Raw genomic sequence first — 230,686 nt, forward strand, 5'->3', positions numbered from 1 at the left:
GGGTGTACATGGTGTTCATTCTCTCATTAATCATCTGATGGTTTATTGAACAGAATGATGTATACCGTGTACACCTGAAATCCCAAAATGTAGGCTGGTATTCATGGGTTAATATATTGTTTTATAAGCAATTTATTGGCTTTATGAACACCATGTATACCTTGAGGGCAAATTCTTTAAAACGCATCCACACTTTTCGCGTTGTGCACCCCTGCAATTTCATTAACATCGTTTCATAAATCGCAATTGATTATTTGATTGTTGCGATTAATGGAACTTTAACGGTCGCTATTACAGGGGGCATCATGAGCAAGGTTAACGTTAAGCCCGTTCTGCTGAACGGGGAACAGATTCAGGCTCTGAAAACCATTCAGGAGAGGGAGCGCCAGAAGTCGGGCATGGGGATCGCGCCGTCAATCCATGCTGTTGCTCGCAAGGTATTTGATGCGGGGCTGTCAAAAATGGAGGCAGGGCAATGAGCTACTCAATCAAAATTGGGAAACACAGCATCGAGCTGGCGGGTTATGCCGGTAAGGTTGTTGCGCCAAATACTCAGATGGCCGCTTTATTCCGTGGTATGGCGGGCGAACTCACCAGCCTGAGGACAACGGCGCAGCAGGCCGAAGCTGAGGCGGATTTGCTGGACGTTATCCGCAACGATCCGGATCTGAACGAACAGGCAAAAAACCGCAGGGCGGGTGAAGCCCGGAACCCGGACACGCTCAAAGACTTTACCCGCGGGGTGGCAGCCGTAAGCGAGCAGGCCGCAAACATTCTAGATTACCTGAAGAACAAGCTCGCGCCGGTTAATCCACTGGCATCTGATGATGTTCAGGGATTCATGCGTGACAGTGAAATGCGCCAGGCATTCGCCCGACTGGATCGCCGCAGCCAGGAAAAAATGCTGCTGTCGATGCACAGTGGAAAGCATCAGGAGCTGGCGGACGCTTTACTAAGGGCGCACGCAGTGTGTTCTGGACTCGATACGAAACAGCTAAAACGTCTCGGCTTCTCCCGTATCGCATCGGAGAATGGGCAGGTGATTAGCGCGGTTGCCGAGCTGGTCGATGCGGTAAGGAAAGACGTCGCACAAATTACAGCTGTCCGAACCTGGTATAACAATCTCGTTTATGGGAAGAACGACGATCCATCAGAAGTTCTGCCCCGTATGACAGGCCTTGATCAGTTAAGCGAACATGTCAGCGCGATGCTCAAAGGCAGCCAGCGCCAGATAAATTCAGAAGAGAAGCAGGCCGCCTGAGGGCGGCTTTTTTCTGCCCGGAGGGAAACATCACGATGCTATTAAGTAAATCAGCCTACGCCAGGCATATGGGCGTCAGCCGGCAAACTGTTTACGGCTGGATAGCCCGCGGTGAAATTGTAATTTCAGGCGATAAAGTGGATGTCGAAGCATCGCAGGCTAAACAAAATTCTGCTGGTGCTGGTGCTGGTGCTGGTGCTGGTGCTGGTGCTGGTGCTGGTGCTGGTGCTGGTGATCATCACAATGCAATGACGTGGGCGCAGGCCGCCGCGTGGGTATGGGGGCATGACGGCGGGAAAGAGCTGCCGGCTGATATTAATGCTGGACAGCGAATAGAGGCAGCAGCCGCTGAGCTGGGTTTTGATGTTCAGCACGAGCCCGATGAACAACTGCTGATTCTCTTCCGGCTGGATGAAGAAACCCACAGCTTCTATGGCAAAGACCGTGCTGCAGGCGCTTTACGGTTTCTTCGTTCTGAGCTGGCTTACGTTGCCACAATGCACCCCGATACGCTGGATGACTGGAACAAAACTGGTTTAATGTCACTCTGCCTGCTGGACGTCGAAAAACTGTAAACCCCCAGCCCCTCAAACTTGACACTTTTTCGCGAGAAACTGGGAAAAGTGTCAACCCAACCTAACGGATCCTGACGCCTACGAACAGCAGCTACAGCAGAAGTGTAAAGGGCTGGCGTTGAGATTTGTTGAGCCTTGGCTGTTAGCTTTTGTTAACCCTGATGCGAAGCAGGGCATGTGTCAGCCTGTTATGGTTTGTTATGCCTTACTAGGGAAAACTAGGGGGAAAGTGTCAACTGCTACCGCTTTAGAAAACTTCAGGTACACGAACTCGGGAAGGGGAGGTGCTAAGCACTCCCCCTTTGCAACCATCCTCGAGCCTCTTTCAGATCGCTGTTCTGGTTTGCCCGGACGCTGGTGTTCAGATTGAGTTGTCAAAAGTTGTCACCCACCGTCAGCGCCAGTGGGGGATTTTTGGCAGAACGCGCTCTAAGTTACAGTTGCTTCAGATAAACAATTACGCCTATCAATGTAGATTTAGAACACCCTTTATTGAATTAAGTTCTGCTGACGTCAAGTACAAAAACATCTATTAAATTTTTTAATTCGTGGGGTAAAAATCCTTCAATTTTGGTTTTCAGCTCTTCAGCTGATTGAAACTGATGCGTTTTTTTTCCTGCAACCGCAACTTCTTTTCCAAACCAAAGTACAAGAAAAATTCCTTGTTGCTCAGCATCAGGATGAATGGAGTAACGTTCATACAGTTGTGCGGATGCAGCATTGTATAATTCTCGATGCCACTGCCCTTTAACCTCTGTAACTAATAAGCAACGTTTGCCATTTAATATTTTTGTGGCTGTAAAATCACTTCTATTATGGTTTTTTAGCTGATGCTCTGGGGTAATTGAAATTCCTTGGGGTTCTAAACGTAAGTTTAAACGTTCGGCAATAATTGCTGTTGAATCATTCTCACTGAGATGCTGTCCATTCTGATAGAATCTATCGGTAGAATTAAACTCGCCACCATATAATGCGCCTTGAAAATCATTTAGTTCTTGAATTATAAGTTGACGTAAAGATTCGACCGTAACAATTTCTCCATTATCTAAATACTTTACAATTTCATTTGGAGTAGGAGGGACGAAATCATGAAGAGCTTGTTTTCGAACTTGCTGTGTATGAATGCTTTGCAGTGCATTTTTCAATAATGTAAATTTTGGATCGGATAATAATCTTTTAGTTACGGTTAATGCATCTAATGAGTCATCTGAATTAATTTTCCAAACTAAATCACTCATGAATCTAGATGCTTTCTCTTCATTTGAACTGTCGTTGATCAAATCGGACGAAGGATTGGTTTGAGGCCAAAAATTATAAAAAGCTTTAAGAATATATTCAATTTTAATTGCTGAAAGTTCTGGCCAAGTAGACTGATTGTCATAGGGAATTCTATCAGAAACACCTTGAAATAAAAGGATGTTTTCCCTGTCGAGCGACAAATAGCGCCACCCAGTTTGATTTACTTCATCATTAAAATAAAAATCCCGAAGATACCAAAATGTTTTTTGTAAACTAACAGGGGAATTTTTTAAAGATTCGACGTCTTCTAATAATAAACACTTGTGAGAAATTAATTTTTTTAAAGAGTCTCTGTTACTGTTTTTAACAGCAATCTCGAAAAGTGTATACAGGGTGTCACTATCTATATCTGGATATTTTTCAAGCCATTCAAGAGCTAGTTTTGAACGCAGATGGTTAAAAACTGTTTCATTTTCAAGTAGCCATACTTCTGGGTGTGCGCATGGTTGTTGAAGCTGGGGTTCAACATATTCTCTTAAGAACTCCTCAGCAAAATTTTTATCATTATCGAAGAGGATTCTATCTATCTCAGCTTTCAATAACTCGGATTCATCGGAGGTTAATGCACTAAACCCCATATTAATTCCAGTGCGTAAAGAAGCTAGCATTGATGAAGGTACACGCTCCAGGCTTTTTTCCGCTCGGAAGATTTCTAAACAGGCTGCATACAATACCATTTCATAATGTGAATATTTGGATTCACACTGTAATTTAGCGAGTTCTCGGAGGTTTGGCACGTGAGCGGAAATAAATCCGATACAATTTTTTAAGGCATTTCTAACTAATGAATTGTCGCCAACTTCTATTGCTATCTGGTCTGGTTTAGAGAGAGTAAGATGCGCAAAATGGAGAAGACAATTCCAGTGCTGCCCACTTTCGATCAGAGTTCTATTTTCATTAATATAAGCTATATTAGTAAATCTTTTTTCTTGTCGTTTTTTTTCATATCTTTTCCTCTTGCGATCAAGTTTACGATGTAAACCAGAATCATTCTTTTCCATATCTTTAAAAACTTTATTTAACCGCATCCATACTTTCATAAACTCAGGTTTGGAACATGCGTGCTGGCGCATTAAATGACGCAATTCATCTTTTCCACGAAGATTATTAACACCAAATCGTCTGTGAGGACTGAAGAAACCAGCCCAAAGCTCATGGTTATCGATTTCAAAAGCATAGGTGATAATAAATTTATAATCTTCGTTACGCATTTGAAGGCCAGAGTGAGCATTTAATGAATTTTGAAATGTATGTATCTTAAGGTCAAATATTTCATCTCGATCTTTCAATGGGCCAAATACAAAAGAAATAATTCCTTGTCTTAATTTATTGTTTGACTGAATTACTTCAACTGATTTGCTATGTTGTTGCTGCATAGGATGAACAAAATTAAGATTATGCAGCCAAGCCCATACTTTTTCTGGTGAGTATGGAGGTGCTACAAATTCAAAGTAACGATCAACAATTAATCCAACTATTTTACTAATACCCAGTCGACAATAACACTCGTAGCTTTCTTTTCCACAAGTACAAGTAATCTCATAAGTTAATGAATTAAGTAACGGTTCGAGATGATATGTAGGTAGTGACCTCACAAACTTCTTAATGAAATATCGAGTGCCAACTACTCTTTCTAAAGGTTGTCTTTCAGCGGGATATAAATGCGTACATAGTTTTAAGTAGTTTGACAAGAATTTTAATGAGAAATTCTCAATACCAATTTTTTCAATTATTTTAGCGGACATATTTAATGACAAATTGGTAGCTTCAAAAAGTAATATCTGAAGTGTTGGAAAAAGGTTATAACCTTTTAAATGCAACAAACAATCAACTGCGGAAGTTCTGATATTATTAGATTCTCCAATGTCTCCTGCAATTTCATAAATATCGTTAGCAAGCGATTCAACTACTTCTGAGCCAGAGATTAATTCAAAAATGAGTCCTCTTAAATGACTGTCATTACTTCCAACTATTAATGATCTAATTTGTTCAGAAACATCTCTTGTAAAAAAACCAGCTACGCTGAATCTACGCCAAAAATCACCTCTCCGGAAATAAGGATCTTTTTCTTGAATTTCTTTCAGTTTTGTTAAAAGTAGTTTTTTTGATGATGGTTCTAATTGTGAGGGATCACCGTTAGCCAATACTGCATAAGCATCAATTTCAATCAATTTCTCTTGTATTGACTTGCTTCCTAATGCTGCCATCCATCCGATCAGGCCTCTCAATTCATCGCGAGCTACATTGTTTGGTGCAATAATCGGAAGGCATTTCCACAGAGTAAGTGGATCACTACTATTATTTATTCTTTTAATTAAGTGATAAGCGGCGCAGTATTCAACTACTATCTTATGTACTGGACGATGTTGATATTCACATTCTCCTAGTCTAAACAACCTTGTTGAAAGGATGTCACTAGATGCTTGATTTTTAGGGAGAAGTGTTTTTAGTAACGGATAAATTATACTTTCATTCGCCTCTGATGTTGTTATACCTTCCGATGCTGATAGAAGTAATTTTGCGAATGCTTCTGAAGCAAGTTCGATCTTTTGTTCTACTGTTAAATGTGATGGCTTCAAGGGAGTTTTAGCATTAGCCTCTTTCGCTAAACGTTCAACTGCTAATGAAAAAATTGAACGTTTATTTATAAAATGTCTATTACTTTCAATATAAGCGTCTGCAAACATTTTTAAAAATTGCGGATTTGGCAAAAGCATCTCTAAGTTAAAACGACAAACTTCTCTTTCGAAACTATTAAAATCTTCGCCAGATGTATGAAATTCAAATATTTCAGATTGTTGTTGTCGATCAAATTCGTTCAATCTAACTATTAGAGGGGGGAACCCTAAAAATTGCTCAAATGCTATAGTTGATGATTGCCCCCATTCACTTGAACGACTTGACATAATTACTAATGAAGGGGTGTTTTTCTTGACTTCGCTCAATAATCTATAAATGCTTGATTGATCGATAGTTGCAACTTCATCTACCGCGTCGATCAATAATGGAGCGTTTTTTTCATTAATTCCTGCGAACAAAAAAACGCTGGCATTAACAGTTTCTGTCTCTAATCTTCGGGCAAGATTATTCATTAGCTCTGTTTTACCGCCACCCGGTTCAGCTAAAATCACAATGTACCTTGAAGCTTGGAGTAATTCAGTTTCAGTGAACGTTCTGTCACCATAAGAAAGGTTTCGTTCAAGATAAATTGATGAAGGCCTAGCCAAAGTATCGTTTTTCATAGTTCCTTTCATGAGTTTTCAATGAGTTCATTATGATGAAAATTTTAACACAGCTCTTACTACTGCCGTATGTTCATGTTGAACATGGTAAATCTATCAGATAAACAACTGGGTTCGCTGCATTGTGATTTCTTAGTATGAAGGGTTCAGTTCTCTCCATCTGTTACTTAGATATCATTTTTTTAACCTAAGTATTCATTTGTGGGGTTTTTTAGGACTGAAGTTGTGGGGGAGGCTGGTTGGGCTTGCTGTAATTTTGCCGCCTTGTCTCAGAGAAGAACTGATGGGGGTACTTCTGGGGGTATCTAACAATGACATTCTTTATTTTTCGATTAATTACAATGAGTTATCATGCATGATTTGTTCCTATTATCGCACCATCTTTTAAAATCGCCTTCGGCGTATCAGCTATTTAATCCCTCCGACAGCTCCGACAAACCATCACACATATCCTGCAGCTCATTAAACATCCTTGCCACATGGAAACCATCGCATACCGAGTGATGCACCTGCACCGCCATAGGTAACAACACTTTTCCATCCTGCTCGTAGTATTTTCCAAACGTGAACATAGGAGAAAAGAAGTTCTTCATGTGCGCAATGTTCATCGTAAAATTAGTAAACGTTACCCAGGGAATAGACGATACAAAAAAGACATTTTCCCGGGACTCTTCCTTAGGCCAGTAAGAAATGTTACTGCCATAGCGGGCAACGTCTTCTGCATACGTATTCTGGAAGTGCTGAATATTGCCGTCGAAGTGGCTCCACAGTGACGAAAAAGTCTCCGTTTCAGGATGGAAAATGGTATAGCTTGGATGGATTTCATTCCATATGACAAGCTCATTGTCCTTCATGGCCATACGGAATTCCGGATGCCGGTTCATGATTTTAGAGAGGAGGAAAATAATCGTCGGGTAAAACTTCCAGCCGACCTCTTTGATATGTTTTCGCAGCGCGGTAATGTCGATCAGAACCGTTTGGTTAATTGTACACTCGGCAAATGACTGGAATACCTCAAAATGCTCTTTCCTTGGCCAACGAGATAAATCAACAGGCGTATAGTCCGGGGCTGTCTTATTCATTTTATAACCTTTGATTATCAATCGGCTAAAGGGGGTTGGGCCAGAAAATCCGCGCAACCATTTCAACCGTATCTAATCTTCCTGTCAATCTCAGCCTGTGGTTTTCCGAACAGGTATCCCTGCACGAGATCGCAGCCAAGCGCCTGAAGACGTTCAAGCTGCGCTTCGGTTTCAACACCTTCCGCAATTACCCTCATATTGAGGCTCTTCGCCATGCCGGTTATCAATTTAACGATATTAAGGGCGTCATCCTGCGTGGATATCGGGTTCACAAAGGACTTGTCGATTTTAATTTTATCAAAATTCAGTTCACTCAGTCGTGAGAGCGACGAATAACCCGTTCCGAAATCATCGATAGAAATTTTTACACCCAGCGTTCTGAGCTTTTTGAGAATAGTTAGGGGCGTATTGCTGTCACTGAAGAGCGAAGACTCCGTAACTTCTAACTCAAGTCGGCTGGCCGGAAGTCCTGTCTCCTTCAGGATGGACTGTACCATCGTCGTAAATGATTTCGTGCCCAGCTGAACGGGTGAGACGTTCACAGAGATCCTTGCCGGAACGGCCCAGGAAACCGCTTCCCGGCAGGCAAGCTCAAGCACATTTTTACCGATCTGATTGATCATCCCCGTTTTTTCAGCGACAGAAATAAAGTAATCAGGTGACAGTATCCCCTTCACCGGGTGTATCCAGCGAATAAGCGCTTCATAGCCGTAAATTTCATTGCTGAATGAATCGACAATAGGCTGGTAATAAACAACGAATTCATGGTTATCGATCGCCAGTGCCATATCATGTTCGAGGGTTCTGCTTTCCTGCAGCTTTTGCAGCATCCACTGACGGAAGACCTTTATCTGCTGTGAACCCTCTTTTTTGGCTTCGTAGAGCGCCAGATCGGCAAATTTATAAAGATAATCAGAGCGCCGCTCATTATCAGATAAAACAATACCCACACAGGTGGCGATTTTTATCAGCTGATTATTAATTGTATAGGGCTGGCTGATATGTTCGCTGATTTCTTTGGCGCGCGAAACGGCTGCTGTTTCGGTGAGGCCACTGGACAGAAGGGCAAACTCGTCTCCGCCCAAACGGTAAAATGTATCCGTGGCGCTGCTCATTGAGGTGAGTCGTCTGGATACCTGATTCAACAGCAAATCGCCGGCATCATGGCCATAGGTATCGTTGACCTCTTTGAAGCGGTCTAAATCAAATAACATCACCGTGACGGGGATGTGGTTTTTATCTGCCTGAAGATTAATTTTGTTGAGATCGTCCCAGAAGAAAAGACGGTTTTTCATGCCGGTGAGGGAGTCATGATAAACATCATACTCCAGCTTCGAGTTTTGAATTTGCAGCGTTTCTTTTGATTTCTGAAGTTCTTCAGCAAGGCTTTTAACCTGCATGTGCGCTTTGAGAATGTTTTTATTCTGGTAGATCATTAAGAAACCAAGAATAAAGCTTAATATCACCAGAAGTAATGAAAGTGCCGAGTAAATATAGTAAAGGATCTGTATTTTATGGTTGGATTCGTTAACCGTGTTAATATCTTTCGTTAATGCCGTTGCAGAAAGCTGGCTAAGCGGCGCATCGAGCACATGCATATTTTTCAGGTATGCCTGTAACTCTGGATGGCTCATATTTTCAAGATGGCTATCCAGATAGTTCAGTATCTGCTCTAAGCGTGAAGCGAGCTCTTGGTGCGCTTTATCGCTGTCAATATAGCGACCTAAATCTCCCCCCTTCATTAAATCGCCCTGACTAAGCATAATTTCGAGGCGCATGCGGACCTGGTCTATCGTAACGTCATCGGTATCGGTTGCGTATAGACCAAGCCATGATTCAAAACGGTAATACTCTGATACCAGTTGTGCCACGGACCAGGACTCAGTGTATTGAGTCAGTTTTTGCAATTCCTGCTGACGATCGTAAACAAGAAATGCAATATATCCTGTCGTGATAAAAAGAGAAAAAATGATACCAACCAGTATCCTGTTCATTATGTTCTCCTGAACTGCTACTCAATCTTCATTTTGCTAACCTGCCATGCTGATCGCGAGTAATAAATCTGATTATTCAACTCAGGAAGACTGTCATAGGGGTATACAATGAATGATGGACCTTTATCGCGGATGCGCATATATTCGCCATTGACCTTTAAGGCAAGTATGGCATTGTATTTTTTGAAGTCACTGAGAGGGATCACGGTAGAGTAATCATTAAGCGCAATAACATTAATGTTAGTACCTTTTGCACCCACATAATCCATCAGTTTGTTCATTGGAACACCCTCAAACTTAGTGCGTCCATTATACCAGGGGGATGTTGTCTCGAAACTCACCATGCCCAGTTTTTCAAGGCTGGCGAGATCAAACACTGCTTTTCCATTTTCATTCGTATTTTCTATATTACCGTAAATCGTTAAAATGGGTTTACCAACTGGTTTTGGCAGATCGCCAGCCCAGGTTACACTTTGTACCAGACAGCATAACAGCAGTAGGGTTAATCGCATTTTGGCCTCCACTTTTTAACAGAAGTATAAGAATTATAATTTAGATATCACACTAGTTTATATATTTTGTTGAGTAGCAAGGCCTTTTAGCGTTTTTATTGATGTAAGTGCAATAAAATCAGTAACTTAAGCCGTGGTGATGGCAGGATGTTTGGCAGTCCAGGGATGCTTAACTTTTTGAGAAAAGCTAAAGCTGCTTGCATAAGCTCTCGTGTGTTTAAAAAACGATCGCTTTTATTGATTGTTATTATCTCATACCACTGATTTTACCGATGATGAAAACGACGAGTGTGCAAACGCTCAGTACCAGCCCTTCGTGGGTTTTGACCCGTTGAAGTGACGCGGCTGGTACTCTCAGGCTGTACAAAATTCGCTCATCCCGAGCGAGGAGGTATCGGGTATGCTGTTCCTGACGGGACGAATACTATTCTGCCGTTTTGCCCAGGCCATCAAACGCGCTAAAAAGGTGACCGCCTGCGGGGTGAGTTTTTTCTTATGCGATGGCAGAAAATGTAAATAATGAACAGAAGGGGTTGTGAGATATTATCGATGAGATCGTCAGTTTACGGTTTCAATCTGTGTCTGAATAATTGCCTGATTTTTGGACGCTTCTTCCACTGGGAAGCGTCCACTTTTTTCTTTCCTTCAACCTGCTATTTTCCGGTATCTCGCTAATTATATCACTCACCTGGTATGTTCAAAGCAGGAAGCCCGTCAGCCATGTTCGGTCAGGATGATTTTCAGGTAATTGTTCAAGGATATGAATTAACGTATTCTGGTTGTCCTGTCCGCTGTTGATAAATCTAAAGAAATTGCTGTCACATTTATTTTTGTGATATTGCATTGTTGAGAACTCTTTTTTCCTTAACAACGTGCGTTCTAACCAGCTGAATTTTTTAATTTCCCTTTCCAGGTATTTTATTTCGGAAATTGATAGGAATATTTTCTTATACAGAATATCCCGGTTGCCCGGCGTGTATGATTTACTGTCCATCAGATTTTCTCTGTTTTTATGATACTCACGTCCTTGTGCTGAATAAATATTAGTGTCCTACAGAAGCGGCATCGACTACGCGCGAAGGTTTCGGTGCTAATGCAATCGCAAATGCAGCGATAAAAAATATCACGCCGATCGACATCATCAGATTATTGGTCGAAAGCATCATGCTCTGGCTATTAACCATCTTGTCAAAAAGCTCGCGCACAAACTGCCCACCTTGCTGAGGTGCTGAACTGATGTAATGCGAAAGATCGCCAGTTGGGTCGACGACGGACGCCAGTTTGTCATGTGCTATATAGCGCTGGTCCTGCCATGACGTCGTCACGAGCGACGTAGCAAACGCACCCGATAACGTTCGAACAAAGTTCATTAGCCCCGCAGCTGAAGCCATTTCCGTTTCATCTACAGAGCCCATGGCAAGCCCCGTAATCGGGACGTAGTACAACGGCATGCCAACGCCCATGAATAACAAAGGGACACAGATGGACCAGTAGTCCATATCGGTCGTCGCATAGGATCGCCAGAAGGTGTCGAGACCCAGCCAGGCGCAGCCAAAGAAGATAAGAATGCGCGGATCGATTTTGTTGGAGAGGTTAGCGGCAACCGGAGAAAATACCACCTGCAGAAGCCCGCCCCAGGCAACCACAATCCCTGCCCATGTTGTTGTATATCCTAAGTTATATTGTAGCCACAACGGCGTGAGGACATTCAGACCAAAAAAACATCCAAACGCGAGTGCGAGAACAAACATGCTGGCCGAAAAACCGCGATGGCGAAAAACTCTGATATCGACAATCGGATGATCGGCGGTCAGCTCCCAGATGCAGAAACTTAAAAAGCCGATACAGGCCACAATCGCCAGAACCCAAATTTCTTCTGAGGCAAACCAGTCAAGGTCTTTCCCTTCATCCAGCATGATCTGCAGTGCACCCACCCAGATAACCAATAAAATAAACCCAACGATATCAATAGAGTTATTAACCAGCGTATCTTCGAAGATTTTCAGTACTGACCACGCGACCAATGCGAAAGCGATGGCCATCGGAACGTTGATGATAAACACCCACGACCAGCTGTAATGATCGCAAATCCATCCGCCCAGTACCGGGCCTATTACGGGCGCGAGCAATGTTGTCATTGCCCATAATCCCGTCGCCTGCATGGATTTTTCTTTCGGGAAAATACGCAGCAGTAACGTTTGTGATAAGGCCATCAGGGGGCCTCCCGCCATGCCCTGAAAAACCCTCATCAGCAGCAGCATTCCCAGCGAGGTGGAAAGGCCGCAAAGCAAAGAAAAAATGCCAAACATGAACACGGAAACGCAGAAAACGCGCACGCCGCCGAAACGCGTGGTTAACCATCCTGATAGCGGTACCGTAATGGCTTCAGCCACGGCATAGGCCGTGATGATCCACGTTCCCTGGCTGGTTCCTGCGCCCAGGGCGCCAGCCATGTTGGGTTGAGTGACGTTTGCAATGGTCATGTTGAGCACAGCTAAAAAGTTAGCCATTGCAAGTACCAGGGCACCAATCCATAACATACCGCCTTTCAGCGAAGGCGGCTCATTATCGATAACTAATGTAGACATGGCCTGGTTTCCGTTATTCACTTTTTAAGTTAACTGTCGCTTTCATGGACAGACCAACCCGCAGCGGATGTGCTGCAAGCTCATCAGCATTGAGTTTGATGCGCACGGGCAAACGCTGAACAACCTTAATCCAGTTACCCGTTGCGTTCTGCGCAGGAATAATTGAAAACGCTGCGCCGGTGCCGCCATCAAAGCCTTCTACCGTTCCATGGAAAGGAACGTTGTCGCCATACAGATCGCTCACCAGTTCCACCTTCTGTCCCACTTTCACATGCTGGAGCTGAACTTCCTTGAAGTTGGCATTGACGTGAATTTGCTGCACCGGCACCACGGACAATAACGGCGTGGAAGGCTGGACACGCTGTCCAAGCTCGACCTGGCGACGAGCAACCACGCCATCAACTGGCGAACGGATCACGGTTCTTTCCAGATCCAGTCTGGCCTGATCGCGCTTCGCTCTGGCGAGAGCAACTTCAGGGTTGGTCTCGGTATTCGCATCCTCAATCATCACGGCATTCGCCTGTCTTGCACCCACCGCCGCCTGTCTCGCTGCATCCGCTTGCGCCACGGCGGCTTTAGCGGCATTCAGGTTTGCCAGTGCGGAAGCATAAACGTTTTGAATACGCGTCAGTTCGTCGCCTGAAATCGCGCCCGTCTGCATTAACGCTTCGCGTCGCTTGAGATCAACCGTCGCGCGCTGGAAGTCAGCGTTTGCGGCATCCACCTGGGCCAGCAGGCGTTTTTGCTCTTTTTCATTCGCCACAACTTCAGCGCCGAGTTTTGTGTCGGTGGCCTTATATCCATTTACCCGCCGAATGGACAGGTTCAGGTTTGCTTCCGCCTGATTAAGGGCTAACTCTGCGTCAGTAGGGTCCAGCTGGATCAGAACATCGCCTTTTTTTACCACCTGAGAATCCGTGACCAGGATGGCGCTTACCGTACCGGTGATCGCGGAAGAGAGCTGAGCAGACTCGACATCGGTATAGGCGTTATCGGTTTCAACATATCGGGAACCCACTAATTCCCAATAGACGAACGAGCCTGCGCCAGCCAGCGCGATGCTTAATGCAAGATAAGAGAATAAACGTTTTCTTTTTTTCTTTTTGATATCGGATGATTCAATATTTTGATTTTCAATAGCTGCAGAATGACTCATTTTATTTCCTTTCTTTCCACTATTTAGTTATTAACCTGGTGTTAAAAAATCACTGTTTGCTCGAGGTATATCCGCCGCCCAATGCACGCGCTAATGCGACGTCAATCGTAAAGGCACGAGAATTTACATCGGCTAATTTTCTGCGGGCCGCGACCAGCTCATCTTCCGAGGACAAGACGTCGAGATAGTCAGCAACCTTTCCTTCATATCTTTGTTTGGTGAGTGAATAAGCCTTTTCTGCCGACGTGACTGCACCCTGAGAATAAAGCATCTCGTCTTTCAGAGAGGCTCTGCTGGTGAGCGCATCGCTCACTTCCCGAAGTGCATTCGTTAACGTGTCGTTATAAACTTGCACCGCAATGTCATATTCACCGCTGGCGTATTTCAAATCACCCTGTAGCTTTTGCGTATTAAATATTGGCAGCGATATGGCCGGGCCAAAACTGCCAATTGCTGAGCCACTCCGGGTAAGGTTGTTAATTCCCAGTGACTGGAATCCGGCAAAGGCAACCAGATTAACGCTGGGGTAAAAACCGGCTTTTTTCTGTTTGATTTGCTCTGCTGCAGCCTCTGCGCGTAAACGTGCCGCGACAATATCAGGACGTCGACCAATCAGATCCAGCGCAATATTGGGAGGAAGTTCCTCATGTGCTAAAAGCGTTGCCTTAGGCGCGGTTATTGCCAGCGATCTGTCAGGCCCATCACCGATCAGTGCAGCGAGCTCATGTTTTTTGATCGCAATAGCTTCATCTATTGCCACCAGATTTGCTTTGGCGTTGAGTTGTCGCGTCTCAACCTGTTGAAGGCTGGATAAATCTTCAAGCCCCGCGTCATGTCGTTGCTGGAACAACGCGAGCGTACTGGTTCGTATCGTGAGGGTATCGTTAAGCGTTTCGCGTACGGTGTATAAATGCGCCAGCTCCGCGTAAACGGTAACAATAGAAGAAGAGAGCACCAGTCTTGTCTGGGCTTCTTCCGCTGCCGCCGCCATTTCGCCTGACGTTGCAGCCGCGAGCGCGGCGCGGTTTTTACCCCAGAAATCAATTTCCCAGCTCATATCAAGCGTGGTACGTCCGTAGCTGTTCCAGTTTTGAGGCGTTGCGCTTTCAGGCGTCACATAGTTGTAACTCATTTTGTCCCGCATAAAGCTGGCGTTTGCGGTGACCTCAGGGAAAAGCGAACCGCTCGCACTTTGCGTCATCGCCTGCGCTTGTCTCACGCGAGCTTCAGCGATGTTAAGCGTGGGGGAATTTTTAAGCGCGTCATCAATCAGCCCGTTAAGCTGCTCGTCACCGTATTTCTTCCACCAGTAATCTTTCGGCCACTGGCCGTTCTGATGTGGGAAACTTTGATCGCTTTTAAGTTGTGAGACCGTCTTCATAGACGGTGGGGTGCCAAGATCGGGGATTATGGCGCATCCGCTCATACTGATGGCGGAAATGACAACACAGCCCATCACTATGCTGGACCGGGTTAAACCGGAAATACGACACCTCGGGAGTGTCTCCTGAAAACCTTTCATCAGTACGCTCGTCATGCTGTTCATAGAGAAGTCCAAATACAGTACCGTACAGTACGGTACACTTTATATCTTGACTTCTGAGCGCCGTCAAATGAAAATGTACTCGTCAGTACGATTACGAACCCTACTACCAGACGTGATTCCGAAATCAGAGAACAAAAAGTGTTGGCCCCGGCCAGACGCCTAAACTAACGAGGAAACATATGGATAAAAGAGCGCTTAAACGGCAACAGATCCTGGAGGTCGCATCCGGGCTGTTTCGACAAAAGGGATTTGATGCCACGTCTATCTCGGAGATTAACGCGATTGTTGGTGGCTCAAAATCGACAATTTACAGTCACTTTTCTTCGAAAGAAGAGCTATTTGTAGAATGCATGTCTTCAGAAACTGAACAGTATATAAAAAGCATGACTATTGAAACTGCAGGGCAGGTGCGCCTTTTCAGAAAATCACCACAGCTGGTTATCGAGCAATTTGCCGTTGCCTTTTTACGTTATATTTGCTCGCCGGATATTGTGGATCTGCAAAGATTAATGATTTCCGAGGCCGGAAGGTCGGGTATCGGAGAATTATATTATGCGCGAATGCAAAAGCTGCGTTCAAATGTTTCAGCGCTTTTTACCGATTTAATGAATCAAAACATCTTAAGAAAAGATGATCCAGTGCTGGCGGCCGAGTATTTTCGCTCTCTTCTCCAGGCCGACATACTGGAACCTTTGCTTTTAAAAGCAAGAAAGGATCAGCCTGAAGAAAGTGAAATCGTTATGAAAGCGCAGGCCTCCGTTAATGCGTTTATGAAACTGTATGGTCCTGAAAAAAGTGAGGATGTTGCAAAGACATCTTTCTAAAATACAATAAGCGTTCCTTCACCCTATTATTAGGGTGATTTTTCTTTTGGGAAATATTTATTTCAATTGTCATTGGATGACTTTGCCAGCGGCCTTCTTGTAAATAAAATTTCGTGGATACTTATGTGTATAAAGTTTACTCTTTTAAAAGATCGTGAAGCTGTAATTAAGTCCCTTACTCACTGGATTGACTCGAATTTATATCGGCCCATTACCGTTTTAGATGTGGCACGGAAATCCGGTTATTCATTGGCTTACATTCAGCGGAACTTTCGCCAGGAGTGTGGCATAAGTATAGGTCTCTATATTCGAAGCCGGAAGCTTGAAAAAGCCGCGCATATGCTCAGACATACGCAGCTCTCTGTTTCAGATATATTCACGATGTTAGGCTACGAGGAGCCGTCAACGTTCAGCAGAGCGTTCTCGAATCAATATGGACTCTCCCCAACCAAATACCGTGAGCAGGCTAAAAAAAGTCACTACATGAATGGATTGTCGATATTGATTACTGAGGTGACGCGCGAGTAAAGCGATAATCCGCTAACCCGCCTCCAGCATCCCAAAACTCACAATCCGCGCGCGGCCCAGCTCTTTCGCCCGGTACAAGGCCACATCCGCGGCGCGCAGCAGGTTGTCAGTCTGGGCATGTTGCGGGTAGCTGGCAATGCCAATCGACACGTCCACCGGCCCAATCTCGGTCAGCCCGTAGCGAAGCGACAGCTCATGCACGCCGTTGTAAATCTTCTGCGCGCAGGCGTACGCGCCTGCTTCATCGGCACCGGAAAGCAGCACCAGAAACTCCTCGCCCCCGTAGCGGAATGCCAGCCCGTTGTCATGGGCGGCCCGCTGAACAATTGACGCCACGCTTTTAATCACCAGATCGCCCGCTTCATGACCAAACCGGTCGTTGATGCTCTTGAAGTGGTCAATATCGATCATCATGCAGCTTAACGGCACGCCGGTGCGCATCGCCTGTGCCGTTTGGGTTTGCAGGGTATCTTCCAGATGATGACGATTACGCAGGCCGGTGAGCGGGTCGAACAAGGCTTTTTCCAGCAGCGCGTCGCGCAGGCGTTGGTTAGCCAGCGCCAGCCCGAGCGCTTCGGCCATCAGTTCCAGATACGCGCGGGAAGGGGCGTTGTCCGCCGTGATATTCTGGAAGGAGAGCAGGCCAATGGCCTCGCCCTGGGCGATAAGCGGTACGCACAGGGAACTTTCCGCCTGGGAGGCCGGAAGATGGTAGCAGGCGATATCCGGCTCACCGTTTACCGGCGGGTGACTCTGCCCGCGACGCACGGCCCAGCACTCGTCCGGATGGAACGTCGTCTCTTCACCGATGGGTGAAAGCCATTGCGCGACGCTGCGCATCTGCCACGGATCGCGGTCAAGAATGTAGAGCCGGCCCGCGATCCCCGGCGCGATATTGGGGGCAAACAGCTCCGCCACGTTAATCACGTCGTTAAAGTTCTCACATCCCTGCAGGCGCTGGGTCATGCGCGCCAGCAGCTCGCGGATGGCCCAGTCGGCATCGCGCTCTCTTTCCAGACGCTGTCGCGCAAGGCCGTTTTCACGGAAGATGCGGATGGCCTGCGCCATATCGCCAATCTCATCAATCTGGTTGAAATTGGGCGTTTCAACCGCGTAATCCTGGGACGCCAGGCGGTGCACCACGTCGCTCAGGCGCACCACGGGACGCAGCACGCGGCGCTTTAATATAAAACCGAGAACAAACAGGAACAGCAGGGCGGTCAGACCGACCATCAGCTCAGAGGCCGTTCGCAGCGCTTTCGATTTTTTTGTCGCCTCCTGAACGGAGGCGATGACGCGTTTGTCGAGTATCTGGCGGAAGTGATCGATCTGGTTCTGCGCGCGCTCCAGTTCTTGCTCATAGGGCGCACCGTAGAGCAGGGCAACGGCCTGCGCATCTTCTCCTCGTTCAAGGCTGGAGAGTGCGGTTTGCTGTTCGTCCTGCAGTTCATCAATGATTTTTATGCCTTCGCGCAGCAGGGATAGCTCATCATCCGACGCGCCGTTGTCCCGCAGTTTTTCAAGCCGGAGTTCAACGCTCTTCAGGTTATTCTCGGACTGGCTGTATTCCTTTAACGTTTGCGGATCTTTTTTGATGACGTAGAGGCGCGCTAAATCGGACTGTGCCCAGGCATCGGTTTCGATATCTTCAGTAAGCGCATCAAAACGCTGGCGTTGTTCAACGGCCTGACGTTCAGCAGTGTCAGCACTGGACGCCATCAGCATGATGATGCCGGAGGCGATGGTCAGGCAGACCGTGGCACCATAGGCCCAGTTTGTTATCGTCGCGATTCGCACCTGATGATCCTTTTACGACATGAAGAGGACAGCGTTCTTCAAATTATAGAAAACGTTTGATTTAAGGCGAAAAAAAAGGCGGCACAGCGCCGCCTGGTGTGGTCTATATCGTCACATCCTCACAATTCTGGAGGATTTTTTCCTTCTTCGATGAAGTCGGGGTCCAGCTCTTCGGCGTTACCTTCGTGATCGCGCCCTGAGAAGAGGTTCCAGCAGGCGATAAACAGCGCGGCAATGAGCGGCCCAATCACAAAGCCGTTAATGCCGTACAGCTCCATGCCGCCGAGGGTGGAGATCAGGATCAGGTAGTCCGGCATTTTGGTGTCTTTCCCCACCAGCAGCGGGCGCAGAATATTGTCCACCAGCCCGACGATAATCACGAAGAAGCCGACAATAAACAGCCCTTGCCACAGCTGGTGGGTGGCGAACAGGAAGATGGCGGCGGGCACCCAGACAATCGCCGAGCCGATGGCGGGCACCAGCGAGAGGAAGGCCATCAGCGCCCCCCAGAGCACGCTGCCGTCAATACCCGCAATCGCAAACGCAATCCCGCCGAGTATGCCCTGAACCACCGCCACCGCCGCCGTACCTTTTACCGTGGCGCGCGACACGCCGACGAATTTGGCGAACAGGTGCTGCTTGGCGAAATCAGACAATGGCAGGGAGTCGAGGATTTGGCGTACCAGATACGGGCCGTCTTTCAGCAGGAAGAACAGCAGATAAAGCATGATGCCGAAGCTAATCGCAAAGCCAAACGTTCCTTTGCCAATCAGAAACGCGCTGCCGGCGAGATATTGCCCGCCCTGCAGGGCCACATCAGAGAGTTTTTTCTGGATCTGCGCCGCGTTGGTCAGGTTGTGATCCGCCAGGAAGCCGCTGGCCCAGTCAGGCAGATGGTTGAAGATGCTCGCCACCACTTCCGGGAACTGGGTGTTGTTCTCCTGGAGCTTCGTGTACACCATGTTCAGCTCAATGGCGAGCGAGGAGAGGATCACCATCAACGGGATAAAGACGATCAGGCAGATAATGCCAATGGTCAACAGCGAGGCAAGCCCGTTGCGATCCCCCAGCGCGGCGCGCAGCCTGTTTTTTACCGGGTTGAAGATGACGGTTAGAATTGCGGCCCACAGTATCGCGGAGAAGTAGGGCGACAGCACGTCGAAGAAGGCCCAGGTCACAAGGGCGAGAATAAAGATAAAGAAACCTTTGGTCAGTCCGTTAAAGCGCATCAGTCAGTCCTGGTTACTAAGAAACTGTGTCGACTATAGAACCGATTGTGAGAATTACCAACCCTTGCGCCGGGTGGCGGCTGCGCCTTACCCGTCCTGTGGACGGTGTTGCGGTATGAATCCGCTCTTCACGGATACCACTTTCGACTGACCGAAGATCGCCTCTTCCCGCACCATGCTGTAAGTATCTGCTTGCGGAGGTGCTTATGGCCTGGCGTCCGATTCTCTATGTGATCCTCACAACCCACCCCAGACTCAGCGCGCGGCGCGCCCGTCTGCGTCTGGTCATCTAGCTTTTTATTAACAATCGCGGTATAACACACCTTCTTTGGATGTTTAGATGTCCATACGTATAGAAGGTAATATGCAAACACAACAAGAAAATGGGCAGCTTAAGCGCACCATGAAAACACGCCACCTGATTATGCTCTCGCTGGGTGGCGTGATTGGGACAGGGTTATTCTTCAATACCGGCTACATCATTTCCACGACCGGGGCGGCGGGCACGCTGCTGGCGTACCTGATAGGCGCGCTGGTGGTCTGGCTGGTGATGCAGTGTCTGGGCGAGCTTTCCGTGGCGATGCCGGAAACCGGCGCGTTCCACGTCTATGCCGCCCGCTATCTTGGCCCGGCGACGGGCTACACCGTGGCGTGGCTCTACTGGCTCACCTGGACGGTGGCGCTCGGCTCGAGCTTCACCGCCGCGGGCTTTTGTATGCAGTACTGGTTCCCGCAGGTGCCCGTCTGGGCCTGGTGCGTGGTCTTCTGCGCGGTGATTTTTGGCCTGAACGTTATCTCGACGCGCTTCTTTGCTGAAGGCGAGTTCTGGTTCTCCCTGGTGAAAGTCATCACCATTATTGCCTTTATTATCCTTGGCGGCGCGGCGGTCTTTGGCTTTATCCCGATGCAGGACGGTTCACCCGCGCCGGGCTTAAGCAATATCACCGCCGAAGGCTGGTTCCCGCACGGCGGCCTGCCGATCCTGATGACCATGGTGGCGGTGAACTTTGCCTTCTCCGGTACCGAGCTTATCGGCATCGCGGCGGGGGAAACCGAAAATCCGCACAAGGTGATTCCGGTCGCTATCCGCACCACCATCGCGCGCCTCATTATCTTCTTTATTGGTACCGTATTTGTGCTGGCGGCGCTTATCCCGATGCAGCAGGCGGGCGTGGAAAAGAGCCCGTTCGTGCTGGTGTTTGAAAAGGTCGGTATTCCTTACGCGGCAGATATCGTTAACTTCGTGATCCTGACGGCGATCCTCTCGGCGGCGAACTCGGGTCTGTATGCCTCCGGGCGCATGCTGTGGTCGCTTTCGAATGAGAAAACGCTGCCGCGATGCTTTGCCCGCGTGAACAAAAACGGCGTGCCGCTGACGGCGCTTTCGGTCTCTATGCTCGGCGGCGTGCTGGCGCTGTTCTCAAGCGTCGTGGCGCCGGACACGGTATTTGTCGCGCTCTCGGCGATTTCCGGGTTTGCGGTGGTGGCGGTCTGGATCAGCATCTGCGCGTCGCACTTCGTTTTCCGTCGTCGCCATCTACAGTCCGGGCAGCCGCTCTCTGCGCTGCAGTACCGTGCGCCCTGGTATCCGCTGGTACCGGTGCTCGGTTTTATCCTCTGCGTGGTGGCCTGTGTCGGCCTGTGGTTTGACCCAAGCCAGCGCATTGCCCTTTATTGCGGGCTTCCGTTTGTCGCCCTGTGTTATGGTGCGTACTACCTGACCCGAAATATGACATCGCAGGAGCCCGAACATGTCGCAGAATAATCCGCTTACCGCCCTCCTTGAAAAGCAGCCGTTTGTGGTGCTGGATGGCGCGATGGCGACGGAGCTGGAAGCGCGCGGCTGTAACCTGGCAGACAGCCTCTGGTCTGCCAAAGTACTGATGGAAAACCCGGAACTTATTCGCGAAGTGCATCTCGATTACTATCGCGCGGGCGCGCAGGTGGCGATCACCGCCAGCTATCAGGCCACGCCCGCGGGGTTTGCGGCGCGCGGTCTGGACGAAGCGCAGTCCCGCGCGCTGATCGGTAAAAGCGTGGAGCTGGCGCGTAAGGCGCGCGAAGCGTATCTGGCTGAAAATCCGCATGCGGGCACGCTGCTGGTGGCGGGATCCGTTGGGCCGTACGGCGCGTATCTGGCGGATGGGTCCGAGTATCGCGGTGACTACGTACGCGGTGCGGAAGAATTCACTACCTTCCACCGCCCGCGCGTGGAAGCGCTGCTGGATGCGGGCGCTGACCTGCTGGCCTGCGAAACGCTGCCTTCGTTTGCCGAGATTAAGGCGCTGGCGGCGCTGCTGTCTGAATATCCCCGCGCCCGGGCGTGGTTCTCGTTTACCCTACGCGACAGCGAGCACCTGAGCGACGGTACGCCGCTGCGTGAGGTGGTCAGCGTGCTGGCAAACTCTCCGCACGTTGTCGCGCTGGGCATTAACTGTATCGCCCTGGAAAACACCACGGCGGCGCTGAAGCATCTGCAAAGCCTGACGTCGCTGCCGCTGGTGGTTTACCCGAACTCGGGCGAGCATTATGACGCGGTAACCAAAACCTGGCATCACCACGGTGAAGCGTGCGAGACGCTGGCAGGTTATCTGCCGCAGTGGCTGGAAGCCGGAGCGAAGCTGATTGGCGGATGCTGTCGGACCACGCCGAAAGACATTGCTGAGCTGAACGCGCAGCGCTGAGTGCTTTGCCGGGTGGCGGCTACGCCTTACCCGGCCTATGGATCGCTGACCCTCTCCCACGGGGAGAGGGAAAAAATGAACCGCACAAAATCAACTATCCTTTCCCGCTTTTTATCTAAAAACGAATCGTTATGAGCGATTCATTTTTATTCCTTTATCAAAATTCCCGCGCCGGAAATACTGCCCTCATAACAACAAGGGGAGCAGGCACTATGGCAATTTCATCGCGAATCACACTACTCGGCGCACTCGCGCTGTGGGCTTTTCAGGCGCAGGCGGTGGACGTCACCGTCGCGTATCAAACCTCTGCGGAACCGGCGAAAGTCGCGCAGGCGGACAACACATTTGCCAAAGAGAGCGGCGCGAAAGTCGACTGGCGCAAGTTCGACAGCGGGGCGTCCGTCGTGCGGGCGTTAGCCTCCGGCGACGTGCAGATCGGCAATATCGGATCCAGTCCGCTGGCGGTTGCGGCCAGCCAGCAGGTGCCGATCGAGGTTTTCCTGCTCGCCTCGCAGCTCGGTAACTCAGAAGCGCTGGTGGTGAAGAAAAACATCACCAAACCGGAAGATCTGATCGGCAAACGCATCGCCGTACCGTTTATCTCCACCACCCACTACAGCCTGCTGGCGGCGCTGAAGCACTGGGGCATCAAGCCGGGTCAGGTACAAATTATCAACCTGCAGCCGCCGGCGATTATCGCCGCCTGGCAGCGTGGCGATATTGACGGGGCCTATGTGTGGGCACCGGCAGTGAACGAGCTGGAAAAAGACGGCACCGTGCTGACCGACTCTGAAAAAGTGGGCCAGTGGGGCGCGCCAACCCTCGACGTGTGGGTAGTGCGCAAAGACTTTGCCGAGAAACATCCTGAGGTGGTGAAAGCCTTCGCGAAAAGCGCGATTGACGCCCAGCAGCCGTACATCTCTAACCCGGATGAATGGCTGAAGCAGCCCGCCAACCTGGAAAAACTCTCCCGCCTGAGCGGCGTGCCGGAAGCGGACGTGCCGGGGCTGGTGAAAGGCAATACCTATCTGACGCCCGCGCAGCAGGTGCAGCAGCTGACCGGCCCGGTGAACAAAGCGATTGTGGATACCGCCACCTTCCTGAAAGAGCAGGGCAAAGTACCTGCGGTGGCAGCGGATTACAGCCAGTACGTGACCGATCGTTTTGTGAAATAAGGAGTCCGCCATGCTGAATATTACGAACCTGTACGCCGATTACGGTGGTAAGCCCGCGCTGGAGGACATCAACCTGACGCTGGACAGCGGTGAACTGCTGGTGGTGCTGGGCCCGTCCGGGTGCGGAAAAACCACGCTGCTGAATCTGATCGCCGGGTTTGTCCCTTATCAGCATGGCACCATTCAACTGGAAGGCAAAAAGGTGGAAGGCCCGGGCGCCGAGCGCGGCGTGGTCTTCCAGAACGAAGGATTGCTCCCCTGGCGCAACGTGCAGGAAAACGTGGCGTTTGGACTGCAGCTTGCGGGCATCAATCGCGAAAAACGGCTGGAAACGGCACGAACGATGCTGAAAAAAGTGGGGCTGGAAGGGGCGGAAAAACGCTTTATCTGGCAGCTCTCCGGCGGCCAGCGGCAGCGCGTAGGTATTGCCCGCGCGCTGGCAGCGAATCCGCAGCTGTTGCTGCTGGACGAGCCGTTCGGGGCGCTGGATGCCTTCACCCGCGAGCAGATGCAAACCCTGCTGCTGCGCCTGTGGCATGAGACGGGCAAGCAGGTGCTGTTGATTACCCACGATATCGAAGAGGCGGTGTTCATGGCGACGGAGCTGGTACTGCTCTCGCCGGGGCCGGGACGCGTGCTGGAGCGTTTACCGCTGGATTTCGCCCGCCGCTACGTCGCGGGAGAACCCGTGCGCAGCATTAAATCCGATCCGCTGTTTATCGAACAGCGTGAATACGTCTTAAGCCGCGTGTTTGAACAACGGGAGGCTTTCTCATGAGCATCGTCTTCAGTGAAAAAACGCGCCGCGCGCGTCTGGCGCTGCGCTGGCCTTTCTCGCGCCAAATCACCTTGAGCGTCGGCACGCTGCTGGTGCTGCTGGCGGTGTGGTGGGCGGTTGCCGCCCAGCAGTGGGTCAGCCCGCTGTTTCTGCCGCCGCCGGGACAGGTGCTGGCCAAACTCATTACCATCGCCGGGCCGCAGGGCTTTATGGATGCCACGCTCTGGCAGCATCTTGGGGCAAGTCTGGCGCGTATTCTGGTGGCGCTTCTGGCTGCCGTCATCATCGGCATTCCCGTGGGCATCGCGATGGGGCTGAGCCCGACGGTGCGCGGCATCCTCGACCCGCTGATTGAGCTTTACCGCCCGGTGCCGCCGCTGGCCTATCTGCCGCTGATGGTGATCTGGTTCGGCATCGGCGAAACGTCAAAAATCCTGCTGATTTATCTGGCGATTTTCGCCCCGGTTGCCATGTCGGCGCTGGCGGGCGTGAAGAGCGCCCAGCAGGTGCGGATCCGCGCGGCGCAGTCGCTGGGAGCCAGCCGCACGCAGGTGCTGCTGTTCGTGATTTTACCGGGTGCACTGCCGGAAATTTTAACCGGGCTGCGCATCGGCCTCGGCGTAGGCTGGTCCACGCTGGTGGCGGCAGAGCTGATTGCAGCCACGCGCGGCCTTGGATTTATGGTGCAGTCGGCGGGAGAGTTCCTGGCGACTGACGTGGTGCTGGCAGGGATCGCGGTCATTGCCGCGATCGCCTTTGGATTAGAACTGGGGCTGCGCGCGTTACAGCGCCGCCTGACGCCCTGGCATGGAGAAATACAATGAGTGAACGTCTGACCATTACCCCGCTGGGGCCGTACATTGGCGCGCAGGTGTCGGGCCTGGATGTGACCCGCCCGCTGAGCGATAACCAGTTCGAGCAGCTGTACCACGCGGTGCTGCGCCATCAGGTCGTTTTCCTGCGCGAACAGGCGATCACCCCGCAGCAGCAGCGCGCGCTGGCCCTGCGCTTTGGCGATCTGCATATCCACCCCGTCTATCCGCATGCGGAGGGGGTGGAGGAGATTATCGTTCTGGACACCCACAACGATAACCCGCCGGATAACGACAACTGGCACACCGACGTGACCTTTATCGAGACGCCGCCCGCCGGGGCGATTCTGGCGGCGAAGCTGCTGCCGGAAACAGGCGGCGATACGCTGTGGACCAGCGGGATTGCGGCGTATGAGGCGCTCTCCGCGCCGTTCCGGACGCTGCTGAGCGGGCTGCGGGCGGAGCACGACTTCAAAAAATCGTTCCAGGAATACAAGTACCGCAAGAGTGAAGAGGAACATCAGCGCTGGCAGGAAGCTGTGGCGAAACATCCTCCGCTGCTGCACCCGGTGGTGCGGACCCATCCGGTCACGGGCAAGCAGGCGCTGTTTGTGAACGAAGGGTTCACGACCCGTATAGTGGACGTGTCCGAGAAAGAGAGTGAGGCGCTGCTGGGATTCCTGTTCGCGCATATCACTAAGCCAGAGTTTCAGGTGCGCTGGCGCTGGCAGGAGAACGACCTGGCGATTTGGGATAACCGCGTAACGCAGCACTATGCCAATGCGGACTATCTGCCGCAGCGCCGGATTATGCAGCGGGCGACGATTTTGGGAGATAAACCGTTTTACCGTGCGCCTTGATTGCCGGGTGGCGGCGTTGCCTTACCCGGCCTACGTTCCATTGTAGGCCCGGTAAGCGTAGCGCCACCGGACAACGGGGTTAAAGGTGCGCCTCAATATACCGCTGATAGCGGTTCGCCTTCAGGTAACACAAATCCACCAGCACCAGCCCGTCGACGCAGTCGTTAAACGCAGGGTCGCTGCCAAAATCAATAAACTGCACGCCGCCGGGTTCACAAAGCTCGGAATACTGCTTGTAGAGCGGCGGAATGCCGCAGCCCAGATTGCCGAGCAGGGATTTCAGCTTTGTCAGATCGTCCACGTAATCCACGCCGCCAAACTGCGCGAGCACGTCCGGCAGCGATGCGGGATACGGCTGACGTGACGCGGCTAGCGGATGCGTCGCCGGGAACCACAGGCGGTAAAAGGCCACCAGCAGATCCCGCGCGGCAGGCGGTAAGCCGCCGGAGATCGAGACCGGGCCAAACAGGTAGCGGTAGTGCGGATAGCGGGCGAGATACGCACCAATCCCAGACCATAAATAATCCAGGCCGCGACGTCCCCAGTAGCGCGGCTGAATAAAGCTGCGCCCCAGTTCAATACCGTGTTCCAGCACGTCCTGCATTTTGTCGTCGTAGTGGAACAGGCTATAGCTGTACAGCCCTTCCAGACCGCGACGTTCAATCTGTTTTGCTGTCGGCATAAAGCGATACGCGCCGACGATCTCCAGATCCTCATCATCCCACAGGATCAGGTGCAGATAATCATCATCGTAGCAGTCGGTGTCCCGGCGCTTGCCGCTCCCTTCCTCCACCGCACGGAAGGCAATCTCGCGCAGGCGGCCCAGCTCGCGCAGCAGCGGAGCGTCTTCCTGACCGTTGCGCTGCCAAAGATAGATGGATTTACCGTCGCTGGTATTGCCCAGACATTCGGCCTGCGCCAGCGCGCGTTTCAGGGTGGCCCGGTCTTCCGGGCGGGCAATGGCGCACTGGGTTTTAAAGACGCCAGGCACACCCTTGCCAAGACGCATCACGTGCTGACGACACTGCTCGGCCATCTCACGCGACGAAAGGGTGGCGCTATGCCAGTGATGCCACGCAATCTGCTGGCCGATTTTAATCGGCAGCTGGCTATGGCGGCGGCGGAACATCTGCTGCATGAGCAACAGCATCGACAGCGTCGGGGAGACCAGCGTGCTGGCATAGAAGAGCAGGCTGTTATGCGCCTGAATATGTACCGGCAGCAGCGGAGCGCGCAGCTTGCTGGCGAGTTTGATAAAGCCAGAGTGCCACTTTTTGTCGCGAATGCCTTTGCGCGTGGGGCGGGAAACTTCTCCGGCCGGGAAGAAGATCAGCACGCCCGCGTTTTGCAGATGCTGTTCCATCTGCACCAGCGACGATTTCGCCGTCCTGCCGCCCATATTGTCTACCGGAATAAACAGCGAGCTGAGCGGTTCCAGATGCGTCAGCATCCGGTTGGTCACAACTTTAACGTCTCGTCGCACGCGGGAGACGGCGTACATCAGCGCCAGCCCGTCCAGCGTACCTGTCGGGTGGTTGGCAATAATGACCAGCGGGCCATGTTCGGGGATTTGTTCGAGATCGCGGGCGGAAACGGTGCAGAGAATATCAAGGTGTTCCAGAACTTGCTCCACCATATCCAGTCCTTTCAGGTGGCGGTGCGCTGCGGCAAATTGCTGAAATTCGTCTTCGTAAAACAGTCTTTTTAACAGACTTTTTTGCCAGGGTGCAGGCCTCGCCTGAGGCCAAAGATCGTCGAGAACGCTATCGAGGCTAAACATGGTTACTCCTCCTGCCGTCTTGCGAAGACAGTAGAAGGAGCAGATGTCGGTTGTATTGCAGTTTGGTGAAGATTAGCGCAGAGAGTAGGCCGGGTAAGGCGAAGCCGCCACCCGGCGCAAAAGCGGATTAACGCAGAATTTTCTTCTCGGCCAGATCCAGCGCGAAGTAGCTGAAGATCAGATCCGCGCCTGCGCGTTTGATGGCGCCGAGGCTTTCGAGGACCACTTTCTCTTCGTCAATCGCGCCGGCCAGCGCGGCAAATTTGATCATCGCGTACTCGCCGCTGACCTGGTAAGCGCCCAGCGGCAGCTCGGTGCGCTCGCGGATGTCGCGCAGGATATCGAGATACGCGCCCGCCGGTTTCACCATCAGGCAGTCTGCGCCCTGGGCTTCATCAAGCAGGGATTCACGAATCGCTTCCCGACGGTTCAGCGGGTTCATCTGATAGGTTTTACGATCGCCTTTCAGCGCCGTGCCCGCCGCTTCACGGAACGGGCCGTAGAAGGAGGAGGCGAATTTGGTGGAGTAAGACATGATGGCGGTGTCGGTAAAGCCCGCCGCGTCCAGCGCCTGACGAATCGCCTGAACCTGTCCGTCCATCGCGGCAGAAGGCGCGATGAAGTCCGCACCCGCAGCGGCAGCGACCACAGCCTGCTTGCCAAGGTTCAGCAGGGTGGCATCGTTATCCACGCCGTGATCGCACAGCACGCCGCAGTGGCCGTGTGAGGTGTATTCGCAGAAGCAGGTATCGGACATGACGATCATTTCCGGCACGGTCTCTTTGCAGATGCGGGACATGCGGGCGACGAGGCCATCTTCTTTCCATGCGTCGCTGCCGGTGGCGTCGGTATGGTGAGAGATGCCGAAGGTCATCACCGAGCGGATCCCCGCGTTGGCGATGCGTTCGATCTCACGCGCCAGATACTTCTCCGGAATGCGCATGACGCCCGGCATGGCTTCGATGGCTTTGTAGTCATCGATCTCTTCTTCGACAAAAATCGGCAACACCAGATCGTTTAAGGTCAGGGTTGTCTCTTCAAACATAGCGCGCAGTGCAGGTGACTTGCGCAGGCGGCGGGGACGTGCAATTAAATCGGTCATGGTATGCCTGATGTTTGTGGAACAAAGAGGACTAGTGTACATGAAAGTGAAGAGGGGTGTTTTACGAAATTGGGCATTTTGATTTTGCGAATTACGCCAAAACAAGCCGCATAAAATGTCTATATTATAGAATTAATGGTGGCTTTTTAGGTCGTGTGAAATATTGGCGGCGGTTTTGAATTGAATGGAATCTATCATTATAAATGATCTATTATTTTTAATTATATTTCGAAGGGTAGTGAAAATAATATTGCAATGTGCTGATTTTATAATATTAGTTCTCAGTGAATGCTATTGTTTCGTTTTTTGAACGCGAGTTGTCTGGATTCGGACTTAATAGAGTCATTCATTGAACCTTTTCGAAATGAAACTGCATAATTCCCTCCGCAATTAAACATTGCAAAATGATTTGATGGACAAACTTGCTTACGTCCCTGAGGAGGGATGACCCAATGCAAACATGGAAAAAGAAACTGGTTGTATCTCAACTTGCATTAGCCTGCACCCTGGCTATCGCTTCTCAGGCTAATGCGAAGGATATTTCCGGCACGACGTATAATACGTTTGGATATGATAATACCGCCTCTACCCCCTGGTATTATGGTTATGCAGACTGGGATTACTCGGATGCCACCCATGATGGTGATATTTATCCGGTGATTAACAAATCCACGGTAAACGGTGTTATTTCAACATACTATCTGGATGATGGCGTTAATGGTCGGGCGAATGCGTTGAGTATTTCCAACAGCACCATCAACGGCATGATCACGTCTAAGTGTATGGCCACGACGTGTGCAGATGGCACGGAGACGGATGGTACTGCACATACGCAGTATGACCGTTTCAGCCTGACGGTAGATAACAGCACCATCAATGACACCTACGAGCATTATGCTTATGACGTTGTGAATGGTGACACTACCGAAACCCATTATCAGGATACCTACGCTCTGGGTAACGCCATTACGCTGGATGTCGAGTCTGATATCGTGATTCAGAATAACGCCCACGTTGCCGGTATCACGCTGACGCAGGGTTACCAGGAGCGGGATAATACCCCGTATGACGGTGTTGAAGGCGTTGCCAATAACAGCAACATCTTTACCGATACTCTGGTGGTGAAAGACTCCGTGCTGACCTCCGGCGCATACAGCGATCTGGGCACCAGCGGTTTCTATGGTCAAACAGCCAGGCCGAGCGACTACGGTGAAACCAACGCCACGGCTGCGGATGACGCGGCGCTGATCGTGGCTGCCAGCGCGTCTGATAACGCCATGCAGACCACCGCCACCTTCGATCACTCCACCGTAACGGGTGACATTCTTTTCTCCAGCACTTTTGATAACAACTTCTACGAGAATGGCGACCCGGCAACGGACACCACAGAAGACGGTGTCTATAACCCGACCACCAACGGCTGGGATGGCACTGATAAACTGGATGTCACACTGACCAACGGAAGTAAGTGGGTCGGTGCAGCGCAGTCCAGCGTTGAAGCTATCAGCACTGCGCAGATGTATGGCCAGGGCTACAGCAACGTAGACTGGCGCTCATTGTCCCCGAATAGCATCTGGCCTGATTCTACCTTCGACACCAACGGTCACGTTGCGGGCGAAGAGGTTTATCAGAGCGGTCTGTTCAACGTGGCGCTGGATAACGGTTCCGAGTGGGATACCCGTAAAGTCTCCAACATCGACGCGCTGACGGTGAATAATCAGTCGCAGGTCAATGTTGAAAACTCTGGCCTGCTGGCGGATACCATCACCCTGACCAATGCCTCATCATTGAATATCGGTGACAGCGGTGGTGTGGCGACCGACCATCTGTATCTGGACAGCTATAGCCGTGCGGCACTGACGGAAGAAACGGCCGGACTGTATGCCAACACTATTACCGTAGACAACGGTGCCGAGCTGGCGCTGGGGCTGGGTCAGGTTGATACGCACAACATGGTGCTGACCGACGGCGGCGTGCTGAACGTGGCAAGCCGTGATTACGTGCTGAACAGCGATCTGAACAACGCACGCTATATCACCAACGATAAGTACAATACCGATTACGACTACGGCGTTGTGGCGATTAATTCTGATGGCCATCTGTCAGTGAACGGTGACGTTGCAGGTAACTACAAGGTGCGCATCGATGATGCGACCGGTGCCGGTTCCGTCGCCGATTACAAAAACAAAGAGATCGTCCGCATCTATGACAATAACGCGGATACCACAGCCAGCTTTACTGCCGCAAACAAAGCCGACTTAGGTGCTTACACCTACCAGGCGCAGCAGCAGGGTGACGCCGTAGTCCTCCAGCAGAAAACGCTGACCGACTACGCCAATATGGCGCTGAGCATCCCATCTGCCAACACCAACATCTGGAATCTGCAGCAGGATACCGTAGGTACGCGTCTGACCAACAGCCGTCACGGCCTGGCGGATAACGGCGGAGCGTGGGTGAGCTACTTCGGCGGTAACTTCGACGGCGACAATGGCGTTATTAGCTACGATCAGGACGTGAGCGGCATTATGGTTGGTCTGGATACGCAGATTGACGGTAATAATGCGAAGTGGCTCGTCGGTGGTGCAGCAGGTTTCGCGAAGGGTGATATCAGCGATCGTACCGGTCAGGTCGATCAGGACAGCCAGACGGCGATGATCTACGCGTCGGCGAAGTTCATGAACGATCTGTTCCTCGACAGCTCCCTGAGCTACACCCGCTTCAACAGCGATCTCTCTGCTAACATGAGCAACGGTCAGTATGTTGACGGCAACACCACCAATGACGCAGTTGGTTTTGGGCTGAAGCTGGGCTATGACTGGAAACCAAACCTGTCCGGCTATGTCACACCATACGCAGCCGTGTCTGGCCTGTTCCAGTCTGGCGATGATTATCGTCTCAGCAATGACATGCGCATGGATGGGCAATCTTACGATAGCCTGCGTTATGAACTCGGTGTTGATGCGGGTTACACCTTCAACTACGGCGGCGATCAGGCTCTGACGCCTTACTTCAAACTGGCCTACGTTTATGACGATGCCGATAACAATGCCGACATTAACGGTGACAGCATTGATAACGGTGTGAAAGGCTCCGCTGTGCGGGTAGGGCTGGGCACCCAGTTCAGCTTCACGAAGAACTTCAGTGCGTATACTGATGCCACTTATCTGGGCGGCGGCGACGTTGACCAGAACTGGGGCGCAAACCTGGGTGTGAAATATACCTGGTAATGAATAAAGCGGGGGGTATATCCCCCGCTTTTTATATACGTAAGTAAAAATAATATTGAACCGACAAATACGGATGCCTTGAGGTCTGCATGAACGTTAATGCGAAACCGCTTTCTGAATTAAGCCGGCTCGAACAGTGTTTGAAATCAGCCAGTACCCCTTTTAAATCTGCTCCACAACAATTAATTACATCAGGTGAGTGTCATGATCCCCGCACGACCGTATTACAAACCGGTATAATCGAAATCTATCGTTGTTCAGATGAACTGCTTGTGGGCATCGCAACAGCGCCTTTTATTTTGGGGCTGTCCACCGTGATGATTAATCATAGTCAGGAATATAGGGTGGTAGCTAAAACATCCTGTACGGGCTTTTATTTGTCCACTGAAACCACCCGTCAACTTATACAGCAGAACGCGCTATGGAAAGAGGCCTTCGGTTGGTTATCCTGGATAAACTACATCCTTGAGAAACGCGATATGCAGCTGGTGGGGAATAATTCCTATCACCAGATCCGCGCCATGCTGCTGAATATGGCGGAGTGGGATGAAACGCTGCGCTCAAAAATTGGTGTGATGAATCATATTCAACAAAGCACGCGTATTTCGCGTTCAGTGGTTGCTGAGGTTCTCGCTGCCCTGCGGCAAGGTAACTACATCAATATGAGCCGGGGCAAGCTGGTCAGCATCAACCGCTTGCCCACGGAATATTAAGATCAGTTAGACGCGGTGAGCACCTGGGCTTTATTGGCGCTCAGTTCTGCCACCAGGTTATTAATCCCGTCACTCATATTGACGAAACGCGTATGCGGGGAGCGGGTGACCACCACAAACGCGCCCACGTTTGACTGCGGGATCATGGCCATATAGGTGATGAATCCACCGCCGCCGCCGGTTTTCTGAATAATACCCGGACGGCCATTTTTCGGCGCCATATAGACCCACCCCATGCCGAGCGCATCGGCTTTACCCGGCACGTCCATGCCGATGACGCGGTGCAGCTGAGTACGCTGATAAATCAGAGTCTGCATGCGATCGGCCTGGCTGGTGCGAGCGTAGAAATCTGAGGAAAGGAACTGCTGCATCCAGCGCATCATGTCGCCAGGCGTGGAATAGACCCCGCCGCTGCCCACGGCCGCGAGCGTGTTATTACAGGGGCTAGCGCCTTTCTCCGCCACCATCAGGCGACGGCACTGATCCGGGGACGGGGTAAAAGTGGTGTCTTTCATACCCAGCGGACGGGTTATCTGCTCTTCAAACAGCTGCGTGTAGGGTTTACCAGACGCCGTTGAAAGGGCGTCCGCCAGCAGGTCAAAGGCCAGGTTTGAATAAGAGGCCTGCGAACCCGGAGCCGCCTTCAGCGTGGCGGTGCTCAGATAGCTCCAGCGCTGGTCCCGCGTTGGCCAGACAAATACGTCACGATGCGCCGCCCCGCCTGGCTGCTCGCGCGGCAGGGCGCTGGTGTGGGTGGCAAGGTTCACAAGCCGGATCGGCGTTCCCTGGTAGGTCGGAACCCGGGCGCCCGGCGGCGCATATTTGCTGAGCGGGTCGTCGAGTTTTACCACGCCCTGGTCAAGCAGTTTCACCAGCATTTCGCTGGTCATTAGCTTGGTTAAGGATGCAATGCGGATAACGGAATCCAGCTGCGGATGAACGTTACTTCCCGGGCGCGTTTCGCCAAAGCTGCGGAACACACGCTGGTTGCCGTCGATGACGACCATCGCCATCCCGGTCGCGCCGCTGCCGTAATAGATAAGGTTCGCGTAGCGATCGGCAATATCTGAAGCTAAAACGGGCGCCGTCAGCGGTTGGGCTGCCTGGGCGGTAGAAAAGCTCACCGCACACAGCGCGGTAAAAGAGAGCAGACAACGTTTCAACGAAAAGCATCCATGAAGTGAATGAGGAAAGTAATGGGTATTTATACTACTAATCGGTACCGCGCAATGCTCCGATTGCATAACGATAGCGAGAAAAACGTAACCATGGGTAAATATAAACAATTTACTTACGAGCCATCTCCCATTTTGTGACATCGGGCTTATGATAGGCACCAGTGTCACTCAATCTTACGGAGAACGGTATGTCTGAGAAGCGTGTGGTTATGGTTGTCGATATGCAGAACGGGGTATTTGAAACCCCTCGTCATCAGCGCGAAAAGTGTGTCTCTCTGATCAACCAGCTTACGCAGGCAGCCGACAAGGTGATTTTTATTCAGCATACCGAGGCCGGGGGCCTGGAAGAGGGAAGTGAAGGGTTTGCGCTACTGCCTGAACTCCATCAGCCTGCTGGCGCGCTTTACGTGACCAAAACCGCCTGCGATGCCTTCTATAACACCGCGCTTGAGGCGCTGCTGCGTGAGCAGGGCATTCGCGAGTTTGTTATCTGCGGCTGCGCCACCGATTACTGCGTTGACGCGACGGTTAAGAACGGCGTCAGCCGGGGGTATCACATCACCGTGGCGGAAGATGCCCATACTACCGCCAATCGCCCGGCGGCAGATGCGCAGATCGTGATTAACCACCATAACGACGTCTGGCGTAACTTCATCGCGCCGGCGAATCCTCTCGCAGTGAAACGCACCGAAACAATTCTCGAAAACTGGAAAGCGAACTAATAATCAACCCTCGGGTCTGACCTTTTTGCCCGAGCCGGGAGGCTGGCTCGGGCAGGTTTTTCGTGTGGTAACGTGTTGTGCACAGCAACAGCCATAACAACAAGAAGGAAGCATTATGTTTAAGTCTTTTTTCCCAAAGCCGGGGCCTTTTTTCCTGTCGGCATTTATTTGGGCACTCATTGCTGTCATTTTCTGGCAGGCGGGCGGCGGCGCATGGCTGACGCGCATCATGGGGGCAACGGGCGATGTACCGATTAGCGCCGCGCGCTTCTGGTCGCTGAGCTATCTGCTGTTTTATGCCTACTACATGGTATGCGTGGGGCTGTTTGCGCTGTTCTGGTTTGTTTATTCTCCGCACCGCTGGCAGTACTGGTCTATCCTCGGCACATCGCTGATTATCTTTGTGACCTGGTTCCTCGTGGAAGTGGGCGTGGCGGTTAACGCCTGGTATGCGCCGTTCTACGATCTGATCCAGACCGCGCTGAGCTCGCCGCATAAGGTCACCATCAACCAGTTCTACCATGAAGTCGGGATCTTCCTCGGTATCGCCCTGATTGCGGTGATTATCGGCGTGATGAACAACTTCTTCGTCAGCCACTACGTTTTCCGCTGGCGTACCGCAATGAACGAACATTACATGGCGCACTGGCAGCACCTGCGCCATATCGAAGGCGCCGCGCAGCGTGTGCAGGAAGACACCATGCGTTTTGCCTCCACCCTTGAAGACATGGGCGTAAGCTTTATCAACGCCATCATGACGCTGATCGCCTTCTTGCCCGTGCTGGTGACGCTCTCTGCGCACGTGCCGGATCTGCCGATTGTCGGCCATCTCCCGTATGGTCTGGTGATTGCCGCGATCGTCTGGTCGCTGATGGGGACGGGCCTGCTGGCGGTGGTGGGGATCAAGCTGCCGGGTCTGGAGTTTAAAAATCAACGCGTGGAAGCCGCTTACCGTAAAGAGCTGGTTTACGGTGAAGATGACGCCAATCGCGCCTCGCCGCCGACCGTTCGCGAGCTGTTTGGCGCCGTGCGTCGTAACTACTTCCGACTCTACTTCCACTATATGTATTTCAACATTGCCCGTATTTTGTATCTGCAGGTGGATAATGTTTTCGGTTTGTTCCTGCTGTTCCCGTCGATTGTTGCGGGTACGATTACGCTTGGTCTGATGACGCAGATCACCAACGTTTTCGGTCAGGTCCGTGGGTCGTTCCAGTACCTGATCAGCTCCTGGACCACCCTGGTAGAACTGATGTCTATCTATAAACGTTTACGCAGTTTTGAACGTGAGCTGGACGATCGTGACCTGCAGGAAGTCACCAACACATTTAGCTAATACAGGAAGTTGCTATGTCTTTTGCCGTACCGCGCGCGTTACCGTTGTCCTTGCTGGCCGCTCTCGTGCTGGCAGGCTGTGCCGAAAAAGGGGCCGCTCCGCTCAAAAAGGGGGAGAAGCCCGTCGATGTGGCAAGCGTTGTGCGGCAGAAAATGCCCGCCAGCGTGAAGGATCGCAACGCGTGGGCAGATGCGCTGGCAAAAACCTTTGAAAGCCAAAAGATCGCGCCGACCGAGGAGAACATCTGCTCGGTGCTGGCGGTGGCGCAGCAGGAGTCGATGTACCAGTCAGACCCGGTGGTGCCGGGTCTGAACAAAATTGCCTGGAAAGAGATCGACCGCCGCGCGGAATCCATGCATATCCCGGTGTTCCTCGTGCATACCGCGCTTAAAATCACCTCGCCGAACGGCAAAAGCTACAGCGAACGGCTGGATGCGGTAAAAACCGAAAAACAGCTTAGCGCCATCTTTGATGATTTCATCAGTATGGTCCCGATGGGGCAGAAGCTGTTTGGCTCACTGAACCCGGTACACACCGGCGGCCCGATGCAGGTGAGCATTGCGTTCGCGGAGAAGCATACCGACGGCTACCCGTGGAAAATCGACGGTACGGTGCGCCAGGAGGTCTTCTCCCTGCGCGGTGGGCTGTGGTTCGGCACGTATCATCTGCTGAACTATCCGGCGAACTACAGTGAGCCGCTGTACCGCTTTGCCGACTTTAACGCGGGCTGGTATGCCAGCCGTAATGCGGCATTCCAGAGTGCGGTCAGCCGCGCAAGCGGCGTCAAGCTGGCGCTGGACGGCGATCTCATCGCTTACGGCAGCAGCGAGGCGGGAAGCACCGAGCTGGCAGTCCGGAAATTATCGACAACGCTTGGCTTGAGCTACAGCGACATTCGCCGTCAGCTTGAGAAAGGCGACAGCCTGGCATTCGAGAAAACGGATCTGTACAAGAAGGTGTTTGCGCTCGCAGAGCAGAAAAGCGGGAAAACGTTACCGAGGGCCATCCTGCCGGGCATTCAGCTGGAAAGCCCGAAGATCACGCGTAACCTGACCACCGCATGGTTCGCAAAACGCGTGGACGATCGCCGGGCTCGCTGTATGGGGCTTTAACGGCGACGGCGAAAGCGCAGTACTAACGCTACAACGCCCAGAATCATACATCCCGCGAGGAAGGGAATCAGGCCGAACAGGGTGCTGACACCAAAGCCAATCTCAACTCGCGGGCGTCCGTTATCCTGTACCTGCATCAGGTGTTCATAAACGCCTGGCGCATGGACCAGCATATTGAGCAGCTGTGAGCCAGCCCAGAAGCAGAACAGGACAAACAGGGCATAAGCAATATTACCTGCCGTGGAGGTTTTTGGTTTGCCGCCAAAAATCGGTTTCGACAATGTAAAGTCAGCCATGTTGACCTCCCGTGGTATCACTCTGTTTTAATACGCGTCTTACAGGGTGAGTTTGACAGGTCATCGCATTTGTCAATATCAGAATCGTGGTAATTTACGCGCCGGATTCCTCCTGGATTGTCGATTTCTGCAGCACGTCACAATTTGATCGCTTAAGTGAAATTGCGTCGCGTTTCAGAATTTCCGTATCTGCCACAGACCTGGCCGTAAAACTGTGAGAGGATGTCTTTTTTTCCTGCCGGAGTTGTTATGAAGCTCACGTCCAAACTACGCCGTGACTGGCACTACTACGCCTTTGCTATCGGGCTGATCTTTATTCTTAACGGTGTCGTGGGCCTGCTGGGGTTTGAAGCAAAAGGGTGGCAAACGTATGCCGTCGGGCTGGTGACCTGGGTGATAAGCTTCTGGCTGGCGGGGTTGATTATCCGCCGTCGTCCTGAAGAGACGACAGCGGATGAGGCGGAGTCGGCGAAGCGCGCCGATTAACCGTTTACGGAACTTTTAAGCGCGCTGTCGGCGGCGTGGCGCTCCAGCGCCAGTTCGATCAGGCGGGTGATCAATTCCGGGTAGCTCAGGCCGCTCGCCTGCCACAGTTTCGGATACATGCTGATGTTAGTGAACCCCGGCAGCGTGTTGATTTCATTGATCACCACCTCGTTTTCCGGCGTCAGGAACACATCCACGCGCGCCATGCCGCAGCAGCCGAGCGTCTGATAAGCGCGAATGGCGATCGCCCGGATCTTATCGTTAATCGCCGGATCGATATCCGCAGGAACGACAACCTGCGCGCCTTTGTCATCAATGTATTTGGTGTCGTACGAGTAGAAGTCGCTGTTTAACACCACTTCGCCGCAGGTGCTCGCCTGTGGGAAATCGTTGCCCAGCACGGCGCACTCAATTTCACGGCCTTTGATGCCCTGCTCAACCACCACTTTATGGTCAAACTCAAACGCCAGACGGACGGCCTGCGTGAACTCTGCTTCGCTGGTGACCTTGCTGACGCCCACGGAGGAGCCCTGATTTGCAGGCTTCACAAACAGCGGCAGACCGAGCTCTCCGCTAATTTGCGCGAAGCTGTGTGTGTCGCGGTTGGCGCGGGTGAGGGTCACGAATGGCGCAATGTTCAGCCCGGCATCGCGCAGCAGGCGTTTGGTGACGTCTTTGTCCATGCACGCGGCAGAGCCGAGGACGTCCGAGCCGACGAACGGCAGGTTGGCCATGCGCAGCATTCCCTGCAGGGAACCATCTTCCCCCAGAGTGCCGTGAACGATGGGGAAGACAACGTCGATCTGGGCGAGTGCCTGCGCGTTGCCGGCGTCGATAAGCTGCCCCTTCACGACGCCGGGTACGGTGGCGACGCTCACTTCTGAAGGATTTAGGGCGATGTGTGCCGGATCGTGAGCATTCAGCAGATACTGGCTGGCATCGTTAACGTGCCACTGACCCTGTTTATCAATGCCCAGCAGCACCACGTCGAAACGGCTTTTATCGATCGCATCAACGATATTTTTGGCCGATTGCAATGACACTTCGTGTTCCGCTGATTTTCCCCCAAAGACAATACCTACGCGCTGCTTAGCCATCTCACTCTCTTCCAGTCTGACGAAAAGCCAATAACATACCACGATGCCCGGCGGGTTTCGCGGCCTTCTGCCATAATGTTTTGGGGAATGTTGAGGGGGGAGAGTGAAAGGAAAAACGCTGCTGACCGTTTTGATTATTGTGGCCGTTGCAACGGCGGGTTACCGCTGGTTGCCGTCTTACTACAACCCTTTCATGCCGCTTACCCTTGACGACCCGCCGGGCCGAATCACCCAGTATAAGCTTCGGCGCTTAACCCCCGAGGCGTGCGCGAGCCTGCTGTCGCAGGCTAACCAAAGAGATCTCATCCGCACCCAGCCGGTGGCTGACAGCGGCGGCGCGTGTCCGCTTAACAACGTCGTGCGCGTGCGTGACTTCGGCCCGGTCGGCCTCAACAGCAGCTTTCTTGCCAGCTGCCCGCTGGCGCTCGGCTCTGCGCTGTTCATCAGCCAGCAGGCCCGGCCGCTGACAAAACGCTATACGGGCAGCGACCTGGCGCGCATCGATCACCTCGGCAGCTATGCCTGCCGCAATATTTACCACCGCCCAGACGCGCGACGCAGTGAACATGCCACGGCGGAAGCGCTGGATATCGCCGCTTTTCGGCTGGCGAACGGGGAACGCGTCACGGTACTGAACGGCTGGAAGGCGGCAACAACGCAGCCATGGCTGAAGGCAATGCTGGCGGCAAGCTGTGGCTACTACGGGAACGGCCTGGGGCCGGACTATAACGCGGCGCATGCCAACCACTTCCATCTGGGGATGCGCGGTTTTGGGCTCTGCCGCTGAAGCATAATATTCCGCCAGAAAATGGATGAATTGTGACTTATTTCACAAATATGATGACTGGGAAGATAAAACACCAAAGTCAGGCAGTCCGCATCTCTGGTGCGACGTCAAAACGCGTAACTTGCTAATCTGTAGGCGAATTCGCCTAAAAATGAAGACTATTTCTTTATGGAATCCTGGAAAGTTAATCTCATCTCGGTCTGGTTCGGCTGCTTCTTCACCGGGCTGGCCATTAGCCAGATCCTGCCGTTCCTGCCGCTGTACGTCTCGCAGCTGGGGGTGACTTCGCATGAAGCGCTCTCCATGTGGTCCGGTCTGACGTTCAGCGTCACGTTTCTGGTCTCCGCCATTGTGTCACCGATGTGGGGCAGCCTGGCGGATCGAAAAGGCCGAAAACTGATGCTGCTGCGCGCCTCGCTCGGGATGGCAATTGCCATTCTGCTGCAGGCCTTCGCCACCAACGTCTGGCAGCTTTTTTTCCTGCGCGCGGTGATGGGGCTGACGTCCGGGTACATTCCGAACGCCATGGCGCTGGTCGCCTCTCAGGTGCCGCGCGAGCGTAGCGGCTGGGCGCTGAGTACGCTCTCCACGGCGCAGATCAGCGGCGTCATCGGCGGTCCGCTGCTGGGCGGCTTTCTGGCGGACCACGTCGGGCTGCGCGCGGTATTTATCATCACCGCGATCCTGCTGGTGGTCAGCTTTCTGGTGACGCTCTTTCTTATCAAAGAGGGAGGCAGGCCCGTTATCAGTAAATCTGAACGCCTGAGCGGCAGGGCCGTCTTCGCCTCGCTGCCTTATCCGGGACTGATGATCAGCCTGTTTGTGACCACCATGGTGATCCAGCTTTGTAACGGTTCGGTCGGTCCGATTCTGGCGCTGTTTATCAAGTCGATGGAGCCGGAGAGCACAAATATCGCTTTTCTGAGCGGCATGATTGCCGCCGTGCCTGGCGTATCCGCCCTGATTTCCGCGCCGCGTCTGGGAAAACTGGGTGACAGGATCGGCACGGCGCGCATCCTGATGGCGACGCTGATCTTTGCGGTCGTGCTCTTCTTCGCGATGTCGTTTGTCACCTCTCCGCTTCAGCTTGGCGTATTGCGATTTCTGCTCGGGTTTGCTGATGGCGCAATGCTGCCTGCGGTACAGACCCTGCTGGTTAAATATTCCAGCGACCAGGTGACGGGGCGTATTTTTGGATATAACCAGTCATTTATGTATCTGGGGAATGTTGCCGGTCCGCTTATTGGCGCATCCGTTTCCGCGATGGCCGGTTTTCGTTGGGTATTTGCGGCCACGGCGATTGTCGTTTTAATCAATATTATCCAGCTGGCTATTGCGCTGCGCCGCCGCAGACAAATGGCGGAGGCTAAGTCGGCGAGATAATCGTTTCGCTGATGTATTATATATTCTTATAGTAGCCGCATTTTTATATAACAAAATGCGGCGTTTTTTATAGAAAAACGTTTCGCTCACCGCGACGGACCTTTATTTTCATTCCCGCGTCACTTTTGCATACCGTAATAAATTTCTTCTCTTTGCATTATGGATTCAGAATGCTAACTTCAGACAAAACTGAAAAAGGAACTGGCACGATGAAAAATCTCATTGCTGAATTGCTGGTCAAGCTGGCACAAAAGGAAGAAGAGTCAAAAGAGCTGGTTGCACAGGTCGAAGCGCTGGAAATTGTGGTCACCGCGCTGCTGCGACAAATGGCGAAAACCGATCAACAGGCGTTGATTGAGAGCGTGGAAGGCGCGCTGGAGAGCGTCAGGCCTGAATCGCAGGTCCCGGTTGAGGATGCTGAGATGCTCCACCAGTACGTAAAGAAGCTGTTAAGGCATCCGCGCAGCTAAACCGTCACCGGACGTAACGACGTGTCATAGAATTGTCATGCAGGATGCCTATAGTCGCTCTGTTTTTATTTTTATGTATTTGTACATGGAGAAAATAAATTGAAACAGAGCGCACTTTTCATCGCATTACTTCCCCTGTTAATTACCCCCGCCATTTATGCCGACACTGCTCATACCAGCGTGCTGGATAATCGTGCGGCAAAAGGGGATATCACCCAGCCTGGCGGCGCACGCCGTTTATCAGAAGATCAAACCGCCGCTATTCGCGCTTCGCTGAATGATAAGCCAGCGAAAAATATTATTCTGCTTATTGGCGATGGAATGGGCGATTCCGAAATCACGGCGGCGCGAAATTACGCCGAGGGGGCGGGCGGCTTTTTTAAAGGTATCGACGCATTACCGCTGACCGGACAATATACCCATTACGCGCTGGATAAAAAAACCGGCAAACCCGATTACGTGACGGACTCCGCGGCCTCTGCCACGGCGTGGTCCACCGGCGTGAAAACCTATAATGGCGCGCTGGGTGTGGATATTCACGAAAAAGATCATCAAACCCTTCTGGAGATGGCGAAAGCGGCGGGCCTGGCGACCGGCAACGTCTCTACCGCTGAGCTTCAGGACGCAACGCCTGCGGCACTGGTGGCGCACGTGACCTCGCGTAAATGCTACGGCCCGTCAGTGACCAGCGAAAAATGCCCAACGAACGCGCTGGAAAAAGGCGGCAAAGGTTCGATTACGGAACAGCTGCTGAATGCGCGTCCTGACGTGACCCTGGGCGGCGGCGCGAAAACCTTCGCCGAAACCGCGACGGCGGGCGAGTGGCAGGGCAAAACGCTGCGCGAGCAGGCGCAGGCTCGCGGCTATCAGCTGGTGAGTGATGCCAGTTCTCTGGCGGCGATAACCGAGGCGAGCCAGGACAAACCGCTGCTGGGGCTGTTCTCCGACGGCAACATGCCCGTGCGCTGGGAAGGACCAAAAGCCTCATATCACGGCAATATCGATAAACCTGCCGTAACCTGTACGCCTAACCCGAAACGCACTGACAGCGTACCGACGCTGGCGGTGATGACCGATAAAGCGCTCTCTCTGCTGAGCAAGAGCGAAAAAGGGTTCTTCCTGCAGGTGGAAGGCGCATCGATCGATAAGCAGGATCATGCGGCGAATCCGTGCGGTCAGATTGGCGAAACCGTCGATCTGGACGAAGCGGTGCAGAAGGCGCTTGAGTTCGCGAAAAAAGACGGCAACACCCTGGTGATCGTCACCGCGGACCATGCCCACGCCAGCCAGATCATTCCGGCAGATACCAAAGCACCGGGCCTGACGCAGGCGCTGAATACCAAAGATGGCGCCGTTATGGTGTTGAGCTACGGCAACTCTGAAGAAGAGTCTATGGAGCACACCGGCACCCAGCTGCGCATTGCAGCCTACGGTCCGCATGCGGCAAACGTGGTAGGCCTGACCGATCAAACCGATCTGTTCTACACCATGAAGGCGGCGCTGGGTCTTAAATGATAAAACCCCGGCGGAAATCACATCTGCCGGGTGGTTTTTTTCCCGTCACGAACCAGACTTACAGGGAATGTTCACAAAAGGATGGTGCAATGAAAACAACATTACTGGTTACTCTGCTCTCCGGCCTGTTCCTGGTCGCATCGGCGAACGCGGAAGAGAAGACGCTAACGCCGCAACAACAGCGTATGACCACCTGTAATCAACAGGCGACGTCTCAGAGTCTGAAGGGAGATGCCCGCAAGACCTACATGAGCGACTGCCTTAAAAACGGCGCCTCGAAGCCCGCTGAAAAAAGCCTGACGCCGCAGCAGCAAAAAATGCGCGAGTGTAATGCGAAGGCAACCGAGCAGTCCCTGAAAGGGGACGACCGCAGCAAGTTCATGAGTGCCTGCCTGAAGAAAAAAGTGTAGTTCTAACGGGTGAGCGGCTTCGGCGGCTCACCCGAAATTTCATACTTTCCCCGCAGACCCCCTCTCTATAATTTGGGAAATTGTTTCAGAATATTCCCAAAAATGATGAATGATGAAACGTATTACAACAAAAAGCGCATTCGGGAAGAGTGGAATTTAACCCTTTCTCAGGATGACCCTTACCGCGCCGGCATTCAGTTTTCCCGGCGAGTTCGGCTGGCGCGCGCCGTCGGGCTGGCGGCGATGTTTTTTCCGATTGCAGGGATGCTGGTCACCCATTTTTTACCCGGCGGCTGGTGGCTTTTACTGGTGGGGTGGTCGTTCGTCTGGCCCCATTTCGCCTGGCAGCTATCCTGCCGTGCCGCTTCACCTCATCAGCAGGAAATTTTCAATCTTAAAATCGATGCCATTATCGCCGGGCTCTGGATCGGCGTGATGGGGATGAATGCGTTACCCACGGCAGCGCTGTTGATGATGGTGGGGATGAATATGATGGGCTCCGGCGGCTGTCGTCTGTTTATTCCGGGGATCGCGTTGACGCTGCTGTCTGCGCTGGTGACCCTGCCACTCGTCGGGAAGGTGGCTGTCTTCAACCCCGACCCCGTAGAGTGGAGCCTAACGCTGCCCGTGCTCATGCTTTATCCCATGCTGTTTGCCTGGCTTAGCCACCGCACCGCCGTCAGGCTTGCGGAGCACAAGCGGCGGCTGGAAATGATGAGCACCCGCGACGGCATGACCGGGGTCTTTAACCGCCGACACTGGGAAATGCTGCTGCGAAATGAATTTGAGCACTGTCGGCGCGACCACGGCACCGCCACGATACTGCTGATTGATATCGACCACTTTAAAAACATCAACGACACCTGGGGGCACGACGTGGGCGACGAGGCGATCGTTGCCATTACGCGTCAGCTCCAGCGGTCAGTACGGTCAGGCGATGCGATCGGACGGTTTGGCGGGGATGAGTTTGCGGTGATTATGTCGCAGACGGCGGCGGAAAGCGCCATCGCCGTGATGTCGCGGCTGCATGAGCGGCTGGAAAAGCTGACGTTACCGTGCGCGCCAAAAGAAGCGCTGCGCATCAGCGTCGGCGTTGCCCCCTGGGGACCGCAGTTTGGACACTATCGGGAATGGCTGAAGGCGGCTGACGTGGCGCTGTACAAGGCGAAAAATGCCGGGCGCGGCCGCACCGAAGTGGCGGCCTGACGCCCGACGGCGAGGATCAGGATTTACTCAGCTTCTCTGATTTTTCCATGCATTTTGCCATCGCTTCAATGACCGCCGAGCGGAATCCGCGCTCTTCCAGCACCCGCACCGCTTCGATGGTGGTACCGCCTGGGGAGCAGACCATATCTTTCAGTTCACCCGGGTGTTTGCCGGTTTCCAGCACCATTTTGGCGGAGCCCATAACGGCCTGCGCGGCGAACTTATACGCCTGCGCGCGCGGCATTCCGCCAAGCACGGCGGCGTCGGCCATCGCTTCTAAAAACATGAAAACATAGGCAGGGGCTGAGCCGCTCACGCCGACCACCGGATGGATCATCGATTCGGCAATCACTTCAGCTTCACCGAAGCAGCGGAAAATGTTCAGCACATCGGCCACTTCTTCCGTGGTCACCAGCGCGTTAGGCGTGACGGAGGTCATGCCGGCGTTGACCAGCGACGGTGTGTTCGGCATCGCGCGGACGATTTTACGATCGTGACCCAGCGCGCGCGCCAGCTGGTCGAGCGTGACGCCCGCGGCAATCGACACGACCAGCGTCTCTTTATTCAGGCTGGAGGTGATATCGCTCAGCACTTTGATCATGATGTTCGGCTTGACGGCGCCAAAGACGATATCGGCGACCTGGGCCACTTCCTGCGCGCTTTCGGCAGCGTTGATCCCGTATTGATCGCGCAACGCGGCGACCTTGTCCGGTGACGGGGTATAGACCCAGATCTGACCCGGCAGCACCTGCCCGCTGGCGATCAGACCACCCAGGATGGCCTTGCCCATGTTACCGCAGCCGATAAACCCGATTTTCTTGTCCATCACGATTCTCCGTCATTATGCGTTGTTTTCTCTGATTGATAGCTTAACAACGAAATGCAGGCGACAATAGTCGACAGAGTCATTATGGGGAGACAATATGGCGATTTGGGTAGATGCGGACGCGTGTCCGAATGTGATTAAAGAGATTTTATTTCGCGCCGCCGAGCGCGTTCAGATGCCGCTGACGCTGGTGGCGAACCAGAATATTCGCGTGCCGCCTTCACGGTTCATCCGCTCCTTGCGCGTGCCTGCCGGGTTCGACGTGGCGGATAACGAAATTGTTCGCCTGTGTAGCGCGGAGGATCTGGTGATCACGGCGGATATTCCGCTGGCCGCTGAAGTGCTGGAGAAAGGGGCGGCTGCGCTCAATCCGCGCGGGGAGCGTTACTCGCCTTCGACCATTCGCGAGAAGCTCACTATGCGCGATTTTATGGATACGATGCGGGCCAGCGGCGTGCAGACCGGTGGACCGGACAGCCTGTCCCAGCGCGATCGCCAGCAGTTTGCTGCCGAGCTGGATAAATGGCTGCTGGAAGTGAAGCGCCGCACAGCGTAATGATAATTATTGTCAATTTGTGGTACAGTGTGGCCTCCACAGGGTTGTCATCCCGTACCGCTTTGCAGTAAAGTAATCGCAACATCTTCTGCAATTATTTCTTTACACTCTTCAGCCATCCGGCATCAAGGGGAACACCTGGCATGACCCAACCCATCTTTTTAGTTGGCCCCCGCGGCTGTGGGAAAACCACCGTTGGCCTGGAGCTGGCACGCGTGTGTCATCGCCAGTTTGTTGATACCGACCACTGGCTGCAAACCGAGGCCGGAAAAACTATCGCTGAGATCGTTGAGCAAGAGGGATGGGAGAGCTTTCGCGCACGCGAAACCGCCGCGCTGGAGGCGGTCACTACCCCGTCTGCCGTGATCGCGACCGGGGGTGGCATTGTTCTGGCGGAATGTAATCGTCACTTTATGCGCGAAAAGGGGATTGTGATTTACCTCAGCGCGCCGGTGTCGACTCTGGTAGGGCGTCTGGAAGCTTTTCCGGAAGAGGGGCAGCGTCCTGCGCTGACCTCCAGGCCGCTCAACGAAGAGGTGAGTGAAGTGCTGGCCGAACGCGATGCGTTATACCGCGAAGCAGCTCACCACGTGGTGGATGCGTCAGCCTCTCCCGAAGACGTTGTGATTCAGATTATTACCGCCCTGCGTTTGGCTTGTGCCAGCTAACCGGCGTCTATACTTATAGCTCAGACATAAAAAAAGGATGAGCTATGCCAACCAGACCCCCCTATCCGCGTGAAGCGCGCATTGTTACCGTTGAAAAAGGCCATACGGGCCATACCGTGACCTGGTATCAACTGCGTGCCGATCACCCCAAACCGGATTCGCTGATCAGTGAACACGAGACTGAACAGGAAGCGCTGGACGCAAAACGGCGCTACGAAGATCCCGATATAACCTGAATGTTTTCCTAAACGCTCCAATATCGTGCCTGAATCACACTTTTTACTCATCGAGAAAGTTAAGCAGGAGTTAATATTTAGTTATTACAAGTAACTCCGGTATCGGCAGGCGATCTTTACATTTCGATGTCGGGATCACCTGCTACGCTTGGTGCTGTTTTGTTGAAAAAATGAACTGTGCAGCGTAGTGAGCCTGTACCTGTGTACACGATGTTGGAGTAATGGAAGGCGATAAAAATGAAGGCAACGTTGGCGATCCTCACTATTGGTGTGGTCCCTGTAAGCGAAGTGTTACCGCTCTTAACCGAGCATGTATCTGAACAACAGATAACGCATCTCAGCCTGCTGGGGAAGATGAGTCGGGAAGAGGTCATGGAAGACTACGCTGTCGAGGCGGGGGAGGATCCCCTGGCGACGTTATTAAGTGACGGTAAACTGGCGCACGTTTCACGCCAGAAAATCGAGCGCGCGCTGCAGGGCGTGATAGAAGTGCTCGATAATCAAGGTTACGACGTTATTTTGCTGATGAGTACCGCACCCATTAAGGGGCTTACGGCGCGTAATGCGATTTTGCTGGAGCCGATGCGGATCATTCCACCGCTGGTGGCCTCTATCGTTGATGGCCATCAGGTGGGGGTGATTGTTCCCATTGAGGAACTCATGGATAACCAGGAGGCAAAATGGCAGGTGCTGGAAAAAGTGCCCTTGTATGCGCTGGCAAATCCGTTCTGGGACAGTGAGGCCAAGCTCATTGCTGCCGGGAAGGAACTGCTTGAGAGAGGGGCAGATGTCTTGATCCTGGACTGCCTGGGTTTCCATCAGCATCATCGTGACCTGCTGCAAAAAGCGCTGGATGTGCCCGTGCTGTTATCCAACGTTCTGATGGCTCGTCTGGCCTCGGAACTCCTCATGTAATGATTTTGCGTGACAGGTGATGAGCATGGCCCCTATAGTGAATTTTTATCTATAAATATAAGGGCCAGTTCATGCTTCAAAGTAACGAATACTTTTCCGGTAAAGTGAAATCCATTGGTTTTACCAGCAGCAGCACTGGTCGCGCCAGTGTCGGCGTAATGGCGGAAGGGGAATACACCTTTGGCACGGCGGAAGCTGAAGAAATGACGGTCGTCAGCGGGGCGCTGAACGTCTTACTGCCGGGTGAAACGGAATGGAAAGTTTACGCTGCCGGGCAAGTTTTCAATGTCCCTGGCCACAGCGAATTTCATTTGCAGGTGGCTGAACCCACCTCATATCTGTGCCGCTACCTGAAATAAAAAATTAGCCGGGTGGCGCTAACGCTTACCCGGCCTGCGTTTTGCCTGTTATCTCTGCGCTTCGCCGCCGAGACCTTCCACCAGATTCTGAATCAATGCGGCCAGCTCGCCGGTCATCAGGATGAAGTCCGCGTCAAAACGCTGGGCGTAATCTTCCCTGTCGATATCTTCGTTCTGATCGCGCAACTCGTCGCAGAACTTCAGACGCTTCACGGAGCCGTCGTCGCACATCACGAACTGAATACGCTGCTGCCAGTCGAGCGCCAGTTTAGTGACCACTTTACCCGCTTCGATGTGTACGGCGATCTCGTCGCTCACCAGATCCTGCTTCTTCGCGCGGATCACGCCGCCATCTTCCAGCAGGGCTTTCAGCTCGGCTTCATCAAGGATCTGGAAACCCTGCGCCGCTGCGCCGCTGCGTACCCATTCGGTCAGCGTCAGCTCGATCGGCGTTTCAAGCGCCAGCGGAACGACCGGTAAAGAGCCGATGCTTTTGCGCAGCAGGGCCAGCGTATCTTCTGCTTTCTTGGCGCTGGCGCAGTCCACCATGATCAGCCCGTTGACGGTGTCGATCCACATCATGGTCTGGCTGAAGCGGCTGAAGGCGCGCGGCAGCAGGGAGTGCAGCACTTCGTCTTTCAGCGAATCTTTTTCGGTCTTTTTCAGCTTGCGGCCCTGTTCGGCTTCCAGCTTGAAAATTTTCGCTTCGAGCGCCTGCTTAACCACCGGCGTCGGCAGGATTTTCTCTTCTTTACGGGCGCAGACGATGATTTGACCCGTGCTGCTGGCGTGGGTCAGTGCATCGCTTTGTGAACCCATTGGCGGAACCCAGCCGGTTTTCGCCATATCCTGGCTACCGCAAGGGGAAAAGGTATAAGCGGCTAACTGTTTTTCCATCTCTTCTGCACGCAGCGAAACGTCGCGGCTGAGACGGTAAACCATCAAATTTTTGAACCACAGCATGATAATTTCCACGGCCTTGTCGTTAAATCAGCGGGCATGATAACGAATTGTCGCATCGCTTGCATTGCTAATCGGGAAGCGTGCTTCTACTCTGTTGATAATCAAAATAATGAGGAGAGTCTTGTGCGTATTGGGATCGATTTGGGCGGCACCAAAACAGAAGTCATCGCACTGAGCGAGCAGGGGGAGCAGCTGTTTCGTCATCGTCTGCCGACGCCGCGCGATGATTATCACCAGACTATCGAGACGATTGCCAGGCTGGTTGAGATGGCCGAGCAGGCGACAGGGCAAATCGGCAGCGTCGGGATGGGGATCCCGGGGTCGATCTCGCCGTATACCGGGGTGGTTAAAAATGCGAACTCCACCTGGCTCAACGGTCAGCCGTTTGATAAAGATTTGAGCCAGCGTCTGAACCGGGAAGTGCGTCTGGCCAACGACGCCAACTGCCTGGCGGTCTCTGAGGCCATCGACGGCGCGGCGGCCGGTGCCCAGACCGTGTTTGCCGTGATCGTCGGTACCGGCTGCGGCGCGGGCGTGGCGTTCGGCGGGCGCGCCCATATCGGCGGCAACGGCACGGCGGGCGAGTGGGGACACAACCCGCTGCCGTGGATGGATGAAGATGAGCTTAAATACCGCGCTGAGGTGCCGTGCTACTGCGGAAAGCAAGGCTGTATTGAGACGTTTATCTCCGGCACCGGGTTTGCGACCGACTACCACCGTCTGAGCGGCCAGCCGCTCAAAGGCAACGAAATCATGCGTCTGGTCGAAGAACAGGATCCTGTCGCCGAACTGGCGCTTAGCCGCTACGAAATGCGGCTGGCGAAATCCCTGGCGCACGTGGTGAATATTCTCGATCCGGACGTGATTGTGCTCGGCGGCGGCATGAGCAACGTTGACCGGCTGTACGCCACGGTACCAAACCTGGTGAAACAGTGGGTGTTCGGCGGCGAGTGCGAAACCCCGATCCGCAAAGCCGTCCACGGTGACTCCAGCGGCGTGCGCGGTGCAGCGTGGCTGTGGCCAGTAAATTCGTAGGCCCGGTAAGCGAAGCGCCACCGGGCGAATTCAGGCAGCCGCAAAAAAAAGCCGGGTGGCGGCTACGCCTTACCCGGCCTACGGATGGAGTGGACCTTTACTGCACCGCAAATTCTCTGTCCAGCCTGCTATACCCCAGCCCGTTAATCTTCTTCACCTTGATCTGCACCGGAATGCGCTCTTTCATCGCCTCAACGTGGCTGATCACGCCGATGGTTTTCCCGGTGGCGTTCAGCGCGTCGAGCGCATCCAGCGCGGTATCCAGCGTTTCACTGTCGAGCGTGCCGAACCCTTCATCCAGAAACAGGGAATCGATCCGCGTCTTATGACTCACCAGGTCGGAAAGGGCCAGCGCCAGCGCCAGGCTGACGAGGAAGCTCTCGCCGCCCGAGAGCGTGCGGGTATCGCGCACCGCATCCGCCTGCCACGTATCGACCACTTCCAGCTCCAGCGCGTCGCTGGCCTTGCGCTGTAACAAATAGCGCCCGTGTAGGCGGTTAAGCTGCTGGTTTGCAAGCCAGACAAGATTGTCCAGCGTCAGCCCCTGCGCGAACTTACGGAACTTGTCGCCGGTGCTGGAGCCGATCAGCGCGTTCAGATAACCCCAGTCGTCCGCCTGGCGCGCGGCCTCTTCAATTTGCTGCATCAACGCCAGCTGGTGCTGACGGTTATCGCTGTCCTGCTTGAGCTGCTGGCGGATCTCGCCCTGATGCGTCGTGTTCTCGCGAAGCCGTTGCGCCAGCTGCTGCAGCTGGCTTTGCAGCGCAGGAGCATCGGCGTCGAGCCCTTCCGGCCGTAGAGCCTGATGGGCCTGCAGCTGCTGGTTAGCCTGTCCGGAAAGGGCCGCGGCCTGCTGTATCTGGCTTTCCAGCGACTGTTTCAGCTGTTCGAGGTGGCGAATAGCGTCGTCATCCAGCAGCGCGGCAAGGAACGCCTCCCGATCGGCAAAGCAGCTCGCTGTGAGCGCCGCGGTGAACTGCGTCTGCGACTGCTGCAGGCGCTCTTGCTCCAGCGTTTCCTGCTGCTGCTGCGCGGTGAGCTGGCTCTGTAGCGACACGCATTCGTCGTGCACGTCGCGCCAGCCGTCCGGAATGGCCGGTTCGGCCTCTTCGCTGTGCGTTTCCGGAAGCGTGTCGAGCAGCGGCTTGAGAGCGTTTATGCGTTCCAGAAGCACGCCGTGCTGGGTTTGTTTCTCCTGCCACTGCGCGAATTCCGCTTCGCGGGCGTGGAGCCAGGCGGCTTCATTACCGTCTTCAGGTACGTTAAGCGATAGCGAGAGCAGGGTGTGTTCCAGCGCCTGGCGTGCGGCCGTCAGCTGCTGCTGATACTGCCGCTCCTGCACTTCCTGCTCGTTCAGCTGGTTTTGCAGGGTCAGACGCTGGCTGAGCTGATAAAGCTGGCGCTCGTACTGTTCCTGCTCGTTCATCCATGGCGTGATATCTTCCTGAATATTCAACGCGATGTTCAGGGACGCGCAGGCTTCCTGCCACTCTTTAGTGAGTGCTTGCTCTTCCTGAGAGAGAGTCTGCGCTTCGTCTGACTCGCGCTGGATCTGCTGAGTCAGGGCATTAACCTGTCCCAGCACCAGCAGGCCTTCCTCTTTAAGCGCGGCGACCTCTTTTTCCAGGGCATCGCGGCGGCGCTGGTTATCCGTCAGCTCAAGCGACTGGTATTGCTCAACGGCGGGGTGCTCGCTGGAACCGCACAGCGGACAGGGTTTGCCTGCCTCAAGCCGGGAACGATAGCTTTCCAGGTCTTTAATCGTCGCTTCACGTTCGCACAGGGCCTTCAGGTCCAGATAGTGCTGGTGTTTCTCTTTGTACTGCTGGCGGCGGAGCGTCAGCGTTTCATTGAGTTTATGTTGATCGGCCTGGGCCTTCTGCGCGCTTTCACCGCTCTGGCGCAGGCGCTTTTGCAGCGGCTGATAGCGGGCATGCAGCGACGTTAGCCGCTGGCGCAGCGTGCGTGACCGGGACTGCTGCTCCATGGCCGCGCTGACCTCATCCGCCGTCAGGGTCAGCGCATTTTCCGGCATCTCAGCCAGCCTGTTGCGTAATTCACTCATCTTCGCAGCAAGCGAGGCTAACTGCGTTTTATCGCGGTTAAGCTGCGAGAGCTGGGCGCGCCAGCCTGCAATCTCCTGCCCCAGCAGGCGATAGCGCTCGTGATCCGCCAGCCACTGCGCCAGCGCCGTCAGTTCGGTCTGAAGCTGCTCATGATTCCGCTGGGCGGTATGACGGATCCGCGCGCGCAGTGCGGTTTTGGCTTGTAAGCGAGTATTTACTTCGATAATTCGCTGCTGGGTTTGCTTCAGGCGCGCGGTTTGCTCCTGCTGGTGCTCCCAAAGCGGTCGAAGCTGGGCGGCGGGCAGAGCGAGCTGGAGCTTTGCCAGCTCTGGCGCAGCGTTTGTCAGCGCCTGTTGCGCCTGCTGCTGCATCGCGGTGACGCGCTGTTGCTCAAGTACGAGCTCGTCATGGCGCGTAAGCCACTGAAAATCTTTCTGCTGGCTTTGCTGCTGAACCAGCAGGATTTTCTCTTCGTCAGTAAGTGCCTGCAAACTTTGCTGTAACTGCTGCTGTTGCTCTTCGCTCAGCAGCACGACGCCCGCCGCCTGCGCCTCGCATTTTTCAAGCACGCTGCGGGCGGCTTTGTGTTTTTCAAACACCATGGCGGAAATCTGGCCGTAGATCTCGGTGCCGGTCAGCTCTTCCAGCAGCTCGGCGCGATCGCTCGGTTTGGCATTAAGAAAGGCGGCAAACTGCCCCTGTGAGAGCAGCATTGAGCGGGTAAAGCGGCCATAGTCCAGCCCGGTGAGCGCAGCGGTTTGCTCCAGCTTGTCCGTCACTTTGTCGGCGAGGATTTTGCCATCTTCGCAGCGCGCCAGCTCCACGCGCGGCGCCTGCAGGTTTCCATCCGGCTGGTTGCGCGCGCGGTTCTGGCTCCAGAAGGCGCGATAGGCTGTGCCTTTTACCTCGAACTCCACTTCCGCCAGGCACTCGGCGGTGTCGCGCGTCATCAGGTCGTTTTGCGCCTGAGAAACCTTCTGCAGTCGCGGCGTTTCGTGATAAAGCGCCAGACAGATGGCGTCAAGCAGGGTGGTTTTACCTGCCCCGGTCGCGCCGGTGATGGCAAACAGACCGTTGCTGGCAAACGGCTCCGAGGTAAAGTCAATTTTCCACTCGCCCTTGAGGGAGTTGAGATTTTTCAGGCGCAGGCTCAAAATTTTCATGCGTTTTCTTCCTCATCATTGAGCGCATGCAGGGTATGGCTGAACAGTTCGCTGAGCCTTGCGCGCTTCGCGTCGTCAATTTCCTCCTGCGAGAGCCTGCGTTCAAACACCTCTTCAACCCGCAGCTCACTGAGCGTTTCCCGTTGAGCGCTTAACAGAATTTTCTCGCGCTGCTCGCGGCTGCGGCGTACCAGTAAGACTTCGACAGGCAAATCTTCCGTCAGCGCCTGAATTTTACGCTGCATATCGTGCAGGTAGTCATCGGTGGTGATTTCGATATCCAGCCAGACGGGCGGGTTAAGCGCCGCGCCGCGCCACTGCTCAAGCTGGGCGGTAATGGCGTCGAGATCGCCCTTTAGCACCGCCAGCGGCTGGGTGACGGGCACCTCCAGCGTTTCGACGGCGCGGAGTTTTCCCTCGGAGAAGCTCACCAGATGGACGGATTTGGCCTTGCCCGTTTCGTCAAAGCTGAGCGAAACAGGCGAGCCGCAGTAGCGGATGTGCTCGCTGCCGCCGACGATCTGCGCCCGGTGAATGTGTCCGAGCGCAATGTAGTCGGCTGGCGGGAAGTTCTGCGCCGGAAAGGCGTCCAGCGTACCGATATAGATGTCACGTACGGCGTCACTTTTACTGGCCCCGACGGTGGTGAGATGCCCGGTCGCAATCACCGGAATCGGCTGGTCGCCGCGCAGGGCGCAGGCATCGGCATGCTGCTGGTGATAATAGTCGGTGATGGCCTGTAACAGATGCTGTTGCTTTTCGCCGCCGGAAAGTCCCGCCTGGCTTTGCACAATATCGCGCGGACGCAAAAACGGAATGGGACACAGCACCGCCCCCGGCGTGCCGTCGCGTTTTTTCAGGATCTGCGGAGCGTGCCCGGCGCTGGCGACGACGGTGGTATTGAGAAATGCCAGGATGTCGCGGGATTCATTGAGCGTCGCGACGGAATCGTGGTTACCGGCGACAATCACCAGATGACAGCCGGTTTGCTGCAGATTCACCACAAAGCGGTTATACAATTCACGCGCATAGCTGGGGGGCGAGCCGGTATCAAAGATGTCACCCGCCACAATAATCGCGTCCACCTCGTGCGTCCTGGCCGTTTCCAGCAGCCAGTTCAGGAAGGCTTCATGTTCAGCCGCACGGCTTTTGCTGTAAAAATTTTGACCCAGATGCCAGTCCGAGGTGTGAAGTATGCGCATAGCTGATCCGTGGCAAAAAAGAGAAAGCAGGATTATAAACCTTCAGAGACGGGAAAATAACCGCTGTAATAAAACAACGGTTTGCCCGTTATCGTGGTACTGTTTTTCATAAATCTGTCATAAATCTGACGCATAATGGCGCCGAATTACAAACTTGTAACTTAAATAAGATAAGACAGGGCAAAGTATGGCGAGACGTATTCTGGTCGTAGAAGATGAAGCTCCAATTCGTGAAATGGTGTGCTTCGTGCTCGAGCAAAACGGCTTCCAGCCGGTTGAAGCGGAAGATTATGACAGCGCAGTGAACCAGCTGAATGAACCCTGGCCCGATCTGATTCTGCTGGACTGGATGTTGCCCGGCGGCTCCGGACTGCAGTTTATCAAACACCTGAAGCGCGAGGCGCTGACCCGTGACATCCCGGTGGTGATGCTCACGGCGCGCGGAGAAGAAGAGGATCGCGTTCGCGGTCTGGAGACCGGCGCGGACGATTACATTACTAAACCGTTCTCCCCAAAAGAGCTGGTTGCCCGCATTAAAGCCGTGATGCGCCGAATTTCGCCGATGGCGGTGGAAGAGGTGATAGAGATGCAGGGGCTGAGACTTGACCCCACCTCACACCGCGTGATGACCGGTGAAAATCCCCTCGACATGGGGCCTACCGAATTTAAACTCCTGCACTTCTTTATGACCCACCCGGAACGCGTGTACAGCCGCGAGCAGTTGCTGAATAACGTCTGGGGAACTAACGTGTATGTCGAAGACCGGACGGTTGACGTACATATTCGCCGCCTGCGAAAAGCGCTGGAACTGAGCGGCCACGATCGCATGGTGCAGACGGTCCGCGGCACGGGTTATCGTTTTTCTACCCGTTTCTGAACAATGACAGGAGTGTGACGCGTGCTGGAACGTCTGTCATGGAAAAGGCTCGTCTTTGAACTGATCTTATGCTGTATTCCGGCCTTCCTTCTGGGGGCCTTTCTTGGACACCTGCCGTGGTTTCTGCTGGCGTCGGTCACCGGGCTGCTGATCTGGCACTTCTGGAACCTGCTGCGCCTCTCCTGGTGGCTGTGGGTTGACCGAAGCATGACGCCGCCGCCGGGAAGCGGCAGCTGGGAGCCGCTGCTGTACGGTCTGCATCAGATGCAGATGCGTAATAAAAAGCGTCGCCGCGAGCTGGGAAGCCTGATTAAGCGTTTTCGCAGCGGTGCAGAGTCGCTGCCGGATGCCGTTATTCTGACGACCGAAGAAGGGACAATCTTCTGGTGTAACGGCCTTGCACAACAGCTGCTGGGCCTGCGCTGGCCCGACGATAATGGTCAGAATATCCTCAACCTTCTGCGCTATCCCGAGTTCACGCAGTATCTGAAAACGCGTGATTTTACCCGCCCGCATAATCTGAAGCTCAATAATGGTCGCCATCTGGAAATCCGCGTGATGCCCTACAGCGATAAGCAGTGGCTGATGGTGGCGCGCGATGTCACCCAAATGCACCAGCTGGAAGGGGCGCGTCGCAACTTCTTCGCCAACGTCAGTCACGAACTGCGTACCCCGTTGACCGTGCTTCAGGGCTACCTGGAGATGATGCAGGAGCAAACGCTTGAAGGCGCGCCGCGTGAAAAAGCGCTGCACACCATGCGCGAGCAAACGCACAGGATGGAAGGGCTGGTGAAGCAGCTGCTGACGCTATCGAAGATTGAAGCGGCGCCAACGCTTGCGCTAAATGAGACCATTGATGTCCCGATGATGCTGCGGGTCGTTGAGCGTGAAGCGCAGACGTTAAGCCACAAAAAGCATCACCTGACCTTTGAGGTCGACAACACGCTGAAGGTGCTGGGCAGCGAAGATCAACTGCGTAGCGCCATTTCCAACCTGGTGTATAACGCAGTAAATCATACGCCGGAGGGGACGGATATCGTGGTGCGCTGGCACCATACCCCAACGGGGGCGGAGTTTAGCGTGGAAGACAACGGGCCGGGGATCGCGCCTGAGCATATTCCGCGTCTGACCGAGCGTTTTTACCGTGTGGATAAAGCGCGATCCCGGCAGACCGGGGGAAGCGGCCTGGGGCTGGCGATTGTTAAACACGCGGTAAATCACCATGAAAGCCGTCTCGATATCCAGAGTACGCTGGGTAAAGGAACCCGCTTCAGCTTCGTGATCCCGGAACGATTAATTGCCAAAAAGATCGCCTGACGGCAGGTGTGTCATTTTACCTTTCCACGGGTCAGCGTCTGCTGGCCCGTTTGCTTTGCAGTCAAGCGAAACGCGGATGAATTTTATACGGCTGGCTGTTTTTTGTTCGCATGATTAGCCATGGGTTTTTCTTATAAATAGCGTATTGTGCTAGTGCGTATTTTCATGATGGCATATTGTTCTGGTTTTGCGATCCCACCTTGCCTTTAAACGTTATAAGCGTTTAAATTGCCCCCCAGATACTGTCAGACCGACTGTATTTGCGTGGTAAATCGAAAAACTATTCTTCTCCACGCCAGGACGGGAGCATTTCCCGCTGAAATTGAGTAAATTTTCGGCTGTATCGTCCCGTGAGGGATATCGAAAATCTCAATGTTTTCAACACCACATCCACAGGCAGTAAGTTTTTATGACCCATCACTTAAAATCGCGTGACATCATCGCGCTGGGCTTTATGACATTTGCGCTGTTCGTTGGCGCAGGCAACATCATTTTTCCTCCAATGGTTGGCTTACAGGCGGGTGAACACGTCTGGACCGCCGCGTTTGGTTTCCTGATTACTGCCGTGGGTCTACCGGTACTGACCGTCGTCGCGCTGGCGAAAGTCGGCGGCGGCGTAGATAGCCTCAGCACCCCGATTGGCAAAGTGGCGGGCGTTCTGCTGGCAACCGTCTGCTATCTGGCCGTTGGCCCGCTGTTTGCGACCCCGCGTACGGCAACCGTGTCCTTCGAAGTGGGTATTGCTCCCCTGACCGGTGACGGTGCGATGCCGCTGTTTATCTACAGCCTGATCTACTTCGCGATCGTGATTCTGGTTTCCCTCTATCCGGGCAAGCTGCTGGATACCGTGGGTAACTTCCTGGCTCCGCTTAAAATTGTGGCGCTGATTGTTCTGGCGGTAGCGGCCATCGTGTGGCCCGCAGGCCCGATTAGCGACGCGATGGACGCCTATAAAAACGCCGCGTTCTCTAACGGCTTTGTGAACGGCTACCTGACGATGGATACGCTGGGCGCGATGGTGTTTGGTATCGTTATCGTTAACGCCGCGCGTTCCCGCGGTGTGACCGAAGCGCGTCTGCTGACCCGCTATACCATCTGGGCTGGCCTGATGGCCGGCGTGGGTCTGACGCTGCTGTATCTGGCGCTGTTCCGTCTGGGCTCCGACAGCGCCATGCTGGTCGATCAGAACGCTAACGGTGCGGCTATCCTGCACGCCTACGTTCAGCACACCTTCGGCGGTGCGGGCAGTATGCTGCTGGCGGCGCTCATCTTCCTGGCCTGTCTGGTCACCGCGGTTGGCCTGACCTGCGCCTGCGCAGAGTTCTTTGCGCAGTATCTGCCGCTCTCTTACCGCACGCTGGTGTTTATCCTCGGCATCTTCTCTATGGCGGTGTCAAACCTCGGTCTGAGCCACCTGATTCAGGTCTCGATTCCGGTGCTGACGGCGATTTATCCGCCGTGTATCGTGCTGGTGGTGCTGAGCTTTACTCGCCCGTGGTGGAACAACTCTTCACGAATTATTGCGCCAGCCATGTTTATCAGCCTGATTTTTGGTATCCTTGACGGGATTAAAGCATCAGCTTTCGCGCACATACTGCCGGCATGGACACAGCGTCTGCCGCTGTCCGAGCAGGGTCTGGCCTGGTTGATGCCTACCGTTGTTGCACTGGTTTTGGCCATTATCTGGGACCGTGCTGCAGGGCGTCAGGTCACATCGAACGCTCATTAATCAACGGCAACAAACTGTTTAACCACGGGGCTTAAGGCCCCGTGGTTTTTTGTTTTTTCCGTGTTGAATGGCAAGATTTAAATGGAAAGCACTAACAAACTTAAACGTGGATTGAGCACGCGCCACATCCGCTTTATGGCGCTGGGCTCTGCTATCGGCACCGGTCTTTTTTATGGCTCGGCAGATGCCATCAAAATGGCCGGTCCCAGCGTTCTGCTGGCGTACATCATCGGCGGCGTGGCGGCGTATATCATCATGCGCGCCCTCGGCGAAATGTCGGTTCACAACCCGTCCGCCAGCTCGTTTTCCCGCTACGCGCAGGAAAACCTCGGCCCGCTGGCCGGGTTTATCACCGGCTGGACCTACTGCTTTGAAATCCTGATTGTGGCGATTGCCGACGTGACGGCCTTTGGCATCTATATGGGCGTCTGGTTCCCGGCGGTGCCGCACTGGATATGGGTGCTGAGCGTGGTGCTGATCATTTGCGCCGTTAACCTGATGAGCGTGAAGGTGTTTGGCGAGCTGGAGTTCTGGTTCTCCTTCTTCAAGGTCGCCACCATCATCATCATGATCCTCGCCGGTTTCGGCATCATCATCTGGGGTATCGGTAACGGCGGTCAGCCGACCGGCATCCATAACCTCTGGAGCAACGGTGGCTTCTTCAGCAACGGCTGGCTCGGGATGGTCATGTCGCTGCAGATGGTGATGTTCGCCTACGGCGGCATCGAAATTATCGGTATCACCGCCGGGGAAGCGAAAGATCCGGAGAAGTCCATTCCGCGTGCCATCAACTCGGTGCCGATGCGTATTCTGGTGTTCTACGTGGGTACGCTGTTCGTGATTATGTCCATCTACCCGTGGAATCAGGTGGGCACCAACGGTAGCCCGTTTGTGCTGACCTTCCAGCATATGGGCATTGCGTTTGCGGCCAGCATTTTGAACTTTGTGGTGCTCACCGCGTCGCTTTCCGCGATTAACAGTGACGTGTTTGGCGTGGGCCGTATGCTCCACGGCATGGCGGAGCAGGGCAGCGCGCCGAAGGTGTTCGCCAAAACCTCACGCCGCGGCACGCCGTGGGTGACCGTCGTGGTCATGACCGTGGCGCTGCTGTTCTCGGTTTACCTGAACTACATCATGCCGGAAAACGTCTTCCTGGTGATTGCATCGCTGGCGACCTTCGCGACGGTGTGGGTGTGGATTATGATCCTGCTGTCGCAGATTGCCTTCCGCCGCCGTCTGTCGCCGGATGAGGCGAAAGCGCTGAAGTTCAAAGTACCGGGCGGCGTTGCGACAACCGTCGTCGGGCTGATCTTCCTGGTATTTATCATTGGCCTGATTGGCTACCATCCGGATACCCGCATTTCCCTGTACGTGGGCTGCGCGTGGATCGTGCTGCTGCTGGTGGGCTGGGTGTTTAAATGCCGCCGTGACCGTCAGCTGGCGGAAGCACAGTAATCTTTTTTCTCCCTCTCCCTGTGGGAGAGGGTTGGGGTGAGGGCATCAGGCCGCACTGATGCCTCCTCCTCCTTTCTCCTCCCCCAATAATCCCGAACGTGATGAGCTATCCTTAACCACCCTGTGGCAAGGTGACGTCAATTTCATCAAAGGGGATTCGTGATGTTAAATGCCTGGCACCTTCCGGTTGCCCCATTTGTTAAGCAAAACAAAGACAACCTTGTGATTACGCTCTGGCTGGCGGGGGAAAATCAGCCTGAACGCGTGACGCTCCGCGCCGAAGTGGATAACGAAGAAACGTCGCTGAAAATGCACAAGCTGCGCAGCCAGCCGCAGCCGGGGATCACGGTGTGGCGTGCGAATATCGACCTGAATAGCGGACAGCCGCGCCGCCGATATAGCTTCAAACTGCTGTGGAATAACCGCCAGCTGTGGTTTACCCCGCAGGGGTTTAGCCGTTTCCCGCCCGCACGGCTGGAGCAGTTTGCGGTCGATTACCCGGATAACGGCCCGCAGTGGGTTAACGATCAGGTCTTTTACCAGATTTTCCCGGACCGTTTTGCGCGCAGCGAAAAGCGCACCGCTGACCAGGATAAGATCTATCACCACCATGCGGCGGGCCATGACATTATCCTGAAAGCGTGGGACGATCCGTTAACCGCGCAGGCGGGCGGCTCGACCTTTTACGGCGGCGATCTCGACGGCATCAGCGAAAAGCTGCCGTACCTGAAAAATCTCGGCGTGACGGCGCTGTATCTTAACCCGGTGTTTAAAGCCCCGAGCGTGCACAAATACGATACCGAAGATTATCGCCACGTTGACGCGCAGTTTGGCGGTGACGAGGCGCTGCTGCGCCTGCGTAAGAACACCCAAAACGAAGGCATGCGCCTGATTCTGGACGGCGTGTTCAACCACAGCGGAGATTCGCACGCCTGGTTTGACCGCCATAATCAGTCGATGGGCGGGGCATGTCATAACCCGGACTCGCCGCAGCGCGACTGGTACAGCTTTAACGAAGAGGGCCGCGCGCTGGACTGGCTGGGTTACGCCAGCCTGCCGAAGCTGGATTTCCAGTCGCCAACGCTCGTGAATGAAATCTACGGCGGCGAAGACAGCATCGTGCGCCACTGGCTGAAGGCGCCGTGGAATATGGACGGCTGGCGTCTGGACGTGGTGCATATGCTCGGCGAAGCGGGCGGGGCGCGGAATAACCTTCAGCACGTCGCCGGGATCGCTCGCTCGGCAAAAGCGGCCCAGCCGGAGGCGTTCGTCTTTGGCGAACACTTTGGCGACGCGCGCCAGTGGCTGCAGGCCGATGCGGAAGATGCGGCGATGAACTATCGTGGCTTTACCTTCCCGCTGTGGGGGTTCCTCGCTAACACCGATATCTCCTACGATCCGAATCATATCGACGCGGAAACCTGCATGGCGTGGATGGAGAACTATCGCGCCGGTCTGTCTCATCAGCAGCAGCTGCGGATGTTTAACCAGCTCGATAGCCACGATACCGCCCGCTTTAAATCGCTGCTCGGCAAGGATGTGGCGCGTCTGCCGCTGGCGGTGACCTGGCTCTTCACCTGGCCGGGCGTGCCGTGCATCTATTATGGTGACGAAGTGGGGCTGGACGGCAACAACGATCCGTTCTGCCGCAAAACCTTCCCGTGGGAGCCAGCGAAACAGGACAAGGTGCTGTTCAGCCTGTATCAGCGGCTGGCGAAGCTGCGCAAGCAGAGTCTCGCCCTGCGCTACGGCGGCTGTCAGGTGGTGTACGCCCACGATAACGTGGTGGTGTTTGCTCGCGTCTATAACCAGCAGCGCGTGCTGGTGGCGATTAACCGGGGCGAAGCCTGCGAAGTGGTGCTGGATGATTCACCGCTGCTTAAAGTGGCTATGTGGAAGAATAAAGAGGGCAAGGCAACGATACAGGACGGCGTGCTGGCGCTGCCTGCGGTATCCGCGACGATCTGGTCCGGCAGCTAAGACCTGCTAATGTTTCCACCTTTTAAGATGGCGCAAATGCAATTATTTGTGTCAATCTTAACGGATCGTTTACGGTGAAGGTGGAAACATGGACGAGCTTTACATCCTTGGCTGTTTGTTCCTGGTTTTTGCGCTGGTGGTGGCACCCGTGCTTGCGGTTATAGGCTTTAATCGAAGTACGGCGGCGCGACAGGAGATCGCCCGGCTACGCCAGCGCATTGAGGCGCTTGAGCAGCGCGGCGTGGCTGAAAGCGCGCCGGAGCCGGTGCAGGCCACCGCACCGGTGGCTGTGACCGCGCCTGCGGTTGAGGACGCTCCCGCGCCTGTCGACCCCTGGCGCCCCGATACCCCCGCTTCCGTGGCAGAACCCGCCCCGGCCATGGCGCCTGCGGCAAAACAGCCTTCTGCCTTTGGCGGCATTCTGACGTCGCTGGTACGCTGGTTCATGCAGGGTAATCCGCTGGCGAAGCTTGGGATCCTGCTGCTCTTCCTCGGTCTTTCATTCCTGCTGCGTTATACCGTTGAACACTCCCTGTTCCCGCTTGAGCTGCGCCTCGTGGCAACGGCGCTGTTTGCCATCGTTCTGCTGGCGGTCGGGTGGCGGCTGCGGCACAGGCAGCGTGTCTATGCGCTGATCCTCCAGGGCGGGGCGACCGGCGTGCTCTACCTCACGGTATTTGGCGCATTTCGGCTCTGGCAAATGCTGCCGATGACGCTGGCCTTTGCGCTTCTGGTGGTGATATGCGCGGCGAGCGTCGGGCTGGCGGTGCTGCAGAAGGCGCTGAGCCTCGCCATGCTGGCGAGCCTCGGCGGGTATCTTGCGCCGCTGCTGTTGTCCACCGGGGGCGGCAGCTTTGTCGCGCTGTTCTCTTTCTATCTCCTGCTTTCCATCGGCATTCTCGCTATCAGCATCTGGCAGCACTGGCGCGAGCTGAATCTGCTCGGGCTGCTGTTTACGTTCGGCGTGGGCGGCCTGTGGGGGCTGAATGACTACCAGCCTGAAGACTATTGGGTCTGCCAGCTGTTCCTGATTGCCAATACGCTGATATTCGGCGTCCTGAGCGTGGCGCTGTCGCTGCGGGCGCAGGAGAAAGGGAAGCAGATTATCGACGGCGTGCTGCTGTTTGCCCCGCCGCTGATCGGTTTCGGAATGCAGTACGGCATGACCCGGCACTGGGAATATGGCCCGGCCCTGAGCGCGCTGGGATACGGCGCATTTTATCTTACCCTCGCGTTCCTTGCGCTGCGGCGCTATCCCTCCCTCGGACGTCCGCTGGTCCTGGCGGCGCTGGCCATCGGCGGCGGGTTCGCTACGCTCGCCATTCCGCTGGCGCTGTCGGCGCGCTGGACGGCGATGGCCTGGGCGCTGGAGGGGCTGGGTATCCTCTGGCTGGGCGTGCAGCAGCACCAGCGTCGCATGAGCTATAGCGGCACGGCGCTGCTGGTGCTGGCGCTCGGCAGCGCGCTGTGGGCGCAAACGAACGGCGTTACGTCGCTGAGCCTGCTGCTGATCTTCTCCATTCTCAGCCTTTGCTGGCTGGCTGCGGCCTGGCTGTGGCGGACTCTCTTTCTGCCGGTCAGCCGGGCGCTGCTGGCAGGCGGGCTGCTGTTCTGGCTCGTGGCGCTATTGGGCGCATCGCAGCTGGCACTGACGAAGGAATTACCGATTCTGGCGGGCGTGCTGGCGCTGACGGCGGCATCGGTCTGGGGCTGGCGGCAGGTGGCTGCTCGTCTGGCGTGGCGGGAGCTGGATGCCAGCAAATGGCTGCTGTGGCCGGTTATGCTGCTGATGGTGGGTTATCAGCTCTGGCACCAGCAGATCGTTGCCGCCGGGTGGTCAAATCTGGCCTGGTGCGTTGCGCTTCCTGCCGCGCTGATGCTGTTGCGGCGCGACGGTGAAAAACTCCTGCCGCGCATCGCGATGGGGCTGCATTTGTCGCTGTTCTGGATGATTTTGCTGGCGCTGGCCGCTGAGCTTTACTGGTTTGCCCGGTCGTTGCCGTGGGGCATGGCGGCCTGGGGCAGCGGTTTAGCGATGGCAGCAGGCGGCGGGGTAATTATGGCGCTCTCTGCAGCCGTACGGCGTCGCGGGTGGCCGTTCCGGGAGTGGCCTGCGCTCTACGCCTGCCTGGCACCGATCCCCGTAGTCGTGGCGCTGCTGGTATTGCTGGTGGTGACCAATTTCCAGGACGGCGTGGTCTATCGTCAGACCTGGCTGCCGCTGGTAAACCCGCTTGAGGAAGGCGCGGCGTTCGCGCTGCTGGGGCTGGTCGTCTTTTATCGGGCTGTGGATCGCTACTACCCGGCGTGGCTCTCGCAGGCCCGACCGTGGCCTGCCGTCGCGATGATGGCGTTTGGCTTCTGGTGGCTGAACGGTGCGCTGATGCGCGCCCTGGCCTGGTACGGCGACGTGGCCTGGAATGTGGCATCGCTGTGGGATTCGCGGCTTATCCAGACCAGTTTTGCCCTGTTCTGGATGCTGATCGCGCTGGTGGTCATGATCCATGCCACCCGTCGGGCTTCCCGGCAGGAGTGGCTCTGCGGTGCCGCGCTGCTGGGCGTGGTGATGGTTAAACTGATGCTGGTGGACAGCGCGGGCGGAGGCGGTTTGTCCCGCGCGGTGGCGTTTATCGGCGTGGCGATACTGGTTCTGATCGTGGGGTATTTCTCACCGCTACCGCCCAAAACAGGAGATGAAAAATGAAATGGATGAAAGCGGTAGCCTGTACCGCGCTGCTGGCGCTTTCCGGCCCGGCGTTTTGTGACGAGGGACAAACGGAATCGCCCCGGGACTATGCTTTTGGTCTTTCGCTCGATACGTCTGTTCCTTCCCAGTGGTATCGGGTGATGCTGCCGCTCGCCGTCTATGAGCAAAGCACGTCGCCGGATCTGCATGATGTCCGCGTCTTTAACCAGTCGGGCGAGCCGGTTCCCTTCAGCCTGGTCAGCGCGACGCGCCCGCAGGCGCCAGCGCAATCCACCGCGCTGCGCCTCTTCCCGCTGGACGCCTCGCCGCTTGCGGCTTCGCAAGGATCCGGTGATAGCGATAAGATCCTGCTTCGTTCCCGAAACGGCGTTGAGATTGTGCTGGAGGGGCAAAAAGCCGCCGCAGCCGGGCAACATTATCTGCTGACCCTGCCGGAGCAGGCGACGGGGGAGATGGCCATATCCCAGCTGCAGCTGCTCTGGAATTCCCCTCAGACGCCGTGGCAGGGCACGGCGTCGGTCTATTACAGCGAGGATCTTAAGCGCTGGTATACGCTGCGCGAGGATATGCCCTTGCTGGACGTCGTCAGCGGCCAGGATCGTCTTAAGCTCGATCGGATCGATACCGATACGGTTTTATCTCCCGATGCGAATCGCTATCTCATGGTGGTGCTGAACGCGCAGAGCCAGGGGATAACCTTGACCGGCGTAAACGCAATTAGCGCACCTGCCCAGGCGGCCCCGGAAGCGGTCGACCTTGAGGGGGAAGGGGAGCAGCTATCGACAAGCGAAGCGCAGTGGCACTGGGCGCGCCCGCAGCCGCTGAGTGCTGTCAGCATCTCGCTGAATGGCGATGGCGTCCTTCCCGTGGAGATAGCGTGGCGGAGTACGGAAAAAGACGCATGGCACCCCCTGAAAAAAGAGGTCCTTTACCGTCTTGAGGGAAAAACGTCGCCGCCGGTTTCGCTTAACGGGGGCCTGGTGCAGGCGGTGAAAATCACGACGCTGAATGCGCGTCTGCCAGAATACCTGCCGAGCGTGACGGGACATCGCGACCGCTACGATCTGGTGTTCAATGCGCAGGGGAAAGCGCCGTACGTGCTCGCCTGGGGTAACGGCGCCGCAAAGCCTGCCAGCGTGGAGCCCGGCATGCTGATCCCAGCCGACCTGCGTAAAACCTATGATATGGCGACCCTGCCGCAGGCCGACATTCTGGATGATGTCGCATTAGGTGGCGAGGGGCGTCTGACGGCCACCTCTGCGGCCGAGCGGGAGAGTAGGATGAACACGCTGCTGGTGTGGGGCGTGCTGATTGCGGGCGTGGTTCTGCTGGCGGGCATGGCCTGGCGCATCTGGCGAGAGACGCAGCGTAAGGCATAAAAAAAGGCCCGCATAAGCGGGGCCTTTTTCGTAAACCGTGCCGATTACAGGCTGGATACGTTCTCAGACAGGTATTTAGCCACGCCGTCCGGAGACGCGTTCATGCCTTCTTTACCTTTTTCCCACTGAGCCGGGCACACTTCGCCGTGCTCTTCGTGGAACTGCAGCGCGTCAACCATGCGCAGCATTTCGTCGATGTTACGACCCAGCGGCAGATCGTTCACAACCTGGTGACGAACGATGCCGTTTGCGTCGATCAGGAAGGAACCACGCAGCGCAACGCCAGCGTCCGGATGTTCGATACCGTAAGCCTGCTGGATTTCGCGTTTGATGTCCGCAACCATTGCGTATTTCACCGCACCGATGCCGCCTTTGTCGACAGGGGTGTTACGCCATGCGTTGTGTACAAATTCAGAGTCGAAGGAGACGCCAACAACTTCTACGCCACGCTTCTGGAATTCTTCATAACGTTTGTCGAATGCGATCAGCTCAGACGGGCAAACGAAAGTGAAGTCCATTGGCCAGAAGAACAGAACGGTCGCTTTACCGTTGGTGTGCTGTTTGAAGTTGAAGTTTTCAACGATTTCACCGTTGCCCAGAACTGCTGCAGCTGTAAAATCCGGAGCCGGACGAGTTACCAGAACCATATGATTCTCCTGTAGATACTAAGGTTATTTGGAACGCAACGCGAGCCAGTATAGAGAGTGTTCAGGGATAAGACAAAGAGGTGGTGACAATCGTTCCGCCAGCTTTTACCTATCAATGAGAAATCTGTCAGAGCTGTTTACTTTTCGCCTGGGTCATCATGCGCGGGTAAAACTGCCAGAAACGCGTTTCCAGCGCGTCGTAATGTTCATCCAGGTCATACCAGGAATCCCGCAGCGCATCCAGGCGCGGGCGACGGCTCGCCATCCCGTTCAGCACGTTCTGGATGAAGTCCATCTCGCGATAGCGCTCCAGCCAGCGTTCCGACCAAAGGTAGTTATTCAGATTCACAAAGCGCGGCGGCGAGTCGGGCAGAATGATCGACACCTGCTGGCGGGCATAGCGCACAAAATCCGGCAAGGGCATTTCCGGCGACAGCTGTTCCCAGTGGCGCGACAGAAAGTGGTCCCACATCACGTCGAGCGTGATCGGCGCAACGCGGCGCGTTTCAGGGCGAAACCACGCTTTGGCTTCCGTCACTTCCGGCAGCTTATCCGTCAGTACGTCGATGCGGCGGTGCATGAAAATGCCGTCGACAACCTCAGAGGAATAGTCCTCAGCGGGGTTGCCGCGTACGAAATCGGCCAGCAAATTGCCGGACAGGGAGCTGTCAGCGAGGTGAGCGAGATGCAGGTGAGCGAGAAAATTCATGCGTTTTATTTGTCCGGGGGCGGCTAGTTGTTGCAGCAAAAGGGTGTGAGCACTAGACTATGCCGCCTGTTTTTAAGTCACGAGTATACGTCATGCGCGTCGCCGATTTCTCTTTTGAACTACCTGAATCCCTGATTGCTCACTATCCCATGCCTGAGCGCAGCAGCTGTCGCTTACTGTCACTGGATGGGCCAACGGGCGAGCTGACGCACGGTACTTTCACCGATTTGCTCGACAAGCTCAACCCTGGCGATCTGCTGGTCTTTAACAATACCCGCGTGATCCCGGCGCGCCTGTTTGGCCGTAAAGCCAGCGGCGGTAAGATTGAAGTGCTGGTCGAACGTATGCTCGATGATAAACGTATTCTGGCACATATTCGCGCGTCTAAGGCACCGAAGCCGGGCGCTGAACTGCTGCTGGGCGATGATGAGAGCATCAAAGCGACCATGACCGCGCGCCACGACGCGCTGTTCGAGGTGGCGTTCGATGACGAGCGCACGGTGCTCGATATCCTGAACGCCATCGGCCACATGCCGCTGCCGCCGTATATTGAGCGTCCGGACGAAGAGGCCGACCGCGAGCTGTACCAGACCGTCTACAGCCAGAAGCCGGGGGCCGTCGCTGCACCGACCGCGGGCCTGCATTTTGATGAGCCGCTGCTGGAAAAACTGCGTGCGAAGGGCGTGGAGATGGCGTTTGTGACGCTGCACGTCGGCGCGGGGACCTTCCAGCCGGTGCGCGTGGACAGCATTGAAGATCACATCATGCACTCTGAGTATGCCGAAGTGCCTCAGGATGTGGTGGATGCGGTGCTGGCGGCGAAAGCGCGCGGTAGCCGCGTCGTGGCGGTCGGTACGACGTCCGTGCGCTCACTCGAGAGCGCCGCCCAGGCGGCGAAAAACGGTCTTATCGAGCCGTTCTTTGGCGATACGCAGATCTTTATCTATCCGGGCTATCAGTACAAGGTGATTGACGCGCTGGTGACCAACTTCCATCTGCCTGAATCGACGCTGATTATGCTGGTTTCCGCGTTTGCCGGTTATCAGCATACGATGAACGCCTACAAGTCTGCGGTAGAACAAAAATATCGCTTTTTTAGCTACGGGGACGCGATGTTTATCACGTACAATCCGCTGGCTTTGAATGAGCGTGTCGGGGAATAAGTCCGCGGCACCGTTTTACAACGTTGGACTGTTTTTCTGACGTCGGAGAAAAAATGAAATTTGAACTCGATACCACCGATGGCCGCGCGCGTCGCGGTCGCCTGGTGTTTGATCGCGGCGTGGTGGAAACCCCCGCGTTTATGCCTGTGGGCACGTACGGCACCGTAAAAGGGATGACGCCGGAAGAAGTAGAAGCCACTGGCGCACAGATTATCCTCGGCAACACCTTCCACCTGTGGCTGCGCCCGGGTCAGGAGATCATGAAGCTTCACGGCGATCTCCATGATTTCATGCAGTGGAAAGGTCCAATCCTCACCGATTCCGGCGGTTTCCAGGTCTTCAGCCTGGGCGATATCCGCAAGATCACCGAGCAGGGCGTACACTTCCGTAACCCGATCAACGGCGATCCTATTTTCCTCGATCCCGAAAAATCGATGGAAATCCAGTACGACCTCGGCTCCGACATCGTAATGATCTTCGACGAATGTACGCCGTACCCGGCGGACTGGGACTACGCGAAACGCTCCATGGAGATGTCCCTGCGCTGGGCGAAGCGTAGCCGCGACCGTTTTGACTCCCTGCAGAACAAAAATGCGCTGTTCGGCATTATCCAGGGCAGCGTTTACGAAGATTTACGCGATATCTCTGTTAAAGGTCTGGTAGAGATAGGTTTTGATGGCTACGCTGTCGGCGGTTTGGCTGTGGGTGAACCGAAGGAAGACATGCACCGCATTCTGGAGCATGTCTGCCCGCAAATCCCGGCGGATAAACCTCGTTACCTGATGGGCGTGGGTAAACCAGAAGATCTGGTTGAAGGCGTACGCCGCGGCATCGATATGTTCGACTGCGTCATGCCAACCCGCAACGCGCGTAACGGTCATCTGTTTGTTACCGATGGCGTGGTGAAAATCCGTAACGCGAAGCATAAAAGTGACACCAGTCCGCTCGATGCCGAGTGCGATTGCTATACCTGTCGCAATTATTCTCGCGCGTATCTGCATCATCTCGATCGTTGCAACGAGATTTTGGGCGCGCGTCTCAATACCATTCATAATCTTCGTTATTATCAGCGCTTAATGGCTGGTTTACGTAAGGCTATCGAAGAGGGTAAATTAGAGAGCTTCGTGACCGATTTCTACCAACGTCAGGGCCGGGATGTCCCACCTTTGAACGTTGATTAATTTTAATAATGAGGGAATTTGAATGAGCTTTTTTATTTCTGATGCGGTAGCAGCAACTGGCGCGCCTTCTCAGGGCAGCCCGATGTCTCTGATTCTGATGCTGGTTGTGTTCGGTCTGATCTTCTACTTCATGATCCTGCGTCCACAGCAGAAGCGCACCAAAGAGCACAAAAACCTGATGAACTCTATCGCGAAAGGCGATGAAGTGCTGACCAACGGTGGCCTGGTGGGTCGCGTGACCAAAGTAGCGGAAAGCGGCTACATTGCTATCGCCCTGAATGACACCACTGAAGTGGTTATCAAACGTGACTTCGTAGCTGCCGTTCTGCCGAAAGGCACCATGAAGGCGCTGTAATCCCAACTTTTCCCAAAGGGAACTGCCGTGTTAAACCGTTATCCTTTGTGGAAGTACATCATGCTGGTCGTCGTGATTATCGTCGGCCTGCTGTACGCACTTCCCAACCTGTATGGTGAGGATCCGGCCGTTCAAATCACTGGCGCGCGCGGTGTCGCCGCCAGTGAGCAAACGCTGATCCAGGTCCAGAAAACGTTACAAGAAGAAAAAATTACCGCTAAGTCTGTGGCACTGGAAGAGGGCGCTATTCTTGCTCGCTTCGACACCACCGACACGCAGCTCCGCGCTCGCGAAGCGCTGATGGGCGTGCTGGGTGATAAATACGTCGTGGCGCTTAACCTTGCTCCTGCAACTCCGCGTTGGCTGGCTGCGCTGAATGCAGAGCCAATGAAACTGGGTCTTGACCTGCGTGGCGGCGTTCACTTCCTGATGGAAGTGGATATGGATACCGCGCTCGGCAAGCTGCAGGAACAGAATATCGACAGCCTGCGCAGCGATCTGCGTGAGAAAGGCATCGCCTATACCACCGTGCGTAAAGAAGATAACTACGGCTTGAGCATCACGTTCCGCGACAGCGCGGCACGCGACCAGGCTGTAACTTACCTGTCTCAGCGTCACCGCGATCTGGTGATTACCTCTCAGGGCAGCAACCAGCTGCGTGCGGTAATGACCGATGCACGTCTGAGCGAAGCGCGTGAATACGCCGTTCAGCAGAACATCAACATTCTGCGTAACCGTGTAAACCAGCTGGGTGTGGCTGAGCCGCTGGTACAGCGTCAGGGTGCTGACCGTATCGTGGTTGAACTGCCGGGTATCCAGGACACTGCGCGTGCGAAAGAGATTCTGGGTGCGACCGCGACTCTGGAATTCCGTCTGGTCAACTCCAACGTCGATCAGTCCGCTGCTGCCGCCGGCCGTATTCCGGGTGACTCCGAAGTGAAACAGACCCGCGAAGGTCAGCCGGTTGTGCTGTACAAACGCGTGATCCTGACCGGTGACCATATCACCGACTCCACTTCCAGCCAGGACGAATACAACCAGCCGCAGGTTAACATCTCGCTCGATAGCGCGGGTGGTAACATCATGTCCAACTTCACCAAGGACAACATCGGCAAACCGATGGCGACCCTGTTCGTGGAGTACAAAGACAGCGGTAAGAAAGATGCAAACGGTCGTGCGGTACTGGTGAAAGAGGAAGAGGTGATTAACATCGCCAATATCCAGTCTCGTCTGGGTAACAGCTTCCGTATTACCGGTATTAACAACCCGAACGAAGCGCGTCAGCTCTCTCTGCTGCTGCGTGCCGGTGCGCTGATTGCGCCAATTCAGATTGTTGAAGAACGTACCATTGGTCCTACTCTGGGTATGCAAAACATCCAGCAGGGTCTGGAAGCGTGTCTGGCTGGTCTGGTTGTCTCCATCCTCTTCATGATCTTCTTCTATAAGAAGTTTGGTCTGATTGCGACGTCCGCGCTGCTGGCTAACCTGGTGCTGATTATCGGCATCATGTCCCTGCTGCCGGGCGCTACGCTGACCATGCCGGGTATTGCGGGTATCGTTCTGACCCTTGCGGTGGCGGTCGACGCCAACGTACTGATAAACGAACGTATCAAAGAAGAGTTGAGCAACGGTCGTTCTGTGCAACAGGCGATTGAAGAAGGCTACAAAGGGGCGTTCAGCTCCATCTTCGATGCGAACGTAACAACACTGATTAAGGTTCTTATCCTGTATGCAGTGGGTACTGGCGCTATCAAAGGCTTTGCGATTACAACCGGTATCGGTGTTGCAACGTCGATGTTTACCGCTATTGTCGGCACCCGTGCCATCGTGAACCTGCTGTATGGCGGCAAGCGCGTCAAAAAGCTGTCTATCTGAGGAGTGCGTTGTGGCACAGGAATATACTGTTGAACAATTAAACCACGGCCGTAAAGTCTGGGACTTTATGCGCTGGGACTACTGGGCCTTCGGCATTTCAGGTTTTCTGCTGATTCTGTCCATCGCCATTATGGGCGTGAAAGGCTTTAACTGGGGTCTCGATTTTACCGGTGGTACGGTAATTGAAATCTCCCTGGAAAAACCGATCGATATGGACCAGATGCGCGAATCGCTGCAGAAAGCGGGCTTTGAAGAGCCGCTGCTGCAAAACTTCGGCAGCAGCCGCGATATCATGGTACGTATGCCGCCGGTACACGATGCCAACGGCAGCCAGGAGCTGGGTAGCAAGGTTCTGAAGGTCATCAACGAATCGACCAGCCAGAATGCGGCGGTGAAGCGTATTGAGTTCGTCGGCCCGAGTGTGGGCGCGGATCTGGCGCAAACCGGTGCGATGGCGCTGATGGTGGCGCTGATCTCCATCCTGATCTACGTTGGCTTCCGCTTCGAGTGGCGCCTGGCGGCAGGTGTGGTTATCGCTCTTGCGCACGACGTGGTGATCACCATGGGCGTACTGTCGCTGTTCCATATTGAGATTGACCTGACGATTGTGGCATCCCTGATGTCCGTTATCGGTTACTCACTGAACGACAGTATCGTGGTATCTGACCGTATTCGTGAAAACTTCCGTAAGATCCGTCGCGGTACGCCGTACGAAATCTTTAACGTGTCGTTGACCCAGACGCTGCACCGTACCTTGATCACATCCGGAACGACCTTAATGGTTATCCTGATGCTTTATCTCTTCGGTGGCCCGGTACTGGAAGGCTTCTCGCTGACCATGCTGATTGGTGTCACCATCGGTACGGCGTCTTCTATCTACGTTGCGTCCGCACTTGCACTGAAACTCGGCATGAAGCGCGAGCACCTGCTTCAGCAGAAAGTCGAGAAAGAAGGGGCGGATCAGCCGTCCATTCTGCCGTAAGGCGACGTTTAGCGCGTTATCGAAATCCCGGTCGGTTGACCGGGATTTTTTTTATCTGCTCCTGACAAACACTCCTGACAGTATGCTGTCAGGAGCCCTGTCGTAGACTCTTTTCGAACCCAAACAACAGTCAGGAGGATGTATGAAAAGCGTAATCAACTGGTTTGAAATCCCGGTCGCGGATATGGATCGCGCCATCAAATTTTATGAGCCGGTGATGCAGCTCGCGCTGCGTCGCGAGAAAATGGACTGCGCGGAGCTGGCCGTTTTTCCGCATGAGGATCCGGGTACCGGCGGGGCGCTGGCAAAATTTGACGGCGTTACACCGTCTTTGCAGGGCGCTATTATTTACCTGCATACTGACAATCTGGCGGCCACGCTCGATCGCATCGCCTCTGCCGGCGGCGAGTGCGTGTTTGGCCCGCTGGAACTGCCGCATGGCATTGGCACGATCGCATTGTTTACCGACAGCGAGGGTAACCGCGTCGGCCTCCATCAACCTGCCTGAGAGCGGAATAAGATATGACCCGACGCGCTGACCGTTTGTTTCAGATTGTGCAGATCCTGCGGGGCAGGCGTCTGACAACGGCAGCGCATCTGGCGGACCGGCTTGGCGTGTCCGAGCGCACGGTCTACCGCGATATCCGCGACCTGTCGCTTTCCGGCGTGCCGGTGGAAGGTGAGGCGGGGAGCGGATATCGGCTGATGTCGGGTTTTGATCTGCCGCCGCTGATGCTGACAAATAAGGAGTCAGAGGCGCTGATCGTCGCGATTCGCCTGCTCAAAACCTGGGGAGGGGAATCGCTGTCGCGCGAGCTGGAGTCGGCTCAGGAGAAGGTGCTGGCTATCCTGCCCGAGGAGAGTCGTCGCAAGGCGGAGCAGACGCGGATCTACGCCCCGGACTTTTGCATGCAAAGCCACTCTCGCAGCGATTTTGACATGATTCATCAGGCTATTTCCGCCCAGCGCGTGCTGGCGCTGCATTATCGTGATGAAGCCGGGCAGCTTTCTAAACGTGAGGTTCAACCGCTGGGACTGTTCTTCTGGGGGGAGCGTTGGCTGCTGGCGGCCTGGTGTGAACGGCGCGATGATTATCGCTGTTTCCGGCTCGACCGATGCCTCAATATTGTGCAGACGGAGAGGCGGTTTAGTGAGAGTGCGGACAGGTCTCTGGCAGATTTTTTGCGGAAGGTTAAGCAGTAAAAAGCCAGCTCTTGAGCTGGCTTTTTTGCCCGGCGGCGCTGCGCTTGCACGGGCCAACAGGTTTTGTAGGCCGGGTAAGGCGTAGCCGCCACCCGGCATCAACCACAAGGTTAGAAGTTATAACCCACAACCAGGTAACCACCCCAGCCTGTAGAGCGGACGCTGAAGTCGCCGTTGCCGAAGTTCAGGCTCGCGTCGTCGTTCCACTGACCACCGTTGTGCCAGTAACGCGCAACAACAGAGTAGTGCCAGTGATCGTAGTTCAGCGCCAGGATGTGGCTGGAGGCGATAGAGTCGTTGGTGCGCGCTTTCTTACCGTTCAGGTCGCGGAAGTCGTTGTCGCCCAGATCTGAACCCCAGTCAAAGTTGGTGAAGCCGATATAGCTCAGGTTGCCGCCCCACAGCTGGGTAATTGGCACAAAGTATTTCACTTTGAAACGGTAGCCATCCCACTCGTTTTCGTTCGCGGCACCGTAGTTCTGCCACTGGTACTTAGCATACACGTTCAGAGACAGGCTCATTGGCAGGCCGGTATCGATGTCCGTACCCAGACCCATGTACCAGGTGCTCTGGCGACCGGACTTGTTGCGGCCCATGTCGTAGATGTAGTTGTTCGCGAAGTACCACTCTTTGAACGGACCAAACGCCAGGCTGGTACCGGTCAGTTTATCAATAGAGAAGCGTGGTTCAATTTCCATGAACAGTGGGGAACCGTGGTTCCAGATACCTTTCGCGTCGGTGTTACCACCGAAGAATACCGGGGCATCCATATAGCCGTAGAAATCGAACCAGTCTTTCTTGGCGAATGCTTCGTACTCCAGGTAGGTATCGTTGCGGATCTGTGGTCCGAAGCGCGTGTGGTAGCTGCCAACCACGTTAACGCTCTGGTGCCACCAGTCGGAGAGGTATTGTGGTTTATCGTTTTCCGCTGCGTTAACAGTGAAAGAGGAGGAAAGTGCCAGTACAGCACCGGCTGCGAGTAATGTTTTTTTCATAATCATGCCACTGATTGAAATTCCCTTCCGGGAGTGAAAAATGCGCGATTTGCGTATCAAAATATTTCGTGTTTCTGCGGAGCCTATTATAGGAATCCCTGCTCACAAAAATATGTGTTGTTTCACATATCTCTCACATGCGTAATCGATTGCGTTCACGTTTGCGTACTTTAAACGGCCGGGATTGTAGCGGCAATCATTTATGTTGCCAATCCATACGAAATGTAAATGTTAGCGGAGTGACATTGCACTCCGCTAAAAGGGGGTTACTGCGCGGCGGGCTGGATATCGTGAATGCGGATGAAACCTAACTGCTCCGGAGTGAGTCCGTTAAGCTGCAGCGGAATGTCAACATCGCTCGGAGCCAGCACGCTGGCCGGGGCGGTGAACAGCTGACTGTTAACATTCACTTCCTGGTAGCTCTCAGTGGTGCCCTGGATCTGGCCCCATTCGACGGTGCCGCTGAAGGCGGGCAGCGGATCGTTGGACTCGCCCTGAATGCGTAATGTTGCGCGAGTACCATCTGCATTCGCCGCCACATTCACCAGGGACATTTTTAGCGTGCCAATCTGACTATTGAGGCGCGCAGGCGTATTCGCGCCCGGCAGGAGATAAACCCCGCTGCTGGATTTGGCATTTAGCGCGTTTTGCTGGGTAATCTTCACCGTTTCTTTATTCAGTTTGTCCAGCGCCGTATTGAGCGTATTCACGCTCTGCTTCATCTGACGGACTTCGGTTTGCTGTGCACAGGCGCTAAGGGTGAAGAGGCTCCCCACCAGCAAAATTTTCAGGTAACGTCTTGTCATTGCGTTTATTTCCTTGAAATAACGGATCGTCCTAATGGTAGCCATCATCATCGTGTCAGACATAGATCCTTTGTCTCAAAAAGCTCTTCCTTTGTTGTCAGGCCAGATCAGGGTAAAATGAAAATCAGTTAACCGGATAACAGGGATACCGTATGCATTGCCCATTCTGCTCCGCTGTGGATACCAAAGTCATCGACTCTCGTCTTGTGGGCGAAGGGTCATCCGTACGCCGTCGTCGGCAGTGTCTGGTGTGCAACGAGCGTTTCACGACCTTTGAGGTTGCAGAGCTGGTAATGCCGCGCGTGGTAAAAAGTAACGACGTGCGCGAGCCGTTTAACGAAGAGAAACTGCGCAGCGGGATGCTGAAAGCCCTCGAAAAACGTCCCGTCAGCGCGGACGACGTTGAGACGGCGTTAAACCACATTAAATCTTACCTTCGTGGCCTGGGTGAGCGTGAAGTGCCAAGCAAAATGATCGGCAACCTGGTAATGGAGCAGCTGAAAAAGCTCGATAAGGTCGCCTATATCCGCTTCGCCTCGGTCTACCGCAGCTTCGAAGACATCAAAGAGTTTGGCGAAGAGATCGCCCGCTTACAGGATTAAGCTCATGCAGGATGAGATTTACATGGCGAGAGCCATGAAGCTGGCGCAGCGCGGTCGTTTTACTACCCATCCCAACCCGAACGTCGGGTGCGTTATCGTTAAAGATGGCGAGATCGTGGGGGAGGGTTTTCACTATCGCGCCGGCGAGCCGCATGCCGAGGTTCATGCGCTGCGCATGGCCGGTGAGAAGGCGCGCGGTGCCACAGCCTACGTCACGCTGGAGCCCTGCAGCCATCACGGGCGCACGCCGCCGTGCTGCGAAGCGCTGATTGCGGCAGGCGTTTCACGCGTGGTCACATCGATGCAGGACCCGAATCCGCAGGTGGCCGGACGCGGTCTGTACCGCCTGCAGCAGGAAGGCATTGACGTCAGCCACGGGCTGATGATGCAGGACGCGGAAGCGATCAACAAAGGCTTTCTGAAGCGCATGCGCACAGGGTTCCCGTATATTCAGCTCAAGCTGGGCGCCTCGCTGGACGGCCGTACGGCAATGGCAAACGGCGAAAGCCAGTGGATCACGTCTCCACAGGCAAGGCGCGATGTGCAACGTCTGCGCGCGCAAAGCCATGCTATCCTCACCAGCAGTGAAACCGTTCTGGCTGACGATCCGGCCATGACCGTGCGCTGGGACGAGCTGAATGCCGATACCCAGGCGCTTTACCCGCAGGAGAACCTGCGTCAGCCGCTGCGTATTGTCATTGATAGCCAGAACCGGGTGACGCCGGAGCAGCGCATCGTCCAGCAGCCCGGTGAAACCTGGATTGCCCGCACCAAAGAAGATACGCGCGAATGGCCGGAAGGCGTGCGCAGCATTATGGTGCCGGAGCATAACGGTCATCTGGATCTGGTGGTGCTGATGATGCTGCTCGGCAAGCAGCAGGTGAACAGCATCTGGGTCGAAGCGGGGCCAACGCTCGCCGGTGCGCTCTTACAGGCCGGGCTGGTGGATGAACTGATTGTCTACGTTGCGCCTAAACTGTTAGGCCACGACGCGCGCGGCCTGTTTGTGCTGCCCGGCCTTGAAAAACTGGCCGACGCACCGCAACTCAAATTTAGCGAGATTCGTCCGGTAGGTCCGGATGTCTGCCTCCACTTAACGACAGCGTAATTGCTCTTTAAATAGGGAAGCAGTGCGCAAAGTATTATGATAAAATCCGCCCCCCTGCGGGGCCAAATGAACCCGTAAAGGAAGAGTATGAACATTATTGAAGCTGCTGTAGCTACCCCGGACGCTCGCGTCGCCATCACCATTGCGCGTTTCAACAACTTCATCAACGACAGCCTGCTGGAAGGTGCGATTGACGCCCTGAAACGCATCGGCCAGGTTAAAGATGACAACATTACCGTTGTTTGGGTTCCAGGCGCTTACGAACTGCCACTGGCGGCGGGCGCGCTGGCGAAAACCGGTAAATACGACGCGGTGATTGCGCTGGGTACCGTTATTCGTGGCGGCACTGCGCACTTCGAATACGTTGCGGGCGGTGCAAGCAACGGTCTGGCACACGTTGCGCAGGATGCTGAAATTCCTGTCGCGTTCGGCGTGCTGACCACCGAAAGTATTGAACAAGCCATCGAACGTGCTGGCACTAAAGCCGGTAACAAAGGTGCAGAAGCTGCACTGACCGCGCTTGAAATGATCAATGTATTGAAAGCCATTAAGGCCTGATTTTTTTGTAAGGGGAATTCCGTGAAACCTGCTGCTCGTCGCCGCGCCCGTGAATGTGCCGTTCAGGCGCTTTACTCCTGGCAGTTGTCCCAGAACGACATCGCTGATGTTGAATACCAGTTCCTGTCAGAACAGGACGTGAAAGACGTTGACGTTCTGTACTTCCGTGAACTGCTGTCGGGAGTGGCGACTAATAGCGCGTATCTCGATGGTCTGATGAAGCCTTACCTGTCCCGTCTGCTCGAAGAGCTGGGCCAGGTAGAAAAAGCAGTGTTGCGTATCGCGCTGTTTGAGCTGTCTAAACGTGATGATGTGCCGTACAAAGTGGCCATCAACGAAGCGATCGAACTGGCGAAAACCTTCGGCGCTGAAGACAGCCACAAGTTTGTAAACGGCGTACTTGATAAAGCAGCACCTGCGATCCGTCCCCACAAAAAGTGATCCGCAAACCGGAGTTCTGCATTGCCTGACGGGCAGTGCGGCTCCGGTTTTTTCTTTTATTTGCTGAGGCATAACGTATGGCATGCGGCGAATTTTCCCTGATTGCCCGTTATTTCGACCGTGTCAGAACCTCTCGTCTTGATGTTGAAACCGGCATTGGTGATGACTGTGCACTTCTCAATATTCCCGAAAAACAGACGCTGGCAATCAGCACCGACACCCTGGTGTGCGGACGTCATTTCCTGCCCGATATCGATCCTGCCGATCTGGCGTATAAAGCGCTGGCGGTGAACGTCAGCGATCTGGCGGCGATGGGCGCCGATCCTGCCTGGCTGACGCTGGCTTTGACCCTGCCAGAGGTGGATGAAGCCTGGCTGGAAGCCTTTAGCGACGCGCTGTTTGAACAGCTGAATTATTACGATATGCAGCTGATTGGCGGTGATACCACTGCCGGACCGCTGTCGATGACGCTGGCGATCCACGGCTACGTGCCGCTCGGCCGCGCGCTGAAGCGCTCGGGTGCAAAACCGGGTGACTGGATCTACGTGACCGGTACGCCGGGCGACAGCGCGGCAGGGCTGGCAATCCTTCAGAACCGCTTAACGGTTGAAGATGCTGATGATGCGGCGTATTTGGTGAAACGGCATCTGCGGCCAACACCGCGTATTTTGCACGGCCAGGCGCTGCGCGAACGGGCAAGCTCGGCTATCGATCTCTCTGACGGTCTCATCTCCGATCTCGGCCATATCCTGAAGGCCAGCGGCGTCGGCGCGCGCGTTGACCTGGATCTCTTCCCGCTGTCTGGGCAGCTGCTCCGCCATGTGGAAACTGAGCAGGCGCTGCGCTGGGCGCTCTCCGGCGGTGAAGACTACGAGCTGTGCTTCACGGTGCCTGAGCTCAACCGTGGGACGCTGGACGTGGCGTTAGCGCATCTCGGCGCGAAGTTTACCTGCATCGGTCAGATCATGCCGGAAAGCGAAGGGCTGAAGTTTGTGAAAGACGGTGCGCCTGTGACGCTGGACTGGAAGGGGTACGATCACTTCGCCTAAGTGTGTGCGCTCTGTATTGCCGGGTGGCGCTGCGCTTACCCGGCCTACAAATAGGGTGCGATCGTAGGCCGGGTAAGGCGAAGCCGCCACCCGGCAAGTATTTACTTAAACCCCACCACCGGATGCTGCTGATACGGCGTCTCCAGCTCGGCAATCTGCTCCGGCGTCAGCGTGATATCCACCGCATTCAGCAGCTCGTCCAGCTGTTCTTCCCGCGACGTTCCAATAATCGGCGACGCGACCCCACGCTTGCCCAGCAGCCACGCCAGCGCTACCTGGGCGCGGGTTGCACCGGTATCGTCGGCGATCCCGGCTAAGCGTTCAGCAATCAGCGCATCGCTGGCCTCTGTTCCTTCGTACAGATTTTTTCCCACTTCATCCGATACCAGGCGGGCCGTGGTTTCCCCCCATGGACGGGTCAGGCGGCCACGCGCCAGCGGGCTCCACGGGATCACCGCCACGCCCTCCTGATGGCACAGCGGCAGCATCTCGCGCTCTTCTTCACGATAGATCAGATTGTAGTGATCCTGCATGGTGACAAAGCGCGCCCAGCCGTGCTGCGCCTGGAGATCCAGCGCCTGGGCAAACTGCGACGCGTGCATAGACGACGCGCCGATGTAGCGTGCTTTGCCGGCTTTGACCACGTCGTTTAGCGCTTCAAGCGTCTCCTCGACTGGCGTGTTGTAATCCCAGCGGTGAATTTGCAGCAGGTCGACGTAATCCATGTTCAGGCGTTTGAGGCTGTCATCAATGGAGCGCAGGATCTGCGCGCGAGAAAGTCCCTCAGCCAGGTCGCCAACTGGATAGTAGACCTTGGTGGCGACGACAATGTCATCACGACGGGCAAAATCGCGCAGGGCGCGACCGACAATCTCCTCGCTGCTGCCGTCGGAGTAGCTGTTGGCGGTGTCAAAGAAGTTAATGCCACCCTCGATGGCGCGTTTGATGATCGGACGGCTGCTCTCTTCCGGCAGGGTCCAGGCGTGGTTTCCCCGATCGGGCTCGCCAAAGGTCATGCATCCCAGGCAAAGTCGGGAAACCTTAAGGTCCGTTTTTCCTAATGTTGTGTATTGCACGGTTCCGCTCCTGCTGTTTAAACACCAGGTTTAAGCATAGCAGGAGCGGAAAGGGGGGAAGGGTCAGCCCAGCCAGGCGCGGATTTTGGCTTCGATACCGGCGGCGTCCAGGCCAATAGCCGCACGGGCTTCATCCTGGGTACCCTGAGGAATGAAATGATCCGGCAGGCCGAGGTTCAGCACCGGCACGGCTTTACGATTTGCCATCAGCACCTCGTTCACGCCGCTGCCCGCGCCGCCCATGATGGCGTTTTCTTCCAGCGTGACCAGAACGTCATGCGTCTCAGCCATACTCAGGATCAGAGATTCGTCGAGCGGTTTCACAAAGCGCATGTCCACCAGGGTGGCATTCAGCGCTTCAGCCGCTTTCGCCGCCTCTGGCATCAGCGTGCCGAAGTTCAGGATCGCCACATTTTCACCGCGGCGCTTCACCAGACCTTTGCCTATCGGCAGTTTTTCCAGCGGCTGGAGCTTAACGCCTACCGCATTGCCGCGCGGGTAGCGAACGGCGCTTGGGCCATCCTGATAGTGGTAGCCGGTAAACAGCATCTGACGACATTCGTTCTCGTCGCTTGGCGTCATGACAACCATATCCGGAATACAGCGCAGGAACGACAGGTCAAACGCGCCCTGGTGCGTCTGGCCGTCGGCGCCGACGATGCCCGCACGATCGATAGCAAACAGTACCGGCAGCTTCTGAATCGCCACGTCGTGGATCACCTGATCGTAGGCGCGCTGCAGGAAGGTGGAATAGATAGCCACAACCGGCTTGTAGCCGCCAATGGCCAGGCCCGCTGCAAACGTCACCGCATGTTGCTCGGCAATGGCCACGTCAAAATACTGGTCAGGGTATTTTTTAGAGAACTCCACCATGCCGGAGCCTTCGCGCATGGCCGGGGTGACCGCCATCAGCTTGTTGTCTTTCGCTGCGGTTTCACACAGCCAGTCGCCAAAGATTTTTGAATAGCTCGGCATACCGCCGCTGCTTTTTGGCAGACAGCCGCTGGACGGGTCAAATTTCGGTACCGCGTGGAAGGTGATCGGATCTTTTTCCGCCGGTTCGTAGCCACGCCCTTTTTTGGTCATGATGTGCAGGAACTGCGGGCCTTTCAGGTCGCGCATGTTCTTGAGCGTGGTCACCAGACCCAGCACGTCATGGCCGTCAACCGGGCCAATATAGTTAAAGCCCAGCTCTTCAAACAGGGTGCCCGGCACGACCATGCCTTTGATGTGTTCTTCGGTACGCTTGAGCAGCTCTTTGATCGGCGGTACGCCGGAGAAGACTTTCTTGCCGCCTTCACGCAGCGAGGAGTAAAGCTTGCCGGAGAGCAGCTGGGCCAGATGGTTGTTCAGCGCGCCGACGTTCTCGGAGATCGACATTTCGTTATCGTTAAGAATAACCAGCATGTCCGGCTTGATGTCGCCCGCATGGTTCATGGCTTCGAAGGCCATCCCTGCGGTGATGGCACCGTCGCCAATCACGCAGACGGTGCGGCGCTGCTTGTTCTCTTTTTCGGCGGCAACGGCAATACCGATGCCCGCAGAAATGGAGGTGGATGAGTGACCGACGCTCAGCACGTCATACTCGCTCTCACCGCGCCACGGGAACGGGTGCAGGCCGCCTTTCTGGCGAATGGTGCCAATTTTATCGCGACGTCCGGTCAGAATTTTGTGCGGATAGGCCTGGTGGCCCACGTCCCAGATGAGCTGATCGAACGGCGTGTTATAGACATAGTGCAGCGCCACGGTCAGCTCAACCGTGCCAAGCCCGGAGGCGAAATGGCCGCTGGAGCGGCTTACGCTGTCGAGCAGGTAGCGACGCAGCTCGTCGCACAGCTTCGGCAGGCTCTCTTTCGGCAACAGACGTAACTCCTGGGTGGAGTCAACTAACGCCAGTGTCGGGTATTTGGCAATATCAAAACTCATCAAAGGCTCATCGAGATATATAGTTTATTTATCACGCTGGATTATATAGTCCGCTAGCGCTTCCAGTGCCGAGGTATCCAGCGATTGCGCGGCCAGTTGATTTAGCGACTGGCGGGCATCGTCAATCAGATCCCGGGCTTTACGTTGGGCTTGCTCAAGGCCCAGCAGGGCGGGGTAGGTACTTTTGCCAAGCTGCTGGTCCGCACCCTGACGTTTACCCAATGTTGCAGTATCGCCCACCACATCCAGAATGTCATCCTGAACCTGGAACGCCAGACCGATACTTTCTGCGTATCTGTCCAGAATCGGCAGGGCTTTGCGCCCTTGTTCACCGGCGCTCAGCGCGCCCAGGCGAACGGCGGAACGAATCAACGCCCCTGTCTTGCGGCGATGAATACGCTCGAGCTGTTCCAGATTAACCTGACGTCCTTCCGCTTCAAGATCCAGCGCCTGTCCGCCGCACATGCCGGCCACGCCGCTGGCCATTGCCAGCTCGGAGATCATCGCCAGGCGGTCGCGGTCAGCCACTTCCGCCATCGGCGCGTCGCTCAGAATTGAGAACGCCAGCGTTTGCAGGGCATCACCCGCCAGAATGGCATTCGCTTCGCCAAACTTGATATGGCAGGTGGGTTGACCCCGACGCAAATCGTCGTCGTCCATGGCAGGGAGATCGTCGTGGATCAGCGAGTAGGCGTGGATACACTCCACGGCGGCTGCCGGGGCGTCCAGCGTGTTATCGCTGATGCCAAACATATTGCCCGTGGCGTACACCAGGAACGGGCGCAGGCGCTTTCCACCCAAGAGTGCGCCATAGTGCATGGCTTCAACCAGTGGAGTGTTCTGAAAAGGCTGTGGCGCAATAAAACGGCGCAGGGCGTCGTTGGCGCGTACGACACGCGCCTGAAGCTCGTTGGAAAAATCCATTTACTCGGCGTCCGGTGTAAAAGGCGTGGTTTTCGCGTCTTCGCTGTCGGAAAGCAGGATCTGCACGCGCTGCTCGGCCTGTTGCAGTTTGACCTGCCCCTGGCGCGCAAGCTGCACGCCGCGCTCGAATTCGTTGAGCGCCTCTTCCAGCGGGAGATCGCCGCTCTCAAGGCGGGTGACGATTTGCTCCAGTTCACTCAGCGCAGTTTCGAAACTGGCCGGTGCGTCGTTCTTCTTCGGCATAGTGAATTGACTCTTATATTCTTCGCCCCGACATGGTAACGGACTCGGGCGGATAAGCAAATAACGCGCAATGTGCACAGGAGCGGCGCGATGGTGGTATACTTGCGCGCCTGGATGCAGCCACGGGTGTGGGCTGCTGTACTCTTTTCCATTACAAGCCTTAATACGCTTGCCTAAGAAACATTGCCGCCATGAAGTTTATCATTAAATTGTTCCCTGAAATCACCATCAAAAGCCAATCTGTGCGTTTGCGCTTTATTAAAATTCTCACCGGGAACATTCGTAACGTATTAAAGCACTACGACGAGACCCTCGCCGTGGTGCGCCACTGGGACCACGTTGAAGTGCGTGCCAAAGACGAAAACAAACGTCAGGATATTCGCGACGCGCTGACCCGTATTCCGGGCATCCACCATATCCTGGAAGTGGAAGATGTTCCGTTCAGCGATATGCACGACATCTTCGAGAAAGCGCTGGTCCAGTACCGCGACCAGATCGAAGGCAAAACCTTCTGCGTGCGCGTGAAGCGTCGCGGTAAGCACGAGTTTAGCTCCATTGAAGTGGAACGTTACGTCGGCGGCGGTTTGAACCAGCACGTTGAGACGGCGCGCGTGCGTCTGACCAACCCGGACGTGACCGTCAATCTGGAGATCGAAAACGATCGCCTGCTGCTGGTGAAAGGCCGCTATGAAGGTATCGGCGGCTTCCCGATCGGGACTCAGGAAGATGTTCTGTCCCTGATCTCCGGCGGCTTCGACTCCGGCGTCTCCAGCTATATGCTGATGCGTCGCGGCTGCCGCGTGCATTACTGCTTCTTCAACCTGGGCGGCGCGGCGCACGAAATCGGCGTTCGTCAGGTGGCGCATTACCTGTGGAACCGCTTCGGCAGCTCCCACCGCGTGCGTTTTGTGGCGATCAACTTCGAACCTGTGGTCGGCGAAATCCTTGAGAAAGTGGACGACGGCCAGATGGGCGTGGTGCTGAAGCGCATGATGGTGCGCGCGGCGTCCAAAGTGGCTGAGCGCTACGGCGTGCAGGCGCTGGTCACCGGCGAAGCGCTGGGCCAGGTCTCCAGCCAGACGCTGACCAACCTGCGTCTGATCGACAACGTGTCTGATACCCTGATCCTGCGTCCGCTGATCTCCCACGACAAAGAGCACATCATCGACCTGGCGCGCGAAATCGGTACCGAAGATTTTGCCCGCACCATGCCGGAATACTGCGGCGTGATCTCAAAAAGCCCGACCGTCAAAGCGGTGAAGGCGAAGATCGAAGCGGAAGAAGAGAACTTCGATTTTGCCATCCTGGACAAAGTGGTGGAGGAAGCCTCCAACATTGATATCCGCGAGATTGCCCAGCAGACCGAGCAGGAAGTCGTTGAAGTTGAAACCGTCAGCGGTTTTGGTGCCAGCGATGTGATTGTGGATATTCGTTCGATTGATGAACAGGACGCCAGCCCGCTTAACGTCGAAGGCGTTGAGGTGGTTTCTCTGCCGTTCTACAAGCTGAGCACGAAATTTGGCGATCTCGACAAGAGCAAAACGTATCTGCTGTGGTGCGAGCGCGGGGTGATGAGCCGCCTGCAGGCGCTGTATCTGCGCGAGCAGGGCTTTGCGAATGTGAAGGTGTATCGCCCGTAGCGTTTTGTCGGGGAGTGCGGCCTGATGCCCTCACCCCGACTCTCTCCCACGGGGAGAGGGCGCAAACATTAAAAACGGCAACCTGAGGTTGCCGTTTTGCTTTTACCTCGCGCCACCCGGCTTTTTTATGCACTACTCTTCATAGTAATTATAAATCCCCGCCGGCATCACCAGCGATGACGCCACTTCGTACGCCTTCTCGCGCCCTACCAGCAGGTCGATAATCTTTAAGCCAAAATCAATCGCGGTGCCGGGCCCCTGGCTGGTCAGCAGGTTGACGCGCGGGTCCCAGACGACGCGTTTATCCACCCAATGCTCTTCCGGGATCGTATCCTTAAGCCCCGGGAAGCCGGTCATGTTGCCGATGGGGAAGATATCGTGCGGAATCAGAACCGTTCCGGCGGCGGCACAGATTGCCGCGACGATGCGGCCGGATAAATGAAACTGACGCACGGTCTCGACCAGCAGCGGGCTGTCGCGAAAACATTCCGCGCCTTTTAAGCCGCCGGGCAGCACGATGATGTCGTAATCGCCGTCTGCTACCTGAACAAGGGGGGCATCCGCGAGGATTTTCACCCCGCGTGAACAGGTGATTTCCAGATTGCCGTCGCTGGCGACGCTGGCGGTGGTGACCTTAATGCCGCCGCGCACCATCAAATCAATCGTGGTGACCGCTTCCATCTCTTCGCTACCAGGGGCGAGACAGATCAGTGCTGACGCGCTCATATTCACTCTCCTTACGTTTAACCAGGTCATACAGACGGGCGTTTTCCGGCACGGCGATGCCGTGCGCGCGGGCGCGTTTAAGCAGATAGCCCGTGATGTAGTCGATCTCCGTGTGGCGTAATGCCCGCACATCCTGCAGCATCGAGGAGATGTTTTGTGCTGTACTCTCAATGACCTGCTCGACATAGCAGCGCAAATCGTCTGCCGAGGTATGCAGGCCTTCCCGCTCAACGACCGCCGCGACTTCCGCACACAACATCGCAACGTCCTGCGGATGATTTTTCAGCTCCCCGTTCGGGCAGTTCCACAGCGCCGTCAGGGGATTGATCACGCAGTTTACCGCAAGCTTACGCCACAGCTGAGGGCGAATATTGTTGTGCCAGGCCACGTCCGGCAGCACCTTTTGCAGCACATCGGCCAGATAGCTATAGTCTCCATCCTGCGTTCTGGCGGGGCCGATATGCGTTACGCCGCTGGCGACATGCACGATGATGTTGCCATCGCGACGTGCAGCGTGCGTGGTTGTCGCCATCAGCAGGGGCTGCGGGACGCTTTTCAGCTCATCAAGGGTCCCCATGCCGTTATGCAGCAGCAGTATGGGCGAAGTGGGGGGGAGCTGCGCGGCCAGCGTTTTTACCGCGTCTGAGACCTGCCACGCTTTGAGCGTCACCAGTAAAAGGTCGCTTTGCGCCAGGAAATCAGGATCGTTCGCGGTGAGGGATTCGTTAAAGATGCTTCCGTCTTCACCAATCAGGTTTACACTGCAATAGGGCTGGGGCACGCGCAGCCAGCCCTGAACCTCATGTCCGTGCTTGCACAGCGCGGTCAGCCACAGCTGACCAAGCGCTCCGCATCCGAGCACCGTAATTTTCATTGTTCCTCCTCACCTGCAACTGCGCCAGGTGTTACAGCTTAATTATACAGCTAAGCTTCTGTTGAGTTATGCCTCGTAGCGGGTATTATGCAACGCAACAAAAGTGAAGGGAGAAGAAAAGATGCCATCTTTCGATATTGTTTCCGAAGTTGATATCCAGGAAGTTCGCAACGGCGTTGAGAACGCAACCCGCGAAGTTGAGTCACGTTTCGATTTTCGTGGCGTTGAGGCGTCGTTTGAGCTGAACGACGCAAATAAGACCATTAAGGTGCTGAGCGAGTCTGATTTCCAGGTGAATCAGCTGCTCGACATTCTGCGCGCCAAGCTGTTAAAGCGCGGCATCGAAGGGACGTCTCTGGACGTGCCGGAAGAGTTTGTGCACAGCGGTAAGAACTGGTTTGTTGAAGCCAAGCTGAAGCAGGGCATCGAGAGCGCGGTGCAGAAGAAGATCGTTAAGCTCATTAAAGACAGCAAGCTGAAGGTGCAGGCGCAGATCCAGGGCGAAGAGATTCGCGTGACGGGGAAATCCCGTGACGACCTGCAGGGCGTGATGGCGCTGATCCGCGGCGGCGATCTGGGACAACCGTTCCAGTTTAAAAACTTCCGCGATTAATATAAAAAGCCCGGTTTAACCGGGCTTTTTTTCACGCTTTGAGCGCCTGCTCGACTTCGAAGCGGTTGGTCATTTTACTGTCTATTTTGACGTAAGCGCTGCGCTCTTCCGCGACAATGAGCACGTCCGTCACGCCCTCTTTGGCTTCCAGACGCTGTTTCAGCGCATCGCTAATCTCCACATCATCCGGAATTTCTACGCGCAGGCTGCTCACGTAGCGCGGCTCTTTCATGGTGCTGGCGACCAGCAGCCAGACTGTCGCCAATAGCGCACCGGCGAGAAACACGGTTTGTGAATCAAACAGGCCGTCCACCCAGCCGCCGAGCGAGCCGCCGATCGCCACGCCGAGAAACTGGCTGGTGGAGTAGATGCCCATCGCCGTACCTTTATACCCGGCGGGGGACTCTTTGCTGATCAGCGACGGCAACAGCGCTTCCATCAGGTTAAAGGCCAGGAAGAACAGCTGTACGCCGGCAATCAGTTCCCAGAAGTGCGGACCGGCACCCCAGAGCACAATTTCGGCAATCAGCAGTACCGCCACGCAGCCCACGAAGACGCGCTTCATTTTGCGCTTCACTTCGGCGTAGATGATGAACGGCACGACGGAGACAAACGAAATCAGCATCGTGACCAGATAGATTTTCCAGTGCTCGGCCGCCGGGAAACCCGCTGCGGCAAGCTGGCCGGGCAGGGCGACAAAGGTCGACATCAGCAGGATGTGCAGACACATAATGCCAAAATTGAGCTTCAGCAGGCGCGGCTCGACAATCACTTTGCTGAAGCAGCCTTTTACCATCCCCGATTCACGGTTCAGAACGTGGTTCTTGCTGTCCGGCACGACCCACAGGGTTAAGGCAATACCGAGGGTCGCCAGCACGGCAATCATCCAGAACAGGGCGTGCAGACCCAGCGTGTGCGTAATGATGGGGCCCAGCACCATCGCAATCGCAAACGTCACGCCAAAGCTCACGCCGATAAACGCCATCGCTTTGGTGCGGTTCTGCTCGCGGGTTAAGTCTGACAGCAGCGCCATCACCGCGGCGGCAATCGCGCCGGAACCCTGCAGAGCGCGGCCGAGAATAATGCCCCAGATGGAGTGGGAGAGGGCGGCAATGACGCTCCCGAGGACAAAGACCAGCAGCCCGCCGACGATCAGCGGCTTTCGACCCACCCGGTCAGAGAGCAGGCCAAACGGGATCTGGAATACCGCCTGCGCCAGGCCGTAGATGCCGATCGCGAGCCCAATCAGCGCCTCGGTGGCTCCCTGCAGCGCCATACCGTACGTGGTCAGAACAGGCAGGACCATAAACATGCCAAGCATCCGTAGCGAGAAGACAGTCCCTAAGCCCCAGGTCGCGCGTAGCTCGCCTGGCGTCATTTTATAATCGTTCATTACCACCTCAGTTCAAAAGCAGGCACTAGTTTAGGCGGGGTGTTAATTGCGGTAAATAGGTGTTTGTTTAAGAGATATTACCATCGTGCAAAACCGCGTCGGGTGGCGGCGATGCCTTACCCGACCTACCGATCCCGTAGGCCCGTGCAAGCGTAGCGCCGCCGGGCAAAAAAAAAGCCAGGTGATTAACCTGGCTTTTTCAATTCAGCACGCTTACCAGACGTAAGTCAGCAGGTTGTGTGAATCTGGCACCATGAAGTCCACGGACATCATCACGGACAGCGAGGTGATGGCCACAATCGAGAACACAAACAGTTTGCGCGCCCAGACTTTGTCATCTTCCACTTTGTAACCGCGCAGCGCCATACCGAGCCACCAGACGCTCACCGCAGCCGCTACCGCCAGATATTTATACCCGGCGTAACCACCCAGAGAGAGCATCAGCGTTGCTACAGCAAAGGCGATGATGTACAGCGTGATGTGGTTCTTGGCAACCGAAATGCCCTTCACGACCGGCAGAACCGGGATGTTCGCTGCCTGATAATCCTTAAAGCGGAAAATCGCGATGGCATAGGAGTGCGGCATCTGCCACAGGCTAAAGATAGCCAGCAGGATCAGCGCACCGCTGTCGAACTCGTTCGTGACCGCGCAGTAGCCAATCACCGGCGGCGCAGCGCCGGAGAGAGAACCAATCAGCGTGCCGTAGACGGAGTGGCGTTTCATATACAGGCTGTAGACGCCCACATACACCACAAACCCCATCACCCCCAGCCAGCAGGCCAGCGGGTTAGCACCAAACCACAGCAGCATAAAGCCAGCAATACCCAGCAAGGTGGCGTACACCAGCGAGACGGAAGGGGCGATCAGGCCTTTCACCAGCACCCGATTTTTGGTCCTTTCCATCTTCTTGTCGATATCCATGTCGATGTAGTTGTTAAATACACAACCGGACGCAACAACCAGTGACACACCGACCAGCGTGTAGATAAAGAGGGTGTAATCAATGCTGCCCTTCGAGGCCAGCAGGAACCCTCCGATCACGGAGATCAGGTTGCCAAAGATGATGCCTGGTTTCGTTACTTGCAGGTATTGCTTAAACATACTCGCCGCTCTTAGTGAACCATCATGTTGTAGTTGAGGTTCCACATAATCCAGATGGAACCGACTACCAGGATAGCGATGATAATCACGGTAAAGATAAAGGCGGTCATATTCCAGCCTTCATCGGACTTGGTGTTCATGTGCAGGAAGCAAACCAGATGCACCAGAATCTGAATCACCGCGGTTACCAGGATTGCACCCAGAATAACCGGTTTAGACGCAGAACCGCTCATCACCATCCAGAACGGGATCACCGTCAGGATGATCGACAGGATGAAACCTGTCATGTAGGTTTTTACGCTACCGTGGGAAGCGCCATGATCGTTTGAATGACTCATTACATCGCCCCCATCAGATATACAACAGAGAACACACAGATCCATACCACGTCCAGGAAGTGCCAGAACAGGCTCAGGCACATGATACGGGTACGGTTAGTGCTGGTCAGGCCGCGACGGGATACCTGGAACATCAGTACCGCCATCCAGATCAGACCAGAGGTAACGTGCAGACCGTGAGTGCCGACCAGCGCGAAGAACGCGGACAGGAAGCCACTGCGATCCGGACCGAAACCTTCCAGAATCAGGTGATGGAATTCATAGATTTCCATCCCGATAAATCCAGCACCAAACAGCCAGGTCAACGCCAGCCAGGAAACCACCTGGCTCTTGTTGTTTTTGTACATGGCGATAGCCGCCATGCCGTAGGTGATGGAGCTGAATAACAGCAGTGCGGTTTCAACCAGAACGAACGGCAGTTCAAAGATGTCCTTGCCAGCCGGGCCGCCCGCCGTGCCGTTCACCAGAACGGCATAGGTCGCGAACAGACAGCAGAACAGAATGCAGTCGCTCATCAGGTAGATCCAGAAACCGAAGACTTTGGTCGGTCCTGTATCGTGGTGCGCATGTTCATGCGCGTGGGCAGTTGAGTGCGCCAGAGTATCAGTTGCCATTTTTCAGCCCCGCTTTAGAAATCTCGTCGAAATGCTGATTTTCCAGCTTCTCAACTTCACGGACTGGTACGTAGTAGTCCACGTCCTCGTCAAAGCTCTTCACAATCCAGCTGATTACGATGCCGGCGAAGCCAACAATCGCCATCCACCAGATGTGCCAGATCATTGCGAAACCAAATACCGTTGCGAAGGCGGCAATCACAATGCCCGCACCGCTGTTTTTCGGCATGTGGATCTCTTCGTAATGAGCAGGTTGCTTGTACGCTTCACCTTTCTCTTTCATTTCCCAGAATGCGTCGCGTTCATGAACCTGCGGCACGATGGCAAAGTTATAGAAAGGAGGTGGAGAAGAGGTTGCCCACTCCAGCGTACGGCCACCCCATGGGTCACCGGTCAGGTCACGGTTCTGGTCGCGGTCGCGAATAGACACGTAGAACTGAATCAGCTGAGACGCGATACCACAGGCAATCAGCACGGCGCCGCCCGCTGCAACCATCAGCATTGGGTGGAACTGCGGATCGATCTGCTGGCTCAGACGACGGGTCATACCCATGAAGCCCAGCACGTACAGCGGCATAAATGCGACGAAGAAGCCGATGATCCAGAACCAGAACGCGCGTTTACCCCATTTTTCGTTCAGCGTGAAGCCGAACGCTTTTGGCCACCAGTAGGTTACGCCAGCGAAGCAGCCGAAGACCACGCCACCGATGATAACGTTATGGAAGTGCGCAATCAGGAACAGGCTGTTGTGCAGAACGAAGTCAGCACCTGGTACCGCCAGCAGTACGCCGGTCATCCCACCTACGGAGAAGGTAACGATGAAGCCGATGGTCCACAGCATCGCTGAGTGGAACACGATACGGCCCTGATACATGGTGAACAGCCAGTTGAAGATCTTCACCCCGGTAGGGATGGCGATAATCATAGTGGTGATACCGAAGAAGGCGTTTACGTTCGCGCCCGCACCCATGGTGAAGAAGTGGTGCAGCCAAACGATGAACGACAGAACGGTAATACACACGGTTGCCCACACCAGAGAGGTGTAACCAAACAGACGTTTACGCGAGAAGGTTGCCGCGATTTCGGAGAACACACCGAACACAGGCAGAACCAGAATGTACACTTCCGGGTGACCCCAGGCCCAAATCAGGTTGATGTACATCATCATGTTGCCACCCATATCATTCGTGAAGAAATGGGTGCCCAGGTAGCGGTCCAGGGTCAGCAGCGCGACGGTGACGGTCAGAATTGGGAAGGAGGCAATAATCAGGATGTTGGCGCACAGAGATGCCCAGGTAAATACCGGCATCTTGAACATGGTCATGCCAGGGGCACGCATCTTGATAATGGTCACGAAGAAGTTGATACCGGTCAGGGTAGTACCGACACCGGAGAGCTGAAGCGCCCAAATCCAGTAGTCGACGCCAACGCCCGGACTGTACTCAATTCCTGACAGCGGCGGGTAAGCCAGCCAGCCGGTCTGCGCGAATTCGCCCACACCCAGTGACAGGTTAACCAGGATAACGCCGACAACCGTGAACCAGAAGCTCAGGTTGTTCAGGAACGGGAACGCCACGTCGCGCGCGCCGATTTGCAGCGGAACGACAACGTTCATCAGACCGATAACCAGCGGCATCGCCACGAAGAAGATCATGATAACGCCGTGGGCGGTAAAGATCTGATCGTAGTGGTGCGGCGGCAGGAAGCCGGCCTCACCCGCAGAAGCGAGAGCCTGCTGGCTACGCATCATGATTGCATCCGCAAAGCCACGAATTAACATGACGATACCGACGATGCAGTACATGATACCGAGTTTTTTGTGGTCAACCGAAGTCAGCCACTCGTTCCACAGGTAGCTCCACTTACCGAAGTAAGTGATCAGGGCCAGTAAGGCCGCGCCACCAATGATAATTGCAGCCACCGTAATCACGATAATCGGTTCGTGATACGGCACTGCATCCAGTGTCAATTTTCCGAACATTTTCTTCCTCGGCCCCTTAGTGAGCGGTTTCCGCGTGGCTCATGTCCATGCCTTCCATACCTTCATGCGCGCTGTGCTCGCCTTCAGGCTGGGTCATGTCCATGCTCTTACCGTGATCCATAAATTTGCCAACAACCTCTTTGAACAAATCGGGTTTCACGTTAGAGAAGTACTCCACCTTGTTGTATTCGCTAGGTGCAGCCACTTTATCGAACGCCGCCATGTCAGACATGGTGTTTGGAGACTGCTTCGCTTTTTCAACCCATTGGTCGAAAGCGGCACGGTCCGGCGTCGCAATAGCTTTGAACTTCATACCTGAGAAGCCCGGGCCGCTATAGCTGGCGGAGATACCATCATAGGTGCCTGCTTCATTCGCGATCAGGTGCAGGTTAGTCTGCATACCGGCCATCGCGTAAATCTGGCTACCCAGACGTGGGATGAAGAAGGAGTTCATTACGGAGTTGGAGGTCACTTTGAACTGAACCGGAGTGTTCGCCGGGAAGGCGATTTCATTCACGGTAGCAATACCCTGCTCTGGATAGATGAAGAACCATTTCCAGTCCATGGAGACCACTTCAATGGTAATAGGTTTCTCATCGTGAACCAGCGGTTTGCTTGGCTCAAGTGCGTGAGTGGTTTTCCAGGTCAGTACGGCAAGGAACAGGATGATCAGAATAGGTACCGTCCAGACCACAGCTTCCACTTTATTGGAGTGTGACCAGTTAGGGCTATACTTCGCATCTTTATTGCTCGCACGATACTTCCAGGCGAAACCAACAGCCATCAAAATGGCAGGAATAACCACAATCAACATCAGGCCAAAAGCCGTCAATATCAGTGAACGTTGTTCCAGTCCAATCTGTCCTTTGGGGTCTAGTAGTGCAGAATCGCAGCCACTGAGTAATACAGTGCCCGCGAATAATGACAACCATCCCAAACTTTTATTGTATTTCCCGAGTCTCATTTAACGACCTCAATTCCACGGAGTCTGGTGGCGTTTAAAGTGTGCGGGCATTTTACGGGAAGGTTACATTACTGTAAACATCATTAGGCCTGTGTCAGGAAGGTGTTACCGGGTTCTGCCGCACGTGTCACAAGTGTTGCAAATTATGTCGGTTTTTATGAGCGAAGCCGCATGGCGTGGGCTTTATAACGAAAGGACCCCCAAGCATACCCTAAAAGGGACAATTGGTATAACCATTGCTGAAAATAAACAAAAAATTAACAATTAATTATCAATAAAAAGACATCTGAAAAACGAAAAATCAAACTCTCGCCTGCTGAATCGTTTAATGAAAAATAGCGTTTTGGAATGGGAGCCAATAATTTCCAAATCCTATCCCGCACAAAACAACAAATATTTTTTTTAGCGCTTGGTGGCTATTTCGCCGTTATAATTTCGGTTAGTGATTACAACGGGAAATAACCTTTCGCATTTTTCTTCAGGTCATCTGCGTTTTACGCAATGCCATGAAATCGAGCAGACCCCCGGTCAGGATCCCGGCGATAGCCAGCAGGGCACCAGCGTCCAGCAGAAGGGCTTCGAAGGGGAGTGCCAGTGACGTGCTGGCATTAATAATGAGCACCACCAGCCAGAGTGCGAGCGCAGCGCAGCCCACCATTAACAGACGTAACGCAAAACGGTAGGCGCGGTGATATTCGGTGCGCGGCATAAAGTGTTCTGTCCGCTGGGTATATTCCAGCGTCTGACGGCAGACCAGCAGCAATAAAATTCCCGGCACGGCAGCCACGACCGAGAAGAGATAAAATGTTGGCCAGCCGTGGGCTTCCACAAACCAGCCGGCAATCGGGCCAACGTACACCCGGCCAACGGCGGAGAGCGCCGAGAGCAAAGCGAACTGGGTGGCGGAAAACGACTTGTTGCACAGGGTCATCAGCAGGGCGACAAATGCCGCTGTGCCCATGCCGCCGCAGAGGTTTTCGAAGAACACCGCCGCGGCCATGCTGATCGTATGTTTGTCGGTAATCGACAGCAGCCAGTAGCCTGCGTTAGAGGCGCCCTGAAGGATGCCGAAAATCAGCAGCGCGCGAAACAGCGTCAGGCGCTGCATCAGTACGCCGCCATAAAGCGCGCCGACGATGGTCGCAAACAGCCCCAGCGTTTTATTCACCACGCCGACTTCACCGGCGTCGAAACCCACACCCCGGATCAGGAAGGTGGTTGTCAGGCTCATGGCAAAGGCATCGCCCAGCTTATAAAGGACGATAAGCAACAGGATCAGCCAGGCGTTGTTGCGGCCAAAGAAGTCACGAAGCGGTTCGGCGACGGCCTGCTCCAGCGAGCGGGGAACCGGGATAACGTCACTCGGTTCGGGCGCGAACAGCGTCGCGATAATGCAGGGGATCAGCAGGGCGGCCATCAGCCAGTACATGCCCTGCCAGCCGAGGTAACGGTCGGCGAGCCACAGCGCCAGCCCGCCGGAAACCAGCATCCCGAGGCGGTAGCCCAGCACGCTGATTGCCGCTCCGGCACCGCGCTCTTCCGCGGGTAACACGTCCGTCTTCCAGGCGTCGAACACGATATCCTGAGAGGCGGAGCAGAAGGCAATCACCACCGCAAGCGCGGCCATCCAGCGAAGCTGCGTGGTGGGTTCAAGAAAACCCATCGCCGCAATGGCCAGCAGCAGCAGGATCTGCGTCATCACTAACCAGCCGCGCCGACGCCCGAGGAAAGGCGGCGTGTAGCGATCCATGACCGGAGACCACAGGAACTTAAAGACATAGGCCTGGCCCACAAGCGAGAAGAAACCAATCGTTTTAAGATCGATGTTCTCAACCGTCATCCACGCCTGAAGCGTGCCGGAAGTGAGTGCGAGGGGTAAACCCGAGGCGAAGCCGAGGATCAGCAGAATCGCTGATTTCGGTTGCTGGAAAATGCGTAAGTAATGGCTGGACATGTTCTTATAAAACTGACCCGGTGATACACCGGGTCAGCGAGCGGGATTAACGCGCGTTCTGCTTGATGAAGTCGTGAATGCTGGTGTCCTGCGCCATATCGGCGATGGTGTCGGTCAGCACGCTATTAACGGCGTTAGCAATGTTCTGGTTGGAGGCCTGGAATGCACCTTCAACAGAATAGCTGGCGCGGTAGTTTTTGTTCATCTTGTTGCCATTCTTCGCGGTGGCAATGATGGCGATATCCGCTTTGGTCGCGATGTTGTAGCGCACGTTGCCCTGAGACACGTCGGCGTACAGGTTGTTCACGATGATCTGCAGATCAACCGCGCCGCTTGGGCCAATCATGTAGCCGCGAGCGGTCATCTGTTTCTCCAGCACTTCCTGGAGCAGGAAGCGCAGGTCGCGGGACGCGGTGAGGGTAACCTGCTGGTTATCGCGGGTCACTTTTGCCAACGCCTGGTCCTGACGCTGATCGGCACCGTTAATGCTCACGGTGACGCCCATCAGGCTTGGGTCCTGCTGAGGCAGGGTGATTTTTGGTGAGACATCAATAGTGGTTGGCGGGGTAGCACAGCCTGCCAGCATAAAAAGGGCTACCAACGGAAAGAAGAGTTTTTTTAACATTTTCGGGTTCTCAACGAATCGTAAGCATATAAAGAGAAAAATTGTCGCCATCATAACATCGCCAACGGCGAGGGGAAGTGGTCAACGCATGTAAATTCATCGCCTTGTCCGAAAACTGACCAGTTCTCCGTTTTTCCCAATCCGTGTATGACAAAACGTATGAGTCTCACAGTGAACTTCATTCGTTTGAATGAGAAAATCAGACGAAAGCTAAATATTTGTTGTCAAGGTGTAATGGAAACGGTAAAAGCGGCTAACATTTAAAGGGATGGGTGACATCCTGGCGTTGTCGGAGGAGTAATTTCATGATGATACGTGAGCATATAGAAGATAAATTAAGGGCAGCGTTCAACCCTGTGTTCCTCGAAGTCGTCGACGAAAGCTATCGTCATAACGTGCCGGCAGGTTCTGAAAGCCACTTTAAAGTGGTTCTGGTTAGCGATCGCTTCACGGGAGAACGTTTCCTGAATCGACACCGCTTGATCTACAGCACCTTGACGGAAGAACTCTCCACGACCGTGCATGCGCTGGCACTGCATACCTACACCATTAAGGAATGGGAAGGCCTGCAGGATACGGTTTTCGCATCGCCGCCCTGTCGCGGTGCAGGCACTATCGCCTGATAAATCGGATTTGCAACGGCTGGAGCTTTTCCAGTATGTTGCTTACAGATTTCCTCAAAACGGCCTCCGGGCCGTTTTGTTTTGTCTGAGTTTTGAGCGGATGGTGCGATTTTAAGGCTAAAAATAGCCTTAAAGTGTGAAAAAAGCCGCAGCAACATGCCCCAACCGTTCTCGACTCACCTAAGTGATGCCGCTATAATGCCGCGTCTTATTGAATGTCTTCGGGATGATTCTGGCGACAGGGAATGTGAATCTGCACTAAGAGAGCATCCCGGTATAACAGACAGATTCAGAGTTGACCGAGCACTGTGATTTTTTTGAGGTAACAAGATGCAAGTTTCAGTTGAAACCACTCAAGGCCTTGGCCGCCGTGTAACGATTACTATCGCTGCTGACAGCATCGAAACTGCTGTGAAAAGCGAGCTGGTCAACGTAGCAAAAAAAGTACGTATTGACGGCTTCCGCAAGGGCAAAGTACCAATGAATGTTGTTGCTCAGCGTTATGGCGCTTCCGTGCGTCAGGATGTGCTGGGTGAACTGATGAGCCGTAACTTTATTGATGCGATCATCAAAGAAAAAATCAATCCAGCCGGCGCGCCGAACTACGTTCCAGGCGAATACAAACTGGGCGAAGACTTCACCTACTCCGTAGAGTTCGAAGTGTACCCGGAAGTTGAGCTGAAAGGTCTGGAATCTATCGAAGTTGAAAAACCAGTTGTTTCCGTGACTGACGAAGACGTTGACGGCATGCTGGATACCCTGCGCAAGCAGCAGGCGAACTGGAAAGAGAAAGAAGGCGCTGTTGACGCTGAAGACCGTGTCACCATCGACTTCACCGGTTCTGTAGACGGCGAAGAGTTCGAAGGCGGCAAAGCGTCTGACTTCGTACTGGCAATGGGCCAGGGTCGTATGATCCCAGGCTTCGAAGACGGTATCAAAGGCCACAAGGCTGGCGAAGAGTTCACCATCGACGTGACCTTCCCGGAAGAGTACCACGCTGAAAACCTGAAAGGGAAAGCAGCGAAGTTCGCTATCAACCTGAAGAAAGTTGAAGAGCGCGAACTGCCAGAACTGACTGAAGAATTCATCAAGCGTTTCGGCGTGGAAGATGGTTCCGTAGCGGGTCTGCGTACCGAAGTGCGTAAGAACATGGAACGCGAACTGAACGGCGCGGTGCGTAACCGTGTGAAATCTCAGGCGATCGAAGGTCTGGTGAAAGCCAACGAAATCGACGTTCCTGCTGCCCTGATCGACAGCGAAATCGACGTTCTGCGCCGTCAGGCTGCACAGCGTTTCGGTGGCAACCAGCAGCAAGCGATGGAACTGCCACGCGAGCTGTTCGAAGAGCAAGCGAAACGCCGCGTTGTTGTTGGCCTGCTGCTGGGTGAAGTGATTCGTACCCACGAGCTGAAAGCTGACGAAGAGCGTGTGAAAGGCCTGATCGAAGAGATGGCTTCTGCATACGAAGATCCATCAGAAGTTGTTGAGTTCTACGGTAAGAACAAAGAGCTGATGGACAACATGCGCAACGTTGCCCTGGAAGAGCAGGCTGTTGAAGCGGTACTGGCGAAAGCGAAAGTGACCGAAAAAGCGACCTCTTTCAACGAACTGATGAACCAGCAGGCGTAATTTCGCCCCAAAGGTTTAAAGTTTGAACAGAAAACCCGTTGCCTTGCGGCAGCGGGTTTTTTTTATCGCAGCGATAGCCCAGGAAGAGTGCTAAAACGCCCTTTCGGTGTTAGCGTAACAACAAAAGGTTGTTATGCTTGAAATAGGGCACTGTGAACCCCATAAGTACGTAATCATGATGAATGAGACTGGCTGATAATCCGTCCGTAAGGTTACAATCAGTACAGCAGGTGTTTTCAATTTTGATCCAGGAGACGGAAATGTCATACAGTGGCGAACGAGATAACTTTGCACCCCATATGGCTCTGGTGCCAATGGTTATTGAACAGACCTCACGTGGTGAGCGTTCTTTTGATATCTATTCCCGTCTGCTCAAGGAACGCGTTATCTTTCTGACCGGCCAGGTGGAAGACCACATGGCTAACCTGATCGTGGCGCAGATGCTGTTTCTGGAAGCGGAAAACCCGGAAAAAGACATTTACCTGTACATTAACTCCCCGGGTGGCGTGATTACAGCAGGAATGTCCATTTATGACACCATGCAATTCATCAAGCCTGATGTAAGCACTATCTGTATGGGTCAGGCTGCATCAATGGGCGCGTTCCTGTTAACAGCAGGCGCGAAAGGTAAGCGTTTCTGCTTGCCAAATTCCCGCGTGATGATTCACCAGCCGCTGGGCGGTTACCAGGGGCAGGCGACGGATATCGAAATCCACGCCCGCGAAATTCTGAAAGTAAAAGCGCGCATGAATGAACTTATGGCGCAGCATACGGGTCAACCACTCGAGCAGATCGAGCGCGATACCGAGCGCGATCGCTTCCTCTCTGCTCCAGAGGCAGTTGAGTACGGCTTAGTCGACTCCGTGTTGACCCATCGTAATTGATGCCCGCGACGCGAGGGTGCCGCTATACTAAGGTAGGGCGGCACGCTGCTGATTGCAGCTTGCGTCTTAGAATGGCATTTGCGTCGTCATGTGCGGCACAAAGAACTTAAAAAGAGGTTTGGACTCATGACAGATAAACGCAAAGATGGTTCGGGCAAACTGCTGTACTGCTCTTTTTGCGGCAAAAGCCAGCATGAAGTGCGTAAACTGATTGCCGGGCCGTCCGTGTATATCTGCGACGAATGTGTCGATTTATGTAACGACATCATCCGCGAAGAGATTAAAGAAGTCGCACCGCACCGTGAGCGCAGCGCGCTGCCAACGCCGCATGAAATTCGTCATCACCTTGACGACTACGTCATCGGACAGGAGCAGGCCAAGAAAGTGCTGGCGGTAGCGGTCTATAACCACTACAAACGTCTGCGTAACGGCGATACCAGTAATGGCGTAGAACTGGGTAAAAGTAACATTCTGCTGATCGGCCCAACCGGTTCCGGTAAAACGCTGCTGGCTGAAACCCTGGCGCGCCTGCTTGATGTTCCGTTCACGATGGCGGATGCCACCACCCTGACCGAGGCCGGTTATGTGGGTGAGGACGTCGAAAACATCATCCAGAAACTGCTGCAGAAGTGCGATTACGACGTACAGAAAGCCCAGCGCGGGATTGTTTACATCGATGAGATCGACAAGATCTCCCGTAAATCAGACAACCCGTCCATTACCCGTGACGTATCCGGTGAAGGCGTACAGCAGGCACTGCTGAAGCTGATCGAAGGTACGGTTGCCGCCGTTCCGCCACAGGGTGGTCGTAAACATCCGCAGCAGGAGTTCCTGCAGGTTGATACCTCCAAGATCCTGTTCATCTGTGGTGGTGCGTTTGCTGGTCTGGATAAAGTTATCTCCCATCGTGTTGAAACCGGCTCCGGCATTGGTTTTGGCGCAACGGTGAAAGCAACGTCCGAAAAACCGAACGAAGGCGAACTGCTGTCTCAGGTTGAACCGGAAGATCTGATCAAATTCGGTCTGATCCCTGAATTCATCGGCCGTCTGCCGGTTGTGGCAACGCTGAATGAACTGAGCGAAGACGCGCTGATCCAGATTCTGAAAGAGCCGAAAAATGCGCTGACCAAGCAGTATCAGGCGCTGTTCAATCTGGAAGGTGTTGATCTAGAATTCCGCGACGAAGCTCTGGATGCTATCGCCAAGAAAGCGATGATCCGTAAAACCGGTGCCCGTGGTCTGCGTTCCATTGTTGAAGCGGCACTGCTCGACACCATGTACGATCTGCCGTCGATGGAAGACGTTGAGAAAGTGGTGATTGACGAGTCCGTCATTAGCGGCCAAACCAAGCCGCTGCTGATTTACGGCAAACCGGAAGCACAGCAGGCATCTGGCGAATAATTCACCAAATCATACAAGCAGTTAATCAAAAAGGGGGGATTTTATCTCCCCTTTACTTTTTCCGTATTCATAGCGTTGAATGTGTGGCAAACATCCCCATATACTGGATACATGTTAATGGTTATGTGAAGCACAGCGACATGACCAGCTTACCTGGCGGACACTAACTAAGAGAGAGCTCTATGAATCCTGAGCGTTCTGAACGCATTGAAATCCCCGTATTGCCGTTGCGCGATGTGGTGGTTTATCCGCACATGGTCATACCCTTATTTGTAGGGCGGGAAAAATCTATCCGTTGCCTCGAAGCCGCCATGGATCATGATAAAAAAATCATGCTGGTGGCGCAGAAAGAAGCATCAACGGATGAGCCGGGTGTAAACGATCTTTTCACCGTCGGGACCGTGGCCTCTATTTTGCAGATGCTGAAGCTGCCTGACGGCACCGTGAAGGTGCTGGTAGAAGGCCTGCAGCGTGCGCGTATTACCACTCTGTCAGACGACGGCGAGCACTTCTCTGCGAAGGCAGAGTACCTTGATTCGCCTGAGCTTGATGAGCGCGAGCAGGAAGTGCTGGTGCGCACCGCGATTAGCCAGTTTGAAGGCTATATCAAGCTGAACAAGAAAATCCCACCAGAAGTGCTGACGTCGCTGAACAGCATCGACGATCCTGCGCGTCTGGCGGACACCATCGCTGCACATATGCCGCTGAAGCTGGCTGACAAACAGTCCGTGCTGGAAATGTCCGACGTTAACGAACGTCTGGAATACCTGATGGCGATGATGGAGTCTGAAATCGATCTGCTGCAGGTTGAGAAGCGTATTCGCAACCGCGTGAAAAAGCAGATGGAGAAATCTCAGCGTGAGTACTATCTGAATGAGCAAATGAAGGCCATTCAGAAAGAACTGGGCGAGATGGACGATGCGCCGGACGAAAACGAAGCGCTGAAGCGTAAGATCGACGCGGCGAAGATGCCGAAAGAGGCGAAAGAGAAAGCCGAAGCAGAACTGCAGAAGCTGAAAATGATGTCTCCAATGTCGGCTGAAGCGACCGTTGTACGCGGCTACATTGAGTGGATGGTGCAGGTTCCGTGGAACGCCCGCAGCAAGGTCAAAAAAGACCTGCGTCAGGCCCAGGAAATCCTGGATACCGACCACTACGGCCTGGAACGCGTGAAAGACCGCATTCTTGAGTACCTCGCGGTACAAAGCCGTGTAAACAAAATCAAAGGCCCAATTCTGTGCCTGGTAGGACCGCCGGGGGTGGGTAAAACCTCTCTGGGTCAGTCGATCGCCAAAGCGACCGGACGTAAGTATATCCGTATGGCGCTGGGTGGCGTACGCGATGAAGCGGAAATCCGCGGTCACCGCCGTACCTACATCGGTTCTATGCCGGGTAAACTGATCCAGAAGATGGCGAAAGTGGGGGTTAAAAACCCGCTGTTCCTGCTCGATGAGATCGACAAGATGTCGTCGGACATGCGTGGCGACCCTGCGTCTGCACTGCTGGAAGTGCTTGATCCAGAACAGAACGTGGCGTTCAGCGATCACTACCTGGAAGTGGACTACGACCTGAGCGACGTGATGTTCGTGGCGACCTCCAACTCCATGAACATTCCGGCTCCGCTGCTGGACCGTATGGAAGTGATCCGTCTCTCCGGTTATACCGAAGATGAGAAGCTGAACATCGCTAAGCAGCACCTGCTGCCGAAACAGATTGAGCGTAACGCGCTGAAAGCCAACGAGCTGACCGTCGAGGACAGCGCGATTATCGGCATCATTCGTTACTACACCCGTGAAGCGGGCGTGCGTAGCCTTGAGCGTGAAATCTCCAAACTGTGTCGTAAAGCGGTGAAACAGCTGCTGCTGGATAAGAGCCTGAAACACATTGTGATTAACGGCGACAATCTGCATGCGTACCTGGGCGTTCAGCGCTTTGACTACGGTCGTGCGGACAACGAAAACCGCGTTGGTCAGGTGACCGGCCTGGCATGGACGGAAGTGGGCGGCGATCTGCTGACCATCGAAACCGCCTGTGTGCCGGGCAAAGGCAAGCTGACCTACACCGGCTCGCTGGGTGAAGTGATGCAGGAATCCATCCAGGCGGCGCTGACCGTGGTGCGCGCGCGCGCGGAGAAACTGGGTATTAACACTGATTTCTACGAAAAACGCGACATCCACGTGCACGTTCCGGAAGGGGCAACGCCGAAAGATGGCCCAAGTGCGGGTATTGCCATGTGTACCGCTCTGGTTTCCTGCCTGACAGGGAACCCGGTGCGTGCCGATGTGGCAATGACCGGTGAAATTACGCTGCGTGGTCAGGTTCTGCCGATCGGTGGTTTAAAAGAAAAACTGCTGGCGGCACACCGCGGTGGGATCAAAACCGTATTGATCCCTTACGAAAATAAACGCGATCTGGAAGAGATTCCGGACAACGTGATTGCCGATCTGCAGATCCATCCTGTGAAGCGAATTGAGGAAGTTCTCAGTCTCGCATTGCAGAATGAACCCTCCGGAATGCAGGTTGTAACCGCAAAATAGTGACCTCGCGCAAAGAGCGTCAATAAAAACAAGGCTGGTAAGTCATTTCGCACTTGCCAGCCTTTTTTTGTATAGCTAATTTAGATTGCTGATTAGGTCAGCCATCAACAACGGGTGTTGTAAGGTCATGGCAGGCCTGATATAACTGCTGCGCGGTCGCGTTGTGAAGGATTCAGGCGCGATATAAATTATAAAGAGAGGAAGAGAACAGTGAATAAATCTCAACTGATTGACAAAATTGCTGCTGGTGCTGATATTTCTAAAGCTGCAGCTGGACGTGCGTTAGATGCATTAATTGCTTCTGTTACTGAATCTCTGCAGGCTGGGGACGACGTTGCACTGGTAGGCTTCGGTACTTTTGCTGTTAAAGAGCGTGCTGCCCGTACTGGCCGCAACCCTCAGACCGGTAAAGAGATCACCATTGCTGCTGCTAAAGTGCCGGGTTTCCGTGCAGGTAAAGCGCTGAAAGACGCAGTAAACTGATTGCTTTCCCGTTTCAGGGAAGCCGGAAAGTACAAGGGCGCATCATTTGATGTGCCTTTTTTGTTTGTCCAGACCTGATTTGTGCGAGTTTATGCGAGTTGTGGGCTGACAATCGCCCCGTTTTCTTGTCACAATACGGCTTCACGCGCGACGGGCAGGATTTTCCGTCAGCGTCAGGTAACCAGTCACCTACAGCGGAGTGTTGTTACACCATGATGGACAGCTTACGCACGGCTGCTAACAGTCTCGTGCTCAAGATTATTTTCGGTATCATTATCGTGTCGTTCATATTGACCGGCGTGAGCAGTTACCTTATTGGCGGTGGCGCAAACTATGCCGCAAAAGTGAATGGCCAGGAAATCAGCCGTGGTCAGTTCGAGAATGCTTTTGCCGGTGAACGTAACCGTATGCAGCAACAGCTGGGCGACCAATTCTCTGAACTGGCGGCGAACGAAGGGTACATGAAGACCCTGCGCCAACAGACACTGAACCGTCTTATCGACGAAGCGCTGCTGGATCAGTACGCCAAAAAACTGGGCCTTGGCATCAGTGATGAGCAGGTGAAAAAAGCCATCTTCTCCACCCAGGCCTTCCAGTCTAACGGTAAATTCGACAACGCGCGTTACAACAGTATCGTCAACCAGATGGGGATGACGGCCGATCAGTACGCTCAGGCACTGCGTAACCAGCTGACCACCCAGCAGCTCATCAATGCCGTCGTGGGCACCGATTTCATGCTCAAAGGTGAAACGGACGAACTGGCCGCGCTGGTGGCACAGCAGCGCGTTGTACGCGAAGCGACCATTGATGTGAACGCCCTGGCGGCGAAACAGCAGGTGAGCGACGCTGACGTTAACGCCTGGTACGAGCAGAACAAGAATGCCTTTGTTTCTCCAGAGCAGTACCGTGTGAGCTACATCAAGCTGGATGCGGCCGCGCTGCAGGAAACCGCGTCTGATGCGGAAATCCAGTCTTACTACGATCAGCATCAGGATCAGTTCACTCAGCCGCAGCGTAACCGCTACAGCGTAATTCAGACGAAGACCGAGGCTGATGCCAAAGCGGTACTGGATGAGCTGAACAAAGGCGCTGATTTCGCGACCGTTGCGAAAGCCAAATCCACCGATATTATCTCTGCGAAAAACGGCGGTGATATGGGCTGGCTGGAAGACGCGACCACGCCGGACGAGCTGAAAAATGCCGGTCTGAAAGAGAAAGGCCAGCTTTCAGGCGTCATTAAGTCTTCCGTTGGTTTCCTGGTTGTGCGTCTGGACGACATCACCGCGGCGAAAACCAAGCCGCTGGCTGACGTTCGCGAAGATATCGCGGCGAAAGTGAAACAGGAAAAAGCGCTGGATGCCTACTACGCGCTGCAGCAGAAGGTGAGCGATGCTGCCAGCAACGATAACGAATCTCTGGCAGGTGCAGAGCAGGCGGCGGGTGTGAAGGCGGTTGAGACGGGCTGGTTTGGTCGTGACAACCTGCCGGAAGAGCTGAACTTCAAACCGGTTTCTGATGCCATCTTCAACGGTGGTCTGGTGGGCGAGAACGGCACGCCGGGCAGTAACTCTGACATCATTACCGTCGACGGCGATCGTGCGTTTGTGTTGCGCGTCAGCGAGCATAAGCCAGAAGCGGTCAAACCGCTGGCGGAAGTGAAGGATCAGGTTGTCGCTCAGGTTAAGCACAACAAAGCGGAACAGCAGGCGAAACTGGATGCTGAGAAGATTCTGTCTGACCTGAAAGCGGGTAAAGAAGACGCGCTGAAAGCGGCTGGCCTGAGCTTCGGTGAAGCGAAAACGCTGAGCCGTACCGGCCAGGACCCAATCAGCCAGGCCGCGTTTGGTCTGACTCTGCCTGCGAAGGACAAGCCAAGCTTCGGTACCACCACCGATACGCAGGGTAACGTCGTTCTGCTGGCGCTGGATGAAGTGAAAGCCGGCACCCTGCCAGAAGCGCAGAAGAAAGCGATGGTTCAGGGGATTACCCAGAACAATGCTCAGATTGCCTTCGAAGCCATGATGAGCAACCTGCGTAAAGAAGCCAAAATCAAGCTGGGTGATGTGATGACTCAGCAGCAGTAATTACGTGTCTGCTCGCAGATTTTCGTAACGCTCTGCAATAACTAAAGGCCGCTTTCGCGGCCTTTTCCATTTCTGCAATCTGCTGTTTGTGCCAGTTTTATCTGGCGGCTATCGTGACGTGGCTGTCAACAAACAAGGAGATAACAGCATGAAATGTGGAATCAAAGCACTGTTAATTACGCTGGCTATTGCCACCACCGGGATGAGCGCGGGTGTGATGGCGTCGGCCACCGCCGCCAAACCACAGGCTACGCAGAGCAAGTCCGACGCGGCAGCGCCGGTGCAAGGGCAAACCAAAGCGACTGACGCCGGTAAAAATGCGGATGATGACGGCACGCGGGTCAGTATCAATTCCGCCTCTGCGGAAGATCTGGCGCGCGCGATGAATGGTGTCGGGCTGAAAAAAGCGCAGGCCATCGTCAACTACCGCGAAGAGTATGGTCCTTTCAAAACGGTCGACGATCTCAAACAGGTGCCGGGCATGGGCAGCGCGCTGGTTGAGCGCAACCTCTCACACCTGACGTTGTAATTACGCAATTTCTTGCACTGCGGCAAAATTTTGCCAGGATAAAGAGGTCATACCAGTTGTGACCTCACATCCTACAATAACAGTAAAGGCTATTGCGCTATGCAGACAAAAATCAAAGTACGCGGTTTTCATCTCGACGTTTACCAGCACGTGAACAACGCTCGCTATCTTGAATTTCTTGAAGAAGCGCGCTGGGACGGGCTGGAAAATAGCGAAAGCTTTCAGTGGCTGACCGCGCACAACATCGCGTTCGTGGTCGTCAATATCAACATCAACTACCGCCGTCCGGCCGTGTTGGGTGATGTACTGACGGTGACCAGCCAGGTACAACAGATCAATGGCAAAAGCGGGGTGTTAAGCCAGGTGGTGACGCTCGATCCAGAAGGGCAGATGGTTGCTGATGCGCTGATCACCTTTGTCTGTATCGATCTGAAAACGCAGAAAGCGCTGCCGCTGGAAGGGGAGCTGCGGGAAAAGCTGGAGTTGATGATCGCTTAGAAAGTTTGTCTTTTATAAAAGACAAAAAGATTTTTCAGGGATAGAATAATGGACAGGGACTACATTGTTGAACGTTACCGGACCCGTGACGGGAAAGTACCGTTTGAGGAGTGGGTTGCCAGAATGAATCGAAAGGATCCGGATATGGTTTTCCGGATCCTTATGCGGATTAACCGTGCGATAAAACGTAATTTTGGCGATTACAGGTATCTCAGGGAAGGTGTTTGGGAGATGCGAGTCGACAGTGGCCCCGGCTACAGAATCTATTTTTCAGTAGAGAATCGGCAGGTTTTATTGTTACTGATTGGTGGCGACAAAAAGAGCCAAAAAGCAGATATCAAACTGGCAATAGATTACTGGAAAGATCATCAAGCAAAAGGACATTCCAATGAGCGCCGCTGAACGAAAATATTCGAGTTCCGTTAACCACCATGATGCTGTTGTGAAAATGCTGCGAGAGAATCCTTCCTACGCTCAGCGTTATCTGCAAACAGCACTGGAAGAGATCTATGAAGACCAGGGGATCCCTGCCTATCTCATTGCACTCCGTCAGGTCATCGAAGCGCGGGGCGGTATCGGAGAAATTTCTACCAAAGCAGGTCTGTCCCGTCAGCAGCTATACCGAACCTTATCAGACAACGGCAACCCAACGCTGACAACGCTGATGAAAGTCACCCGTGCTGCCGGTGTGAAACTGTTCGACAGCACGGTCAAGTAGCCCTATTTAAGCCCAGTTTTTTTCTGCATCGCGCTCATCACGCCGACTTTATCGGCAAGATAGTGGTTCAGCCCGTTAGCGCGAAGATTACAGGCCGCGCACTGGCCGCAACCGTCGCCTTTGATACCGTTATAGCAGGTGAGCGTTTCGCTGCGAACAAGGTCCAGCTTGCCCCAGTAGTCCGCCAGCGCCCAGGTTTCGGCTTTATCCAGCCACATCAGCGGAGTTTCAAAGCGCGTCTCTTTCGCCATCCCCAGATTGACGGCGTGGTTTAGCGCTTTCACGAACTCATCACGACAGTCCGGGTAGCCGGAGAAGTCGGTCTCGCACACGCCCGTGATCACCGCTTCGGCCTTTACCTGATAGGCGTAGATCGCCGTCAGGGTCAGGAAGAGGATATTACGGCCCGGCACGAAGGTATTCGGAATGCCGCTGGCATCGGGTTCGTAGTCAGGTACCGGGATACTGTCTCGGGTGAGGCTGCTCACGGCCAGTTCATTTAACAGCGTAACGTCCAGCACCTTGTGCGCGCGTGCGCCCAGTTTCAGGGCAAGTTCACGGGCAACGTCGATTTCAGCGCGGTGACGCTGGCCATAATCGAAAGTGACACAGTGAACTTCATCGTACTGATGAAGGGCCTGGACCAGGCAGGTAGTAGAGTCTTGTCCTCCGCTGAACACGACGACGGCACGTTTCATAAATCATCTCGACTGTTACGGTAAAAACGTTATGTTACCGTCTGACCACGACGGCGACCAGCTTCTTCACGATTTCGGGGCGGGCAGCCAGGCTTCGGTAAAATCAAACCAGCCGCGGGTGTTGAGGCGTATGCCGTTGACCCCCGGCGGGGCGCTGATCTGGTATTGATAATTGAACAGGGGCGTTATCACCGCCTTTTCCATGAGCCGGGAGAAAATGGCCCTCAGCCCGGCACGTCTGGCCTGTTCGTCGGCCTGGGTCTGTACCGCATCCAGGGTGGCCTGCAGATGAGCATATTGCGGCGCACTTAGAACGTGTGGCCAGAGGGCATCACAGCGCAGCCACTGTTCAAGCGTATATTCCGGCGCTTCGCCAATCAGCCTGTCGCCCATCATGATGTCCGCGTCCGCCAGTTGCTGGCACCCGTCCCAGGTTTTCGCATCGTAAAAGATCGCCGTAAGCTCGCAGCCGTGTTGTGCAAGGTACTGTTTTAGCTGGCGCGCCATCGTGTGTAACTCAACCGGTAAATGATAAATCAGGGTTAATTTCTTCGGCAGAGGGACATGTGTTAAATCCGGCCACTGAGGGATCGCCCAGCCGGGGAGTAACTCCTCTGTCGGGGTAATCAGCCCTTCATTGAGCGGAAGCGTGTGCAGAAGCGTCGAGAGATGAATGATGTTGATGAGTCGTCGAGCCTGCATTTCGCTCAGGCGCGGGCTTTGCTTCAGGGTGAGATAACAAAAGCCCAGACTGGTGCTGTTTGTCACCAGGCGCAGGCTCTCCAGTTCATCCGGCTCGCCAATGGCGATCTGAACCGGATGGCGACAGCTGGTACCTAGCCCATAGTCAAACAGCGACGGTGTGATCCAGTATTCGATGGCCTTAAGCAGCGGATGGCTGAGATGGTACTGTTCGTGGCTTTCCAGACGAACCAGATCCGCTTCATACACGCTGACTCTGAAGGGGCCGCTGCCCGTCATGGGCTGTTCGGGATGTGCAAGCCGACTACAGTAGGTGGCCAGGCGGTGCGCCAGCCAGTAATCCGGCTGGTGCAGCGTAAAGGTCAGACACTGAGGATGGGTAACGTCAACGCGTAAGACGCTCTGGAACAGTTTACGCAGGGCCGGCAAGGCGAAAAGCGCGTCCAGGCTTTGCTGAAGCTGTCCGGTTTCGATTTTATCGCCGTTATGCCAGTGCAGCGTGGAGCGAATGTAGAAATGCCAGCGCAAACCGTCCTGCGATACCTCCCAGTGATGAGCGAGATCGCCCGTGGGTTCACTGCTGTTGCCGTGAAAACGCGTTAAACCTGAGAATACCTGTCCCGCCAGATGCTGCTCTGCCCGGCCCGGTAAAAAACCCTGCTGAAGCGGATCCAGCGAGCGGTAATAGGGGATGCGCAGCGTCGGCGTGTCGTTTTGCCACTGCCCGCCCAAAAACGGATGCAGCAACGATCGTAATTCTGCGGGGGCAAGCTGGGCCAGTTCCAGCGCGTTATGCTGCTGCCCGCTCTTCAGCGCCTCCTCCATCATCGCATTGCGCAGTGACTCCGGCGCGACATGGAACGTCAGCTCACCCCGCTTACCGCGGCCAGACTGCGCTCGCCAGCTCAGCCAGCCCGCCTCCTGGGCCTGACGCAGCAGCGTTCGCACATGCCGCTCGCTGCAAAAACAGCGGGCGGCCAGTTCGCCGATGGTGACCTGTTGCGTTGCACCCAGGGAAGGCTGCCACAGGCGGTGATATTGGTTGAGTCGATTGAGCTGGCGCATAAGAAACCCGGAACAATAATTATCATCTATTCACTATTACTTCCGTATATCTCACACGATACTGATGCACAAGTTAACCGCATCACATTTCGGGAGTAATCATGGCTCGGCTCGCTGCATTTGATATGGACGGTACGCTGTTAATGCCGGATCACCGTTTAGGGGAAAAAACCCTGAACACGCTGAAGCGCCTGCACGAGCGTAATGTCACCCTGACGTTTGCCACCGGGCGTCATGTGCTGGAAATGCGCCATTTGCTGGGGGCATTTTCCCTCGACGCTTTTCTGATCACCGGCAACGGGACGCGCATTCACTCCGTAGAAGGCGATGTGCTGCACCGGCAGGATCTCAACCCGGAAGTGGCGGACATCGTGCTGCACAGCACCTGGGACACGCAGGCCAGCGTCCACGTCTTTAACGATCGGGGCTGGTTTACCGGAAGCGAGATCCCGGAATTATTGCACGCGCATGTTTACAGCGGCTTTAAATACCAGCTTATCGATCTGCGTCGGATCCCCGCCCATGCGGTAACTAAGATTTGCTTCTGTGGCGATCATGACGATCTGTGCCGCTTAAGGATTCAACTGAATGAGGCGCTGGGCGACCGGGCGCACCTGACCTTCTCGGCAGTGGATTGTCTGGAAGTGCTGCCGGTGGGCTGTAACAAAGGTTCCGCTCTGGCGGTACTGAGCGACCACCTGGGCTTAACGCTACAGGAGTGTATGGCGTTTGGTGACGCCATGAACGACCGCGAAATGCTGGGTAGCGTAGGTCGCGGCCTGATCATGGGGAATGCGATGGCGCAGCTGAAAGCAGAACTTCCCCATCTGCCGGTTATTGGCCACTGCCGCAATGAAGCAGTGTCCCATTTTTTGACGCATTGGCTGGACAACAACAACCTCCCGTATTCCCCCGAATAGTGAGACCCTTCCAGCAAGCCAGACTTCGGTCTGGCTTTTTTTTATTTCACAAGCTGTGCAATCTGCGCTTTCCACGGGGCGATATCGCCGATGTTGGCCTGTACCCACTCCGCGTTGTAGTAGGTCTCAAGATAACGCTCGCCGCTGTCGCACAGCAGCGTGACGATGGAACCGGTGCGGCTCTCTTCGCGCATACGTGCGGCAAGCTGCAGTGCGCCCCACATGTTGGTACCCGTCGATGCGCCCACTTTGCGGCCCAGCTGCGTTTCCAGCCAGTGCGCCGTTGCCACGCTGGCGGCGTCCGGCACGCGCATCATCTCATCCACAACGTCTGGGATGAAAGAGGGCTCCACGCGCGGGCGGCCAATCCCTTCAATTTTGCTGCCCACCGGGCTGCGCAGACCGGCATCGCGGTTTTGCCAGTAGTCGAGGAACACGGAGTTCTGCGGGTCAACCACCATCAGTTGGGTATCGTAGCCCTGACAGCGGATGTAGCGTCCAATCGTGGCTGACGTGCCGCCGGTACCGGCGCTCATGACGATGTAAGACGGAACCGGATGCGGTTCGTGGGTCATCTGGCGGAAAATACTGTCGGCAATGTTGTTATTGCCGCGCCAGTCCGTCGCGCGCTCGGCGAAGGTGAACTGGTCCATATAGTGGCCGTTCAGCTCACGGGCCAGCATTTCGGAGGCGGCGTAGATTTCGCAGGCGCTTTCCACAAAGTGGCAGCGACCACCGTAAAATTCGATCTGCTCGATTTTGCGTTTTGCGGTGCAGGACGGCATCACCGCGATAAACGGCAGGCCCAGCAGGCGCGCAAAATACGCTTCGGACACCGCCGTTGAACCGGATGAAGATTCTATGATGGTGGTGCCTTCTTTGATCCAGCCGTTACACAAACCGTATAAAAACAGCGAGCGTGCCAGGCGATGCTTCAGGCTACCGGTAGGATGGGTGCTTTCGTCTTTCAGATAGAGCTGAATGCCGTCAAATCCCGGCAGGGAAAGGCGAATCAGGTGCGTATCCGCCGAGCGCTGATAGTCGGCATTGATTTCGCTGATCGCATGTTTAACCCAGGTGCTATTCATCGTCGTTATCCGTTTGTCATTTTGTGCCTAGCATAGCGAAAAGCACAGAAAAAATTGTTGCTATCTGACCTTTAAAATAGAATGAAGGGAGAAAAATTTTCTCTGTGAGGTGGGTATGCTAGATAAAATTGACCGCAAGCTCCTTTCATTGCTGCAAAATGACTGTACCCTCTCTTTGCAGGCGCTGGCAGATGCCGTTAATCTGACCACCACCCCGTGCTGGAAGCGCCTTAAGAAGCTGGAAGATGACGGCATTCTTCTGGGGCGCGTCGCGTTGTTAGATCCCGAAAAGCTGGGGCTTGGGCTGACGGCATTTGTGCTGATAAAAACCCAGCATCACAGCAGCGACTGGTATTGCCGCTTCGTCACTCAGGTGTCGGAGATGCCCGAGGTGCTCGGTTTCTGGCGTATGGCCGGAGAGTACGATTACCTGATGCGCGTCCAGGTGGCCGACATGAAGCGCTATGATGATTTCTACAAGCGGCTGGTGAACAGCGTACCGGGTTTGTCGGACGTCACCTCAAGCTTCGCCATGGAACAGATTAAATACACCACAGCATTACCTATTGAATAACTTCGTAAAATACCTTCAGGAACAAACCGCGTGCGATTATTTGCCCAACTAAGCTGGTACTTTCGTCGGGAGTGGCAACGCTACCTCGGCGCAGTATGCCTGCTTATTATCATTGCCATCCTGCAGCTGATCCCGCCGAAAGTGGTGGGGTATGTCGTGGATGGCGTCACCGAACAGCATTACACCACCGCACGGGTGTTGATGTGGGTCGGCACGCTGGTGCTGACGGCCGTCATTGTTTATCTGCTGCGCTACGTCTGGCGCGTGCTGCTGTTTGGTGCGTCCTATCAGCTGGCCGTTGAGCTGCGTGAAGATTTTTACCGCCAGCTGAGCCGACAGCATCCCGAATTTTATCTGCGGCATCGCACCGGAGATCTCATCGCGCGCGCGACCAACGACGTCGATCGCGTGGTCTTTGCCGCCGGGGAAGGGGTGCTGACGCTGGTGGACTCGCTGGTGATGGGCTGTGCGGTGCTGATCGTGATGTCCACGCAGATCAGCTGGCAGTTGACCCTGCTCGCCCTGCTGCCGATGCCGATCATGGCGCTGGCGATCAATCGCTATGGTGAACAGCTGCACGAGCGCTTTAAGCTGGCGCAGGCGGCGTTTTCGTCTCTGAACGATCGCACCCAGGAGAGCATGACCAGCATCCGCATGATCAAAGCGTTTGGCCTGGAAGACCGACAGTCTGCACTGTTTGCGGCCGATGCGGCAGACACGGGGGCGAAGAATATGCGCGTCGCGCGTATCGACGCCCGGTTTGACCCAACGATTTATATCGCGATTGGCATGGCAAACCTGCTGGCGATTGGCGGCGGAAGCTGGATGGTGGTGCAGGGCGCGTTGACCCTGGGGCAATTGACCAGCTTTGCGATGTATCTGGGGCTGATGATCTGGCCGATGCTGGCGCTGGCCTGGATGTTTAACATCGTGGAGCGCGGCAGCGCCGCCTATAGCCGCATTCGCGCCATGCTGTCCGAAGCGCCGGTGGTCATTGACGGTAGCGAAGCCGTACCGGAAGGGCGCGGCGTCATGGCCGTCGACGTCCGGCAGTTTATCTATCCGCATACGGAGCATCCGGTACTGGAGAACGTCAGCTTTACGCTTCAGCCAGGTCAGATGCTCGGCATCTGTGGCCCGACGGGCGCCGGCAAAAGTACCGTGCTCTCTCTGCTCCAGCGCCACTTTGACGTCACCAAAGGCGATATCCGCTTTCACGATATTCCCCTGACCAGACTGCTGCTGGATGAGTGGCGCGGCCGCCTGGCGGTCGTTAGCCAGACGCCGTTCTTATTTTCGGACACGGTGGCGAACAACATTGCCCTGGGACGCCCTGCGGCGACGCAGGAAGAGATTGAACATGTGGCGCGTTTGGCCAGCGTTCATGATGACATTTTGCGTCTGCCGCAGGGCTACGACACGGAAGTTGGGGAACGCGGCGTCATGCTGTCCGGGGGGCAAAAGCAGCGTATCTCTATTGCCCGCGCCCTGCTGCTGAATGCTGAAATCCTGATCCTGGACGATGCGCTTTCCGCCGTGGACGGCCGTACCGAGCATCAAATTCTGCATAACCTGCGCCAGTGGGGCGACGGACGCACGGTGATTATCAGCGCCCACCGTTTGTCAGCGCTCACTGAAGCCAGCGAAATTCTGGTCTTGCAGCACGGGCACATTGCCCAGCGCGGACAGCATGAAACGCTTGCCGAGCAGCCGGGCTGGTATCGCGATATGTACCGCTATCAGCAGCTTGAGGCGGCGCTGGACGATGCGCCTGAGCAGAATGAGGAGGCCGCCAATGCGTAAGCTCGGAACGATGTGGCCGACGCTCAAACGTCTGCTGGCCTACGGCTCGCCGTGGCGTAAACCGCTCTCCGTGGCCGTGCTTTTGCTCTGGATAGCGGCGATTGCTGAGGTGAGCGGTCCGCTGCTTATCAGCTATTTTATCGACAACATGGTCGCCAAAAGCTACCTTCCGCTGGGGCTGGTGGCGGGCTTAGGCGTGGCCTACGTTGGCTTACAGCTGACGGCAGCAGGGTTGCACTATGCTCAGTCGCTGCTGTTTAACCGTGCAGCCGTGGGCGTCGTTCAGCAGCTGCGTACGGATGTGATGGACGCGGCGCTTCGCCAGCCGCTCAGCGAGTTTGATATCCAGCCGGTCGGGCAGGTGATTTCGCGCGTGACCAACGATACCGAGGTGATCCGCGATCTGTACGTCACCGTGGTGGCAACCGTACTGCGCAGCGCAGCGCTGATTGGCGCGATGCTGGTCGCGATGTTCAGCCTCAACTGGCGCATGGCGCTGGTGGCAATAACCATCTTCCCGGCGGTGCTGATTGTCATGGTCATCTATCAGCGCTACAGCACGCCAATCGTGCGTCGGGTGCGTGCTTACCTGGCCGACATCAATGATGGCTTTAACGAAGTGATCAACGGCATGAGCGTCATCCAGCAGTTCCGCCAGCAGGCGCGCTTTGGCGAGCGCATGGGCGAAGCCAGCCGTTCGCACTATATGGCGCGTATGCAGACGCTGCGCCTCGACGGTTTCTTGCTGCGTCCGCTGCTGAGCCTTTTCTCTGCGCTGGTGCTTTGCGGGCTGCTGATGCTCTTTGGCCTGAGCTCAAACGGTACGATTGAAGTGGGCGTGCTGTATGCCTTTATTAGCTACCTGGGACGCCTTAACGAGCCGCTGATCGAACTCACCACCCAGCAATCGATGCTGCAACAGGCGGTTGTCGCCGGTGAGCGCGTGTTTGAGCTGATGGACAGGCCGCGCCAGGCCTACGGCAATGACGAGCGACCGCTGCAAAGCGGGACTATTGCCTTTGATAACGTCTCGTTTGCCTATCGCGAAGACCGGCTGGTGTTGCAGGACATCACGCTCGACGTTCCATCGCGCGGCTTCGTGGCGCTAGTGGGGCATACCGGCAGCGGTAAGAGCACGCTTGCCAGCCTGTTGATGGGCTATTACCCGGTCACGCAAGGTGAAATCCGCCTCGACGGACGCCCGCTCGCGTCTCTCAGCCATACGGTGTTACGCAAAGGCGTTGCGATGGTGCAGCAGGATCCGGTCGTGATGGCCGATACCTTCTACGCCAACGTGACCCTGGGGCGAGACTACACCCAGGAGCAGGTCTGGGACGTGCTGGAAAAAGTGCAGCTGGCAGAGCTGGCGCGCGGGTTTAGCGAGGGGATCAATACCAAACTGGGCGAGCAGGGGAACAATCTCTCCGTCGGGCAAAAGCAGCTCCTGGCGCTGGCGCGGGTGCTGATTGAAACGCCGCAGATACTGATTCTGGATGAAGCGACCGCCAGTATTGACTCCGGCACCGAGCAGGCCATCCAGCAGGCGCTGGACGCGGTACGCGACCATACGACGCTGGTGGTGATTGCCCACCGACTTTCGACCATCGTCGAGGCGGATACCATTCTGGTGCTACATCGCGGGCAGGCCGTTGAACGCGGTACGCACCGCGAGCTGCTGGAAGCAAAAGGGCGCTACTGGCAGATGTACCAGTTGCAGCTGGCGGGCGAAGAGCTGGCGGCCAGCGTGCGCGATGAAGAGTCGCTTAGCGCCTGATGCACTAAAATGAGGCGACGCGCTAACAGTCATTCCTGTTGGTGCAAAACTGAAACGCACCCTGCACCGGCATGGTGCGTTTTTTTTCACCTGCGCGTTTAACAGAACCGCGTAACGCTCATCGCACCGTTGTTCCCCCTCGTTTTCATTTCTGGCACACCCCTTGCAATACCTTCTGCGTAAGCTGCGGCCATTACCGAATTCTGACTGGAGGGGATCTATGAAGCTGGTTACGGTTGTAATCAAACCATTCAAACTCGAAGACGTGCGTGAAGCGTTGTCTTCAATGGGTATTCAGGGACTGACTGTCACCGAAGTGAAAGGCTTTGGTCGTCAGAAGGGTCATGCCGAGCTTTATCGCGGGGCGGAATACAGCGTTAACTTTCTGCCAAAAGTAAAAATTGATGTCGCGATTGCTGACGATCAGCTTGATGAAGTCATTGATGTCATTAGCAAAGCGGCCTATACCGGCAAAATTGGCGACGGCAAAATTTTCGTTGCCGAACTGCAGCGCGTCATTCGCATTCGTACCGGCGAATCTGACGAAGCGGCTCTGTAAGTAACTCCTGGCACACAGTGATAGGGATCGAGAAAATGAAGATAGCAACACTCAAAACGGGTCTGGGTTCGCTGGCACTGCTGCCGGGCCTGGCGCTGGCTGCTACCCCTGCGGTGGTCGACAAAGCCGATAACGCCTTTATGATGATCAGCACCGCGCTGGTGCTGTTCATGTCCATTCCGGGCATTGCGCTGTTCTACGGCGGCCTGATCCGTGGCAAAAACGTTCTCTCCATGCTGACGCAGGTTGCCGTGACGTTCGCACTGGTCTGCGTGCTGTGGGTGGTTTACGGTTACTCGCTGGCGTTCGGCACGGGCAACGCGTTCTTTGGTAACTTCGACTGGGTGATGCTGAAAAATATTGAGCTGACCGCGCTGATGGGCAGTTTCTATCAGTATATCCACGTTGCGTTCCAGGGCTCCTTCGCCTGTATCACCGTCGGGCTGATTGTGGGCGCGCTGGCCGAGCGTATTCGTTTCTCTGCCGTCCTGATCTTCGTGGTGGTCTGGCTGACGCTCTCCTATGTGCCGATTGCGCACATGGTCTGGGGTGGCGGTCTGCTGGCAACGCACGGTGCGCTGGACTTCGCGGGCGGTACCGTTGTACACATCAACGCCGCGGTAGCGGGTCTGGTGGGTGCCTATCTGATTGGCAAACGCGTGGGCTTCGGTAAAGAAGCGTTTAAACCGCACAACCTGCCGATGGTGTTTACCGGTACGGCTATCCTCTACTTTGGCTGGTTTGGCTTCAACGCCGGCTCAGCGAGTGCAGCAAACGAAATCGCCGCGCTGGCCTTCGTGAACACCGTTGTGGCCACGGCGGGTGCAATCCTCTCCTGGGTGTTTGGCGAGTGGGCGGTACGCGGTAAACCTTCTCTGCTGGGTGCCTGTTCGGGTGCCATTGCCGGTCTGGTTGGCATCACCCCGGCGTGTGGTTATGTCGGCGTAGGCGGCGCGCTGCTGGTCGGGCTGGTGTCCGGTCTGGCGGGTCTGTGGGGCGTTACCGCACTGAAACGCGTGCTGCGCGTTGACGACCCATGCGATGTGTTTGGCGTGCACGGCGTATGCGGCATCGTCGGCTGTATCATGACCGGTATCTTCGCGGCGAAATCGCTGGGTGGTGTGGGCTACGCTGAAGGCGTCACCATGGTTCATCAGCTGCTGGTTCAGCTGGAAAGTATTGCTCTCACCGTTGTGTGGTCTGCCGTTGTCGCTTTCATTGGCTACAAACTGGCGGACATGACGGTCGGTCTGCGTGTCCCTGAAGAGCAGGAACGCGAAGGTCTGGACGTCAACAGCCACGGCGAGAATGCGTATAACGCGTAATAAACAGCAAAACGGCAACCTTAGGTTGCCGTTTTTAGTGTGTATTCCCTCTCCCCGTGGGAGAGGGCCAGGGTGAGGGCATCAGGCCGCACACGGTAAAAGCAAAACGGCAACTTCGGTTGCCGTTTTTAGTGTTTGTTCCCTCTCCCCGTGGGAGAGGGCCAGGGTGAGGGCATCAGGCCGCACAACATCAACCTCTGTTACGCATCACCCCTTCCTGCACCGTAGAAGCCACCAGCACGCCGTCCTGGGTATAAAACTCCCCGCGCACAAAACCGCGAGCGCTCGACGCTGACGTACTCTCCACGCTGTAGAGCAGCCACTCATTCATATTGAAGGGGCGGTGGAACCACATGGAGTGATCGATCGTCGCGACCTGCATCCCTTTTTCAAGGAACCCGACGCCGTGCGGCTGCAGCGCCACCGGCAGGAAGTTGAAATCTGACGCATAGCCCAGCAGATACTGATGAACGCGGAAGTCCTCAGGCACGGTGCCGTTAGCCCGGATCCAGACCTGGCGCTTCGGCTCGGCGGGGTGACCTTTCATCGGGTTATGGAACTCAACCGGGCGGATCTCCAGCGGTTTATCGCAGAGAAACTTCTCTTTGACCTGAGGCGGAAGCAGATGCGCCAGCGCACGGGCGATATCGGTCTCTGATTTGAGATCGTCTGGCGCAGGTGCCGACGGCATCACTTTTTGATGCTCGTAGCCGGGTTCTGGCGCCTGGAAAGAGGCGGTCATATAAAAGATCGGCTTACCGTTCTGAATGGCCGCTACGCGGCGTGCGCTGAAGCTGTTGCCGTCTCTCAGGACCTCAACGTCATACACGATCGGTTTCGCGCTATCGCCAGGGCGTAAGAAATAGCTGTGGAACGAATGCACCAGACGGTCTGCCGGGACGGTCTCCTTTGCTGCGTACAGCGCTTGTCCAACGACTTGCCCCCCGAAGACCTGGCGTAAGCCAAGATCTTCGCTCTGTCCGCGAAAGAGTCCTTCCTCAATTTTTTCCAGATTCAGTAATGTCAGCAGATTGTTCAGTGCCTGACTCATAGTTGTCCTCAATAAACGCCGTAGCGAAAGATAGGCAGAGTATAACGCAGAAATGAAAGTGGTCCGATGGGTAGAATAATCTGAATATCGGCACGTTTTCAGGCATAAATCGGTGATCTGTGCCACACTTGAATACGTTATGTGATTGAAACGACATCGGATGGGATCGATCCCGCTGGTGCATTGATAAGGAGACTTCAATGAAACTCGTGCCCATGCTAAGTGGTGTAGCTATTGCGGTTGCGCTGTCCGCCTGTGCCGGTAAGAGCGCCCAGGTGCCGGTACCAGCAGCAGACCCGAACGGGATTAACACCCTTTCGCAGCAATCCATTCAGCAGCCTAACGTTTCCGGTACCATCTGGATTAAACAGAAAGTTGCGTTGCCGCCGGATGCGGTATTAACCGTGACGCTGTCTGATGCTTCTCTGGCCGACGCGCCGTCGAAAGTCGTGGCTCAGCGCGCCGTTCGTACTGAAGGCAAGCAGGCGCCGTTTAGCTTCGTGTTGCCGTATAACCCGTCGGAAGTGCAGCCTAACGCCCGTATCCTGCTGAGCGCAGCGGTAACCATCAACGGTAAGCTGGTCTTTATCACCGATACGGTCCAGGAAGCGATTAACAATGGTGGGACCAAAGTTGATCTGAACCTGGTGCCGGTGCAGCAGACCGAAGTACCGGTCGCACCGCAGACCAATCAGCCGTCCCTGCCAACCCCACCGACGCAGATGTAATGTCTGCATTGCCCCTCTCCTCCGGGAGAGGGGTCAATATACCCAGCGAAACGTCTGCAAATCGATCTGACCCGACCCTGACACCTGCACACCCTCTGAAAGTAATGCCTGACGCTGGCGCTGGAGATCCGGCCCGGTGAGCGAAATGGCGCCATGACGATTTACTACTCGATGCCAGGGCAGCGTACTTCCTTCCGGAAGCCGTTTCAGAACGCCGCCAACCTGTCGCGCCGCGCGCGGGGAACCTGCCAGGCGTGCGACATCACCATAGGTGGTGACGTAGCCTTCCGGGATTGAGGCCACGATTTGCCATACGCGCTGTGGAAAGGAGTCGTGTTCGTCCATACCTTCACCTGTGGGGAGTTTCTGGAAGCTATGGTAAACGAAGATCTTCATGATTGCTGCGCCTGTTTGCGCAAGAAACCAGCATCCGGTTCCTGGTCGCTTGCAATTGGGCGTTAGCACAGGGATAATGCGCCAGCGCGTTGGTTATCAACGCTCTCAATGGGGGCCCTGTTGGTTCTCCCGCAACGCTACTCTGTTCACCAGGTCAGGTCCGGAAGGAAGCAGCCAGGGCAGACGACGTGTGTGCCGGGATGTAGCTGGCAGGGCCCCCACCCATTTGTAGCCTCATAAGATCATTCAGCTTCACCTCTCCCCTTAAACTGTTATCCCACAATAATATTGTGCCTATGTCCTGCAATATATATTTCATTGTACTGAAATATTATTGTCATCAACCTGTAATAATAGACTGTCATTTTATAATTGGACGGTTATTTTCTCCCATATCTCAAAAATATATATATCTGGATAACATTGTTAACTTCGTGTATTAAATAAAGTACTTATTCCGAAGGGAAGTGACAAACATGGCTACAGCGGTATTAAACGTTAAGATTGATGACGCGCTAAAAGAAAGGCTTCGCCACTATGCGGAAGACAATAACGAGAATTTAAGCGTGACGACAGAGAAACTGCTGCTGCTGGCGTTCGAAGCAGTAGAAGAGGCGGGAGTATCGGAAGAGGATATTGATAATCAGCATACGGAAGAAGAGAGTGTTTCTCCTTTTACTCCTAAAGAAATCAAAGCTCTACGCAAACTTCTGAAGAAGAGAAAATGAAACAACAACTGTCAACTGCCAGTGACTACAAAGAGGCCTGCGATCTGTTGCGTTCAGGCTACGTGAAGCACGTACGTCTTGGCTGGAATGTCGGAAGTGATGAGTTCTTTCGTATTGCGTCTGACTGGTGTGATACCGGCGCAAAAATAAAGAAAGACGGTGAAAACTTCGTTATTTCACTGAAAGGTTTTCCTATTCCTGCTCAGCATTAACTTCTGAACGGTGAAAACTGCTGACTGCCTCCGTGACAGTCAGCAGTTTTTATTTTTTATGATCTGCTTCAAATATTTTATTATTAGATCACGCTGCGCTTTAATGATGGCACGTTTTTATTCAGGGCGAGCCATAGCGGTTTGATCCTCAGCAACGCCTGTTCAAGCTCTGTCGATTCGAGCGAGAAGGGCATCCGTAAATAGCGGTCAAACGCGCCAGATAAACCAAACCGCGTACCGGTCCCCAGATTGATCCCCAGAATCTCAGCCCGCGCGGCAAGCTGTGTCGCCAGCATGCCCGGGAGTTCTATCCAGTAAGAGAGCCCGCCTTCCGCTTCATGGAATTTCCAGTCCGGAAAATGTTCGCGCAACAGTTCACCGCATCGATCGCGTCGTTCCGCCAGCATCTTCCGGCGTGCGGGCAGAAACGTCTCGCTATTGTTAATGAGCCACTCCATCGCCAGCTGTTCCAGTAGCGGCGAGCCTAAATCCAGGGTATCCCGCGTCTGGGCAAGCGTGGCGATAGTGCGCGAGGAGGCGCGGATCCAGCCCAGACGCAGCCCTCCCCAGAAGCTTTTTCCGGCAGAGCCTAAGGTGATGACGGTAGCCTGCGGGTTAAAGGCGGCCAGCGGTGGCGGGGGAGGCGCGTCAAACCAGAGATCCACCATCGTTTCATCCACCACCAGCGCCGTTCGGGTTTGGGCCGCGATATCCGTGATGGCCCGACGGGTGGCGACATCCATACAGCGCCCGGTGGGGTTATGAAAATCAGGCATCAGATAGGCCAGGCGCGGCGCCGTCTGGGCAAGCGTTGCCGCGAAGCCGTCCGTATCCCAGCCGGTTTCCGGCAGCGACACCCCCACGGGCCGACACTGCGCTCCCTGAATGGCGGCAATCGCCAGCGGATAGGTGGGATGATCGACCACGACGCGGTCCCCCGGCCCGGTCATCATCCGCAGTACCAGCGCAAGGCCGCTGACGGCGCCATTGACTACCATCACTTCGTCTGCGCGGGTGGGAAGACCCCGCGCGGTATAGCGCGCCGCGATGGCCTCCCGCAGCGTCGGCAGCCCAAGCTGATCGTAGCCCGTCAGCGAGAGATGCTGCGTAATGGCCGTGAGCGCATGGGCATAAGCCTGATGGATCTCCGGCCCGGCATTGAGTGCGGCAGTAGAGAGATCCAGTGCGGCACTTGCCGCTGAAAGGGTAGGAACGGCGCGCGTATCCGGGAGGAGCACGCGTGACCCGCTGCCGTGGCGGCTTTCAAGGTAACCCTCTTCTCGCAGGTGGGCGAGGGCGCTGCTGATGGTGGTCCGGCTCACGTCCAGCGCGGAGGCCAGCTCACGCTCGCCCGGTAGACGCGTATTCAAAGCCAGACGCCCATCAAGGATTAACAGACGCAGCGCGTCGGCCAGCTGTCGCCAGAGCGGGGTGCGGGATGAGGCTTGCTGCCAGTGGCCTAAAAGGCGTACCAGAGACTGGCTTCCGAAGCGACGTGTTGACATATGCAGTCCACTATTTGAAAACTGGACATTAATCATAGTGCCATTTTAGGTCAGGATGAAAGCCTGGTTCACTGGAGAAGATAAAAATGGTACGTCGTCTGCTACAACTCTATGTCGGTTTAGGACTGTATGGCCTTTCCACCGCAATGTTTATTCGTTCCGATTTGGGTGTCGATCCCTGGGATGTTTTTCACCTTGGGGTGGGGATGCAGCTGGGGATGACTATCGGGACGGTAATCATTTTAGTCGGTGCAGCGGTGCTGCTGCTGTGGATCCCGCTGCGCCAGATGCCGGGCCTTGGCACGATCAGTAACGTGATTTGTATCGGTCTGGCGGCGGACGCCAGCATGGCGCTTATCCCGGAACTGGATTCGTTACCCGTTCGAATCGCTTTCCTGGTGTCGGGCATCGTGATGAACGCGATTGCGACCAGCATGTACATCGGCGCCGGCTTCGGGCCTGGCCCGCGCGACGGCCTGATGACAGGCATTCATGCCCGTCTGGGGTGGTCCATTCGCAGCGTGCGCACCTCAATTGAAGTCTCCGTCCTGCTGATTGGGTGCGTGCTTGGCGGGACGTTTGGGGTGGGAACCGTACTGTATGCCCTGACCATTGGCCCGCTTATTCAGCTCTGTCTGCCCTGGTTCCGCCAGAAGCCGCGCATTGAGGAAATAGCCCAGCCGGAACGGGTTGTTTAATTTTGCGAAGCGCTCACATGTTTTAACGGCGTCGCTGTGCCAGAATAGGGGCACGATAAACGCGATGCCAGAATGCATGAAAGCTATCACTCTCTATGATGTCGCCCTCCTTGCGGGGGTTTCTTATCAGACCGTTTCCCGCGTCATTAACAACGCGGAACATGTGTCTGCCCGCACGCGAGAAAAGGTGCAGCAGGCGATGGCGGAGCTGCACTACGTTCCAAACCTTCGGGCGCAGCAGCTGGCGGGTAAACGCACCCGTACGCTGGGTCTCATCACAACCGACCTGGCCCTGCACGCGCCGTCACAAATTGTGTCGGCGGTAAAAACGCGCGCGGCGGAACAGGGGGCGAGCGTCCTCATCTCCATGGTGGAGCAACCCCAGCAGTGTCAGGCCGCGCTTCAGGCGCTGCTGGCACAGCGGGTAGAGGCGCTGCTGGTGAATGTGCCGCTGGACGATCCGCACGCCGAAGAGCTCAGGGCGCTGGCGTCGCCAGTTCCGGTGCTGTTTCTCGATGTATCACCCTCAGCGCAGGTACACAGCCTCGTGTTTAACGCAGAGCAGGGGGCGCATCTGGGCGTTGAGCATCTGCTGTCGCTGGGACATCAGCGCATTGCCCTGCTGAGCGGGCCGGAAAGCTCGGTCTCCGCACGGGCGCGCCTGGCGGGATGGAAAGCCGCTCTGGCATTCGCGGGGCTTGAAGCCGCTGCGGTGGCCTGCGGTGACTGGAGCGCGGCCAGCGGATATGAGAAGGGACATCTGCTGTTGTCTGCGTCGACATTGCCGGACGCGATTCTGGTGGCGAACGATCAAATGGCGCTCGGGGTGATGCGCGCCTGCGCGGAAAAAGGGGTAGCGGTTCCGGGCCAGATATCGGTGGTTGGGTTCGACGATACGGCTGACAGCGCCTGGTTTTCTCCGCCGCTGACGACCATTCGCCAGGCGTTTCGCGAGGCGGGCGAACGCAGCGTGGAGTGGCTGCTGGCCCCCTCCGGGGACGAGGCGTGCTGGCAGCTTCAGCTGCCGGTGACGCTGGTTACCCGTCATTCCAGCGCGCGCCGCGCGCCGCAGCAGGCCGAACGCGAGGATCTGGCGCAGCAGCTCAGAAGCCTGGCACTCCTGGCCGAGCAGCTTGCCCGCAAATAAAACTTTGTGATCGGACTCGCTACCCTGCGATTGAGCGCTTTACCGTCGCAGGGTGCCAGGGCATGTTAACCAAAATTGTGAGCGCTTCGCAAAGAGGTTGATATGTCTAACACCCCCTCGCTGACCCTCAGCGCCCTCCTGGCCCGTCGGGACTGGGAAAACCCCGTAGTGACCCAGTGGAACCGTCTTGCCGCACACGCGCCGTTGCACAGCTGGCGCAATGAGCCTTCGGCCAGAGATGACGCTGGATCCGCCAGCAGGCACGTTCTCAACGGGCTATGGCGGTTTAGCTACTTTACCGCGCCGGAGCAGGTTCCTCCGGCATGGGTAACCGAAGATTGCGCGGATGCCGTTGCGATGCCCGTGCCGTCTAACTGGCAGATGCAGGGGTTCGACACGCCCGTCTATACCAATGTCACCTATCCCATCCCCGTTAACCCACCTTTTGTGCCGCAGGAAAACCCGACCGGCTGTTACTCGCTCACATTTGAGGTGAATGACGCCTGGCTTCAGAGCGGGCAGACCCGCATCATCTTTGACGGCGTGAACTCGGCGTTCCATCTCTGGTGCAACGGGCAGTGGATAGGCTATTCCCAGGACAGCCGGTTGCCCGCCGAATTTGACCTCTCGGCGGCATTACGCCCCGGGCAGAACCGCCTGGCGGTCATGGTATTGCGCTGGTGCGACGGCAGCTATCTGGAAGATCAGGACATGTGGCGCATGAGCGGCATCTTCCGCGATGTGACCTTGCTGCATAAGCCCGAGACGCAGATTGCCGATTATCACGTCGTGACGGATCTGAATGCGGAGCTGGACCGTGCGGTGCTGAAGGTTGATGTCACGCTGGCAGGCGATGGTTTTGCGGACGGCGAGGTGGTCTTTACCCTGTGGCGCAAGGGGGAAAAATGCGCCAGCGTCTCCCGGCAGCCGGGGTCTGCCATTGTTGACGAGCGCGGCAGCTGGGCCGAGCGGCTTACGGCAGCGATCCCCGTCGACCAGCCCGAACTCTGGAGCGCTGAAACGCCAGAACTGTATCGCCTGACGATGGCGCTTCTTAACCCGCAGGGCGAGATTCTGGAGATTGAGGCGTGCGACGTGGGCTTCCGCCGCGTTGAAATCAGCAACGGCCTGCTGAAGCTCAACGGTAAACCGCTGCTGATCCGCGGGGTTAACCGGCACGAGCATCACCCGGAAAACGGCCAGGTGATGGACGAAGCGACCATGCGTCGCGATATCGAAATCATGAAGCAGCACAGCTTCAACGCCGTGCGCTGTTCGCACTACCCGAACCATCCGCTGTGGTACCGGCTTTGCGATCGCTACGGGCTGTACGTCGTTGACGAAGCTAATATCGAAACGCACGGCATGGTGCCGATGAGCCGCCTTGCTGACGATCCGCGCTGGCTGCCCGCCATGAGCGAGCGCGTGACCCGCATGGTGCAGCGCGATCGTAATCACCCCTCAATTATCATCTGGTCCCTGGGCAATGAGTCGGGCCACGGCGCGAATCACGATGCGCTGTACCGCTGGCTGAAAACCACCGATCCGACGCGGCCTGTGCAGTATGAAGGCGGCGGCGCGAACACGGCGGCGACCGATATTGTTTGTCCGATGTACGCCCGGGTCGATCGGGATCAGCCGTTCCCGGCAGTGCCTAAATGGTCAATCAAGAAATGGATCGGCATGCCGGACGAAACGCGTCCGCTGATCCTCTGTGAATACGCTCATGCGATGGGAAATAGCTTCGGCGGGTTTGCAAAATACTGGAAGGCGTTTCGCAGCCATCCTCGCCTGCAGGGTGGGTTTGTCTGGGACTGGGTCGATCAGGCCCTGACGAAACGGGACGACGATGGCAATACGTTCTGGGCGTACGGCGGAGACTTTGGCGATAAGCCGAACGATCGGCAGTTCTGTCTTAACGGGCTGGTGTTCCCGGATCGCACGCCGCACCCGGCGCTGTACGAAGCTCAGCGCGCCCAGCAGTTCTTTACCTTTACGCGGGTCAGCACCTCTCCGCTGGTGATTGAGGTGCAAAGCGGCTACCTGTTCCGCCACACCGATAACGAAGTGCTGAACTGGACGGTTGCCCGGGACGGGGAGGTGCTCGCTGCGGGCGAAGTGACGCTGGCGATGGCGCCTGAAGGCACTCAGCTTCTGGAGATCGCCCTGCCGGAGCTGAACGCCGGGCCGGGTGAGATCTGGCTGAACGTTGAAGTGCGCCAGCCGCGGGCAACGCCGTGGTCACCGGCAGACCATCGCTGCGCGTGGGAGCAGTGGCCGCTTCCGGCTCCGCTCTTTATTGCTCCGCCAGCCCCGGCGGGCGAGCCTCCGGTGTTAACGCAAAACGATCGCATGCTGGAGATTGCCCATCTTCAACAGCGCTGGCAGTTCGATCGCGCATCCGGAAACCTGACCCAATGGTGGCGAAATGGCGTTGAAACGCTGCTTTCACCTCTGACGGATAACGTCAGCCGCGCGCCGCTGGACAACGACATTGGCGTGAGTGAAGCGACGCAGATCGATCCGAATGCCTGGGTTGAACGCTGGAAAGCGGCGGGCATGTACGATCTCACCTCGCGCGTGCTGCACTGTGAGGCTGAGCAGCACGCAGGCGAGGTGGTGGTCACAACCCGGCATGTCCTTGAGTATCGCGGCAAGGCGCTGTTCCTGAGTCGTAAAGTCTGGCGGGTGGACGATCGGGGGGTTCTGCATGGCGATATTCAGGTCGATATCGCGTCTGATATCCCTGAACCTGCGCGGATTGGCCTGAGCGTTCATCTCGCCGAAACGCCGGAAAACGTTCACTGGCTGGGGCTGGGGCCGCATGAGAACTACCCGGACAGAAAGCTGGCGGCGCAGCAGGGGCGCTGGACATTACCTCTCGGGGCCATGCACACGCCGTACATCTTCCCGACGGAAAATGGTTTGCGCTGCGATACCCGCAAACTGGTGCTGGGAACGCATCAGCTGAACGGCCATTTCCATTTCTCGGTAAGCCGCTATAGCCAGCAGCAGCTGCGGGAGACAACCCATCATCACCTGCTGCGGGAAGAGCCGGGATGCTGGCTCAACCTCGATGCATTCCATATGGGCGTGGGCGGCGACGACTCCTGGAGCCCCAGCGTCTCGCCGGAATTCATCCTGCAAAAACGTCAGCTTCGCTATACCTTCAGCTGGCAGCAGAACCCTTAACTGCCCAGGAGATGCGGCCACACGGCGTGGCCGCACGCTTACCCCAGAATGCCGTTCAGGCCATGCAGGCTCATGTAAATCCCCACCACGGTAATCAGCGCTGCGGAGATCCACGGCGCTTTACGGGAAAATTCGCTAAACCCGGGCCAGCGTTTTGTCGCATGTTTGAGGCTTAAGGCGGCAATCGCGCCGGACGCGACCAGCGTTAACGCCAGACCGATGCTGAAGCTGAATACCAGCGTCGCGCCGAGGGCGAAATGCTTTAGCTGCAGGCAGATCAGCAGAACGGTGATGGACGCCGGGCAGGGGATAAGCCCGCCGGTCAGGCCAAACACCACGATCTGCCCGGTGGTGACATTTTGACCGCTGAAGCGGCGGTTAATATCCTGCGCGTGCGCGCGCTGGTGGGCGTCCTGCCACTCTTCTTCAATCAGCGTGTGTTCGTGGTGATGATGATCATGATGGTGGTCATGGTCATGGTCATGGTCATGGTCGTGATGATGATCGTGCGGCTGGCTCTCTTTCCAGGTTCGCCACGCCATCCACAGGGCGATCGCAACGATCAACACCCCGGAGATCAGCTGGAACCAGGGCTCGGACGTATGCGCATCCCAGCCCCGACCAAACCACAGTCCCGCCATCGCAACGAGCCAGACCACTGCCGTATGGGAAAGCGTGGCCGCCAGGCCGAGCAGTACCGCCTGTTTCAGCGTGCCGCGGATGGCCACGATAAAGGCGGCCATCATTGTTTTTGAGTGGCCCGGCTCCAGGCCATGTAGCGCACCGAGCAGGATAGCGCTGGGAACAAACAGCCAGGCATTGCCCTGCTGAAGGAGTGAAGCAAAATCGGTCATGGGAAATTCCGGAGTGGAAAGCGTGCGAAGATACTACTCCCCCCCAGTAGTTTAATACTACCCCCCAGTAGAAAAATACTCAGGGGGAGTAGAGCGTGATATGCTTTGAAAGCCAAAAAATAAGGGATACAGAGATGTCACATACCGTTCGCGACAAGAAAATGTTATTGACTCGCCTGAAGAAAATTCAGGGGCAGAGTAATGCTCTGGAAAAAATGCTCAACAGCGATCACGAATGCGCCGAGGTGTTACAGCAGCTGGCGGCGATCCGCGGGGCGGTCAATGGCATGATGATGCAGGTGATCGAAGGGCATTTAACCGATCATGTGGTGAAAGAGCCTGAAGAAGCGCAGCGTGAAGCCGATCTTGGCGTGGTGTTGCAGGTGATCAAATCCTATCTCAAGTAGCGTGCGTGCCGAGGTTGTTTTCTGCCCAGAGAATAAATTCCGCTTTTGGCAGCGCTTTGCTGTAGTACCACCCCTGCCCGTACTGCACGCCGTGTTGGTGCAGCCAGGCGAGCTGCCCTGCGGTTTCGACTCCCTCCGCCACCATCGCCAGCTTCAACGACTTCGCTATTTCAATGATGTGTGGCGTCACGTTTTTATATTCCAGCGCATCCACGAACGACTTATCGATTTTTAGCGTGTCGACGTCCAGATCCTGCAGATAGCTCAGGCTGGAATAGCCCGTGCCAAAATCATCAATATAGACAGGGTGGCCCGAGCGACGGAATGCGGCGATAGCCGGTGCGCTAATTTTGGGATCGGCAAAGCCGCGCTCGGTGAGCTCAAGGGCGATCTGTCGGGGATGGATTTGCCACTTATTCAGGAGCTGACTCAGCAGAGGCGGCAGGATGCCGGAGGTTAAATCGGCAGGCGCGAGGTTGATGGAGATATGCTGATCCGGATGGCGTTGCAGCCAGTGGCCCATATCTTCAAACACCTTTTCGATGACGAGTTGCGTGAGCTGCGAGATGAGCCCCGTTTGCTCGGCAAGGGGGACAAAAATGTCAGGCGAGAGGCTGCTTCCGTCCGGCTGGGGCCAGCGCGTCAGCGCTTCTGCGCCCACGATTTTTCCGCTACACAGCGCCACGATGGGCTGATAGTGAACCACAAAATCGCGGCTGTTAATGGCGTCCAGCAGGCGATTGCGTGGCGACTGGATACGGCGCAGTATCCGCAGGACAAAGAGCGCGGCGAGCAGGCTTATCAACATGCCGAACGGTAACCAGAACAGAAGCTGCCGGTGCCAGGTTTCAGCCAGCGGTTTGAGCGTTGCCCACGCGACGACGGTAAACCCCAGCTCCGGTACAGACTTCATGACGTACATTGAACCGTTGTACTGCACGGTTTTCACACCCCGCTCCTGAATCATGTCGCGGATGTGAGAATCGAGCTTATTGCTGCTGGCGAATATGCGGTGCGTTGTGCTTCCTACCAGGGCTGCATCAATCGCTATCTCACCGAAAGGGATCACGTCCACCAGCGAGGCAGGATCGACCATCACAAGGTAGTGGCCTTTACCCAGCACCGCCATGTAGCGGTTAAACCCAAGATCGTTCTGGGTGGTCAGCCACGCGCTGTAGCCATCTTCGGTAATGCGCATCGGAGGGGGGAAAGGGGCCGCATGACTGGTTTGCTCCAGGGAGGAGCAGAGCGGTCGAAGATTGTCGATGTAAATCACTTCCTGGACATATCGCCACGAGAAAGCGACGCGTCGCATCTCCCTTAATTGCAAAGGACTACACGGCACGCCCTCAAAGGCCTGCAGATGATCGAGCGCTTCTTTTGCCTGATCCACAACCCGGTCGGTTCGTACCAGCACGCGTGAGGCATAGTTTTCCAGCGCATCGACAAATTTATCTTCCGCCTGGCGATGGGCCAGCCAGATGCTCAGGCAAATGGGGACCAGCACAGAAAAGATAAGTACGCCAGTCACCAGACTGACCAGATGTCGGGTTTTCATGCTGTCGTGTCCTTCCTCGTATACCCGTTCCTGGGCGCTGAGTTCCCTGCCTGAAGAGAAAGATTTTACCGCGAAATGATATAGTTATAGCACGAGGGTGCCACGGTTTACATTTTATCTAAGGTAAACCAGAAAATATCGGCAGAAGAGAGGGGTTGTTTTTTCAACCTGGCCTGGATATTATTTTGTTATGTTATAACAAAACATAAAGGATTTACGATGAAACCCGATATCCACCCAGCCTATCGCACCGTGGTATTCCACGACACCAGCGCCAATGAATATTTTAAAATTGGCTCAACCATAAAAACCGACCGCGAAATTGAACTCGACGGCGAAACGTATCCGTACATCACCCTTGATGTCTCGTCAAAATCGCACCCGTTTTATACCGGTAAGCAGAAAACGTTCTCCACGGACGGCAGCACAGCGCGATTCCGCAAGCGTTTTGGCGGTTTTCTCAATGCGAAGCGGGGCTAACCATGCAGGTACTTAACTCATTACGCAGTGCAAAGCAGCGTCACCCGGATTGCCAGATAGTCAAACGCAAGGGACGCTTATACGTGATTTGCAAATCCAATCCGCGCTTTAAGGCGGTTCAGGGACGTAAAAAAAGACGCTAGACGCGCGTTTCTCGCCAGCTTTCCAGGGATCTTTTCTGTTTGCCATCGGCAGTAAAATTGTCGGTGGCAAGCCAGCTTTCAAAGGCGCCCGCCAGCGCCGGCCACTCTTTGTCGAGTATCGAAAACCAGTCGGTATCCCGGTTGTGGCCTTTTATGACCAGCGCCTGGCGAAAGCGCCCCTCAAACTGAAAACCCAGACGCAGTGCCGCCTTGCGGGAAGGTTCGTTCAGGCTATTGCACTTCCATTCATAACGCCGATAGCCCAGGGTATCGAACACGTAACGCATCAGCAGATACTGCGCTTCTGTCGACATCGGCGTGCGGCTTAAAAGAGGAGAGAAGTGAACGTGCCCCACTTCCACGACCCCGTTTTTAGGATCGATCCGCATCAGGGACAGCGTCCCGACAGGGGACTGAGTCCGGTTATCCATAACGGTAAAGTGGATGGGATCGGATAATTCACTTACGCTCGCCACCCATTCGGCAAACTCCTCTGCGGTGGCATCGGGTTCACGCAGCAGCCACGTCCAGCTGCGGGTATCTTCGGCCAGGGAATACGCAGAGAACAGCGCGTGGGCATGCTCTACGCGCAGCGGCTCAAGTCGACAATAGTGACCCTGAAGGACCACCCGGGACGGGTGCTGACGGGGTTGCCAGTCGGTAAGCGCCTCGCCCACCGGCTGTCCGAACTGATTGAATGTCTTCATCTTAATTTCCGTGACGTTGAAAAGAGCTTCAGACTAGTGAATTGTTGGTTCCTTAAAAAGAACCACTGCGCTATGTTTTGATGGTGCCACGAGGAGGCGAGATGAATATACCGGGTGATGAATTTTATACCTTGCTCCATGCAGCCCTGAAAACACGCGGCGAAGAGACGCTCCAGCGCGCGCTCTACCTTGCTTTGCGGGAGGCCATACTGTGCGGAAGGCTACGATCCGGCAGCCAGCTTTCCGGTTCGAGAACGCTAGCCCGGCAGCTCTCCCTTTCCCGGAATACCGTCAATGCGGCGCTGGACCAGCTCACCCTCGAAGGGTATTTGCAGCGTAATCGCCAGGGAGCGCGAGTGGCGCAGTTAGCTCATCGTTCTGTCTCCCGGACATTGCCGGGCCCAGCCGTCACGCTCGCAAAACGGGTCGGGCTGCTGCCCGCGCCAGTACCCCGGGACACACCGGTTCTGGCGTTTACCCCAGGCACGCCGGCCATCAACTATTTTCCTCTGCCGCTGTGGCGGCGATTGTACGACCGCGTGATGCGGGAGGAGGGAAATGCTCTGCTAGGGTATGGCGACCCGGCCGGCGAGCCGTCGCTGCGGGCGGCGATTGCCCGGCATCTCGCCCTGTCCCGCGGTATTGACTGCGACGCCAGCCAGATTGTTATCACGGAAGGCGCGCTTGAGGGCGTCAACCTCTGCACGATGCTGTTAAGCGAGCCTGGCGATGTCGCCTGGGTGGAAAACCCCGGCTATAGCGGGGCAAAGAGTGCGTTTGTTAAAACCGGCCTGGCAATGACGGGAATACCGGTTGATGACGAGGGAATGTGCTGGGAAGTTCTGGATGCGCCTGCACCCTCACTGATTTTTACCTCACCTTCGCATCAGTTCCCTTACGGGAGCGTGCTCAGCGCGCGGCGGCGGCTGGCGCTGCTTGAGCTGGCCCGGCAGCACAGCGCGTGGATCATTGAAGATGATTACGACAGCGAGTTCCGCTATGCCGGTGAGCCCGTACCGGCGATGCTGGGAATGGTCAACAATGCGCCCGTTGTGTATCTGGGGACGTTCAGTAAAACGCTGTTTCCGTCGCTCAGAATGGGGTTCATGGTGTTACCGCCAGCGCTGGCGAAAGCGGCTCGCCCGGCCATCGGCTCGCTGTTGCGCGGTGGGCATCGTGCGGAGCAGCGTACCCTGGCGCTCTTCATTGAAGAAGGTCATTACGCCCGCCATCTTGCCGCCATGCGCCGGCTCTATCGTAAGCGCTACCGCCAGCTGCGGGAGGTGCTGGACGCAGAGCTTCATACGCCGCACCGTATTCTGGCCGGTGAAGGCGGGATGCATCTGACGCTGGCGATAGACGGTATTGACGACCAGAGGCTGGTGGAGCAGGCGAGGGCGTTTCAACTGGCACCCGCTGCACTGAGCGGGTACTACCTGGAGGCGAAGCAGGGGCAAACCGGTCTGGTTTTAGGTTACGGCAATACCTCTGCTTCTCAGTTTACGCCGGGGATCCGGCGTATGCAGGCGTTAATTACGCAGCAGCAGGGCGGGAAAGGGTAAAGACGTCATAGAAAGAGAGCTGACCTTTGGTGGAGACCATTTTCTGCAGCTTCTCTTTTTGCCCGGCTTCAACCGCCGGAGAGTGCATGATGTTTTCGATCAGCTCCTCTGGCACGTAACGCGTGTTGTACCATTCGCCGTTGTAGCAGACCCGGAAATCGAGCACGTCGATATCTTCGTAACGGTAGCGCGGATTCACGTCGAAAAAGAAAAAGGCGTTGAAGACGACAAACAGTACAACCAGCAGCCAGACGGAGTCCGCCAGCGTTTCGGATGTCAGCATCACAATCAGCGTCGCCAGCCAGGCGGCATACATTGCGACAAACAGTCCAGGATGTTTGCGAATAAAACTAATGCTAAAGCGCGGGCGATTATCGCGCTTTTCGCGGAGATTAAGATCGTCGATGGTGGCGGTAAGCAGGCGCTGTATCTCGGTCATTTTTTGCCTTCATAAGAGTTGACAATACAGGGGGTCTGCCAATTTTAGGGGAGCCATCAGGCTGAAAGAAGTAACAGTCTGGCGCTAAAAGACCATAACAGTTGGCTCCCCGGAGCCTCACAGCGTTTTGATGATTTTTGCCGGGTTGCCGCCAACCACGACGTTAGCCGGGACGTCTTTCGTCACGACGGCGCCGGAGGCCACCACCACATTATCACCAATGGTGACGCCAGGGTTAATGACCGCCCGGCCACCAATCCAGACGTTATTGCCAATCCTGACGGGTTTTCCAAACTCCACGCCGCTATTCCGTTCTTCTGCGTCCAGGGGATGGGTAGCCGTATAAATATGAACGCCCGGCGCGAGCATGCAGTTATCGCCAATATGAACAGGGCAGACATCCAGCATTACGCAGTCGAAGTTAGCGTAAAAGTTTTTGCCCAGATAAATGTTATACCCGTAGTCGCAGCGGAAGCTTGGTTCTATATAAGCGCCTTCACTTTGTCCCAGAAGTTCCGCCAGAATGTTCTGGCGTTCTGTTTTTTCATCAGGCGCGGTGTGGTTATAGCGGTAAACCAGATGGCGGGCGCGCAGTCGGTCGGCCCGTAACGTCTCATCGCCGGGGCGGTAATGTTCACCGGCAATCATTTTCTGTTTTTCTAAGCTCATTGGAAACCTCGCTGGATGTGATTACCGCAGGGTAATCGGAACAGGCCAGAAGGGGAACGTTCCCGAAAAGCCGATGTGACTGGCGTCACAACATTGTTGCTGATAAACACGTTTACACGGAGACCTGGCCTGGGCGCAGGGAGTATAACGGGATAGGTAAAAACAGTTTAAAACGTGGCGTAGAACTCTACAGACACCCTTCAAAGATTAACGGACAAATTTCCACACAGAAGTAGGGATCTTGTCATACAGTTTATTCATTGTTAGCTCAGCAAGACGATGGTCAGCGGCTGAATAAAATACCGCCAGTTCATTATCCGAAAGCTCGTATTTATTCTTTTCAATGACGCGCTCAAGCGTGTCAATTGACTGACAGCGTCGTAAGCGCATCAAATAATCGATCTTTGTGAGTGGTTTATCAGACATAAATTCACCTTAGTAATTGTAATAATTTTAACAGGAAAGACTAACCGGGTTAGCTCTGCTCACGTTGACGAAACAGCGGAATAGCCGGTTTCCCGATTTACGCCATTTTTGCAAATCCTGGGCGTTAATGCCGTAACTGCTGAACAACATAAAGGTGTCGTCCAGGTATTCATCAATTTGCTCAATGAGCTTATTATCTTCATTGTACTTAATTTTATAATTAAGTGCGAAGGTTGCGATATGCTCTATCAGCTCATTCAACTGTAAATTGATGGCAGACGTTGGGTCGTTTACCCAGCCATGGTTGCTTTCATCAAGGTTGGCAAGGCAGTCATGGTACAAGGATTCGCAGAGAAATTTCAACTGCGCGATATCATGCCTTTTTGGCGAGTACTCGTCCATAGCGCATCCCCTTCTGAGTGATTTCTTACTCACCGAACATCATTGTCGGGATGGATACAACTGACTTAGCTACATGAGTGCTGTGTTCCTGATAACCTAACTATAAGCCACTCCTTGCTGGATTTCATCGCGCTATTACGAAAAATTACAAATAAAACCGCAGACTGCGAGCATGTACGCAAAGGGTCATCCTGGACTCAACTTTTTTATCCAAATTAACAAGGGTGTTTTATCGCTTCCTTACGTTTCATTGGCTTAGCAAAAATGATGAGAAAAGTTCAGATTCAGACTTCTCTTTGTAAGAAGTTCTTATTAGGAATATTCCTAATAACTTAAGCGGGGAAATGAAATTAAAAAAATCCTGAATTCACCGATTAAGTTATCAGTTAATTATGATATGTCTATTTAAGATGGCAGAAAATAAATAGAACCACAATAAGCGTAATTTATGATTTTTTCTGAAAATGAAAAAGGCCGCTAATGCGGCCTTTTTATCATGTGAAACCGGTATCAGTGAGGTTCTACCGAATGACTGTGTTCAACATCTTCATTCTTTCGGCTAAAGCGGCGGCGAACCACCACGAAGAACACCGGTACGAAGAAGATAGCCAGTACGGTCGCGGTAACCATACCGCCCATTACACCTGTACCTACTGCGTTCTGCGCGCCGGAGCCTGCACCGGAGCTGATAACCAGCGGCAGTACGCCGAGGATAAACGCCAGTGACGTCATCAGGATTGGGCGCAGACGCATACGAACCGCCTCAAGCGTCGCCTCAATAAGGCCTTTGCCTTCTTTCTCCATTAGATCTTTGGCGAATTCAACGATAAGTATCGCGTTCTTCGCCGACAAGCCAATGGTTGTCAGCAGGCCTACCTGGAAGTAAACGTCGTTGGTCAGTCCACGGAACGTTGCCGCAAGCAGCGCACCGATAACCCCGAGTGGAACCACCAGCATAACGGAGAACGGAATCGACCAGCTCTCGTACAGTGCCGCCAGACACAGGAAGACCACAATCAGTGAAATGGCGTACAGAGCAGGGGCCTGGTTACCGGACAGACGTTCCTGATAGGACATACCGGTCCAGTCATAGCCGATACCCGCAGGCAGTTTGCTTGCCAGCTCTTCCATCAGGTTCATGGCTTCACCGGTGCTTCGGCCCGGCGCTGCCTGACCCAGGATCTCCATAGACGGCAGACCGTTATAGCGTTCCAGACGCGGTGAACCGTATTCCCAGCGCGACGTTGAGAACGCCGAGAACGGAACCATCTGACCATTGCTGCCGCGCACGAACCAGTTGTTGATATCGTTCGGCAACATACGGTACTGCGCCTCTGACATCACGTACACTTTCTTCACGCGACCGCGGTCGATGAAGTCGTTAACGTAGCTACCGCCCCAGGCTGCGCCCAGCGTGGTGTTGATGTCACTGATGGATACGCCCAGCGCCTGAGCTTTCTCCTGGTCGATATCGATCTTGTACTGCGGCGTATCTTCCAGGCCGTTTGGACGCACGCCGACCAGCAGGTCAGGGTGCTTAGCGACTTCACCAAACAGCTGGTTACGCGCCTGCGTCAGTTTCTCGTGGCCCAGGCCGCCCTGGTCAATCAGCTGGAAGTCGAAGCCGGTCGCGGTACCCAGTTCAACAATCGCTGGCAGGTTAAAGGCGAAGACCATCGCATCTTTAATCTGCGAGAAGGTGCCCATTGCACGGCCGGTGATGGCTTCAACCTTGTTCTTTTCGCCCGGACGTTCAGACCAGTCTTTCAGAGAAACGAAGGCAATACCGGTGTTCTGACCACGACCCGCAAAGCCAAAGCCGTTAACCGCAAACACGGATTCAACGTTGTCTTTCTCTTTGGTGAGATAGTAGTCCGTCACTTCATCCAGTACTTTCTGGGTACGCTCTTGCGAGGCACCCGCCGGAAGCTGTGCCATCGTCAGGAACACGCCCTGGTCTTCATCTGGCAGGAACGAGCTTGGCAGACGAACGAACAGGAAAGCCATGCCCACCACGATGATGATATAGAGCAGCAGGTAACGACCGGTGCTGCGCAGGATGTTACCCACGCTGTCGGTGTAGTGGTGCGTGCTCTTATCAAACATGCGGTTAAACCAGCCGAAGAACCCTTTATGCTCGCCGTGACCGCCTTTCTGAATTGGCTTCAGCATGGTGGCACACAGGGCAGGGGTCAGGATCAACGCCACCAGCACCGACAGCGCCATCGCGGAAACGATGGTAATTGAGAACTGACGGTAAATCGCACCGGTAGAGCCCCCGAAGAAGGCCATCGGGATAAATACCGCAGACAGCACCATCGCGATACCGACCAGCGCGCCCTGAATCTGGCCCATTGATTTACGGGTCGCTTCCTTCGGCGGCAGTCCTTCTTCCGCCATGACGCGCTCGACGTTCTCCACGACCACGATGGCGTCATCCACCAGCAGGCCGATGGCGAGCACCATCCCGAACATCGTCAGGGTGTTTATCGAGTAGCCAAATATCGACAGGATCGCAAAGGTCCCGAGCAGAACAACCGGCACGGCAATCGTTGGGATAAGCGTCGCGCGGAAGTTTTGCAGGAACAGGTACATCACCAGGAAGACCAGGATGATCGCCTCAACCAGCGTCTTAACCACTTCGTGAATCGAGATTTTTACGAACGGCGTGGTGTCGTACGGGTAAACGATTTTCAGACCTGACGGGAAGAACGGTTCCATCTTCTTCAGCTCTGCGCGGATCGCCGTAGCGGTGTCCAGGGCGTTAGCGCCTGTCGCCAGTTTGATACCCAGACCGGAAGCCGGCTTGCCGTTGAACTTCGCGATGATGTCGTAGTTCTCACCGCCCAGCTCCACTTTCGCCACGTCGCGCAGGCGAACCTGCGAACCGTCCTGATTCACTTTCAGCAGAATTTTGCTGAACTCATCGGCAGAGGTCAGACGGGTCTGCGCGATGATCGAGGCGTTAAGCTGCTGGCCTTTCACCGGCGGTGTACCGCCTAACTGACCGGCCGCTACCTGGGCGTTCTGCGCTTTAATCGCGCTGATCACGTCAACCGGGGTCAGCTGGAAGTTGTTCAGCTTGTTCGGATCCATCCAGATACGCATCGCGTACTGGGAACCGAACAGCTGCACGTCACCCACACCGGAAGTACGACTGATGGCGTCCTTCATGTTGGCGCCCACGTAGTCGGAAATATCCTCCTGCGTCATGGTGCCGTTGGTGTTGATAACGCCGACAACCATCAGGAAGCTACTGGACGATTTCTCGACGCTCACACCCTGCTGTTGTACTTCCTGCGGCAGCAAAGGCATTGCCAGCTGCAGTTTGTTCTGCACCTGAACCTGCGCAATGTCAGCATCGGTACCTGACTGGAAGGTCAGGGTGATCTGCACTGTACCGGTGGAGTCACTGTTTGAGGACATGTACATCAGGTTATCGATACCGTTCATGTTCTGTTCGATAACCTGGGTGACGGTGTCCTGCACCGTTTTTGCATCAGCCCCCGGGTAGGTTGCGGAAATTGTCACCGCCGGTGGCGCAATCGTTGGATATTGCGCGACAGGCAGCTTCAGGATCGCAAGTCCCCCGGCCAGCATGATGATAATGGCGATCACCCACGCAAATATGGGGCGATCGATAAAGAAATTAGGCATGTCTTAACGGCTCCTGTTTAAGTTAAGACTTGGTTTGTTCTGACTGGCCAGCGGCCGAAGCTTGTTGTTTATCGTCAGATTTCACTTCCTGTGCTTTAACCTGCGCGCCAGGACGAACTTTTTGCAAACCAGTAACAATCACGCGATCGCCATCTTTCAGACCTTCCGTCACCAGCCATTTATCGCCAATCGCCTGGGTGGCGGTGATATTGCGCGTTTCGACTTTGTCATCAGCCCCAACAACCAGCGCGCTCGCATCGCCGCGTGGCGTACGGGTCACACCCTGCTGTGGAACCAGAAGTGCGGTTGGATTCGTTCCTTCTTCCAGACGTGCGCGAACGAACATACCTGGCAGCAGATTTTTGTCAGGGTTCGGGAAAATCGCACGTAAGGTGATGGAACCGGTGGTCTGGTCGACCGTCACGTCAGAGAATTCCAGCGTACCTTCCTGCGGGAACTTGATACCGTCGTTGGTAATCAGCTCCACTTTGGCTTTGCCGTTTTCCTGCTTCAGGGTGCCGTTAGCCAGCTCCTGTTTCAGGCGCAGGAAATCATTGCTGGACTGCGTCACGTCAACGTAGATCGGATCGAGCTGCTGCACGGTCGCCAGCGCAGTGGTCTGACCGTTCTGCACCAGCGCCCCTTCCGTGACGGAAGACTTACCAATACGACCGCTGATAGGGGAGGTCACTTTGGTATAGGCCAGGTTAATGCGCGCGGTTTCGACAGCCGCTTTGGCTGCCACCACGGCTGCGTTAGCCTGCTGTGCATCTGCCAGGGCGGTATCGTAATCCTGTTGGCTGATGTACTTAGTGCCGAGCAGTTTTTGGTAGCGGTTCAGCGTCAGCTGGGCGATTTTGGCGGCGGCTTGCGCTTTTGCCAGGTCGCCTTTCGCGCTTTCATAGGATGCCTGATAGGTTGCTGGATCAATCTGATACAGAGACTCACCGGCTTTCACATCACCACCTTCGGTGAAGTTACGCTTCAGGATAATGCCGCTAACCTGAGGACGCACTTCCGCAATGCGGTAAGCATTTGTACGGCCTGGTAATTCGGTGGTGATTTGTAGAGGTTCAGATTTGAGCGTCACGACGCCTACTTCTGGCGCCTGCTGAGCTCCTTGTTGAGCTGGTTTGTCGTCACATCCTGTAAGCGCTAAGCTGCCTGAGAGCATCAGAACGACCGCCAGAGGCGTTAACCCTCTGTTTTTGTTCATATGTAAACCTCGAGTGTCCGATTTCAAATTGATCAAGGGTCCTGAGTCTAAAACCCATTGCTGCGTTTATATTATCGTCATGCTATGGTACATACATTCACAAATGTATGTAAATCTGACTCCTGTAAATTCACCCACCTATGGCACGAAAAACTAAACAACAAGCGCTGGAAACCCGACAACACATACTGGATGTGGCAATACGTTTGTTCTCTCAGCAGGGTGTTTCATCCACCTCGCTGGCACAAATTGCTCAGGCTGCCGGTGTGACACGGGGAGCGATTTACTGGCATTTTAAAGACAAGTCAGATCTGTTCAGTGAAATCTGGGAGCTTTCAGAGTCCAGCATTAGCGATCTCGAGAGTGAGTATCGGGCAAAATTCCCTGACGATCCACTCTCAGTATTGAGAGAAATATTAGTATATATCCTTGAAGCGACGGTAGTTGAAGAACGTCGCAGATTAATGATGGAAATAATTTATCATAAATGCGAGTTCGTGGGCGAAATGGCGATCGTTCAGCAGGCGCAGCGCAGCCTCAGCCTCGAGAGCTATGACCGTATTGAACAGAACCTGAACCTGTGTATGCAGTCAAAGCTGTTACCGGCCAACCTCTTAACTCGCCGGGCGGCTATCCTGATGCGCGGCTACATTTCAGGTCTGATGGAAAACTGGCTTTTTGCGCCGCAATCCTTTGACCTCAAGGAGGAAGCCCGCAGCTACGTGGCGATTTTACTGGAAATGCTACAGCTCTGCCCCACGCTGCGCGGCGACGCGCCTTCGCTAACGGCCTGATCCCTTCCAGGATTTATCTCAGAGGATAACGTTCGCGCTATTCTGCATCTGACGAGCGTGATATTCTTCACGCCGGACTATTTTCGGTCATCTTCTGACATCATTCACAACTATGCTGCCCATCAATCGCTCGCAACATCCTGTTTTTGCATTGCTCTTTGCGATGCTGTTTTTCTTCGCCACGGCGCCGCTGACCTGGGCCCGCGCCGATAACAGCAACGATATTCCCTCGCGCGGCGATGTTCAGTCGCAGCTCGACACGCTGAACAAACAAAAAGAGCTCTCTCCTCAGGATAAGCTCATCCAGCAGGATCTGACGGAAACGCTGGAAACGCTGGATAAAATTGAACGCGTCAAAGCAGAAACCGCCCAGCTTCGTCAGAAGGTGGCGCAGGCCCCTGAAAATATGCGCAAAGCGACGGAATCGCTGAACGCCCTGAGCGACGTCGATAACGATACCGAAACGCGCAAGACGCTCTCAACGCTCTCTTTACGCCAGCTGGAGTCGCGCGTCGCGCAACTGCTCGACGACCTGCAAACCGCGCAGTCCGACCTCGCCACCTATAACAGCCAGCTTGTCTCCTTGCAGACCCAGCCGGAACGCGTGCAAAACGCGATGTACTCCGCGTCTCAGCAGCTGCAGCAGATCCGCAACCGCCTGAACGGCACGACGGTGGGAGAGGGCACGCTGCGCCCAACGCAGCAAACCCTGCTGCTGGTTCAGCAGACCTTGCTCAACGCGCAGATTGAACAGCAGCGTAAAAGCCTGGAAGGGAATACGGTGCTGCAGGATACGCTTCAGAAACAGCGTGATTACGTCACCGCGAATATTAATCGCCTGGAACACCAGCTTCAGCTGTTGCAGGAGGCGGTAAACAGCAAGCGCCTGACCCTGACGGAAAAAACCGCTCAGGAGGCCGTCTCCCCTGACGAAACCGCCCGTATTCAGGCGAATCCGCTGGTGAAACAGGAGCTCGAGGCCAACCACCAGCTTAGCCAGCGCCTGATACTGGCGACGGAAAACGGTAACTCGCTGGTTCAGCAAAATATCAAAGTGAAGAACTGGCTGGATCGCGCGCTGCAGGCCGAGCGCAACATCAAAGAGCAGATCGCGGTTCTGAAAGGCAGCCTCCTGCTGTCGCGTATTCTTTACCAGCAGCAGCAGACGCTCCCGTCCGCCGATGAGCTGGAGGACATGACCAACCGCATCGCGGATTTACGTCTGGAACAGTTTGACGTCAACCAGCAGCGCGATGCCCTTTTCCAGAGCGATACCTTTGTCGCCAAAATTGAAGAGGGGCATTCCAGCGACGTGAACCCGGAAGTGCACGACGCGCTGCTCCAGGTCGTCGATATGCGTCGCGAGCTGCTGGACCAGCTCAACAAACAGCTGGGTAACCAGCTGATGATGGCCATTAACCTGCAAATCAACCAGCAGCAGCTGGTGAGCGTCTCGAAAAGCCTGCAGGAGATCCTGACCCAGCAGATTTTCTGGGTGAACAGCAACAAGCCGATGGACTGGGACTGGATTAAATCCTTCCCGGAGACGCTGAAAACGCAGATCAAGAGCATGAAGATCACCGTGAACTGGGAGAAAGCCTGGCCTGCGGTGACAATTGCCTTGCTGGCGGGATTACCGCTGCTGCTGATTGCCGGCCTGATCCGCTGGCGTCTGGGCTGGCTGAAAAAATACCAGGCGAAGCTGGCGTCCGAAGTGGGGCAGCTGCGCAACGATAGCCAGCTCCATACGCCAAAAGCGATTCTGATCGATCTCATCCGCGCCCTGCCGGTGTGCCTGATTATTCTGGCCGTGGGCCTGATTCTGCTTACCATGCAGCTCAACGTCAGCGATCTGCTGTGGGCGTTCAGTAAAAAACTGGCGCTGTTCTGGCTGGTGTTTGGCGTGTGCTGGAAGGTGCTGGAAAAAGACGGCGTGGCGGTGCGTCATTTCAACATGCCTGCGCAGCTGACCAGCCACTGGCGTCGTCAGATTGTGCGCATCAGCCTGGCGCTTCTGCCGCTGCACTTCTGGTCGGTTGTCTCTGAGCTTTCCCCGCTGCATCTGATGGATGACGTGCTGGGCCAGCTGGTCATCCTGCTGAACCTGCTGCTGATTGCGATCCTGATGTGGCCGATGTGCCGCGACAGCTGGCGTGATAAAGAGTCCCACAATATTCGCCTGGCCACCGTGACGGTGCTGGCGATCATTCCGCTGGCGCTGATGGTGCTGACGGCAACGGGCTACTTCTATACCACCCTGCGCCTGTCCGGACGCTGGATTGAAACGGTCTATCTGGTGATCGTCTGGAACCTGCTCTATCAGACCGTGCTGCGCGGCCTGAGCGTGGCGGCCCGCCGCATCGCCTATCGTCGTGCCATTGCGCGTCGTCAGCATCAGGTGAAAGAGGGGGCCGAAGGCGCGGAGCCGCAGGAAGAGCCGACCATCGCGCTGGAGCAGGTTAACCAGCAGACGCTGCGTATTACCATGCTGGTAATGATCGCCCTGTTTGCGGTGATGTTCTGGGCGATCTGGTCCGATCTTATTACCGTTTTCGCCTATCTCGACAGTATTACCCTCTGGCAATACAACGGTACCGAAGCGGGCGCTGCGGTCATGAAAAGCGTGACCATGGGCAGCCTGCTGTTTGCGCTGGTGTCGTCGGTGGTGGCCTGGGCGTTGATTCGCAACCTGCCGGGCCTGCTCGAAGTGCTGCTCCTGTCACGTCTGAATCTTCGCCAGGGGGCGTCCTACGCCATTACCACGATCCTCAACTACGTGATCATTATTGTTGGGGCGATGACGGTCTTTGGCTCGCTTGGCGTCTCGTGGGATAAACTGCAGTGGCTGGCGGCCGCCCTCTCGGTCGGTCTTGGTTTTGGCCTGCAGGAGATCTTCGGTAACTTTGTGTCCGGCCTGATCATCCTGTTCGAACGGCCGGTACGAATCGGCGATACGGTTACCATCGGCACCTTCTCCGGTACGGTCAGCAAGATCCGTATTCGTGCCACCACCATCACCGACTTCGATCGCAAAGAGGTGATCATCCCGAACAAAGCGTTCGTGACCGAGCGTCTGATCAACTGGTCGCTTTCCGATACGGTGACGCGCGTGGTAATCCGCCTGGGCGTCGCCTATGGATCGGATCTGGAGAAGGTGAAAGAGGTGCTGCTCAAGGCGGCGTCAGAACATCCGAAAGTGATGCACGATCCGGCTCCGGCGGTCTTCTTCACCACCTTTGGGCCGAGTACGCTGGATCACGAGCTGCGTTTATACGTGCGCGAGCTGCGCGACCGCAGCTACACGGTGGATGAGCTTAACCGCTCTATCGATCGCCTGTGTCGTGAAAACGATATTAATATCGCCTTCAACCAGCTTGAGGTTCACCTGCGTAACGAGAAAGGTGATGAGCATACGGAAGTGAAGCGCGACATTAAGGGTGACGATCCGACTCCTGCATAATCTATTTTCCCTCTGCCCTCAGGGGCGAGGGAACGATTTTCTCCCTCTCCCTCAGGGAGAGGGCCGGGGTGAGGGTAATTTCCCCTCAAAATCCCGCCGCACAATCTCCAGTGCCTTAAGCACCGTTTCGGCGGGGATATCATGATTCTCCAGCAGCATAATCAAATCGACGGCCAGCTTGACCTCATCGGGTGCATTTTCCAGTGACATGGGTGTGGCTCCTGTTAACGGGTCAAACGTTCAATGACGCGCTCAATCTCATCCCGCGCCTGACGGCAGCGAACGATGCGTCCTTCCAGCGCGCTAATCTCGCGCATCAATAGCTGCTGCTCTTCCAGCGTTTCGCTGTTGTTCAGCCGCACTTCGCGTTCGCGCTTCATCTCAAACAGCCGGCGCTCAAACTCCTGGTTCTCCAGCCGCTTGCGCTGCCATTTACCGAGTCCCGGCGAGGCGCTGTCCCAGGCGCGCAGCGGCCAGGCGGTGATTTCGCGATGCAGAGCGGTGATCTGCTCAGTGAGATGCTCCGCAAGCCACGCCACCTGTTCCTGCTGTTCACTCTCAACCGCATGGCGAAGCTCGTCGAGGTTTGTCTGCGCTTCCGCCAGGTAATCCTGAATGACGGTGCTGCGGGTACGAAAAAGCTGTCGGTCAAAGCGCGGCTTCAGCGTGGCGTGCCCCATTAGCGGTGTAGCCTGCTCCCGCAGGGCAATCAGCTGATTTTGCAGCCTCTCAAGAAGCAGTGCTGTTTTCAAGGCGCTCTCCAGTGGTAAAGTAGCCGTTCAGTTTGATAACGATTCGCATTATGAAGCGTACTATTTTAATCATCATTGGCTGGCTCGCGGTAGTGCTTGGCACGCTGGGTGTGTTTTTACCCTTACTGCCGACCACGCCGTTTATCCTGCTGGCGGCCTGGTGCTTCGCCCGCTCGTCGCCGCGTTTTCACCACTGGCTGCTCTACCGCTCATGGTTTGGCGGCTATCTGCGGCACTGGCAAAAACACCGGGCCATGCCGCCCGGCGCGAAGCCGCGCGCGATCGCGGTGATCCTCATCACCTTCGCTATTTCATTATGGCTGGTGAAAATGATGTGGGTACGCATTCTGCTGCTGGCGATCCTGACCTGCCTGCTTTTCTTTATGTGGCGGATCCCCGTGGTTGATGAAAAGCAACAAAAGCACTGAAGCCTCATCATGGCTGTTGCAATTATCACGCGCAGCCAGTAAATTCGACCGTTTTCGAGCACAGGTGCGCCTGGTCAAAGGTTAAACAATTGTTGCCTTGGCCGACTCGTTGCGCGCTGTGAGTAACACTGTTTCATTTAGGCAAAACCGATGACCGCAACTGCACAGCAGCTTGAATATCTGAAAAACAGCATCAAAAGCATCCAGGACTATCCAAAGCCTGGCATTCTTTTCCGTGATGTCACCAGCTTGCTGGAAGACCCGAAAGCGTACGCGCTCAGCATTGAACTGCTGGTCGAGCGTTATAAAAACGCCGGGATCACCAAAGTAGTAGGTACCGAAGCCCGTGGCTTCCTGTTTGGCGCACCGGTTGCGCTGGCAATGGGCGTGGGTTTTGTGCCGGTGCGTAAGCCGCGCAAACTGCCGCGTGAAACCATTGCTGAGAGCTACGAGCTGGAGTACGGCACCGATCAGCTGGAGATCCACGTTGATGCGATCAAGCCTGGCGACAAAGTGCTGGTGGTCGACGACCTGCTGGCAACCGGCGGTACCATTGAAGCGACCGTGAAGCTGATCCGTCGTCTGGGTGGTGAAGTGACCGACGCGGCATTCATCATCAACCTGTTCGATCTCGGCGGTGAACAGCGCCTGGAAAAACAGGGCATCACCAGCTACAGCCTGGTGCCTTTCCCGGGTCATTAATCCCGGTTTTCACAACCTCGCTCAATGGGTGAGGTTGTGATAGCATTCCCCTCCATAAATTCACCTTCCAGCGTTGCAGAGCCTGCCCATGAGTTATCAGGTGTTAGCCCGTAAATGGCGACCACAAACCTTTGCTGACGTTGTCGGTCAGGAACATGTGCTGACGGCCCTGGCGAACGGCTTGTCGCTAGGTCGCATCCATCACGCCTATCTTTTCTCCGGCACCCGCGGCGTCGGTAAGACCTCTATTGCCCGTTTGCTGGCAAAAGGTCTTAACTGCGAAACCGGGATCACCGCCACGCCGTGCGGCGTGTGTGATAACTGCCGGGAGATCGAGCAGGGGCGTTTTGTCGATCTGATCGAGATCGACGCCGCCTCGCGCACCAAAGTGGAAGATACCCGCGATCTGCTCGATAACGTGCAGTACGCCCCGGCGCGCGGCCGCTTCAAGGTCTACCTGATCGATGAAGTGCACATGCTGTCGCGCCACAGCTTTAACGCCCTGCTGAAAACGCTGGAAGAGCCGCCCGCGCACGTGAAGTTTCTGCTGGCGACCACCGATCCGCAAAAGCTGCCGGTCACGATCCTGTCGCGCTGCCTGCAGTTCCATCTGAAGGCGCTGGACGTTGAGCAGATCCGCGCGCAGCTTGAGCACATTCTTGATGAAGAGAAGATCGTTCACGAGCCGCGCGCCCTGCAGCTGCTGGCCCGCGCGGCGGACGGCAGCCTACGTGATGCGCTAAGCCTGACCGACCAGGCGATTGCCAGCGGTGACGGCAAGCTCTCCACCGAGGCGGTCAGCACCATGCTCGGCACGCTGGATGACGATCAGGCGCTGTCGCTTATCGAAGCGATGATTGCCGCCAACGGCGAACGCGTGATGTCGCAGGTGAATGCCGCCGCTGCCCGGGGTATTGAATGGGAAGGGCTGCTGGTTGAGATGCTCAGCCTGCTGCACCGCGTGGCGATGCTGCAGCTTTCTCCGTCTGCCATCGGTGCGGATATGGCCGCTATTGAACAGCGGATGCGTGAACTTGCCCGCACCGTGCCGCCTGCCGACGTGCAGCTGTATTACCAGACGCTGCTGATTGGCCGCAAAGAGTTACCGTTCGCGCCGGACCCCCGGATGGGCGTTGAAATGACGCTGCTGCGCGCGCTGGCGTTCCACCCGCGCATGCCGTTGCCGGAGCCTGAAGTGCCGCGGCAGTCTTTCGCGCCGGTCGCCCCTACGGCGGTGATGTCGCCGCAGCAGGTGCCACCGCAGCCGACACCGCCGCCGCAGCAAAACGTGCCGCTGTCGGATGCCACCAGTTCGGTGCTTGCCGCACGCAGCCAGCTGCAGCGTGCGCAGGGAGTAACCAAACCAAAAAAGAGTGAACCGGCAGCGCCAGGAAGAGCGCGGCCGGTGAACAACGCCGCGCTTGAACGACTGGCCTCGGTAACGGAGCGCGTACAGTCGCGTCCTGCGCCGTCCGCGCTTGAGCAGAAAGCCCCGGTGAAAGAAGAGGCTTACCGCTGGAAGGCAACCACCATCACCGAACAGGTGAAGGAAGAGGTCGCCACGCCGAAAGCGCTGAAAAAGGCGCTGGAGCATGAGAAAACGCCGGAGCTTTCCGCGAAGCTTGCCGAAGAGTCCATTGCGCGCGACGCCTGGGCCGCCGAGGTCAGCAAACTCCAGCTGCCGAAGCTGGTCGAACAGGTCGCGCTGAACGCCTGGAAAGAGCAGGACGGCAATCAGGTGCGTTTACACCTGCGTCCGGGTCAGCGGCACCTCAATTCCCCTGGCGCGCAAAAGGCGCTGGCCGAGGCGCTCGCCGCATTACAGGGCGCGCCGGTTGAATTGACTATCATTGAAGATGATAATCCGGCAGTGAAAACGCCGCTCGAGTGGCGCCAGGCCATTTATGAAGAAAAGCTCGCGCAGGCGCGCGAGGCGATTATTGCGGATAACAACATTCAGACCCTGCGCCGGTTCTTCGACGCCGATCTGGATGAAGAGAGTATTCGCCCCATTTGATCGTGAGTCTGACTTACGGTTGTAATCCTTAAACGTGAAAAAGAGAGAAGCCTATGTTTGGTGGAAAAGGCGGTCTGGGTGGCCTGATGAAGCAGGCTCAGCAGATGCAGGAAAAAATGCAGAAGATGCAGGAAGAGATCGCTCAGCTGGAAGTCACGGGTGAGTCCGGTGCCGGTCTGGTCAAAGTGACCATCAACGGTGCGCACAACTGCCGTCGCGTGGAAATCGACCCGAGCCTGCTCGAAGACGACAAAGAGATGCTGGAAGATCTGGTTGCAGCCGCGTTTAACGATGCCGCTCGCCGTATCGACGAAACTCAGAAAGAGAAAATGGCCTCTGTTTCCAGCGGTATGCAGCTGCCGCCTGGCTTCAAGATGCCATTCTGATGCAAACCAGTCCGCTGCTCACGCAGTTAATGGAAGCACTGCGCTGCCTGCCGGGCGTTGGCCCGAAGTCGGCGCAGCGCATGGCGTTTACGCTATTGCAGCGCGACCGCAGCGGCGGGATGCGCCTGGCGCAGGCTTTAACCCGCGCCATGTCAGAAATAGGTCACTGTGCGGATTGCCGCACCTTTACCGAGCAGGACGTGTGTAACATCTGTACGAACCCGCGTCGTCAGGAAAACGGTCAGATTTGCGTGGTGGAGAGTCCGGCGGACATCTACGCCATTGAGCAAACCGGGCAGTTTTCCGGCCGCTACTTCGTGCTGATGGGGCATCTCTCCCCGCTGGACGGTATTGGCCCGGATGATATCGGTCTTGACCGCCTTGAACAGCGTCTTGAGTCCGAAACCATCAAAGAGGTGATCCTCGCCACCAACCCGACGGTGGAAGGGGAGGCAACCGCCAACTACATCGCCGAACTGTGCTCGCAGTACGGCGTTGACGCCAGCCGCATCGCCCACGGCGTGCCGGTGGGCGGCGAGCTGGAAATGGTGGACGGCACCACGCTGTCACACTCTCTGGCCGGGCGTCACAAGATTATTTTCTGACCAAACGGAGGCTGCGCGCGCGGCCTCCGCTTGAAAATTCCCCCCCTTATCCCCATCTCTCACTCAACGTTTTACAACCCCATTAAATGGCATTGTTGAGGTCGACTTAGATGAAAGGACAAGAAACCCGTGGTTTCCAGTCAGAAGTAAAACAGCTTCTGCACCTGATGATCCATTCCCTGTATTCCAACAAAGAAATTTTCCTGCGTGAGCTGATTTCCAACGCCTCGGACGCGGCGGACAAGCTGCGCTTCCGCGCGCTGTCTAACCCGGACCTGTACGAAGGCGACGGCGAGCTGCGCGTGCGCGTCTCGTTCAATAAAGAGAACCGCACCCTGACCATCGCCGATAACGGCATTGGGATGAACCGCGACGAGGTGATCGACCACCTCGGCACCATCGCCAAATCCGGCACCAAAGCGTTCCTTGAGTCCATGGGCTCTGACCAGGCGAAAGACAGCCAGCTGATCGGCCAGTTCGGCGTGGGCTTCTACTCGGCGTTTATCGTGGCCGACAAAGTCACCGTCCGTACCCGTGCGGCAGGCGACAGCGCCGAAAACGGCGTGCTGTGGGAATCTAAAGGTGAAGGCGAATACACCGTTGGTGACATCACCAAGGCGGATCGCGGTACCGAAATCACCCTGCACCTGCGCGAAGGGGAAGACGATTTCCTGAACGACTGGCGCGTGCGCTCCATCATCAGTAAATATTCCGATCACATCGCCCTGCCGGTTGAGATTGAAAAACAGGAAGAGAAAGACGGCGAAACCGTGGTTTCCTGGGAGAAGATCAACAAGGCGCAGGCGCTGTGGACGCGCAACAAGTCTGAAATTAAAGACGACGAATACAACGAGTTCTACAAGCATATCGCCCACGACTTTACCGACCCGCTGACCTGGAGCCACAACCGCGTGGAAGGGAAGCAGGAGTACACCAGCCTGCTGTACATCCCGGCGCAGGCGCCGTGGGACATGTGGAACCGCGATCACAAGCACGGCCTGAAGCTGTACGTGCAGCGCGTCTTCATCATGGACGACGCCGAGCAGTTCATGCCGAACTACCTGCGCTTTGTACGCGGTCTGATAGATTCCAACGATCTGCCGCTCAACGTCTCGCGTGAAATTCTGCAGGACAGCACCGTCACCCGTAACCTGCGCAACGCCCTGACCAAACGTGCGCTGCAGATGCTGGAAAAACTGGCGAAAGACGATGCGGAAAAATATCAGACCTTCTGGAAACAGTTCGGCCTGGTGCTGAAAGAAGGCCCGGCGGAAGACACCGCGAACGTTGAAACGATCGCCAAACTGCTGCGCTTCGCCTCTACGCATACCGACTCCTCCGCGCAGACCGTGTCGCTGGAAGAGTACGTCTCCCGCATGAAAGAAGGGCAGGAGAAGATCTACTACATCACCGCCGACAGCTACGCGGCGGCGAAGAGCAGCCCGCACCTGGAGCTGCTGCGTAAGAAAGGCATCGAAGTGCTGCTGCTTTCTGACCGCATCGACGAGTGGATGATGAACTACCTGACCGAGTTCGACGGTAAATCCTTCCAGTCCGTTGCCAAAGCCGACGAGTCCATCGACAAGCTGGCGGATGAAGTGGACGAAAGCGCGAAAGAAGCCGAGAAGGCGCTGGAGCCGTTCGTTGAGCGCGTGAAAACCCTGCTGGGCGATCGCGTGAAAGAGGTGCGCTTCACGCACCGTCTGACCGATACTCCGGCTATTGTCACCACCGATGCCGATGAAATGGGCACCCAGATGGCGAAGCTGTTCGCGGCGGCGGGCCAGGCGATGCCGGAAGTGAAATATATCTTTGAGCTTAATCCGGATCACCCGCTGGTGAAACGTGCGGCAGACACCCAGGACGACGCCCGCTTTGCCGAGTGGGTTGAACTGCTGCTGGATCAGTCCCTGCTGGCCGAGCGCGGCACGCTGGAAGATCCTAACCTGTTCATTAAACGTGTGAATGCGCTGCTGCTGGCGTAACTAAACACCTGCCCCTCACCCTGCCCTCTCCCCAAAGGGGAGAGGGTGTTCAAATTCCCTCTCCCCTTTGGGGAGAGGGTTAGGGTGAGGGGGAATCAACCGCACTAACCCAAATAATCTCCCCCCGTTAACCGTTTCAGCCTTCCCGCCTTCCTTGAGCGATGCCCGTTCTGGTGGTATTGTTTAGCGCTTTTGAAAAATTGAAACGACTTTTGAGGGGATTTTCGCAATGCGTATTATTCTGCTTGGCGCTCCGGGCGCGGGTAAAGGAACTCAGGCTCAGTTCATCATGGAGAAATACGGTATTCCGCAAATCTCCACCGGTGACATGCTGCGCGCCGCTGTTAAATCTGGCTCCGAGCTGGGTAAACAAGCGAAAGACATCATGGACGCAGGCAAGCTGGTGACCGACGAGCTGGTAATTGCTCTGGTCAAAGAGCGCATTGCTCAGGAAGACTGCCGTAACGGTTTCCTGCTGGACGGCTTCCCACGCACCATTCCTCAGGCTGACGCCATGAAAGAAGCGGGCATCAACGTGGACTACGTTCTGGAGTTCGACGTACCGGACGAGCTGATCGTTGACCGTATCGTTGGCCGTCGCGTACACGCTGCTTCTGGCCGCGTTTACCACATCAAATTCAACCCACCTAAGGTTGAAGGCAAAGACGACGTGACCGGCGAAGAGCTGACCACCCGTAAAGACGATCAGGAAGAGACCGTGCGTAAACGCCTGGTGGAATACCATCAGATGACCGCGCCGCTGATCGGCTACTACACCAAAGAAGCGCAGGCGGGTAACACCAAATACGCGAAAGTTGACGGCACCAAAGCCGTGGCTGACGTACGTGCAGAGCTGGAAAAAATCCTCGGCTAATCGCGCGCCTCTCACCCGGGCTCCCGGGTGAGAAATATTCTCATCTTACCTATTACAGCAATGGGTTTCGTTTAAACGCATTTCCGCTACAATTGACAACCTATCAAATGGTTAAGAGGCGTGAATGAGTCAGGCGAAAACCGGCATCCTGCTTGCCAATCTGGGTACTCCAGAAGCACCTACATCAGACGCGGTAAAACGCTACCTGCGACAATTTTTAAGCGACACGCGCGTCGTGGATTTCCCGAGACTGCTGTGGTGGCCGCTGCTGCGTGGCGTCATTCTGCCGATTCGTTCTCCGCGCGTCGCCAAACTCTATCAGTCCGTCTGGATGGAAGAGGGCTCGCCGCTGATGGTTTACAGCCGTCGTCAGGAAAAAGCGCTGGCTGCCCGCCTGCCGGATATGCCCGTTGCGCTCGGCATGAGCTACGGAAAACCGTCCCTGAAAAGCGCGGTGGAATCCCTGCTGGCGCAGGGCGTGGACCATATCGTCGTGCTGGCGCTCTACCCGCAATACTCCTGCTCGACGGTGGCCGCCGTCTGGGACGAGCTGGCCCGTATTCTGGCGACCCGCCGCCGCATTCCGGGCGTGACCTTTATTCGCGACTACGCGGATAACGATCTCTACATCCAGGCGCTTGCCAACAGCGCGCGCGCGTCGTTTGAAAAGCACGGCGAGCCGGATCTGCTGCTGCTTTCCTATCACGGGATCCCGCAGCGTTTCGCCAATGAAGGGGATGATTATCCGCAGCGCTGCCGCGATACCACGCGCGAGCTGGTCTCCGCCCTTGGCCTGCCGCCGGAGAAGGTGATGATGACCTTCCAGTCGCGCTTCGGCCGCGAGCCGTGGCTGACGCCGTACACCGATGAAACCCTCAAAATGCTCGGTGAGAAGGGCGTGAAGCACATTCAGGTGATGTCGCCGGGCTTCTCGGCCGACTGTCTGGAAACGCTGGAGGAGATCGCGGTGCAAAACCGGGAATTTTTCCTTGAGGCTGGCGGCGAAAAGTACGAGTACATTCCGGCGCTTAACGACTCGCCTGAACATATCGACATGATGGTCTCGCTGGTAACGAACAGCCGCTGATCGCACTCCGGGCCGGGTTTGTGCTAACATTCCCGGCCCATATTCTTCGTACAGTTCAGACCATGAAATTTCCCGGTAAACGCAAATCCAAACACTACTTCCCCGTTAACGCTCGCGATCCGCTCCTGCAGCAAATCCAGCCAGAAAACGAAACCAGCGCGGCATGGGTCGTGGGTATCGATCAGACGCTGGTAGATATTGAAGCCAAAGTGGATGATGCGTTTGTTGCGCGTTACGGTCTGAGCGCCGGGCATTCGCTTGTGATTGAGGATGACGTTGCCGAAGCGCTGTATCAGGAGCTGGTGCGCGAAAACCTGATTACCCATCAGTTCGCCGGTGGCACCATCGGCAATACCATGCACAACTACTCCGTGCTGGCAGACGACCGTTCGGTGCTGCTCGGCGTGATGTGCAGCAATATCGAAATCGGTGGCTACGCCTACCGCTATCTCTGCAACACCTCCAGCCGTACCGATCTGAACTACCTGCAGGGCGTTGACGGGCCGATTGGCCGCTGCTTTACGCTGATCGGTGAGTCCGGCGAGCGTACTTTTGCCATCAGTCCGGGTCATATGAACAAGCTGCGCGCCGAGAGTATTCCTGAAGAGGTGATCGCGGGCGCCTCTGCGCTGGTGCTAACCTCCTACCTGGTGCGCTGTAAGCCGGGCGAGCCCATGCCGGAAGCGACCATGAAGGCGATTGAGTACGCGAAGAAATACAACGTGCCGGTCGTTCTGACGCTGGGCACGAAATTCGTTATCGCCGATAACCCGGAGTGGTGGCAGGCCTTCCTGAAAGAGCACGTCTCGATTCTGGCGATGAACGAAGAAGAGGCCGAAGCGCTGACCGGCGAAAGCGATCCGCTGCTGGCGTCTGACAAAGCGCTGGACTGGGTGGATCTGGTGCTCTGCACCGCTGGCCCGGTTGGGCTGTATATGGCCGGCTTCACGGAAGAAGAGAGCAAACGCAAAACCCAGCACCCGCTGCTGCCCGGTGCGATTGCCGAGTTCAACCAGTACGAGTTCAGCCGCGGCATGCGTTACAAAGATTGCGTGAATCCGCTGCGTATCTATTCTCATATCGCGCCATATATGGGCGGACCGGAGAAGATCATGAACACCAACGGTGCGGGCGACGGCGCGCTGGCCGCGCTGCTGCACGACATCACCGCTAACGCCTACCACAAAACCAACGTGCCGAACTCCAGCAAGCACAAGTTCAGCTGGCTGACCTATTCGTCGCTGGCGCAGGTGTGTAAATACGCGAACCGCGTGAGCTATCAGGTGCTGAACCAGCACTCACCGCGCTTAACGCGTGGCCTGCCGGAACGGGAAGACAGCCTCGAAGAGGCGTACTGGGACAGGTAAAAGCAAAACGGCAACCCAGGTTGCCGTTTTTAGTGTTTATTCCCTCTCCCTGTGGGAGAGGGTTAGGGTGAGGGCATCAGGCCGCACTAAATTAACCCGTCACCGCCTCTTCAACCGGCGGTTTCTCCAGCAGCGTCAGCATCGTATTCGCAATCTCGCGCTCGCCCATTACCACCTTATTCGCACCGCGCTCGGTAATGTACTCCACCTCGTCGTCATAATGCGCCCGGGCGATAATCTCAATCGTTGGGCACTTCTCGCGCGCCGAAGCCACAATCTCACCCGCTTCATAGCCGTTAGGGATGGTCAGCAGCAGCCAGCGCGCGCAGTCCAGGTGCGCCAGATTCATGATCTCTTCGTTAGCCGCATTGCCCAGCACCGCACGAATACCGCGCTCGCGCAGCTCGTCGACGCGGGTGCGTGAGGTCTCAATCACCACCAGCGGAATGCCCTGCGCCATCAGCTTCTCACCGAGCAGGCTGCCCACGCGGCCAAAGCCGACCAGCAGGGCGTGATTGCAAATATCCACCGGGATCTGCTTCTCTTCTTCGATGGCCTCTTCGAGCGTCTGTTCTTCCAGCGTTTCGGTTTTATCGAGGTATTTTTCCAACAGGGCAAACAGCACCGGGTTCAGCATAATCGACAGAATCGCCCCCGCCAGCACCAGGTTTTGCCCCGCCTGCGGCAGCAGGTTCAGGGCCATGCCCAGACCGGCCAGAATAAAGGCGAACTCACCAATTTGTGCCAGGCTGGCGGCGATGGTTAGCGCCGTGCGCGGAGAGTGGCCAAACATCCGCACCAGGAAGAAGGCGGCGAGCGACTTACCAAAGATGATGATCGCCAGCGTGCCCAGCACGGCCAGCGGCTGGTGAATCAGAACCATCGGGTCAAACAGCATCCCGACGGAGACGAAGAACAGCACGGCGAAGGCGTCGCGCAGCGGCAGGGTGTCGTGCGCCGCGCGGTGGCTCAACTCGGATTCGTTCAGCACCATCCCGGCGAAGAACGCGCCCAGGGCAAAGGAGACATCAAACAGCTCTACGGCACCAAACGCGATACCCAGCGCCAGCGCCAGCACGGAGAGGGTGAACAGCTCGCGTGAGCCGGTCGCCGCGCTGCGGGACATGATCCACGGTACCAGACGGCGGCCTACCAGCATCATGATGGCGATAAACGCCACAACCTTACCGATGGTAATACCCATATCCAGCGCCAGCGAGGCAAAGCCGACGTTGTCTTTTTCCATCATCCCGGCGACGGCAGGCAGCAGGACCAGCGTCAGCACCATCACCAGATCTTCAACAATCAGCCAGCCTATCGCGATTTGCCCGCGCTGGCTGTCTATCAGCTGTCTCTCTTCAAGCGCGCGCAGCAGCACCACGGTACTGGCGGTTGAGAGACACAGCCCAAAAACGATACCGGTCATTAACGACCAGCCCAGCACCGCTGAAAGCGCCATCCCCAGCAGCGTCGCCACCCCTATCTGGGCGATCGCTCCCGGTATGGCAATCGACTTTACCGCCATCAAATCCTTCAGGGAGAAGTGCAGGCCGACGCCGAACATCAGCAGAATCACGCCCAATTCCGCCAGCTCAGGGGCCAGTTTGGTATCCGCCACGAAGCCTGGCGTAAACGGTCCCGCCAGTACACCCGCTAACAGATAGCCGACAAGAGGAGAAATACGCAGTTTATTGGCAATCATGCCGAGGATAAAAGCGAGCACAAGTCCACCAACAATGGTGGTGATAAGCGGTGTGGCGTGGTGCATTCCGTCTCCTTTCGTTGTGGGTGTTCCTTTTTGGCGAAAAACCAAAAAACCGAGTAATAGTTTATGACAATTTTTACCCTTATGTTTATGAATAATTGTTGAAGTTTGAATAAAACAGCAATATGCACGTAAAAAAGCGCATTTTGATAAATTCAGCGAGGGGATGAAGAAGAAACCCTTATGGCATCAGGGTATCAGGTAGCCAAAGTAAAACTTTGGCTACCCGTAATTTAGGCTTTATGACGGTTATCAGGCAGGAATATGGTTAACATCCCAAGAAGCGGCAGGAAAGCGCAGATTTTATAAACCAGGAAGATGCTGGTGTGATCCGCAACCATCCCTAACACCGCTGCGCCAAGCCCTCCCATGCCGAAGGCGAAACCGAAAAAGAGTCCGGACACCATACCGATACGGCCAGGCAGCAGCTCCTGGGCATAAACCAGAATGGCGGAAAACGCGGAAGCGAGGATAAAACCAATAATCACGGTTAAAATCCCCGTCCATTCAAGGCTCGCGTACGGCAAAATAAGGGTAAACGGCGCCACGCCGAGGATAGAGCCCCAAATGACATATTTACGCCCAATCTTATCCCCCACAGGCCCGCCAATGACCGTACCTGCCGCTACGGCGAACAGGAAGGCAAACAGGTGGATCTGCGCGTTCTGTACCGATAATCCGAATTTTTGCATCAGATAAAAGGTGTAATAGCTGCTGATGCTCGCCATATAGAAGTATTTCGAGAAAATCAGCACCAGCAGCACAGAGACGGCCAGGATAACCTTATTGCGCGGCAGGGGATTGATAACCTTCGCTTTAGGTTTCCCTTTATTCACGCGATGCTGAGCGGCATACCAGCGGCTGATCTGCGCCAGCACGATAATCGCCAGCAGCGCGGCCAGCACAAACCATGCCACGTTGCCTTTACCATAAGGGGCAATAACCACCGCGGCCAGCAGCGGGCCGAGAGAGCTACCAAAGTTACCGCCCACCTGGAAGAGAGACTGCGCAAGCCCGTGACGCCCCCCTGAAGCCATACGCGCCACGCGCGAGGACTCCGGATGGAAGACGGACGATCCTGTGCCCACCAGCGCGGCGGCAACCAACACCGCTTCAAAACTCCCCGCCATGGCCAGCAGCACCAGCCCGCTTAAGGTAAAGCACATGCCAATCGGCAGCGACCACGGCATCGGGTATTTATCCGTCCAGTAGCCCACCACCGGCTGCAGCAGTGAGGAAGCCAGCTGGAAGGTCAGGGTGATCATCCCGATCTGCACGAAGGTGAGTGAGAACTCGGACTGCAGCAGCGGATAAATGGCCAGAATCAACGACTGGATCATATCGTTGAGCAGGTGTGAGAGGCTGATTGCGCCTAAGACTTTAAAGGAGGTGCGCGACGCCGGCGCGCCCGGAACGGGCTGGGTTGATTCACTGATTGCCATAGAGAGAAGTACCACGTCTTTAGTTATTAGAGATGCAGGGTGTAATTATTATCCGACTAACATACCCGCCCGGGACATTTGAAGAAAGTCGCAATTCTGAAAACTTATTTGTCTATTCTTGTTAGTCACTGTAATTTTTGCCTTTGTCTATTGGTCAGGGAGAGAGAAGATGAAGTTAATGAAGCGGGGCGTCGCGCTGGCGCTCATCGCCGCATGGGGCCTGGTAAGCCTGCCCGCGCAGGCGTATGAAAAAGACAAAACCTATAAAATCACCATTCTGCATACCAACGATCACCACGGTCATTTCTGGCGCAGTGAATACGGCGAATATGGCCTGTCGGCACAAAAAACGCTGGTGGACGGCATTCGTAAAGAGGTTGCGGCCCAGGGTGGCAGCGTGCTGCTGCTGTCGGGGGGCGATATCAATACCGGCGTGCCGGAATCCGATTTGCAGGACGCGGAACCTGATTTTCGCGGTATGAACCTGATTGGCTACGACGCGATGGCCGTGGGTAACCATGAGTTTGATAATCCGCTCACCGTGCTGCGTCAGCAGGAAAAATGGGCCAAATTCCCCTTCCTCTCCGCCAATATTTACCAGAAAAGCACCGGCGAACGCCTGTTTAAGCCGTGGGCGCTGTTTAAGCGTCAGGATCTGAAGATCGCGGTCATCGGCTTAACCACCGACGATACGGCGAAAATTGGTAACCCCGAGTTCTTTACCGATATCGAATTCCGCAAACCGGCAGACGAAGCGAAGCTGGTGATTCAGGAGCTGCAGCAAAACGAAAAGCCGGACGTGATTATCGCCACCACGCACATGGGGCACTACGACAACGGTGAGCACGGCTCCAATGCTCCCGGCGACGTGGAGATGGCGCGCAGCCTGCCTGCGGGCTCGCTGGCAATGATTGTGGGTGGTCACTCACAGGACCCGGTATGTATGGCTTCGGAGAACAAAAAGCAGGTGGACTACGTGCCGGGCACGCCGTGCGCGCCGGACCGTCAGAACCGTATCTGGATAGTGCAGGCGCACGAGTGGGGAAAATACGTGGGCCGGGCGGATTTCGAGTTCCGTAACGGCGAGATGAAGCTGGTTCACTATCAGCTCATCCCGGTTAACCTGAAGAAGAAAGTCACCTACCCGGACGGGAAAAGTGAGCGCGTACTCTACACGCCAGAGATTGCTGAGAACCAGCAGATGCTCTCCCTGCTGACGCCGTTCCAGAGCAAAGGCAAGGCGCAGCTGGACGTGAAAATCGGCACGCTGAACGGTCGTCTGGAGGGGGACCGCAGTAAAGTTCGCTTCGTGCAGACCAACATGGGCCACCTGGTGCTGGCGGCGCAAATGGCGCGCACCGGCGCTGACTTCGGCGTGATGAGCGGCGGCGGCATTCGTGACTCTATCGAAGGTGGAAACATCACCTATAAAGACGTCCTGAAGGTGCAGCCGTTCGGCAACGTGGTGGTCTATGCGGATATGAGCGGGAAAGAGGTGATTGACTACCTGACCGCCGTGGCGCAGATGAAGCCGGATTCCGGGGCCTATCCGCAGTTTGCTAACGTCAGCTTCGTCGCGAAAGACGGCAAGCTTAACGATCTGAAGATCAAAGGCGAACCGGTTGATCCGGCTAAAACGTACCGTCTGGCGACCTTAAGCTTCAACGCCACCGGCGGCGACGGCTATCCGCATATTGATAATAAACCGGGATATGTGAATACCGGCTTTATCGATGCGGAGGTGCTGAAGCAGTTCATCGAGCAGAATTCGCCGATTGACGTGAATGCGTACGAGCCGAAGGGTGAGGTGAGCTGGCAGTAGTGCGGGTGTGTTGCCCGGTGGCGCTGCGCTTACCGGGCCTACGGGTGCAAAATGTAGGCCGGGTAAGGCGTAGCCGCCACCCGGCTTTTTCTTTTACTCCCGGCGCGCAATATCCGCAAATTTCGCGTCCAGCATTTTCGCCAGATCGCCCGCCGCCAGCTCGATATCCAGCCCGCGTTTGCCGCCGGATATAAAGATGGTGTCAAACTCCTGTGAAGGCGCATCGATCAGCGTCGGCAGGCGTTTTTTCTGCCCGAGCGGGCTGATGCCGCCCACCAGGTAGCCCGTGGTGCGTTGCGCCACCATCGGATCGGCCATATCCACCTTCTTCGCGCCCAGCGCTTTGGCGACTTTCTTCAGATCCAGCTGTCCCGCCACCGGGGTAACCGCAACGGCGAGGTGTTTCATATCACCGTTCACCGCTACCAGCAGCGTTTTATAAACCTGGTCCGCGTTCAGACCCAGCTTGCGCACCACTTCATCACCAAAGTTAGTCTCATTCGGATCGTGATCGTAAGTGTGGATCCGGAAAGAAATGTTGTTTTTTTCGAGTAATTTAACGGCGGGAGTCATAGCTATCCTTCTTACGACAGACAAATCATGCCAACAGCATACGCCTGACGTTTGTCTAAAAAATAGCACCATCTTGCGCAATAGTATTGGCAGTGATGGTCACTTTGAGCGACAATCGGCTCAACCGAAGGTCTCCTTCGGCATAATAAAAACGATGAAATTCCTCTTTGACGGGCCAATAGAAATATTGGCCATTTTTTTATTTCAGCAGTGACGGCAAATTCCCTTCTCCGTACAAATGTAACGCCCCAACCGCCACCACGTAATGCCCGGCAGGTAACGCATGCAGCGTCTGCCGCCAGGCTTTGTTGCGCGCGTTCATCAGAACATCGTACAGCGATTCGCTGAACGTTGACGGTAACGCCAGCTTACCGTCTTCAGGCGGCGCATCCAGCCACCAGCCAATCATGGTCTGCAGCAGGCGGGCGTTGGTATGCCAGTGGGTCAACGTATCATCCAGCAGCATCAGGCCGTCGTCGGGAAGCTGACGCAGAAGCGCAATCTGGCTGTCCGTCCCTTCCAGCTCGATGATGGGCAGGCTGCGCGCCCTTGCCGCGTTCAGCAGCTGGTAATCAATGCCGTAGTCACCGCGCAGCCCCAGACGCTGCGCCTGCGTGGCCTGCAGCACCATCGCAATTTGCCAGAGCGGCAGGGTGTCAATCATGGAGAGCGACACGCCGGTTTCATCCGCGACGCGCGTCAGTTCCGCAAGCTGGGCATCATCCAGACGTTCCGCCAGGGGGAGATCGCTCTCGAGCCCGGCAAACGGTGACTCCTGACCAGAGATGTCCGCCTCAACGACCAGCGCGTCGGCGCGTTTCAGCAGTTTTATCAGGCCGGGCGGCAGGGGAGACATATCCTGCGTACCCATATGGATGCTGCCGACCAGGTGCAGGTGTTGCCCGCCGGGAAGAGAGATATCCAGACCAGGCCAGGCGTAACGGCGAGGAAAGAGGGCGCGAAACGATGCTTTTATACGATTAAACAGACCCATACGCGCTCCATGAATGGAAAGGTTCATGCTAGCGCGTACGGGTACAAGGTTCAATCCTTCGGTTTAAAGCGCAGCAGCCGGTTGGCGTTGCTCACCACGGTAATGGAGGAGAGCGCCATCGCCGCACCCGCGACCACCGGGTTAAGCAGCGTGCCGGTCAGCGGCCACAAAATACCGGCCGCGATCGGGATACCGAGCGAGTTATAGATAAATGCCCCCAGCAGGTTCTGCTTCATGTTGCGCAGCGTGGCTTTTGAAATGGCCAGCGCGTCGGCAACCCCCATCAGGCTATGGCGCATCAGCGTAATAGCAGCGGTTTCAATGGCGACATCGCTCCCGCCGCCCATGGCAATCCCCACGTCCGCCTGGGCCAGCGCCGGGGCATCGTTGATGCCGTCGCCGACCATCGCCACCTGACGACCCTGACTTTGCAGTTTCTTGATGGCGTCTGCTTTACCGTCCGGCAGTACGCCTGCAATCACCTCATCAATTCCGGCCTCTTTCGCGATGGCGTTGGCGGTGGTTGGGTTATCCCCGGTCAGCATCACCAAACGGTAGCCGGCGCGGTGCAGGCGCTGCAGGGCATCCACGCTGTCCTGGCGAAGCGGATCGCGCACGGCCAGCAGCGCGGCGGCTTTGCCATCCACCGCCAGCAGAACCGGCGTGGCGCCCTGAGACGCCTGAGCGTTCAGCTCGCTTTCCAGCGCGGAGGTATCAATACCGTTTTCATTGAGCAAGGCCTGGTTGCCCAGCAGCAGCGCGTGGCCTTCTGCTTCACCGCTGACGCCGAGCCCGCGCAGGGTGCGGAAATTGCTGACCGGCGGCAGGGCAGAAGCATTCGCTTTATCGAGAATGGCGCGCGCCAGCGGATGGCTGGAGCCTTGCTCCAGCGCGGCGGCGAGACGCAGCGCGTCCTCTTGCGCAATGCCTGCGGTAGTGACGGCCACCACCTGCGGTTTGCCTTCGGTCAGCGTGCCGGTTTTATCAAACACCAGCGTGTCGAGGGTGCTGGCCCGCTGCAGCGCGTCCGCATCCCGCACCAGTACGCCAAATTCGGCCGCGCGGCCTACGCCGGAGATAATCGACATTGGAGTCGCCAGGCCAAGGGCGCAAGGACAGGCGATGATCAGCACCGTGGTGGCGATCACCAGGGTGTAAACAATCTGCGGCGCGGGGCCGAAGAAATACCAGATAGCCGCGCTCAGCAGGGCAATGCCGACCACCACCGGCACAAAAATGGCCGAGATTCTGTCAGCAAGCTGGCCAATTTCCGGCTTGCTGCTCTGGGCCTGGCGCACCATGCGGATAATACGCGACAGCGTCGTGTGGCTGCCGACGGCGCTGGCGGTAAACAGCACGCTGCCGTCCTGCACCACCGTGCCGGCATGAACGGCGTCGCCGTCTGATTTCTGCTGAGGGATAGGCTCGCCGGTCAGCATCGCTTCATCCAGCCAGGCTTCGCCCTGGGTTATCTTACCGTCAACGGGAACGCGATCGCCCGTCGTCAGGCGCAGCGTCATGCCGGGCTGAACTTCCGCCAGCGGGACGCTTTTCTCCCCCTCGTCCGTGACCACGCGGGCCGTCGGCGGGGTTAAATCAAGCAATCTTTCCAGCGCTTTCGAGGAGCGCTGACGGGCGCGGGCTTCCAGCATATGGCCCAGGTTAATCAGGCCGATAATCATCGCGCTCGCTTCATAGTAGAGATGGCGCGCCTCCATTGGGAACCACTGGGGCCAGACGTTCACGCTCATCGAATAGAGCCACGCCGCGCCGGTACCGAGCGCCACCAGCGTATCCATCGTCGCGGTGCGGTTTTTCAGGCTCTTCCAGGCGCTGGTATAAAAATGTCCGCCTGCAAACACCATTACCGCAAGGGTAATCAGGCCAATCACCAGCCACAGCGTGCGGTTGTCGTCGGTGACCATCATGTTGTCGCCGATCATCCCCCACACCATGACCGGCACCCCGACCAGCAGAGCGACAATCGCCTGCCAGCGGAAGCGCTTCATGGTGGCGATAGCCGTTTCCTGCTGGCGCTCGCGGCGCTCGGCATCATCTTCGATGGCCTCCGCCCCGTAGCCCGCTTTCTCAACGGCCTGCACTAAATCTGCGGCGGAGGCACTGCCCATCACCAGCGCAGTACGCTCCGCAAGATTGACCCGTGCCTGCGCGACGCCCGGTACGGCCTGCAAGGCGTTTTGTACCCGGGAGACGCAGCTGGCGCAGCTCATGCCGTTGATCAGCAGCTGTTGGCTGTCGTCAATATCATCAGCTGCCGGAAGCTCAGGAGTGGCCGCTGTCAGCGCTTCCGACGGGGATGATGACTCTGCCAGCGGTTTAGCCTTTGGGTGGCTTAACTCCGCCCCGTAACCGGCCTGCTTGATGGTATCGATCAGCGCATCCGCGCTGGCGCTGCCGGTCACGGCGGCACGATCGATAGTCACGTCAGCGCTTTCAACGTCAGGGCGCTGTTCCAGGCTTTCTTTAACGCGTTTGACGCAGTGGCCGCAGGAGAGGCCGTCCAGCGTCAGGTCGATAGTGTGAGACATAACAAAACTCCCGTATAATGAACTGGTCAGTAGTTGACCGGAGTAACGCTTTTCGCTAACTGTTATGAAGGTTAAACCTTCCATCAAGGGGAAGGTCAAGGGGGAAATGTGAATATCAGCGACGTGGCAAAAAAAACCGGCTTAACCAGCAAGGCAATCCGCTTTTATGAAGAGAAGGGGCTGGTGACGCCACCGCTGCGCAGCGAAAACGGCTACCGCAGCTATACGAAACTGCATATTGATGAGCTGACGCTACTGCGCCAGGCAAGACAGGTCGGTTTTAATCTGGAAGAGTGCGGCGAGCTGGTTAACCTGTTCAACGATCCGAAGCGTCACAGCGCCGACGTGAAAAAACGCACGCTGGAAAAAGTGGCCGAGATCGAACGCCACATCATCGAGCTGCAGGCGATGCGCGAACAGCTGCTGCAGCTCGCGGAATCCTGTCCGGGGGATGACAGCGCCGACTGCCCGATTATCGACAATCTTGCCGGCTGCTGTCATCGCAAGGCTTCTGCTTAGCAGGCTTTCACCCGCAGGGTAATGCCTTCCACCGCAATGACCTCAACCCGCGTACCGGCGCTGAGGTCGTCGTCGGCGACCACCGGCCACGAGCTGTCGCCCACGCGCATATGCCCGCGCCCGTTCACCAGCCCGGTGTCGAGCGTAAAACGCTTGCCGACAATCTGCTGTCCGCGCTGGTTAAGGTGCGCGTCCAGCGGCTTCTGCTCGTTAACCCGCCGGTTTAGCCAGCGCCACCACAGCCACGCGGCCACCAGCGTGAGCACGGCAAACAGCGCGCCCTGCCACGCCCAGTCCAGCGGAAGGATCCAGACCAGAAGGCCAGTAATGACAGCGGCAACACCGCTCCAGAGCAGGTAGCCGTTGCCGCCCAGCATCTCCGCCGCCAGCAATAAGCCACCGAGGCTTAGCCAGAAGGCGTGAGGATGTGCAACGATCAGCTCAATCATTTTTTACGCTCGTTTCCGCTGTCTTTAATCAGCTCGGCAATACCGGCGATAGAGCCCATCAGGCTGCTGGCCTCCAGCGGCATCATCACCACTTTACTGTTGTTCGCGGAGCCGATCTCTTTCAGCGCATCGGTATATTTTTGCGCGACGAAGTAGTTCACGGCCTGGATATCACCGGCGGCAATCGCCTCAGACACCATCTGGGTCGCACGGGCTTCCGCTTCTGCCGAACGTTCACGCGCTTCCGCCTGTAAAAATGCGGACTGACGTTCGCCCTCGGCTTTCAGGATCTGCGACTGTTTTTCACCTTCCGCTTTGAGGATCTCCGCCTGACGCACCCCTTCGGCTTCCAGAATGTAGGCACGCTTGGTTCGCTCGGCCTTCATCTGGGCGTTCATGGAGGCGATCAGCTCCGCCGGTGGGCGCACGTCGCGGATCTCGATACGGGTGACCTTGATCCCCCACGGGTTCGTTGCCTCATCGACAATGTGCAGCAGGCGGGTATTGATGCTGTCGCGCTGGGAAAGCATCTCGTCCAGCTCCATCGAGCCGAGCACGGTACGGATGTTGGTCATCGTCAGGTTGACGATCGCCAGCTCCAGGTTGCTGACCTCATAGGCTGCTTTCGGCGCATCAATCACCTGAATAAAGCAGACGGCGTCGATGGTGACGTTGGCGTTATCTTTGGAGATGATCTCCTGAGAAGGAATGTCCAGCACCTGTTCCATCATGTTGATCTTGCGACCAATTCTGTCCATAAACGGAACAATCAGGCTTAAGCCCGGCTGGAGCGTGTTGGTGTAGCGACCGAAACGCTCAACGGTCCACTGATAACCCTGAGGGACAATTTTGACGCCTGCGCCCACAATAACCAGCGCAACAAAAATAAGGACAGGAACAACGATAAGCATAAAAACCTCCTGTTTTGCATGCTGTGACGAGAGATGTGTGTGTTTATTGCTCGTAAGTATAGGTAAAGTCAGAGATGAAGCCATCACCCGCTTCGGCAATGGCTTTGGATAATCCCTGGTAGTACTTCTCCAGCCCCAGCGCTTCGATACGCTGGATCTGTTCGCGGACAGGAGCGCAGAACAGAACGGCATTCCCCGCTTCTACGCGTTTGTTATTCGGTGGAAGGTCGCCCGCGATGGCTTTAAACCAGGTTCTGATACCTTGCTTTAAATTATGCGGCGCTTTTGTCAGGTTATCCATGCCCGTCAGGACCTGCAGGGTAGGGAACTCGTCGGCCAGCACGGCGGTTTTCATGCGTGCAAAAAACTGGCTGAACAATTCAAACGATCCCAGATCGGTCACGCGCGGTTTGGTCGTTTTACCGTTTTTATTGCCGATTTTCCCTGCGGCTGACGCTGCGGCCGGAACCGCATTCACCTTCTCCAGCTCCAGCCCGAATAACAAATTACAGTGCGCGCGGCGCTCTTTCAGCGGGTAGGACATCAGCACGTCAATGAACCGGGTAGCTTTCACATCCGCAAGACTGTGGTTGATAAGCCACTGGGTACGGGAAAATTCAGCCGGAGAGACGAACCAGTCGGGTACCTCATCGAAACGTTTTGATTTTCCCTTGCCGTCAAATTCAAGGAAGTGTGTCCCGTTGTCAAAGGCGAAATAGCAATTTTTGAAACTGCCGATCGTGGTGTTCACGATGAGCGCCTTCTTAACAAAATCCACCACCTCTGCACCAATGACAAAACGCGTGAGTTCCGACGATTTGATGACTTCCATTAATGTTTCGACATCAGGAACACCAGGCTTCAGGGAAGGAAACTCATAAAAGATATGTGCCATGTCGCATACTTCCTGTAGTGATGGTGGTGACAAATAACAAACAAAAAGTTTAACACTTGCTTTAGCGTGAGGCTATTCGCTCTGTGCGGACGAAAGGATTATGCTACACACGGTTGTTACACGAAGCGGTTAACGGAAGCGCAATGAACGATAACAAAAAACGATTACATCTCAGGGATATCGGATTTCGTGTCGGGGAAAACACGATCCTGCAGCACGTCGGGTTTAGCCTGTCGCCGGGCGAGTTTAAACTCATCACGGGCCCCTCAGGCTGCGGTAAAAGTACGCTGCTGAAGATTGTGGCCTCACTCCTTAGCCCGACGGAGGGAACCATTCTGTTTGAAGGACAGGATATCGCAACGCTGTCCCCGGAAAGCTATCGCCAGCAGGTCTCCTACTGCGTGCAAACCCCCGCGCTTTTTGGCGATACGGTCTATGACAACCTGATTTTCCCGTGGCAAATCCGCAATAAAACGCCGGAGCCGGAAAAATTTATCAGCGATCTTGCCCGCTTTGGCCTGCCGCAGGAGACGCTGAGCAAATCCATCACTGCGCTGTCGGGCGGAGAAAAGCAGCGCGTCTCGCTGATCCGTAATCTGCAGTTTTTACCGAAGGTGCTTTTGCTGGACGAAATTACCAGCGCGCTTGATGACGCCAACAAACGCAACGTCAACGAGATCATTCATCGCTACGCCCGGGAGCAGAACATTGCCGTGCTGTGGGTGACGCATGACGCTAACGAAATTACCCATGCGGATGACGTGATTACGCTTCAGCCGCACGGCGGGAAAATGCAGGAGGCTAACCGTGGGTGAGCATAATATTACCAATGAATCCCTGGCGTTTTCGATGGTGCTGGTATTGATTGCGATAGTGGTCAGCTACCGGGAAAAGCTGGGGCTGGAAAAAGATATTGTGTGGAGTATCTGCCGCGCGGTGATTCAGCTCATCATCGTCGGCTATGTGCTGAAGTATATATTCAATGTTAACCACGCGGTGCTGACGCTGCTGATGGTGCTCTTTATCTGTTTCAACGCGGCGTGGAATGCGAAAAAGCGCAGTAAATACATTGATAAGGCGTTTATCTCGTCGTTTATCGCCATTACCACCGGGACGGCGCTCACCCTGGCGGTGCTGGTGCTCTCCGGCTCGATTGCGTTTACGCCGATGCAGGTTATCCCCATCTCCGGGATGATTGCGGGGAACGCCATGGTGGCCGTTGGGCTGTGTTATAACAATCTCGGCCAGCGTTTCAGCAGTGAACAGCAGCAGCTACAGGAGAAATTAAGCCTGGGTGCGACGCCTAAAGTAGCTTCGGCGCGGCTGATTCGTGAGAGCATTCGCTCATCGCTGATCCCAACGGTAGATTCAGCCAAAACGGTGGGGCTGGTGAGCCTGCCGGGCATGATGTCGGGGTTGATTTTTGCCGGTATCGATCCGGTAAAAGCGATTAAGTATCAGATCATGGTGACGTTTATGCTGCTTTCCACGGCAAGCCTGTCAACCATCATTGCCTGCTACCTGACCTATCGGAAGTTCTACAATTCACGGCATCAGCTTGTGGTGACGCAGTTGAAAAACGTGCGCTGATTGTGCCGGGCGGCACTGCGTTTGCCCGGCCTACGATTCGTGCTTTTGTAGGCCCGGTAAGGCGAAGCCGCCACCGGGCAAAGTGCATCAATATAACAACGCGTACAGCTGGCGACGATACTTCGACGCCAGCGCGTCTCCGGTGCCCAGCGCGGCCAGGATCTCCTGGAACATCTTACGCGCCTGACCGTCTGCGGCGGCGAGGTCTTTTTGCAGATGGCTGAACAGCAGCTCCAGCGCCTCTTCGTTACGCCCCACCTGGTGCAGCTGCAGCGCCAGCTGGCTTGCCAGCGCGGCGTCGGCCGGGTTGTCGGCGACCTGCTGCTGCAGTTGCTGAATTTCCGGGGTGTCCGCCGCCTGTTTCAGCAGCTCAATCTGCGCGACCAGCCCCTGATAGCGGGTGTCCTGATCCTGCAGTGGAACCGTTTTGAGTACGGCTTCCGCGTCTTCTGAACGGTGCAGGGCGATCTGCGTTTCCGCCAGCAGCAGGCCAATCTGGCTGTTCTGATTCGACAGCTGCCACGCGTCTTTGAGCAGCGGCAGCGCCTCGTCGTATTTGCCTTCCTGCATCAGCGCCATGCCTTCCTGCGCTTTCAGCTCTTCTTCGCGCGGCAGCACTTTATCCAGCAGGGCGCGGATAGCCTCTTCCGGCTGCGGTCCCTGGAAGCCATCAACAGGCTGGCCGTTCTGGAACAGATAGACGGTAGGAATGGCGCGCAGACCAAACTGTGACGCCACCATCGGCTCGGCGTCACAGTCCAGCTTAGCGAGAATGAACTGACCGTTGTACTGGGCGGCAAGGCTTTCCAGCACCGGCGTCAGCTGCAGGCAGTGTTGGCTGCGTTCAGACCAGAAGTAGAAAAGCACCGGTTTGGTCATCGACTGTTCAAGGGTCTGTTGCAGGTTAGCTTCTGTGATATTGACGATATTCTGTACGGACATGCGGCTTTCTCTTTTGTCGGTTTGTTCTTTACATGGGGATGCGCGTCGTCGCTTCAACTCAGCCGTGTAAAATTTTGTCCATCATCCGGCCCGGCAGCAGGCGTTTTAACCAGCCTACCGCATGGGTGACCAGCGTCACCGGATAGCGCATTTTGGGGTGTTCGCTCTCAAAAGCATGGCGCACTTTGGCCACAACCGCTTCTGGCCCCAGGGTAAAACGTGCGGCAATGCCGGGGTTCTCGACCGGTTTATCCGCCTGCGTCTGGTTCACGTTTTCGGTAAAGCGGGTGCGGATCGGGCCGGGTTCAATCAGGCTGACCTTAATGCCGCTGTGGCGTAGCTCCATGCGCAGGGCGTCGGACCAGGCCTCCAGCGCATATTTGCTGGCGGCGTAGGCGCCGCGGCCCGGGGTGGAAATCAGCCCCATCACCGACGATGTCATCACGATGCGCCCTTCACCGTGCGGCAGCATCGCGGGGAGCAGGCGCATGGTGAGCTGATGCACGCCGAAGAAATTGGTCGAAAACTGTTTCTCCAGCGTTTCGCGGGAGAGGGTATCCAGCGGGCCATACACGCCGTAGCCGGCATTGTTAAAGAGCCCGTACAGACGATTGTCGGTCAGTGCGATCACTTCATCGGCGGCGCGTTCAACGCTCTCCGGCGAGTCCATATCCAGCAGCACGCCGGTAAAGCCCAGCCCGTTCATGCGTTCGACATCGTCGGGTTTGCGACAGGCCGCCAGGACCCGAAACCCCTGGCGCTTCAGTTCGAGCGCGCTTTCCAGGCCGATTCCACTGGAACATCCTGTAATTAAGACCGATTTTTGCATAACTTTACCTGTCAGGATCTCCGCTTAATCAGGAGTCATGTTTAACTAAAGGAGCCAGCCGCGTTGCCATCCAGTCGGCAATAAACGGCTGAGCATCGCGATTGGGGTGGATCCCGTCGTCTTGCATCCACTGGGGTTTGAGATAGACCTCTTCCATGAAAAATGGCAGCAGCGGAATATCAAACTCTTTGGCAAGCTTAGGGTAGATCGCGCTAAAGGCCTCATTATACCGACGACCGTAGTTGGCGGGCAGGCGAATTTGCATCAGCAGCGGCTGGGCGTTTGCCGCCTTGATGTCCTGCAAAATGGTGCGCAGCGTTTGCTCGGTTTGCTGAGGCTGGAAACCGCGCAGGCCATCATTACCGCCAAGCTCCACCAGCACCCAGCGCGGCTGATGCTGTTTGAGCAGCGCAGGCAGGCGCGACAGGCCCTGCTGCGAAGTATCACCGCTGATGCTGGCGTTGATTACAGCGGTCTTGCTCTGCCATTTGTCATTGAGCAGGGCGGGCCAGGCCGCGCTGGCCGCCATGCGGTAGCCTGCGCTCAGGCTGTCGCCGAGAACCAGTAACGTGTCCGCTGCCGCCGCGCGGAAGGTCATCAGAATCAAAAACAGGAAGGGCAAATGCCAGCGGAAAACAGTGTTGAAGTTCATCATCTTAAGAAGTCCGTCGGTCAGGGGGAACACGAGCTTTCCATCCTTACTGGAGTTGAACTCGTTGTCAAACGCGCTGAAACCATCGCGCTGATTGGCGAATCCGGTTCCGGTAAGTCCACGCTGCTGGCGATTTTGGCCGGTCTGGACGACGGCAGCAGCGGCGAGGTCCACCTTGTCGGGCACCCGCTGCACCAGCTTGATGAAGAGGCGCGGGCCGCGCTGCGCGCGCGTCACGTTGGTTTTGTTTTCCAGTCCTTTATGCTGATCCCCACCCTGAACGCGCTGGAAAACGTCGAACTCCCGGCGCTGTTGCGCGGTGAAAACAGCCGTGAAAGCCGCACGCATGCGAAGGCGCTGCTGGAACAGCTCGGTCTGGGGAAACGTCTCGACCATCTTCCCGCGCAGCTTTCCGGCGGCGAGCAGCAGCGCGTGGCGCTGGCGCGGGCGTTCAACGGCCGTCCCGAAGTCCTGTTTGCCGATGAGCCCACCGGTAACCTTGACCGTAAAACCGGAGACCGGATTGCCGACCTGCTGTTTTCGCTCAACCGCGAGCACGGCACCACGCTGATCCTCGTGACCCACGATCCTCAGCTCGCCGCCCGCTGCGACCGTCGCCTGCGGCTGGTCAACGGTATTCTTCAGGAGGAGGCATGATTACCCGCTGGTTCTGGCGCGAGTGGCGTTCCCCCTCGCTGCTGATCGTCTGGCTGGCGCTAAGCCTGGCGGTGGCCTGCGTGCTGGCGCTCGGCAGCGTCAGCGACCGCATGGAAAAAGGGCTCAGCCAGCAGAGCCGGGAGTTTATGGCGGGGGACAGGACGCTGCAAAGCTCCCGCCCGGTGCCGTCGGGCTGGATAGAAGAAGCGCGCAAAGAAGGGCTGAAGGTGGGGGAGCAGATAACCTTCCAGACCATGACCTTTGCGGGCGACACGCCGCAGCTGGCCAGCGTGAAGGCCGTGGATGACATCTACCCGATGTACGGTGATTTACAAACCAGTCCGCCGGGGTTAAAGCCGACGCCTGGCACGGTGCTGCTGGCATCTCGTCTGATGGCGCTTCTGAACCTGAAACCCGGAGACAGTATCGACGTCGGCGACGCCACCCTCAAAATTGCCGGGGAAGTGGTGCAGGAGCCCGACGGCGGTTTTAACCCCTTTCAGCTTGCACCCCGCCTGCTGATGAACACTGCGGATGTCGCGGCAACCCATGCGGTACAGCCGGGCAGCCGCGTCACCTGGCGCTATAAGTTTGGCGGCACGCCTGCCCAGCTTGGCGCGTATGAAAAATGGCTTCTGCCGCAGTTAAAACCGGAACACCGCTGGTACGGGCTGGAGCAGGACGAAGGGGCGCTGGGTAAATCGCTGGAGCGTTCTCAGCAGTTCCTGCTGCTGTCGGCGCTTTTAACCCTGCTGCTGGCGGTGGCGGCGGTAGCCGTGGCGATGGGGCACTACTGCCGCAGCCGCTACGACCTGGTGGCGATCCTCAAAACCCTGGGGGCGGGCAGGGCGCAGCTGCGCAAGCTGATTGTCGGCCAGTGGCTAATGCTGCTGGTCCTCTCCGCGATTACTGGCGGAATAATCGGGCTGCTGTTTGAAAAACTGCTGATGGTGATGCTCAAACCGGTGCTTCCGGCCGCATTGCCGCCGGCCAGCCTCTGGCCGTGGCTATGGGCAATCGGCGCGATGACGGTGATTTCGCTGCTGGTAGGGCTACGCCCGTACCGCCTGCTGCTCGCGACGCAGCCGCTGCGCGTGCTCCGCAACGATGTGGTGGCGAACGTCTGGCCGCTGAAGTTCTACCTTCCGGTGATTATTGCGGTGGCGGTGGGACTGCTGGCATGGCTGATGGGGGGCAGCACGCTGCTGTGGGCGGTACTGGCCGGGGCGGTTGTGCTGGCGCTGCTGTGCGGCGTGCTGGGCTGGATACTGCTCAACGTCCTGAAGAGGCTGACGGTAAAATCCCTGCCCGTGCGCCTGGCGGTCAACCGCCTGCTGCATCAGCCGTGGTCAACGCTCAGCCAGCTGTCGGCCTTCTCGCTGTCGTTTATGCTGCTGGCGCTGCTTTTAGTGCTGCGCGGCGATTTGCTCGATCGCTGGCAGCAGCAGCTTCCCCCGGAAAGCCCGAACTATTTCCTGATCAATATCGCGCCTGAGCAGGTCACGCCGCTGAAGGGCTTCCTGTCGGAGCATCACATTATCCCTGAGTCGTTCTATCCCATCGTTCGCGCGCGTCTGACGCAGATCAACGGTCAGCCAACGGAGGGGAACAAGGACGAGTCTCTGAACCGCGAGCTGAACCTGACCTGGCAGGATAAACGCCCTGACCACAACCCGATAACCGCCGGCACCTGGCCGCCGAAAGCGGGAGAAGTCTCGATGGAAGAGGGGCTGGCGACGCGCCTGAACGTGAAGCTGGGAGACAGCGTCACCTTTACCGGCGATACCCAGGATTTTACCGCGAAAGTCACCAGCCTGCGCAAAGTGGACTGGGAAAGCCTGCGGCCAAACTTCTTCTTTATCTTCCCGCCGGGCGCGCTGGACGGGCAGCCGCAGAGCTGGCTGACCAGCTTCCGCTGGGAAAACGGCAACGGCATGCTGACCCAGCTTAACCGGGAGTTTCCAACGGTCAGCCTGCTGGATATCGGGGCGATCCTGAAGCAGGTAGGGCAGGTGCTGGAGCAGGTGAGCCGCGCGCTGGAGGTCATGGTGGTGCTGGTGACGATCTGCGGCGTGCTGTTGCTGCTGGCCCAGGTGCAGGTGGGCATGCGCCAGCGCCATCAGGAGCTGGTGGTCTACCGCACGCTGGGGGCCGGAAAGCGGCTGCTGCGGATGACGCTCTGGAGCGAGTTTGCGCTGCTGGGGCTGGTGGCGGGTCTGGTAGCGGCCATCGGCGCGGAGACGGCTCTGGCGGTGCTGCAGACAAAGGTCTTCGACTTCCCGTGGGAGCCTGACTGGCGTCTCTGGTTGATCCTGCCTCTTTGTGGCGCGGTGCTGCTTTCTCTCTGCGGAGGCTGGCTCGGCACGCGGCTGTTAAAGGGCAAAGCCCTGTTCCGTCAGTTTGTGAGTTGATTTAGTACAGTGATAGTTGCGCGCCGGTTTTTAATGCCGGTGCGCAGTGTTTAAATAGCACAAACTGATAATACCCACTCATTTAGTAGCACAAAACATTAAAAAACCGACCACACAGCCCGATTATTTCCAGTTAATATTCACCCGCTAAATATTTAGCAGCGTGTCTATTAAGGAAAAATAATGACTATAAAAAAATCAGCGCTGGCGGCAACGATCGGCGCGGCAGTGGCATTGACTACCTTCGCTTCTCAGGCGGAAATCACCGTTCTTAAGCAGGATCCTCAGGCGGGTAACCCGCTAAGCCGCCTGAACTTCACCGTTGGCGGCAGTATTCGTCCTCAGTTCCAGAACATGACCGGCGACGACGGTAAAAACAGCTACAAGCGTAACGGCTTTGACGGCGGCACCCGTTTCCGTTTCGCGGCTGATTACTACCTGTTTGATGACATCAGCTGGATCAGCTACTACGAGCTGGGTGTGAATATTCCCGCGCAGTTTAACTGGGATCACCACTACGCCGACGGCGCGCACGACACCACGCGTCGTATGCTCTACACCGGTCTGAAGAGCGACACCTGGGGTACGCTGACCTTCGGTCAACAGAACAGCGTTTACTATGATGTGGTGGGCGCGAAAACCGATATCTGGGACTACGACATGATCGGCCAGGCTCCGGGTAACGGGATCAACGGCGACTACGACGGTTCTTATCGTTCACGCCAGATGCTGAAATATAAGAAAACCGTGGGCGATGCCGACATCTACGCATCTTACCTGTTTGAAGACAGCGAATATCTGCCGGGCAACGGCCTGCGCTACAAGCGTAAAGGCGGCGGTTCACTGGGTCTGGATTATCACCTGACCACCGATCTGACCTGGGGCGCAGCGTGGAACTACACCCGCGCGGACATGCGTAACCCGGACAACGGCGACAGCAAAACCTACGACCAGAACATTCTCGGTACCGCGCTGAGCTGGACGCCGGATAACTGGACCTTCTCCGCAGGCGGCGGCTGGTACCAGAACTTCCTGACCACCAAAAAAGTGTCGGTTAACGACTACTTCGCCGGTGATGCATGGGGTATTGAATACTTTGCGGGCTACAAGTTCCCAATCGGTCAGTATGCGGTTAAATCCATCCAGCCGTACTTCATGGGCGACCGCATTGAGTACGTGAACGGCCGTAACTACCAGCGCATCGACAACGGCGTGGGTATCAGCTTCCAGCTGGATTACGGTTTCCGCGTGGATTACGAACACGTGTTCACTTCCAGCACCGACAACCTGGGCGACATGAACCTGGTGCGTCTGCGTTACGACTTCTAAGTCGTCTGTTCCCCGGTGGTGCTGCGCTTACCGGGGCTACAAAAGTACATGTAGGCCGGGTAAGGCGTAGCCGCCACCCGGCTTTATTTTTCAGCGATCAAGCCATTCGGCAATTTCTTCGTACGTCCCGCGATAGACAATCTTCTCCGCCTTTTTCTCCAGCTGATAGCCGTACATCGGGTCGTAATAGTCCTTCAGCAGCGGCGCAAGCCAGCTGAAGTGCGCGTCCGTGCTGCCAGAGCGTTGCTGTTCCAGCTGCGCGGCATCTAACAGCGCGGTGAATTCTGCATACCGCTGCAGCCCCAGACGGCGGCGAATGGCGAACAGGCCGTGATGCAGATACTCGCTGTACTCCTTCCAGCCCGCTTCCTCGCCGTAGGCAGCAGAAAAGTCCGCCCACATATGGTCGAAATACTCTTCGCGCAGGCGCTCAAGGCGGACGTCAAACGGGTCTTCGACGACAACGATAGGGGCTTCAACCATGCGGTCGCGCAGGCACTCCGGCAGGTGGTTGGAGCCAATCATCCGGCCCTCATCTTCCAGCACCCAGCGCGCGGCGTCTTTTTTCAATAGCTCAACCGCAAGGTGGTTTTCAAAGCTGGCCTGGGAAAGCTGCGGCGTGAGCGTGCGGCCAAACGACGAACCGCGGTGGTGCGCCAGCCCTTCCAGATCGATGCCCTGTGCGTGCTGCTTCACCAGCAGGGTTTTACCGTTTCCGGTGCAGCCGCCAATAAGCACCATCGGCTTTTGCGACTGCTCGATGGTCACCTGAATCGCCGTCTGACGCAGGGCCTTATAGCCGCCGCGGATCAGCGGGTAGTCGATACCCGCCTCTTTCAGCCAGGCCTGCGAGATATGCGAGCGCTGGCCGCCGCGCGCGCAGCAGAGAAAGCCCTCAGGATGGGCCAGGCTGGCCTCGCGCCAGGCGTTGATGCGTGCCTCACGCGTCTCGCCGCTCACCAGGCTATGGCCGAGCGCCAGCGCGGCGTCCGGACCCTGGCGTTTATAGCAGGTGCCCACGGCGGCGCGCTCGTCGTCGTTCATCAACGGCAGGTTAAGGGCGGCGGGCATCGCGCCCTGGGCAAATTCGATCGGCGCGCGAACGTCGATTAAAGGGGTATCAGACGCGAGGATCGCGCGATAGTCCGTTCCATCGTTCATGGTTATTCCAGAAGAAAACTAGGCAGCAATGGGCGGGGATTGTACGCCGGGGAAGGGGAAGGTCAACTCCCCGGCGCAGATGTCTTACTTGAGCTTTGATTGTGCCCAGACAATACCGCTCGCATATTCCGGCGGCAGGAGTGGGACTATGGCTTCCAGGGTGGCGCTCAGGCGGCCCGTGTCGCTGTCGTTCAGGTTCAGGTGACCGACCTTACGACCCGCGCGAACCTCTTTGTCATACCAGTGCAGATGCACCAGCGGCAGCTTCAGCCAGTCGTAGTTCAGATCGGTGCCGATCAGGTTGATCATCACTGACGGGCTGTCCACCACCGGCTGCGGCAGCGGCAGGTCGGTGATCGCGCGCAGGTGCAGCTCGAACTGGCTGATGGACGCGCCGTTTTGGGTCCAGTGGCCGCTGTTGTGCACGCGCGGCGCAAGTTCGTTGATCAGCAGACCGGACGGGGTGATAAAGCACTCCATCGCCATGACGCCCACATACCCAAGTTCGTGCATGATGGCAGAGAGCATGTCTTCCGCCTGCGCCTGCTGGTCAGCATTGGCGTGCGGGAAGGCGACGCTGGTGCGCAGAATGCCGTCCTGATGCAGGTTATGCGTCAGCGGATAAAAAACGGTATGCCCGTCGTGCCCGCGCGCGCCAACCAGCGACACTTCGCCGCTAAAGTTGATGCCCTGCTCAACGATGCACTCGCCGTAGCAGTCGTCCGGCAGCTCGGCGGTGTCGTTCGCGCGCAGACGCCACTGGCCGCGGCCGTCGTAGCCGCCCACGCGGCGCTTCACGATTGCCAGCTCGCCCAGCATCGCGAAGACATCATTCCACTCGCTTTTATCGGACAGGAGCTGCCACGGCGCGGTCGGCAGACCGAGCTTGTCGAAGAGCTGCTTTTGCGTCAGACGGTCGGCAATAATCGGGAAGACGTCGCGGTTAACGAAGGCGTTATGACGCGCCAGCTCGCGGGTCAGTGCGGTTTCCGGCCAGCGTTCGATCTCGGCGGTGATCACGCTCTGGTGAAACGGTACGGCTTCAGGTTCAGCATCCAGCCCGACGGGCCAGACGGCAATACCCAGCGGCTCACCGGCCTGACGCAGCATGCGGCCTAGCTGGCCGTTACCGAGGACGCAAACCTGCTTCATGCCGCACCCCGCGGGTCCGGATTATCCAGCACTTCGTCGGTCTGGGCTTTACGCCAGTCCGCCAGACGCTGATGCAATGCTTTATCGTGCGTCGCAAGAATTTGCGCCGCCAGCAGGGCTGCGTTCGCTGCGCCCGCTTTGCCAATCGCCAGCGTGCCGACAGGAATACCGCGCGGCATCTGGACGATGGAGTAGAGGCTATCCACACCGCTTAACGCGGCGCTTTGTACCGGGACGCCCAGAACCGGCACCAGGGTTTTGGCGGCAATCATGCCCGGCAGATGTGCTGCGCCGCCCGCGCCGGCAATGATCACCTCATAACCGTTCTCTTCGGCGCTTTCGGCGAAGCTGAACAGTTTGTCCGGTGTACGGTGCGCGGAGACCACTTCAACGTGGTGCGGAACATTCAGGATTTCAAAGATTTCGGCGGCGAACTGCATGGTAGCCCAGTCGCTTTTGGACCCCATCACGATGGCGACACGCGCCGGATTATTGCGGGAAGACATGCGTCTTAAAACTCCTGTGGTGCGAAACACACTGCTTTCGAGGGCACAGAGAATAGCATGTTATACGGGCAAGGAAAACGGTTGCGCGGTTAAAAGGTGAGCCGTTGTTGCCATCAATTCATAACAAAACAGACCGCGTTCTGGCGGTCTGTTTTCGTCAATCGGCAATGATTATTTAGTCAGTTCTGCGGTCATGTAAACGCGGTTGTCGACCTTCGCGCTCGTAATTTTATAAGAGGCACCCTGTTCGGCGGCCTGCGCGGCAATTTTCGCTTCTGCGCGGTCAAGGGTAGAGGCGGTTGCGCTCACGCTCTGCGCGAAAGAACCGAAAGAAACCAGGGAGAGAGCAGCAACTGCAACGAAAGTTTTGATGGATTTCATGGTCGTATTCCTAAAGTATTTTGTCTGGGATAGGGCGTTTTGCCCTGATGTGATAAATAATAGGCCGACCACGGGCTGATTAAAATCGAAACAATTTGCCGATATCGTTCAAAAAAATAGAATTAATTGTGATAAGGGATTAAAACGGAAACGCGATCAGCTCCACGCCCTCAGGCGTGACTTTGACCATGGAGCCTTCGGCGTGCCAGGCACCTAATACCACGCGACGGGCCGGTTCTCCGTTGGCGATAAGGGAATGCACGTCAGGGCGATGGGTATGACCGTGGATCAACCACTGGACGCCATGCTTCTCCATCACGCTCACCACGGCCTGCGGGTTCACGTCCATGATGGTCATGGATTTGCTGCTGTTGGCGGCTTTACTGCCCGCGCGCATTCTGGCGGCGATGCGGTTGCGGATAAACAGCGGCAGCGCAAGGAACGCCTTTTGGATCCACGGGGTGTGGACTTTGGCGCGAAACGCCAGGTAGCCGGTATCGTCGGTGCAGAGCGTGTCGCCGTGCATGATCAGGACCTTGCGGCCATAGAGGTCGAGCACCTGCTCTTCCGGCAGCAGCGTCATGCCGCTTTCGCGGGCGTAGCGCTTGCCGATCAGGAAATCACGGTTGCCGTGAATGAAGTAGCAGGGGACGCCGGAATCTACCAGCGCGCGAATGGCGGCTGCCATTTCACGGTGCAGCGGGTTAGGGTCGTCGTCGCCAATCCAGGCTTCAAAGAGGTCGCCGAGGATGTACAGCGCATCGGCGCTTTTCGCTTCACCGCGTAAAAAACGCAGAAAACCGGCGGTTATCGCCGGTTCTTCTGTTTGCAGATGCAGATCCGCAATAAAGAGTGTCGCCACGAATTACTCGCTGACGGTCACGCTTGTAATCACAACGTCTTCTTTAGGAACGTCCTGGTGCATACCGCTGCGGCCAGTAGAGACGGCTTTGATCTTGTCAACCACGTCCATACCTTCAACCACTTCTGCGAATACGCAGTAGCCCCAACCCTGCAGGCTTTCGCCGGAGAAGTTCAGGAAGTCGTTGTCAGCCACGTTAATGAAGAACTGCGCGGTAGCGGAGTGAGGTGCCTGAGTACGCGCCATCGCCAGCGTGCCGCGGGTGTTTTTCAGGCCGTTGTTCGCTTCGTTTTTGATTGCTTCTTTGGTGGCTTTCTGGTTCATGCCAGGTTCGAAACCGCCGCCCTGGATCATAAAACCGTTGATCACGCGGTGGAAAATGGTGTTGTTGTAGAAACCTTCGCGGCAGTAGTCCAGGAAGTTTTTAACTGTTTCAGGCGCTTTGTCATCAAAGGTTTTGATTACGATATCGCCATGATTAGTGTGGAAAGTAACCATTTTTGCATCCTGTTCCGTTATTGTGGTACGTCGACCCGCGTTCGGGTCATCTATAGGGGCTTGTTATAGCATAACCACAGGATGCGATCACCTTGCATTGTGTGCTGCTTCGGGTTTGAATTACGGGTAGAATACCCGGTTTTCAACCACACACGTGTTTACATGGAATCTTCGATGTTAAAAATCTTTAATACAATGACGCGCCAAAAAGAGGAATTTAAACCTATCCATGCCGGGGAAGTCGGCATGTACGTGTGTGGTATTACGGTTTACGATCTCTGTCACATTGGCCATGGCCGTACCTTTGTCGCCTTCGACGTGGTGTCACGCTACCTGCGTTTTCTGGGGTACAAACTGAAATACGTGCGTAACATCACCGACATCGACGATAAAATCATCAAGCGTGCTAATGAGAACGGCGAGAGCTTTGTGGCGCTGGTCGACCGTATGATCGTCGAAATGCACAAAGATTTTGACGCCCTGAATATTCAGCGCCCGGACAGCGAGCCGCGCGCGACCCACCATATCCACGAAATTATCGACATCACCGAAAAGCTGATCGCACGCGGTCACGCCTACGTTGCGGACAACGGTGACGTGATGTTCTCGGTGCCGACGGACCCAACCTACGGTTCGCTTTCCCGTCAGGATCTGGATCAGCTCCAGGCCGGCGCGCGCGTTGACGTGGTTGACGTGAAGCGTAACCCGATGGACTTCGTGCTGTGGAAAATGTCCAAAGAGGGTGAACCAAGCTGGCCGTCCCCGTGGGGCGAAGGCCGCCCGGGCTGGCACATTGAATGTTCCGCGATGAACTGCAAACAGCTGGGCAAGCACTTCGACATTCACGGCGGCGGTTCGGACCTGATGTTCCCGCACCACGAAAACGAAATCGCGCAGTCCACCTGCGCCCACGGCGGCGAGTACGTGAACTACTGGATGCACTCCGGGATGGTAATGGTTGACCGCGAGAAGATGTCTAAATCGCTGGGTAACTTCTTCACCGTGCGCGACGTGCTGAAGTATTACGACGCGGAAACCGTGCGCTACTTCCTGATGTCCGGCCACTATCGCAGCCAGCTGAACTACAGCGAAGAGAACCTGAAGCAGGCGCGCTCGGCGCTGGAGCGTCTGTACACCGCGCTGCGCGGGACCGACAGGTCTGTTCCTGCGGCAGGTGGCGAAGCGTTCGAAGCTCGCTTTGTTGAGGTGATGAACGACGATTTCAACACCCCGGAAGCCTACTCCGTGCTGTTCGACATGGCGCGCGAAGTGAACCGCCTGAAGTCAGAAGATATGGCCGCGGCGAATGCGCTGGCGTCCCATCTGCGCAAGCTCTCCTCCGTGCTCGGCCTGCTGGAGCAGGAGCCGGACGCGTTCCTGCAGAGCGGTGCGCAGGCGGACGACGGCGAAGTGGCGGAAATTGAAGCGTTGATCAAAGCGCGTCTGGAAGCGCGTCAGGCGAAAGACTGGGCGGCGGCCGATGCGGCGCGTAACCGTCTGACCGAGATGGGCATCATTCTGGAAGATGGCCCGCAGGGCACCACCTGGCGTCGTAAGTAAGTCTGTAACGCCCGGTGGCGCTTACGCTTACCGGGCCTACAAAATCACGACCGTAGGCCGGGTAAGGCGTAGCCGCCACCCGGCTTTTCTTTTACCTCCGCCTCCACCACAGCAACCCCATCAGCACTACCCCCGGCAGCCACACCCACAGCAGTTCTGAAACGATCACCTGGTGCCCGTACGGCGTGGTATAGCGCGACAGCGCAAACGGCGCGACCTTAATGACCTGCCACGGTGCAAAGAAGCGCTCATCAGACCATGGCCACAGCCAGCCGACGCCTTTCCCGCCTGTTGTAATCGAATCCAGCAGGCTGTGCGACAGCAGTGACACCGTTAAAAACAGCCAGCACCGCGTCAGGCTGGCCCGGAACCATCGTCGGCCAATCAGTACACAGAGTATCGGCACCACAAAGGCGAACAGCAGGGAGTGGGTAAAGCCGCGATGGCCGAAAATATTGCCGTACGCGACGCCGAACTTGAACGCCAGCACGTCGGCATCCGGCAGCATGGCGAGGACAATCCCGGCAAACAGCAGGCGGGGAGGAATCACTTTGGTTCCCAGGCCTAAGCCCAGACAAAGCGGAACAGCAGCGTGCGTAATAACGGTAGGCATTGACATTATCCATGACAAATCATGGAAATATAGCAGTAATCTCGCGCTAACAGACCTGTTCTAAATTCTGATTTTACGCCGACTCGCGCGCGATAAGCTGCCCGGAAAGCGTAATGCGCTGGGTTTGCAGCGTCGGCTCCTTCAGCGTGCGAATGATCAGCCCGGCAGCCTGACGCCCCGTCTCTTCGCTGGCGGACGACACGTAGGTAAATGACGGCGAGGTGAGATTTACGTGGAGCATATCTTCGAAACCGACCAGCGCGACCTGCTGCGTCAGAAACACATCTTTACCCACCGTCCGTCCGACCTGATGAATGCCGGAGATGGAACCGATCATGGCATCCGGCGAGTGGCAGAGCAGGGCGGTGATAGTGTTGTTCTTTTCCAGCAGCTGGCGGGTGGCGAAACCCGCGGCCAGGGTGTCATCGCTGCAGGCCGGAGAGTATTCATCGCGCCAGACCAGTCCGTTCTGCGTCATCGCGCTGCGAAAACCGAGCAGGCGCTGCTCGCGGATAAGGCAGCCTTCACGTCCGCCAATGTAGGCGATATTGCGATGGCCGCGCTCGATAAGATAACGCACCGCGAGGTTTGCCGCCTGACGGTTGTCGCGCATCACCAGATTGCATTTTTCATCCAGCAGCGACTGAGAGACCACAACCAGCGGGAGCGGGCAGTGGCGAATGTGTTCCGGCAGGGTAGCGGTGCGGGTATCCGAGGCCAGATAGATCACCCCGGCGACGCCCTGCTGCTTAAACGACAGCAGGCAGCGCTCAAGATGGTCATAGTCGTTCTGAGGCTGACCGAGAAAAACCATATACCCCTGTTTTTCAAGATCCTGGACGATGCTCGCCATCACCTTGATGGAGAAACTGTCGCTAAAGTCACGGAGGATCAGGCCAATCAGATTGGACGTATTGGCGCGGAGGTTGGCAGCGGCGACGTTATGAACATAGCCCAGCGTATTGATGGCAGCGTTGACCTTCTCGATCGTTGCCTCTGAGATTTTCCCTTTCTGGCGCAAAACCAGCGATACGGTTGAGACCGAAACGCCCGCGTGCTTTGCGACATCAATAATGCTGACTTTCTTCAAAACCGCTCCCTGAAATTTGCCGATTATCAGCCAGATAAAACACGTCTCCCAGCGTACAGGAGACGTGTCGATCAGGCATCTTATTATTTGCCGATCATGGTGGACATGGTCTGGGCGATAAACTGTGCTCTGGCACCGAAAATCACCTGAATACCGTTGTCGCCGACGAAGACCACGCCCCGCGCGCCGAGCCCGTTCAGGCCGTCTTTATCCACCGCCTCGCTTTTTGCCACTTCCAGACGCAGACGGGTGATACAGGCGCCGACGGAGTCGATGTTATGCGCCCCGCCCAGCAGGGAGATGATCTCGGTCGCGAGTTCTGAATCAGACTTATCATCCGCGTTGGCGGTCACTTCAGTGCGGCCCGGCGTTTTCACGTCGAAACGACGGATCACAAAGCGGAACGTGAAGTAATAAATCAGGCCCATTGGAATGCCGATGATAATGGCATTCAGGAAGTTGGTCTTGTAACCGTTAAAGGACGGCAGGATCCCGAATGACAGATAGTCGATAAAGCCCGCAGAGAATGACTTGGCGATATGCGCATGCAGCAGATACATGGTCATGTAGGCCAGACCCGCCATGATGGCGTTAAAGACGTACAGGATCGGCGCCACGAAGATAAAGGTAAACTCGACCGGTTCGGTGATCCCCGTCAGGAAGCAGGTCAGCGCCGCAGAGAACAGAATACCGGCCGCGATTTTCTTATTCTTCGTATGGGCTTCGTGATACATCGCCAGGCACGCAGCGGGCAGCGCGAACAGCATCAGCGGGAATTCCCCCTGCATGAACTTACCGGCGTTCTGGTAGGTGTCGCTGCTGAAGGATTTCACCCCTTCTTCCAGCATCTTGAACCAGATGGTCTGGTCGCCGTGGATCACCTGGCCTGCCTGGGTGGTGTAATCCCCGAACGAATACCAGAAGGACGGATACCAGATGTGGTGCAGGCCGAGCGGGATCAGCGCGCGTTCCACCAGACCAAAGATAAAGGTCGACGCCGCCTGATTATCGCCGTTCACCACCACGGAGAGCGCGTCGATACCGGCCTGAATATGCTGCCAGACGTACGGCAGCAGCAGCCCCATCAGGAACGAGAGGAACGCCGTTGCAATGGCCACGAAGCGCTTACCGGAGAAGAAGCCCAGGAACTCCGGCAGCTGCATGGTGTGGAAGCGGTTATAGCACCAGGCCGCGAGAATACCGCAGATCAGCCCGCCGAAGACGCCCATCTGCAGCGTCGGGATGCCGACCACCATGGCGTATTTCCCGCCCTGGGAGGCCATTTCCGGCGTGATGCTCAGCACGGTGCTGATGGTGATATTCGTGACAAACACCGAAACGGCCGCCGACAGCGCCGCAATACCGGATTCTGACGCCAGACCCACGGCGGAGCCAATGGCAAACAGCATCGGCAGGTTATCAAAAATAACCCCGCCCGCGTTCATCATCAGCGGCAGATGAAACTTATCGCCGAAGGCCAGCAGCAGGCCCGCAGCGGGAAGCAGTGAAATTGGCAGCATTAAGGCGCGACCAATCATCGATAACTTAGACAGCGATTTAACAAACCCTGATATCAGACCCATGCTGATTTCCCCCGAGTAGCGCTTTTTTTGGCGCTGTTATTGTAAGTAGAACGTTTTAGTAGAACGTTCTACTTATCGTGGGCAAAGAGTGAAAAACGCGCAACTGAATTTTCACGTTTCAACAGATGAAATAGTGATTATTTGAAGTGGATCGATAAATAACCGTGATGGGTATGAGGGGATTGTGAGAGAAATTGCCGGGTGGCGGCTTCGCCTTACCCGGCCTACAAACGGAGACAGTACGTAGGCCCGGTAAGCGCAGCGCCACCGGGCATCAAACGGCTCAGGCCGTAACGGTTACGCTCTGTCCTTCAAAGCTCACGGTCTGCCCCGCGACAATCTTGCAGCGCTTGCGCGTTTCTACCACGCCGTCCACTTTAACCAGCCCGTCGGCGATAACGATTTTGGCCTGCGCGCCGCTTTCGCTCCAGCCTTCCAGCTTCAGCAGATCGCACAGCTCAACGTGCGGGTGTTTACCTAATGAAAAAGTCGCCATCTTACGCGTCCTCTACGTCGTGATATTCTTCGCATGCCTGCAAAGTATTCTGAATCAGTGTTGCAACGGTCATCGGGCCTACGCCGCCCGGTACTGGGGTAATGTAAGAGGCGCGAGCCGCGGCATCTTCGTACACCACGTCGCCGACCACTTTGCCGTTTTCCAGACGGTTGATCCCGACGTCCACGACGATCGCCCCCTCTTTAATCCACTCGCCCGGAATAAACCCCGGCTTGCCGACCGCGACGATCAGCAGATCGGCGTTCTCGACGTGGTGACGCAGGTTTTTGGTGAAGCGGTGGGTGACGGTGGTGGTGCAGCCGGCCAGCAGCAGCTCCATGCTCATCGGGCGGCCCACGATGTTGGATGCGCCGATAACCACGGCGTTGAGTCCGTAGGTGTCAATGTTATAACGCTCCAGCAGCGTCACAATCCCGCGCGGCGTGCACGGGCGCAGACGCGGCGCACGCTGGCACAGGCGGCCAACGTTGTACGGATGGAAACCGTCCACGTCTTTATCCGGTGCGATACGCTCCAGCACCTTCACGTTGTCGATACCCGCCGGCAGCGGCAGCTGAACCAGAATACCGTCGATCTCTTTATCGGCATTCAGGGTGTCAATAAGTTCCAGCAGTTCTGCTTCGCTGGTGGTTTCCGGCAAATCGTAAGAGCGGGAGACGAAGCCCACCTCTTCACACGCTTTGCGCTTGCTGCCGACATAAATCTGCGATGCCGGGTTGCTGCCAACCAGCACAACGGCCAGCCCGGGTGCGCGAAATCCTGCCGCTTTACGCGCCTTCACTTTTTCCGCGACCTCAGAGCGCACCTGCTGCGCAATCGTTTTACCGTCAATAATCTTTGCTGCCATCAGAGAGAAGATTCCGTCTGTAACGTTTGAAAGGGGGGATGGCGTGTATTTTGTCAGAAGCGAGCGTCGCTGTCAGTCACCCTTTACGCGTTTTTATCAGTGAGACGCAAAAACCCTTCTTAGGGGATGGTCAATTTCTTAGGTGGGATTAGGATGTGACCTGGCGAAATGGCAGTGTTTTGACATATTTAAAAACTGCGTCCTGAGCTACTTTGTCTCCTCCGAAATAAGCTTTCAATTACTCAATTGAACGTATTTCTTATTCCCGATTATTCGCGGGAAGGGTTATTTACATTTTAAAGGAATAGACATGAAACTCAGCAACATTGCTTCTACTGTTATTGCAACTTTGGCCCTGGTTGCGGGTGCCGCAAATGCAGCAGATCCTGCTACGCCGGTTTCCGTAAATGGCGGTACCGTACATTTTAAAGGTGAGCTGGTTAATGCTGCTTGTTCAGTAAATACTGATTCTTCCGAGCAGACCGTTAATCTGGGTCAGTATCGCACCGCGAAATTTACCAAAGTGGGCGACACCACCTCTAATATTCCATTCAACATTGAACTGAATGATTGCGATCCGCTGGTTGCCAAAACTGCAGCCGTTGCGTTCACCGGTCAGATCGACCCAACCGACAAAACCCTGCTGGCCGTCACCTCCGGCAGCAACGACAACACCGCGAAAGGCGTGGGTATTGAGATCCTCGACAGCAAATCCAGCGTTCTGACCCCAGACGGCGCGACCTTCTCTGCTGCGCAGACGCTGATCGAAGGGACCAACACCCTGCAGTTCACCGCGCGTTATAAATCAACGGCTGCCACTACCGAGCCGGGCCAGGCTAACGCTGACGCCACCTTCGTAATGAAATACGAGTAATTCCTCCGCACAGGGATGTTCAGGCCTCAGGGACGAGGCCCGTCATACGCAAATGCCAGGAACGAAGGATGACAAGGACTGGAACACTACTGCTGTTAACCCTTGCGATGGCTTGCCCGGCATCGGCGCATACCGTGGTGATCGAGGGTGGCAAGGTTCATCTCCGGGGTGAACTGGTGAACGGCGGCTGCGCCGTGGCCCCCGACAGCCAGAATATGCGCATCGACATGGGGCAGTACCGAACCAATTCATTTTCCGGTGTGGGCAGTTTTTCCACGGTGAATGTGCCTTTCACCGTGCGGCTGCTGGACTGCAGCGTTGATGTTTCGCGCACCGTGGGGATCCAGTTTCAGGGCGTCACACCCGCAGAAGATCCGCAGGTCTTTCTGGCGACATCGCGGCCGGGTGAAACGCCTGTCAGCAGCGGCGTTGGTCTGGCGCTCTTTGACGAACAGCAGCGTCAGATTATTCCAAATGCCACGGCCGTCAGCTGGCTGCCGATCGATACCCACGAGCTCGCGTTCCATTTTAGCGCCCGCTATCGGGCTATTTCCGAACACCTCGAGCCAGGCAAAATTCAGTCGGATGTCTGGTTTACGTTGATTTATCCATAACACCTGCGAACACATTATTAAAGGTACGGTTGTGATGAATACCCTAATTAAACCAGGACTTTTTTTATCGTTTATTTTGATGATGGTTTCTGCATGCGCAAATGCGTCCGGCGGTATTGCGCTGGGTGCCACGCGCGTTATTTATCCGGCAGAGGCGAAGCAAACGTCGCTGGCGATCACCAACAGCAACAAACAGGAACGCTATTTAATTAACGCGTGGATCGAAAATGCGAGCGGGCAAAAAGAAAAAACCTTTGCCGTCACTCCGCCCCTGTTTGTTAGCGAGCCGAACAGTGAAAACACGCTGCGTATTATTTACGCCGGGCCGGCGCTCCCTGCCGATCGCGAATCGCTCTTTTACATGAACGTGAAGGCGATCCCGTCAGTGAACAAAGCGAAAACGGAAAACAATAACGTGCTGCAGCTGGCGATCCTCTCACGCATCAAGCTCTTTGTGCGCCCAAACAACCTGGCGATGCAGCCGGAAGAGGCGCTTTCCCAGCTGCGGTTTGAGCGCGCGGGCACCCATCTCAAAGTCAGCAACGCTTCTCCGTATTACATCACCCTCGTCAATCTGAAGCTGGGCGGGCAGCAGCTGGATAACCTGATGGTTGCGCCGAAAAGCTCGGCTCAGCAGGTGCTGCCAGCCGGTGCCGGCGGCACGCTTTCCTGGCAGAGCGTGAATGACTACGGTGCCATCACTCCGGCGCGTAGCGTCAACCTGTGAGCAGAGTCAGGGCGATGAAAAACCACCAGAGACGTTACTGCCCGGTTGCACTGGCGCTGATGGCTGCGCTCTGGCCGCTGGCTGGCTGGAGCGAAAGTTATTTCAACCCGGCCTTCTTGTCCGACGACGCCGCCAGCGTGGCGGATTTGTCGCGCTTTGAACAAGGACACCAGCAGGCACCCGGCGTTTATCGCGTGGATATCTGGCGTAACGATGAGTTTATCGGTACCCAGGACGTGCGTTTTGAGCAGGCCGAACACACGCCGCCGGTGGCGGGCGGTTTGTCGGCCTGCATTACGCGCGCGATGCTCGATCGCTTTGGCGTCAACGTCGCGGCGTTTCCCGAGCTGGCTAAGGTGCAGGGCGAGACCTGCGTTCCGCTGACCACGGCCATACCCGGCAGCGAAACGGTATTCAACTTTGCCTCACAGCGTCTGGACGTCAGCCTGCCGCAGGTGGCCTTGCAAAACAGCGCCCGGGGCTACATTCCGCCCGAACAGTGGGATGAAGGCATCCCCGCCGCGCTGGTGAACTACAGCTTCTCCGGTAACCGGGGAAGCGAAGACGACAGCTATTACCTCAACCTGCAAAGCGGGTTGAACTATGGTGCCTGGCGTTTGCGTAACAACGGCGCGTGGCGCTACACGCAGAATAACGGGCAGCGTCACAGCGAGTGGCAGAATATTGGCACCTGGGCGCAGCGCACCGTCATCCCGCTTAAAAGCGAACTGGTTCTGGGCGACAGCAATACCGGAAATGACGTCTTCGACAGCGTCGGTTTCCGCGGCGGGCGGCTCTTCTCGTCCGACAGCATGTACCCGGACAGCCTTCAGGGCTACGCGCCGACCGTGCGCGGGATCGCCCGTACGCCCGCCAAAGTGGTGGTGCGTCAGAATGGCTACGTTATCTATCAAAGCTACGTGCAGCCGGGCGCATTTGCCATTACCGATCTTAACCCGACCTCCTCAAGCGGCGACCTGGAAGTCACGGTCGAAGAGAAAGACGGCACCCCGCAGCGCTATACCGTGCCGTACTCCACCGTGCCGCTCCTGCAGCGTGAAGGGCGCTGGAAGTACGACCTCGTCGCGGGGGATTACCGCAGCGGTAACAGCGATCAGGATACGCCGTTCTTCACCCAGGGCACCCTGATTACCGGTCTTGCCAACGGCTACACGCTCTACGGCGGGACGCAGCTGGCGTCACGCTATACCGCGGTGGCCGTCGGGGCCGGGAAAAACCTGGGTGACTGGGGGGCGGTCTCGCTCGATATCACCCACGCCCGCAGCCAGCTCGCGGACGACAGCAAGCATGAAGGGCAGTCTCTGCGCTTCCTCTACGCAAAATCCCTTAACGGCTTCGGCACCAACTTCCAGCTGCTGGGCTACCGCTACTCCACGAAAGGGTTTTACACCCTCGACGATGTGGCCTGGCGCTCAATGGAAGGCTATCAGTATGCCGATAGCCAGAACGATAGCGATGTGCCGGACGTGCAGAGCTATCACAACCTGACGTGGAATAAAAAAGGCCGCTTCCAGCTCAACGTATCTCAGTCGCTGGGGGACTACGGCTCGGTCTACGTCTCCGGTAGCGAGCAGACCTACTGGGGAACAGACGAGACGAACCTCTGGTACCAGCTGGGCTACGCGGGAGGCGTGAAGGGGATCAACTACTCCGTCTCGTGGTCGTGGAACAAATCCGTTGGGATAGACGGTACCGATCGGATCGCGTCGTTTAACGTCTCCGTGCCGTTCAGCCTCTTTACCCGTCAGGGCTATCGCCGGGACAGCGCGATTGACCGCGCCTACGCGACGGCATCCGCCAGTCGAAACAGCGATGGCGAAACAAGCTGGCAAACCGGCGTCAGCGGAACGCTGCTGGAGGACCGCAACCTGAACTACAGCGTGACCCAGGGACACGCCAGCAACAACGGCTCAAGCGGAAGCGCGAGCGCCAACTGGCAGGCGACCTACGGCACGCTGGGCGTGGGCTACAACTACTCCCGCGACCAGCACGATCTCAACTGGCAGCTCTCCGGCGGGGTGGTCGGCCACGCCGACGGCGTGACCTTCAGCCAGCCGCTGGGCGACACCAACGTGCTGATCAAAGCGCCGGGGGCATCAGGCGTCAGTATTGAAAACCAGACCGGCGTGAAAACCGACTGGCGAGGCTACGCGGTGATGCCGTATGCCACCGTCTACCGCTACAACCGCGTGGCGCTGGATACCAATACCATGAGCAACAACACCGATATCGAAAACAACGTGAGCAGCGTGGTGCCGACCAAAGGCGCGCTGGTGCGCGCCAGCTTCGATACCCGCATTGGCGTGCGCGCCCTGCTGACGGTGATGCGCGGCAACCAGCCCGTGCCGTTCGGCGCGGTGGTCCGTGAAACCCAAAGCGGCGTGACTAGCATGGTGGGGGATGACGGGCAAATTTACCTGAGCGGGCTGCCGCTGGAAGGCGAACTGCTTATCCAGTGGGGCGACGGGGCGCAGTCCCAGTGTCGCGCGCACTATCGCTTGTCGCCTGAAAGCCAGAACCAGGCCATTACCATGGCAGGGGCAAGCTGTGATCGTTAACGAGGTTCCAAAGATGCGCATTTTACGCAACGTAATGAGCTTTGCGCTGCTGTGCAGCGCGATGCCCGCATGGGCAACGGTTTGCCAGAACTCCACTGGCGTGGCGAAGGATATCTCCTACGATCTCTCAAACGTTTTTAACAGCTCCAATAACAAACCGGGGCAAATTGTGACCCTTGCGCAAAAGTCCGGGCTGGTCGGCGTAAATGCCATCTGCCCCAAAGGAACGAGCGGGAAGTCCACGATGCGTAGTTACGTCACCAGTCTGCCGATAACGACGGTGATTGATAACTATAAGTATGTGCAGCTGAATGACTACCTTGATGGCGCAATGCAGATCCACGATGACTTCGCGGGTACGTTCTACCCGCCAGCCAACTATATTCAGATGGGGCAGCACCCTAACGTTCCGAATAACAAGGCGTTTCCGGTTACCGACTCGAAGCTTGTCTTCCGCCTGAGAGTCACGCGGCGGTTTATCAATATGGTGGTGATCCCGCAGCAAACCATGTTTCGGGTGTATGTGACGACCACAACATCTGACCCACTGAATACGCCGGTGTATACCATCAGCTATAGCGGTACCATTCAGGTGCCGCAAAGCTGCGCGATAAATGCCGGGCAGGTAGTGGAGTTCGATTTTGGCGATATCGGTGCATCGTTGTTCAGCCAGGCGGGTGCCGGTAATCGTCCCCAGAAAGTCTCACCGCAAAGTAAAACCATTGCCATTAAGTGTACGAACGTAGAGGCCAACGCTTATCTGACGATGCGCATCGAGGCGGAAAAAGTCTCTGGCAATGCGCTGATTTCCGATAACCCGGATCTTGGATTTGTGGTAGCGAACGATAGCGGCGCCCCTCTGACGCCTAACAACCTGAACAGCAAAATACCGTTCCGCCTGGACGACAGCGCGCAGGCGCAGGTAGCAATTCGGGTATGGCCGGTGAGCATTACCGGGAATAAACCCGCAGAAGGCCGCTTCACCTCTCGCGGCTATCTTCGCGTGGATTACGATTAAGGGGGAATGATGCGGAACTGGAAATGGCATTGCGCTGCGGTAGCCCTGGCGATGTTTCAGGCAAACGCGTGGTCAGCCACTGCACTGGGCGAGATCAATATTCAGATGTCCGGCAATATTGTCGATTTCACCTGCGTTGCCGAGGGCAGCGACAGCGACAAGACCGTCACGCTGGGCACCTGGCCCACGAAACAGCTCAGTACCACGGGGAGCCGCACGCAGCCCATGCCGTTTACGCTGAAGCTGACCGGCTGTCCGCCGGGGGCGGCGTCCATTACGTTTTCGGGTAAAGCCGACGGGAGCAATAGCGGCTTGCTGGCGCTGAATGACGCCAGTACAGCAAGCCATGTTGCCGTTGAGATCAGGGATGCGGATAAAACGCGTCTGGCTCTCCAGCAGGCCAGCCAGGCGGTCTCGGTTGATGCGCAGGGGAATGCGATTCTGTCGTTTTATGCCAATTATATTGCCACTGCCGATAACCCTCAGCCCGGACGGGCCGATGCGGACGCTACCTTCATGATTAATTATAATTAGCACTGACCGCACTCCCTGAAGCTCAGATAAGCTGCAGGGAGTGAATTCAGGTTATAGCAGCTCGTGCGCTTTGGCGTAATCAATTAATTCCACGATGCTTTGCACGCCCAGCTTGGAATAAATATTGGATTTATGCGCGCTAATGGTCTTGTTGCTTAATAGTAACTGTTCAGCAATTTCCTTGTTGGATAATCCATTCGCCAGATACCGTAATACCGTCACCTCGCGATTCGATAATGGCATATCCACTGCCATCCCTTTCCCTGAACCCAAATGGTTTATAAAGTTCAGCGTTTCCGATGGGAAAAAAGAATAGCCCATCAGGATCATCTCTACGGCGTTGTAGATCTCCCCTAAATCTTTTCGCTTACTGACGAAGCCATTTGCCCCGGCGCGAATGGCGCGACCTGCGTAAAATATCTCTGATTTAGACGAGAGGAACAGAACCTTAATGTCTTTGTTTAAGTTTCTGATTCTCTTAAGTAAAGCGAAAGCATCCGTGCCCGTGATTTCAATGTCAAGGATCACCAGATCGATAGGGTGATTGCGGATACAGTCAAGGACTTCATGGCTATCGCCAGACTTGAGCTTGACTGTGATATTCTTATTTTTCTGTAGCAGGACTTCTATCGACATTCTGACGATAGGATGTTCGTCCATAATGATAACGGATGCCGGTTTCATTTTTAATGCCTCAGATTGTTAAAAGCGTTATGCAGAGTTTCGTAAAACTCTCGAAATGCCGGAAGGATATAATGTGCAGATCCCTATGCCGTAGTATTTCCCTGGAAAGAGCGAAAGCATCCTTGTTTACGTAATGAAAAGAACTATGCCTCAGCGCGGTCATCTCATTTGGCTGGTGTTGGCAAAAAGATTTTTCTTATTCAGATTTGGTACGCATCTTATTATACAGGGTAAGTTTTTTCCGAAAACCCTGTAAATTAATATCCGCTAATGGGTTTGTATTATCTTCTGGATCTGAATCGCTATTTTTTTAAAATTAGCGGAAATATCCTGTTATCTCATTTACCGCATATTTTCATCTTTATGTAATAACAAAAAATAACAGATATCTCTGTATGTTGATCAGTTGTTAACAAAAAGAGGTGTCATTTCAGGTGGCGAACCCGCGACGGTGAGGTTAAAAATTGCCCTCGCAGGCCGCCAGACCTTCATCTGAAAGTGCTTGAGTTGACCCGGATAACTCGGCCTGCTCCACAGGAGAACATGCTACCCGCTTCGCTTTTTACTCCTGGGCGGGGTCGCTAAGCTGCTTGTTTTTACATCATTATCATCTTGTTAACGCCATCTGCATTCACTTAACGGATGGAGGAAAGTGCTGCCGTTCATTCAATTTATGGCATTTCACAAGGTTTACGCCCATAAATTAGGAATAGTTATAAATTCGATTTTTTTGTTAAAAATTAACATTTATGTAACGCAATTGGTAAGTAAATTCCTAAACCGCTTTAGGAAATAAGGGGTTAGGACGTGAGTGAAAATGTGCAGTCTGAGAGGTTATTAAGAAGATGCAGCAATTCCTGGCGATGGCTTAGCCCCAGCTTCAGCAGGATGCAGCTGAGACGATAGATAATGCGGCTATAGGGACGATTCTGCATAAGGGCAATCTGACGCAGTGACTTACCTCGTGAGAGCTCCTGCAGGATGGGCCATTCATTGCGCGAGAACCAGTCTTTGTCGGAACCCTGCGGGGGACGGGTATCCAGCAGGCTGTGCTGGAGCGCGGCGGCGTTCATCTGACGTTCGAGCACATGAAAGGGACCTGCCGCTTTGCAGAAGAGGCGGGTGTCGTAATTATCGGCCCGGACTAACAGCCAGGGCGTCAGGAACGGAGGAAACAGGCTATGCCGTCTCAACTGATCCAGTTTCTCAATAAGCCCCGTGGAGCGGCTTTCAACATCCACGACCAGGCGGGCTGAAGGCCACTGGGTCTGAGCGATAAGGGCGTCATCCAGCGTGGCGTAGTCGCAGCAGCTGCTCAGGGGAAACTGCCCGTTGAGAAAACCGGTGCGCAGGTAGTGATCCTCCGTCACCAGAAGGATGAACGGGGCGTCTGTTTTGCGGGGCTGGCTGATGGACTGGCTCAAAAATTCGAGCCGGTCGAAAAAGGGGGGAGCAAAAGGTGAGCGCGTAAATCCCAGTGCATCACTTCCTGTACGCCGCCGCCGGTAACGGCGCACTGTCATTCGCATGGTCTCCCTCCTGGAAATGGCTTTTTAATCCTCCGGCCATGTCCAGGACGGCCAGTAATACCCCTGGCCGAGATCTGCGCCTGCCTGCAGTGCCCAGGTACGATCGCGTTCAGTCTCAATACCTTCGATAAGCACTTTCCCGGCCAGTTGAAAGCAAAGGGAAACCAGTTGCCTCAGTGCAGGGGTGTTGCGTAAACGCCAGAAAGCTTCCTTATCTATTTTGATGCCGCTTAACGGGAGTCGGCAGGATAAAAACGACTGCACTAAGACGTCATCCACGTCATCCAGCCAGATTGCGTGTCCCTGTCTGCTAAGCTGCTGCAGATTCTGAACCACATGCTGCTTTTGCGCGATGGACAGCGCCATAAAGGACGCGAGGTCGACAATCTCAATATTGAGCGGCGCGCCTGGTAACCGGATAAGCCGCTGAAAAGACGCAGGCTCTGTCAGGACGGTTATCGGCAGATTAATAAAAAGGTTATGACCGTGCGGCGTATTTTTTAACGCGGCAAGCTGTGCTTCAAGCAGCGTTATCGACCAGTCTGCGGACCGATGGCAAAAAAAGTCCTCGCTGCGCCGCGTGTCGGACAGAATGCTAAGGACCTCCACGCCAACCTGGCGCATGGAGGAAAGGGCGACGATGGGCTCAAGCTTAATGCCGACGATGTCCTGAGAAATGTACTGTAACCGGGGCGTATCGATCAGGTTTTGCGCTGTCACTCCATTGTCCTGTTGTCTGTCAGCCTCCAGGCGGCCGGGATACCTGACTCTAGTGTGACGAGCTGACGTTGAGGAAAACAGCAGGCGTTACTTAAATGCAACTAAGCCTTTTCGCAGCGCTAAATTTTACGGTGAAACAGGGGGAAATGTTGAGAAAATAGCCGTATTTACAATCGGCTAGCGGTAATTGCCGTGGAAAACGGAAAAGGCATTGACTCACCTGCCATTGACCGTATAATTCTTCGCGTTTCACCGCCGCGAAGTTCACGCTTCTCAGTGCGCCCTTAGCTCAGTTGGATAGAGCAACGGCCTTCTAAGCCGTAGGTCGTAGGTTCGAATCCTACAGGGCGTACCATTCAGCCTACACCGCTTTCATTTCTTCCTGTTTCCGACAAAGGTCATTCTGCTTCCTGAGTCCCTTATCGACCGTTTATTAACCCTGATATCGCCTTTTAAATAACGGATTAATAAATAGAAGGCTAATTAAAATCTGAGTATTTTAAACATTAAGGTTTTCTTAATCTTTTATTTGGTGCTGTTTTAAAATTAGATTTTTATCATCCTAACCGCCACGCCAGGGATATTTTACACTTTTACGCGTAAACTGGATTGATACTAATTATCATTAGCGTTGTTGTATGCTTTAATCCTGTCCCACAAAGCTATGAGTCGTTAATCCCGTTGGTCTATTAAGGATATGTTCATGAATTCTCGCCTGCTGTCCTGCTTCTCGCTTGCCTTGTTGTCTTCATCCCTTTTCCTTTCCACACAATCGGTTGCCGCCGATAACAGCGACGGTATCGTTGTTTATAACGCGCAGCACGAAAACCTGGTGAAGTCGTGGGTTGACGGTTTTACCAAAGAAACCGGTATTAAAGTCACTCTGCGTAATGGCGATGACAGCGAGCTGGGTAATCAGCTGGTTCAGGAAGGCAGCGCGTCACCGGCCGACGTATTCCTGACGGAGAACTCGCCGTCAATGGTGCTGGTGGATAATGCAAACCTGTTTGCGCCGCTGGATGCAGACACCCTGAAGCAGGTACCGACAGAATATCGTCCGGCGCACGGCCGCTGGATCGGCATTGCCGCCCGCAGCACGGTATTTGTGTATAACCCGGAAAAGCTGAAAGAACAGCAGCTGCCTAAATCGCTGATGGATCTGGCAAAACCCGAGTGGAAAGGCCGCTGGGCGGCATCACCGTCAGGCGCGGATTTCCAGGCCATCGTGAGCGCGATGCTGGCTCTGAAAGGCGAGAAGGCCACCCTGGAATGGCTCAAGGCGATGAAAGCCAATTTCGTTGCCTATAAAGGCAACAGCACGGTGATGAAAGCGGTCAATGCCGGTCAGATTGATGGCGGCGTGATTTATCACTACTACCGCTTTGTCGATCAGTCCAAAACCGGTGAAAACAGCAAAAACACCCAGCTCTACTACTTCAAACACCAGGATCCGGGCGCGTTTGTGAGCCTCTCCGGCGGCGGCGTGCTGGCGTCCAGCAAGCATAAAGCACAGGCGCAGGCCTTCATCAAATACATTACCGGTAAAGAAGGTCAGGAAAGCCTGCGTACCAACAATGCCTTTGAGTATGCGGTGGGCGTGAACGCGGCCTCAAACCCGAAACTGGTCCCGCTGAAAGATCTTGATGCGCCGAAAGTTGAACCTTCAACGCTCAACAGTAAAAAAGTTATCGAGCTGATGACGCAAGCCGGTCTGCTGTGATCCTGAGAGTGAAGTGAACGTCTTATGTCTGGTCTGAGTCTCGACGTCGGAAAAAACAGAGTGCAGGAGCCTGCCCGCAGGCGTCCTGCACTGCCGATGGTTGCGTTAGCTGTATTGTTTTCATTGATGGCGCTTCTGCCTTTGGGTTTTATCATTGCCATTGGCATTGAGACGGGCTGGGAAACCATTAAGGCGCTGGTGTTCCGCCCGCGCGTGGCTGAGCTGCTCAGCAACACGCTGTGGCTGACGGCTTTAGCGGTTCCGCTGTGTATCGTGACGGGCGTGGCCATCGCCTGGCTCACCGAGCGCACGCAGCTTGCCGGGCGGGGGATCTGGTCTGCACTGGCGGTCGCCCCGCTGGCGATCCCCGCGTTTGTGCAAAGCTACGCCTGGGTGAGCGTTGTCCCGTCCATGCACGGGCTCTCCGCGGGCGTGTTCCTCTCCGTTCTTGCCTACTATCCCTTTATCTATATGCCGGTTGCGGCGGTGCTGCGTCGCCTTGACCCTACGCTTGAAGATGTCGCCGCTTCGCTGGGTACGCCGCCGTGGCGAGTCTTTTTCCGCGTGGTGCTGCCCCAGCTCAAGCTGGCTATCTGCGGTGGCGCGCTGCTGGTGGCGCTGCACCTGCTGGCGGAATATGGCCTGTACGTAATGATCCGCTTTGATACCTTCACCACGGCAATTTATGACCAGTTCCAGTCTACCTTCAGCGGCCCGGCGGCGAACATGCTGGCGGGTGTGCTGGCCTTGTGCTGTCTGGCTATCCTGATGCTGGAAGGCGTAACGCGCGGAAAAGCACGCTACGCGCGCATTGGCGCCGGGGCCGCGCGCGAGCAGAAGCGCTGGCCGCTGAAGCCTGCGGCAGCCGCGCTGGGCCAGCTGTTTTTCATCGTGCTGATCGTGCTGGCGCTGGGCGTGCCGCTAATTGTCCTGTGCCGCTGGATTTGGCTCGGCGGCGTGCAAAACTGGATGAACCCCGATCTCTGGCACTCCCTGCGCCAGACGCTGATGCTCGGCGTGGGCGGTGCGCTCCTGACGACGGCGTGCGTGATCCCCATCGCGTGGCTCGGTATCCGCTATCCGCACCGCATCTTCCGGATGCTGGAAGGGTGCATCTATATCACCAGCTCGCTGCCGGGCATTGTCACGGCGCTGGCGCTGGTCACCGTCACCATTCATTACGCCCGCCCCATTTACCAGACGGAAATTACCCTGTTCCTGGCCTACCTGCTGATGTTTATGCCCCGCGCGCTCATCAACCTGCGGGCGGGGATTGCGCAGGCGCCGGTCGAACTGGAGAACGTGGCGCGCAGCCTGGGCAGCACGCCCGCGAAGGCGCTCTGGAGCGTCACGATGCGGCTGGCCGCGCCGGGTGCGGCGGCGGGAGCTGCGCTGGTTTTCCTCGGCGTCAGCAATGAGTTGACTGCCACGCTGCTGCTCTCTCCGCTGGGCACGCGCACGCTCTCCACCGGATTCTGGGCGTTGACCAGCGAGATTGACTATGTGGCCGCCGCGCCTTACGCGATGCTGATGATCCTGATTTCACTCCCGCTGACCGCCATTCTCTATATGCAGTCGAAAAAAATTGCAGGGCTATGACATGCTTGAATTAACCGCCATTTCTAAATCATTTTCTGATGTGCAGGTGCTCGACAGCTTAAACCTGAGCGTTGCGCAGGGGAGCAGGACGGCGATTGTCGGGCCGTCCGGGTCGGGGAAAACCACGCTGCTGCGTATTCTTGCCGGGTTCGAAACGCCTGACACCGGGCGCATTGTCATGCAGGGGAGAACGCTGTTTGATGAAAACAGTTTTGTTCCCGCCCACCTGCGCCGGATCGGTTTTGTGCCTCAGGAGGGCGCGCTGTTCCCGCACCTCAACGTGGCAGACAACATCGCCTGGGGGCTGGACGGCACCCGCCACGAGAGGCGCCAGCGCGTTGATACGCTGATGGAGATGGTTTCTCTGGACAGGCAGCTCGCAACCCACTGGCCCCACGAGATTTCCGGCGGACAGCAGCAGCGCGTGGCGCTTGCCCGCGCGCTGGCCCAGCGTCCTTCACTGATGCTGCTGGATGAACCGTTCTCGGCGCTGGATACCGGCCTGCGCGCCATGACGCGTAAGGCAACGGCCGATCTGCTGGCCGAAGCGGGCGTGGCCTCGATTCTGGTCACCCACGATCAGAACGAAGCGTTGTCTTTTGCCACGCAGGTTGCCGTCATGCGCTCCGGACGCTTCACGCAGGTCGGCACGCCTTATGACGTCTACACCCGTCCCGTTGACGAAGAGACGGCGCTGTTTCTTGGCGATGCCGTGATCCTGCCTGCCCAGCTCGCTGGCGGGTATGCGGTGTGCGCACTGGGTGAAGTGCCGACGGACAACGCGCAGGCGACAGGACAGGGCAGGGTAATGATGCGCCCCGAACAATTACGCGTGACGGCATGTGCAGCGCATGAAAGCCCGATCTCAATTCTTGATGTGGACTTCACCGGCCAGCTGTCGACGCTCACTCTGGGATTAGCCGGGCAACAGCAGCCCGTGATTCTGAAGACCGTCAGCCAGCCAGGATGGAACCCGGGCACGGCGGTACGCATTGATATTGCTGGTACCGCGCGTGTATTCGAATATTCTTAATATTCGTTAGTAATTTCATGCAACGGGTTGTTATAAAAGAATTTTCCCGAGCGTATGGCATTTCCTGAGATTCTCTACCATGCTCATAAAACCTCACCACACTGCGTGAGGTTTTTCGTAGTTGCTGATTAATCTCAAGGAAAAAGGTTATGAAAAAGACGACTGCTATTTTGTTGGGAACGGCGTTACTGTTTACGACCAATGCTTTTGCTGCTCAGTTGCTGACTAAAAGCGAGTTCAAGAAAGTTGCGTCTCAGTATAAAAAAATCGGTACGGTAAACACCTCGAATGAAGTATCGATTGATGATGCAAAAAAAGAACTGATTGAGAAAGCCGATAAGAAAGGCGCGGATGTCCTGGTGCTCACGTCAGGGAACACCAACAATAAAATTCACGGTACGGCCAATATCTACAAGAAAAAATAACGTCATTGCAGCCACTCCCGAAACGGAGTGGTTATTCCCCTCTCTTCTCGCCAAACCTCCTCATGAACGCGGTTACACTTGCTAATGCATGTATAATGCGTATAGTTCTCATTTGCATTTCAATAAACACATTCTAAGGCCCGACAACGGGTCATTTTTGCGCGCACGTTTAAATGAGTTAACGATGAACAACACCATGATGCACAACACGCTGCTGGCGTTTGCCGTTGGCGCGGTGACACATTCCGCCTTCGCGGCGGACGATCAAAAAGAGGACACCCTCGTTGTCCAGGCTGCACCAGCCAGCGATTTCAAACCCGGCGGCGACCAGCTGGTACCGGCCTTCCTTGACGGACAGGTGGCGAACGGCGGACGCATGGGGATGCTGGGCCAGCAGAACGCCATGGACGTGCCGTTCAACCTCATCAGCTACACCTCGAAGCTGGTGGAAGATCAGCAGGCGAAAACCATTGCCGATGTCGTCGCGAACGATGCGGGCGTACAGTTCGTTCAGGGGTACGGCAACAGCGCGGAGACCTACCGCATCCGTGGCCTGAAGTTTGACGGCGACGACATGACCTTTGGCGGGCTGTCCGGCGTGCTGCCGCGCCAGGTGGTGGATACCCAGATGGTTGACCGCATTGAGATCTTCAAAGGGGCAAACTCGCTGATGAACGGCGCGGCAAGCTCCGGCGTGGGCGGGATGATCAACCTTGAGCCAAAACACGCGGGCGAGCTCCCGCAGGCGAAAGTCGGCGTGGACTATACCTCGGATTCCCAGATTGGCACCACGCTGGATGCGGGCCGTCGCTACGGCGACAGCGACCAGTTTGGCGCGCGGGTGAACCTGGTCCATCGCGAAGGGGAAACCGGCATTGCGAACGATCGCCGCCGCACCACGCTGCTCTCAACCGGCCTGGATTACACGGGCGACCGCTTCCGCACCTCGCTGGATCTCGGCTATCAGAAGAAAACCTTCCACGGCAGCCCGACCAGCGTCAATATTTCCGCGGTGGACTTCGTGCCCGAGCCGCCGAAAAACGATCGTAACTTCTCGCAGAAGTGGGCCTACAGCAACATCGAAAACGAATTTGGGATGTGGCGCAGCGAGTACGACATCGCCGACGGCTGGACCGCCTATACCGGTCTGGGCGCGCAGCACGCGCATGAGGAAGGCATCTACAGCGCGCCGAAGCTGGTGGACAAGAGCGGCAAGGCCACGGTCAGCCGCCTCGACACCAACCGCATCAGCGATTCCGTCAGCGGGATGGCGGGCATTCGCGGTAACTTTGACACCGGTTTTGTCTCGCACAAGGTCAACGTCGGCTATTCGGCGATGACCAAAAACGAAAAAATCGCGTGGAAAATGTCGGCGGCGAAGGATAACCCGACCACCAACATCTATCACAATACCGGCGTCGATATGCCGGATAGCACTAACTTCAACGGCTCTGGCGGGAAGTACAGCGATCCGCTGACCAGTGGGCGCACCCGTACGCAGGGCTGGCTGCTGAGCGATACGCTGGGCGTGCTGGACGACAAACTGCTGTTCACCGCGGGCGCGCGCCATCAGAAGGTGGTCATTCGCGGGTATAACAAAGTCACCGGTGCGGAAAACGCGGCGGACGGCTTCGACGGCAGCCGCTGGATGCCCACCTACGGCGTGGTCTACAAGCCGTGGGAGACGATCTCCCTCTATGCTAACCACACCGAAGCGCTGCAGCCGGGTAAAACCGCGCCTAACACCGCCACCAACTACGGCCAGAGCACCGGTATCGTTCACTCTAAGCAGAACGAAGTGGGCGTGAAGGCGGACTTTGGCCGCGTGGGCGGATCGCTTGCGCTGTTCGAAATCAAAATGCCGTCGGCGATCCTCGACGACAGCGGCCACTACGGGCTTGACGCCGAGCAGCGTAACCGTGGCGTGGAGCTGAACGTCTTCGGCGAGCCAATGCTGGGGATGCGTCTGAACGCCAGCGCCACCTGGCTGCAGGCCGAGCTCACCAAAACCAAAAATGGCGTGAATCAGGGCAACGATGCGATCGGTATTCCGAACTTTTACGCCGTGCTGGGCGCGGAGTACGACATCAAGCCGATTAACGGCCTGACCGCCACCGCCCGCGTGAACCACTCCGGCGCGCAGTACGCTGACCTGGCAAACAGCAAAAAGCTGGACAGCTACACCACGCTGGATCTGGGGATGCGCTATCGCTTCGCGGTGAACCACAATGAAAACCAGATGACGGTTCGTGCGGGCATCGACAACGTGACCAATGAAAACTACTGGGCCAGCGTGGACGATTCCGGTACCTATATTACGCAGGGCGAACCGCGCACCTTTAAGGTCTCGGTTGGCTACGCGTTTTAAGCGTTCCACCTCGTTATCCGGGGCAGGGATGCCCCAATCCCTTGCTACCTCCAGCATGAAGTGTTAAAACGTGCCCCTTCTAAAAAAGAGACAGGGGTAGGACGTGAAAGACGCGTCATCCGCTTCAGGCCATGGTAGCGCTGAAGCCTCGTCGGATCAGAATCCGACGCTGCAACGTGGTTTGCAAAATCGACATATTCAGTTAATTGCCCTTGGCGGCGCGATCGGTACCGGGCTGTTTCTCGGCATCGGCCCCGCTATTCAGATGGCTGGCCCGGCGGTTCTGCTGGGTTACGGTATCGCCGGGATTATCGCCTTCCTGATCATGCGCCAGCTTGGCGAGATGGTCGTTGAAGAGCCGGTTTCAGGCTCCTTCGCGCACTTTGCTTATAAATACTGGGGCCCGTTTGCAGGCTTCCTGTCCGGCTGGAACTACTGGGTCATGTTCGTGCTGGTGGGGATGGCGGAGCTGACCGCCGCTGGCATTTATATGCAGTACTGGCTCCCGGACGTGCCAACGTGGATCTGGGCGGCGGCCTTCTTCATCATTATTAACGCCGTTAACCTCGTCAACGTGCGCCTGTATGGCGAAACCGAGTTCTGGTTTGCGCTGATCAAGGTGCTGGCGATTATCGGAATGATCGGCTTCGGCCTGTGGCTGCTGTTCTCCGGCCACGGCGGCGAGCGCGCCACCATCGACAACCTGTGGCAGCACGGCGGCTTCCTCGCCACCGGCTGGAAAGGGCTGATTCTCTCCCTGGCAGTGATCATGTTCTCCTTCGGCGGACTAGAGCTGATTGGTATTACCGCCGCGGAAGCGCGCGACCCGCATAAAAGCATTCCAAAAGCGGTCAACCAGGTGGTGTACCGTATTCTGCTGTTCTACATCGGCTCGCTGGTGGTGCTGCTGGCGCTCTATCCGTGGGTGGAGGTGAAGTCCGACAGCAGTCCGTTCGTGATGATTTTCCACGATATGAACAGCAACCTGGTGGCCTCGGCGCTGAACTTCGTCATTCTGGTGGCGTCTCTGTCGGTCTATAACAGCGGCGTTTACTCCAACAGCCGCATGCTGTTTGGCCTCTCCGTACAGGGCAACGCGCCGAAGTTCCTCACTCGCGTCAGCCGTCGCGGCGTGCCGGTGAACTCCTTGTTCCTTTCTGGTGCTATCACCTCGCTGGTGGTGCTGATCAACTACCTGCTGCCGAAAGAGGCCTTTGGCCTGCTGATGGCGCTGGTTGTCGCCACGCTGCTGCTGAACTGGATCATGATCTGCCTCGCGCACCTGCGCTTTCGCGCCGCGATGCGCCGCAAGGGACGCGAGACGCAGTTCAAAGCGCTGCTTTACCCGGCGGGGAACTACATCTGTATCGCGTTCCTGGGGCTGATTCTGGTGCTGATGTGCACCATGGATGAGATGCGCCTGTCGGCGATGCTGCTGCCGGTGTGGGTGGTGTTCCTGTTTATTGCCTTTAAGCTCTCGCGAAGGTAAAAGCAAAACGGCAACCTGGTTGCCGTTTTTAGTGTTTGCACCCTCTCCCTGTGGGAGAGGGCCGGGGTGAGGGCACCAGACCGCACCAAACCAGACCGCACCTGCCTTCACGCCCGGTGGCGCTTCGCTTACCGGGCCTACAAACGAATTACCTGGCGATAACGCCCGCCAGGGAGCGAATATCGTTCCCGGTCGGGGACTGGTGAATACGCAGCCCAAACTCATCCACCACCGCGAAAATATGGTCGAAGATGTCGGCCTGAATTTCCTCATATTCTGCCCAGACCACCGTGTTGGTGAAAGCATATATTTCAATCGGCAAACCATTCGCATCAGGCGCTAGCTGGCGCACCATCAGCGTCATATCTTTGCGAATGCGGGGGTGGTTGCGCAGATATTCATTCAGGTAGGCGCGGAAGGTGCCAATATTGGTCATCTTACGCAGGTTTAATACCGACTCCCCTTCACCGTTTTTCTGATTCCACAGGTTAATTTCCTCATGCCGCGCGGCCAGATAGGGCTTTAGCAGTTTCGCCTGAATGAGTTTCTGCTGTTCCTGCTCGTCGAGAAAATGAATGCTGGTGGTATCAATATTCAGGCTGCGCTTAATGCGTCGCCCGCCGGAGGCAGACATGCCGCTCCAGTTAATAAAGGCGTCAGAGACCAGGGCCCACGTCGGAATGGTCGTAATCGTATTATCGAAGTTGCGTACTTTAACGGTGGTCAGACCGATGTCCGTCACCGTGCCGTTGGCACCGTATTTCGGCATCTCCAGCCAGTCGCCGAGCTTGAGCATGTCGTTGGCGGAAAGCTGAATCCCCGCCACCAGTCCGAGTATCGGGTCTTTAAACACCAGCATCAGAACGGCGGCCATGGCGCCCAGACCGCTTATCAGAATCGCCGGGGACTGGCCGATCAGCAGGGAGATAATCAATATCCCCACCAGGATGGCGCTCACCAGCTTGATGCCCTGGAAGATCCCTTTCAGCGGCAGCTGTGATGCGGTGGCCATTTTCTGCGACAGATTAAAAATCACGTCCAGCAGCGAGAAGAATGAGAGCAGGGCATACACCATCACCCACAGCTTTGCGCAGGTGGTGAGAATTTCCGCCGCTTCGCTGCCCTTTTGCAGCCACAGTACCGCCTGGACGTTGACGATTATCCCCTGAAGGGTGAAGGCCAGACGGTGAAATAATTTATTCTGGGTAATAATCTGCAACCACAAATGGCTGCTGGCCTGAGCGCGTTTTTCGAACGCGCGAAGCACCACTTTGTGCAGAATAAAATGAACGATGATGGCGGTAAGAAAAATAATACCAAAGATAATCACTAAAGAGGTGGTGTGATTAATTTCAATGCCTAACTCTTCAACCTGAGCAATTAATTCCTGCATAACGTCTCCTTTATTGATGCAGCCCCATAATGGCGGCTGCGGATCTATTATGCAAATTCACGGGCTTATTTGGTGGCCTGGCAGACCTTCACCACCGGCAGGCACAGGCTATGGCGGATGCGCAGCGTCGCCAGGGCGAGCACCACCATCATCGCCGTTTCCACCATCAGGAAGACGTTAACCGCCTGGGTGTAATCCCCGTGGTGGTTCTGCAGCGCGTGCAGCAAAATCGCGCCAAAAATGGCCGGGCCAAGCCCCAGCGCGGCCTGCTGCAGCGTGCTGAGAATGGCGCTCGCGGCCCCCGCGTCGTCAGGCTGGATATCGCGCATCCCGATGCGGTAGAAGCTGTTCACGATCAGCGCCTGCCCGTAGCCGACCAGCCCGGTCGCGGGCGCCAGCGTCAGCGCGGTATTCTCCATTCCCCAGACGCGGAACGTGGCGATCAGCGCCAGCAGGCCGACAATCTGGATCGCCAGACCGGTCAGCAGAATGGTACTGGTGCTGTAGCGAGCAATCAGCCGCGGCGCGAACCACGCGGAGATAAAATAAGCCACCCCAAGGGCGATAAAACTGTTCCCGGACTGCCACGGTGCCATCCCCAGACCGGTTTGCATGGTCAGCGCCATACAGAACATAAACCCGGACCAGACGCTGAAAAAGAGCATCGCAATCAGTATGCCAAAGCGAACGCTGCGAAGCTGCAGCAGGCGAGGCGGGATCAGCGGGTGGGCATTCTCACGCTCCTTTTTGCGCGCATTCAGCGCCATCAGCCAGGCCAGCGGGATAATGGCGAGCAGCATCGCCTTCAGCGGCCACGACCAGTGCCACTGGGGGCCGAGCGCCGTCGGGAATAGCAGGCAGCAGAGAATAATCGCCAGCAGCACGGTACCCGGCCAGTCGATGCGTGACGGCGTCTCGCGACGGGTTTCGGGTACGAAATGGCGACTCAGCGCCAGCACCACCAGACAGATCGGCACGTTGATAAAGAAGGCGTTACGCCAGCCCAGCCCGGCGATGTCCGCCGATACCAGCCAGCCGCCGCCCATTTGCCCGACGATAAACGCAATCCCACCGATGCCGCCAAACAGGCTGATGGCTTTTGCGTGGGCGGGACCTTTGAGCGTGACGTGCAGCGTGGCGAGAATTTGCGGCACGATCAGTGCGGCTCCCGCACCCTGAACGATGCGCGCGGCCAGCAGCTGTTCAATGTTCCCCGCCATCCCGCACAGCAGCGAGGCGAGGCCAAAGCTCGCCACGCCCCACATAAACAGGCGTCGACGGCCAAAGTTATCCCCCAGCTTGCTGCCGAGCGCCAGGCAGACGGCGAAGGCTACGCCGTAGAGGGCGACAATCAGCTCCAGCTCGGTGGCGGTGGCGTGCAGCGAGTGGGTGATGGCGTCCAGCGCCACGTTGGTGATTGAGGTATCAATCATCGGCAGCATCTGGCCGGTTAGCAGCAATATCAGGCCAGCGCGGCCCGGTGAAACAACTGACGTATTCATGGGATCTCCATTGCGTCATTCATCAGATGGTCGTAGCATCAACCATCTGATAAACGGGTACCAGTTCTTGCTTATACTGGTACTGGTACTACCATGCAGGGGGATTTATGGCCTTGATGTCTGAACCCGTCGTCTCACTTCAGGATGACACCCGAAAACAGCTGGGGGCATTTTTACGCGCGCGACGTGAAAGCCTCGATCCGCAGCGTCTCGGCCTGCCGCGCAGCGGCCGTCGCCGCACGCCGGGTCTGCGCCGCGAAGAGGTGGCGATGCTCGCTGACGTGGGCGTGACCTGGTACACCTGGCTGGAGCAGGGCAGGGACGTCAACCCGTCCAGCGCGGTGATGGCGGCTGTGGCGAAAGCCTTGCAGTGTACGCCGACCGAAGCCCGTCACCTTTTCGTGCTTGCCGGGTTGCCGCCGGGCGAAGCCCCGCAGGCGGTCTGCTGCGAGGGCATCAGCGAAGGCACGCGTCGCCTGCTGGATACGCTGATGCCAAAACCTGCCAGCATCCAGAAGCCCAATTTCGACATCGTGGCGTGGAACGACAGCTTCGGCCACCTGATGGGCGTCGATTTCAATGAAATCCCGCCGGAAGACCGCAACTGTATTTACCTGTTCCTCACCCATCCGGCGTGGCGCGCGCGTCTCGGCAGACGTGACGATGTGCTGCCCATATTTGTCTCCTACTTCCGCGCGGCGATGGCCGAGCACCGGGGCGACCCGCTGTGGGAAGCCAAACTGGCGCGCTTCTTTGCGGTGTCCGACGAGTTCAAAACCCTGTGGCACCAGCGCAACGACGTGCGCGGCGTGGAGAACCAGCTCAAGCTGTTTACCCATCCCGATCTGGGGGATTTTACGCTGCAGCAGATGTACTGGTACTCCGCGCCGCGAAACGGGTCGCGGCTGCTGGTGTATCTGCCGGTGGATGAGGCAGGGGAGCGGGCGATGGCCTGGCTGGCGGCGCAGGGAAAATAAGTTTTTTGCGAGACGGTTTCAGGGAATCAACGCGGATCCGGTTCTGCCTGTTTAAAGCGGGTAAGGTGATACACGAAAGGCTAAATTAGCCTTTAATGTAAATTGCCTTATATGCTAATATCATCAGGGATGAAAAACCGTGTTCAGACTTATCGTTCATGAGGCGGTCAGGGAAGAGATTCTCTCACTGCCTGCTGGGGTACAGGCGAAGCTGATTCGACAGCTTGATAAATTACGCACTAACCCGACAGTACTGAGAGAACCTGACAGCAAACCCTTACCCTATGGTTTGTTTGAAATCAGAACCGTTGGGCTGATCCACACTCGTGGGATCTACGTGTATCAGCGGGAAAAGACAATTTTTCTGCTGAGGGTATTTATCAAGAAAACGCAAAAAACGCCCTCTGCTGAACTCCGTCTGGCATTGAAACGACAACAGGAGATGTTGGATGAGCAAAAAAATTATTGACTGGGATGAGCTCAGAGCGGAGCTGTTAAATAATTCAGAGGTACAGGCTTCATTTGATGCAGAAGAGCGCAAGGAGCGCCTGCGAGAGATGCTGGCGCAATGGCGCGACCATGCTGGTCTGACGCGCGCACAGGTGGCGGAGCGAATGGGCGTAAGCGCACCCACCGTATCAAGAATGGAAGCGAATATAACCCGGGCGAGCCTTGATACCTTAACGCGCTATGCGCTGGTGTGTGGGGTTAAACACCCGCAGATTACGCTTTATTGAAAACAGGCACGCCGGAAGCCAGCGTGCCAGCAGTGATTAGCACTCGGTCACAATCGTGCTCAGCGGCAGGCGAGACTTCGGCAGCGTGGCGTTGAAATCTTCCACGCTGTGGTGCCCAACCGGTACCACCACCAGGCTGGTGAAGCCTTTCTCTTTCAGGCCAAACTCTTCGTCGAGAATAGCGGCGTCGAAGCCTTCAATCGGCACCGCGTCCAGACCCAGTGCGCCCACGCCCAGCAGGAAGTTGCCGACGTTCAGGTAAACCTGTTTCGCCATCCACTGGTCGTCATCTTTCAGATCCACACGGTGCATGTCGGCGAAGAAGTGGCGGCCTTTATTGTTGGCGGCTTTGGCTTCCGGCGTGTTGAAACGGCCATCGGCCTCTTCCTGATCCACCACGCGCTCCAGCCAGGCATCGTCCAGCGCGGTTTTCGCGCAGAACACCACCACGTGAGAAGCATCGAGCATTTTGCGTTCGTTGAACACATAGGTGCCCGCGGCGGATTTTGCCACGCGCGCTTTACCTTCCTCGGTGCTGGCTACGATGAAGTGCCACGGCTGGGAGTTGGTGCTGGACGGGCTGTACTGCAGCAGGGTTTTGATTTTTTCCGCTTCTTCCGCGGTCAGTTTTTTGCTTGCGTCGAACGCCTTGGTAGAGTGGCGTTTCAGGGCGACAGAAATGATATCCATAACAACTCCTGGTGATGAAATTCGCCCGCTCGCGGGCGCGAAAGGAAAGCAGATTACCGCGCGAAGCGGTAAAAGATAAGTGCAATTCGAGCGCTTACTCTGTTCGTCTCAGACGAACAATCAGACCGGCCGGATCCACTTCTGGTCTTTTTTCGGCAGCTTATCCACCACCAGATTCCAGGAATCATTAATGAGGTCGGTAACCAGTTCCGGCGTCACGTCGTCAGTACCGTAAAGGGAAATCCAGTGCTTTTTACTCAGGTGGTAGCCCGGCTCTATCCCGCGATAGATCTGCTGATTTAACAGTGATTTCTCAGGATCTGACTTCAGGCTGACGTGCGGTCGCCCGTGCGCGACCGCGACGAGCATGAAAATCTTTCCGCCCACTTTAAACACGTCAAACTCCGGCCCAAACGGCCAGCAGTGCTCGGTGAAGGGCAACTCAAGCGCCACACGCATGGCGTGTTCCTGCAGGGATTTACTGTCCATCGCTATCCTCCTGAGCCAGCCCGCGCCACATGGCCTCAAAACCCAGCGCTTTAAAATCGACGGCGCGTGACGGGTCGCGGGTGGCAAACTCCATGGTGGTTTCCGCCAGCGATAAGAAAAGCGCATCGCCAAACGTTTTAAATTCATCCGACATAAACACCGGGCGCACCGAGCGGCGGCACAGCTCATGGAGTTCGGGGAACATCTCCTTCACCGCCTGTTCCGTTTCGGTACTTAGCTTTTCACTGACGCCAATCTGGCGGATAGCCGCATGAGAAACGGGGTTACGAATACCCCAGTCCACGTAGCTGTTCCAGATATTGCGGGTATGCTCTTTGGGAAGCGTGATGGTGCGATCGAGGTTTGCCAGCATGGCCTGTCAGAGATCCTGCTTCAGGTGCAGATAGAGGGCATTTAGCAGATCGTCTTTAGTCGGAAAGTAGCGAAACAGGGTACCTTCGGCGACGCCCGCGTTACGGGCGATTAACGCCGTTGAGGCGGCGATACCTGACTGTGCAAATGCCACGGTTGCGGCTTCCAGTAAGGCCTGTTTTTTATCTTCACTCTTCGGACGTGCCACTAAATTTTTCCCCCTGTCAATTGTAAAAACCCTGATTGAAACACGTGCTTTGACACGCTGCAACGCGGAATGTCAAAGATCGAAAACGTCTTGACGACTTTATCATCATATCTATAATGAGTGCTTACTCACTCATAATCAAGTTTACCCCGCGCAAACTATCGGATGGGGCGCGTTTTCGGGTCTGGATATGAAAAAACCTTTCTTCATCTGCGTGGTGTTAATCATGATCATAGCTTCAGCTGCGAGTTTACCGTTTGTTCTGAATGCCGGATTCGGCCAGCCACCGCAGGGTGAGCAGCTCACCGAAGTGGAGGCCTCTCCCCAGTATCGCGAGGGAAAATTCCACAATACGCTGCCGACGCCGGGCTATAACGGCGACAAAAATATGCTGGTCGCGACGTGGGATTTTCTGACCAAAAAAACCGAAAACGCGCGCCCGGCTCAGCCGCTGCCGCTGGTGAAAACCGATCTTGCAAGCCTGCCTCTGGAGCAGGACACCCTGGTGTGGCTCGGTCACTCCTCGTGGTATCTGCAGCTTGCGGGCAAGCGCATCCTGATTGACCCGGTGCTCGGCAACTATGCCGCGCCGTTCTCGTTCCTCAATAAGGCCTTTGCCGGCGAGTATCCGTGGCGCGCTGAAAGCATGCCGGAAATCGACCTGCTGATTATCTCGCACGATCACTACGATCATCTGGATTACGCCACCATCAGGGCGCTACTGCCGAAGGTGAAGCGCGTGGTGACGCCGCTGGGCGTGGGATCCCACCTGCGCTACTGGGGAATGAAGCCCGAGATTATTGACGAGCGCGACTGGAACCAGTCGGTACGCATCAGCGATGAACTGACGGTGCATGTTCTGCCAGCGCGCCACTTCTCCGGGCGCGGCATCAAACGGGATCGGACCCTGTGGGGCAGCTTTATGTTCGTCACGCCAGAGCAGAAGGTTTATTACAGCGGGGATTCCGGCTACGGCCCGCACTTTAAGGCCATCGGCGAACAGTTTGGCGAGGTGGATTTAGCCATCATGGAAAACGGCCAGTACGACCAGGACTGGAAGTACATCCACATGCTGCCGGATGAAACGGCGCAGGCCTCGGCGGATCTCAACGCCAAAGCGGTGGTGCCGGGGCACAACGGACGCTTCGTGCTGGCGAAACACGCCTGGAACGATCCGCTGATCCAGCTGGCGCTCGCCAGCAAGGACAAAAATTATCGGCTGCTGACGCCAGAACTGGGTGAGCCCGTCCGGGTGAGTGACACCGCGCAAACCTTTCGCGCGTGGTGGGAATAATGTTTAAGCGAGAAGCAGAGGGGGACAGCTGTATGACCATTTCCGCTCAAGTCATCGACACTATCGTCGAATGGATCGACGACAATCTGCACCAGCCATTACGTATAGAGGATATTGCCCGCCACGCGGGTTACTCGAAGTGGCACCTGCAGCGGTTGTTTATGCAGTATAAAGGGGAGAGCCTGGGGCGCTATATCCGTGAACGCAAGCTGCTGCTGGCGGCGCGCGACCTGCGTGAATCCGACGCTCGGGTGTACGATATCTGCCTGCGCTACGGGTTTGATTCGCAGCAGACATTTACCCGCATCTTTACCCGTACGTTCAACCAGCCGCCGGGTGCGTACCGTAAAGAGAACCATAGCCAGACACATTAACATGTCGCGTGTTGGCCGGGTAAGGCGTAGCCGCCACCCGGCTTTTTTGTGGGCGCGGTGCCCGTAAGTTGCCCGGTGGCGCTGCGCTTACCGGGCCTACAGACAGTGCGAACGTAGACCGGGTAAGGGGTTGTGGGCACAGTGCCCGTATGTTGCCCGGTGGCGTTGCGCTTACCGTGCCTACAGACAGTGCGAACGTAGGCCGGGTAAGGCGTAGCCGCCACCCGGCTTTTTTGTGGGCACGGTGCCCGTAAATTGCCCGGTGGCGCTGCGCTTACCGGGCCTACTGATAGCTTACCACCGGTAATTCACCGTTGCCGTCACCGTACGACCAATCCCGTAGAAGCACGCCGTATCGCTTGCGCACGACGCCACATACTTCGTGTCCGCCACGTTATTGACGTTGAACTGCACGCTCGCCCCTTTCAGGCTGCGGTTCATCTCGCCCAGATCGTAGCTCAGCATCGCGTCATACAGATCCACCGACGGCACCTTGAAGGTGTTCTTCGCATCGCCGTAGCTGGTGCCGATGTAGCGCATCCCCACGCCCGCGGTCAGGCTCTTCAGCGCGCCGCCCGGAACGGTATAGCTGGCAAACGCCGATGCCATATGCGCCGGAATGCGCGCAGGCGTTTTGCCTTCTGTTCCCGCCACCGTCGTGCTTTTGGTTTTCGCATCGGTGTAGGTATACGAGCCAATCAGGTTGATGTTGTCCATCAGCGTGGAGTGGATTTCCGCCTCAACGCCTTTCGAACGCACCTTGCCCGCGTTCTCGAACCAGCCTTCGGCGCTGTTATAGGTCGCCACGTTGTCCTGGGTTAAATCGTACAGCGCGAGGGTCATCAGCGTGCTGTCGACCGGCTGATACTTCAGGCCAATCTCGGTTTGCTCCCCGGTGGTTGGCTTGAAGGGTGCAACGCCCGGCGCGCGGTTGGTTTGCAGGTTCGGTTCAAACGAGGTGCTGTAGCTGACGTACGGCGACAGGCCAGAGTCGAACGCGTAGAGCAGTCCGGTTCGCCAGGTGAACTTGCTGTCGTTCTGCTGGGTAACGCTGCCGTCGGTGAAGTCGTTAGTTCGCACTTCGCTCCAGTCGTAGCGCCCGGAGACCAGCCATTCCCAGCTGTTCCAGCTCATTTGATCCTGCAAATACAGCCCCATCTGGTCGAGATTTTGCTGCTCGTCGCTGGCGGTTTTGAAGGTGCTTTCATCCACGTTCACGCCGTACACCGGGTTCGTCCAGTCGAGGTCATACTGTGAACCGCTCCCGCGTGCCAGCAGCTGCTTATCTTTGCTGGTCTTGTAGTCAAACCCGCCGAGCAGGGTGTGGCCGACGCTGCCGGTCTCCAGCAGGTACTCCAGCTGGTTATCCAGGCCAAATTCGTTGGTGGTGCGCTCTTCATGCTGCGCGCGTCGCGTTAATACCGTGCTGTTGGCCGCGCTGCTGGCGTAAACGAGGTAACGATAATTCTGTTTGATGGCGGCATAACGCGCGTTCTGGCGGAAGGTGAGGTCGTCGGCGAACTGATGTTCCAGCTCGTAGCCGATCGTCGTCTGCTCGCGCCAGGACTGATTGTAATTCGGATCGCTGACGTTAAAGTCGCGCGGGATGTATTTCCCGTCGACGCTTTTGACCGTGCCGTAGGCGGGCAGGAAGTTACGGTAGCCCGCATCCGGATCCTTCTGGTAGCTGGTCAGCAGCGTAAAGCGGGTCAGGTCGTTCGGGTACCAGGTGATGGCCGGCGCAATCGCCATCCGCGTCTCTTTATAATCGTCCACCTGATTATGCTGGGTACGGGCGATACCGTTGACGCGATACAGCACGCGGCCGTCGTCGCTCAGCCTGCCGCCGAAATCAAACGCGCCTTCTGCCAGATCGTTATTGCCGGTGCGGAACTGCACGTTATGGATGGATTCCGCGGTCGGCCGTTTGCTGGTCATGCTGATTAACCCGCCCGGATTGACCTGACCAAACAGGACCGACGCCGGGCCACGCACCAGCTCCACGCGCTCCAGCAGCCACGGGTCAATCGTGCCCGTCTGGGACGAGGCCGTAGCGCCGAAGCTCAGGCCGTCGAGGAATTTCGGCACATAGCTAAAGCCGCGCACGAACACCTCATCGTTACGGTTCGACGAGCCGCGGTACTCGGTAAACACGCCCGCCGAGTAGCGCAGCGCCTGCGAGACGGAGGTCACGTCCTGCATGTTCATCTGATCGCGGGTGATCACCGATACCGACTGCGGCGTTTTCACGATCTCCGCGCGGGTCTTGGTCGCGGAGAGCGTTTGGGTTGCCACAATCCCTTTTACCGGAGCGGTGGGATCTTCACTCACGCCCTGCGTCACCGTTATGGTTTCTTCTCTATTTTCAGCCTGAGCCGCCACGCTGGTCGTCGCCAGGCTCAGCAGCCACAGCTGCATTATCTTATTATTCTTAAACATTTTTTCTACTCATCCTTGTTTGCTATCGCCATAAAAACACCGTTAAAACGTGCTAGATGATATTGCAAATTATTACCATTTGCATTAGCGTTGGTAACAAATTTCGTCGGGGAACAAGCGGTAATGAAGAGGGTATGGAGCGGATTATTACTCGGGATAGGTGTGCTGCCTGCGGTGGCGGCAACCTGTGAACACTCTTCCCGGCAGGGAGACGTTCAGGGGAAGTTTGATGCCAGCGGTGAAGTCTGTTTTATGCTGCCGGAGCTTGCTGAAAACTATGTTTCAGCCACGCTGAACGGCGTAACGGATGCCCGCCTGCTGGACGGGCAAAACCGCCGCATCCGTACGCTGATTGAAAATGGGCCCGCCGATGGCGAACACGCGCTGCTGTTTGCCCTTCCGGTAAAGCAGAGCACCTCGCTGGTCCTGCACGGCGAAGCGGGTAAACCCTGGCGCTTTCAGTGGCGGATGAAGGAGACATCTGCGCTGCCGCGCGTACAGATGCTGGCGCCTGAAAGCCCGACGCTTCAGGCGCTGGCAAAAGAGATTGCTGGCGGAGGGAGTACCGACGCGTTCTGGCAGACGCAGATTCGGCAGGGAACGCCGATGGTGGAGCCGGTAGACGCAGAACACAAGCGCGTCACCTTCCTGTGGCGCGGTGCGCGGGATAACGTCTTTATTCTCGGCTCGCCGGCGGGGGATCACGATCCGCTGTTTCGCCTGGGCAACAGCGACGTCTGGTTTCGCAGCTACGTGGTGCCCGCCGACACGGTGATGCAGTACAAGCTTGCGCCGGACGTACCGGTGATTGATGGCTCTCCGCGCGACCAGCGACGCGCCATTCTGGTGAGCGCTCAGGCCGATCCGCTCAATCCGAACACCTTTGGTGAACAAAAGGCGGATCGCTGGAACCGCTATTCGCTGCTCGATCTCAGCCCGGCGCGCTATTGCTCCGTGCAGGCCACGGCCCAGCCGCTGGTCCACGGATCGTTAAGCCGCCAGAGCATCACCAGCAAAATCCTCGGTAATTCCCGCGAGGTGATGATCTATAAACCGCGCGGCGCGCAGCCTGCACGCTGGACGCTCATCCTCTTCGACGGGCAGATTTATCAGGACGAATACCATTTCGCTAACGTGCTGGACGGTCTTATTGCCCGCCATCATCTTCCGCCGATTAACGTGGTGTTTATCGACAGCCTCGATCACGCCCGACGCGGCAACGAGCTGCCGCCGAACCCGGACTTCGCCGACTTTATGGCGCACGAGCTGCTGCCCTGGCTGCGCGGGCAGGGCATCGCGATGCAGCGGCGGAAAACGGTGCTGGCGGGGTCGAGCTACGGCGGCATTGCCTCATCGTGGGTGGCGCTGCGCTATCCGCGCCTGTTTGGTAACGTGCTGAGCCTTTCTGGCTCGTACTGGTGGGCACCGAAAGGGGAGGAGCCCGGCTGGCTGACGCGGCAGTATCAGCAGTCGCCGCCGTATCCGGTGCGCTTCTGGCTACAGGCCGGAAAGTTTGAAACCACGGGGCCGGGCGGGGGAATTTATCGCACTACGCAGGATTTCGAACAGGCGTTGAGGGAGAAAGGGTATCGCGTCAGCTTCCATCCCTCATCCAGCGGTCACGACTACGCGGCCTGGTGTGAAGCGCTGGTCCACGGCATGCGCGATTTCACCGGCCTACGACGCCAGTGAAAACCAGCGGCGCCAGACGAAACGCAGGATGAAGAATTCGATGGCGCCGAGCGCTAAAAACCACAGGCAGAACAGAATGGTGTAGAGCTGGTTCAGATCGACCATGTGGAAGGTCTGAACCAGCTTCTGCGCCAGCACCAGACCCAGCGACGGCGCGGGTAACAGCAGGCAGGAGATCAGGGCCAGCAATAAAATGCCCCCTGCCGTAAGCAGCGATTCTAACGGGTGTTTCATCGTAATGTTAATCGTCAGTTAAAAATGTCATTGTCCGGCATCCCGGAACGTAAAGCAATATCAGCGACTCAGGCGTTATTGAATAAAAGGAAGATATTATTTTGCGAATAAATGACAAAATAAGACCTGACATTCATATTAATAACGCGTTATGTAAATAAACGTCTTTATCAGGAAAATAATTTTACAAATGTATAGGTGCTATATCCAATTAACGTGGCAATAACAATGGCCGCGATAACGTATAACACCAGTCGGCGTCCGCGATAAATACCCCACATGGTTCCCCCTCGTTTAGCGTTGGTTTAGAAATATTTTGTAAAAATCAGGCCATCGAAATAGTTTTAATCAGTTTTGAATAACCGAGAAGTCATTATATTGCGGCAGATCAATTTTACCCGCAAGACTTAAAAATGAATTTATTTAAGCCAGAAAGGAATTCAGGCTTCTGTTCACCGGATATTGAAGGAAAAATACGATGACCGAAAAAAAATTGTCCCCAAACATGCCGCCTTCCGGCGGGCTGGCATACCAGCAGACCGTAGAGCAGGTGCTTGCTCACACGCAGAGCCAGGCCAGCGGCCTGGATCGTGCAGAGGCGCAGGCGCGTCTGCAAAAATCAGGTCCGAACGCGCTGCCGGAGAAAAAAGGTAAACCCGCCTGGCTGCGCTTTTTGGCCCATTTTAATGATGTGCTGATTTATGTCCTGCTGGCCGCCGCCGTATTAACGGCAGTAATGGGCCACTGGGTCGATACGCTGGTTATTCTGGGCGTCGCGGTAATCAATGCCTTAATTGGCCATATTCAGGAAAGCAACGCGGAAAAATCCCTGAAGAGTATTCGCAATATGCTCTCCAGCGAGGCGCGCGTTATTCGTAACGGCAACCATGAAACGATACCCACAACTGAAATAGTCCCGGGCGATATTATTGTATTACGCGCGGGGGATCGTATTCCGGCGGATATGCGTTTAATTGAGGCGCATAATTTACGCGTGGAAGAGGCGATTCTGACCGGTGAATCCACCGTGGTGGATAAACACATTAATCCGCTGAGCGGCGAACTGCCGCTGGGCGATCGCACCAATATGGTCTTCTCCGGGACGACCGTAAGCGCGGGCGGCGGCGTCGGCGTGGTCACCGCGACCGGTAAGGATACGGAACTCGGCCACATCAACCAGATGATGGCGGGCATCGAAAAGCACCGCACGCCGCTGCTGGTGCAGATGGACAAGCTGGGTAAAGCGATCTTCGCCATTATCCTGGCAATGATGGCCGCGCTGTTTGTCTTCAGCCTGGTGTTCCGTGAGATCCCGATGGGCGAGCTACTGCTCTCCCTGATTAGCCTGGCGGTGGCCTCCGTGCCGGAAGGTCTGCCGGCGATTATCTCCATCATCCTCTCCCTGGGCGTGCAGGCGATGGCGCGCAAGCGGGCGATTATCCGCAAGCTGCCGACGGTTGAAACCCTGGGCGCGATGACCGTGGTGTGCTCGGATAAAACCGGCACCCTGACCATGAACGAGATGACGGTGAAAGCCATCATCACCGCCGACGCCTGCTACCGCGTGGACGGCAACAGCTACGAGCCGGTAGGCAACATCTACCTGGAAGGCAGCGACGAGCCGGTGCACATCCAGCCGGGCACCGTGCTGGAGCAGTACCTGCGCACCGTTGACCTCTGCAACGACAGCCAGATGATTCAGGACGAGCGCGGGCTGTGGGGCATCACCGGTGGGCCAACCGAGGGCGCGCTGAAGGTGCTGGCGGCGAAGGCCAGCCTTGAGCCTGTCGTGACCACGCTGGTTAACAAGATCCCGTTCGACTCGCAGTACAAGTACATGAGCACCCACTACCAGATTGGCAGCGAGGAGCAGATCCTGATCACCGGTGCGCCGGACGTGATTTTCGCCCTCTGCGCCCAGCAGCAGACCCGCAACGGTGCGGAAGCGTTCAACCACGCGTACTGGGAAGCAGAGATGGAGCGCTATGCGCGTCAGGGGCTGCGCATGGTCGCCGCGGCGTTCAAGCCGGCGAACGGCGAGCAGGAACTCACGCACGACGACCTGAGCCACGGCCTGATCTTCCTCGGCATCGCCGGGATGATGGATCCGCCGCGTCCGGAAGCCATTGATGCGATTAACGCCTGCCAGCAGGCGGGGATCCGCGTGAAGATGATCACCGGGGATCACCCGCAGACGGCGATGAGCATCGGCCAGATGCTGGGGATCGCCAACAGCGAGCAGGCGGTCACCGGCTACGAGCTGGAGAAAATGGACGACGCCGCGCTGGCGGAGGCGGCGGTGAAGTATGACATCTTCGCCCGTACCAGCCCGGAGCATAAGCTGCGCCTGGTGAAGGCGCTGCAGGACAAAGGTGAAATCGTCGGCATGACCGGTGACGGCGTGAACGACGCCCCGGCGCTGCGTCAGGCTGACGTGGGCATCGCGATGGGCATCAAGGGCACGGAAGTGACCAAAGAGGCGGCGGACATGGTCCTGACGGACGATAACTTCGCCACCATCGCCAGCGCGGTGAAAGAGGGGCGTCGCGTTTACGACAACCTGAAGAAGACCATCCTGTTCATCATGCCGACTAACCTCGCGCAGGGGCTGCTGATTGTGATTGCGCTGCTGGCGGGGAACATCATTCCGCTGACGCCGGTGCTGATTCTGTGGATGAACATGGCCACCTCCGCCACGCTCTCCTTCGGCCTGGCCTTTGAGGCCGCCGAGCGCAACATCATGCGCCGTCCGCCGCGTCAGACCGGGCAGCACGTCATGGACGCCTATGCCGTATGGCGCGTGGCCTTCGTCGGCACCATGATTGCCATCGCCGCTTTTGCGCTGGAGGCCTGGCTGGCCCCGCGCGGCCACAGCGCGGAGTTCATCCGCACCGTGCTGCTGCAGATGCTGGTCTGCGCCCAGTGGGTGTACATGATTAACTGCCGCAACACCGAAGGGTTCTCCCTGAACCGCGGCCTGCTGGCGAACAAAGGGATCTGGCTGGTGACGGGCGTGCTGTTCCTGCTCCAGGCGGCGATTATCTACCTGCCGTTTATGCAGATGCTGTTCGGCACCGAAGCGCTGCCGCTGCGCTACTGGTTCGTGACCCTGGCGGTGGCGGGCGTGATGTTCTTCGTCGTCGAAATCGAGAAGCGACTGACCCGCAGGTTCCGTAAGTCTGCATAACCTTTTGCCCTCACCCTAACCCTCTCCCACGGGGAGAGGGGACTCTGACCTCCCTCTCCCTGTGGGAGAGGGCCGGGGTGAGGGGAACATATCTGAGGTACTCCCATGAAACTCCCACTCCTGTTCGCTCTCCTCGCCTGCACCCTGCAACCCGTATTCGCTGCCGCCATCCCCGTTCGCGTCGCCGCCGTGGAGCAGACCGCCCACGCCGCCGAGCGCCAGATCCCGGGCCGCATCGAAGCCATCCACACCGTTGAGCTGCGCGCGCGTACGGAAGGCGTGATCACCAAAATTCACTTCCGCGACGGGCAGTACGTGAAAAAAGGCGACGTCCTGTTTGAGCTGGATGACGCCGAACCGCGCGCCGCCCTGCGTCTCGCGCAGGCCGAGGTGAGAAGCGCCGAAGCCACGCTGCGCCAGGCGCAGCAGCAGCTTTCCCGCTTTGAAAGCCTGGGCAGCAGCAACGCCATCAGCCGTCACGACGTGGATAACGCCCGGATGCAGCGGGACGTCGCCAGCGCCGCGCTGGAGCAGGCGAAAGCCCGGCTCGACGCCCGCAGCGTCACCCTGAATTACACCCGCATCGCCTCGCCGATTGACGGGCGCGTGGGGCACAGCCAGTTCCACGTCGGCAGCCTGGTCAACCCTGCCAGCGGCGTGCTGGTGGAGGTTGTGCAGCTCGACCCCATCCGCATCGCCTTTGCGCTGGAAGAGGGGGCGTTTGCGACCAAAGCCGGACAGCATGCGGATATCAGCGCCATGAAGCAGGCCTGGCAGGCGTTAATTGACAGCAACGGCCAGCGCGTCAGCGGCGAGCTGACGTCCGTGGACAACCGCATCGATCCGCGCACCGCCAGCGTGATGCTGCGCGCCGAGTTCGCCAACCCGCGCCATCAGCTCCTGCCCGGCGGCAACGTGAACGTGATCCTGCGCCCGGCAAGCGAGCAGCCGGTCCTGACCCTGCCCGCCGCCGCGGTCCAGCAGAACGGCGACGGGTTCTTTGCCTGGGTGGTTAACGCCGAGGGCAAAGCCGTAATGCGCCCGCTGAAGGTCGCCGGACAGATCGGCCAGCAGTTCCAGATTACCTCCGGCGTGAAGCCCGGTGAGCGAGCGATTACTGACGGCGCGCAGCGCGTGCAGCCAGGCGCTGCCGTTCAGATACTGAATTAAGGAGCCATCATGCTGACGTTTTTCATCAAACGCCCGCGCTTCGCGATGGTGATTGCGCTGGTCATCACCCTGCTGGGGGCCATTGCGCTGAGGATTATTCCGGTGGAGCAGTACCCGCAGATCACGCCGCCGGTGGTGAACGTTTCTGCCAGCTGGCCGGGCGCCAGCTCGGCTGACGTGGCGGAGGCCATCGCCACGCCGCTGGAGACCCAGCTGAACGGCGTGGATCACATGCTTTACATGGAGTCCACCAGCTCGGACGAAGGCACGTACAGCCTGAACATTACCTTTGCGGCGGGCACCGATCCGGACCTTGCCGCCATCGACGTGCAAAACCGCGTGGCGCAGGCCGTGGCGCAGCTCCCGACCGAGGCGCAGCAAAACGGCGTGCAGGTGCGCAAGCGCGCCACCAACCTGATGATGGGGGTAAGCCTTTACTCACCGAATAACACCCACACGCCGCTGTTCGTCAGCAACTACGCCAGCACCCAGGTGCGCGAGGCGCTGTCGCGTCTGCCGGGCGTCGGGCAGGTGCAGATGTTCGGCGCGCGCGACTACAGCATGCGCATCTGGCTGCGTCCGGACCGCATGAACGCCCTGAACGTCACCACCGACGACGTGGCGCAGGCGCTGCGCGAGCAGAACGTGCAGGGGGCGGCGGGCCAGGTCGGCACGCCGCCGGTGTTTAACGGCCAGCAGCAGACCCTGACCATCAACGGGCTGGGGCGCCTGAACCAGGCCGAAGACTTTGCCGACATCATTATCCGCGCGGGCGAGATGGGCCAGCTGGTGCGCCTGAAGGACGTCGCCACCATCGAGCTCGGCTCGCGCAGCTACAGCTCCGGCGCGCAGCTGAACGGGCACGACTCCGCCTACCTCGGCATCTACCCGACGCCGTCCGCCAACGCCCTGCGCGTGGCCGACGCGGTGCGCGCGGAGCTGGAGCGCCTCTCGACGCGCTTCCCGGACGACCTGGTCTACGAGGTGAAATTCGACACCACCTCCTTTGTTGCCGCCACCATTAAGGAGATCGGCGTCTCCCTGGCGCTGACGATGCTGGCGGTTGTGGTGGTCGTTTCCCTGTTTCTGCAAAGCTGGCGCGCGACGCTGATTGTCGCGCTCGCCATTCCGGTGTCGCTGGTGGGCACCTTCGCGGTGCTCTACACGCTCGGCTACTCCGCCAACACCCTCAGCCTGTTCGCCATCATTCTGGCGCTGACGATGGTGGTGGATGACGCCATCGTGGTGGTGGAGAGCGTCGAAACGCTGATGGCGGAAGGGCAGAGCCGCACGGCGGCGACCGCGCTGGCGCTGCGCCAGATTGCCGGGCCCGTCATCGCGACGACGCTGGTGCTGCTGGCGGTGTTTGTGCCGGTGGCGCTCCTGCCGGGGATTGTCGGCGAGCTGTACCGCCAGTTCGCGGTGACGCTCTCCACCGCCGTCACGCTCTCAAGCCTCGTGGCGCTGACCCTGACGCCCGCCCTGTGCGCGTTGCTGCTGCGTCCGCGCCCGGAGAAACCTGCGGCAGTCTATCGCGCCTTTAACCGCGGGCTGGACGCCACGCGCGGTTTCTACACCTGTATCGTGCATGTCTTAAACCTGCGCCCGTGGCTGGCGCTGCTGGCCACCGCGGGCGCGATGGCCGTGGTGGCGTTCAGCTTTATGTCGATGCCAAAAGGTTTTCTGCCGCAGGAAGACCAGGGCTACTTCTTTGCCAGCGTCCAGCTGCCGGAAGCGGCCTCGCTGGAGCGCACCGAAGCGGTGATGACCACGGCGCGCAAACTGATCGCTAAAAATCCGGCGGTTGAGGACGTGATTCAGGTGTCCGGGTTTAACATCCTCAACAGCACCAGCGCCTCCAACGGCGGATTTATCTCCATCATGCTCAAAGACTGGAGCGAGCGCCCGCCGCTGGACGAGGTGATGGGGAGCCTGCAGCGCCAGCTGCTGGCCCTGCCAGAGGCGACCATCATGACCTTCGCGCCGCCGACGCTGCCGGGACTGGGCAACGCCTCCGGCTTCGACCTGCGCATCCAGACGCAGGCAGGGCAGAGCCCGGCGGAGCTGGAGCGCGTGACGCGTGAGGTGCTGGCGAAAGCCAACCAGCACCCGCAGCTGAGCCGGGTGTTTACCACCTGGAGCAGCAACGTGCCGCAGCTGACGCTCACCGTTGACCGCGAGCGCGCCGCGCGCCTCGACGTGCCGGTGTCGCGCATCTTCAGCAGCCTGCAAACCGCCTTTGGCGGCACGCGCGCCGGGGATTTCAGCGTCAACAACCGCGTCTACCACGTCGTTATGCAAAACGAAATGCAGTGGCGCGAGCGCGCCGAGCAAATCAGCGAGCTGTTCGTGCGCAGCAACAGCGGCGAGCGGGTGCGCCTGAGCAACCTGGTCACCATTACGCCGACCGTCGGCGCGCCGTTCCTGCAGCAGTACAACCAGTTCCCGTCCGTATCGGTGAGCGGCTCGGCGGCGGACGGTGTGAGCAGCAGCACCGCGATGGCGGCGATGGGCGAGCTTCTGGCGGAGAACCTGCCAGCGGGGTACGACTACGCCTGGAGCGGCATGTCGTATCAGGAGCAGCAGACCGGCAACCAGGCGATATGGATCGTGCTGGCGGCGGTGGTGATGGCGTGGCTGTTCCTCGTCGCCCAGTACGAGAGCTGGACGCTCCCGGCGAGCGTGATGCTCTCGGTGCTGTTCGCCATCGGCGGGGCGCTGGTCTGGCTGTGGTTGGCGGGATACGCCAACGACGTGTACGTGCAGATAGGTCTGGTGCTATTGATAGCCCTCGCCGCCAAGAACGCGATCCTGATCGTGGAGTTCGCCCGCGCGCGGCGCATGGACGGCATGGCGATTGTTGATGCCGCACGTGAAGGGGCCTCGCGCCGCTTCCGCGCGGTGATGATGACCGCCGTGTCGTTCATTATCGGCGTCCTGCCGATGATGCTGGCGACCGGGGCCGGTGCCCAGAGCCGCCGCATTATCGGCACCACGGTGTTCAGCGGCATGCTGGTGGCGACCGTGGTGGGGATCCTGTTTATTCCGGCGCTGTTCGTGCTGTTCCAGCGTCTGCGCGAGTGGGGCCACGGCCTTACGGACTCGTCGCCCACAGCTCGCAGTGCTTCTGAACCAGAGAAATCAGCGAGCCGCCGTCGGCGATAAACTCCCGCATGCGCTGCGCCTCGCTCTTGCCCTGCTTTAACAGCAGGGCAATTTCATTGATGGCGCTCGTCGCGCCGAGCTTCTCGGCCGACGGCGCAACCTGCTCCAGCAGCCAGGCGATATCTTCCGCCACGGTCCTGTGCTCGCCGGTGTGCACGTCCGTCAGGATCCCCTCCAGCCCGTAGCGACAGGCCTGAAAACGGTTAAAGCGGTACAGCAGAAAATCTTTTTCCTGATGCTTATAGGGCCGCGAGGTCAGCAGCCAGTGGGACGTCGCCTGAATAAGCCCGGCGATGTTAATCGCGTGGGCGAGCGTCAGCGGCGTATCCATCACCCGCACCTCCACGGTGCCGAAGTGCGGGCTGGGGCGGATATCCCAGTGCAGATCTTTAATGCTGTCGATCATGCTGGTGGCGCTCAGGCGGCGGAACAGCCCCTCGAACTCCTGCCAGCTGTTGACCCACGGCATCTGGCCGTTATCCGGGAACCCCGAAAAAATGTTGAGACGCGACGAGGAGAACTTCGTGTCCGTGCCCTGCATATACGGCGAGGCGGCCGCCAGGGCGATAAAGTGCGGCACGAAGCGCGACAGGCCGTGCAGCAGGTAAATCGCGTCGTCCCCGGTCCGGCAGCCGACGTGCACGTGCTGGCCGAACACCGTCGCCTGCAAAATCAGATAGCCAAAGCGCTCCAGCGTGACGTTATAGCGCTCGTCGTCGCACACCTCCTGACGCTGCCACTTCTGGAACGGGTGCGTCCCGCCGCCGCAGATCTGGATATGCTGCTCCGCCGCCGCGCGCAGGATGCTCTGCTGCATCACCGAGAACTGCGCCGCCGCCTGGTCGATGTTCTGGCACACGCCGGTGGCGATTTCGAGCATGCTTTCGGTGATGTCGTGTTTGACCTCGCCGCCTTTGATGTCGTCTTTGACGGCGGCGATAAGCGCGGAGGAGTCCTGGCTCAGATCGTAGCCCGGCGGGTTAACCACCTGCAGTTCGAGCTCGATGCCGAGGGTGAAAGGTTCAGAGGATTTGAAATCAGGTAAAGGCATGGCGCACTCCGTTGTCTGTTGTGTGTTGAGTATAGACAACGGGTGTGGCGCGCTCGTCTCAGGGTGGTATAACTGATAGCAGGCTTAGCAAAAGGGGAGTGATTCATGTCTGACTATCCAACCATTGCGCTGATTGGGCCTGGCGCAATTGGGACCACCATCGCCGCGGTGCTGCATGACGCGGGCCGTACGCCGCTGCTGTGCGGACGCACCGCGCACCCGGCATTACGCCTGCGCCACGACGAGGGTGAAACCGTGGTGCCCGGCCCGGTATTGACCGATCCGGCCGCCATCACGCGCCCCGCCGATCTCGTTTTTGTGGCGGTAAAAACGACGCAAAATGCCGACAGCGCCGGATGGCTGCGCGCGCTGTGCGATGAACACACCGTGGTCTGCGCGCTGCAAAACGGCGTGGAGCAAAAAGCCCAGCTTGAGCCGTGGGTTAACGGCGCAACGGTGCTGCCGTCGGTAGTCTGGTTCCCCGCGCAGCGCGAGCCGGATGCTTCCGTGTGGCTGCGGGCGAAGCCGCGCCTGACGCTGCCGGACGTGCCGCAGGCGCAGCGGGTGGTGGAGGCGCTTCATGATACGCGATGTGCTGTTGAGCTTTCGGCAGATTTCGCCACCGTCGCCTGGCGCAAGCTGCTGCAAAACGCGGCCGCCGGGCTGATGGTGCTCGCCAACCGCCGCGCCGGGATGTTCAGGCGCGAGGATATTAGCGAACTTTCGCTGGCCTACCTGCGCGAGGGGCTTGCCGTCGCCCGCGCCGAGGGGGCAAAGCTGGACGATGCGGTGGCGCAGGAGATCCTGGCAAACTTCCAGCGTGCGCCTGAGGACCTGGGCACGTCGATCCTTGCCGACCGTCAGGCGGATCGCCCGATGGAGTGGGATATCCGTAACGGCGTGATCCGGCGCTACGGCCGCAAGCACGGGATTGCGGTGCCCATCAGCGACGTGGTGGTGCCGCTGCTGGCGGCGGGGAGCGAGGGGCCGGGCTAACGGCCGCTGTTTTTCCGTTCTGCGAAGTAGTGGGCGGGCGTGCTGCCCATCGCTTTTCGGAACATGGTGATAAACGCATTCACGGATTCGTACCCGAGCGTTGCCGCCACGTTCTGGACGGGCACGCCGCTTGCCAGCTCCCGCAGGGCAATAATCAAATGCAGCTGCTGGCGCCATCGCCCGAAGCTCAGCCCGGTCTCGCGCTGCATCAGGCGGGCAAACGAACGCTCGCTGAGGGCGAGCCGTTTCGCCCAGTCCTTCAGGGTGCTTCTGTCTTCAGGACGGGTAACCAGCGCGTCGGCCATGGCGCGAATTTTCGGATCGGTCGAGACCGGCAGGCTCAGCTTCTGCTGCGGCATGCTGGCGAGCTCGTCAAGCGTGACCCGGGTCAGCCTGGCGACGTGGCCGTCGGGGGGATAATCCACGCCTTCGCGCGTCAGACGATCGACCAGCTCCTTAATCAGCGGCGAGATCGCCAGCGTGCAGCATCTCTCCGGCAGCGCCGCCGCGCCGGGCTCAATAAACAGATAGTTGAGATGCGCGTTCCAGGTCGCTTTGGCGCTGTGCGGGATCCCGCCGGGGATCCAGACGGCGCAGTCCGGCGGCACGATCCAGATGTCGTTCTCCGCGTAACAGCTGACCGCACCGTATCGGGCAATAATCAGCTGGCCCTTGCGGTGGGTATGTACCGGCACTTCCGCGGCGTAATCCACGAAGTCCAGATGACGCGCCACGGCAGGAGAGGCGGTAGAGTCAGGGTCATACAGCGTAGTAGCAGATTGAGGCTTCACGATTCTGGCAACATTTAGGTATTTTTTGACAGAATAGAGTATTTAAGCAGCTCTGCAAGCCGGTAATAATCCCGGCATGAAAAACATCTTCTCTCATCCCGTGCTTCTCCCCGCCGCGCTGCGAAGCGATGCGGGCGCGCTGATCTACGCCGCGAAGAGTTTTGCCGCGGCGATGCTGGCTTATTACCTCGCGCTGTCGATCGGCCTTGAACGTCCTTCGTGGGCGATTATTACGGTTTACATCGTGTCGCAGACGTCGGTCGGGGCATCGCTGAGCAGAAGCCTCTACCGGCTGGCCGGTACCGCGGTAGGTGCCAGCGCGACCGTTCTGATTGTCCCCACCTTCGCGAATGCGCCAGTCCTGTGCAGCGCGGTGCTGACGGGCTGGATCGCGTTCTGCCTGTGGCTCTCCCTGCTGGAGCGCACGCCCCGGGCCTATGCCTTCGTGCTGGCGGGCTACACCGCGAGCCTGATTGGCTTTCCCGCGGTGTCCGATCCCGGCGGCATCTTTAACGTCGCCATCGTCCGCGTGCAGGAGATCGCGATTGGGATTTTCTGCGCGGCGCTGATTCACCGCTACGTGCTGCCCGCGCGCGTATCAGGGCTGTTCAACGCGAAATTATCCCAGACGCTACAGGCCGCGCGCGGGCGGGTGGCGGATACGTTAGCGGGTAAACCCGACGCGGCTTCCGGTCCCCTGCATCTGGCCCTGGCGCTGCAGTTCCTGCAGGGCATAAGCCACCATATTCCGTATGATTTTGCCCTCTCAGCCCCGGTGCGGCAGGCCAGAAAAGCGATTCACGATCGGCTGGCGCGGCTGGTTATCGTCAACTGTGAACTGCACGATCGCCTGCCGGCGATCGGAACCCTGCCCGCCGACGTGCAGGCATTGCTGGAGGACGTTCAGGCCTGGCTGGCCGCTGAAGGCGCGGGCGCCAGCAGCACGGCAGAGGCGATGCGGCTCCGCTGTGCGCTTCTCATCGATCGGTATGCCGCGCAGGCGCAGACGTTTGACGACGCGCTGCAGGTCAGTTTTATTCGCTACCTCTCGGAGGCTATCGCGCTTGTGCAGCAGTGCGAACGTCTTTCCGGGGCCATCTACCACGCCAAACCCGTCTTTGGGGAGATGCAAACCCGCGCGGCGAAAGGCTACGTTTTCCACCGCGACCCTCTTACCGCGGCCCGCACGGCGTTGGGGGCTTTCGCCATCATCCTGAGCGGCTGCCTGGTCTGGATCTTCTCAGCGTGGCCGGATGGCGGTACGGCGGTGTCTATCCTGGGGGTCTGCTGCACGCTGTTTGGCAGCTTCGATACCCCGGCACCGCACATCGTGAAATACATCATTGGCTCGTTCTGGGGCGTGGTCATTAGCCTGTTCTACAGCTTTGCGCTGCTGCCGCTGGTGAGCGATTTCCCGGTGCTGGTGGCGGTGCTTGCCCCGGCGTATCTGCTGGCCGGGTCGCTTCAGGCGCGTCCGCCCACCACGTTTATGGCGATGGGGATTACCCTGACGCTGCCCATTCTGTGCGAGCTGGGGGCGCACTACAGCGGAGACTTCGCCGTTGCAGCCAACACCGCCATCGCGCTATTTGCCGCCACCGGCTTTGCCGTCATCAGCATGAGCCTGCTGCAAACCGTGCAGGCGGATGGTGCCATCACGCGTTTGCTGAACCTCTGCCAGCGCGACATTCGCCGCAGCGTGAAGGGCACGCTGCGGGTTGATGAAACGCACTGGATCAACCTGATGATGGACCGAACTGCCCTGTTGCTGCCGCGCCTGCAGCGCAGCGAGCGCGCGCCGGAGCAGGCGCTCGATCGGCTGCTGCACGCGCTGCGCCTGGGGCTTTCGGTTATGCATTTACGCCGCGGTGACGCACCGCCCGGCAGGGAAGTTGACGCGCTTTTTCATCGGATAAACGCCGCAGACCGCCACGCCTTACGCGAGCGCATCGCCACCCTTATCGAGCGCCATCTGCCTGCGGCAGATGAACATACGCGGCAGTTGGTCTTCAGGCTGGTGGATCTGCACTGTGCATTACGGGGGCCAGACCATGGTTAACGATCTCAATATCGGCGGCGTTTTTATTCCGGGGCTGCTGACGGTCGCCCTCGCGGCGCTGGTCTGCACGCTGAGCCTCGTCGCGCTTTTCTCTCTCAGCAGGCTCTACCGGCGCTTGCCGTTTCGCCCGCTGCTGGACGTTTCAACCTGGATTGTCACCTTTTTCCTGCTGATGCAGGGTCTGACCGCGTTGGGGTTATTGTCATGAAATCACTGCTCTCTTTACTGGCTCGCTATGCGCTGACGCTGAGCGTCGCCGCGGCTGCCACGCTTCTGGCGTTTATGATGTGGAAACACTACGCACAAACGCCGTGGACCCGCGACGGCCGCGTGCGGGCGGACGTGGTGCAGATTGCGCCGGACGTCTCCGGGCCCGTCATCAGCGTGGCCGTGCGGGACAACCAGTGGGTGAACCGGGGCGATGTGCTCTACACCATCGATTCGCGCTGGCTTAAGCTGGCGGTGGTCAGCGCGCAGGCGGACGTCGAGTCGAAACGCCATGAGATGCTGATGCGCCAGGACGCGGCCCATCGGCGCACGCTGATTAAAAACGCCATTTCGAGCGAGGACTTACAGCAAACCGGCAGCGCGGCGAACGTCGCGGCGGCCAACTATCACGGCGCGCTGGCCGCGCTGGAGCTGGCAGAGCTTAATCTGGCGCACGCCACCGTCCGTGCGCCGGTTTCGGGGTACGTTACGCACCTGCGGCTGCGGCCCGGAGACTACGCGACGGCGGGGGAGACAAAGGTCGCCATCGTCGATGCCCACAGCTTCTGGGTGGTAGGGTACTTTGAGGAGACCAAGCTGCGCCATATTCGCGTCGGGGATGCCGCGCAGGTTGTGCTGATGGGGTACGAGCCGGTCATCACGGGGCACGTGGAGAGCATCGGGCATGGGATCGGGGATAGCAACGACGAAACGGGCGGGCTGGGTCTGCCCGACGTCGAGCCCACCTTTAGCTGGGTGAGGCTGGCGCAGCGCGTGCCGGTGCGCATTCATATCGACAGGTTGCCGGAGGGGGTTGAGCTGGTGGCGGGGCTGTCGGCGAGCGTGGCGGTGGGGCGGTAGGTAAGGTGAAGAGATGTGAGTATGAATGTCTGTTTTGTGCCAGAAGTGGACATTGCTAAGTCTGCATTGCATTCACCGAAGAGGTGCAATGCAGACGATTAGATTACTTCTGCCAGTCACGGAAAACCTCCAAATGAGGCTCAGTCGAGGGCTGCTGACTGGCTATTTCAGCTTCTGTCTCAAATCGATATAGACATTAGTCAGCTTTGCGACATTGGCTTCATCCATGGAGAGCTCTGAGAAGTCCACAAACCAGTTTCCAGTACTGTGCTTATTGATAACAAATAGCTTTTTACCGTTCACAAATCGATACTCAACATCGTAGTCTTTATGGGTCCACGAAAGATTATCCAGAATAGTGAATTTTGTCGGCTGTGCTGGATTTTGCGGATCCCAT

General features: G+C 56.2%; 207 protein-coding genes, 1 tRNA gene, 1 other RNA gene, 3 pseudogenes and 1 other annotated feature (1 of these 213 cut by a window edge). Of the genes and pseudogenes, 123 read left to right on the forward strand and 89 right to left on the reverse strand.

Annotation, left to right across the window (positions count from 1 at the left end):
• The first annotated feature begins 305 nt into the window (after positions 1–305).
• The 3 genes from AB8846_RS04130 to AB8846_RS04140 all read left to right on the forward strand — a co-directional run bounded on the left by AB8846_RS04130 (position 306) and on the right by AB8846_RS04140 (position 1,836).
• Positions 306–479 carry a hypothetical protein gene (locus AB8846_RS04130; protein ID WP_014830800.1) on the forward strand — a complete coding sequence of 58 codons (174 nt, stop codon included), beginning with the start codon at positions 306–308 and terminating at the stop codon, positions 477–479.
• Positions 476–1,261, forward strand: a complete 786-nt coding sequence (locus AB8846_RS04135; RefSeq protein WP_370732134.1) for a hypothetical protein — start codon at positions 476–478, stop codon at positions 1,259–1,261. Before AB8846_RS04130 ends, AB8846_RS04135 begins: the two co-directional genes overlap by 4 nt.
• A 248-nt stretch (positions 1,262–1,509) precedes the next feature.
• Positions 1,510–1,836 carry a hypothetical protein gene (locus AB8846_RS04140; protein ID WP_370732135.1) on the forward strand — a complete coding sequence of 109 codons (327 nt, stop codon included), beginning with the start codon at positions 1,510–1,512 and terminating at the stop codon, positions 1,834–1,836.
• Positions 1,837–2,333: 497 nt separating this feature from the next.
• On the opposite strand, the gene AB8846_RS04145 is transcribed toward AB8846_RS04140, so the two are convergent.
• The 8 genes from AB8846_RS04145 to AB8846_RS04180 all read right to left on the reverse strand — a co-directional run bounded on the left by AB8846_RS04145 (position 2,334) and on the right by AB8846_RS04180 (position 15,255).
• The gene (locus tag AB8846_RS04145) at positions 2,334–6,377 is read right to left on the reverse strand and encodes an NACHT domain-containing NTPase (protein ID WP_370732136.1); all 4,044 of its coding nucleotides are present in this window, start codon (positions 6,375–6,377) and stop codon (positions 2,334–2,336) included.
• A gap of 404 nt (positions 6,378–6,781) precedes the next feature.
• Complete coding sequence (gene catA / locus AB8846_RS04150) at positions 6,782–7,459, reverse strand: type A chloramphenicol O-acetyltransferase (protein WP_370732137.1); 678 nt, start codon at positions 7,457–7,459, stop codon at positions 6,782–6,784.
• A gap of 62 nt (positions 7,460–7,521) precedes the next feature.
• Positions 7,522–9,453, reverse strand: a complete 1,932-nt coding sequence (locus tag AB8846_RS04155) for an EAL domain-containing protein (RefSeq protein ID WP_370732138.1) — start codon at positions 9,451–9,453, stop codon at positions 7,522–7,524.
• Positions 9,454–9,470: 17 nt separating this feature from the next.
• On the reverse strand, positions 9,471–9,965 hold the full coding sequence (locus tag AB8846_RS04160) for a molybdopterin-dependent oxidoreductase (RefSeq protein WP_213330003.1): 495 nt from the start codon (positions 9,963–9,965) through the stop codon (positions 9,471–9,473).
• A 697-nt stretch (positions 9,966–10,662) separates the two neighbouring features.
• Positions 10,663–10,959 (reverse strand): hypothetical protein, encoded by a 297-nt coding sequence (locus AB8846_RS04165; protein WP_370732139.1) that lies wholly within the window; start codon positions 10,957–10,959, stop codon positions 10,663–10,665.
• A gap of 49 nt (positions 10,960–11,008) precedes the next feature.
• The gene (locus AB8846_RS04170; RefSeq protein WP_063145267.1) at positions 11,009–12,553 is read right to left on the reverse strand and encodes a DHA2 family efflux MFS transporter permease subunit; all 1,545 of its coding nucleotides are present in this window, start codon (positions 12,551–12,553) and stop codon (positions 11,009–11,011) included.
• 13 nt (positions 12,554–12,566) lie between these two features.
• Positions 12,567–13,709, reverse strand: coding sequence for an HlyD family secretion protein (locus AB8846_RS04175; RefSeq protein ID WP_063145266.1), 1,143 nt, complete (start codon positions 13,707–13,709; stop codon positions 12,567–12,569).
• A 49-nt stretch (positions 13,710–13,758) separates the two neighbouring features.
• Positions 13,759–15,255 (reverse strand): efflux transporter outer membrane subunit, encoded by a 1,497-nt coding sequence (locus AB8846_RS04180; protein ID WP_370732140.1) that lies wholly within the window; start codon positions 15,253–15,255, stop codon positions 13,759–13,761.
• Positions 15,256–15,434: 179 nt separating this feature from the next.
• On the opposite strand from AB8846_RS04180, the gene AB8846_RS04185 reads away from it, so the two are divergent.
• A complete protein-coding gene (locus tag AB8846_RS04185; RefSeq protein ID WP_370732141.1) occupies positions 15,435–16,079 on the forward strand; it encodes a TetR/AcrR family transcriptional regulator in 645 nt (214 codons plus the stop codon).
• 123 nt (positions 16,080–16,202) lie between these two features.
• A complete protein-coding gene (locus AB8846_RS04190; RefSeq protein ID WP_331413251.1) occupies positions 16,203–16,607 on the forward strand; it encodes a helix-turn-helix domain-containing protein in 405 nt (134 codons plus the stop codon).
• Positions 16,608–16,619: 12 nt separating this feature from the next.
• On the opposite strand, the gene AB8846_RS04195 is transcribed toward AB8846_RS04190, so the two are convergent.
• Together AB8846_RS04195 and AB8846_RS04200 are read right to left on the reverse strand one after the other, a co-directional pair.
• A complete protein-coding gene (locus tag AB8846_RS04195; protein WP_370732142.1) occupies positions 16,620–18,404 on the reverse strand; it encodes a diguanylate cyclase in 1,785 nt (594 codons plus the stop codon).
• 119 nt (positions 18,405–18,523) lie between these two features.
• Positions 18,524–19,633, reverse strand: a complete 1,110-nt coding sequence (locus AB8846_RS04200; protein ID WP_029739734.1) for an AI-2E family transporter — start codon at positions 19,631–19,633, stop codon at positions 18,524–18,526.
• A 364-nt stretch (positions 19,634–19,997) separates the two neighbouring features.
• On the opposite strand from AB8846_RS04200, the gene mmuP reads away from it, so the two are divergent.
• The 6 genes from mmuP to tauD all read left to right on the forward strand — a co-directional run bounded on the left by mmuP (position 19,998) and on the right by tauD (position 25,942).
• Positions 19,998–21,398: an S-methylmethionine permease gene (gene mmuP, locus AB8846_RS04205; RefSeq protein ID WP_032661626.1), complete on the forward strand. Its 1,401-nt coding sequence runs from the start codon at positions 19,998–20,000 to the stop codon at positions 21,396–21,398.
• Positions 21,385–22,317, forward strand: a complete 933-nt coding sequence (gene mmuM / locus AB8846_RS04210; protein ID WP_370732143.1) for a homocysteine S-methyltransferase — start codon at positions 21,385–21,387, stop codon at positions 22,315–22,317. The genes mmuP and mmuM overlap by 14 nt, the downstream gene beginning before the upstream one ends.
• Positions 22,318–22,529: 212 nt before the next feature.
• Positions 22,530–23,492 carry a taurine ABC transporter substrate-binding protein gene (tauA, locus tag AB8846_RS04215; RefSeq protein WP_023293188.1) on the forward strand — a complete coding sequence of 321 codons (963 nt, stop codon included), beginning with the start codon at positions 22,530–22,532 and terminating at the stop codon, positions 23,490–23,492.
• A gap of 10 nt (positions 23,493–23,502) precedes the next feature.
• The gene (gene tauB, locus AB8846_RS04220) at positions 23,503–24,270 is read left to right on the forward strand and encodes a taurine ABC transporter ATP-binding subunit (protein ID WP_063145259.1); all 768 of its coding nucleotides are present in this window, start codon (positions 23,503–23,505) and stop codon (positions 24,268–24,270) included.
• Positions 24,267–25,094: a taurine ABC transporter permease TauC gene (tauC, locus tag AB8846_RS04225; protein ID WP_032661617.1), complete on the forward strand. Its 828-nt coding sequence runs from the start codon at positions 24,267–24,269 to the stop codon at positions 25,092–25,094. Before tauB ends, tauC begins: the two co-directional genes overlap by 4 nt.
• A complete protein-coding gene (gene tauD / locus AB8846_RS04230; RefSeq protein ID WP_059346232.1) occupies positions 25,091–25,942 on the forward strand; it encodes a taurine dioxygenase in 852 nt (283 codons plus the stop codon). The genes tauC and tauD overlap by 4 nt, the downstream gene beginning before the upstream one ends.
• Before the next feature lie 79 nt (positions 25,943–26,021).
• Here the strand turns inward: tauD and AB8846_RS04235 are convergent, their stop codons facing one another.
• On the reverse strand, positions 26,022–27,722 hold the full coding sequence (locus AB8846_RS04235; RefSeq protein ID WP_063144813.1) for a lysophospholipid acyltransferase family protein: 1,701 nt from the start codon (positions 27,720–27,722) through the stop codon (positions 26,022–26,024).
• A 127-nt stretch (positions 27,723–27,849) separates the two neighbouring features.
• Positions 27,850–28,824, reverse strand: a complete 975-nt coding sequence (hemB, locus tag AB8846_RS04240) for a porphobilinogen synthase (RefSeq protein ID WP_024906774.1) — start codon at positions 28,822–28,824, stop codon at positions 27,850–27,852.
• Between the two features lie 452 nt (positions 28,825–29,276).
• Between hemB and AB8846_RS04245 the strand changes: the two genes are divergently transcribed.
• Together AB8846_RS04245 and AB8846_RS04250 are read left to right on the forward strand one after the other, a co-directional pair.
• The gene (locus tag AB8846_RS04245) at positions 29,277–32,051 is read left to right on the forward strand and encodes an autotransporter outer membrane beta-barrel domain-containing protein (RefSeq protein WP_370732144.1); all 2,775 of its coding nucleotides are present in this window, start codon (positions 29,277–29,279) and stop codon (positions 32,049–32,051) included.
• Positions 32,052–32,140: 89 nt separating this feature from the next.
• Positions 32,141–32,764, forward strand: coding sequence for a helix-turn-helix domain-containing protein (locus AB8846_RS04250; protein WP_331413239.1), 624 nt, complete (start codon positions 32,141–32,143; stop codon positions 32,762–32,764).
• A gap of 2 nt (positions 32,765–32,766) precedes the next feature.
• On the opposite strand, the gene ampH is transcribed toward AB8846_RS04250, so the two are convergent.
• Positions 32,767–33,927 carry a D-alanyl-D-alanine-carboxypeptidase/endopeptidase AmpH gene (gene ampH, locus AB8846_RS04255; RefSeq protein WP_370732145.1) on the reverse strand — a complete coding sequence of 387 codons (1,161 nt, stop codon included), beginning with the start codon at positions 33,925–33,927 and terminating at the stop codon, positions 32,767–32,769.
• Between the two features lie 203 nt (positions 33,928–34,130).
• Here ampH and AB8846_RS04260 point away from each other — a divergent pair, with 203 nt between their 5' ends.
• From AB8846_RS04260 to AB8846_RS04270, 3 genes are all read left to right on the forward strand, one after another.
• Complete coding sequence (locus AB8846_RS04260; protein ID WP_063144809.1) at positions 34,131–34,664, forward strand: isochorismatase family protein; 534 nt, start codon at positions 34,131–34,133, stop codon at positions 34,662–34,664.
• Positions 34,665–34,779: 115 nt separating this feature from the next.
• Positions 34,780–36,000 carry a peptide antibiotic transporter SbmA gene (gene sbmA, locus AB8846_RS04265; protein WP_063144808.1) on the forward strand — a complete coding sequence of 407 codons (1,221 nt, stop codon included), beginning with the start codon at positions 34,780–34,782 and terminating at the stop codon, positions 35,998–36,000.
• A gap of 14 nt (positions 36,001–36,014) precedes the next feature.
• Entirely contained in the window at positions 36,015–37,112 is a 1,098-nt protein-coding gene (locus tag AB8846_RS04270; RefSeq protein WP_370732146.1) for a DUF1615 domain-containing protein, read from the forward strand.
• Here AB8846_RS04270 and AB8846_RS04275 read toward each other — a convergent pair.
• Positions 37,109–37,408 (reverse strand): DUF2755 family protein, encoded by a 300-nt coding sequence (locus AB8846_RS04275; protein WP_008503287.1) that lies wholly within the window; start codon positions 37,406–37,408, stop codon positions 37,109–37,111. The two genes, AB8846_RS04270 and AB8846_RS04275, sit on opposite strands and share 4 nt — an antisense overlap.
• Before the next feature lie 249 nt (positions 37,409–37,657).
• Here AB8846_RS04275 and AB8846_RS04280 point away from each other — a divergent pair, with 249 nt between their 5' ends.
• Entirely contained in the window at positions 37,658–37,894 is a 237-nt protein-coding gene (locus tag AB8846_RS04280) for a DUF2754 domain-containing protein (RefSeq protein WP_023334666.1), read from the forward strand.
• Here AB8846_RS04280 and ddlA read toward each other — a convergent pair.
• Entirely contained in the window at positions 37,891–38,991 is a 1,101-nt protein-coding gene (ddlA, locus tag AB8846_RS04285) for a D-alanine--D-alanine ligase (protein WP_370732147.1), read from the reverse strand. The genes AB8846_RS04280 and ddlA overlap by 4 nt on opposite strands.
• A gap of 103 nt (positions 38,992–39,094) precedes the next feature.
• Between ddlA and AB8846_RS04290 the strand changes: the two genes are divergently transcribed.
• The 6 genes from AB8846_RS04290 (at position 39,095) to adrA (ending at position 44,762) form a co-directional block, all read left to right on the forward strand.
• A complete protein-coding gene (locus AB8846_RS04290) occupies positions 39,095–39,778 on the forward strand; it encodes an extensin family protein (protein WP_370732148.1) in 684 nt (227 codons plus the stop codon).
• A 168-nt stretch (positions 39,779–39,946) separates the two neighbouring features.
• Positions 39,947–41,161, forward strand: a complete 1,215-nt coding sequence (locus AB8846_RS04295) for a multidrug efflux MFS transporter (RefSeq protein WP_023334669.1) — start codon at positions 39,947–39,949, stop codon at positions 41,159–41,161.
• 209 nt (positions 41,162–41,370) lie between these two features.
• Positions 41,371–41,631 (forward strand): anti-adapter protein IraP, encoded by a 261-nt coding sequence (iraP, locus tag AB8846_RS04300; protein WP_023293178.1) that lies wholly within the window; start codon positions 41,371–41,373, stop codon positions 41,629–41,631.
• Between the two features lie 99 nt (positions 41,632–41,730).
• A complete protein-coding gene (gene phoA / locus AB8846_RS04305) occupies positions 41,731–43,146 on the forward strand; it encodes an alkaline phosphatase (RefSeq protein ID WP_370732149.1) in 1,416 nt (471 codons plus the stop codon).
• Positions 43,147–43,235: 89 nt separating this feature from the next.
• Positions 43,236–43,556, forward strand: a complete 321-nt coding sequence (gene psiF / locus AB8846_RS04310; protein WP_008503278.1) for a phosphate starvation-inducible protein PsiF — start codon at positions 43,236–43,238, stop codon at positions 43,554–43,556.
• 102 nt (positions 43,557–43,658) lie between these two features.
• Positions 43,659–44,762: a diguanylate cyclase AdrA gene (adrA, locus tag AB8846_RS04315; protein WP_370732150.1), complete on the forward strand. Its 1,104-nt coding sequence runs from the start codon at positions 43,659–43,661 to the stop codon at positions 44,760–44,762.
• Positions 44,763–44,778: 16 nt separating this feature from the next.
• On the opposite strand, the gene proC is transcribed toward adrA, so the two are convergent.
• Positions 44,779–45,588 (reverse strand): pyrroline-5-carboxylate reductase, encoded by an 810-nt coding sequence (proC, locus tag AB8846_RS04320; protein ID WP_024906789.1) that lies wholly within the window; start codon positions 45,586–45,588, stop codon positions 44,779–44,781.
• Positions 45,589–45,685: 97 nt separating this feature from the next.
• Between proC and AB8846_RS04325 the strand changes: the two genes are divergently transcribed.
• The 5 genes from AB8846_RS04325 (at position 45,686) to ppnP (ending at position 48,322) form a co-directional block, all read left to right on the forward strand.
• On the forward strand, positions 45,686–46,144 hold the full coding sequence (locus AB8846_RS04325; RefSeq protein ID WP_010428006.1) for a YaiI/YqxD family protein: 459 nt from the start codon (positions 45,686–45,688) through the stop codon (positions 46,142–46,144).
• 143 nt (positions 46,145–46,287) lie between these two features.
• Complete coding sequence (gene aroL, locus AB8846_RS04330; protein WP_370732151.1) at positions 46,288–46,812, forward strand: shikimate kinase AroL; 525 nt, start codon at positions 46,288–46,290, stop codon at positions 46,810–46,812.
• A gap of 44 nt (positions 46,813–46,856) precedes the next feature.
• Complete coding sequence (gene yaiA / locus AB8846_RS04335) at positions 46,857–47,048, forward strand: protein YaiA (RefSeq protein ID WP_023334675.1); 192 nt, start codon at positions 46,857–46,859, stop codon at positions 47,046–47,048.
• Between the two features lie 237 nt (positions 47,049–47,285).
• A complete protein-coding gene (locus AB8846_RS04340) occupies positions 47,286–47,963 on the forward strand; it encodes an AroM family protein (RefSeq protein WP_063144798.1) in 678 nt (225 codons plus the stop codon).
• Positions 47,964–48,034: 71 nt separating this feature from the next.
• Entirely contained in the window at positions 48,035–48,322 is a 288-nt protein-coding gene (ppnP, locus tag AB8846_RS04345) for a pyrimidine/purine nucleoside phosphorylase (protein WP_008503270.1), read from the forward strand.
• Positions 48,323–48,370: 48 nt separating this feature from the next.
• On the opposite strand, the gene rdgC is transcribed toward ppnP, so the two are convergent.
• On the reverse strand, positions 48,371–49,285 hold the full coding sequence (gene rdgC / locus AB8846_RS04350) for a recombination-associated protein RdgC (RefSeq protein WP_023310540.1): 915 nt from the start codon (positions 49,283–49,285) through the stop codon (positions 48,371–48,373).
• Between the two features lie 123 nt (positions 49,286–49,408).
• Between rdgC and mak the strand changes: the two genes are divergently transcribed.
• Positions 49,409–50,320 carry a fructokinase gene (mak, locus tag AB8846_RS04355; protein ID WP_370732152.1) on the forward strand — a complete coding sequence of 304 codons (912 nt, stop codon included), beginning with the start codon at positions 49,409–49,411 and terminating at the stop codon, positions 50,318–50,320.
• A 97-nt stretch (positions 50,321–50,417) separates the two neighbouring features.
• On the opposite strand, the gene sbcC is transcribed toward mak, so the two are convergent.
• Entirely contained in the window at positions 50,418–53,549 is a 3,132-nt protein-coding gene (sbcC, locus tag AB8846_RS04360) for an exonuclease subunit SbcC (protein WP_370732153.1), read from the reverse strand.
• Entirely contained in the window at positions 53,546–54,751 is a 1,206-nt protein-coding gene (gene sbcD / locus AB8846_RS04365) for an exonuclease subunit SbcD (RefSeq protein WP_370732154.1), read from the reverse strand. Before sbcD ends, sbcC begins: the two co-directional genes overlap by 4 nt.
• 187 nt (positions 54,752–54,938) lie before the next feature.
• Between sbcD and phoB the strand changes: the two genes are divergently transcribed.
• The 7 genes from phoB to AB8846_RS04400 all read left to right on the forward strand — a co-directional run bounded on the left by phoB (position 54,939) and on the right by AB8846_RS04400 (position 66,195).
• On the forward strand, positions 54,939–55,628 hold the full coding sequence (phoB, locus tag AB8846_RS04370) for a phosphate response regulator transcription factor PhoB (RefSeq protein WP_370732155.1): 690 nt from the start codon (positions 54,939–54,941) through the stop codon (positions 55,626–55,628).
• A 21-nt stretch (positions 55,629–55,649) separates the two neighbouring features.
• On the forward strand, positions 55,650–56,945 hold the full coding sequence (phoR, locus tag AB8846_RS04375; protein WP_063144792.1) for a phosphate regulon sensor histidine kinase PhoR: 1,296 nt from the start codon (positions 55,650–55,652) through the stop codon (positions 56,943–56,945).
• Between the two features lie 409 nt (positions 56,946–57,354).
• The gene (gene brnQ / locus AB8846_RS04380) at positions 57,355–58,674 is read left to right on the forward strand and encodes a branched-chain amino acid transporter carrier protein BrnQ (RefSeq protein WP_370732156.1); all 1,320 of its coding nucleotides are present in this window, start codon (positions 57,355–57,357) and stop codon (positions 58,672–58,674) included.
• Positions 58,675–58,755: 81 nt separating this feature from the next.
• Positions 58,756–60,129, forward strand: a complete 1,374-nt coding sequence (gene proY, locus AB8846_RS04385; RefSeq protein ID WP_063144791.1) for a proline-specific permease ProY — start codon at positions 58,756–58,758, stop codon at positions 60,127–60,129.
• Between the two features lie 162 nt (positions 60,130–60,291).
• The gene (malZ, locus tag AB8846_RS04390) at positions 60,292–62,109 is read left to right on the forward strand and encodes a maltodextrin glucosidase (protein WP_370732158.1); all 1,818 of its coding nucleotides are present in this window, start codon (positions 60,292–60,294) and stop codon (positions 62,107–62,109) included.
• A gap of 88 nt (positions 62,110–62,197) precedes the next feature.
• Positions 62,198–64,813: a DUF2339 domain-containing protein gene (locus AB8846_RS04395; protein ID WP_370732159.1), complete on the forward strand. Its 2,616-nt coding sequence runs from the start codon at positions 62,198–62,200 to the stop codon at positions 64,811–64,813.
• On the forward strand, positions 64,810–66,195 hold the full coding sequence (locus AB8846_RS04400; RefSeq protein WP_370732160.1) for a DUF3999 domain-containing protein: 1,386 nt from the start codon (positions 64,810–64,812) through the stop codon (positions 66,193–66,195). Before AB8846_RS04395 ends, AB8846_RS04400 begins: the two co-directional genes overlap by 4 nt.
• A gap of 44 nt (positions 66,196–66,239) precedes the next feature.
• Here AB8846_RS04400 and AB8846_RS04405 read toward each other — a convergent pair whose 3' ends face one another.
• Positions 66,240–66,842, reverse strand: coding sequence for a peroxiredoxin (locus tag AB8846_RS04405; protein WP_014168840.1), 603 nt, complete (start codon positions 66,840–66,842; stop codon positions 66,240–66,242).
• 127 nt (positions 66,843–66,969) lie between these two features.
• Positions 66,970–67,551 (reverse strand): ACP phosphodiesterase, encoded by a 582-nt coding sequence (gene acpH / locus AB8846_RS04410; RefSeq protein ID WP_370732161.1) that lies wholly within the window; start codon positions 67,549–67,551, stop codon positions 66,970–66,972.
• 92 nt (positions 67,552–67,643) lie between these two features.
• Between acpH and queA the strand changes: the two genes are divergently transcribed.
• The 7 genes from queA to AB8846_RS04445 all read left to right on the forward strand — a co-directional run bounded on the left by queA (position 67,644) and on the right by AB8846_RS04445 (position 74,310).
• On the forward strand, positions 67,644–68,714 hold the full coding sequence (gene queA, locus AB8846_RS04415) for a tRNA preQ1(34) S-adenosylmethionine ribosyltransferase-isomerase QueA (RefSeq protein WP_028012140.1): 1,071 nt from the start codon (positions 67,644–67,646) through the stop codon (positions 68,712–68,714).
• Positions 68,715–68,767: 53 nt separating this feature from the next.
• Positions 68,768–69,895, forward strand: a complete 1,128-nt coding sequence (tgt, locus tag AB8846_RS04420) for a tRNA guanosine(34) transglycosylase Tgt (protein ID WP_047347295.1) — start codon at positions 68,768–68,770, stop codon at positions 69,893–69,895.
• 22 nt (positions 69,896–69,917) lie between these two features.
• A complete protein-coding gene (gene yajC / locus AB8846_RS04425; protein WP_042320789.1) occupies positions 69,918–70,250 on the forward strand; it encodes a preprotein translocase subunit YajC in 333 nt (110 codons plus the stop codon).
• Between the two features lie 27 nt (positions 70,251–70,277).
• Entirely contained in the window at positions 70,278–72,125 is a 1,848-nt protein-coding gene (gene secD / locus AB8846_RS04430; protein WP_072250572.1) for a protein translocase subunit SecD, read from the forward strand.
• 10 nt (positions 72,126–72,135) lie between these two features.
• Positions 72,136–73,107 (forward strand): protein translocase subunit SecF, encoded by a 972-nt coding sequence (gene secF / locus AB8846_RS04435; RefSeq protein WP_063144785.1) that lies wholly within the window; start codon positions 72,136–72,138, stop codon positions 73,105–73,107.
• A 142-nt stretch (positions 73,108–73,249) separates the two neighbouring features.
• Complete coding sequence (locus AB8846_RS04440) at positions 73,250–73,615, forward strand: VOC family protein (RefSeq protein ID WP_023310553.1); 366 nt, start codon at positions 73,250–73,252, stop codon at positions 73,613–73,615.
• A gap of 14 nt (positions 73,616–73,629) precedes the next feature.
• Positions 73,630–74,310 carry a YafY family protein gene (locus tag AB8846_RS04445; protein WP_047061231.1) on the forward strand — a complete coding sequence of 227 codons (681 nt, stop codon included), beginning with the start codon at positions 73,630–73,632 and terminating at the stop codon, positions 74,308–74,310.
• Positions 74,311–74,420: 110 nt separating this feature from the next.
• Here AB8846_RS04445 and AB8846_RS04450 read toward each other — a convergent pair whose 3' ends face one another.
• The gene (locus tag AB8846_RS04450; RefSeq protein ID WP_025756198.1) at positions 74,421–75,305 is read right to left on the reverse strand and encodes a nucleoside-specific channel-forming protein Tsx; all 885 of its coding nucleotides are present in this window, start codon (positions 75,303–75,305) and stop codon (positions 74,421–74,423) included.
• 266 nt (positions 75,306–75,571) lie between these two features.
• Entirely contained in the window at positions 75,572–76,111 is a 540-nt protein-coding gene (locus AB8846_RS04455; protein WP_331413201.1) for a DUF3251 domain-containing protein, read from the reverse strand.
• 152 nt (positions 76,112–76,263) lie between these two features.
• Here AB8846_RS04455 and nrdR point away from each other — a divergent pair, with 152 nt between their 5' ends.
• The 5 genes from nrdR (at position 76,264) to thiL (ending at position 79,869) form a co-directional block, all read left to right on the forward strand.
• The gene (nrdR, locus tag AB8846_RS04460) at positions 76,264–76,713 is read left to right on the forward strand and encodes a transcriptional regulator NrdR (RefSeq protein ID WP_014069105.1); all 450 of its coding nucleotides are present in this window, start codon (positions 76,264–76,266) and stop codon (positions 76,711–76,713) included.
• Between the two features lie 4 nt (positions 76,714–76,717).
• Entirely contained in the window at positions 76,718–77,821 is a 1,104-nt protein-coding gene (gene ribD / locus AB8846_RS04465; protein ID WP_370732162.1) for a bifunctional diaminohydroxyphosphoribosylaminopyrimidine deaminase/5-amino-6-(5-phosphoribosylamino)uracil reductase RibD, read from the forward strand.
• 87 nt (positions 77,822–77,908) lie between these two features.
• The gene (ribE, locus tag AB8846_RS04470; RefSeq protein WP_006176874.1) at positions 77,909–78,379 is read left to right on the forward strand and encodes a 6,7-dimethyl-8-ribityllumazine synthase; all 471 of its coding nucleotides are present in this window, start codon (positions 77,909–77,911) and stop codon (positions 78,377–78,379) included.
• Between the two features lie 21 nt (positions 78,380–78,400).
• Positions 78,401–78,820: a transcription antitermination factor NusB gene (gene nusB, locus AB8846_RS04475; RefSeq protein ID WP_006809908.1), complete on the forward strand. Its 420-nt coding sequence runs from the start codon at positions 78,401–78,403 to the stop codon at positions 78,818–78,820.
• A 77-nt stretch (positions 78,821–78,897) separates the two neighbouring features.
• Positions 78,898–79,869, forward strand: a complete 972-nt coding sequence (gene thiL / locus AB8846_RS04480) for a thiamine-phosphate kinase (RefSeq protein WP_370732163.1) — start codon at positions 78,898–78,900, stop codon at positions 79,867–79,869.
• Positions 79,870–79,970: 101 nt separating this feature from the next.
• Here thiL and AB8846_RS04485 read toward each other — a convergent pair whose 3' ends face one another.
• The 4 genes from AB8846_RS04485 to xseB form a co-directional block, all read right to left on the reverse strand.
• Complete coding sequence (locus tag AB8846_RS04485) at positions 79,971–80,945, reverse strand: aldo/keto reductase (RefSeq protein WP_370732165.1); 975 nt, start codon at positions 80,943–80,945, stop codon at positions 79,971–79,973.
• A 63-nt stretch (positions 80,946–81,008) separates the two neighbouring features.
• Positions 81,009–82,871, reverse strand: coding sequence for a 1-deoxy-D-xylulose-5-phosphate synthase (gene dxs, locus AB8846_RS04490; RefSeq protein ID WP_370732166.1), 1,863 nt, complete (start codon positions 82,869–82,871; stop codon positions 81,009–81,011).
• 24 nt (positions 82,872–82,895) lie between these two features.
• The gene (ispA, locus tag AB8846_RS04495; RefSeq protein ID WP_370732167.1) at positions 82,896–83,795 is read right to left on the reverse strand and encodes a (2E,6E)-farnesyl diphosphate synthase; all 900 of its coding nucleotides are present in this window, start codon (positions 83,793–83,795) and stop codon (positions 82,896–82,898) included.
• Complete coding sequence (gene xseB, locus AB8846_RS04500) at positions 83,796–84,038, reverse strand: exodeoxyribonuclease VII small subunit (protein ID WP_008503331.1); 243 nt, start codon at positions 84,036–84,038, stop codon at positions 83,796–83,798.
• Positions 84,039–84,229: 191 nt separating this feature from the next.
• Here xseB and thiI point away from each other — a divergent pair, with 191 nt between their 5' ends.
• Positions 84,230–85,678: a tRNA uracil 4-sulfurtransferase ThiI gene (gene thiI / locus AB8846_RS04505; protein ID WP_032642000.1), complete on the forward strand. Its 1,449-nt coding sequence runs from the start codon at positions 84,230–84,232 to the stop codon at positions 85,676–85,678.
• A gap of 132 nt (positions 85,679–85,810) precedes the next feature.
• On the opposite strand, the gene yajL is transcribed toward thiI, so the two are convergent.
• Both yajL and panE read right to left on the reverse strand, forming a co-directional pair.
• Positions 85,811–86,404, reverse strand: a complete 594-nt coding sequence (yajL, locus tag AB8846_RS04510; RefSeq protein WP_032661534.1) for a protein deglycase YajL — start codon at positions 86,402–86,404, stop codon at positions 85,811–85,813.
• Positions 86,367–87,278, reverse strand: coding sequence for a 2-dehydropantoate 2-reductase (gene panE, locus AB8846_RS04515; protein ID WP_370732168.1), 912 nt, complete (start codon positions 87,276–87,278; stop codon positions 86,367–86,369). Before panE ends, yajL begins: the two co-directional genes overlap by 38 nt.
• A 121-nt stretch (positions 87,279–87,399) precedes the next feature.
• Between panE and AB8846_RS04520 the strand changes: the two genes are divergently transcribed.
• Positions 87,400–87,891, forward strand: a complete 492-nt coding sequence (locus tag AB8846_RS04520) for a YajQ family cyclic di-GMP-binding protein (RefSeq protein WP_063144776.1) — start codon at positions 87,400–87,402, stop codon at positions 87,889–87,891.
• 31 nt (positions 87,892–87,922) lie between these two features.
• On the opposite strand, the gene AB8846_RS04525 is transcribed toward AB8846_RS04520, so the two are convergent.
• The 8 genes from AB8846_RS04525 to AB8846_RS04560 form a co-directional block, all read right to left on the reverse strand.
• Entirely contained in the window at positions 87,923–89,284 is a 1,362-nt protein-coding gene (locus AB8846_RS04525; protein ID WP_370732169.1) for an MFS transporter, read from the reverse strand.
• 213 nt (positions 89,285–89,497) lie between these two features.
• Positions 89,498–90,385: a heme o synthase gene (gene cyoE / locus AB8846_RS04530; RefSeq protein ID WP_013095848.1), complete on the reverse strand. Its 888-nt coding sequence runs from the start codon at positions 90,383–90,385 to the stop codon at positions 89,498–89,500.
• 11 nt (positions 90,386–90,396) lie between these two features.
• On the reverse strand, positions 90,397–90,723 hold the full coding sequence (locus AB8846_RS04535; protein WP_006176899.1) for a cytochrome o ubiquinol oxidase subunit IV: 327 nt from the start codon (positions 90,721–90,723) through the stop codon (positions 90,397–90,399).
• A complete protein-coding gene (locus AB8846_RS04540; protein ID WP_023334703.1) occupies positions 90,723–91,337 on the reverse strand; it encodes a cytochrome o ubiquinol oxidase subunit III in 615 nt (204 codons plus the stop codon). The genes AB8846_RS04535 and AB8846_RS04540 overlap by 1 nt, the downstream gene beginning before the upstream one ends.
• Positions 91,327–93,318, reverse strand: a complete 1,992-nt coding sequence (gene cyoB / locus AB8846_RS04545) for a cytochrome o ubiquinol oxidase subunit I (protein ID WP_063144774.1) — start codon at positions 93,316–93,318, stop codon at positions 91,327–91,329. The genes AB8846_RS04540 and cyoB overlap by 11 nt, the downstream gene beginning before the upstream one ends.
• Positions 93,319–93,334: 16 nt before the next feature.
• On the reverse strand, positions 93,335–94,282 hold the full coding sequence (gene cyoA / locus AB8846_RS04550) for a cytochrome o ubiquinol oxidase subunit II (protein ID WP_063144773.1): 948 nt from the start codon (positions 94,280–94,282) through the stop codon (positions 93,335–93,337).
• A gap of 478 nt (positions 94,283–94,760) precedes the next feature.
• The gene (gene ampG, locus AB8846_RS04555) at positions 94,761–96,236 is read right to left on the reverse strand and encodes a muropeptide MFS transporter AmpG (protein ID WP_159513561.1); all 1,476 of its coding nucleotides are present in this window, start codon (positions 96,234–96,236) and stop codon (positions 94,761–94,763) included.
• Positions 96,237–96,282: 46 nt separating this feature from the next.
• Complete coding sequence (locus tag AB8846_RS04560; protein ID WP_063144771.1) at positions 96,283–96,861, reverse strand: lipoprotein; 579 nt, start codon at positions 96,859–96,861, stop codon at positions 96,283–96,285.
• Positions 96,862–97,166: 305 nt separating this feature from the next.
• Between AB8846_RS04560 and bolA the strand changes: the two genes are divergently transcribed.
• From bolA to AB8846_RS04615, 11 genes are all read left to right on the forward strand, one after another.
• Entirely contained in the window at positions 97,167–97,484 is a 318-nt protein-coding gene (bolA, locus tag AB8846_RS04565) for a transcriptional regulator BolA (protein WP_021241655.1), read from the forward strand.
• 330 nt (positions 97,485–97,814) lie between these two features.
• On the forward strand, positions 97,815–99,113 hold the full coding sequence (tig, locus tag AB8846_RS04570) for a trigger factor (RefSeq protein ID WP_063144770.1): 1,299 nt from the start codon (positions 97,815–97,817) through the stop codon (positions 99,111–99,113).
• 260 nt (positions 99,114–99,373) lie between these two features.
• Positions 99,374–99,997, forward strand: a complete 624-nt coding sequence (gene clpP, locus AB8846_RS04575; RefSeq protein WP_010428105.1) for an ATP-dependent Clp endopeptidase proteolytic subunit ClpP — start codon at positions 99,374–99,376, stop codon at positions 99,995–99,997.
• Positions 99,998–100,123: 126 nt separating this feature from the next.
• On the forward strand, positions 100,124–101,398 hold the full coding sequence (clpX, locus tag AB8846_RS04580; RefSeq protein WP_023334705.1) for an ATP-dependent protease ATP-binding subunit ClpX: 1,275 nt from the start codon (positions 100,124–100,126) through the stop codon (positions 101,396–101,398).
• 182 nt (positions 101,399–101,580) lie between these two features.
• Entirely contained in the window at positions 101,581–103,935 is a 2,355-nt protein-coding gene (gene lon / locus AB8846_RS04585) for an endopeptidase La (protein ID WP_063144769.1), read from the forward strand.
• Between the two features lie 210 nt (positions 103,936–104,145).
• The gene (hupB, locus tag AB8846_RS04590; RefSeq protein WP_002444653.1) at positions 104,146–104,418 is read left to right on the forward strand and encodes a nucleoid-associated protein HU-beta; all 273 of its coding nucleotides are present in this window, start codon (positions 104,146–104,148) and stop codon (positions 104,416–104,418) included.
• 212 nt (positions 104,419–104,630) lie between these two features.
• Positions 104,631–106,502 carry a peptidylprolyl isomerase gene (gene ppiD, locus AB8846_RS04595; protein WP_370732171.1) on the forward strand — a complete coding sequence of 624 codons (1,872 nt, stop codon included), beginning with the start codon at positions 104,631–104,633 and terminating at the stop codon, positions 106,500–106,502.
• A 148-nt stretch (positions 106,503–106,650) separates the two neighbouring features.
• The gene (locus AB8846_RS04600; RefSeq protein WP_370732172.1) at positions 106,651–107,031 is read left to right on the forward strand and encodes a helix-hairpin-helix domain-containing protein; all 381 of its coding nucleotides are present in this window, start codon (positions 106,651–106,653) and stop codon (positions 107,029–107,031) included.
• A gap of 99 nt (positions 107,032–107,130) precedes the next feature.
• Entirely contained in the window at positions 107,131–107,529 is a 399-nt protein-coding gene (locus tag AB8846_RS04605) for a YbgC/FadM family acyl-CoA thioesterase (RefSeq protein ID WP_023310574.1), read from the forward strand.
• A 48-nt stretch (positions 107,530–107,577) separates the two neighbouring features.
• On the forward strand, positions 107,578–107,931 hold the full coding sequence (locus tag AB8846_RS04610; RefSeq protein ID WP_370732173.1) for a type II toxin-antitoxin system RelE/ParE family toxin: 354 nt from the start codon (positions 107,578–107,580) through the stop codon (positions 107,929–107,931).
• Positions 107,918–108,247, forward strand: a complete 330-nt coding sequence (locus AB8846_RS04615) for an addiction module antidote protein (protein WP_024906824.1) — start codon at positions 107,918–107,920, stop codon at positions 108,245–108,247. Before AB8846_RS04610 ends, AB8846_RS04615 begins: the two co-directional genes overlap by 14 nt.
• Before the next feature lie 2 nt (positions 108,248–108,249).
• Here AB8846_RS04615 and queC read toward each other — a convergent pair whose 3' ends face one another.
• Together queC and AB8846_RS04625 are read right to left on the reverse strand one after the other, a co-directional pair.
• Positions 108,250–108,945 carry a 7-cyano-7-deazaguanine synthase QueC gene (gene queC, locus AB8846_RS04620; protein ID WP_063144764.1) on the reverse strand — a complete coding sequence of 232 codons (696 nt, stop codon included), beginning with the start codon at positions 108,943–108,945 and terminating at the stop codon, positions 108,250–108,252.
• A 66-nt stretch (positions 108,946–109,011) separates the two neighbouring features.
• Positions 109,012–110,712 (reverse strand): SgrR family transcriptional regulator, encoded by a 1,701-nt coding sequence (locus AB8846_RS04625; protein ID WP_370732174.1) that lies wholly within the window; start codon positions 110,710–110,712, stop codon positions 109,012–109,014.
• A gap of 101 nt (positions 110,713–110,813) precedes the next feature.
• On the opposite strand from AB8846_RS04625, the gene cof reads away from it, so the two are divergent.
• Positions 110,814–111,632 (forward strand): HMP-PP phosphatase, encoded by an 819-nt coding sequence (cof, locus tag AB8846_RS04630; protein WP_063144762.1) that lies wholly within the window; start codon positions 110,814–110,816, stop codon positions 111,630–111,632.
• Positions 111,633–111,673: 41 nt separating this feature from the next.
• Here the strand turns inward: cof and AB8846_RS04635 are convergent, their stop codons facing one another.
• Complete coding sequence (locus AB8846_RS04635; RefSeq protein WP_370732175.1) at positions 111,674–112,720, reverse strand: PLP-dependent cysteine synthase family protein; 1,047 nt, start codon at positions 112,718–112,720, stop codon at positions 111,674–111,676.
• Between the two features lie 115 nt (positions 112,721–112,835).
• On the opposite strand from AB8846_RS04635, the gene AB8846_RS04640 reads away from it, so the two are divergent.
• The 5 genes from AB8846_RS04640 (at position 112,836) to amtB (ending at position 118,755) form a co-directional block, all read left to right on the forward strand.
• Positions 112,836–113,294, forward strand: a complete 459-nt coding sequence (locus tag AB8846_RS04640) for an Lrp/AsnC family transcriptional regulator (RefSeq protein WP_029739897.1) — start codon at positions 112,836–112,838, stop codon at positions 113,292–113,294.
• 30 nt (positions 113,295–113,324) lie between these two features.
• Entirely contained in the window at positions 113,325–115,097 is a 1,773-nt protein-coding gene (locus AB8846_RS04645; RefSeq protein WP_370732176.1) for a SmdA family multidrug ABC transporter permease/ATP-binding protein, read from the forward strand.
• Positions 115,090–116,871 (forward strand): SmdB family multidrug efflux ABC transporter permease/ATP-binding protein, encoded by a 1,782-nt coding sequence (locus AB8846_RS04650; RefSeq protein WP_063144759.1) that lies wholly within the window; start codon positions 115,090–115,092, stop codon positions 116,869–116,871. Before AB8846_RS04645 ends, AB8846_RS04650 begins: the two co-directional genes overlap by 8 nt.
• A gap of 220 nt (positions 116,872–117,091) precedes the next feature.
• A complete protein-coding gene (gene glnK, locus AB8846_RS04655) occupies positions 117,092–117,430 on the forward strand; it encodes a P-II family nitrogen regulator (RefSeq protein ID WP_008503304.1) in 339 nt (112 codons plus the stop codon).
• Between the two features lie 35 nt (positions 117,431–117,465).
• The gene (gene amtB, locus AB8846_RS04660) at positions 117,466–118,755 is read left to right on the forward strand and encodes an ammonium transporter AmtB (RefSeq protein WP_063144758.1); all 1,290 of its coding nucleotides are present in this window, start codon (positions 117,466–117,468) and stop codon (positions 118,753–118,755) included.
• Positions 118,756–118,945: 190 nt separating this feature from the next.
• On the opposite strand, the gene tesB is transcribed toward amtB, so the two are convergent.
• Positions 118,946–119,806 (reverse strand): acyl-CoA thioesterase II, encoded by an 861-nt coding sequence (tesB, locus tag AB8846_RS04665; protein ID WP_331413173.1) that lies wholly within the window; start codon positions 119,804–119,806, stop codon positions 118,946–118,948.
• Positions 119,807–120,006: 200 nt separating this feature from the next.
• On the opposite strand from tesB, the gene AB8846_RS04670 reads away from it, so the two are divergent.
• A complete protein-coding gene (locus AB8846_RS04670; RefSeq protein ID WP_370732177.1) occupies positions 120,007–120,534 on the forward strand; it encodes a YbaY family lipoprotein in 528 nt (175 codons plus the stop codon).
• A 33-nt stretch (positions 120,535–120,567) separates the two neighbouring features.
• Here the strand turns inward: AB8846_RS04670 and AB8846_RS04675 are convergent.
• Positions 120,568–120,964: pseudogene (locus AB8846_RS04675) on the reverse strand (MGMT family protein).
• Between the two features lie 84 nt (positions 120,965–121,048).
• Between AB8846_RS04675 and ffs the strand changes: the two are divergent.
• From ffs to AB8846_RS04690, 3 genes are all read left to right on the forward strand, one after another.
• An RNA gene (ffs, locus tag AB8846_RS04680) (signal recognition particle sRNA small type) lies at positions 121,049–121,145 on the forward strand.
• 261 nt (positions 121,146–121,406) lie between these two features.
• Positions 121,407–121,658, forward strand: a complete 252-nt coding sequence (locus AB8846_RS04685; protein WP_063144756.1) for a hypothetical protein — start codon at positions 121,407–121,409, stop codon at positions 121,656–121,658.
• Positions 121,655–121,870 (forward strand): hypothetical protein, encoded by a 216-nt coding sequence (locus AB8846_RS04690; RefSeq protein WP_008503298.1) that lies wholly within the window; start codon positions 121,655–121,657, stop codon positions 121,868–121,870. The genes AB8846_RS04685 and AB8846_RS04690 overlap by 4 nt, the downstream gene beginning before the upstream one ends.
• 83 nt (positions 121,871–121,953) lie before the next feature.
• Here AB8846_RS04690 and AB8846_RS04695 read toward each other — a convergent pair whose 3' ends face one another.
• Complete coding sequence (locus AB8846_RS04695; RefSeq protein ID WP_370732178.1) at positions 121,954–123,375, reverse strand: PLP-dependent aminotransferase family protein; 1,422 nt, start codon at positions 123,373–123,375, stop codon at positions 121,954–121,956.
• Positions 123,376–123,461: 86 nt separating this feature from the next.
• On the opposite strand from AB8846_RS04695, the gene AB8846_RS04700 reads away from it, so the two are divergent.
• The 3 genes from AB8846_RS04700 (at position 123,462) to AB8846_RS04710 (ending at position 128,412) form a co-directional block, all read left to right on the forward strand.
• Positions 123,462–124,073: a YitT family protein gene (locus tag AB8846_RS04700; protein ID WP_063144754.1), complete on the forward strand. Its 612-nt coding sequence runs from the start codon at positions 123,462–123,464 to the stop codon at positions 124,071–124,073.
• Between the two features lie 76 nt (positions 124,074–124,149).
• Positions 124,150–125,220 carry a LacI family DNA-binding transcriptional regulator gene (locus AB8846_RS04705; RefSeq protein ID WP_370732179.1) on the forward strand — a complete coding sequence of 357 codons (1,071 nt, stop codon included), beginning with the start codon at positions 124,150–124,152 and terminating at the stop codon, positions 125,218–125,220.
• 102 nt (positions 125,221–125,322) lie between these two features.
• The gene (locus tag AB8846_RS04710; protein ID WP_370732180.1) at positions 125,323–128,412 is read left to right on the forward strand and encodes a beta-galactosidase; all 3,090 of its coding nucleotides are present in this window, start codon (positions 125,323–125,325) and stop codon (positions 128,410–128,412) included.
• Between the two features lie 38 nt (positions 128,413–128,450).
• On the opposite strand, the gene AB8846_RS04715 is transcribed toward AB8846_RS04710, so the two are convergent.
• Positions 128,451–129,266 carry a nickel/cobalt efflux protein RcnA gene (locus AB8846_RS04715; RefSeq protein WP_370732181.1) on the reverse strand — a complete coding sequence of 272 codons (816 nt, stop codon included), beginning with the start codon at positions 129,264–129,266 and terminating at the stop codon, positions 128,451–128,453.
• A 134-nt stretch (positions 129,267–129,400) separates the two neighbouring features.
• Between AB8846_RS04715 and AB8846_RS04720 the strand changes: the two genes are divergently transcribed.
• On the forward strand, positions 129,401–129,673 hold the full coding sequence (locus tag AB8846_RS04720; RefSeq protein ID WP_024906840.1) for a metal/formaldehyde-sensitive transcriptional repressor: 273 nt from the start codon (positions 129,401–129,403) through the stop codon (positions 129,671–129,673).
• On the opposite strand, the gene AB8846_RS04725 is transcribed toward AB8846_RS04720, so the two are convergent.
• Positions 129,666–131,231: an EAL domain-containing protein gene (locus AB8846_RS04725; protein WP_370732182.1), complete on the reverse strand. Its 1,566-nt coding sequence runs from the start codon at positions 131,229–131,231 to the stop codon at positions 129,666–129,668. The two genes, AB8846_RS04720 and AB8846_RS04725, sit on opposite strands and share 8 nt — an antisense overlap.
• A 219-nt stretch (positions 131,232–131,450) precedes the next feature.
• Here AB8846_RS04725 and AB8846_RS04730 point away from each other — a divergent pair, with 219 nt between their 5' ends.
• Both AB8846_RS04730 and ykgO read left to right on the forward strand, forming a co-directional pair.
• Positions 131,451–131,711, forward strand: a complete 261-nt coding sequence (locus AB8846_RS04730) for a type B 50S ribosomal protein L31 (protein WP_370732183.1) — start codon at positions 131,451–131,453, stop codon at positions 131,709–131,711.
• 2 nt (positions 131,712–131,713) lie between these two features.
• Positions 131,714–131,854, forward strand: coding sequence for a type B 50S ribosomal protein L36 (gene ykgO / locus AB8846_RS04735; protein ID WP_003859006.1), 141 nt, complete (start codon positions 131,714–131,716; stop codon positions 131,852–131,854).
• Here ykgO and AB8846_RS04740 read toward each other — a convergent pair.
• On the reverse strand, positions 131,851–132,561 hold the full coding sequence (locus tag AB8846_RS04740; protein ID WP_370732184.1) for a GNAT family N-acetyltransferase: 711 nt from the start codon (positions 132,559–132,561) through the stop codon (positions 131,851–131,853). The genes ykgO and AB8846_RS04740 overlap by 4 nt on opposite strands.
• Before the next feature lie 101 nt (positions 132,562–132,662).
• Between AB8846_RS04740 and AB8846_RS04745 the strand changes: the two genes are divergently transcribed.
• Positions 132,663–134,123: a PLP-dependent aminotransferase family protein gene (locus tag AB8846_RS04745; protein ID WP_370732185.1), complete on the forward strand. Its 1,461-nt coding sequence runs from the start codon at positions 132,663–132,665 to the stop codon at positions 134,121–134,123.
• Here AB8846_RS04745 and AB8846_RS04750 read toward each other — a convergent pair.
• The 6 genes from AB8846_RS04750 to acrA form a co-directional block, all read right to left on the reverse strand.
• Entirely contained in the window at positions 134,095–134,562 is a 468-nt protein-coding gene (locus AB8846_RS04750; RefSeq protein WP_063144745.1) for a YlaC family protein, read from the reverse strand. The two genes, AB8846_RS04745 and AB8846_RS04750, sit on opposite strands and share 29 nt — an antisense overlap.
• A 117-nt stretch (positions 134,563–134,679) precedes the next feature.
• Complete coding sequence (maa, locus tag AB8846_RS04755; protein WP_370732186.1) at positions 134,680–135,231, reverse strand: maltose O-acetyltransferase; 552 nt, start codon at positions 135,229–135,231, stop codon at positions 134,680–134,682.
• Positions 135,232–135,438: 207 nt separating this feature from the next.
• Positions 135,439–135,657 (reverse strand): HHA domain-containing protein, encoded by a 219-nt coding sequence (locus tag AB8846_RS04760; RefSeq protein WP_008499287.1) that lies wholly within the window; start codon positions 135,655–135,657, stop codon positions 135,439–135,441.
• Between the two features lie 27 nt (positions 135,658–135,684).
• A complete protein-coding gene (gene tomB / locus AB8846_RS04765) occupies positions 135,685–136,059 on the reverse strand; it encodes an Hha toxicity modulator TomB (protein WP_008499288.1) in 375 nt (124 codons plus the stop codon).
• Between the two features lie 510 nt (positions 136,060–136,569).
• Positions 136,570–139,716: a multidrug efflux RND transporter permease subunit AcrB gene (gene acrB, locus AB8846_RS04770; RefSeq protein WP_063145542.1), complete on the reverse strand. Its 3,147-nt coding sequence runs from the start codon at positions 139,714–139,716 to the stop codon at positions 136,570–136,572.
• A gap of 22 nt (positions 139,717–139,738) precedes the next feature.
• Positions 139,739–140,932 carry a multidrug efflux RND transporter periplasmic adaptor subunit AcrA gene (gene acrA, locus AB8846_RS04775; RefSeq protein WP_023310601.1) on the reverse strand — a complete coding sequence of 398 codons (1,194 nt, stop codon included), beginning with the start codon at positions 140,930–140,932 and terminating at the stop codon, positions 139,739–139,741.
• Between the two features lie 140 nt (positions 140,933–141,072).
• On the opposite strand from acrA, the gene acrR reads away from it, so the two are divergent.
• Both acrR and mscK read left to right on the forward strand, forming a co-directional pair.
• Positions 141,073–141,726 carry a multidrug efflux transporter transcriptional repressor AcrR gene (acrR, locus tag AB8846_RS04780; RefSeq protein ID WP_063145541.1) on the forward strand — a complete coding sequence of 218 codons (654 nt, stop codon included), beginning with the start codon at positions 141,073–141,075 and terminating at the stop codon, positions 141,724–141,726.
• Between the two features lie 112 nt (positions 141,727–141,838).
• The gene (gene mscK / locus AB8846_RS04785) at positions 141,839–145,186 is read left to right on the forward strand and encodes a mechanosensitive channel MscK (protein WP_370732187.1); all 3,348 of its coding nucleotides are present in this window, start codon (positions 141,839–141,841) and stop codon (positions 145,184–145,186) included.
• A gap of 41 nt (positions 145,187–145,227) precedes the next feature.
• Here mscK and rsmS read toward each other — a convergent pair.
• Positions 145,228–145,396: pseudogene (gene rsmS / locus AB8846_RS04790) on the reverse strand (pleiotropic regulatory protein RsmS); the annotation flags it as partial.
• 14 nt (positions 145,397–145,410) lie between these two features.
• Entirely contained in the window at positions 145,411–145,938 is a 528-nt protein-coding gene (priC, locus tag AB8846_RS04795) for a primosomal replication protein N'' (RefSeq protein ID WP_063145539.1), read from the reverse strand.
• Positions 145,939–145,988: 50 nt separating this feature from the next.
• Here priC and AB8846_RS04800 point away from each other — a divergent pair, with 50 nt between their 5' ends.
• The 9 genes from AB8846_RS04800 (at position 145,989) to AB8846_RS04840 (ending at position 155,389) form a co-directional block, all read left to right on the forward strand.
• Positions 145,989–146,366 carry a DUF454 family protein gene (locus AB8846_RS04800; RefSeq protein ID WP_024906851.1) on the forward strand — a complete coding sequence of 126 codons (378 nt, stop codon included), beginning with the start codon at positions 145,989–145,991 and terminating at the stop codon, positions 146,364–146,366.
• Positions 146,367–146,516: 150 nt separating this feature from the next.
• Positions 146,517–147,068, forward strand: a complete 552-nt coding sequence (gene apt / locus AB8846_RS04805) for an adenine phosphoribosyltransferase (protein ID WP_000127359.1) — start codon at positions 146,517–146,519, stop codon at positions 147,066–147,068.
• Between the two features lie 88 nt (positions 147,069–147,156).
• Positions 147,157–149,085 (forward strand): DNA polymerase III subunit gamma/tau, encoded by a 1,929-nt coding sequence (dnaX, locus tag AB8846_RS04810; RefSeq protein WP_063145538.1) that lies wholly within the window; start codon positions 147,157–147,159, stop codon positions 149,083–149,085.
• Positions 148,415–148,479 (forward strand) — a sequence feature (DnaX frameshifting element). It overlaps the preceding gene by 65 nt.
• A 53-nt stretch (positions 149,086–149,138) precedes the next feature.
• Positions 149,139–149,471 (forward strand): YbaB/EbfC family nucleoid-associated protein, encoded by a 333-nt coding sequence (locus tag AB8846_RS04815; RefSeq protein WP_003858972.1) that lies wholly within the window; start codon positions 149,139–149,141, stop codon positions 149,469–149,471.
• Positions 149,471–150,076, forward strand: coding sequence for a recombination mediator RecR (recR, locus tag AB8846_RS04820; RefSeq protein WP_008499298.1), 606 nt, complete (start codon positions 149,471–149,473; stop codon positions 150,074–150,076). Before AB8846_RS04815 ends, recR begins: the two co-directional genes overlap by 1 nt.
• Positions 150,077–150,186: 110 nt before the next feature.
• The gene (gene htpG, locus AB8846_RS04825; protein ID WP_063145537.1) at positions 150,187–152,061 is read left to right on the forward strand and encodes a molecular chaperone HtpG; all 1,875 of its coding nucleotides are present in this window, start codon (positions 150,187–150,189) and stop codon (positions 152,059–152,061) included.
• Between the two features lie 229 nt (positions 152,062–152,290).
• On the forward strand, positions 152,291–152,935 hold the full coding sequence (gene adk / locus AB8846_RS04830; RefSeq protein WP_006809841.1) for an adenylate kinase: 645 nt from the start codon (positions 152,291–152,293) through the stop codon (positions 152,933–152,935).
• Between the two features lie 124 nt (positions 152,936–153,059).
• On the forward strand, positions 153,060–154,022 hold the full coding sequence (gene hemH, locus AB8846_RS04835; RefSeq protein ID WP_029741031.1) for a ferrochelatase: 963 nt from the start codon (positions 153,060–153,062) through the stop codon (positions 154,020–154,022).
• A 62-nt stretch (positions 154,023–154,084) separates the two neighbouring features.
• Complete coding sequence (locus AB8846_RS04840) at positions 154,085–155,389, forward strand: inosine/guanosine kinase (protein ID WP_063145536.1); 1,305 nt, start codon at positions 154,085–154,087, stop codon at positions 155,387–155,389.
• 91 nt (positions 155,390–155,480) lie between these two features.
• On the opposite strand, the gene ybaL is transcribed toward AB8846_RS04840, so the two are convergent.
• Both ybaL and AB8846_RS04850 read right to left on the reverse strand, forming a co-directional pair.
• Positions 155,481–157,157 carry a YbaL family putative K(+) efflux transporter gene (gene ybaL, locus AB8846_RS04845; RefSeq protein WP_121425566.1) on the reverse strand — a complete coding sequence of 559 codons (1,677 nt, stop codon included), beginning with the start codon at positions 157,155–157,157 and terminating at the stop codon, positions 155,481–155,483.
• Between the two features lie 230 nt (positions 157,158–157,387).
• The gene (locus AB8846_RS04850) at positions 157,388–158,596 is read right to left on the reverse strand and encodes an MFS transporter (protein WP_370732188.1); all 1,209 of its coding nucleotides are present in this window, start codon (positions 158,594–158,596) and stop codon (positions 157,388–157,390) included.
• Positions 158,597–158,765: 169 nt separating this feature from the next.
• On the opposite strand from AB8846_RS04850, the gene ushA reads away from it, so the two are divergent.
• The gene (gene ushA / locus AB8846_RS04855) at positions 158,766–160,418 is read left to right on the forward strand and encodes a bifunctional UDP-sugar hydrolase/5'-nucleotidase UshA (RefSeq protein ID WP_370732189.1); all 1,653 of its coding nucleotides are present in this window, start codon (positions 158,766–158,768) and stop codon (positions 160,416–160,418) included.
• Positions 160,419–160,511: 93 nt separating this feature from the next.
• Here ushA and ybaK read toward each other — a convergent pair whose 3' ends face one another.
• The 3 genes from ybaK to copA form a co-directional block, all read right to left on the reverse strand.
• Complete coding sequence (gene ybaK / locus AB8846_RS04860) at positions 160,512–160,991, reverse strand: Cys-tRNA(Pro)/Cys-tRNA(Cys) deacylase YbaK (protein ID WP_045909742.1); 480 nt, start codon at positions 160,989–160,991, stop codon at positions 160,512–160,514.
• Positions 160,992–161,190: 199 nt separating this feature from the next.
• Positions 161,191–161,985 carry a TraB/GumN family protein gene (locus AB8846_RS04865; protein ID WP_370732190.1) on the reverse strand — a complete coding sequence of 265 codons (795 nt, stop codon included), beginning with the start codon at positions 161,983–161,985 and terminating at the stop codon, positions 161,191–161,193.
• Positions 161,986–162,035: 50 nt separating this feature from the next.
• Positions 162,036–164,534, reverse strand: a complete 2,499-nt coding sequence (gene copA, locus AB8846_RS04870; protein WP_370732191.1) for a copper-exporting P-type ATPase CopA — start codon at positions 164,532–164,534, stop codon at positions 162,036–162,038.
• Between the two features lie 108 nt (positions 164,535–164,642).
• On the opposite strand from copA, the gene cueR reads away from it, so the two are divergent.
• Positions 164,643–165,053 (forward strand): Cu(I)-responsive transcriptional regulator, encoded by a 411-nt coding sequence (gene cueR, locus AB8846_RS04875; protein ID WP_032661458.1) that lies wholly within the window; start codon positions 164,643–164,645, stop codon positions 165,051–165,053.
• Here cueR and AB8846_RS04880 read toward each other — a convergent pair.
• Genes AB8846_RS04880 through AB8846_RS04890 form a run of 3 tightly spaced genes read right to left on the reverse strand, consistent with a single transcriptional unit; the run spans position 165,050 to position 167,308 of the window.
• On the reverse strand, positions 165,050–165,502 hold the full coding sequence (locus AB8846_RS04880; protein WP_063145523.1) for an NfeD family protein: 453 nt from the start codon (positions 165,500–165,502) through the stop codon (positions 165,050–165,052). The genes cueR and AB8846_RS04880 overlap by 4 nt on opposite strands.
• Positions 165,499–166,413, reverse strand: a complete 915-nt coding sequence (locus AB8846_RS04885; RefSeq protein WP_063145522.1) for an SPFH domain-containing protein — start codon at positions 166,411–166,413, stop codon at positions 165,499–165,501. Before AB8846_RS04885 ends, AB8846_RS04880 begins: the two co-directional genes overlap by 4 nt.
• Before the next feature lie 43 nt (positions 166,414–166,456).
• Positions 166,457–167,308, reverse strand: coding sequence for a hypothetical protein (locus AB8846_RS04890; protein ID WP_331413146.1), 852 nt, complete (start codon positions 167,306–167,308; stop codon positions 166,457–166,459).
• Positions 167,309–167,451: 143 nt separating this feature from the next.
• On the opposite strand from AB8846_RS04890, the gene fetA reads away from it, so the two are divergent.
• Together fetA and fetB are read left to right on the forward strand one after the other, a co-directional pair.
• Positions 167,452–168,123 carry an iron ABC transporter ATP-binding protein FetA gene (gene fetA, locus AB8846_RS04895; RefSeq protein ID WP_370732192.1) on the forward strand — a complete coding sequence of 224 codons (672 nt, stop codon included), beginning with the start codon at positions 167,452–167,454 and terminating at the stop codon, positions 168,121–168,123.
• On the forward strand, positions 168,116–168,898 hold the full coding sequence (fetB, locus tag AB8846_RS04900) for an iron export ABC transporter permease subunit FetB (protein WP_023334753.1): 783 nt from the start codon (positions 168,116–168,118) through the stop codon (positions 168,896–168,898). The genes fetA and fetB overlap by 8 nt, the downstream gene beginning before the upstream one ends.
• A gap of 87 nt (positions 168,899–168,985) precedes the next feature.
• Here the strand turns inward: fetB and AB8846_RS04905 are convergent, their stop codons facing one another.
• The 3 genes from AB8846_RS04905 to tesA are packed head-to-tail and all read right to left on the reverse strand — an operon-like array spanning position 168,986 to position 171,321.
• Positions 168,986–169,840 (reverse strand): co-chaperone YbbN, encoded by an 855-nt coding sequence (locus AB8846_RS04905; protein WP_024906867.1) that lies wholly within the window; start codon positions 169,838–169,840, stop codon positions 168,986–168,988.
• A gap of 58 nt (positions 169,841–169,898) precedes the next feature.
• Positions 169,899–170,669, reverse strand: a complete 771-nt coding sequence (locus tag AB8846_RS04910; RefSeq protein WP_014882827.1) for an SDR family oxidoreductase — start codon at positions 170,667–170,669, stop codon at positions 169,899–169,901.
• Between the two features lie 28 nt (positions 170,670–170,697).
• The gene (gene tesA, locus AB8846_RS04915) at positions 170,698–171,321 is read right to left on the reverse strand and encodes a multifunctional acyl-CoA thioesterase I/protease I/lysophospholipase L1 (protein ID WP_047650472.1); all 624 of its coding nucleotides are present in this window, start codon (positions 171,319–171,321) and stop codon (positions 170,698–170,700) included.
• Here tesA and ybbA point away from each other — a divergent pair.
• The 3 genes from ybbA (at position 171,292) to AB8846_RS04930 (ending at position 175,718) form a co-directional block, all read left to right on the forward strand.
• Positions 171,292–171,978 carry a putative ABC transporter ATP-binding protein YbbA gene (gene ybbA, locus AB8846_RS04920; protein ID WP_063145543.1) on the forward strand — a complete coding sequence of 229 codons (687 nt, stop codon included), beginning with the start codon at positions 171,292–171,294 and terminating at the stop codon, positions 171,976–171,978. The two genes, tesA and ybbA, sit on opposite strands and share 30 nt — an antisense overlap.
• Complete coding sequence (gene ybbP / locus AB8846_RS04925; protein WP_370732193.1) at positions 171,975–174,389, forward strand: putative ABC transporter permease subunit YbbP; 2,415 nt, start codon at positions 171,975–171,977, stop codon at positions 174,387–174,389. The genes ybbA and ybbP overlap by 4 nt, the downstream gene beginning before the upstream one ends.
• 183 nt (positions 174,390–174,572) lie before the next feature.
• Positions 174,573–175,718, forward strand: a complete 1,146-nt coding sequence (locus AB8846_RS04930; RefSeq protein WP_023310628.1) for a porin — start codon at positions 174,573–174,575, stop codon at positions 175,716–175,718.
• 90 nt (positions 175,719–175,808) lie between these two features.
• On the opposite strand, the gene mnmH is transcribed toward AB8846_RS04930, so the two are convergent.
• The 6 genes from mnmH to ppiB all read right to left on the reverse strand — a co-directional run bounded on the left by mnmH (position 175,809) and on the right by ppiB (position 180,278).
• Positions 175,809–176,879 carry a tRNA 2-selenouridine(34) synthase MnmH gene (gene mnmH / locus AB8846_RS04935; protein WP_370732194.1) on the reverse strand — a complete coding sequence of 357 codons (1,071 nt, stop codon included), beginning with the start codon at positions 176,877–176,879 and terminating at the stop codon, positions 175,809–175,811.
• 84 nt (positions 176,880–176,963) lie between these two features.
• Entirely contained in the window at positions 176,964–178,031 is a 1,068-nt protein-coding gene (purK, locus tag AB8846_RS04940; RefSeq protein WP_370732195.1) for a 5-(carboxyamino)imidazole ribonucleotide synthase, read from the reverse strand.
• On the reverse strand, positions 178,028–178,537 hold the full coding sequence (purE, locus tag AB8846_RS04945; RefSeq protein WP_182274008.1) for a 5-(carboxyamino)imidazole ribonucleotide mutase: 510 nt from the start codon (positions 178,535–178,537) through the stop codon (positions 178,028–178,030). The genes purK and purE overlap by 4 nt, the downstream gene beginning before the upstream one ends.
• A gap of 171 nt (positions 178,538–178,708) precedes the next feature.
• Positions 178,709–178,918: a YdgH/BhsA/McbA-like domain containing protein gene (locus AB8846_RS04950; protein ID WP_008499325.1), complete on the reverse strand. Its 210-nt coding sequence runs from the start codon at positions 178,916–178,918 to the stop codon at positions 178,709–178,711.
• Positions 178,919–179,057: 139 nt separating this feature from the next.
• Entirely contained in the window at positions 179,058–179,780 is a 723-nt protein-coding gene (lpxH, locus tag AB8846_RS04955; RefSeq protein WP_370732196.1) for a UDP-2,3-diacylglucosamine diphosphatase, read from the reverse strand.
• Between the two features lie 3 nt (positions 179,781–179,783).
• The gene (gene ppiB / locus AB8846_RS04960) at positions 179,784–180,278 is read right to left on the reverse strand and encodes a peptidylprolyl isomerase B (RefSeq protein WP_023334762.1); all 495 of its coding nucleotides are present in this window, start codon (positions 180,276–180,278) and stop codon (positions 179,784–179,786) included.
• A gap of 174 nt (positions 180,279–180,452) precedes the next feature.
• Here ppiB and cysS point away from each other — a divergent pair, with 174 nt between their 5' ends.
• Positions 180,453–181,838 carry a cysteine--tRNA ligase gene (gene cysS / locus AB8846_RS04965; RefSeq protein WP_370732197.1) on the forward strand — a complete coding sequence of 462 codons (1,386 nt, stop codon included), beginning with the start codon at positions 180,453–180,455 and terminating at the stop codon, positions 181,836–181,838.
• Positions 181,839–181,929: 91 nt separating this feature from the next.
• Here the strand turns inward: cysS and AB8846_RS04970 are convergent, their stop codons facing one another.
• From AB8846_RS04970 to folD, 5 genes are all read right to left on the reverse strand, one after another.
• Positions 181,930–182,451 (reverse strand): metal-dependent hydrolase, encoded by a 522-nt coding sequence (locus AB8846_RS04970; RefSeq protein WP_331413133.1) that lies wholly within the window; start codon positions 182,449–182,451, stop codon positions 181,930–181,932.
• Positions 182,452–182,524: 73 nt separating this feature from the next.
• Complete coding sequence (gene malI / locus AB8846_RS04975; protein WP_063145733.1) at positions 182,525–183,541, reverse strand: Mal regulon transcriptional regulator MalI; 1,017 nt, start codon at positions 183,539–183,541, stop codon at positions 182,525–182,527.
• A gap of 83 nt (positions 183,542–183,624) precedes the next feature.
• The gene (locus AB8846_RS04980) at positions 183,625–185,124 is read right to left on the reverse strand and encodes a PTS transporter subunit EIIC (RefSeq protein WP_063145734.1); all 1,500 of its coding nucleotides are present in this window, start codon (positions 185,122–185,124) and stop codon (positions 183,625–183,627) included.
• Between the two features lie 283 nt (positions 185,125–185,407).
• Positions 185,408–185,620: a ribosome-associated protein YbcJ gene (ybcJ, locus tag AB8846_RS04985; RefSeq protein ID WP_023334767.1), complete on the reverse strand. Its 213-nt coding sequence runs from the start codon at positions 185,618–185,620 to the stop codon at positions 185,408–185,410.
• A 1-nt stretch (position 185,621) separates the two neighbouring features.
• Complete coding sequence (gene folD, locus AB8846_RS04990) at positions 185,622–186,488, reverse strand: bifunctional methylenetetrahydrofolate dehydrogenase/methenyltetrahydrofolate cyclohydrolase FolD (protein WP_006809817.1); 867 nt, start codon at positions 186,486–186,488, stop codon at positions 185,622–185,624.
• 310 nt (positions 186,489–186,798) lie between these two features.
• Between folD and fimA the strand changes: the two genes are divergently transcribed.
• The 6 genes from fimA (at position 186,799) to sfmF (ending at position 192,834) form a co-directional block, all read left to right on the forward strand.
• On the forward strand, positions 186,799–187,362 hold the full coding sequence (fimA, locus tag AB8846_RS04995) for a type 1 fimbrial major subunit FimA (RefSeq protein WP_370732198.1): 564 nt from the start codon (positions 186,799–186,801) through the stop codon (positions 187,360–187,362).
• Between the two features lie 68 nt (positions 187,363–187,430).
• Positions 187,431–187,976 (forward strand): type 1 fimbrial protein subunit FimI, encoded by a 546-nt coding sequence (gene fimI, locus AB8846_RS05000; RefSeq protein ID WP_023334770.1) that lies wholly within the window; start codon positions 187,431–187,433, stop codon positions 187,974–187,976.
• A gap of 34 nt (positions 187,977–188,010) precedes the next feature.
• Positions 188,011–188,703 (forward strand): type 1 fimbria chaperone FimC, encoded by a 693-nt coding sequence (gene fimC, locus AB8846_RS05005; RefSeq protein ID WP_063145735.1) that lies wholly within the window; start codon positions 188,011–188,013, stop codon positions 188,701–188,703.
• Positions 188,704–188,717: 14 nt separating this feature from the next.
• Positions 188,718–191,282, forward strand: coding sequence for a fimbrial biogenesis usher protein (locus AB8846_RS05010; RefSeq protein WP_370732199.1), 2,565 nt, complete (start codon positions 188,718–188,720; stop codon positions 191,280–191,282).
• 13 nt (positions 191,283–191,295) lie between these two features.
• A complete protein-coding gene (gene fimH, locus AB8846_RS05015; RefSeq protein ID WP_331413125.1) occupies positions 191,296–192,300 on the forward strand; it encodes a type 1 fimbria D-mannose specific adhesin FimH in 1,005 nt (334 codons plus the stop codon).
• A gap of 9 nt (positions 192,301–192,309) precedes the next feature.
• Positions 192,310–192,834, forward strand: coding sequence for a fimbria assembly protein (sfmF, locus tag AB8846_RS05020; protein WP_063145737.1), 525 nt, complete (start codon positions 192,310–192,312; stop codon positions 192,832–192,834).
• 51 nt (positions 192,835–192,885) lie between these two features.
• Here sfmF and fimZ read toward each other — a convergent pair whose 3' ends face one another.
• The 3 genes from fimZ to AB8846_RS05035 form a co-directional block, all read right to left on the reverse strand.
• Positions 192,886–193,518 (reverse strand): fimbria biosynthesis transcriptional regulator FimZ, encoded by a 633-nt coding sequence (gene fimZ / locus AB8846_RS05025; protein ID WP_370732200.1) that lies wholly within the window; start codon positions 193,516–193,518, stop codon positions 192,886–192,888.
• A gap of 800 nt (positions 193,519–194,318) precedes the next feature.
• Complete coding sequence (locus AB8846_RS05030; protein ID WP_331413120.1) at positions 194,319–195,047, reverse strand: DNA-binding response regulator; 729 nt, start codon at positions 195,045–195,047, stop codon at positions 194,319–194,321.
• Positions 195,048–195,071: 24 nt separating this feature from the next.
• On the reverse strand, positions 195,072–195,767 hold the full coding sequence (locus AB8846_RS05035) for an EAL domain-containing protein (RefSeq protein ID WP_370732201.1): 696 nt from the start codon (positions 195,765–195,767) through the stop codon (positions 195,072–195,074).
• Positions 195,768–196,045: 278 nt separating this feature from the next.
• Here AB8846_RS05035 and AB8846_RS05040 point away from each other — a divergent pair.
• From AB8846_RS05040 to pheP, 7 genes are all read left to right on the forward strand, one after another.
• Positions 196,046–196,122, forward strand: a tRNA-Arg gene (locus AB8846_RS05040).
• 348 nt (positions 196,123–196,470) lie between these two features.
• The gene (locus AB8846_RS05045; protein ID WP_370732202.1) at positions 196,471–197,487 is read left to right on the forward strand and encodes an iron ABC transporter substrate-binding protein; all 1,017 of its coding nucleotides are present in this window, start codon (positions 196,471–196,473) and stop codon (positions 197,485–197,487) included.
• Positions 197,488–197,511: 24 nt separating this feature from the next.
• Positions 197,512–199,086, forward strand: coding sequence for an ABC transporter permease (locus tag AB8846_RS05050; RefSeq protein WP_370732203.1), 1,575 nt, complete (start codon positions 197,512–197,514; stop codon positions 199,084–199,086).
• Position 199,087: 1 nt separating this feature from the next.
• Positions 199,088–200,119 (forward strand): ABC transporter ATP-binding protein, encoded by a 1,032-nt coding sequence (locus AB8846_RS05055; protein WP_370732204.1) that lies wholly within the window; start codon positions 199,088–199,090, stop codon positions 200,117–200,119.
• Between the two features lie 149 nt (positions 200,120–200,268).
• A complete protein-coding gene (yahO, locus tag AB8846_RS05060; protein WP_063145209.1) occupies positions 200,269–200,544 on the forward strand; it encodes a DUF1471 family periplasmic protein YahO in 276 nt (91 codons plus the stop codon).
• Positions 200,545–200,728: 184 nt separating this feature from the next.
• The gene (locus tag AB8846_RS05065) at positions 200,729–202,912 is read left to right on the forward strand and encodes a TonB-dependent receptor (protein WP_370732205.1); all 2,184 of its coding nucleotides are present in this window, start codon (positions 200,729–200,731) and stop codon (positions 202,910–202,912) included.
• A 103-nt stretch (positions 202,913–203,015) separates the two neighbouring features.
• Positions 203,016–204,401, forward strand: a complete 1,386-nt coding sequence (pheP, locus tag AB8846_RS05070) for a phenylalanine transporter (RefSeq protein WP_063145211.1) — start codon at positions 203,016–203,018, stop codon at positions 204,399–204,401.
• A gap of 148 nt (positions 204,402–204,549) precedes the next feature.
• On the opposite strand, the gene AB8846_RS05075 is transcribed toward pheP, so the two are convergent.
• A complete protein-coding gene (locus AB8846_RS05075; RefSeq protein ID WP_047648498.1) occupies positions 204,550–205,794 on the reverse strand; it encodes a mechanosensitive ion channel family protein in 1,245 nt (414 codons plus the stop codon).
• 65 nt (positions 205,795–205,859) lie between these two features.
• The gene (locus AB8846_RS05080; RefSeq protein ID WP_063145212.1) at positions 205,860–207,296 is read right to left on the reverse strand and encodes an MFS transporter; all 1,437 of its coding nucleotides are present in this window, start codon (positions 207,294–207,296) and stop codon (positions 205,860–205,862) included.
• Between the two features lie 107 nt (positions 207,297–207,403).
• Between AB8846_RS05080 and AB8846_RS05085 the strand changes: the two genes are divergently transcribed.
• The 3 genes from AB8846_RS05085 to AB8846_RS05095 all read left to right on the forward strand — a co-directional run bounded on the left by AB8846_RS05085 (position 207,404) and on the right by AB8846_RS05095 (position 209,010).
• Positions 207,404–208,273, forward strand: coding sequence for a helix-turn-helix transcriptional regulator (locus AB8846_RS05085; protein WP_370732206.1), 870 nt, complete (start codon positions 207,404–207,406; stop codon positions 208,271–208,273).
• A 139-nt stretch (positions 208,274–208,412) separates the two neighbouring features.
• Positions 208,413–208,742: a type II toxin-antitoxin system RelE/ParE family toxin gene (locus AB8846_RS05090; protein ID WP_370732207.1), complete on the forward strand. Its 330-nt coding sequence runs from the start codon at positions 208,413–208,415 to the stop codon at positions 208,740–208,742.
• Positions 208,723–209,010 carry a helix-turn-helix domain-containing protein gene (locus AB8846_RS05095; protein ID WP_047347197.1) on the forward strand — a complete coding sequence of 96 codons (288 nt, stop codon included), beginning with the start codon at positions 208,723–208,725 and terminating at the stop codon, positions 209,008–209,010. Before AB8846_RS05090 ends, AB8846_RS05095 begins: the two co-directional genes overlap by 20 nt.
• 36 nt (positions 209,011–209,046) lie before the next feature.
• Here AB8846_RS05095 and nfsB read toward each other — a convergent pair whose 3' ends face one another.
• From nfsB to AB8846_RS05110, 3 genes and pseudogenes are all read right to left on the reverse strand, one after another.
• The gene (nfsB, locus tag AB8846_RS05100; RefSeq protein WP_370732208.1) at positions 209,047–209,700 is read right to left on the reverse strand and encodes an oxygen-insensitive NAD(P)H nitroreductase; all 654 of its coding nucleotides are present in this window, start codon (positions 209,698–209,700) and stop codon (positions 209,047–209,049) included.
• 120 nt (positions 209,701–209,820) lie between these two features.
• The gene (locus AB8846_RS05105) at positions 209,821–210,189 is read right to left on the reverse strand and encodes an MmcQ/YjbR family DNA-binding protein (protein WP_252034263.1); all 369 of its coding nucleotides are present in this window, start codon (positions 210,187–210,189) and stop codon (positions 209,821–209,823) included.
• A pseudogene (locus AB8846_RS05110) lies at positions 210,179–210,769 on the reverse strand (TetR/AcrR family transcriptional regulator). Before AB8846_RS05110 ends, AB8846_RS05105 begins: the two are co-directional and overlap by 11 nt.
• A gap of 190 nt (positions 210,770–210,959) precedes the next feature.
• Between AB8846_RS05110 and AB8846_RS05115 the strand changes: the two are divergent.
• Together AB8846_RS05115 and AB8846_RS05120 are read left to right on the forward strand one after the other, a co-directional pair.
• Positions 210,960–212,063, forward strand: coding sequence for an MBL fold metallo-hydrolase (locus AB8846_RS05115; protein WP_370732209.1), 1,104 nt, complete (start codon positions 210,960–210,962; stop codon positions 212,061–212,063).
• Between the two features lie 32 nt (positions 212,064–212,095).
• Positions 212,096–212,437, forward strand: coding sequence for a RamA family antibiotic efflux transcriptional regulator (locus AB8846_RS05120; RefSeq protein WP_063145255.1), 342 nt, complete (start codon positions 212,096–212,098; stop codon positions 212,435–212,437).
• Positions 212,438–212,731: 294 nt separating this feature from the next.
• Here the strand turns inward: AB8846_RS05120 and AB8846_RS05125 are convergent, their stop codons facing one another.
• Positions 212,732–214,876, reverse strand: coding sequence for a TonB-dependent siderophore receptor (locus tag AB8846_RS05125; protein ID WP_370732210.1), 2,145 nt, complete (start codon positions 214,874–214,876; stop codon positions 212,732–212,734).
• A gap of 123 nt (positions 214,877–214,999) precedes the next feature.
• On the opposite strand from AB8846_RS05125, the gene AB8846_RS05130 reads away from it, so the two are divergent.
• Positions 215,000–216,568 (forward strand): alpha/beta hydrolase-fold protein, encoded by a 1,569-nt coding sequence (locus AB8846_RS05130; protein ID WP_370732211.1) that lies wholly within the window; start codon positions 215,000–215,002, stop codon positions 216,566–216,568.
• On the opposite strand, the gene AB8846_RS05135 is transcribed toward AB8846_RS05130, so the two are convergent.
• Complete coding sequence (locus AB8846_RS05135) at positions 216,554–216,802, reverse strand: DUF1158 domain-containing protein (RefSeq protein ID WP_370732212.1); 249 nt, start codon at positions 216,800–216,802, stop codon at positions 216,554–216,556. The two genes, AB8846_RS05130 and AB8846_RS05135, sit on opposite strands and share 15 nt — an antisense overlap.
• Before the next feature lie 478 nt (positions 216,803–217,280).
• Here AB8846_RS05135 and AB8846_RS05140 point away from each other — a divergent pair, with 478 nt between their 5' ends.
• The 3 genes from AB8846_RS05140 (at position 217,281) to AB8846_RS05150 (ending at position 224,324) form a co-directional block, all read left to right on the forward strand.
• Positions 217,281–219,989 (forward strand): cation-transporting P-type ATPase, encoded by a 2,709-nt coding sequence (locus AB8846_RS05140; RefSeq protein ID WP_370732213.1) that lies wholly within the window; start codon positions 217,281–217,283, stop codon positions 219,987–219,989.
• 105 nt (positions 219,990–220,094) lie between these two features.
• Positions 220,095–221,159: an efflux RND transporter periplasmic adaptor subunit gene (locus AB8846_RS05145; protein WP_370732214.1), complete on the forward strand. Its 1,065-nt coding sequence runs from the start codon at positions 220,095–220,097 to the stop codon at positions 221,157–221,159.
• A 9-nt stretch (positions 221,160–221,168) separates the two neighbouring features.
• Entirely contained in the window at positions 221,169–224,324 is a 3,156-nt protein-coding gene (locus AB8846_RS05150) for an efflux RND transporter permease subunit (protein WP_370732215.1), read from the forward strand.
• Here the strand turns inward: AB8846_RS05150 and AB8846_RS05155 are convergent.
• Complete coding sequence (locus AB8846_RS05155; RefSeq protein ID WP_063145223.1) at positions 224,254–225,375, reverse strand: YbdK family carboxylate-amine ligase; 1,122 nt, start codon at positions 225,373–225,375, stop codon at positions 224,254–224,256. The two genes, AB8846_RS05150 and AB8846_RS05155, sit on opposite strands and share 71 nt — an antisense overlap.
• Positions 225,376–225,480: 105 nt before the next feature.
• Between AB8846_RS05155 and AB8846_RS05160 the strand changes: the two genes are divergently transcribed.
• Positions 225,481–226,371, forward strand: coding sequence for an oxidoreductase (locus AB8846_RS05160; protein WP_370732216.1), 891 nt, complete (start codon positions 225,481–225,483; stop codon positions 226,369–226,371).
• On the opposite strand, the gene AB8846_RS05165 is transcribed toward AB8846_RS05160, so the two are convergent.
• Positions 226,368–227,162: a helix-turn-helix transcriptional regulator gene (locus AB8846_RS05165; RefSeq protein ID WP_370732217.1), complete on the reverse strand. Its 795-nt coding sequence runs from the start codon at positions 227,160–227,162 to the stop codon at positions 226,368–226,370. The two genes, AB8846_RS05160 and AB8846_RS05165, sit on opposite strands and share 4 nt — an antisense overlap.
• A gap of 76 nt (positions 227,163–227,238) precedes the next feature.
• Here AB8846_RS05165 and AB8846_RS05170 point away from each other — a divergent pair, with 76 nt between their 5' ends.
• From AB8846_RS05170 to AB8846_RS05180, 3 genes are read left to right on the forward strand one after another with little or no spacing between them, the layout of a single operon-like run.
• Positions 227,239–229,221 (forward strand): FUSC family protein, encoded by a 1,983-nt coding sequence (locus tag AB8846_RS05170; RefSeq protein WP_370732218.1) that lies wholly within the window; start codon positions 227,239–227,241, stop codon positions 229,219–229,221.
• Entirely contained in the window at positions 229,214–229,429 is a 216-nt protein-coding gene (locus AB8846_RS05175; protein WP_370732219.1) for a DUF1656 domain-containing protein, read from the forward strand. The genes AB8846_RS05170 and AB8846_RS05175 overlap by 8 nt, the downstream gene beginning before the upstream one ends.
• On the forward strand, positions 229,426–230,289 hold the full coding sequence (locus AB8846_RS05180) for an efflux RND transporter periplasmic adaptor subunit (protein WP_370732220.1): 864 nt from the start codon (positions 229,426–229,428) through the stop codon (positions 230,287–230,289). Before AB8846_RS05175 ends, AB8846_RS05180 begins: the two co-directional genes overlap by 4 nt.
• 162 nt (positions 230,290–230,451) lie before the next feature.
• On the opposite strand, the gene AB8846_RS05185 is transcribed toward AB8846_RS05180, so the two are convergent.
• Positions 230,452–230,686, reverse strand: partial view of a hypothetical protein gene (locus AB8846_RS05185; protein WP_235836566.1) — the 3' portion only. The gene runs 290 nt beyond the window's last position; only the last 235 of its 525 coding nucleotides appear in the window; the start codon falls outside the window, past its right edge — the gene reads right to left on this strand; the stop codon is at positions 230,452–230,454.

It is taken from the genome of Enterobacter sp. KB-221C9 (genome assembly GCF_041320715.1).
Classification (GTDB): Bacteria; Pseudomonadota; Gammaproteobacteria; order Enterobacterales; family Enterobacteriaceae; genus Enterobacter; species Enterobacter asburiae_D.

What these genes read in the sequence shown, in the direction of transcription:
- AB8846_RS04815 (WP_003858972.1), top strand. Translation starts at nt 149,139, where the DNA reads ATGTTTGGTGGAAAAGGCGGTCTGGGTGGCCTGATGAAGCAGGCTCAG.
- AB8846_RS04395 (WP_370732159.1), top strand. Translation starts at nt 62,198, where the DNA reads ATGGACGAGCTTTACATCCTTGGCTGTTTGTTCCTGGTTTTTGCGCTG.
- proY (WP_063144791.1), top strand. Translation starts at nt 58,756, where the DNA reads ATGGAAAGCACTAACAAACTTAAACGTGGATTGAGCACGCGCCACATC.
- apt (WP_000127359.1), top strand. Translation starts at nt 146,517, where the DNA reads ATGACCGCAACTGCACAGCAGCTTGAATATCTGAAAAACAGCATCAAA.
- clpP (WP_010428105.1), top strand. Translation starts at nt 99,374, where the DNA reads ATGTCATACAGTGGCGAACGAGATAACTTTGCACCCCATATGGCTCTG.
- AB8846_RS04700 (WP_063144754.1), top strand. Translation starts at nt 123,462, where the DNA reads ATGGTACGTCGTCTGCTACAACTCTATGTCGGTTTAGGACTGTATGGC.
- ybaL (WP_121425566.1), bottom strand. Translation starts at nt 157,157, where the DNA reads ATGCACCACGCCACACCGCTTATCACCACCATTGTTGGTGGACTTGTG.
- hemB (WP_024906774.1), bottom strand. Translation starts at nt 28,824, where the DNA reads ATGACCGATTTAATTGCACGTCCCCGCCGCCTGCGCAAGTCACCTGCA.
- yajC (WP_042320789.1), top strand. Translation starts at nt 69,918, where the DNA reads ATGAGCTTTTTTATTTCTGATGCGGTAGCAGCAACTGGCGCGCCTTCT.
- yahO (WP_063145209.1), top strand. Translation starts at nt 200,269, where the DNA reads ATGAAAAAGACGACTGCTATTTTGTTGGGAACGGCGTTACTGTTTACG.
- AB8846_RS05030 (WP_331413120.1), bottom strand. Translation starts at nt 195,047, where the DNA reads ATGCGAATGACAGTGCGCCGTTACCGGCGGCGGCGTACAGGAAGTGAT.
- AB8846_RS04180 (WP_370732140.1), bottom strand. Translation starts at nt 15,255, where the DNA reads ATGAACAGCATGACGAGCGTACTGATGAAAGGTTTTCAGGAGACACTC.
- mmuP (WP_032661626.1), top strand. Translation starts at nt 19,998, where the DNA reads ATGCAAACACAACAAGAAAATGGGCAGCTTAAGCGCACCATGAAAACA.
- AB8846_RS05055 (WP_370732204.1), top strand. Translation starts at nt 199,088, where the DNA reads ATGCTTGAATTAACCGCCATTTCTAAATCATTTTCTGATGTGCAGGTG.
- AB8846_RS04840 (WP_063145536.1), top strand. Translation starts at nt 154,085, where the DNA reads ATGAAATTTCCCGGTAAACGCAAATCCAAACACTACTTCCCCGTTAAC.
- fimA (WP_370732198.1), top strand. Translation starts at nt 186,799, where the DNA reads ATGAAACTCAGCAACATTGCTTCTACTGTTATTGCAACTTTGGCCCTG.
- AB8846_RS04720 (WP_024906840.1), top strand. Translation starts at nt 129,401, where the DNA reads ATGTCACATACCGTTCGCGACAAGAAAATGTTATTGACTCGCCTGAAG.
- tauB (WP_063145259.1), top strand. Translation starts at nt 23,503, where the DNA reads ATGCTGAATATTACGAACCTGTACGCCGATTACGGTGGTAAGCCCGCG.
- AB8846_RS04130 (WP_014830800.1), top strand. Translation starts at nt 306, where the DNA reads ATGAGCAAGGTTAACGTTAAGCCCGTTCTGCTGAACGGGGAACAGATT.
- AB8846_RS04440 (WP_023310553.1), top strand. Translation starts at nt 73,250, where the DNA reads ATGAAAAGCGTAATCAACTGGTTTGAAATCCCGGTCGCGGATATGGAT.
- recR (WP_008499298.1), top strand. Translation starts at nt 149,471, where the DNA reads ATGCAAACCAGTCCGCTGCTCACGCAGTTAATGGAAGCACTGCGCTGC.
- tauA (WP_023293188.1), top strand. Translation starts at nt 22,530, where the DNA reads ATGGCAATTTCATCGCGAATCACACTACTCGGCGCACTCGCGCTGTGG.
- ybcJ (WP_023334767.1), bottom strand. Translation starts at nt 185,620, where the DNA reads ATGGCGACTTTTTCATTAGGTAAACACCCGCACGTTGAGCTGTGCGAT.
- AB8846_RS04635 (WP_370732175.1), bottom strand. Translation starts at nt 112,720, where the DNA reads ATGAATAGCACCTGGGTTAAACATGCGATCAGCGAAATCAATGCCGAC.
- AB8846_RS05145 (WP_370732214.1), top strand. Translation starts at nt 220,095, where the DNA reads ATGAAACTCCCACTCCTGTTCGCTCTCCTCGCCTGCACCCTGCAACCC.
- AB8846_RS04235 (WP_063144813.1), bottom strand. Translation starts at nt 27,722, where the DNA reads ATGTTTAGCCTCGATAGCGTTCTCGACGATCTTTGGCCTCAGGCGAGG.
- cof (WP_063144762.1), top strand. Translation starts at nt 110,814, where the DNA reads ATGGCTCGGCTCGCTGCATTTGATATGGACGGTACGCTGTTAATGCCG.
- cysS (WP_370732197.1), top strand. Translation starts at nt 180,453, where the DNA reads ATGTTAAAAATCTTTAATACAATGACGCGCCAAAAAGAGGAATTTAAA.
- AB8846_RS04405 (WP_014168840.1), bottom strand. Translation starts at nt 66,842, where the DNA reads ATGGTTCTGGTAACTCGTCCGGCTCCGGATTTTACAGCTGCAGCAGTT.
- AB8846_RS05180 (WP_370732220.1), top strand. Translation starts at nt 229,426, where the DNA reads ATGAAATCACTGCTCTCTTTACTGGCTCGCTATGCGCTGACGCTGAGC.
- AB8846_RS04910 (WP_014882827.1), bottom strand. Translation starts at nt 170,669, where the DNA reads ATGCAAAAATCGGTCTTAATTACAGGATGTTCCAGTGGAATCGGCCTG.
- tesA (WP_047650472.1), bottom strand. Translation starts at nt 171,321, where the DNA reads ATGAACTTCAACACTGTTTTCCGCTGGCATTTGCCCTTCCTGTTTTTG.
- fimH (WP_331413125.1), top strand. Translation starts at nt 191,296, where the DNA reads ATGCGCATTTTACGCAACGTAATGAGCTTTGCGCTGCTGTGCAGCGCG.
- AB8846_RS04270 (WP_370732146.1), top strand. Translation starts at nt 36,015, where the DNA reads ATGTCTTTTGCCGTACCGCGCGCGTTACCGTTGTCCTTGCTGGCCGCT.
- glnK (WP_008503304.1), top strand. Translation starts at nt 117,092, where the DNA reads ATGAAGCTGGTTACGGTTGTAATCAAACCATTCAAACTCGAAGACGTG.
- AB8846_RS04610 (WP_370732173.1), top strand. Translation starts at nt 107,578, where the DNA reads ATGGACAGGGACTACATTGTTGAACGTTACCGGACCCGTGACGGGAAA.
- AB8846_RS05120 (WP_063145255.1), top strand. Translation starts at nt 212,096, where the DNA reads ATGACCATTTCCGCTCAAGTCATCGACACTATCGTCGAATGGATCGAC.
- AB8846_RS04930 (WP_023310628.1), top strand. Translation starts at nt 174,573, where the DNA reads ATGACTATAAAAAAATCAGCGCTGGCGGCAACGATCGGCGCGGCAGTG.
- queA (WP_028012140.1), top strand. Translation starts at nt 67,644, where the DNA reads ATGCGCGTCGCCGATTTCTCTTTTGAACTACCTGAATCCCTGATTGCT.
- ykgO (WP_003859006.1), top strand. Translation starts at nt 131,714, where the DNA reads ATGCAGGTACTTAACTCATTACGCAGTGCAAAGCAGCGTCACCCGGAT.
- amtB (WP_063144758.1), top strand. Translation starts at nt 117,466, where the DNA reads ATGAAGATAGCAACACTCAAAACGGGTCTGGGTTCGCTGGCACTGCTG.
- AB8846_RS04140 (WP_370732135.1), top strand. Translation starts at nt 1,510, where the DNA reads ATGACGTGGGCGCAGGCCGCCGCGTGGGTATGGGGGCATGACGGCGGG.
- AB8846_RS04340 (WP_063144798.1), top strand. Translation starts at nt 47,286, where the DNA reads ATGAAGGCAACGTTGGCGATCCTCACTATTGGTGTGGTCCCTGTAAGC.
- AB8846_RS04170 (WP_063145267.1), bottom strand. Translation starts at nt 12,553, where the DNA reads ATGTCTACATTAGTTATCGATAATGAGCCGCCTTCGCTGAAAGGCGGT.
- AB8846_RS04295 (WP_023334669.1), top strand. Translation starts at nt 39,947, where the DNA reads ATGGAATCCTGGAAAGTTAATCTCATCTCGGTCTGGTTCGGCTGCTTC.
- nrdR (WP_014069105.1), top strand. Translation starts at nt 76,264, where the DNA reads ATGCATTGCCCATTCTGCTCCGCTGTGGATACCAAAGTCATCGACTCT.
- proC (WP_024906789.1), bottom strand. Translation starts at nt 45,588, where the DNA reads ATGGACAAGAAAATCGGGTTTATCGGCTGCGGTAACATGGGCAAGGCC.
- AB8846_RS04535 (WP_006176899.1), bottom strand. Translation starts at nt 90,723, where the DNA reads ATGAGTCATTCAAACGATCATGGCGCTTCCCACGGTAGCGTAAAAACC.
- sbcC (WP_370732153.1), bottom strand. Translation starts at nt 53,549, where the DNA reads ATGAAAATTTTGAGCCTGCGCCTGAAAAATCTCAACTCCCTCAAGGGC.
- fimI (WP_023334770.1), top strand. Translation starts at nt 187,431, where the DNA reads ATGACAAGGACTGGAACACTACTGCTGTTAACCCTTGCGATGGCTTGC.
- AB8846_RS05155 (WP_063145223.1), bottom strand. Translation starts at nt 225,375, where the DNA reads ATGCCTTTACCTGATTTCAAATCCTCTGAACCTTTCACCCTCGGCATC.
- phoB (WP_370732155.1), top strand. Translation starts at nt 54,939, where the DNA reads ATGGCGAGACGTATTCTGGTCGTAGAAGATGAAGCTCCAATTCGTGAA.
- tig (WP_063144770.1), top strand. Translation starts at nt 97,815, where the DNA reads ATGCAAGTTTCAGTTGAAACCACTCAAGGCCTTGGCCGCCGTGTAACG.
- cyoA (WP_063144773.1), bottom strand. Translation starts at nt 94,282, where the DNA reads ATGAGACTCGGGAAATACAATAAAAGTTTGGGATGGTTGTCATTATTC.
- purK (WP_370732195.1), bottom strand. Translation starts at nt 178,031, where the DNA reads ATGAAGCAGGTTTGCGTCCTCGGTAACGGCCAGCTAGGCCGCATGCTG.
- tesB (WP_331413173.1), bottom strand. Translation starts at nt 119,806, where the DNA reads ATGAGTCAGGCACTGAACAATCTGCTGACATTACTGAATCTGGAAAAA.
- cyoB (WP_063144774.1), bottom strand. Translation starts at nt 93,318, where the DNA reads ATGTTCGGAAAATTGACACTGGATGCAGTGCCGTATCACGAACCGATT.
- AB8846_RS04325 (WP_010428006.1), top strand. Translation starts at nt 45,686, where the DNA reads ATGGCGATTTGGGTAGATGCGGACGCGTGTCCGAATGTGATTAAAGAG.
- panE (WP_370732168.1), bottom strand. Translation starts at nt 87,278, where the DNA reads ATGAAAATTACGGTGCTCGGATGCGGAGCGCTTGGTCAGCTGTGGCTG.
- yajL (WP_032661534.1), bottom strand. Translation starts at nt 86,404, where the DNA reads ATGAGCGCGTCAGCACTGATCTGTCTCGCCCCTGGTAGCGAAGAGATG.
- AB8846_RS05050 (WP_370732203.1), top strand. Translation starts at nt 197,512, where the DNA reads ATGTCTGGTCTGAGTCTCGACGTCGGAAAAAACAGAGTGCAGGAGCCT.
- AB8846_RS05125 (WP_370732210.1), bottom strand. Translation starts at nt 214,876, where the DNA reads ATGTTTAAGAATAATAAGATAATGCAGCTGTGGCTGCTGAGCCTGGCG.
- AB8846_RS04245 (WP_370732144.1), top strand. Translation starts at nt 29,277, where the DNA reads ATGCAAACATGGAAAAAGAAACTGGTTGTATCTCAACTTGCATTAGCC.
- AB8846_RS04890 (WP_331413146.1), bottom strand. Translation starts at nt 167,308, where the DNA reads ATGGCACATATCTTTTATGAGTTTCCTTCCCTGAAGCCTGGTGTTCCT.
- brnQ (WP_370732156.1), top strand. Translation starts at nt 57,355, where the DNA reads ATGACCCATCACTTAAAATCGCGTGACATCATCGCGCTGGGCTTTATG.
- ribD (WP_370732162.1), top strand. Translation starts at nt 76,718, where the DNA reads ATGCAGGATGAGATTTACATGGCGAGAGCCATGAAGCTGGCGCAGCGC.
- AB8846_RS04705 (WP_370732179.1), top strand. Translation starts at nt 124,150, where the DNA reads ATGAAAGCTATCACTCTCTATGATGTCGCCCTCCTTGCGGGGGTTTCT.
- AB8846_RS04725 (WP_370732182.1), bottom strand. Translation starts at nt 131,231, where the DNA reads ATGAAAACCCGACATCTGGTCAGTCTGGTGACTGGCGTACTTATCTTT.
- AB8846_RS04880 (WP_063145523.1), bottom strand. Translation starts at nt 165,502, where the DNA reads ATGATTGAGCTGATCGTTGCACATCCTCACGCCTTCTGGCTAAGCCTC.
- queC (WP_063144764.1), bottom strand. Translation starts at nt 108,945, where the DNA reads ATGAAACGTGCCGTCGTCGTGTTCAGCGGAGGACAAGACTCTACTACC.
- AB8846_RS04200 (WP_029739734.1), bottom strand. Translation starts at nt 19,633, where the DNA reads ATGCGCTTTAACGGACTGACCAAAGGTTTCTTTATCTTTATTCTCGCC.
- AB8846_RS04710 (WP_370732180.1), top strand. Translation starts at nt 125,323, where the DNA reads ATGTCTAACACCCCCTCGCTGACCCTCAGCGCCCTCCTGGCCCGTCGG.
- AB8846_RS04190 (WP_331413251.1), top strand. Translation starts at nt 16,203, where the DNA reads ATGTGTATAAAGTTTACTCTTTTAAAAGATCGTGAAGCTGTAATTAAG.
- ybbP (WP_370732193.1), top strand. Translation starts at nt 171,975, where the DNA reads ATGATTACCCGCTGGTTCTGGCGCGAGTGGCGTTCCCCCTCGCTGCTG.
- AB8846_RS05075 (WP_047648498.1), bottom strand. Translation starts at nt 205,794, where the DNA reads ATGCAGGAATTAATTGCTCAGGTTGAAGAGTTAGGCATTGAAATTAAT.
- AB8846_RS05130 (WP_370732211.1), top strand. Translation starts at nt 215,000, where the DNA reads ATGAAGAGGGTATGGAGCGGATTATTACTCGGGATAGGTGTGCTGCCT.
- ppnP (WP_008503270.1), top strand. Translation starts at nt 48,035, where the DNA reads ATGCTTCAAAGTAACGAATACTTTTCCGGTAAAGTGAAATCCATTGGT.
- AB8846_RS04275 (WP_008503287.1), bottom strand. Translation starts at nt 37,408, where the DNA reads ATGGCTGACTTTACATTGTCGAAACCGATTTTTGGCGGCAAACCAAAA.
- AB8846_RS04445 (WP_047061231.1), top strand. Translation starts at nt 73,630, where the DNA reads ATGACCCGACGCGCTGACCGTTTGTTTCAGATTGTGCAGATCCTGCGG.
- adk (WP_006809841.1), top strand. Translation starts at nt 152,291, where the DNA reads ATGCGTATTATTCTGCTTGGCGCTCCGGGCGCGGGTAAAGGAACTCAG.
- ppiD (WP_370732171.1), top strand. Translation starts at nt 104,631, where the DNA reads ATGATGGACAGCTTACGCACGGCTGCTAACAGTCTCGTGCTCAAGATT.
- AB8846_RS04615 (WP_024906824.1), top strand. Translation starts at nt 107,918, where the DNA reads ATGAGCGCCGCTGAACGAAAATATTCGAGTTCCGTTAACCACCATGAT.
- dnaX (WP_063145538.1), top strand. Translation starts at nt 147,157, where the DNA reads ATGAGTTATCAGGTGTTAGCCCGTAAATGGCGACCACAAACCTTTGCT.
- AB8846_RS04730 (WP_370732183.1), top strand. Translation starts at nt 131,451, where the DNA reads ATGAAACCCGATATCCACCCAGCCTATCGCACCGTGGTATTCCACGAC.
- AB8846_RS04540 (WP_023334703.1), bottom strand. Translation starts at nt 91,337, where the DNA reads ATGGCAACTGATACTCTGGCGCACTCAACTGCCCACGCGCATGAACAT.
- AB8846_RS05150 (WP_370732215.1), top strand. Translation starts at nt 221,169, where the DNA reads ATGCTGACGTTTTTCATCAAACGCCCGCGCTTCGCGATGGTGATTGCG.
- purE (WP_182274008.1), bottom strand. Translation starts at nt 178,537, where the DNA reads ATGTCTTCCCGCAATAATCCGGCGCGTGTCGCCATCGTGATGGGGTCC.
- folD (WP_006809817.1), bottom strand. Translation starts at nt 186,488, where the DNA reads ATGGCAGCAAAGATTATTGACGGTAAAACGATTGCGCAGCAGGTGCGC.
- thiL (WP_370732163.1), top strand. Translation starts at nt 78,898, where the DNA reads ATGGCATGCGGCGAATTTTCCCTGATTGCCCGTTATTTCGACCGTGTC.
- AB8846_RS04260 (WP_063144809.1), top strand. Translation starts at nt 34,131, where the DNA reads ATGTCTGAGAAGCGTGTGGTTATGGTTGTCGATATGCAGAACGGGGTA.
- AB8846_RS05010 (WP_370732199.1), top strand. Translation starts at nt 188,718, where the DNA reads ATGAAAAACCACCAGAGACGTTACTGCCCGGTTGCACTGGCGCTGATG.
- copA (WP_370732191.1), bottom strand. Translation starts at nt 164,534, where the DNA reads ATGTCTCACACTATCGACCTGACGCTGGACGGCCTCTCCTGCGGCCAC.
- aroL (WP_370732151.1), top strand. Translation starts at nt 46,288, where the DNA reads ATGACCCAACCCATCTTTTTAGTTGGCCCCCGCGGCTGTGGGAAAACC.
- AB8846_RS04165 (WP_370732139.1), bottom strand. Translation starts at nt 10,959, where the DNA reads ATGGACAGTAAATCATACACGCCGGGCAACCGGGATATTCTGTATAAG.
- AB8846_RS05135 (WP_370732212.1), bottom strand. Translation starts at nt 216,802, where the DNA reads ATGAAACACCCGTTAGAATCGCTGCTTACGGCAGGGGGCATTTTATTG.
- AB8846_RS04600 (WP_370732172.1), top strand. Translation starts at nt 106,651, where the DNA reads ATGAAATGTGGAATCAAAGCACTGTTAATTACGCTGGCTATTGCCACC.
- AB8846_RS04520 (WP_063144776.1), top strand. Translation starts at nt 87,400, where the DNA reads ATGCCATCTTTCGATATTGTTTCCGAAGTTGATATCCAGGAAGTTCGC.
- iraP (WP_023293178.1), top strand. Translation starts at nt 41,371, where the DNA reads ATGAAAAATCTCATTGCTGAATTGCTGGTCAAGCTGGCACAAAAGGAA.
- AB8846_RS04865 (WP_370732190.1), bottom strand. Translation starts at nt 161,985, where the DNA reads ATGGGTCTGTTTAATCGTATAAAAGCATCGTTTCGCGCCCTCTTTCCT.
- ribE (WP_006176874.1), top strand. Translation starts at nt 77,909, where the DNA reads ATGAACATTATTGAAGCTGCTGTAGCTACCCCGGACGCTCGCGTCGCC.
- AB8846_RS04650 (WP_063144759.1), top strand. Translation starts at nt 115,090, where the DNA reads ATGCGTAAGCTCGGAACGATGTGGCCGACGCTCAAACGTCTGCTGGCC.
- AB8846_RS04750 (WP_063144745.1), bottom strand. Translation starts at nt 134,562, where the DNA reads ATGACCGAGATACAGCGCCTGCTTACCGCCACCATCGACGATCTTAAT.
- tauD (WP_059346232.1), top strand. Translation starts at nt 25,091, where the DNA reads ATGAGTGAACGTCTGACCATTACCCCGCTGGGGCCGTACATTGGCGCG.
- thiI (WP_032642000.1), top strand. Translation starts at nt 84,230, where the DNA reads ATGAAGTTTATCATTAAATTGTTCCCTGAAATCACCATCAAAAGCCAA.
- acpH (WP_370732161.1), bottom strand. Translation starts at nt 67,551, where the DNA reads ATGAATTTTCTCGCTCACCTGCATCTCGCTCACCTCGCTGACAGCTCC.
- fimZ (WP_370732200.1), bottom strand. Translation starts at nt 193,518, where the DNA reads ATGAAACCGGCATCCGTTATCATTATGGACGAACATCCTATCGTCAGA.
- AB8846_RS04850 (WP_370732188.1), bottom strand. Translation starts at nt 158,596, where the DNA reads ATGGCAATCAGTGAATCAACCCAGCCCGTTCCGGGCGCGCCGGCGTCG.
- AB8846_RS04715 (WP_370732181.1), bottom strand. Translation starts at nt 129,266, where the DNA reads ATGACCGATTTTGCTTCACTCCTTCAGCAGGGCAATGCCTGGCTGTTT.
- AB8846_RS05160 (WP_370732216.1), top strand. Translation starts at nt 225,481, where the DNA reads ATGTCTGACTATCCAACCATTGCGCTGATTGGGCCTGGCGCAATTGGG.
- AB8846_RS04695 (WP_370732178.1), bottom strand. Translation starts at nt 123,375, where the DNA reads ATGTCAACACGTCGCTTCGGAAGCCAGTCTCTGGTACGCCTTTTAGGC.
- mscK (WP_370732187.1), top strand. Translation starts at nt 141,839, where the DNA reads ATGCTGCCCATCAATCGCTCGCAACATCCTGTTTTTGCATTGCTCTTT.
- AB8846_RS05085 (WP_370732206.1), top strand. Translation starts at nt 207,404, where the DNA reads ATGGCCTTGATGTCTGAACCCGTCGTCTCACTTCAGGATGACACCCGA.
- catA (WP_370732137.1), bottom strand. Translation starts at nt 7,459, where the DNA reads ATGAATAAGACAGCCCCGGACTATACGCCTGTTGATTTATCTCGTTGG.
- AB8846_RS05080 (WP_063145212.1), bottom strand. Translation starts at nt 207,296, where the DNA reads ATGAATACGTCAGTTGTTTCACCGGGCCGCGCTGGCCTGATATTGCTG.
- AB8846_RS04640 (WP_029739897.1), top strand. Translation starts at nt 112,836, where the DNA reads ATGCTAGATAAAATTGACCGCAAGCTCCTTTCATTGCTGCAAAATGAC.
- AB8846_RS04740 (WP_370732184.1), bottom strand. Translation starts at nt 132,561, where the DNA reads ATGAAGACATTCAATCAGTTCGGACAGCCGGTGGGCGAGGCGCTTACC.
- AB8846_RS04950 (WP_008499325.1), bottom strand. Translation starts at nt 178,918, where the DNA reads ATGAAATCCATCAAAACTTTCGTTGCAGTTGCTGCTCTCTCCCTGGTT.
- acrA (WP_023310601.1), bottom strand. Translation starts at nt 140,932, where the DNA reads ATGAACAAAAACAGAGGGTTAACGCCTCTGGCGGTCGTTCTGATGCTC.
- psiF (WP_008503278.1), top strand. Translation starts at nt 43,236, where the DNA reads ATGAAAACAACATTACTGGTTACTCTGCTCTCCGGCCTGTTCCTGGTC.
- sbcD (WP_370732154.1), bottom strand. Translation starts at nt 54,751, where the DNA reads ATGCGCATACTTCACACCTCGGACTGGCATCTGGGTCAAAATTTTTAC.
- maa (WP_370732186.1), bottom strand. Translation starts at nt 135,231, where the DNA reads ATGAGCTTAGAAAAACAGAAAATGATTGCCGGTGAACATTACCGCCCC.
- ybbA (WP_063145543.1), top strand. Translation starts at nt 171,292, where the DNA reads ATGCCAGCGGAAAACAGTGTTGAAGTTCATCATCTTAAGAAGTCCGTC.
- nfsB (WP_370732208.1), bottom strand. Translation starts at nt 209,700, where the DNA reads ATGGATATCATTTCTGTCGCCCTGAAACGCCACTCTACCAAGGCGTTC.
- dxs (WP_370732166.1), bottom strand. Translation starts at nt 82,871, where the DNA reads ATGAGTTTTGATATTGCCAAATACCCGACACTGGCGTTAGTTGACTCC.
- AB8846_RS04605 (WP_023310574.1), top strand. Translation starts at nt 107,131, where the DNA reads ATGCAGACAAAAATCAAAGTACGCGGTTTTCATCTCGACGTTTACCAG.
- AB8846_RS04670 (WP_370732177.1), top strand. Translation starts at nt 120,007, where the DNA reads ATGAAACTCGTGCCCATGCTAAGTGGTGTAGCTATTGCGGTTGCGCTG.
- AB8846_RS04905 (WP_024906867.1), bottom strand. Translation starts at nt 169,840, where the DNA reads ATGTCCGTACAGAATATCGTCAATATCACAGAAGCTAACCTGCAACAG.
- AB8846_RS04685 (WP_063144756.1), top strand. Translation starts at nt 121,407, where the DNA reads ATGGCTACAGCGGTATTAAACGTTAAGATTGATGACGCGCTAAAAGAA.
- AB8846_RS05115 (WP_370732209.1), top strand. Translation starts at nt 210,960, where the DNA reads ATGAAAAAACCTTTCTTCATCTGCGTGGTGTTAATCATGATCATAGCT.
- tomB (WP_008499288.1), bottom strand. Translation starts at nt 136,059, where the DNA reads ATGGACGAGTACTCGCCAAAAAGGCATGATATCGCGCAGTTGAAATTT.
- ushA (WP_370732189.1), top strand. Translation starts at nt 158,766, where the DNA reads ATGAAGTTAATGAAGCGGGGCGTCGCGCTGGCGCTCATCGCCGCATGG.
- AB8846_RS04980 (WP_063145734.1), bottom strand. Translation starts at nt 185,124, where the DNA reads ATGGGTCTGATATCAGGGTTTGTTAAATCGCTGTCTAAGTTATCGATG.
- AB8846_RS05170 (WP_370732218.1), top strand. Translation starts at nt 227,239, where the DNA reads ATGAAAAACATCTTCTCTCATCCCGTGCTTCTCCCCGCCGCGCTGCGA.
- AB8846_RS04145 (WP_370732136.1), bottom strand. Translation starts at nt 6,377, where the DNA reads ATGAAAAACGATACTTTGGCTAGGCCTTCATCAATTTATCTTGAACGA.
- ampG (WP_159513561.1), bottom strand. Translation starts at nt 96,236, where the DNA reads ATGTCCAGCCATTACTTACGCATTTTCCAGCAACCGAAATCAGCGATT.
- AB8846_RS04160 (WP_213330003.1), bottom strand. Translation starts at nt 9,965, where the DNA reads ATGCGATTAACCCTACTGCTGTTATGCTGTCTGGTACAAAGTGTAACC.
- AB8846_RS05095 (WP_047347197.1), top strand. Translation starts at nt 208,723, where the DNA reads ATGAGCAAAAAAATTATTGACTGGGATGAGCTCAGAGCGGAGCTGTTA.
- tauC (WP_032661617.1), top strand. Translation starts at nt 24,267, where the DNA reads ATGAGCATCGTCTTCAGTGAAAAAACGCGCCGCGCGCGTCTGGCGCTG.
- ispA (WP_370732167.1), bottom strand. Translation starts at nt 83,795, where the DNA reads ATGGATTTTTCCAACGAGCTTCAGGCGCGTGTCGTACGCGCCAACGAC.
- AB8846_RS04455 (WP_331413201.1), bottom strand. Translation starts at nt 76,111, where the DNA reads ATGACAAGACGTTACCTGAAAATTTTGCTGGTGGGGAGCCTCTTCACC.
- htpG (WP_063145537.1), top strand. Translation starts at nt 150,187, where the DNA reads ATGAAAGGACAAGAAACCCGTGGTTTCCAGTCAGAAGTAAAACAGCTT.
- rdgC (WP_023310540.1), bottom strand. Translation starts at nt 49,285, where the DNA reads ATGCTGTGGTTCAAAAATTTGATGGTTTACCGTCTCAGCCGCGACGTT.
- adrA (WP_370732150.1), top strand. Translation starts at nt 43,659, where the DNA reads ATGATGAATGATGAAACGTATTACAACAAAAAGCGCATTCGGGAAGAG.
- AB8846_RS04250 (WP_331413239.1), top strand. Translation starts at nt 32,141, where the DNA reads ATGAACGTTAATGCGAAACCGCTTTCTGAATTAAGCCGGCTCGAACAG.
- AB8846_RS04185 (WP_370732141.1), top strand. Translation starts at nt 15,435, where the DNA reads ATGGATAAAAGAGCGCTTAAACGGCAACAGATCCTGGAGGTCGCATCC.
- acrR (WP_063145541.1), top strand. Translation starts at nt 141,073, where the DNA reads ATGGCACGAAAAACTAAACAACAAGCGCTGGAAACCCGACAACACATA.
- AB8846_RS05175 (WP_370732219.1), top strand. Translation starts at nt 229,214, where the DNA reads ATGGTTAACGATCTCAATATCGGCGGCGTTTTTATTCCGGGGCTGCTG.
- sfmF (WP_063145737.1), top strand. Translation starts at nt 192,310, where the DNA reads ATGCGGAACTGGAAATGGCATTGCGCTGCGGTAGCCCTGGCGATGTTT.
- hemH (WP_029741031.1), top strand. Translation starts at nt 153,060, where the DNA reads ATGAGTCAGGCGAAAACCGGCATCCTGCTTGCCAATCTGGGTACTCCA.
- bolA (WP_021241655.1), top strand. Translation starts at nt 97,167, where the DNA reads ATGATGATACGTGAGCATATAGAAGATAAATTAAGGGCAGCGTTCAAC.
- ppiB (WP_023334762.1), bottom strand. Translation starts at nt 180,278, where the DNA reads ATGGTTACTTTCCACACTAATCATGGCGATATCGTAATCAAAACCTTT.
- fetA (WP_370732192.1), top strand. Translation starts at nt 167,452, where the DNA reads ATGAACGATAACAAAAAACGATTACATCTCAGGGATATCGGATTTCGT.
- AB8846_RS04525 (WP_370732169.1), bottom strand. Translation starts at nt 89,284, where the DNA reads ATGAACGATTATAAAATGACGCCAGGCGAGCTACGCGCGACCTGGGGC.
- AB8846_RS04760 (WP_008499287.1), bottom strand. Translation starts at nt 135,657, where the DNA reads ATGTCTGATAAACCACTCACAAAGATCGATTATTTGATGCGCTTACGA.
- AB8846_RS04155 (WP_370732138.1), bottom strand. Translation starts at nt 9,453, where the DNA reads ATGAACAGGATACTGGTTGGTATCATTTTTTCTCTTTTTATCACGACA.
- tgt (WP_047347295.1), top strand. Translation starts at nt 68,768, where the DNA reads ATGAAATTTGAACTCGATACCACCGATGGCCGCGCGCGTCGCGGTCGC.
- fimC (WP_063145735.1), top strand. Translation starts at nt 188,011, where the DNA reads ATGAATACCCTAATTAAACCAGGACTTTTTTTATCGTTTATTTTGATG.
- AB8846_RS04400 (WP_370732160.1), top strand. Translation starts at nt 64,810, where the DNA reads ATGAAATGGATGAAAGCGGTAGCCTGTACCGCGCTGCTGGCGCTTTCC.
- AB8846_RS04970 (WP_331413133.1), bottom strand. Translation starts at nt 182,451, where the DNA reads ATGCCTACCGTTATTACGCACGCTGCTGTTCCGCTTTGTCTGGGCTTA.
- malZ (WP_370732158.1), top strand. Translation starts at nt 60,292, where the DNA reads ATGTTAAATGCCTGGCACCTTCCGGTTGCCCCATTTGTTAAGCAAAAC.
- ybaK (WP_045909742.1), bottom strand. Translation starts at nt 160,991, where the DNA reads ATGACTCCCGCCGTTAAATTACTCGAAAAAAACAACATTTCTTTCCGG.
- mmuM (WP_370732143.1), top strand. Translation starts at nt 21,385, where the DNA reads ATGTCGCAGAATAATCCGCTTACCGCCCTCCTTGAAAAGCAGCCGTTT.
- clpX (WP_023334705.1), top strand. Translation starts at nt 100,124, where the DNA reads ATGACAGATAAACGCAAAGATGGTTCGGGCAAACTGCTGTACTGCTCT.
- AB8846_RS05065 (WP_370732205.1), top strand. Translation starts at nt 200,729, where the DNA reads ATGAACAACACCATGATGCACAACACGCTGCTGGCGTTTGCCGTTGGC.
- AB8846_RS04625 (WP_370732174.1), bottom strand. Translation starts at nt 110,712, where the DNA reads ATGCGCCAGCTCAATCGACTCAACCAATATCACCGCCTGTGGCAGCCT.
- AB8846_RS04745 (WP_370732185.1), top strand. Translation starts at nt 132,663, where the DNA reads ATGAATATACCGGGTGATGAATTTTATACCTTGCTCCATGCAGCCCTG.
- AB8846_RS04885 (WP_063145522.1), bottom strand. Translation starts at nt 166,413, where the DNA reads ATGCTTATCGTTGTTCCTGTCCTTATTTTTGTTGCGCTGGTTATTGTG.
- AB8846_RS04135 (WP_370732134.1), top strand. Translation starts at nt 476, where the DNA reads ATGAGCTACTCAATCAAAATTGGGAAACACAGCATCGAGCTGGCGGGT.
- ddlA (WP_370732147.1), bottom strand. Translation starts at nt 38,991, where the DNA reads ATGGCTAAGCAGCGCGTAGGTATTGTCTTTGGGGGAAAATCAGCGGAA.
- AB8846_RS04690 (WP_008503298.1), top strand. Translation starts at nt 121,655, where the DNA reads ATGAAACAACAACTGTCAACTGCCAGTGACTACAAAGAGGCCTGCGAT.
- acrB (WP_063145542.1), bottom strand. Translation starts at nt 139,716, where the DNA reads ATGCCTAATTTCTTTATCGATCGCCCCATATTTGCGTGGGTGATCGCC.
- AB8846_RS04560 (WP_063144771.1), bottom strand. Translation starts at nt 96,861, where the DNA reads ATGTTAAAAAAACTCTTCTTTCCGTTGGTAGCCCTTTTTATGCTGGCA.
- AB8846_RS05140 (WP_370732213.1), top strand. Translation starts at nt 217,281, where the DNA reads ATGACCGAAAAAAAATTGTCCCCAAACATGCCGCCTTCCGGCGGGCTG.
- mnmH (WP_370732194.1), bottom strand. Translation starts at nt 176,879, where the DNA reads ATGAACGATGGAACGGACTATCGCGCGATCCTCGCGTCTGATACCCCT.
- lon (WP_063144769.1), top strand. Translation starts at nt 101,581, where the DNA reads ATGAATCCTGAGCGTTCTGAACGCATTGAAATCCCCGTATTGCCGTTG.
- AB8846_RS04280 (WP_023334666.1), top strand. Translation starts at nt 37,658, where the DNA reads ATGAAGCTCACGTCCAAACTACGCCGTGACTGGCACTACTACGCCTTT.
- cyoE (WP_013095848.1), bottom strand. Translation starts at nt 90,385, where the DNA reads ATGTTTAAGCAATACCTGCAAGTAACGAAACCAGGCATCATCTTTGGC.
- AB8846_RS05105 (WP_252034263.1), bottom strand. Translation starts at nt 210,189, where the DNA reads ATGGACAGTAAATCCCTGCAGGAACACGCCATGCGTGTGGCGCTTGAG.
- AB8846_RS04450 (WP_025756198.1), bottom strand. Translation starts at nt 75,305, where the DNA reads ATGAAAAAAACATTACTCGCAGCCGGTGCTGTACTGGCACTTTCCTCC.
- AB8846_RS04175 (WP_063145266.1), bottom strand. Translation starts at nt 13,709, where the DNA reads ATGAGTCATTCTGCAGCTATTGAAAATCAAAATATTGAATCATCCGAT.
- sbmA (WP_063144808.1), top strand. Translation starts at nt 34,780, where the DNA reads ATGTTTAAGTCTTTTTTCCCAAAGCCGGGGCCTTTTTTCCTGTCGGCA.
- xseB (WP_008503331.1), bottom strand. Translation starts at nt 84,038, where the DNA reads ATGCCGAAGAAGAACGACGCACCGGCCAGTTTCGAAACTGCGCTGAGT.
- AB8846_RS04800 (WP_024906851.1), top strand. Translation starts at nt 145,989, where the DNA reads ATGAAGCGTACTATTTTAATCATCATTGGCTGGCTCGCGGTAGTGCTT.
- AB8846_RS05045 (WP_370732202.1), top strand. Translation starts at nt 196,471, where the DNA reads ATGAATTCTCGCCTGCTGTCCTGCTTCTCGCTTGCCTTGTTGTCTTCA.
- yaiA (WP_023334675.1), top strand. Translation starts at nt 46,857, where the DNA reads ATGCCAACCAGACCCCCCTATCCGCGTGAAGCGCGCATTGTTACCGTT.